This is a genomic window from Thermococcus sp. 9N3 (genome assembly GCF_012027685.1).
Classification (GTDB): domain Archaea; phylum Methanobacteriota_B; class Thermococci; order Thermococcales; family Thermococcaceae; genus Thermococcus; species Thermococcus nautili.
In genome coordinates this window covers 930,226-1,149,679 of sequence record NZ_SNUV01000001.1, presented here as the reverse complement: position 1 = coordinate 1,149,679, position 219,454 = coordinate 930,226, and the positions used below count along the sequence as shown (strand labels likewise).

246 protein-coding genes and 15 tRNA genes (2 of these 261 running past the window's edge) are annotated in these 219,454 nt (G+C 55.1%); 158 read left to right on the top strand and 103 right to left on the bottom strand.

From position 1 onward, the window contains the following. From E3E30_RS06500 to E3E30_RS06490, 3 genes are all read left to right on the top strand, one after another. Positions 1-539, top strand: partial view of an iron ABC transporter permease gene (locus E3E30_RS06500; RefSeq protein ID WP_167728769.1) — the 3' end only. Its footprint begins 1,087 nt before the window's first position; the window shows 539 of its 1,626 coding nt (coding positions 1,088-1,626); its start codon lies beyond the left edge, outside the window; its stop codon occupies positions 537-539. Then, entirely contained in the window at positions 533-1,537 is a 1,005-nt protein-coding gene (locus E3E30_RS06495) for an ABC transporter ATP-binding protein (protein ID WP_167728768.1), read from the top strand. The genes E3E30_RS06500 and E3E30_RS06495 overlap by 7 nt, the downstream gene beginning before the upstream one ends. A gap of 73 nt (positions 1,538-1,610) precedes the next feature. Next, entirely contained in the window at positions 1,611-2,984 is a 1,374-nt protein-coding gene (locus E3E30_RS06490) for an NCS2 family permease (protein ID WP_167729013.1), read from the top strand. 64 nt (positions 2,985-3,048) lie between these two features. Here E3E30_RS06490 and E3E30_RS06485 read toward each other — a convergent pair whose 3' ends face one another. Continuing rightward, entirely contained in the window at positions 3,049-3,471 is a 423-nt protein-coding gene (locus tag E3E30_RS06485; protein WP_042692788.1) for a metal-dependent transcriptional regulator, read from the bottom strand. A gap of 89 nt (positions 3,472-3,560) precedes the next feature. Between E3E30_RS06485 and dph5 the strand changes: the two genes are divergently transcribed. The 54 genes from dph5 to E3E30_RS06215 all read left to right on the top strand — a co-directional run bounded on the left by dph5 (position 3,561) and on the right by E3E30_RS06215 (position 32,101). Further along, positions 3,561-4,355 (top strand): diphthine synthase, encoded by a 795-nt coding sequence (dph5, locus tag E3E30_RS06480; protein WP_167729012.1) that lies wholly within the window; start codon positions 3,561-3,563, stop codon positions 4,353-4,355. A gap of 40 nt (positions 4,356-4,395) precedes the next feature. Further along, a tRNA-Val gene (locus E3E30_RS06475) sits at positions 4,396-4,473 on the top strand. A 1,173-nt stretch (positions 4,474-5,646) separates the two neighbouring features. Beyond that, on the top strand, positions 5,647-6,414 hold the full coding sequence (locus tag E3E30_RS06470) for a putative RNA uridine N3 methyltransferase (RefSeq protein WP_167728767.1): 768 nt from the start codon (positions 5,647-5,649) through the stop codon (positions 6,412-6,414). A 1-nt stretch (position 6,415) separates the two neighbouring features. Then, positions 6,416-7,456, top strand: a complete 1,041-nt coding sequence (locus E3E30_RS06465) for a 50S ribosomal protein L3 (protein ID WP_042692796.1) — start codon at positions 6,416-6,418, stop codon at positions 7,454-7,456. Positions 7,457-7,466: 10 nt separating this feature from the next. Further along, the gene (rpl4p, locus tag E3E30_RS06460; RefSeq protein WP_167728766.1) at positions 7,467-8,234 is read left to right on the top strand and encodes a 50S ribosomal protein L4; all 768 of its coding nucleotides are present in this window, start codon (positions 7,467-7,469) and stop codon (positions 8,232-8,234) included. Positions 8,235-8,240: 6 nt separating this feature from the next. Then, positions 8,241-8,501 carry a 50S ribosomal protein L23 gene (locus tag E3E30_RS06455; RefSeq protein ID WP_042692801.1) on the top strand — a complete coding sequence of 87 codons (261 nt, stop codon included), beginning with the start codon at positions 8,241-8,243 and terminating at the stop codon, positions 8,499-8,501. Between the two features lie 11 nt (positions 8,502-8,512). Continuing rightward, complete coding sequence (locus E3E30_RS06450) at positions 8,513-9,232, top strand: 50S ribosomal protein L2 (RefSeq protein WP_042692804.1); 720 nt, start codon at positions 8,513-8,515, stop codon at positions 9,230-9,232. Between the two features lie 2 nt (positions 9,233-9,234). Beyond that, entirely contained in the window at positions 9,235-9,636 is a 402-nt protein-coding gene (locus E3E30_RS06445) for a 30S ribosomal protein S19 (protein WP_099209830.1), read from the top strand. Between the two features lie 10 nt (positions 9,637-9,646). Further along, the gene (rplV, locus tag E3E30_RS06440) at positions 9,647-10,117 is read left to right on the top strand and encodes a 50S ribosomal protein L22 (protein WP_042692810.1); all 471 of its coding nucleotides are present in this window, start codon (positions 9,647-9,649) and stop codon (positions 10,115-10,117) included. Between the two features lie 5 nt (positions 10,118-10,122). Then, on the top strand, positions 10,123-10,752 hold the full coding sequence (gene rpsC, locus E3E30_RS06435) for a 30S ribosomal protein S3 (protein WP_042692812.1): 630 nt from the start codon (positions 10,123-10,125) through the stop codon (positions 10,750-10,752). Next, a complete protein-coding gene (rpmC, locus tag E3E30_RS06430) occupies positions 10,739-10,939 on the top strand; it encodes a 50S ribosomal protein L29 (RefSeq protein WP_042692814.1) in 201 nt (66 codons plus the stop codon). Before rpsC ends, rpmC begins: the two co-directional genes overlap by 14 nt. 36 nt (positions 10,940-10,975) lie before the next feature. Then, positions 10,976-11,242 carry a stress response translation initiation inhibitor YciH gene (yciH, locus tag E3E30_RS06425; protein ID WP_206205113.1) on the top strand — a complete coding sequence of 89 codons (267 nt, stop codon included), beginning with the start codon at positions 10,976-10,978 and terminating at the stop codon, positions 11,240-11,242. Further along, positions 11,128-11,505: a ribonuclease P protein component 1 gene (locus E3E30_RS06420; protein ID WP_167728765.1), complete on the top strand. Its 378-nt coding sequence runs from the start codon at positions 11,128-11,130 to the stop codon at positions 11,503-11,505. The genes yciH and E3E30_RS06420 overlap by 115 nt, the downstream gene beginning before the upstream one ends. Beyond that, on the top strand, positions 11,502-11,846 hold the full coding sequence (locus E3E30_RS06415) for a 30S ribosomal protein S17 (protein ID WP_042692819.1): 345 nt from the start codon (positions 11,502-11,504) through the stop codon (positions 11,844-11,846). Before E3E30_RS06420 ends, E3E30_RS06415 begins: the two co-directional genes overlap by 4 nt. Positions 11,847-11,850: 4 nt before the next feature. Next, a complete protein-coding gene (locus tag E3E30_RS06410) occupies positions 11,851-12,276 on the top strand; it encodes a 50S ribosomal protein L14 (protein WP_042692821.1) in 426 nt (141 codons plus the stop codon). Positions 12,277-12,286: 10 nt separating this feature from the next. After that, on the top strand, positions 12,287-12,652 hold the full coding sequence (gene rplX, locus E3E30_RS06405; protein ID WP_042692823.1) for a 50S ribosomal protein L24: 366 nt from the start codon (positions 12,287-12,289) through the stop codon (positions 12,650-12,652). Beyond that, positions 12,652-13,383: a 30S ribosomal protein S4e gene (locus E3E30_RS06400; protein WP_042692825.1), complete on the top strand. Its 732-nt coding sequence runs from the start codon at positions 12,652-12,654 to the stop codon at positions 13,381-13,383. The genes rplX and E3E30_RS06400 overlap by 1 nt, the downstream gene beginning before the upstream one ends. An 11-nt stretch (positions 13,384-13,394) precedes the next feature. Next, entirely contained in the window at positions 13,395-13,946 is a 552-nt protein-coding gene (locus tag E3E30_RS06395) for a 50S ribosomal protein L5 (protein WP_099209838.1), read from the top strand. Position 13,947: 1 nt separating this feature from the next. Further along, entirely contained in the window at positions 13,948-14,118 is a 171-nt protein-coding gene (locus tag E3E30_RS06390; RefSeq protein WP_011250478.1) for a 30S ribosomal protein S14, read from the top strand. An 11-nt stretch (positions 14,119-14,129) separates the two neighbouring features. After that, positions 14,130-14,522, top strand: coding sequence for a 30S ribosomal protein S8 (locus tag E3E30_RS06385; protein WP_042692830.1), 393 nt, complete (start codon positions 14,130-14,132; stop codon positions 14,520-14,522). Between the two features lie 10 nt (positions 14,523-14,532). After that, the gene (locus tag E3E30_RS06380; RefSeq protein ID WP_042692833.1) at positions 14,533-15,087 is read left to right on the top strand and encodes a 50S ribosomal protein L6; all 555 of its coding nucleotides are present in this window, start codon (positions 14,533-14,535) and stop codon (positions 15,085-15,087) included. A 10-nt stretch (positions 15,088-15,097) separates the two neighbouring features. Then, positions 15,098-15,481: a 50S ribosomal protein L32e gene (locus E3E30_RS06375; protein ID WP_042692834.1), complete on the top strand. Its 384-nt coding sequence runs from the start codon at positions 15,098-15,100 to the stop codon at positions 15,479-15,481. After that, positions 15,481-15,933 (top strand): 50S ribosomal protein L19e, encoded by a 453-nt coding sequence (locus tag E3E30_RS06370; RefSeq protein WP_206203809.1) that lies wholly within the window; start codon positions 15,481-15,483, stop codon positions 15,931-15,933. The genes E3E30_RS06375 and E3E30_RS06370 overlap by 1 nt, the downstream gene beginning before the upstream one ends. A 10-nt stretch (positions 15,934-15,943) precedes the next feature. Then, the gene (locus tag E3E30_RS06365; protein WP_167728764.1) at positions 15,944-16,549 is read left to right on the top strand and encodes a 50S ribosomal protein L18; all 606 of its coding nucleotides are present in this window, start codon (positions 15,944-15,946) and stop codon (positions 16,547-16,549) included. Then, complete coding sequence (gene rpsE / locus E3E30_RS06360) at positions 16,546-17,253, top strand: 30S ribosomal protein S5 (protein ID WP_042692841.1); 708 nt, start codon at positions 16,546-16,548, stop codon at positions 17,251-17,253. The genes E3E30_RS06365 and rpsE overlap by 4 nt, the downstream gene beginning before the upstream one ends. A gap of 11 nt (positions 17,254-17,264) precedes the next feature. After that, positions 17,265-17,732 carry a 50S ribosomal protein L30 gene (locus E3E30_RS06355; protein ID WP_042692844.1) on the top strand — a complete coding sequence of 156 codons (468 nt, stop codon included), beginning with the start codon at positions 17,265-17,267 and terminating at the stop codon, positions 17,730-17,732. Between the two features lie 11 nt (positions 17,733-17,743). Continuing rightward, positions 17,744-18,190 carry an uL15 family ribosomal protein gene (locus E3E30_RS06350; protein ID WP_042692846.1) on the top strand — a complete coding sequence of 149 codons (447 nt, stop codon included), beginning with the start codon at positions 17,744-17,746 and terminating at the stop codon, positions 18,188-18,190. 29 nt (positions 18,191-18,219) lie between these two features. Further along, complete coding sequence (secY, locus tag E3E30_RS06345) at positions 18,220-19,671, top strand: preprotein translocase subunit SecY (protein ID WP_042692848.1); 1,452 nt, start codon at positions 18,220-18,222, stop codon at positions 19,669-19,671. A gap of 70 nt (positions 19,672-19,741) precedes the next feature. Then, entirely contained in the window at positions 19,742-20,332 is a 591-nt protein-coding gene (locus tag E3E30_RS06340) for an adenylate kinase (RefSeq protein ID WP_042692850.1), read from the top strand. Then, the gene (locus E3E30_RS06335; protein ID WP_042692852.1) at positions 20,325-20,849 is read left to right on the top strand and encodes an EMC3/TMCO1 family protein; all 525 of its coding nucleotides are present in this window, start codon (positions 20,325-20,327) and stop codon (positions 20,847-20,849) included. Before E3E30_RS06340 ends, E3E30_RS06335 begins: the two co-directional genes overlap by 8 nt. Before the next feature lie 42 nt (positions 20,850-20,891). Continuing rightward, positions 20,892-21,164, top strand: coding sequence for a 50S ribosomal protein L34e (locus tag E3E30_RS06330; protein WP_167729011.1), 273 nt, complete (start codon positions 20,892-20,894; stop codon positions 21,162-21,164). A gap of 10 nt (positions 21,165-21,174) precedes the next feature. Then, the gene (gene cmk, locus E3E30_RS06325) at positions 21,175-21,768 is read left to right on the top strand and encodes a (d)CMP kinase (protein WP_167728763.1); all 594 of its coding nucleotides are present in this window, start codon (positions 21,175-21,177) and stop codon (positions 21,766-21,768) included. Beyond that, on the top strand, positions 21,769-22,020 hold the full coding sequence (locus tag E3E30_RS06320) for a 50S ribosomal protein L14e (RefSeq protein ID WP_042692860.1): 252 nt from the start codon (positions 21,769-21,771) through the stop codon (positions 22,018-22,020). Positions 22,021-22,189: 169 nt separating this feature from the next. Next, positions 22,190-22,411 carry a type II toxin-antitoxin system HicB family antitoxin gene (locus E3E30_RS06315; RefSeq protein ID WP_167728762.1) on the top strand — a complete coding sequence of 74 codons (222 nt, stop codon included), beginning with the start codon at positions 22,190-22,192 and terminating at the stop codon, positions 22,409-22,411. Beyond that, the gene (locus E3E30_RS06310) at positions 22,383-22,622 is read left to right on the top strand and encodes a type II toxin-antitoxin system HicA family toxin (protein ID WP_042692866.1); all 240 of its coding nucleotides are present in this window, start codon (positions 22,383-22,385) and stop codon (positions 22,620-22,622) included. The genes E3E30_RS06315 and E3E30_RS06310 overlap by 29 nt, the downstream gene beginning before the upstream one ends. A gap of 9 nt (positions 22,623-22,631) precedes the next feature. Then, a complete protein-coding gene (locus tag E3E30_RS06305) occupies positions 22,632-23,636 on the top strand; it encodes an RNA-guided pseudouridylation complex pseudouridine synthase subunit Cbf5 (protein WP_167729010.1) in 1,005 nt (334 codons plus the stop codon). Between the two features lie 563 nt (positions 23,637-24,199). Then, a complete protein-coding gene (locus E3E30_RS06300; RefSeq protein ID WP_167728761.1) occupies positions 24,200-25,177 on the top strand; it encodes a potassium transporter Kef in 978 nt (325 codons plus the stop codon). Positions 25,178-25,248: 71 nt separating this feature from the next. After that, the gene (locus tag E3E30_RS06295) at positions 25,249-25,836 is read left to right on the top strand and encodes a class I SAM-dependent methyltransferase (RefSeq protein ID WP_167728760.1); all 588 of its coding nucleotides are present in this window, start codon (positions 25,249-25,251) and stop codon (positions 25,834-25,836) included. Beyond that, a tRNA-Ser gene (locus E3E30_RS06290) sits at positions 25,822-25,908 on the top strand. The genes E3E30_RS06295 and E3E30_RS06290 overlap by 15 nt, the downstream gene beginning before the upstream one ends. A gap of 42 nt (positions 25,909-25,950) precedes the next feature. Continuing rightward, positions 25,951-26,400 (top strand): 30S ribosomal protein S13, encoded by a 450-nt coding sequence (locus E3E30_RS06285; RefSeq protein WP_015859575.1) that lies wholly within the window; start codon positions 25,951-25,953, stop codon positions 26,398-26,400. 10 nt (positions 26,401-26,410) lie between these two features. Further along, positions 26,411-26,953, top strand: coding sequence for a 30S ribosomal protein S4 (locus tag E3E30_RS06280; RefSeq protein WP_042692877.1), 543 nt, complete (start codon positions 26,411-26,413; stop codon positions 26,951-26,953). Next, positions 26,950-27,372 carry a 30S ribosomal protein S11 gene (locus E3E30_RS06275; RefSeq protein WP_042692880.1) on the top strand — a complete coding sequence of 141 codons (423 nt, stop codon included), beginning with the start codon at positions 26,950-26,952 and terminating at the stop codon, positions 27,370-27,372. Before E3E30_RS06280 ends, E3E30_RS06275 begins: the two co-directional genes overlap by 4 nt. Before the next feature lie 29 nt (positions 27,373-27,401). Further along, positions 27,402-28,184 carry a DNA-directed RNA polymerase subunit D gene (locus tag E3E30_RS06270; RefSeq protein ID WP_167728759.1) on the top strand — a complete coding sequence of 261 codons (783 nt, stop codon included), beginning with the start codon at positions 27,402-27,404 and terminating at the stop codon, positions 28,182-28,184. 1 nt (position 28,185) lies between these two features. Continuing rightward, positions 28,186-28,273: transfer RNA gene (locus E3E30_RS06265), tRNA-Leu, on the top strand. Between the two features lie 58 nt (positions 28,274-28,331). Further along, positions 28,332-28,697 (top strand): 50S ribosomal protein L18e, encoded by a 366-nt coding sequence (locus E3E30_RS06260; protein WP_042692884.1) that lies wholly within the window; start codon positions 28,332-28,334, stop codon positions 28,695-28,697. 6 nt (positions 28,698-28,703) lie between these two features. Further along, positions 28,704-29,132, top strand: a complete 429-nt coding sequence (gene rplM / locus E3E30_RS06255; protein ID WP_014122445.1) for a 50S ribosomal protein L13 — start codon at positions 28,704-28,706, stop codon at positions 29,130-29,132. A 10-nt stretch (positions 29,133-29,142) separates the two neighbouring features. Continuing rightward, positions 29,143-29,550: a 30S ribosomal protein S9 gene (locus E3E30_RS06250; RefSeq protein WP_015859569.1), complete on the top strand. Its 408-nt coding sequence runs from the start codon at positions 29,143-29,145 to the stop codon at positions 29,548-29,550. Between the two features lie 32 nt (positions 29,551-29,582). Continuing rightward, on the top strand, positions 29,583-29,780 hold the full coding sequence (locus tag E3E30_RS06245; protein ID WP_011250450.1) for a DNA-directed RNA polymerase subunit N: 198 nt from the start codon (positions 29,583-29,585) through the stop codon (positions 29,778-29,780). Between the two features lie 17 nt (positions 29,781-29,797). Beyond that, positions 29,798-29,875, top strand: a tRNA-Pro gene (locus E3E30_RS06240). Positions 29,876-29,934: 59 nt separating this feature from the next. Continuing rightward, entirely contained in the window at positions 29,935-30,108 is a 174-nt protein-coding gene (locus tag E3E30_RS06235; RefSeq protein WP_042692889.1) for a DNA-directed RNA polymerase subunit K, read from the top strand. Positions 30,109-30,114: 6 nt separating this feature from the next. Then, entirely contained in the window at positions 30,115-31,140 is a 1,026-nt protein-coding gene (locus E3E30_RS06230) for a hypothetical protein (RefSeq protein WP_167728758.1), read from the top strand. A 15-nt stretch (positions 31,141-31,155) separates the two neighbouring features. Beyond that, complete coding sequence (rpsB, locus tag E3E30_RS06225) at positions 31,156-31,761, top strand: 30S ribosomal protein S2 (protein WP_042692893.1); 606 nt, start codon at positions 31,156-31,158, stop codon at positions 31,759-31,761. A gap of 39 nt (positions 31,762-31,800) precedes the next feature. After that, positions 31,801-31,888, top strand: a tRNA-Leu gene (locus E3E30_RS06220). Between the two features lie 57 nt (positions 31,889-31,945). Next, a complete protein-coding gene (locus tag E3E30_RS06215; RefSeq protein ID WP_014122450.1) occupies positions 31,946-32,101 on the top strand; it encodes a 50S ribosomal protein L40e in 156 nt (51 codons plus the stop codon). Here E3E30_RS06215 and E3E30_RS06210 read toward each other — a convergent pair whose 3' ends face one another. After that, positions 32,102-32,431, bottom strand: a complete 330-nt coding sequence (locus E3E30_RS06210; RefSeq protein WP_042692896.1) for a PadR family transcriptional regulator — start codon at positions 32,429-32,431, stop codon at positions 32,102-32,104. Between the two features lie 105 nt (positions 32,432-32,536). On the opposite strand from E3E30_RS06210, the gene E3E30_RS06205 reads away from it, so the two are divergent. Further along, positions 32,537-32,836, top strand: coding sequence for an FUN14 domain-containing protein (locus E3E30_RS06205; protein WP_042692899.1), 300 nt, complete (start codon positions 32,537-32,539; stop codon positions 32,834-32,836). Positions 32,837-32,840: 4 nt separating this feature from the next. Here the strand turns inward: E3E30_RS06205 and E3E30_RS06200 are convergent, their stop codons facing one another. Both E3E30_RS06200 and E3E30_RS06195 read right to left on the bottom strand, forming a co-directional pair. Continuing rightward, positions 32,841-33,602, bottom strand: a complete 762-nt coding sequence (locus E3E30_RS06200; protein ID WP_167728757.1) for a metallophosphatase family protein — start codon at positions 33,600-33,602, stop codon at positions 32,841-32,843. A gap of 641 nt (positions 33,603-34,243) precedes the next feature. Further along, positions 34,244-34,321 (bottom strand) — tRNA-Arg (locus E3E30_RS06195). Positions 34,322-34,388: 67 nt separating this feature from the next. Here E3E30_RS06195 and E3E30_RS06190 point away from each other — a divergent pair. Beyond that, positions 34,389-34,838: an Lrp/AsnC family transcriptional regulator gene (locus E3E30_RS06190; protein ID WP_042692902.1), complete on the top strand. Its 450-nt coding sequence runs from the start codon at positions 34,389-34,391 to the stop codon at positions 34,836-34,838. On the opposite strand, the gene E3E30_RS06185 is transcribed toward E3E30_RS06190, so the two are convergent. Genes E3E30_RS06185 through E3E30_RS06165 form a run of 5 tightly spaced genes read right to left on the bottom strand, consistent with a single transcriptional unit; the run spans position 34,821 to position 37,999 of the window. Beyond that, positions 34,821-35,150, bottom strand: coding sequence for a hypothetical protein (locus tag E3E30_RS06185; protein ID WP_167728756.1), 330 nt, complete (start codon positions 35,148-35,150; stop codon positions 34,821-34,823). The two genes, E3E30_RS06190 and E3E30_RS06185, sit on opposite strands and share 18 nt — an antisense overlap. Position 35,151: 1 nt before the next feature. Next, entirely contained in the window at positions 35,152-35,868 is a 717-nt protein-coding gene (locus E3E30_RS06180) for a phosphoribosyltransferase family protein (RefSeq protein WP_042692907.1), read from the bottom strand. Positions 35,869-35,923: 55 nt separating this feature from the next. After that, positions 35,924-36,412 carry a YkgJ family cysteine cluster protein gene (locus tag E3E30_RS06175; protein WP_167728755.1) on the bottom strand — a complete coding sequence of 163 codons (489 nt, stop codon included), beginning with the start codon at positions 36,410-36,412 and terminating at the stop codon, positions 35,924-35,926. 4 nt (positions 36,413-36,416) lie between these two features. Next, on the bottom strand, positions 36,417-36,656 hold the full coding sequence (locus E3E30_RS06170) for an Lrp/AsnC ligand binding domain-containing protein (protein WP_042692912.1): 240 nt from the start codon (positions 36,654-36,656) through the stop codon (positions 36,417-36,419). After that, positions 36,653-37,999 carry a signal recognition particle protein Srp54 gene (locus E3E30_RS06165; RefSeq protein ID WP_167728754.1) on the bottom strand — a complete coding sequence of 449 codons (1,347 nt, stop codon included), beginning with the start codon at positions 37,997-37,999 and terminating at the stop codon, positions 36,653-36,655. The genes E3E30_RS06170 and E3E30_RS06165 overlap by 4 nt, the downstream gene beginning before the upstream one ends. Positions 38,000-38,414: 415 nt before the next feature. Here E3E30_RS06165 and E3E30_RS06160 point away from each other — a divergent pair, with 415 nt between their 5' ends. The 5 genes from E3E30_RS06160 (at position 38,415) to E3E30_RS06140 (ending at position 43,227) form a co-directional block, all read left to right on the top strand. Beyond that, entirely contained in the window at positions 38,415-39,269 is an 855-nt protein-coding gene (locus E3E30_RS06160; RefSeq protein ID WP_167728753.1) for a damage-control phosphatase, read from the top strand. A 78-nt stretch (positions 39,270-39,347) separates the two neighbouring features. Beyond that, entirely contained in the window at positions 39,348-39,557 is a 210-nt protein-coding gene (locus E3E30_RS06155; RefSeq protein ID WP_042692919.1) for a hypothetical protein, read from the top strand. Positions 39,558-39,637: 80 nt separating this feature from the next. Beyond that, complete coding sequence (locus E3E30_RS06150) at positions 39,638-40,939, top strand: hypothetical protein (protein WP_167728752.1); 1,302 nt, start codon at positions 39,638-39,640, stop codon at positions 40,937-40,939. Positions 40,940-40,981: 42 nt separating this feature from the next. Beyond that, on the top strand, positions 40,982-41,785 hold the full coding sequence (gene mtnP / locus E3E30_RS06145) for an S-methyl-5'-thioadenosine phosphorylase (RefSeq protein ID WP_167728751.1): 804 nt from the start codon (positions 40,982-40,984) through the stop codon (positions 41,783-41,785). Between the two features lie 104 nt (positions 41,786-41,889). After that, the gene (locus E3E30_RS06140; protein ID WP_167729009.1) at positions 41,890-43,227 is read left to right on the top strand and encodes an FAD-dependent oxidoreductase; all 1,338 of its coding nucleotides are present in this window, start codon (positions 41,890-41,892) and stop codon (positions 43,225-43,227) included. A 19-nt stretch (positions 43,228-43,246) separates the two neighbouring features. On the opposite strand, the gene E3E30_RS06135 is transcribed toward E3E30_RS06140, so the two are convergent. After that, positions 43,247-44,728 carry a TROVE domain-containing protein gene (locus E3E30_RS06135; RefSeq protein WP_167728750.1) on the bottom strand — a complete coding sequence of 494 codons (1,482 nt, stop codon included), beginning with the start codon at positions 44,726-44,728 and terminating at the stop codon, positions 43,247-43,249. Positions 44,729-45,315: 587 nt separating this feature from the next. Continuing rightward, positions 45,316-45,393, bottom strand: a tRNA-Arg gene (locus tag E3E30_RS06130). Between the two features lie 101 nt (positions 45,394-45,494). Between E3E30_RS06130 and E3E30_RS06125 the strand changes: the two genes are divergently transcribed. Continuing rightward, positions 45,495-45,571: transfer RNA gene (locus tag E3E30_RS06125), tRNA-Gly, on the top strand. A 78-nt stretch (positions 45,572-45,649) separates the two neighbouring features. On the opposite strand, the gene E3E30_RS06120 is transcribed toward E3E30_RS06125, so the two are convergent. Next, positions 45,650-46,720 (bottom strand): hypothetical protein, encoded by a 1,071-nt coding sequence (locus tag E3E30_RS06120; RefSeq protein ID WP_167728749.1) that lies wholly within the window; start codon positions 46,718-46,720, stop codon positions 45,650-45,652. 1 nt (position 46,721) lies between these two features. Further along, positions 46,722-47,555 (bottom strand): uridine phosphorylase, encoded by an 834-nt coding sequence (gene udp / locus E3E30_RS06115; RefSeq protein WP_167728748.1) that lies wholly within the window; start codon positions 47,553-47,555, stop codon positions 46,722-46,724. Positions 47,556-47,618: 63 nt separating this feature from the next. Between udp and E3E30_RS06110 the strand changes: the two genes are divergently transcribed. The 12 genes from E3E30_RS06110 to E3E30_RS06055 all read left to right on the top strand — a co-directional run bounded on the left by E3E30_RS06110 (position 47,619) and on the right by E3E30_RS06055 (position 57,660). Beyond that, on the top strand, positions 47,619-48,671 hold the full coding sequence (locus E3E30_RS06110) for a pyridoxal-phosphate dependent enzyme (protein WP_167728747.1): 1,053 nt from the start codon (positions 47,619-47,621) through the stop codon (positions 48,669-48,671). Positions 48,672-48,705: 34 nt separating this feature from the next. Continuing rightward, on the top strand, positions 48,706-49,581 hold the full coding sequence (locus E3E30_RS06105) for an MEMO1 family protein (protein ID WP_167729008.1): 876 nt from the start codon (positions 48,706-48,708) through the stop codon (positions 49,579-49,581). A gap of 31 nt (positions 49,582-49,612) precedes the next feature. Beyond that, a complete protein-coding gene (locus tag E3E30_RS06100; RefSeq protein WP_167728746.1) occupies positions 49,613-49,987 on the top strand; it encodes a nucleotidyltransferase domain-containing protein in 375 nt (124 codons plus the stop codon). Between the two features lie 37 nt (positions 49,988-50,024). Then, positions 50,025-51,029, top strand: a complete 1,005-nt coding sequence (locus tag E3E30_RS06095) for a mevalonate kinase (RefSeq protein ID WP_167728745.1) — start codon at positions 50,025-50,027, stop codon at positions 51,027-51,029. Beyond that, the gene (locus E3E30_RS06090) at positions 51,026-51,817 is read left to right on the top strand and encodes an isopentenyl phosphate kinase (RefSeq protein ID WP_167728744.1); all 792 of its coding nucleotides are present in this window, start codon (positions 51,026-51,028) and stop codon (positions 51,815-51,817) included. The genes E3E30_RS06095 and E3E30_RS06090 overlap by 4 nt, the downstream gene beginning before the upstream one ends. A 50-nt stretch (positions 51,818-51,867) precedes the next feature. Then, positions 51,868-52,608 (top strand): hypothetical protein, encoded by a 741-nt coding sequence (locus E3E30_RS06085; protein ID WP_167728743.1) that lies wholly within the window; start codon positions 51,868-51,870, stop codon positions 52,606-52,608. Positions 52,609-52,640: 32 nt separating this feature from the next. Further along, positions 52,641-53,759, top strand: coding sequence for a type 2 isopentenyl-diphosphate Delta-isomerase (fni, locus tag E3E30_RS06080; RefSeq protein ID WP_167729007.1), 1,119 nt, complete (start codon positions 52,641-52,643; stop codon positions 53,757-53,759). Positions 53,760-53,764: 5 nt separating this feature from the next. After that, positions 53,765-54,061, top strand: a complete 297-nt coding sequence (locus tag E3E30_RS06075) for a hypothetical protein (protein WP_167728742.1) — start codon at positions 53,765-53,767, stop codon at positions 54,059-54,061. Positions 54,062-54,147: 86 nt separating this feature from the next. After that, positions 54,148-55,491 (top strand): RNase J family beta-CASP ribonuclease, encoded by a 1,344-nt coding sequence (locus E3E30_RS06070; RefSeq protein ID WP_167729006.1) that lies wholly within the window; start codon positions 54,148-54,150, stop codon positions 55,489-55,491. A gap of 67 nt (positions 55,492-55,558) precedes the next feature. Next, positions 55,559-56,590 carry a polyprenyl synthetase family protein gene (locus E3E30_RS06065; protein ID WP_167728741.1) on the top strand — a complete coding sequence of 344 codons (1,032 nt, stop codon included), beginning with the start codon at positions 55,559-55,561 and terminating at the stop codon, positions 56,588-56,590. After that, complete coding sequence (locus E3E30_RS06060) at positions 56,590-57,204, top strand: DUF3267 domain-containing protein (protein WP_167728740.1); 615 nt, start codon at positions 56,590-56,592, stop codon at positions 57,202-57,204. Before E3E30_RS06065 ends, E3E30_RS06060 begins: the two co-directional genes overlap by 1 nt. A 45-nt stretch (positions 57,205-57,249) precedes the next feature. Continuing rightward, positions 57,250-57,660, top strand: coding sequence for a hypothetical protein (locus E3E30_RS06055; RefSeq protein ID WP_167728739.1), 411 nt, complete (start codon positions 57,250-57,252; stop codon positions 57,658-57,660). Between the two features lie 19 nt (positions 57,661-57,679). Here the strand turns inward: E3E30_RS06055 and E3E30_RS06050 are convergent, their stop codons facing one another. Then, positions 57,680-58,483: a class I SAM-dependent methyltransferase gene (locus E3E30_RS06050; protein WP_167729005.1), complete on the bottom strand. Its 804-nt coding sequence runs from the start codon at positions 58,481-58,483 to the stop codon at positions 57,680-57,682. A 116-nt stretch (positions 58,484-58,599) separates the two neighbouring features. Next, positions 58,600-61,497 carry a leucine--tRNA ligase gene (gene leuS, locus E3E30_RS06045; protein WP_167728738.1) on the bottom strand — a complete coding sequence of 966 codons (2,898 nt, stop codon included), beginning with the start codon at positions 61,495-61,497 and terminating at the stop codon, positions 58,600-58,602. Between the two features lie 238 nt (positions 61,498-61,735). Here leuS and E3E30_RS06040 point away from each other — a divergent pair, with 238 nt between their 5' ends. After that, on the top strand, positions 61,736-62,764 hold the full coding sequence (locus tag E3E30_RS06040) for a DUF835 domain-containing protein (RefSeq protein WP_167728737.1): 1,029 nt from the start codon (positions 61,736-61,738) through the stop codon (positions 62,762-62,764). Between the two features lie 31 nt (positions 62,765-62,795). Here the strand turns inward: E3E30_RS06040 and E3E30_RS06035 are convergent, their stop codons facing one another. Further along, positions 62,796-63,863, bottom strand: a complete 1,068-nt coding sequence (locus E3E30_RS06035) for a Xaa-Pro peptidase family protein (protein ID WP_167728736.1) — start codon at positions 63,861-63,863, stop codon at positions 62,796-62,798. A gap of 32 nt (positions 63,864-63,895) precedes the next feature. Beyond that, on the bottom strand, positions 63,896-64,525 hold the full coding sequence (locus E3E30_RS06030; protein WP_167728735.1) for a phosphatase PAP2 family protein: 630 nt from the start codon (positions 64,523-64,525) through the stop codon (positions 63,896-63,898). Positions 64,526-64,640: 115 nt separating this feature from the next. Between E3E30_RS06030 and E3E30_RS06025 the strand changes: the two genes are divergently transcribed. The 4 genes from E3E30_RS06025 (at position 64,641) to E3E30_RS06010 (ending at position 67,469) form a co-directional block, all read left to right on the top strand. Continuing rightward, on the top strand, positions 64,641-65,225 hold the full coding sequence (locus E3E30_RS06025) for a 50S ribosomal protein L15e (protein ID WP_042692979.1): 585 nt from the start codon (positions 64,641-64,643) through the stop codon (positions 65,223-65,225). A gap of 130 nt (positions 65,226-65,355) precedes the next feature. Then, positions 65,356-65,814: an RNA-binding protein gene (locus E3E30_RS06020; protein ID WP_167728734.1), complete on the top strand. Its 459-nt coding sequence runs from the start codon at positions 65,356-65,358 to the stop codon at positions 65,812-65,814. Next, entirely contained in the window at positions 65,811-66,458 is a 648-nt protein-coding gene (locus tag E3E30_RS06015; protein WP_167728733.1) for a Ribonuclease P protein component 3, read from the top strand. Before E3E30_RS06020 ends, E3E30_RS06015 begins: the two co-directional genes overlap by 4 nt. Positions 66,459-66,467: 9 nt before the next feature. Further along, complete coding sequence (locus tag E3E30_RS06010; protein ID WP_042692989.1) at positions 66,468-67,469, top strand: TIGR00341 family protein; 1,002 nt, start codon at positions 66,468-66,470, stop codon at positions 67,467-67,469. Positions 67,470-67,478: 9 nt separating this feature from the next. Here the strand turns inward: E3E30_RS06010 and E3E30_RS06005 are convergent, their stop codons facing one another. From E3E30_RS06005 to E3E30_RS05985, 5 genes are all read right to left on the bottom strand, one after another. Beyond that, a complete protein-coding gene (locus E3E30_RS06005) occupies positions 67,479-68,807 on the bottom strand; it encodes a TrpB-like pyridoxal phosphate-dependent enzyme (protein WP_167728732.1) in 1,329 nt (442 codons plus the stop codon). Between the two features lie 248 nt (positions 68,808-69,055). Continuing rightward, positions 69,056-70,405, bottom strand: coding sequence for a hypothetical protein (locus E3E30_RS06000; protein WP_167728731.1), 1,350 nt, complete (start codon positions 70,403-70,405; stop codon positions 69,056-69,058). 108 nt (positions 70,406-70,513) lie between these two features. Further along, positions 70,514-71,290: a hypothetical protein gene (locus E3E30_RS05995; protein WP_167728730.1), complete on the bottom strand. Its 777-nt coding sequence runs from the start codon at positions 71,288-71,290 to the stop codon at positions 70,514-70,516. Further along, entirely contained in the window at positions 71,290-72,072 is a 783-nt protein-coding gene (locus tag E3E30_RS05990; RefSeq protein ID WP_167728729.1) for a hypothetical protein, read from the bottom strand. The genes E3E30_RS05995 and E3E30_RS05990 overlap by 1 nt, the downstream gene beginning before the upstream one ends. Positions 72,073-72,081: 9 nt before the next feature. Then, positions 72,082-72,525 carry a hypothetical protein gene (locus tag E3E30_RS05985; protein WP_042693002.1) on the bottom strand — a complete coding sequence of 148 codons (444 nt, stop codon included), beginning with the start codon at positions 72,523-72,525 and terminating at the stop codon, positions 72,082-72,084. An 81-nt stretch (positions 72,526-72,606) separates the two neighbouring features. On the opposite strand from E3E30_RS05985, the gene nikR reads away from it, so the two are divergent. Further along, the gene (gene nikR, locus E3E30_RS05980; protein ID WP_042693005.1) at positions 72,607-73,023 is read left to right on the top strand and encodes a nickel-responsive transcriptional regulator NikR; all 417 of its coding nucleotides are present in this window, start codon (positions 72,607-72,609) and stop codon (positions 73,021-73,023) included. Here nikR and rqcH read toward each other — a convergent pair. Then, entirely contained in the window at positions 73,020-74,972 is a 1,953-nt protein-coding gene (gene rqcH, locus E3E30_RS05975) for a ribosome rescue protein RqcH (protein ID WP_167728728.1), read from the bottom strand. The two genes, nikR and rqcH, sit on opposite strands and share 4 nt — an antisense overlap. Before the next feature lie 39 nt (positions 74,973-75,011). Continuing rightward, positions 75,012-75,272, bottom strand: a complete 261-nt coding sequence (locus tag E3E30_RS05970; protein WP_167728727.1) for a hypothetical protein — start codon at positions 75,270-75,272, stop codon at positions 75,012-75,014. 124 nt (positions 75,273-75,396) lie between these two features. Between E3E30_RS05970 and E3E30_RS05965 the strand changes: the two genes are divergently transcribed. Next, positions 75,397-77,445: a 1,4-alpha-glucan branching protein gene (locus tag E3E30_RS05965; RefSeq protein ID WP_167728726.1), complete on the top strand. Its 2,049-nt coding sequence runs from the start codon at positions 75,397-75,399 to the stop codon at positions 77,443-77,445. Here the strand turns inward: E3E30_RS05965 and E3E30_RS05960 are convergent. Next, positions 77,442-78,176 carry an alpha-glucosidase gene (locus tag E3E30_RS05960; protein WP_167728725.1) on the bottom strand — a complete coding sequence of 245 codons (735 nt, stop codon included), beginning with the start codon at positions 78,174-78,176 and terminating at the stop codon, positions 77,442-77,444. The two genes, E3E30_RS05965 and E3E30_RS05960, sit on opposite strands and share 4 nt — an antisense overlap. 154 nt (positions 78,177-78,330) lie before the next feature. After that, positions 78,331-80,022, bottom strand: a complete 1,692-nt coding sequence (locus E3E30_RS05955) for a Na+dependent transporter (protein ID WP_167728724.1) — start codon at positions 80,020-80,022, stop codon at positions 78,331-78,333. Positions 80,023-80,604: 582 nt separating this feature from the next. Between E3E30_RS05955 and gdhA the strand changes: the two genes are divergently transcribed. Then, the gene (gdhA, locus tag E3E30_RS05950; RefSeq protein ID WP_167728723.1) at positions 80,605-81,864 is read left to right on the top strand and encodes a glutamate dehydrogenase; all 1,260 of its coding nucleotides are present in this window, start codon (positions 80,605-80,607) and stop codon (positions 81,862-81,864) included. Positions 81,865-81,949: 85 nt separating this feature from the next. Here gdhA and E3E30_RS05945 read toward each other — a convergent pair whose 3' ends face one another. Then, entirely contained in the window at positions 81,950-83,116 is a 1,167-nt protein-coding gene (locus E3E30_RS05945; RefSeq protein WP_167729004.1) for an AAA family ATPase, read from the bottom strand. Positions 83,117-83,218: 102 nt separating this feature from the next. Between E3E30_RS05945 and psmB the strand changes: the two genes are divergently transcribed. The 4 genes from psmB (at position 83,219) to rpiA (ending at position 86,924) form a co-directional block, all read left to right on the top strand. Further along, positions 83,219-83,827, top strand: a complete 609-nt coding sequence (gene psmB / locus E3E30_RS05940) for an archaeal proteasome endopeptidase complex subunit beta (RefSeq protein WP_167728722.1) — start codon at positions 83,219-83,221, stop codon at positions 83,825-83,827. Between the two features lie 10 nt (positions 83,828-83,837). Beyond that, positions 83,838-85,784, top strand: a complete 1,947-nt coding sequence (locus E3E30_RS05935) for a beta-CASP ribonuclease aCPSF1 (protein WP_042693022.1) — start codon at positions 83,838-83,840, stop codon at positions 85,782-85,784. 74 nt (positions 85,785-85,858) lie between these two features. Further along, on the top strand, positions 85,859-86,230 hold the full coding sequence (locus tag E3E30_RS05930; protein ID WP_042693023.1) for a hypothetical protein: 372 nt from the start codon (positions 85,859-85,861) through the stop codon (positions 86,228-86,230). Positions 86,231-86,234: 4 nt separating this feature from the next. After that, positions 86,235-86,924 carry a ribose-5-phosphate isomerase RpiA gene (gene rpiA, locus E3E30_RS05925; RefSeq protein WP_167728721.1) on the top strand — a complete coding sequence of 230 codons (690 nt, stop codon included), beginning with the start codon at positions 86,235-86,237 and terminating at the stop codon, positions 86,922-86,924. Between the two features lie 14 nt (positions 86,925-86,938). On the opposite strand, the gene E3E30_RS05920 is transcribed toward rpiA, so the two are convergent. Beyond that, entirely contained in the window at positions 86,939-87,433 is a 495-nt protein-coding gene (locus tag E3E30_RS05920) for a putative toxin-antitoxin system toxin component, PIN family (RefSeq protein WP_167728720.1), read from the bottom strand. Further along, the gene (locus E3E30_RS05915) at positions 87,434-87,715 is read right to left on the bottom strand and encodes a hypothetical protein (protein WP_042693030.1); all 282 of its coding nucleotides are present in this window, start codon (positions 87,713-87,715) and stop codon (positions 87,434-87,436) included. 142 nt (positions 87,716-87,857) lie between these two features. Here E3E30_RS05915 and E3E30_RS05910 point away from each other — a divergent pair. Further along, positions 87,858-87,945 (top strand) — tRNA-Leu (locus tag E3E30_RS05910). A gap of 546 nt (positions 87,946-88,491) precedes the next feature. Here the strand turns inward: E3E30_RS05910 and E3E30_RS05905 are convergent. From E3E30_RS05905 to E3E30_RS05895, 3 genes are all read right to left on the bottom strand, one after another. Beyond that, positions 88,492-88,569 (bottom strand) — tRNA-Pro (locus tag E3E30_RS05905). A 410-nt stretch (positions 88,570-88,979) separates the two neighbouring features. Beyond that, positions 88,980-89,057 (bottom strand) — tRNA-Ile (locus E3E30_RS05900). A 5-nt stretch (positions 89,058-89,062) separates the two neighbouring features. Then, positions 89,063-89,138, bottom strand: a tRNA-Asn gene (locus tag E3E30_RS05895). A gap of 98 nt (positions 89,139-89,236) precedes the next feature. Here E3E30_RS05895 and E3E30_RS05890 point away from each other — a divergent pair. Continuing rightward, positions 89,237-89,313 (top strand) — tRNA-Thr (locus E3E30_RS05890). Between the two features lies 1 nt (position 89,314). Here E3E30_RS05890 and tmk read toward each other — a convergent pair. The 3 genes from tmk to E3E30_RS05875 all read right to left on the bottom strand — a co-directional run bounded on the left by tmk (position 89,315) and on the right by E3E30_RS05875 (position 91,805). Then, positions 89,315-89,935, bottom strand: a complete 621-nt coding sequence (tmk, locus tag E3E30_RS05885; protein WP_042688665.1) for a dTMP kinase — start codon at positions 89,933-89,935, stop codon at positions 89,315-89,317. Between the two features lie 63 nt (positions 89,936-89,998). Beyond that, positions 89,999-90,709, bottom strand: coding sequence for a phospho-sugar mutase (locus E3E30_RS05880; RefSeq protein ID WP_167729003.1), 711 nt, complete (start codon positions 90,707-90,709; stop codon positions 89,999-90,001). A 10-nt stretch (positions 90,710-90,719) separates the two neighbouring features. Further along, the gene (locus E3E30_RS05875) at positions 90,720-91,805 is read right to left on the bottom strand and encodes an NDP-sugar synthase (protein WP_042688669.1); all 1,086 of its coding nucleotides are present in this window, start codon (positions 91,803-91,805) and stop codon (positions 90,720-90,722) included. Between the two features lie 242 nt (positions 91,806-92,047). Here E3E30_RS05875 and E3E30_RS05870 point away from each other — a divergent pair, with 242 nt between their 5' ends. The 3 genes from E3E30_RS05870 (at position 92,048) to E3E30_RS05860 (ending at position 97,950) form a co-directional block, all read left to right on the top strand. Further along, positions 92,048-93,925: a phosphoenolpyruvate carboxykinase (GTP) gene (locus E3E30_RS05870; RefSeq protein WP_167729002.1), complete on the top strand. Its 1,878-nt coding sequence runs from the start codon at positions 92,048-92,050 to the stop codon at positions 93,923-93,925. A 94-nt stretch (positions 93,926-94,019) separates the two neighbouring features. Next, positions 94,020-96,518, top strand: coding sequence for a maltodextrin phosphorylase (malP, locus tag E3E30_RS05865; RefSeq protein ID WP_167728719.1), 2,499 nt, complete (start codon positions 94,020-94,022; stop codon positions 96,516-96,518). Positions 96,519-96,645: 127 nt separating this feature from the next. Further along, positions 96,646-97,950, top strand: a complete 1,305-nt coding sequence (locus E3E30_RS05860; RefSeq protein WP_167728718.1) for a sodium-dependent transporter — start codon at positions 96,646-96,648, stop codon at positions 97,948-97,950. 1 nt (position 97,951) lies between these two features. Here E3E30_RS05860 and E3E30_RS05855 read toward each other — a convergent pair whose 3' ends face one another. Continuing rightward, the gene (locus E3E30_RS05855; protein WP_167728717.1) at positions 97,952-99,670 is read right to left on the bottom strand and encodes a glutamate--tRNA ligase; all 1,719 of its coding nucleotides are present in this window, start codon (positions 99,668-99,670) and stop codon (positions 97,952-97,954) included. A 110-nt stretch (positions 99,671-99,780) separates the two neighbouring features. Here E3E30_RS05855 and E3E30_RS05850 point away from each other — a divergent pair, with 110 nt between their 5' ends. Beyond that, a complete protein-coding gene (locus E3E30_RS05850; RefSeq protein ID WP_167728716.1) occupies positions 99,781-100,509 on the top strand; it encodes a hypothetical protein in 729 nt (242 codons plus the stop codon). On the opposite strand, the gene dnaG is transcribed toward E3E30_RS05850, so the two are convergent. From dnaG to E3E30_RS05815, 7 genes are all read right to left on the bottom strand, one after another. Continuing rightward, on the bottom strand, positions 100,510-101,895 hold the full coding sequence (dnaG, locus tag E3E30_RS05845) for a DNA primase DnaG (RefSeq protein ID WP_042688685.1): 1,386 nt from the start codon (positions 101,893-101,895) through the stop codon (positions 100,510-100,512). Further along, complete coding sequence (locus tag E3E30_RS05840; protein ID WP_099210109.1) at positions 101,892-102,293, bottom strand: toprim domain-containing protein; 402 nt, start codon at positions 102,291-102,293, stop codon at positions 101,892-101,894. Before E3E30_RS05840 ends, dnaG begins: the two co-directional genes overlap by 4 nt. 45 nt (positions 102,294-102,338) lie before the next feature. After that, entirely contained in the window at positions 102,339-102,680 is a 342-nt protein-coding gene (locus E3E30_RS05835) for a hypothetical protein (protein ID WP_156927368.1), read from the bottom strand. 35 nt (positions 102,681-102,715) lie between these two features. Next, positions 102,716-103,990: a TIGR04013 family B12-binding domain/radical SAM domain-containing protein gene (locus tag E3E30_RS05830; protein WP_167728715.1), complete on the bottom strand. Its 1,275-nt coding sequence runs from the start codon at positions 103,988-103,990 to the stop codon at positions 102,716-102,718. 68 nt (positions 103,991-104,058) lie between these two features. After that, positions 104,059-104,262: an archaeal histone HpkA gene (gene hpkA / locus E3E30_RS05825; RefSeq protein ID WP_042688694.1), complete on the bottom strand. Its 204-nt coding sequence runs from the start codon at positions 104,260-104,262 to the stop codon at positions 104,059-104,061. Between the two features lie 276 nt (positions 104,263-104,538). Then, entirely contained in the window at positions 104,539-105,018 is a 480-nt protein-coding gene (gene dcd / locus E3E30_RS05820; protein WP_167728714.1) for a dCTP deaminase, read from the bottom strand. A 728-nt stretch (positions 105,019-105,746) separates the two neighbouring features. Next, positions 105,747-105,824, bottom strand: a tRNA-Arg gene (locus E3E30_RS05815). 90 nt (positions 105,825-105,914) lie between these two features. Between E3E30_RS05815 and E3E30_RS05810 the strand changes: the two genes are divergently transcribed. Further along, complete coding sequence (locus tag E3E30_RS05810) at positions 105,915-106,343, top strand: hypothetical protein (RefSeq protein WP_167728713.1); 429 nt, start codon at positions 105,915-105,917, stop codon at positions 106,341-106,343. A gap of 49 nt (positions 106,344-106,392) precedes the next feature. On the opposite strand, the gene rpl12p is transcribed toward E3E30_RS05810, so the two are convergent. From rpl12p to E3E30_RS05770, 8 genes are all read right to left on the bottom strand, one after another. After that, complete coding sequence (gene rpl12p, locus E3E30_RS05805; protein WP_167728712.1) at positions 106,393-106,713, bottom strand: 50S ribosomal protein P1; 321 nt, start codon at positions 106,711-106,713, stop codon at positions 106,393-106,395. A 59-nt stretch (positions 106,714-106,772) separates the two neighbouring features. Then, positions 106,773-107,795 carry a 50S ribosomal protein L10 gene (locus E3E30_RS05800; RefSeq protein WP_042688704.1) on the bottom strand — a complete coding sequence of 341 codons (1,023 nt, stop codon included), beginning with the start codon at positions 107,793-107,795 and terminating at the stop codon, positions 106,773-106,775. A 5-nt stretch (positions 107,796-107,800) separates the two neighbouring features. Continuing rightward, complete coding sequence (locus E3E30_RS05795) at positions 107,801-108,451, bottom strand: 50S ribosomal protein L1 (protein WP_042688706.1); 651 nt, start codon at positions 108,449-108,451, stop codon at positions 107,801-107,803. A gap of 79 nt (positions 108,452-108,530) precedes the next feature. Next, entirely contained in the window at positions 108,531-109,022 is a 492-nt protein-coding gene (locus E3E30_RS05790) for a 50S ribosomal protein L11 (protein WP_042688709.1), read from the bottom strand. A gap of 34 nt (positions 109,023-109,056) precedes the next feature. Beyond that, positions 109,057-109,515: a transcription elongation factor Spt5 gene (locus tag E3E30_RS05785; RefSeq protein ID WP_042688711.1), complete on the bottom strand. Its 459-nt coding sequence runs from the start codon at positions 109,513-109,515 to the stop codon at positions 109,057-109,059. A gap of 10 nt (positions 109,516-109,525) precedes the next feature. Then, complete coding sequence (locus tag E3E30_RS05780) at positions 109,526-109,711, bottom strand: protein translocase SEC61 complex subunit gamma (protein ID WP_042688714.1); 186 nt, start codon at positions 109,709-109,711, stop codon at positions 109,526-109,528. Between the two features lie 30 nt (positions 109,712-109,741). After that, positions 109,742-110,863, bottom strand: coding sequence for a cell division protein FtsZ (gene ftsZ, locus E3E30_RS05775; protein WP_042688716.1), 1,122 nt, complete (start codon positions 110,861-110,863; stop codon positions 109,742-109,744). A gap of 115 nt (positions 110,864-110,978) precedes the next feature. Next, a complete protein-coding gene (locus tag E3E30_RS05770) occupies positions 110,979-111,797 on the bottom strand; it encodes a D-aminoacyl-tRNA deacylase (RefSeq protein ID WP_167729001.1) in 819 nt (272 codons plus the stop codon). A gap of 228 nt (positions 111,798-112,025) precedes the next feature. Here E3E30_RS05770 and E3E30_RS05765 point away from each other — a divergent pair, with 228 nt between their 5' ends. From E3E30_RS05765 to E3E30_RS05755, 3 genes are read left to right on the top strand one after another with little or no spacing between them, the layout of a single operon-like run. Beyond that, on the top strand, positions 112,026-113,060 hold the full coding sequence (locus E3E30_RS05765) for a TAXI family TRAP transporter solute-binding subunit (RefSeq protein ID WP_042688721.1): 1,035 nt from the start codon (positions 112,026-112,028) through the stop codon (positions 113,058-113,060). Then, the gene (locus E3E30_RS05760) at positions 113,057-113,512 is read left to right on the top strand and encodes a DUF1850 domain-containing protein (protein WP_346765901.1); all 456 of its coding nucleotides are present in this window, start codon (positions 113,057-113,059) and stop codon (positions 113,510-113,512) included. Before E3E30_RS05765 ends, E3E30_RS05760 begins: the two co-directional genes overlap by 4 nt. 2 nt (positions 113,513-113,514) lie before the next feature. Next, on the top strand, positions 113,515-115,794 hold the full coding sequence (locus tag E3E30_RS05755) for a TRAP transporter fused permease subunit (RefSeq protein ID WP_240922542.1): 2,280 nt from the start codon (positions 113,515-113,517) through the stop codon (positions 115,792-115,794). Here E3E30_RS05755 and E3E30_RS05750 read toward each other — a convergent pair. Together E3E30_RS05750 and E3E30_RS05745 are read right to left on the bottom strand one after the other, a co-directional pair. Beyond that, positions 115,785-115,961 carry a class III signal peptide gene (locus E3E30_RS05750; RefSeq protein ID WP_084606304.1) on the bottom strand — a complete coding sequence of 59 codons (177 nt, stop codon included), beginning with the start codon at positions 115,959-115,961 and terminating at the stop codon, positions 115,785-115,787. The two genes, E3E30_RS05755 and E3E30_RS05750, sit on opposite strands and share 10 nt — an antisense overlap. A gap of 68 nt (positions 115,962-116,029) precedes the next feature. Next, a complete protein-coding gene (locus E3E30_RS05745) occupies positions 116,030-117,238 on the bottom strand; it encodes a hypothetical protein (protein WP_167728710.1) in 1,209 nt (402 codons plus the stop codon). Between the two features lie 58 nt (positions 117,239-117,296). Here E3E30_RS05745 and E3E30_RS05740 point away from each other — a divergent pair, with 58 nt between their 5' ends. Continuing rightward, a complete protein-coding gene (locus tag E3E30_RS05740; protein WP_167728999.1) occupies positions 117,297-117,890 on the top strand; it encodes an RNA ligase partner protein in 594 nt (197 codons plus the stop codon). Between the two features lie 31 nt (positions 117,891-117,921). Next, a tRNA-Thr gene (locus tag E3E30_RS05735) sits at positions 117,922-117,998 on the top strand. 318 nt (positions 117,999-118,316) lie between these two features. Here E3E30_RS05735 and E3E30_RS05730 read toward each other — a convergent pair. From E3E30_RS05730 to gcvPA, 3 genes are all read right to left on the bottom strand, one after another. Continuing rightward, positions 118,317-118,610: a hypothetical protein gene (locus E3E30_RS05730; protein ID WP_167728709.1), complete on the bottom strand. Its 294-nt coding sequence runs from the start codon at positions 118,608-118,610 to the stop codon at positions 118,317-118,319. A gap of 89 nt (positions 118,611-118,699) precedes the next feature. Continuing rightward, complete coding sequence (gene gcvPB, locus E3E30_RS05725) at positions 118,700-120,208, bottom strand: aminomethyl-transferring glycine dehydrogenase subunit GcvPB (RefSeq protein WP_167728708.1); 1,509 nt, start codon at positions 120,206-120,208, stop codon at positions 118,700-118,702. Continuing rightward, positions 120,209-121,555: an aminomethyl-transferring glycine dehydrogenase subunit GcvPA gene (gene gcvPA / locus E3E30_RS05720; protein ID WP_167728707.1), complete on the bottom strand. Its 1,347-nt coding sequence runs from the start codon at positions 121,553-121,555 to the stop codon at positions 120,209-120,211. A gap of 136 nt (positions 121,556-121,691) precedes the next feature. Here gcvPA and E3E30_RS05715 point away from each other — a divergent pair, with 136 nt between their 5' ends. Both E3E30_RS05715 and E3E30_RS05710 read left to right on the top strand, forming a co-directional pair. Next, positions 121,692-122,372 carry an HAD family hydrolase gene (locus tag E3E30_RS05715; protein ID WP_167728998.1) on the top strand — a complete coding sequence of 227 codons (681 nt, stop codon included), beginning with the start codon at positions 121,692-121,694 and terminating at the stop codon, positions 122,370-122,372. A gap of 39 nt (positions 122,373-122,411) precedes the next feature. Further along, entirely contained in the window at positions 122,412-122,993 is a 582-nt protein-coding gene (locus E3E30_RS05710; RefSeq protein ID WP_156927369.1) for a hypothetical protein, read from the top strand. Here the strand turns inward: E3E30_RS05710 and E3E30_RS05705 are convergent. After that, positions 122,980-123,258 (bottom strand): hypothetical protein, encoded by a 279-nt coding sequence (locus E3E30_RS05705; protein ID WP_042688742.1) that lies wholly within the window; start codon positions 123,256-123,258, stop codon positions 122,980-122,982. The two genes, E3E30_RS05710 and E3E30_RS05705, sit on opposite strands and share 14 nt — an antisense overlap. Before the next feature lie 91 nt (positions 123,259-123,349). On the opposite strand from E3E30_RS05705, the gene E3E30_RS05700 reads away from it, so the two are divergent. From E3E30_RS05700 to E3E30_RS05680, 5 genes are all read left to right on the top strand, one after another. Further along, complete coding sequence (locus E3E30_RS05700) at positions 123,350-124,027, top strand: metallophosphoesterase (RefSeq protein WP_167728706.1); 678 nt, start codon at positions 123,350-123,352, stop codon at positions 124,025-124,027. Positions 124,028-124,072: 45 nt separating this feature from the next. Further along, complete coding sequence (locus E3E30_RS05695) at positions 124,073-124,777, top strand: PrsW family glutamic-type intramembrane protease (protein WP_167728997.1); 705 nt, start codon at positions 124,073-124,075, stop codon at positions 124,775-124,777. Then, positions 124,768-124,983: a hypothetical protein gene (locus tag E3E30_RS05690; RefSeq protein ID WP_042688750.1), complete on the top strand. Its 216-nt coding sequence runs from the start codon at positions 124,768-124,770 to the stop codon at positions 124,981-124,983. Before E3E30_RS05695 ends, E3E30_RS05690 begins: the two co-directional genes overlap by 10 nt. A gap of 3 nt (positions 124,984-124,986) precedes the next feature. After that, complete coding sequence (locus tag E3E30_RS05685; RefSeq protein WP_167728705.1) at positions 124,987-125,616, top strand: hypothetical protein; 630 nt, start codon at positions 124,987-124,989, stop codon at positions 125,614-125,616. A gap of 153 nt (positions 125,617-125,769) precedes the next feature. After that, entirely contained in the window at positions 125,770-126,561 is a 792-nt protein-coding gene (locus tag E3E30_RS05680) for a hypothetical protein (RefSeq protein ID WP_167728704.1), read from the top strand. Here the strand turns inward: E3E30_RS05680 and E3E30_RS05675 are convergent. From E3E30_RS05675 to E3E30_RS05625, 11 genes are all read right to left on the bottom strand, one after another. Beyond that, entirely contained in the window at positions 126,558-126,902 is a 345-nt protein-coding gene (locus E3E30_RS05675) for a DUF1667 domain-containing protein (protein WP_167728703.1), read from the bottom strand. The two genes, E3E30_RS05680 and E3E30_RS05675, sit on opposite strands and share 4 nt — an antisense overlap. Next, entirely contained in the window at positions 126,899-128,155 is a 1,257-nt protein-coding gene (locus E3E30_RS05670; protein WP_167728702.1) for an FAD-dependent oxidoreductase, read from the bottom strand. Before E3E30_RS05670 ends, E3E30_RS05675 begins: the two co-directional genes overlap by 4 nt. After that, on the bottom strand, positions 128,155-129,642 hold the full coding sequence (locus E3E30_RS05665; protein ID WP_167728701.1) for an NAD(P)/FAD-dependent oxidoreductase: 1,488 nt from the start codon (positions 129,640-129,642) through the stop codon (positions 128,155-128,157). The genes E3E30_RS05670 and E3E30_RS05665 overlap by 1 nt, the downstream gene beginning before the upstream one ends. Before the next feature lie 155 nt (positions 129,643-129,797). Further along, on the bottom strand, positions 129,798-129,947 hold the full coding sequence (locus tag E3E30_RS11415; RefSeq protein ID WP_167728700.1) for a PIN domain-containing protein: 150 nt from the start codon (positions 129,945-129,947) through the stop codon (positions 129,798-129,800). A gap of 11 nt (positions 129,948-129,958) precedes the next feature. Then, entirely contained in the window at positions 129,959-130,285 is a 327-nt protein-coding gene (locus E3E30_RS11370) for a PIN domain-containing protein (RefSeq protein WP_167728699.1), read from the bottom strand. Next, positions 130,224-130,427, bottom strand: a complete 204-nt coding sequence (locus E3E30_RS05650) for an antitoxin family protein (protein ID WP_014122534.1) — start codon at positions 130,425-130,427, stop codon at positions 130,224-130,226. Before E3E30_RS05650 ends, E3E30_RS11370 begins: the two co-directional genes overlap by 62 nt. Before the next feature lie 45 nt (positions 130,428-130,472). After that, entirely contained in the window at positions 130,473-131,954 is a 1,482-nt protein-coding gene (gene glpK, locus E3E30_RS05645; RefSeq protein ID WP_167728698.1) for a glycerol kinase GlpK, read from the bottom strand. A 35-nt stretch (positions 131,955-131,989) separates the two neighbouring features. Then, complete coding sequence (locus E3E30_RS05640) at positions 131,990-133,330, bottom strand: hypothetical protein (protein WP_167728697.1); 1,341 nt, start codon at positions 133,328-133,330, stop codon at positions 131,990-131,992. Continuing rightward, positions 133,317-134,570 carry a hypothetical protein gene (locus E3E30_RS05635; protein ID WP_167728696.1) on the bottom strand — a complete coding sequence of 418 codons (1,254 nt, stop codon included), beginning with the start codon at positions 134,568-134,570 and terminating at the stop codon, positions 133,317-133,319. Before E3E30_RS05635 ends, E3E30_RS05640 begins: the two co-directional genes overlap by 14 nt. 41 nt (positions 134,571-134,611) lie before the next feature. Further along, complete coding sequence (locus tag E3E30_RS05630) at positions 134,612-135,358, bottom strand: glycerophosphodiester phosphodiesterase family protein (RefSeq protein WP_167728695.1); 747 nt, start codon at positions 135,356-135,358, stop codon at positions 134,612-134,614. A gap of 1 nt (position 135,359) precedes the next feature. Then, a complete protein-coding gene (locus tag E3E30_RS05625; RefSeq protein ID WP_042688774.1) occupies positions 135,360-136,100 on the bottom strand; it encodes a glycerophosphodiester phosphodiesterase family protein in 741 nt (246 codons plus the stop codon). Positions 136,101-136,193: 93 nt separating this feature from the next. On the opposite strand from E3E30_RS05625, the gene E3E30_RS05620 reads away from it, so the two are divergent. The 5 genes from E3E30_RS05620 (at position 136,194) to E3E30_RS05600 (ending at position 141,096) form a co-directional block, all read left to right on the top strand. Further along, positions 136,194-137,555: an SLC45 family MFS transporter gene (locus tag E3E30_RS05620; RefSeq protein ID WP_167728996.1), complete on the top strand. Its 1,362-nt coding sequence runs from the start codon at positions 136,194-136,196 to the stop codon at positions 137,553-137,555. 14 nt (positions 137,556-137,569) lie between these two features. Continuing rightward, a complete protein-coding gene (locus E3E30_RS05615) occupies positions 137,570-138,868 on the top strand; it encodes an MFS transporter (RefSeq protein ID WP_167728694.1) in 1,299 nt (432 codons plus the stop codon). Positions 138,869-138,946: 78 nt separating this feature from the next. Continuing rightward, positions 138,947-139,807, top strand: a complete 861-nt coding sequence (locus E3E30_RS05610) for an alpha/beta fold hydrolase (RefSeq protein WP_167728693.1) — start codon at positions 138,947-138,949, stop codon at positions 139,805-139,807. A 34-nt stretch (positions 139,808-139,841) separates the two neighbouring features. Further along, complete coding sequence (locus tag E3E30_RS05605; protein WP_167728692.1) at positions 139,842-140,567, top strand: DUF2334 domain-containing protein; 726 nt, start codon at positions 139,842-139,844, stop codon at positions 140,565-140,567. A gap of 205 nt (positions 140,568-140,772) precedes the next feature. Next, positions 140,773-141,096, top strand: coding sequence for a hypothetical protein (locus E3E30_RS05600; RefSeq protein ID WP_240922619.1), 324 nt, complete (start codon positions 140,773-140,775; stop codon positions 141,094-141,096). Here E3E30_RS05600 and upp read toward each other — a convergent pair. The 11 genes from upp to E3E30_RS05550 form a co-directional block, all read right to left on the bottom strand. Then, positions 141,090-141,758, bottom strand: coding sequence for a uracil phosphoribosyltransferase (gene upp, locus E3E30_RS05595; protein ID WP_167728690.1), 669 nt, complete (start codon positions 141,756-141,758; stop codon positions 141,090-141,092). The two genes, E3E30_RS05600 and upp, sit on opposite strands and share 7 nt — an antisense overlap. A 34-nt stretch (positions 141,759-141,792) precedes the next feature. Further along, positions 141,793-143,253, bottom strand: coding sequence for an MATE family efflux transporter (locus tag E3E30_RS05590; RefSeq protein WP_240922541.1), 1,461 nt, complete (start codon positions 143,251-143,253; stop codon positions 141,793-141,795). A gap of 38 nt (positions 143,254-143,291) precedes the next feature. Then, positions 143,292-144,695, bottom strand: a complete 1,404-nt coding sequence (locus E3E30_RS05585; RefSeq protein WP_240922539.1) for an MATE family efflux transporter — start codon at positions 144,693-144,695, stop codon at positions 143,292-143,294. A gap of 266 nt (positions 144,696-144,961) precedes the next feature. Continuing rightward, a complete protein-coding gene (locus E3E30_RS05580; protein WP_167728689.1) occupies positions 144,962-146,368 on the bottom strand; it encodes a restriction endonuclease subunit S in 1,407 nt (468 codons plus the stop codon). Continuing rightward, on the bottom strand, positions 146,365-148,302 hold the full coding sequence (locus E3E30_RS05575; protein ID WP_167728688.1) for an N-6 DNA methylase: 1,938 nt from the start codon (positions 148,300-148,302) through the stop codon (positions 146,365-146,367). The genes E3E30_RS05580 and E3E30_RS05575 overlap by 4 nt, the downstream gene beginning before the upstream one ends. 85 nt (positions 148,303-148,387) lie before the next feature. After that, a complete protein-coding gene (gene ppsA / locus E3E30_RS05570) occupies positions 148,388-150,763 on the bottom strand; it encodes a phosphoenolpyruvate synthase (protein ID WP_167728687.1) in 2,376 nt (791 codons plus the stop codon). Between the two features lie 132 nt (positions 150,764-150,895). After that, positions 150,896-151,567, bottom strand: coding sequence for a hypothetical protein (locus E3E30_RS11450; RefSeq protein WP_346765900.1), 672 nt, complete (start codon positions 151,565-151,567; stop codon positions 150,896-150,898). A 40-nt stretch (positions 151,568-151,607) separates the two neighbouring features. Beyond that, on the bottom strand, positions 151,608-152,324 hold the full coding sequence (locus tag E3E30_RS11445; protein WP_346765899.1) for a glycosyltransferase family 39 protein: 717 nt from the start codon (positions 152,322-152,324) through the stop codon (positions 151,608-151,610). Further along, positions 152,317-153,369: a hypothetical protein gene (locus E3E30_RS05560; protein ID WP_167728686.1), complete on the bottom strand. Its 1,053-nt coding sequence runs from the start codon at positions 153,367-153,369 to the stop codon at positions 152,317-152,319. Before E3E30_RS05560 ends, E3E30_RS11445 begins: the two co-directional genes overlap by 8 nt. Continuing rightward, the gene (locus E3E30_RS05555) at positions 153,356-154,348 is read right to left on the bottom strand and encodes a hypothetical protein (RefSeq protein ID WP_042688801.1); all 993 of its coding nucleotides are present in this window, start codon (positions 154,346-154,348) and stop codon (positions 153,356-153,358) included. Before E3E30_RS05555 ends, E3E30_RS05560 begins: the two co-directional genes overlap by 14 nt. Then, a complete protein-coding gene (locus E3E30_RS05550; RefSeq protein ID WP_167728685.1) occupies positions 154,345-155,019 on the bottom strand; it encodes a hypothetical protein in 675 nt (224 codons plus the stop codon). The genes E3E30_RS05555 and E3E30_RS05550 overlap by 4 nt, the downstream gene beginning before the upstream one ends. A 212-nt stretch (positions 155,020-155,231) precedes the next feature. Here E3E30_RS05550 and E3E30_RS05545 point away from each other — a divergent pair, with 212 nt between their 5' ends. Genes E3E30_RS05545 through cdr form a run of 4 tightly spaced genes read left to right on the top strand, consistent with a single transcriptional unit; the run spans position 155,232 to position 162,607 of the window. Further along, complete coding sequence (locus E3E30_RS05545) at positions 155,232-159,689, top strand: S8 family serine peptidase (protein WP_167728684.1); 4,458 nt, start codon at positions 155,232-155,234, stop codon at positions 159,687-159,689. A 41-nt stretch (positions 159,690-159,730) separates the two neighbouring features. After that, positions 159,731-160,030 (top strand): DUF424 domain-containing protein, encoded by a 300-nt coding sequence (locus E3E30_RS05540; RefSeq protein ID WP_167728683.1) that lies wholly within the window; start codon positions 159,731-159,733, stop codon positions 160,028-160,030. A gap of 42 nt (positions 160,031-160,072) precedes the next feature. Then, positions 160,073-161,230: a 60S ribosomal export protein NMD3 gene (locus E3E30_RS05535; protein ID WP_167728993.1), complete on the top strand. Its 1,158-nt coding sequence runs from the start codon at positions 160,073-160,075 to the stop codon at positions 161,228-161,230. 48 nt (positions 161,231-161,278) lie between these two features. Next, entirely contained in the window at positions 161,279-162,607 is a 1,329-nt protein-coding gene (cdr, locus tag E3E30_RS05530) for a CoA-disulfide reductase (RefSeq protein ID WP_167728992.1), read from the top strand. A 2-nt stretch (positions 162,608-162,609) separates the two neighbouring features. On the opposite strand, the gene E3E30_RS05525 is transcribed toward cdr, so the two are convergent. Further along, complete coding sequence (locus E3E30_RS05525) at positions 162,610-163,854, bottom strand: MFS transporter (protein WP_167728682.1); 1,245 nt, start codon at positions 163,852-163,854, stop codon at positions 162,610-162,612. Between the two features lie 162 nt (positions 163,855-164,016). Here E3E30_RS05525 and E3E30_RS05520 point away from each other — a divergent pair, with 162 nt between their 5' ends. The 7 genes from E3E30_RS05520 to E3E30_RS05490 are packed head-to-tail and all read left to right on the top strand — an operon-like array spanning position 164,017 to position 170,232. Continuing rightward, entirely contained in the window at positions 164,017-164,775 is a 759-nt protein-coding gene (locus E3E30_RS05520) for a hypothetical protein (protein WP_240922537.1), read from the top strand. Between the two features lie 3 nt (positions 164,776-164,778). Continuing rightward, complete coding sequence (locus E3E30_RS05515) at positions 164,779-165,021, top strand: DUF4405 domain-containing protein (RefSeq protein WP_167728681.1); 243 nt, start codon at positions 164,779-164,781, stop codon at positions 165,019-165,021. Positions 165,022-165,060: 39 nt separating this feature from the next. Continuing rightward, positions 165,061-166,005: a radical SAM protein gene (locus tag E3E30_RS05510; protein WP_167728680.1), complete on the top strand. Its 945-nt coding sequence runs from the start codon at positions 165,061-165,063 to the stop codon at positions 166,003-166,005. Positions 166,006-166,029: 24 nt separating this feature from the next. Further along, positions 166,030-167,466, top strand: coding sequence for a potassium channel family protein (locus tag E3E30_RS05505; protein ID WP_167728679.1), 1,437 nt, complete (start codon positions 166,030-166,032; stop codon positions 167,464-167,466). Between the two features lie 4 nt (positions 167,467-167,470). Then, positions 167,471-168,598: an ATP-NAD kinase family protein gene (locus tag E3E30_RS05500; protein WP_167728678.1), complete on the top strand. Its 1,128-nt coding sequence runs from the start codon at positions 167,471-167,473 to the stop codon at positions 168,596-168,598. A 56-nt stretch (positions 168,599-168,654) separates the two neighbouring features. Next, positions 168,655-169,560, top strand: a complete 906-nt coding sequence (locus E3E30_RS05495) for a hypothetical protein (protein ID WP_167728990.1) — start codon at positions 168,655-168,657, stop codon at positions 169,558-169,560. Positions 169,561-169,620: 60 nt separating this feature from the next. Continuing rightward, positions 169,621-170,232, top strand: a complete 612-nt coding sequence (locus E3E30_RS05490; protein WP_042688828.1) for a hypothetical protein — start codon at positions 169,621-169,623, stop codon at positions 170,230-170,232. On the opposite strand, the gene E3E30_RS05485 is transcribed toward E3E30_RS05490, so the two are convergent. Continuing rightward, the gene (locus E3E30_RS05485; protein ID WP_167728677.1) at positions 170,229-171,428 is read right to left on the bottom strand and encodes a cysteine desulfurase; all 1,200 of its coding nucleotides are present in this window, start codon (positions 171,426-171,428) and stop codon (positions 170,229-170,231) included. The genes E3E30_RS05490 and E3E30_RS05485 overlap by 4 nt on opposite strands. After that, positions 171,425-171,718 carry a hypothetical protein gene (locus tag E3E30_RS05480; RefSeq protein WP_042688831.1) on the bottom strand — a complete coding sequence of 98 codons (294 nt, stop codon included), beginning with the start codon at positions 171,716-171,718 and terminating at the stop codon, positions 171,425-171,427. The genes E3E30_RS05485 and E3E30_RS05480 overlap by 4 nt, the downstream gene beginning before the upstream one ends. 123 nt (positions 171,719-171,841) lie before the next feature. On the opposite strand from E3E30_RS05480, the gene E3E30_RS05475 reads away from it, so the two are divergent. Together E3E30_RS05475 and acs are read left to right on the top strand one after the other, a co-directional pair. Next, positions 171,842-172,570, top strand: coding sequence for a P-loop NTPase (locus tag E3E30_RS05475; RefSeq protein ID WP_167728989.1), 729 nt, complete (start codon positions 171,842-171,844; stop codon positions 172,568-172,570). A gap of 275 nt (positions 172,571-172,845) precedes the next feature. After that, a complete protein-coding gene (gene acs / locus E3E30_RS05470) occupies positions 172,846-174,786 on the top strand; it encodes an acetate--CoA ligase (RefSeq protein WP_167728676.1) in 1,941 nt (646 codons plus the stop codon). On the opposite strand, the gene hypE is transcribed toward acs, so the two are convergent. The 7 genes from hypE to E3E30_RS05435 form a co-directional block, all read right to left on the bottom strand. Next, a complete protein-coding gene (gene hypE / locus E3E30_RS05465; RefSeq protein ID WP_167728675.1) occupies positions 174,783-175,799 on the bottom strand; it encodes a hydrogenase expression/formation protein HypE in 1,017 nt (338 codons plus the stop codon). The genes acs and hypE overlap by 4 nt on opposite strands. A gap of 2 nt (positions 175,800-175,801) precedes the next feature. Continuing rightward, positions 175,802-176,002 (bottom strand): HEPN domain-containing protein, encoded by a 201-nt coding sequence (locus E3E30_RS05460; protein ID WP_167728674.1) that lies wholly within the window; start codon positions 176,000-176,002, stop codon positions 175,802-175,804. Between the two features lie 148 nt (positions 176,003-176,150). Continuing rightward, entirely contained in the window at positions 176,151-176,324 is a 174-nt protein-coding gene (locus E3E30_RS11365; RefSeq protein WP_240922535.1) for a nucleotidyltransferase domain-containing protein, read from the bottom strand. 45 nt (positions 176,325-176,369) lie between these two features. Next, positions 176,370-178,688 (bottom strand): carbamoyltransferase HypF, encoded by a 2,319-nt coding sequence (hypF, locus tag E3E30_RS05450; RefSeq protein WP_167728673.1) that lies wholly within the window; start codon positions 178,686-178,688, stop codon positions 176,370-176,372. 218 nt (positions 178,689-178,906) lie between these two features. Continuing rightward, on the bottom strand, positions 178,907-180,034 hold the full coding sequence (gene hypD, locus E3E30_RS05445; RefSeq protein WP_167728672.1) for a hydrogenase formation protein HypD: 1,128 nt from the start codon (positions 180,032-180,034) through the stop codon (positions 178,907-178,909). Position 180,035: 1 nt separating this feature from the next. Then, on the bottom strand, positions 180,036-180,296 hold the full coding sequence (locus tag E3E30_RS05440) for a HypC/HybG/HupF family hydrogenase formation chaperone (protein WP_167728988.1): 261 nt from the start codon (positions 180,294-180,296) through the stop codon (positions 180,036-180,038). Positions 180,297-180,340: 44 nt separating this feature from the next. Continuing rightward, positions 180,341-180,595 carry a HypC/HybG/HupF family hydrogenase formation chaperone gene (locus E3E30_RS05435; RefSeq protein ID WP_167728987.1) on the bottom strand — a complete coding sequence of 85 codons (255 nt, stop codon included), beginning with the start codon at positions 180,593-180,595 and terminating at the stop codon, positions 180,341-180,343. Positions 180,596-180,664: 69 nt separating this feature from the next. Here E3E30_RS05435 and E3E30_RS05430 point away from each other — a divergent pair, with 69 nt between their 5' ends. The 14 genes from E3E30_RS05430 (at position 180,665) to E3E30_RS05365 (ending at position 193,729) form a co-directional block, all read left to right on the top strand. After that, positions 180,665-181,042 carry a DUF302 domain-containing protein gene (locus tag E3E30_RS05430; RefSeq protein ID WP_167728986.1) on the top strand — a complete coding sequence of 126 codons (378 nt, stop codon included), beginning with the start codon at positions 180,665-180,667 and terminating at the stop codon, positions 181,040-181,042. 104 nt (positions 181,043-181,146) lie between these two features. After that, positions 181,147-181,740: a TetR/AcrR family transcriptional regulator gene (locus tag E3E30_RS05425; RefSeq protein ID WP_042688849.1), complete on the top strand. Its 594-nt coding sequence runs from the start codon at positions 181,147-181,149 to the stop codon at positions 181,738-181,740. Between the two features lie 128 nt (positions 181,741-181,868). Next, the gene (locus tag E3E30_RS05420; protein WP_167728671.1) at positions 181,869-183,926 is read left to right on the top strand and encodes a molybdopterin-dependent oxidoreductase; all 2,058 of its coding nucleotides are present in this window, start codon (positions 181,869-181,871) and stop codon (positions 183,924-183,926) included. A gap of 10 nt (positions 183,927-183,936) precedes the next feature. Beyond that, positions 183,937-184,434 (top strand): 4Fe-4S dicluster domain-containing protein, encoded by a 498-nt coding sequence (locus tag E3E30_RS05415; protein WP_167728670.1) that lies wholly within the window; start codon positions 183,937-183,939, stop codon positions 184,432-184,434. A 45-nt stretch (positions 184,435-184,479) separates the two neighbouring features. Then, positions 184,480-185,865: a proton-conducting transporter membrane subunit gene (locus E3E30_RS05410; RefSeq protein WP_206205071.1), complete on the top strand. Its 1,386-nt coding sequence runs from the start codon at positions 184,480-184,482 to the stop codon at positions 185,863-185,865. Positions 185,866-185,871: 6 nt separating this feature from the next. Then, complete coding sequence (locus E3E30_RS05405; protein WP_167728669.1) at positions 185,872-187,863, top strand: proton-conducting transporter membrane subunit; 1,992 nt, start codon at positions 185,872-185,874, stop codon at positions 187,861-187,863. Between the two features lie 10 nt (positions 187,864-187,873). Further along, positions 187,874-188,791, top strand: a complete 918-nt coding sequence (locus E3E30_RS05400; protein ID WP_167728984.1) for a respiratory chain complex I subunit 1 family protein — start codon at positions 187,874-187,876, stop codon at positions 188,789-188,791. A gap of 2 nt (positions 188,792-188,793) precedes the next feature. After that, entirely contained in the window at positions 188,794-190,593 is a 1,800-nt protein-coding gene (locus E3E30_RS05395; RefSeq protein ID WP_167728983.1) for a hydrogenase large subunit, read from the top strand. Continuing rightward, entirely contained in the window at positions 190,593-191,192 is a 600-nt protein-coding gene (locus tag E3E30_RS05390) for a 4Fe-4S dicluster domain-containing protein (RefSeq protein WP_167728668.1), read from the top strand. Before E3E30_RS05395 ends, E3E30_RS05390 begins: the two co-directional genes overlap by 1 nt. Positions 191,193-191,198: 6 nt before the next feature. Continuing rightward, the gene (locus E3E30_RS05385; RefSeq protein ID WP_167728667.1) at positions 191,199-192,029 is read left to right on the top strand and encodes an NADH-quinone oxidoreductase subunit B family protein; all 831 of its coding nucleotides are present in this window, start codon (positions 191,199-191,201) and stop codon (positions 192,027-192,029) included. Position 192,030: 1 nt separating this feature from the next. Continuing rightward, positions 192,031-192,348 (top strand): hypothetical protein, encoded by a 318-nt coding sequence (locus tag E3E30_RS05380; RefSeq protein ID WP_240922534.1) that lies wholly within the window; start codon positions 192,031-192,033, stop codon positions 192,346-192,348. 39 nt (positions 192,349-192,387) lie between these two features. After that, positions 192,388-192,834 (top strand): nucleotidyltransferase, encoded by a 447-nt coding sequence (locus tag E3E30_RS05375; RefSeq protein ID WP_167728665.1) that lies wholly within the window; start codon positions 192,388-192,390, stop codon positions 192,832-192,834. Continuing rightward, positions 192,831-193,406, top strand: a complete 576-nt coding sequence (mobA, locus tag E3E30_RS05370; RefSeq protein WP_167728664.1) for a molybdenum cofactor guanylyltransferase MobA — start codon at positions 192,831-192,833, stop codon at positions 193,404-193,406. Before E3E30_RS05375 ends, mobA begins: the two co-directional genes overlap by 4 nt. Before the next feature lie 125 nt (positions 193,407-193,531). Further along, the gene (locus tag E3E30_RS05365; protein ID WP_240922530.1) at positions 193,532-193,729 is read left to right on the top strand and encodes a hypothetical protein; all 198 of its coding nucleotides are present in this window, start codon (positions 193,532-193,534) and stop codon (positions 193,727-193,729) included. Positions 193,730-193,790: 61 nt separating this feature from the next. On the opposite strand, the gene E3E30_RS05360 is transcribed toward E3E30_RS05365, so the two are convergent. The 5 genes from E3E30_RS05360 to hypA form a co-directional block, all read right to left on the bottom strand. Then, positions 193,791-194,279, bottom strand: a complete 489-nt coding sequence (locus E3E30_RS05360; RefSeq protein ID WP_167728662.1) for a hydrogenase 3 maturation endopeptidase HyCI — start codon at positions 194,277-194,279, stop codon at positions 193,791-193,793. Beyond that, positions 194,276-194,809, bottom strand: a complete 534-nt coding sequence (locus tag E3E30_RS05355) for a putative toxin-antitoxin system toxin component, PIN family (protein WP_084606306.1) — start codon at positions 194,807-194,809, stop codon at positions 194,276-194,278. The genes E3E30_RS05360 and E3E30_RS05355 overlap by 4 nt, the downstream gene beginning before the upstream one ends. Next, a complete protein-coding gene (locus tag E3E30_RS05350) occupies positions 194,761-195,090 on the bottom strand; it encodes a hypothetical protein (RefSeq protein WP_167728661.1) in 330 nt (109 codons plus the stop codon). The genes E3E30_RS05355 and E3E30_RS05350 overlap by 49 nt, the downstream gene beginning before the upstream one ends. Positions 195,091-195,192: 102 nt before the next feature. Then, positions 195,193-195,933, bottom strand: coding sequence for an Mrp/NBP35 family ATP-binding protein (locus E3E30_RS05345; protein ID WP_167728660.1), 741 nt, complete (start codon positions 195,931-195,933; stop codon positions 195,193-195,195). Next, a complete protein-coding gene (hypA, locus tag E3E30_RS05340; RefSeq protein WP_042688889.1) occupies positions 195,930-196,349 on the bottom strand; it encodes a hydrogenase nickel incorporation protein HypA in 420 nt (139 codons plus the stop codon). The genes E3E30_RS05345 and hypA overlap by 4 nt, the downstream gene beginning before the upstream one ends. Before the next feature lie 109 nt (positions 196,350-196,458). Here hypA and E3E30_RS05335 point away from each other — a divergent pair, with 109 nt between their 5' ends. Beyond that, entirely contained in the window at positions 196,459-197,340 is an 882-nt protein-coding gene (locus tag E3E30_RS05335; protein ID WP_167728659.1) for a cation diffusion facilitator family transporter, read from the top strand. Here E3E30_RS05335 and E3E30_RS05330 read toward each other — a convergent pair. The 3 genes from E3E30_RS05330 to E3E30_RS11360 are packed head-to-tail and all read right to left on the bottom strand — an operon-like array spanning position 197,282 to position 199,899. Continuing rightward, positions 197,282-198,202: a hypothetical protein gene (locus tag E3E30_RS05330; RefSeq protein WP_167728658.1), complete on the bottom strand. Its 921-nt coding sequence runs from the start codon at positions 198,200-198,202 to the stop codon at positions 197,282-197,284. The two genes, E3E30_RS05335 and E3E30_RS05330, sit on opposite strands and share 59 nt — an antisense overlap. A gap of 30 nt (positions 198,203-198,232) precedes the next feature. After that, a complete protein-coding gene (locus tag E3E30_RS05325; RefSeq protein ID WP_240922529.1) occupies positions 198,233-199,642 on the bottom strand; it encodes a radical SAM protein in 1,410 nt (469 codons plus the stop codon). Positions 199,643-199,650: 8 nt separating this feature from the next. Further along, complete coding sequence (locus E3E30_RS11360) at positions 199,651-199,899, bottom strand: hypothetical protein (RefSeq protein ID WP_240922528.1); 249 nt, start codon at positions 199,897-199,899, stop codon at positions 199,651-199,653. Positions 199,900-200,059: 160 nt separating this feature from the next. Between E3E30_RS11360 and E3E30_RS05320 the strand changes: the two genes are divergently transcribed. Together E3E30_RS05320 and E3E30_RS05315 are read left to right on the top strand one after the other, a co-directional pair. Continuing rightward, entirely contained in the window at positions 200,060-200,374 is a 315-nt protein-coding gene (locus E3E30_RS05320; RefSeq protein ID WP_167728657.1) for a hypothetical protein, read from the top strand. A 51-nt stretch (positions 200,375-200,425) separates the two neighbouring features. Then, positions 200,426-200,896 carry a helix-turn-helix domain-containing protein gene (locus E3E30_RS05315; RefSeq protein ID WP_167728656.1) on the top strand — a complete coding sequence of 157 codons (471 nt, stop codon included), beginning with the start codon at positions 200,426-200,428 and terminating at the stop codon, positions 200,894-200,896. On the opposite strand, the gene tdt (E3E30_RS05310) is transcribed toward E3E30_RS05315, so the two are convergent. Beyond that, positions 200,883-201,884: a tellurite-resistance/dicarboxylate transporter gene (gene tdt, locus E3E30_RS05310; protein WP_167728655.1), complete on the bottom strand. Its 1,002-nt coding sequence runs from the start codon at positions 201,882-201,884 to the stop codon at positions 200,883-200,885. The two genes, E3E30_RS05315 and tdt (E3E30_RS05310), sit on opposite strands and share 14 nt — an antisense overlap. A 158-nt stretch (positions 201,885-202,042) precedes the next feature. Here tdt (E3E30_RS05310) and E3E30_RS05305 point away from each other — a divergent pair, with 158 nt between their 5' ends. Further along, on the top strand, positions 202,043-202,780 hold the full coding sequence (locus E3E30_RS05305) for a sulfite exporter TauE/SafE family protein (protein WP_167728654.1): 738 nt from the start codon (positions 202,043-202,045) through the stop codon (positions 202,778-202,780). On the opposite strand, the gene tdt (E3E30_RS05300) is transcribed toward E3E30_RS05305, so the two are convergent. Together tdt (E3E30_RS05300) and E3E30_RS05295 are read right to left on the bottom strand one after the other, a co-directional pair. Then, positions 202,752-203,771 (bottom strand): tellurite-resistance/dicarboxylate transporter, encoded by a 1,020-nt coding sequence (gene tdt, locus E3E30_RS05300; protein WP_167728653.1) that lies wholly within the window; start codon positions 203,769-203,771, stop codon positions 202,752-202,754. The genes E3E30_RS05305 and tdt (E3E30_RS05300) overlap by 29 nt on opposite strands. 27 nt (positions 203,772-203,798) lie before the next feature. Then, positions 203,799-204,179 carry a NifB/NifX family molybdenum-iron cluster-binding protein gene (locus E3E30_RS05295; protein WP_346765907.1) on the bottom strand — a complete coding sequence of 127 codons (381 nt, stop codon included), beginning with the start codon at positions 204,177-204,179 and terminating at the stop codon, positions 203,799-203,801. A gap of 120 nt (positions 204,180-204,299) precedes the next feature. On the opposite strand from E3E30_RS05295, the gene E3E30_RS05290 reads away from it, so the two are divergent. The 3 genes from E3E30_RS05290 to E3E30_RS05280 are packed head-to-tail and all read left to right on the top strand — an operon-like array spanning position 204,300 to position 207,249. Then, complete coding sequence (locus tag E3E30_RS05290) at positions 204,300-205,466, top strand: iron ABC transporter substrate-binding protein (protein WP_167728981.1); 1,167 nt, start codon at positions 204,300-204,302, stop codon at positions 205,464-205,466. 11 nt (positions 205,467-205,477) lie between these two features. Then, the gene (locus tag E3E30_RS05285; protein WP_167728980.1) at positions 205,478-206,512 is read left to right on the top strand and encodes an iron ABC transporter permease; all 1,035 of its coding nucleotides are present in this window, start codon (positions 205,478-205,480) and stop codon (positions 206,510-206,512) included. After that, positions 206,509-207,249 (top strand): ABC transporter ATP-binding protein, encoded by a 741-nt coding sequence (locus E3E30_RS05280; protein ID WP_167728652.1) that lies wholly within the window; start codon positions 206,509-206,511, stop codon positions 207,247-207,249. Before E3E30_RS05285 ends, E3E30_RS05280 begins: the two co-directional genes overlap by 4 nt. Here the strand turns inward: E3E30_RS05280 and E3E30_RS05275 are convergent. Further along, positions 207,246-208,205, bottom strand: coding sequence for a tetratricopeptide repeat protein (locus E3E30_RS05275; RefSeq protein ID WP_167728651.1), 960 nt, complete (start codon positions 208,203-208,205; stop codon positions 207,246-207,248). The genes E3E30_RS05280 and E3E30_RS05275 overlap by 4 nt on opposite strands. Before the next feature lie 80 nt (positions 208,206-208,285). Between E3E30_RS05275 and E3E30_RS05270 the strand changes: the two genes are divergently transcribed. From E3E30_RS05270 to E3E30_RS05220, 11 genes are all read left to right on the top strand, one after another. Next, positions 208,286-209,230 (top strand): ribonuclease Z, encoded by a 945-nt coding sequence (locus E3E30_RS05270; RefSeq protein ID WP_167728979.1) that lies wholly within the window; start codon positions 208,286-208,288, stop codon positions 209,228-209,230. After that, positions 209,227-209,901: a TraB/GumN family protein gene (locus E3E30_RS05265; protein ID WP_167728650.1), complete on the top strand. Its 675-nt coding sequence runs from the start codon at positions 209,227-209,229 to the stop codon at positions 209,899-209,901. Before E3E30_RS05270 ends, E3E30_RS05265 begins: the two co-directional genes overlap by 4 nt. Before the next feature lie 22 nt (positions 209,902-209,923). Beyond that, complete coding sequence (locus E3E30_RS05260; protein ID WP_167728978.1) at positions 209,924-210,106, top strand: KH domain-containing protein; 183 nt, start codon at positions 209,924-209,926, stop codon at positions 210,104-210,106. Positions 210,107-210,175: 69 nt separating this feature from the next. Next, positions 210,176-210,739, top strand: coding sequence for a glucose-6-phosphate isomerase (gene pgiA, locus E3E30_RS05255; RefSeq protein WP_167728977.1), 564 nt, complete (start codon positions 210,176-210,178; stop codon positions 210,737-210,739). Positions 210,740-210,788: 49 nt separating this feature from the next. Further along, positions 210,789-212,144: an ADP-specific glucokinase gene (locus E3E30_RS05250; protein WP_167728649.1), complete on the top strand. Its 1,356-nt coding sequence runs from the start codon at positions 210,789-210,791 to the stop codon at positions 212,142-212,144. Positions 212,145-212,207: 63 nt separating this feature from the next. Next, entirely contained in the window at positions 212,208-213,383 is a 1,176-nt protein-coding gene (gene mpgS, locus E3E30_RS05245) for a mannosyl-3-phosphoglycerate synthase (protein WP_167728648.1), read from the top strand. A 3-nt stretch (positions 213,384-213,386) separates the two neighbouring features. Further along, positions 213,387-214,130, top strand: coding sequence for a mannosyl-3-phosphoglycerate phosphatase (gene mpgP / locus E3E30_RS05240; RefSeq protein ID WP_206205070.1), 744 nt, complete (start codon positions 213,387-213,389; stop codon positions 214,128-214,130). Further along, complete coding sequence (locus tag E3E30_RS05235) at positions 214,127-215,524, top strand: mannose-1-phosphate guanylyltransferase/mannose-6-phosphate isomerase (RefSeq protein ID WP_167728647.1); 1,398 nt, start codon at positions 214,127-214,129, stop codon at positions 215,522-215,524. Before mpgP ends, E3E30_RS05235 begins: the two co-directional genes overlap by 4 nt. A 1-nt stretch (position 215,525) precedes the next feature. Continuing rightward, positions 215,526-216,893 (top strand): phosphoglucosamine mutase, encoded by a 1,368-nt coding sequence (gene glmM, locus E3E30_RS05230; RefSeq protein WP_167728646.1) that lies wholly within the window; start codon positions 215,526-215,528, stop codon positions 216,891-216,893. 51 nt (positions 216,894-216,944) lie between these two features. Continuing rightward, positions 216,945-217,427: a permease gene (locus E3E30_RS05225; RefSeq protein WP_167728645.1), complete on the top strand. Its 483-nt coding sequence runs from the start codon at positions 216,945-216,947 to the stop codon at positions 217,425-217,427. Positions 217,428-217,459: 32 nt separating this feature from the next. Continuing rightward, a complete protein-coding gene (locus tag E3E30_RS05220) occupies positions 217,460-218,023 on the top strand; it encodes a permease (RefSeq protein WP_240922527.1) in 564 nt (187 codons plus the stop codon). On the opposite strand, the gene E3E30_RS05215 is transcribed toward E3E30_RS05220, so the two are convergent. Both E3E30_RS05215 and E3E30_RS05210 read right to left on the bottom strand, forming a co-directional pair. Continuing rightward, positions 217,982-218,815: an ATP-binding cassette domain-containing protein gene (locus tag E3E30_RS05215; RefSeq protein ID WP_167728644.1), complete on the bottom strand. Its 834-nt coding sequence runs from the start codon at positions 218,813-218,815 to the stop codon at positions 217,982-217,984. The genes E3E30_RS05220 and E3E30_RS05215 overlap by 42 nt on opposite strands. After that, positions 218,812-219,454, bottom strand: partial view of a CbiQ family ECF transporter T component gene (locus E3E30_RS05210; RefSeq protein WP_167728643.1) — the 3' portion only. Its footprint extends 17 nt past the window's final position; 643 of the gene's 660 nt are visible here — the last part of the coding sequence; its start codon lies beyond the right edge, outside the window; its stop codon occupies positions 218,812-218,814. The genes E3E30_RS05215 and E3E30_RS05210 overlap by 4 nt, the downstream gene beginning before the upstream one ends.

Below are 219,454 nucleotides of genomic sequence, written 5' to 3'. Positions count from 1 at the left end.
CGCTCCCGCTCGCTTATCTCCTGAACCGCTGGGACTTCCGGGGAAAGCGCGTTCTCGACGTTCTCGTCATGCTACCCCTTGCGAGTTCCCCAGTAACGGTCGCGCTCGGCTACATAATGGTCTTCCAGTCAACACCCCTCTACTACACCTTCTGGATTGTGGCTATAGCCCACTCCATCATAGCCTACCCCTTCGTCTTCCGCTCCCTATCAACAGGACTTGCCAAGATAAAGCGGAACCTGCGCGAGGCCGCCTTGACGCTTGGGGCCAACGAGTGGAAGGCCTTCCTGAGGGTGGAACTGCCACTGGCCCTTGGAAGCCTCATCGTCGGGGCAATCTTCGCCTTCGCGATGAGCATAGCCGAGCTGGGAGCGACCTACATGCTCGCCCCGCCGGAGTACACCACGATAAGCCTCGCCGTTTACAAGTTCCTTGGCGCGAGGCACTTCGGGAGCGCTTCTGCCCTCTCGGTCATCCTGATGGTTGTGTCGGCAATAGGATTCCTAATAATAGAAAAGGTCGGTGAGGAGGTATGGTGAGCGTTGAGCTCAGGAACGTAAGCAAGCGTTGGGACGGCTTTGAGCTTCGCGTTGACCTCTCTGTGAAGGACGGCGAGTTCCTGACGTTGCTTGGCCCGAGTGGCTGTGGAAAAACGACGACGCTGAGGATTATAGCGGGCCTTGAAAAGCCAGACGGGGGGAGGGTTCTCTTTGGCGGTAACGACGTTACAGACCTTGAGCCCAACGAGAGGAACATCGGCATAGTCTTTCAGGACTACGCGCTCTTTCCCCACATGACGGTCTTCAAGAACATCGCCTTCGGACTGGAGATGAGGAAGCTCCCGAGGGGAGAGATAGAAAGAAGAGTTAAGTGGGCACTCGAACTCGTTGGCCTCTCCGGCCTCGAAAACCGCTATCCCGAGCAGTTGAGTGGAGGACAGCAACAGCGCGTCGCCCTCGCGAGGGCTCTTGTTATTGAGCCGGAAGTTCTGCTCCTGGACGAGCCCCTCAGCAACCTCGACGCGAAGATAAGGGAGCGCCTCCGCTCCGAGATAAGGCGGATTCAGCGCGAGCTCGGGATAACGACGGTCTACGTCACCCACGACCAGGAGGAAGCGATGGCGGTTAGCGATAGGATAGCGGTTATGAACGTCGGAAGAATCGAACAGATTGGGGAGCCACTTGAGCTCTACTACAAACCCAGGACGGAGTTCGTGGCGCGCTTCCTCGGGACGAGCAACATCCTTGAGCTCGAAGCTGAGAACGGCGTGGCGAGGCTTGGAAACCTTGAGTTCTCGGTTGGTGTTGATGGGAAAGTTAAGGTGTTCTTCAGGCCTGAAAGTGTGTTGATAACGGAGGGTGAAGATGCCACTGTTACCGGTTACGAGCTTCTTCCGGGGAGGATGAGGCTTTATCTTGACGTTGGGGGCCATACCATCATAGCGGAGCGCCCACTGCCGGATTTGCCCTTTGAGCCAAACCGCGTTCCTCCACGAGTGGGCATATTAGTAAGGTCTTTCTCCCTCCTCAGTTTATAACAGGTTTATGTCAAAAAAAGTTTTATAAATCCGTTTTATCGCCGTTTCTATGTCAACCAATGGAGGGACGCTTATGGAGTGGTTTGAGCGGTACTTTGAGTTTGACAAGTATGGAACCAATATGAAGACCGAAGTCCTCGCTGGAATAACGACGTTCCTCACGATGGCGTACATTCTCTTTGTCAACCCGCAGATACTCAGCGCGGCGATGGGAAAGGAGGCATTTGACTCGCTCGTTGCCGTTACTGCCCTTTCAGCGGGTTTCACAACGATTCTCATGGGCATCTACGCCAAGAAGCCATTCGCCCTCGCGCCGGGAATGGGTCTTAACGCCTACTTTGCCTACACGGTAGCCCCCAAATACGGCTGGAAGGTCGCCCTCGCAGCGGTCTTCGTTGAGGGTCTAATCTTCATCGCGCTCACCCTTACCAAGGTCAGGAGTGCGGTAATCCACGCCATCCCAAGGAGCCAGAAGTACGCCATCGGTGCTGGAATTGGTCTGTTCCTGACGCTCATTGGCCTGAACGACGTTGGCCTGCTCTCCGCACAGGTTGAGGGTGCCAAGGACGCCGTTATTCCCCTCGGAAAGACCGTTCTCCTGAGCGGAACCCTCAAATTCACAGGGTTGAATACGGATGTTCTGTTATCAAAACAGATACTGCTCTTCGTTTTTGGAGTCCTCCTCACTGGAATCCTCATCGCGAGGCGCGTGAAGGGGGCCCTTCTCATATCGATACTCACCACAAGTGTCCTCGGTTGGATTACCGGCGCCGCTCCCTGGCCTGAGAAGCTGTTCTCTACACCAACGATAAGCTACACCTTTATGCAGATGGACCTTCACGGCCTCCTCAGCGCTGGTGCCCTTGGGGTTGTCTTCGCTTTCTTCATGGTTGACTTCTTCGACACCCTTGGAACCGTCACCGGTTTGAGCGCCAAGGCCGGCTTCCTGACTAGGGATGGAAGGGTTCCCGATGCCGAGAAGGTTCTCCTCACGGACGCGATAGGAACGACCTTCGGTGCCGTCCTCGGAACGTCAACGGTCACCACTTACATTGAGAGTGCCGCGGGAATCGAGGAGGGCGGAAGGACGGGAATGACTGCCCTCGTTACTGGATTCCTCTTCCTCGCAATCGGTCTCTTCATCGCTCCCCTCGCCGGTGCGATACCGGCCTTTGCAACCGCCCCAGCGCTCGTCATAGTCGGCTACTACATGCTCAGCGCCCTCAAGGAGGTTGACTTCAGCGACCACACTGAGGCCCTTCCGGCTTTCCTAGTGCTCATCACGATACCCTACACCTACTCCATAGCCGACGGAATCGGTGCTGGCTTCATAAGCTACACCGTCCTCAAGGTCTTCAGCGGCCGCTGGAAGGAAGTCCACCCGCTCATGTACGCCCTTGCGGCCGTCTTCGCGGTTTACTTCGCCTACCTTGGCGGTCTCTTCTGACTTCTTTCCTTTATCCTGCAGAACGAAACGAGGAACAGGAAGACGGAATCAGAAAGAACCTTATTCACTCCTCCAGTTTCTCCTTCAAGAACTGCTTGAGAACGTAGGGGCACTGCTCCTGGATGAACTTAGCAAACTCCTTCATCCTCTTGACGGTTACCTCGCTGACGTAGTGCTCGAACTGGCAGGCGTCGTGCTCCGCTATCTCCGGTGGGATGCCGAGTATGTCAACGAAGAACTTTGTCAGGAAGACATGCTTCGAGTAAGTCTCTTCGGCTATCTTCCTTCCCGCGTCGGTTAGGAGAATCCTGTCGTACTTCTCGTACTCGACGAGACCCTTCTCGGCGAGCTTTTTGAGGGCATCAACGACGCTCGGGGGCTTGACGTTCATTATCTTGGCTATGTCCTTAACCCTGATTACACCCTTGTTCTTGTGAAGGATGTACATAGCCTCCAGGTACTCCTCCTCCCTCTTGCTGACCTGCACGGCCCTCACCGGGTTAGGTTCGCCAAAAACCTTTAAGTAGTTTTCCCAAAACTTAAAAGTTTTAGGGAAATCCGGTATCGGTGGTGAGAATGGCGCTCTACTTCATAGGCCTCGGACTCTACGATGAGAAGGACATAACGCTCAAGGGTCTCGAAACGGCCAGGAAGTGCGAGAAGGTCTTCGCGGAGTTCTACACATCGCTCCTCGCGGGAACGACGATAGACAAAGTGGAAGAGCTCATAGGTAAGCCAATAGTCAGGCTGAGCAGGGAGGACGTTGAGCTCAACTTCGAGAAAATCGTCCTCCCGGAGGCAAAGGAGAAGGACGTCGCGTTTCTTACCGCTGGAGACCCGATGGTGGCGACGACGCACTCCGACCTGAGAATCCGGGCGAAGAAGGCCGGCGTTGAGAGCTACGTGATTCACGCCCCGAGCATCTACTCCGCGGTGGCCGTAACCGGACTCCAGATTTACAAGTTCGGGAAGAGCACCACCGTTGCCTATCCTGAGAAGAACTGGTTCCCGACGAGCCACTACGACGTAATCAGGGAAAACCGGGAGCGCGGTCTTCACACGCTCCTCTTCCTCGACATAAAGGCCGAGCAGAACCGCTACATGACGGCGAACGAGGCGATGGAGATACTCTTACAGGTAGAGGAGATGAAGAAAGAAGGAGTCTTCACGCCCGAAACCCTTGTCGTGGTTCTGGCAAGGGCCGGCTCGCTGAACCCGACGATAAAGGCCGGCTACGTTAAGGACATGATTAACGAAGACTTTGGAAGGCAACCCCACGTTCTTATAGTTCCAGGAAGGCTCCACATTGTCGAGGCGGAGTACTTGGTCGAGTTCGCGGGTGCACCTGAGGAGATTTTGAAGGAGGTTTAGCGAAAGCTTTATATTTTTGCCCGCTCTCCATACTCCGGGCGGGCCCGTGGTCTAGTCTGGTTATGACGCCGCCCTCACGAGGCGGAGGTCCGGGGTTCGAAGCCCCGCGGGCCCACCAGTTACAAACTTCGCCTGCGCGAAGTTTGACCAAGGTTCGTGATTCCACTAAGGGGCAATTCTAAGGAGTTTGCACTCTCAAATGGCAGTATTCTCAGAGAATTCTCTTTAAGAGAGTCCTTTGGGAGGGGTTTCTCTAAGAGGCGCTCCTTCGGAGCGCAAGAAAAAAAGCAAACCCGCGTGAGAAAGCTTCACAAAAGATAGGAATTCGCATTTTACACGAGTCTACTAAAAGTGCAAACATCCAAAAAGAAGCCCCTGATGAAGGAATCACAAACTTTGATGAAACTTTGCCCAGCAAAGTTTCTTTGGTGAAGCTTTTTCCAAAAGCTTCAGCGCTGGCGGAAGGTTAAGTGCATTTCTGAAAGTGCAGGTTTCCGAAGGGGTTTCTGTCAAATTTGCTTCATTTCCAAGAGTTTCACTCTGAGAAGGCGCCCTTCGGGCGCCGATGGTAAGTTGAAACTATCTCTAAGGAGTTTTGTTGTAGTGTTAAACCCTTTATGGACTTGCTCTTTGTTAGTGCACGACTGTTTTTTGCCCTTTGGTGAGAAGGGCACTCTTTTCGCCAGCCTTTGTTAAAGGCTGTTGTAAAGCTTGTTCGCCTGCGCGACGTCGAGCTCTGCTCGACGCGAGGGACGATAGTCCCGCAGAGTTTGACCAAGGTTCGTAGCTCCTTCTAAGAGTTGAGTTTTGAGTGATTTTTCTTTCTAACTGGCCGTTTTGAGTATGGGAACTCTCCCAACTTGCTCTTCGATTGGAGGTTTACCTTTAAATCGACGCCCGAAGGGCGTCAGAGAAGAGCGAACCCCTTTGTGAAGGCTGTTTCAGAGGGTTCTCCTTTGAGAGTACGTGATTTTGTGAGCAAAATCTTTGTCAGCTGAGTCCTTAGGTGAGAGCTACAAACTTTGATGAAACTTTGCAAAGCAAAGTTTGGGGGTGTGGGGGCGTTAGCCCCCCGGAGGTTTGGAAGAAAACGGGGTTGTGGGGCGAAGCCCCACTCCGGGGGTTTGAGAGTACAGAGAGATAAGGGGGCGGAGCCCCCTTGTCTTTCGTTTGCAAAAAAATTACACACATCCAACCCCGAAAAAGGGTTGCAGGGTTCGAAAGTCTTTTAAATAGTCTCCATAAGCTCCCTTCAGCGCGTTGGGGTTAGGGAGGACAGTGGGGGCGAAATATGGCCTGGCACGTCTTCATTCCCGATTCCCTCCTTGAGGAAACCGACGACCCAAAAATCCGGACGTACAAGGTTGGGCAGGTTGCGAGGGCCTGCGCAATCTTCGGCGTCGAGCACATCTGGATTTACAGGGCAGGCGGAAGGGACGGGAAGTTCATAAAAACGGTCCTTGAGTACATGGAAACACCGCAGTACCTCAGAAAGAGGCTGTTTCCCCTGATGCCCGAGCTCCGATATGTGGGCGTCGTCCCCCCGCTCAGGACGCCACATCACAAGCTCAAGGGAAAACCAAAGGTCGGAGAAATCCGCGAGGGCTACGCCTTCCGGAAGGGGAGGAAAATCTACGCGGACATAGGGCTCGACGAGCTGGCGCTCGTTGAGGGGAACGTCGAAGGCAGGGCAACGTTCAGAATCGTGTCAACGAGGCCCCTCAAGGTCGTCCCGGCGAAGCCAACTGAATACTGGGGGTACAAAGTCCACCTGAGCGGGAAGCCCCTGGCGAAAACACTTAAAAAGGCTCACCTGGATTTGGCAATCGCGACCTCAAGGAAGGGTCGCGACGTGAGAAAGGTCAACCTTCCCCCGCTCGAAGGGGAGGTTGGTATCGCCTTTGGCTCGCCGAGGAAGGGCGTCATGGAGCTCCTCGGCGGCGAGTACGAGTTCGACTTCGTGCTCAACACGATTCCAAATCAGAAAACTAAAACCGTCCGCACCGAGGAGGCGCTCCTCGCCACGCTGGCGATATTCAATCTCATGAGGAGGGATTGAGATGGGAAAGGTTCACAGACCAAGGAGAGGTTCACTCGCCTTCAGCCCAAGGAAAAGGGCTAGGAGTGTAGTCCCGAGAATCAAGAAGTGGCCAAAGGACAGTGAGGTCAGGATGCTGGGCTTTGCTGGCTACAAGGCCGGAATGACCCACATCCTCATGATAGACGACAGCCCCGGGCTCACCAAGGGCAAGGAGATATTCGTGCCCGTGACCATAGTTGAGGTTCCGCCTCTCTTCGTCTACGGAATCAGGGCCTACAAGCAGGGCTACCTTGGCCTTGAGACCGCCACCGAAGTTTGGTTCCACGAGCTCAACGACAACGTCAAGAGGCGCATAAAGACCCTGCCGAAGAACTACGACGAGGAGGCCTTCAAGGCCAAGCTCGGTCAGCTTGAGGACCTCGTCAACGACGGCGAGATTGTCGACGTCAGGCTTCTCGTCCACACCCAGCCCTGGCTCATCAAGCTCAAGAAGAAGCCGGAGGTTATGGAGTACGCCATCGGTGGCGACGACGTCAAGGCCAAGTTCGACTACGCCAAGGAGAAGATAGGCAAGGAGCTCCGCGCCAGTGAGGTTCTCCACGAGGGAGAGCTTCTCGACGTCATAGCGGTCACCAAGGGTAAGGGAACCCAGGGCCCGGTCAAGCGCTGGGGAATCAAGGTCCAGTTCCACAAGGCCCAGAGGGCTGGAAAGGGCAGGCACGTTGGAAACCTCGGTCCATGGCACCCGGCTCGCGTCATGTGGACCGTCCCGCAGGCCGGTCAGATGGGCTTCCACCACAGGACAGAGTTCAACAAGAGGCTCATCGCCATAGGCGAGAACGGAAAGCTCGTGCTCGACGGCAACGAGATTGAGATAACCCCGAAGGGTGGCTTCCCGCACTACGGAATCGTCAGGAGCGACTTCCTCATGATTGAGGGTAGCGTTCCGGGTTCGTTCAAGAGGATAATCAGGGTTAGGCCCGCTATAAGGCCGCCCAAGAAGAAGCCGCCCGTTGAGAGGCCCCAGATAACCTACGTCAGTAGGGAGTCCAAGCAGTGAGGTGAGATAAATGAAGGTTAAGGTCTTCAACCTCGAAGGCGAGCCCGTTGAGGAGATAGAGCTCCCCAAGGTGTTCAGCACTCCCTTCAGGCCCGACCTCATCAGGAGAGCTGTCATCGCTTCCTGGACCCACAGGATACAGCCCCAGGGAAGGGACCCGCTCGCTGGAAAGAGAAGGGTCACCGAGAACATCGGTAAGGGCCACGGTATGGCGAGGGTCGAGAGGATAAAGACCCCGCCGAGGTTCGCAGCTTTCGTCCCCTTCGCTCGCGGTGGAAGGAGAACCCACCCGCCGAAGGTCGAGAAGATAATCTGGGAGGACATCAACAAGAAGGAGCGCAGGCTTGCCATAATGAGCGCCATAGCCGCAACCGCCAACCCTGACCTCGTGAAGGCGAGGGGACACGTCACCGACAACGTTCCGGCCTTCCCGCTCGTCGTCGTTGACGACCTTGAGAAGGTCTTCAAGACCGCCCAGACCAGGGAGATATTCAAGAAGCTCGGCGTCTGGGACGACATTGAGAGGGCCAAGAGGAACACCAAGATAAGGGCCGGTAAGGGTAAGATGCGCGGAAGGCGCTACAAGAAGGCCAAGGGCCCGCTCATCGTCGTGGCTAAGAACGAGGGAATCGTCCAGGGAGCGAGGAACCACCCGGGCGTTGACGTCGTTACCGTTGACAACCTCGGCGTTGAGCTTCTCGCGCCCGGAACTCACCCTGGAAGGCTTACCATCTGGACTAAGGGCGCTATAGAGAGGCTTAGGAAAATCTACGGGTGATGAGAGATGGACCCCTATAAGGTTATCATAAGACCGCTCGTTACCGAAAAGGCCGTTTCGCTCATAGAGAGGGAGAACAAGCTCACCTTCATAGTGGACAGAAGAGCTACCAAGGCCGACATCAAGAGGGCCGTGGAAGAGATGTTCAACGTCAAGGTCGAGAAGGTCAACACCCTCATCACCATGAGGGGCGAGAAGAAGGCCTACGTCAAGCTCAAGCCCGAATACGACGCGAGTGAGATTGCCGCAAGGTTGGGATTGTTCTGAGGTGATGTGAGATGGGAAAGAGTCTCATACAGCAGAGGAGGGGTAAGGGAACCACAACCTTCCGCGCTCCTTCCCACAGGTACAGGGGCGCCGTTAAGTACGTTCCTCTCAACGTCGTGAAGGAGAAGACCCTCAGGGGAGTCGTTGAGGAAATCCTCCACGACCCTGGAAGGACTGCTCCCGTCGCTCGCGTTAAGTTCGAGGACGGAACCAAGAAGCTCATCCTCGCCCCCGAAGGCGTTCTCGTCGGCCAGGAGGTCTACATCGGACCCGAGGCTCCGATAGCGATAGGCAACACCCTCCCGCTCGCCAAGATACCGGAGGGAACCTACGTTTACAACATCGAGGGCGTTCCGGGCGACGGCGGAAAGTACGTCAGGGCTGGAGGAACCTACGCCCTCGTCGTCAGCAGGGAGAAGGACAAGGTCATCGTCCAGCTCCCGAGCGGTGAGCTCAAGCAGTTCAAGCCCGAGTGCAGAGCTACTATCGGTGTCGTTGCAGGCGGTGGAAGGCTTGAGAAGCCAATAGTCAAGGCCGGTAAGGCCTACTACATCGCCAAAGCTCGCAACAGGTTCTGGCCCAAGCCGAGAGGTGTCAAGATGAACGCCGTCAACCACCCGCACGGTGGTAAGGAGCACCACATCGGCAGGCCCTCGACCGTTTCGAGGCGCGCTCCGCCCGGAAGGAAGGTCGGTCACATAGCCGCGAGAAGAACCGGTAGGAGGAAGTGAAGATGGCGAGAAAGAAGGAGTTTAAGTATAGGGGTTACACGCTCGACGAACTGCTCAACATGTCCCTTGAGGAGTTCGCCAAGCTCCTCCCGGCCAGGCAGAGGAGGAGCCTCAAGAGGGGCCTCTCCCCGGAGCAGAAGAAGCTCCTCAGGAAGATTAGGCTTGCCAAGAAGGGCAAGTACAACAAGCCCATAAGGACCCACAGCAGGGACATGATAGTCCTCCCCGAGATGGTCGGCATTACGATTCACGTCTACAACGGCAAGGAGTTCGTCCCGATTGAGATAAAGGAGGAGATGATAGGCCACTACCTCGGTGAGTTCGCCCTCACGAGGAAGATAGTCCAGCACGGCTCACCGGGTGTCGGAGCCACCAGGTCCTCGATGTTCGTGGCAATCAAGTGAGGTGGTTTAGATGAGCAGGGGCAGGTTTTCCTACTCATTCCAAAATTTTGACCCTGAAAGAATGGCTCGCGCGAGCGGAAGGGACCTCAGGATTTCACCCAAGCACAGCGTCGAGCTCCTCAGGGAGATAAGGGGCATGATGCTCAACGACGCCCTCAAGTACCTCGACGACGTCATAAACCTCAGAAGGCCCGTTCCGATGAAGCGCCACAACGACAGCCAGGGCCACAAGCCTGGTAAGGGCTTTGGTCCCGGTCGCTATCCGGTCAAGGTCGCCAAGGCCGTCAAGAAGATACTCCTCAACGCCAAGAACAACGCCGAGCAGAAGGGCCTCGACGTCGACAGGCTCAAGATAATCCACGCGGCCGCTCACAGGGGGCCCGTCCTCAGGGGTTACATCCCGAGGGCCTTTGGAAGGGCCACCCCCTTCAACGAGCAGACCACGCACATAGAGATAGTCGTCGAGGAGATTAGGAGGTGAGACCTTTGGCCATCGAGAGGTACTTCATCAAGGAAGGCGTTAAGGAGATGCTCATCGACGAATACCTTGAGAAGGAGCTTCGCAGGGCGGGTTACGGTGGAATAGACATCAAGAAGACTCCCCTCGGAACCAAGGTCATAATCTTCGCTGCCAGCCCCGGTTACGTCATCGGAAGGGGTGGAAGGAGGATAAGGGAGCTCACCAGAATCCTTGAGAGGCAGTTCGGCCTCGAGAACCCGCAGATTGAGGTCGAGGAAATCAAGAACCCCTACCTCAACGCCAAGGTTCAGGCCGTTCGTCTGGCTCAGGCCCTTGAGAGGGGAATCCACTTCAGGAGGGCCGCTTACTCAGCAATCAGGGCCATCATGAGGAACGGTGCTCGTGGTGTTGAGATTAGGCTCAGCGGAAAGCTCACCGGTGAGAGGGCTAAAAGCGTCAGGTTCTACCAGGGCTACCTCGCCAAGGTCGGCAACCCGGCCGAGACCCTCGTCAGCAAGGGCTACGCTCAGGCACTCCTCAAGCTCGGTGTTATCGGCGTTAAGGTTGCCATCATGCCGCCCGACGCGAGGCTTCCGGATGAGATTGAGGTCAAAGACATAGTCGAGGAAGAGGTGAGCGGCAATGAAGCCCAGTGAGATTAGGGAGATGAGCATCGAGGAGATTGAGCAGAAGATAAGGGAGCTCAGGCTTGAGCTTGCCAAGGAGCGTGGCGTGCTCACCATGGGGGCTTCCCTCGAGAACCCCATGGTCATCCGCAACCTCAGGCGCGACATCGCGCGCCTGCTTACCATAAAGAAGGAGAAGCTTAGGGAGAAAAGGTGAGGTTAGGTGCCGAGGATTGTGAACCCTCTGGATGAGATGCTCTTTAAGGAGGTCCTGAAGGAGCAGCAGAGGATTAGGGTCTACATCGAGAGGGCCCGCTACGGAAAGCTTAAGACCATAATCGAGGGCATAGACGAGAAGGAGTTCGACCTCGAGGACATAGCAAAGAAGCTGAAGGCGAAGCTGGCATGTGGCGGAACCGTAAAGAAGGGAAGGATAGAGCTCCAGGGCGACCACAGGGACCGTATCAAGAAGTTGCTCGCAGACCTTGGATTTTCCGAGGAGCTCATAGAGGTCGAGTGACGCGGAAAAACATAGTCTGGCACGAGCTCATAGGCCTCAAAGCAAAGATTATAAGGGCATCTCATCCAGAGCTGGTCGGCATCGAGGGCTACGTCCTTGACGAGACGAGGAACACCCTCACCATAGGTGGGGAGAGGGTTTGGGTCGTTCCAAAGGACGTGGTCGAGATTGAGTTCGACCTCGGCGATGAGAAAATCCGAATCAACGGTCGTGATTTGATTGGAAGGCCCGAGATGAGACTCAAGAAGAGGTGGCGGAAATGAGAGAGATTGGATTGAGGGTTCAGCCTCCCGCTGAGGTGTGTAACGACCCCAAGTGCCCCTGGCACGGGAACCTCAAGATACACGGGAGATACGTTGAGGGTATAGTCGTCAGCGACAAGGGTAAGAAGACCGTCGTCGTCGAGAGGCAGTACTACCACTACCTCAAGAAATACGAGCGTTACGAGCTCAGGAGGAGCAAGGTTCACGCCCACAACCCCGAGTGCATCAACGCAAGGGTTGGAGACAAAGTCCTTATAGCCGAGACCAGGCCGATAAGCAAGACCAAGAGCTGGGTCGTCGTGGCCGTCCTTGAGAGGGCCGAGAGGAAGGAGGAGGTGTGAGGCAATGGCCAAGAAGGGTGCCGGTGCGACCAGGGGTATAAGCCCCGTCAGGCCAACTCGCGCTCTTCCGATTGGGGCCTACCTCAAGGTCGCCGACAACAGCGGTGCCAAGGTCATTCAGATAATCGGCGTCGTTGGCTACAAGGGAACCAGGAGGAGGCTCGCTTCAGCTGGCGTCGGCGACATGGTCGTTGCCACCGTCAAGAAGGGAAGGCCTGACATGAGGCACCAGGTCGTCAGGGCCGTCGTCGTCAGGCAGAGGAAGGAGTACAGGCGCCTTGACGGCATGCGCGTCAAGTTCGAGGACAACGCCGCTGCCATAGTCACTCCCGAAGGCGTTCCGAGGGGAACCGAAATCAGAGGTGCCATAGCCAGGGAGGCCGCCGAGAGGTGGGTCAGGCTCGGTAGCATAGCGAGCATAGTGCTGTGAGGTGAGAGTTATGAAGCTTGATATGAAGCAGCCGAGAAAGCAGAGGAAGTTCCTCTACAACGCTCCCCTTCACCTCAGGGGTAAGATAATGAGCGCGACCCTGAGCAAGGAGCTGAGGGAGAAGTACGGCATCAGGAACCTCCCGATTAGGGTTGGCGACAAGGTCAAGGTCATGCGCGGGGACTTCAAGGGCAAGGAAGGAAAGGTCGTTGAGGTCGACCTCAAGAGGTACAGGATTCACGTTGAGGGAGTCACCCAGAAGAGAACCGACGGAACCGAGGTTTACTACCCGCTCCACCCGTCGAACGTTATGATTGTCGAGCTCAACCTCGACGATGAGAGGAGAGAGAAGATAATTAAGAGGAGGGCTGAGTGATGGCGAGAAAGGGTCCGAAGAGGCACCTTAAGAGGCTTGCCGCTCCAACCGCTTGGTACATCCACAGGAAGGCCTACAAGTGGGCCGTTCGCCCGAGCCCGGGTCCGCACAGCATGAAGACTTCCATACCGCTCCTCTACATAGTCAGGGACTACCTTGGCTACGCGAGAACCGCGAGAGAGGCTAGGAAGATACTCAACGAGGGCAAGATACTCGTTGATGGTCGCGTTAGGAAGGACTACAAGTTCCCGGTTGGAATCATGGACGTCGTCTCGATTCCGGAAACCGGCGAGCACTACAGGGTCCTGCCCAACAGGATTGGCAAGCTCATCCTCCACCCGATAAGCGAGGAAGAGGCCAAGCTCAAGCCCTTCAGGATTGACAACAAGAGGATGGTCAAGGGCGCGAAGGTCCAGCTCAACCTCCACGACGGAAGCAACCACCTCGTTAGCCTTGCTGAGAAGGACGCCTACAAGACCTCTTACACCGTCATCATGAAGGTTCCGGAGAGGCAGATAGTCAAGATACTGCCCTTCGAGGTCGGTGCCTACGTCTTCGTTACCCAGGGTAAGAACGTCGCGAGGAAGGGTAAGATAGTCGAGGTCAGGCACTTCCCGATGGGCTGGCCCGACGTCGTCACCATCGAGGACGAGAACGGCGAGCTCTTCGACACCCTGAAGGAGTACGCCTTCGTCGTTGGTAAGGACAAGCCGGAGATTTCCCTTCCGTGAGGTGAGAGACGATGCAGATTAACAGGGAGGCTATCCTTGCAGACTGGGAAGCTCACCCGATGAGGAAGCCGAGGATTGCGAAGCTCACCATAAACATCGGTGTTGGCGAGAGCGGTGAGAGGCTTACCAAGGCCGAGAAGATGCTCCAGGACCTCGTCGGCCAGAAGCCGATAAGGAGGCGCGCGAAGCAGACCAACAAGGACTTCGGAATAAGGCGCGGTGAGCCGATAGCGGTTAAGGTCACTCTCCGTGGAAAGAAGGCCTACGAGATGCTTGACAGGCTCCTTGAGGCCGTTGACAGGAAGCTTAGCGTCGGCAACTTCGACGAGCACGGGAACTTCTGCTTTGGAATCCAGGAGCACATCAACATACCGGGCGTCGAGTACGACCCCGAGATAGGTATCTTCGGTATGGACGTCTGCGTCACCCTTGAGAGGCCCGGCTTTAGGGTCGCCAAGAGGAAGAGGCAGAGGAGGAAGATACCGACCAGGCACAAGCTGACGAAGGAAGAGGGTATAGTCTTCGCTATTGAGGAGTTCAAGGTCAACGTGGAGGGATTGTGAGATGGCGAAGGCTGATTACAACAAGAGGAAGCCGAGGAAGTTTGGTAAGGGAGCGAGAAGGTGCATGCGCTGCGGCCAGTACGGCCCGATAATCAGGATACACGGCCTTATGCTCTGCAGGCACTGCTTCCGCGAGGTCGCTCCAAAACTCGGCTTCAAGAAGTATGAGTGAGGTGAGAAGCGATGACTCTGCTTGACCCGCTTGCGAACGCTCTCTCCCACATGACCAACAGCGAGAGGGTTGGAAAGAAGGAGGTCTACATAAAGCCCGCCTCGAAGCTCATCGGTGAGGTTCTCAGGGTTATGCAGGAGAACGGCTACATCGGCGAGTTCGAGTTCATAGACGATGGAAGGGCAGGTATCTACCGCGTTCAGCTCATCGGCAAGATAAACAAGGCAGGAGCGATTAAGCCGAGGTTCCCGGTCAAGGCCAGGGACTACGAGTACTGGGAGAAGAGGTTCCTTCCGGCCTTCGAGTTCGGAATCCTCATAGTGTCCACCTCCCAGGGCGTTATGACCCACAAGGAGGCCCGTGAGAAGGGCATCGGCGGAAGGCTGATAGCCTACGTCTACTGAGGTGAGAGCGATGCCGATAGACGCGTGGGTAAGGGAAGAGGTTGAGATTCCAGAGGGAGTCGAGGTCACCGTCGAGAACAACGTCGTCAAGGTCAAGGGTCCCAAGGGCGAGCTCCAGAGGGAGCTCAAGTACCCGGGCGTTAAGATATTCACCGAGGACGGCAAGGTTGTCATATACAAGGAGTTCCCGAGGAAGAAGGACATCGCCATCGCGAGAACCTTCAAGGCCCACATAGCCAACATGATTAAGGGCGTCACCGAGGGCTTCACCTACAAGCTCAAGGTCGTTTACAGCCACTTCCCGGTCACCGTCAAGGTTCAGGGCGACGAGGTCGTCATCGAGAACTTCCTCGGTGAGAAGGCTCCGAGGAGGGCCAAAATCCTCCCGGGCGTTACGGTAAAGGTTCGCGGTCAGGAGATACTCGTCGAGGGCATAGACAAGGAAGCCGTTGGCCAGACCGCGGCCAACATCGAGCAGGCCACGAGGATAACGAAGTGGGACAGGCGTGTCTTCCAGGATGGTATTTACATAGTTGAGAAGGCTGGCAAGCCGATAAAGTTCTGAGGTGTGAGAAATGGACGAGAAGGCGAGACTCCTTAGGGTGAGGGCCAGGCTCAAGAGGAAGAAGCCCAAGTTCCTCCGTCAGGAGTGGTGGAGGTATCCCAAGTTCAAGAACGACCCCAAGTGGCGCAGGCCCAAGGGAATCGACAGCAAGATGAGGCTCAAGAAGAAGGGCAAGCCCCGCTCACCCAGCATAGGCTGGAGCTCACCGAAGGCCGTTCGCGGGCTTCACCCGAGCGGTTACGAGGAGGTCCTCGTTCACAACGTCAAGGAGCTCGAGGCAATAGACCCGACCAGGCAGGCGGCGAGGATAGCTGGAACCGTCGGCGCGAGGAAGAGAGAACTGATAATCGCGAGGGCCAAGGAGCTCGGAATTAAGGTCCTCAACGCGAGGTGATGCTCATGCTTAAGATGCAGAGAAGGATTGCCGCTGACATTTTGAAGTGCGGTGAGAACAGGGTTTGGATTGACCCCGAGAGGATTGACGACGTTGCCGCGGCAATAACGAGGGAGGACATAAAGAGGCTCATCCACGACGGCGTCATCAAGAAGAAGCCCATCAAGGGCCAGAGCAGGGCCAGGGCGAGGGCCTTCCACGAGGCGAGGAAGAAGGGACGCCACAGGGGCCCCGGAAGCAGGAAGGGTAAGAAGACCGCCAGGATGGGCAAGAAGGAGCGCTGGATGATGACCATAAGGGCCCTCAGGAAAGAACTCAGGAAGCTCAAGGCTGAGGGCAAGATTGACGCCCACACCTACAGGAGGCTCTACATCAGGGCCAAGGGTGGCCAGTTCAAGAACAAGAGGCAGCTCTACCTGTTCATGCAGGAGCACGGCATCTTGAAGGAGTGAGGTGAGATAAATGGCGAGAGGACCAAGGTATAGGGTTCCCTTCAGGAGGAGGAGAGAGGGTAAGACCAACTACCACAAGAGGCTCAAGCTCCTCAAGAGCAAGAAGCCGAGGCTCGTCGTGAGGAAGACCCTCAACCACCACATAGCGCAGATTATAGTCTACGACCCGAAGGGCGACAGGACTATAGTTTCCGCCCACACCAGGGAGCTCATCAGGGACTTCGGCTGGAAGGGCCACACCGGAAACACCCCGAGTGCCTACCTCCTCGGACTGCTCATCGGTTACAAGGCGAAGCAGGCCGGCGTTGAGGAGGCCATACTCGACATAGGCCTTCACCCGCCGACCAGGGGAAGCTCGGTTTTCGCCGTCCTCAAGGGAGCGGTTGACGCTGGCCTCAACGTCCCGCACAGCGAGGAGATATTCCCAGAGGACTACAGGATAAGGGGCGAGCACGTTGCAAACTACGCCAAGGCCCTCAAGGAGGAGGACGAGGCCCTTTACAGGAAGCAGTTTGGTGGCTACCTCGTCAAGGGCCTTGAGCCCGAGAAGCTCCCCGAGCACTTTGAAGAGGTTAAGGCCAAGATAATCGAGAAGTTTGAGGGGGCGAGAGAATGAGCGACCCGAGAGAGATTGCCCAGAGGGTTCTTGAGGAGTGGGAGCCGAAGACCAAGCTCGGCAGGCTCGTCAAGGAGGGTCAGATAACTGACATTCACGAGATATTCAGGAAGGGCTACCAGATAAAGGAGCCCGAGATAGTTGACGTTCTCCTTCCCGAAGTCAACCTGAGGGAGAACCAGGAAGTGCTTGACATAGCTCTCACCGTCAGAATGACCGACAGCGGTAGGAGGATTCGCTTCAGGGTTCTCGCAGCTGTTGGCAACAGGGACGGCTACGTCGGCCTTGGAATCGGTCACGGAAGAGAAGTCGGCATAGCCATCAGGAAGGCCATAAGCTACGCCAAGATGAACATCATCGAAATCAAGCGCGGTTGCGGTTCATGGGAGTGCAGGTGCAGGAGGCCTCACTCAATCCCGTTCGCCGTCGAGGGCAAAGAAGGTAGCGTCCGCGTCAAGCTCATGCCCGGACCGCGTGGTCTCGGACTCGTCATAGGTGACGTTGGCAAGAAGATACTCACCCTTGCCGGTGTCCAGGACGTCTGGTCCCAGACCCTCGGTGAGACGAGAACCACCGTCAACTTCGCCAAGGCCGTCTTCAACGCCCTCTACAACACCAACCGCGTCGCCATACAGCCCGGTATGGAGGAGAAGTACGGTATCGTCGTTGGCAGGGCGATGCCCCAGAGCTTCACCCTTGAGTGAGGTGAGAGAAGATGGCAAAGCTTGCACTCATAAGGCTTAGGAGCGGGATTAGGGCGAGGGGCGAGGTTAGAGACACCCTCGCCATGCTTCGCCTTCACAGGATTAACCACCTCGTCATAGTCGACGACACCCCGAGCTACCGCGGAATGATACAGAAGGTCAAGGACTACATCACCTGGGGCGAGATAGACAAAGAGACCCTCGTCAAGCTCCTCAGGAAGAGGGGCAGGCTCGTTGGCAACAAGCCGATTACCGATGAGTACGTTCAGGAGAAGCTCGGAATGAGCATCGAGGAGTTCGCCGAGAAGGTCATCAACGGCGAGATGAAGCTCAGGGATTTACCCAACATCAAGCCCGTCTTCAGGCTCCACCCGCCGAGGGGAGGACTGAAGGGAAGCAAGAAGCGCTCCTTCAAGGAGGGCGGTGCCCTCGGCTACAGGGGCGAGAAGATTAACGAGCTCATAGAGAGAATGCTCTGAGGTGGCGAGAGATGATTAGGAGGAGGAAGAAGGTTAGGAAGCTTCGCGGAAGTCACACTCACGGATGGGGGTGCAAGAAGAAGCACCGCGGCGGCGGAAGCAAGGGTGGCCGCGGTATGGCCGGTACCGGTAAGAGGAAGGACCAGAAGTTCACCTGGACCATCAAGTACGCCCCCGACCACCTCGGCAAGCGCGGCTTCCACAGGCCCAAGGCCGTCCAGTACATCCCCAAGGTCATCAACCTGAGCGACATCGACGAGAACTTCGAGCTCTTCAAGGACATGGGCGTCATCTACGAGGAGGAAGGAAAGCTCGTCTTCGACGCCACCCAGCTCGGCGTTGACAAGGTTCTCGGTACAGGAAAGCTCACCCGCGCCATCGTCGTCAAGGCCTACTACGTTACCCCCAAGGCCGAGGAGAAGATTAAGGCCGCTGGTGGCGAGGTCATCCTCGCCTGATTTCTTTCAACTTTTGGCGGGTGTCGGCTATGGGAAAGGTAAGGGACATTGTATACGCCATAGAGCGCTACTTCCCCGAGGTTGAGAGGCCGAAGAGGCACGTTCCCCTCAAGGAGAAGTTCATGTGGACTGGAATAGTTCTGTTGCTCTACTTCATACTCGCTGAAATCCCCCTGTATGGAATCCCACCCAAGGTTCAGGATTACTTTGCAACGCTCCGTTTCGTGCTCGCCGGTAAGAGCGGTTCGCTTTTAACGCTGGGTATCGGTCCCATCGTTACCGCGAGTATAATCATGCAGCTTCTCGTTGGTTCCGAGATAGTTAAGCTCGACCTCTCAAATCCCGAGGATAGGAGGTTCTATCAGGCCGCTCAGAAGCTGTTTTCGGTATTCATGAGCTTCTTCGAGGCGGCAATCTACGTCTTCGCCGGAGCGTTTGGTAAGGTCAGCACCGGAATAGGGGCCTTCCAGACCGTTACGAGCCCTGATGGATTCGTTTACATAGGTCTTGGCCTCGCAATCCTGATAATCCTCCAGCTTGGATTTGCGTCCACGATGCTTATACTACTCGATGAACTCGTCAGCAAGTGGGGAATAGGCAGTGGTATCAGTCTCTTCATTGCCGCTGGAGTTTCACAGACGGTCATTTACAAAGCCCTCGCCCCGATACCAAGCAAGGAGTACATTGACCCCCTGACCGGAGAGCCTGCCATAGTCGGTGCCATCCCCGCCTTCATCCAGCACCTAATTCATGGCGACATAACGGGGGCTATCTACCGTGGTGGAACCCTGCCGGATATGGTTAAACTCCTTGGAACAATAGCGGTGTTCCTAATCGTCGTATATCTCGAGAGCATGCGCGTTGAGATTCCGCTCAGCTACGGCCGCGTGACCGTTCGCGGAAGGTACCCGATAAGGTTCATGTACGTCAGCAACATTCCGATAATCCTCACCATGGCCCTCTACGCCAACATCCAGCTCTGGGCCAGGCTTCTCAACAACTACGGCATAACCTGGCTCGGAACCTTTGGGGAGAACGGCTACCCAGTGAGCGGCTTCGTCACGTACCTCTATCCCCCAAGGGACATCTTCCACGTCATTAACGACCCCGTCAGGGCGCTGGTCTACGCAATAATGACGATATTCTGGTCGCTGATATTCGGTTTCCTCTGGGTTGAGCTGACCGGACTTGACGCGAGGAGCATAGCAAGACAGCTCCAGCAGGCGGGACTCCAGATTCCAGGATTCAGGCGCGACCCGAGAATCCTTGAGAGGGTCCTCCAGCGCTACATACCCTACGTTACCTTCTGGGGCTCCTTCACGCTGGCGCTGGTGGCAGTGCTCGCGGACTTCTTCGGCGCGCTGGGTACTGGAACTGGAATACTGCTGACGGTCGGCATCCTCTACAGGTTCTACGAAGAGATTGCCAGAGAGCAGGCAACGGAGATGTTCCCGGCCCTCAGAAGATTCTTCGCCAAGTGACCCTTTCCTTTTTGCAAAACCTTTTAAGGCCGTTTTTCCTTACCCAACCAGAACCCCCTGGGTGAGAGCTATGCCGTTTGTGGTCATGATTACAGGTATTCCAGGAGTTGGCAAGAGCACTATTACGAGACTTGCCCTTAAGAGAACCCGGGCTAAGTTCAGGCTCGTCAACTTCGGTGACTTAATGTTCGAGGAAGCCGTTAAGGCGGGTCTGGTTAAACACAGGGATGAGATGAGGAAGCTCGACCCGAAGACGCAGAGGGAGCTCCAGCTTAAAGCCGCCCAGAAGATAGTCGAGATAGCCCGGGAGGAGCCGGTGTTGCTCGACACCCACGCGACCATTAGAACTCCAGTTGGCTACCTACTCGGCTTTCCCAGGGAGGTTATTGAAGTCATAAACCCCAACTTCATAGTGATAATCGAGGCGACGCCGAGCGAGATACTCGGAAGGCGCCTCCGCGACCTCAAGAGGGACAGGGACGTTGAGACCGAGGAGCAGATTGAGAGGCACCAGGACCTCAACAGGGCAGCTGCGATAAGCTACGCCATGCACTCAAACGCCCTCATAAAGATAATCGAGAACCACGAGGATAAGGGTCTCGAAGAGGCAGTTAACGAACTCGTTCAAGTGCTGGACTTGGCGGTGAGTGAGTATGATTGAGGGAATCTACCAGTTTCTTGACGATGTTTTCGGGCCGTTCATGATGAACTACCATCCCCTTTGGGTCATAACACTAATGGGCTTTATAATCGGTGGGTTCTACACGTTGCTCTATTACTTCTTCACGGACATTGAGAAGCAGAAGAAGCTCCAGAAGCTCGCCAAAGAAGTTCAGAAGGAAATGAGGGAAGCCCAGAAGAGCGGCGACGAGAAGAAGCTCAGAAAGGCTCAGCAGAAGCAGTTGGAGCTCATGAAAATGCAGAGCGAGCTCATGAAGCAGCAGATGGTTCCGATGTTCCTCACGATGCCAATATTCTGGATATTCTTCAGCTGGCTCAGAAGATGGTACACAGAGGTCGCGATAGCCAAGGCCCCGTTCAACTTCTTCCTCTTTGACTGGTTCCACAGTATGTATCACTCTGCCCTGTCCGGAAGTGAACTCGGCTACTTCGGCTGGTACATCCTTTCGAGCTACGTCATTGGTATGGTGCTCAGAAAGCTCCTTGACATGGGATAAATTTAAAAACGCTCCGCTGAAAGGGGTTGCGAGGTGAGAGTAATGAAGCCGATGTACCGCTCAAGGTCATGGAGGAGGAAGTACGTTAGGACTCCCGGAGGAAGAACCGTAATCCACTTTGAGAGGAGGAAGCCCAAGGTTGCCCACTGCGCCATGTGCGGAAGGCCCCTCAACGGCGTTCCGCGCGGAAGGCCGAGCGAGCTCAGGAAGCTCCCGAAGACCGCCAAGAGGCCCGAGAGGCCCTACCCGAACCTCTGCCCGAGCTGCATGAGGAAGGTCATGAAGGCCCAGGTCAGGGCCGCCATAGCCCTCTGAAGGTGCGCCTATGCCGAAGGGCTGCCTCGTCATAACCGTCAGCGGCCTGGCCGGTTCCGGAACCACCACCCTCTGCCGGAACCTCGCCAAGCACTACGGCTTCAAGCACATCTACGCCGGGTTGATATTCCGGCAGATGGCCAAAGAGATGGGAATGACCCTTGAGGAGTTCCAGAAGTACGCCGAACTTCATCCAGAGATAGACAGGGAAGTTGACCGGAGGCAGGTCGAGGCAGCCAAGGAGTGTAACGTCGTCATTGAGGGCCGCCTCGCTGGATGGATGGTCAAGAATGCAGACCTTAAGATATGGCTCGACGCGCCCATAATGGAGCGCGCCAAGAGGGTTGCAAGAAGGGAAGGCGTCTCCGTTGAGGAGGCCTTCGTTCAGATTGCCGAGAGGGAGAAGGGGAACAGGAAAAGGTATTTAAACCTCTACGGTATCGACATCGAGGACAAATCAATTTACGATTTAATCATAAACACTGCCAAATGGGGTCCCGATGGGGTCTTCGCGATTGTGAAGGCCGCCATCGACCACCTTTACCCCGACGGCGACGCGGGGTCGGGTTCAAGCCCGGAAAACAAAAAGAAGGAGGTGGGATGAATGCCAGCTATTGAGGTCGGAAGGATTGCCGTCGTTATTGCCGGAAGGAGGGCCGGACAGAAGGTCGTCGTTGCCGACATAATCGACAAGAACTTCGTCCTCGTCACCGGTGCTGGCCTCAACAAGGTCAAGCGCAGGAGGATGAACGTCAAGCACCTCGAGCCCCTTCCGGAGAAGGTCAACATCGAGCGCGGTGCCTCCGACGAGGAGATAAAGAAGGCCCTCGAAGAGGCCGGCATAAGCCTTGAGTGAGGGCTTTCCCTCACTCTTCTTCCAATAAGTTTCTTAACGCTTCTCGGTCCCTGATAGTTTCGCCATTCTGTGGGCAAATACCTTCCAAACTGGCCGGTTTTCACGTACCGCTTCAGGTATTAGGTGAGTTTATTAAGTCTGGCCTCAAACTCTATGGGGGGTGAGTGAGGTGCAACTCCATGCCGTCATCTGGGAGGAAGAGGGCATTTACGTCATTCGGGAGGTCTTTACAGGTGTTACGACTCAGGGGGAGACAATAGAGGAGGCAATTGAGAACCTCAAAGAGGCCGTTGAGCTGTACCTTGAGGAGTTTCCGGAGCTGAGGAATGAACTGAAGAGGGTAAAGTTCGTGGGCGATTTCTATGTCGAAGTTGCCAAGGCTCTCGGGTGAAGAAGTCGTTAAAGTGCTCACCAAAAAGTTCGGCTTCAAGGTGTCCCGCCAGAGGGGTAGCCACGTTGTCCTCGTTAAATACGTTGACGGCAGGAAAATAGGAACCGTGGTCCCGCTTCACAAAGAGTTAAAAGCTGGTACGTTGATGGGAGTCCTGAGACTTGCTCAAATAAGCAAGGAGGACTTTATCAAAGCGTTGGAAGACCCATAGGTGATGCTCATGGCGAGGGACGAAGTGAGGAGAATCCTTCCAGCGGATATAAAGCGAGAGGTCCTGATTAAGGACGAGAAGGCCGAGACGAACCCGAAGTGGGGCTTTCCGCCCGAGAAGAGGCCGATGGAGATGCACATGCAGTTCGGCATAATCAACCTCGACAAGCCGCCGGGGCCGACGAGCCACGAAGTTGTCGCGTGGATTAAGAAGCTCTTCAACCTGAGCAAGGCAGGTCACGGCGGAACCCTCGACCCCAAGGTCAGCGGTGTTTTACCGGTTGCCCTTGAGAGGGCCACGAGGGTCGTTCAGGCGCTCCTTCCTGCAGGTAAGGAGTACGTAGCTTTAATGCACCTTCACGACGACGTTCCCGAGGACAGAATCCTCGCCGTCATGAAGGAGTTCCAGGGCGAGATAATTCAGAGGCCGCCGCTGAGGAGTGCCGTAAAGAGGCGCCTGAGGACGAGGAAGGTCTACTACATCGACGTGCTTGAGATAGATGGTAGGGACGTGCTCTTCCGCGTTGGCGTCGAGGCGGGAACGTACATACGTTCGCTGATTCACCACATAGGCCTGGCTTTGGGCGTTGGAGCGCACATGGCGGAGCTGAGAAGGACGAGGAGCGGTCCCTTCAAGGAGGACGAGACGCTCGTGACGCTCCACGACTTAGTGGACTACTACCACTTCTGGAAGGAGGACGGCATTGAGGAGTACTTCAGGAAGGCGATACAGCCGATGGAAAAAGCGGTTGAACATCTGCCCAAGGTGTGGATAAGGGATTCAGCCGTCTCCGCTATAACCCACGGTGCCGATTTGGCCGTTCCGGGAATAGTCAAGCTCCACAAGGGCATAAAGAAGGGCGACCTCGTTGCGATAATGACCCTCAAGGACGAGCTGGTGGCACTCGGAAAGGCCACGATGACTAGCGGAGAGATGCTCCAGAGGAGCAAGGGCATAGCGGTTGACGTTGACAAGGTCTTCATGCCGAGGGACTGGTATCCGAAGCTGTGGTAGAAACTTCGCCTGCGCGAAGTTTCATCAAGGTTGGTAGCTCCCTTCTAAAGTTCATTTTTTAAGGATTTTCTCAATTAACATGGCTCTTTTTGGATGGGATTATATTGAATGCCTTTTAGTGTGGGTTTAAATTTAAATTGACGCCCTTCGGGCGTCGGGAAGAGAGTAAACCCTTTTTGAGAGGAACAATTTGGATTCTTCCCCTTTGAGCATTATGCAATTTTGTGAACAAAATCCCTGGAATGGGTTTTTGGTAGTGAGCTACTAACTTTTGGTGAAGCTTTTTCCAAAAGCTTCCTGTACTCTCAAACCCCCGGAGTGGGGCTTCGCCCCACAACCCCGTTTTCTTCCAAACCTCCGGGGGGCTAACGCCCCCACACCCCCAAACTTTGCTTTGCAAAGTTTCATCAAAGTTGGTAGCTCCCTTCTAACGGGCTAAGTTTCGAATTATTTTTCTCCTCAATGGGTCAATTTTGAAGGCGAGAAGATTGATTCCTTGACCGTGCTGGCCCTCCTGAACTTTTATTAAACGTTTTAGCGTATCGTAGCAAGGTGGCATGTATATGGGCTGGAAGGACCCTCGTCTTCTCCTAACCTTTCTTCTAGGGGCGGTTTTTCTGGCAGTCCTGTTTCACTACTTCCTTTCGCTTCCATGGGAAGAAAGCTTCTTGTTTGGGGTCGTCTTGGCGCTTCTCTATACTCTGGCCCATGTTCTTCGGAAGGAACCGGATAAATGGAGAAAGTCTGGGCTCTTAAAATCCAAGGGCTTAAGGTATCTCATCTTTTTCCTGGGCTCGTTTGGGTTCAGTGTGCTCTTATTCGGGCTTATGTATCTGGTCTTTGCAAAACCGGGAACTTCGTTCGTTTCCCTCGTCAAGGTGCTCGGAGCTCTCTTTGCAGTAGGCTCCTCCATGATGTTCCTAGCCTCGGTGTTTTATAGCAAGAATAAGACGCCTGAGAAAATCACTTACTCCTGGCAGAACTTTTTGAGTGAGCTTTCGGCGTCAATTCCCCTATTCATGATTTCATACTTCTCCGGTGTTAGCTTGGAAAAGAGTGTTTCAATGGCTCTTTATGTTTTTGTTGCGGCCGGCTGGTACTACTCCATGATGGCGCACAAATATGTGATATCTGACAGGGTACTCAAAATCCGGGCCGTTGTGAATTTTGTTGCCATTACTTCGGGGCTGTACCTATTTGTAATTGATAACGTAATCATCAGCGGGCTGGCGGGGATAGTTTTCGCGGTTGTCTCTGAAAAAGACTACAAGATAACACGGAAACTCATTGAGGTGGGACTGCTGGAGATAAAACACGCCGAAATTGGGGCTGGACGCTTGTTTTATGCCGTCTTTTATGGACTTGGGATGGTGGTTGCTTTGATGATAATAACGGGGAACTACAGTGCCTCGTTTATCCGGGAATCTTTGCTGACTATGTTTGGGCTCCTGTACATCTTTACAACGATGTTTTTGCCCTTCGGGACGCTAATCGGTTGGTTAAGGTTGAAAGCTCATGGTGTGGGAATCGATGAGCAATAGCGCTGGAGAAACTACCCGCCGGGGCATGAGTCCGCGTGCATCTTTATAAACCCCTCAACGAAGCACCGCACATGAGCCACTACTACTCCGAGGAGCCGAACGTTCCGCTGAGGACGAAGACGATAGAGGTCTGCCTTAGGGGCCACTGCTTCAAGTTCATCACTACGAGCGGTGTCTTCTCCTTCGGGAAGCTCGACCGGGGGACGGAGTTGCTCATAGAGAACATGGTTCTCGATAGGAACTGGCGCGTTCTTGACCTGGGCTGTGGCTACGGGGCAATCGGGATAGTTGCATCGCGCTTCGTTGACTACGTCGTCATGACCGACGTGAACAGGAGAGCGATTAGCATAGCGAGGAAAAACTTAAAAATCAACGGCGTTAGAAACGCCGAGGTCAGGTGGGGAAGCCTCTACGAGCCCGTTAAGGGCGAAAAATTCGACTCAATCATCACCAATCCCCCCGTGCACGCGGGAAAGGAAGTCCTGAGGGAAATAGTTATAAACGCTCCCCGGCATCTCAACGATGGTGGCCTCCTGCAACTGGTGATTAAGACGAAGCAGGGGGCAAAGTATATTAAGGCCCTCATGGAGGAGACCTTCACCGAAGTGAGAGAGCTCGCGAAGGGGAGCGGTTACCGCGTGTACGCCGGGATTGCCTAGCCTGGGAAGGCGCGGGCCTTGAGAGCCCGTGGGCGTTTGCCCGCCGGGGTTCAAATCCCCGTCCCGGCGCCAAAATCCCTTTGATTCCCAAGAGGGATGGGAGGTGTATTCGTAATGACCGAGAACTTCAGGCACATAGTCCGCGTTGCGGGCGTTGATTTGGATGGACACAAGCAGTTGAGATGGGCACTGACAGGGATTAAGGGAATAGGAATAAACTTCGCCACGATGGTGCTCAGGGTTGCAGGGCTCGACCCCTACATGAAGGCCGGCTACCTCACCGACGAGCAGGTCAAGCTGATAGAGAAAATCCTCGAGGACCCCGTTGCCCACGGAATCCCGGCTTGGGCCGTCAACAGGCCGAAGGACTACGAGACTGGCAAGGACATGCACCTCATTACAGCTAAGCTCGTTATGGCCTGGCGTGAGGACATCAACAGGCTCAGGAGAATACGCGCCTACCGCGGTATAAGGCACGAGCTCGGCCTGCCGCTCCGCGGTCAGAGAACCAGGTCGAACTTCAGGCACGGAACCACTGTCGGCGTTAGCAGGAGGAAGAAGTGAGGTGGTGTAAATGGGAGACCCGAAGAGGCAGAGGAAGAAGTACGAAACTCCCTCTCACCCCTGGATTAAGGAGAGACTCGACCGCGAGAGGGTTCTGAAGAGGAAGTACGCCCTCAAGAACAAGAAGGAGCTCTGGCGCCACGAGACCCAGCTCAAGGAGTTCAGGCGTAGGGCGAGGCGCCTTCTCGCCGCCCGCGGTAAGCAGGCCGAAATCGAGAGGCAGCAGCTCCTCCAGAGGCTCCACAGGCTCGGCCTTCTCCCGGCCGACGCCGTTCTTGATGACGTCCTCTCGCTCACCGTTGAGGACGTCCTTGAGAGGCGCCTCCAGACTATCGTCTACAAGAAGGGACTCGCCAGGACCATCAAGCAGGCCAGGCAGCTCATAGTCCACGGCCACATCGAGGTCAACGGCCAGATAATCCGCTCACCCGGCTACCTCGTCCTCCGCGAGGAGGAGGACACGATAACCTACGCCAAGAACTCCCCCTTCGCGAAGGAGGGTCACCCCGAGAGGATGGTTATTGAACAGGCCAAGCAGGGTGGTGAGGCATGAGCGAGGAAACCCAGCAGCAGGTTAACCTTAAGAAGAAGGAGAAGTGGGGAGTTGCCCACATCTACTCCTCCTACAACAACACCATCATCCACATCACCGACCTCACCGGGGCCGAGACCGTCTCCAGGTGGAGCGGTGGTATGGTCGTCAAGGCCGACAGGGACGAGCCCTCTCCGTATGCGGCCATGATTGCCGCCAAGAGGGCCGCCGAAGAGGCCATGGAGAAGGGCTTCGTCGGTGTTCACATCAAGGTTCGCGCTCCCGGAGGAAGCAAGAGCAAGACCCCTGGACCCGGTGCTCAGGCGGCAATCAGGGCCCTCGCGAGGGCTGGCCTCAAGATAGGGCGCGTCGAGGACGTTACCCCGATACCGCACGACGGAACCAGGCCCAAGGGCGGTAGGCGCGGTAGGCGCGTCTGACCTTTACAACTTCTTTTTTGGTGATGCAAATGGAGCCGAAGTTTGAAATTCTTGAAAAGAGGGAGGACTCGATAAAGTTCATCGTTAGCGGCATAGACGTCGCCTTTGCCAACGCCCTTAGGAGGACAATTCTCGCTGAGGTTCCTACCTTCGCCGTTGACGAGGTAGAGTTCTTCGAGAACGACTCCGCTTTATTCGACGAGATAATCGCCCACCGATTGGCCATGATTCCCCTCACGACACCCGTTGAGAGGTTCTCGCTCGACGCACTTGAACTCGACGACTACACCGTTACCCTCTCACTTGAGGCAGAGGGGCCGGGCATGGTTTACTCCGGCGACCTCAGGAGCAGTGACGAGGGAATAAAGCCTGCCAACCCGAACATTCCGATAGTCAAGCTCGCTGAGGGACAGAAGCTCACGCTCAACGCCTACGCCAAGCTCGGACGCGGAAAGGACCATGCCAAGTGGCAGCCGGGCTTCGTCTACTACAAGTACCTGACGAAAATCCACGTGAGCAAGGACGTTCCCGACTGGGAAGAGCTCAAGGAGCTCGCCGAGAGGCGTGGTTTGCCCGTTGAGGAGAAGAAGGATGAGATTGTCATAACTACCACCAAGGCCTTCTACCTGCCGAGGAAGTTCGAGGCCTACGAGGGCGAGAAGATTAGGGAAGAGGTAGTGCCTGGAACGTTCGTCTTTACAGTGGAAACAAACGGAGAGCTCCCCGTTGAGGAAATCGTGAGCATAGCGCTCAAGATACTCATGAGGAAGAGCGATAGATTTATAAACGAACTCCATAAATTAGCCGACTGACGCGGGGGTAGCCGAGCCTGGCCAAAGGCGCGGGATTCAGGGTCCCGTCCCGTAGGGGTTCCGGGGTTCAAATCCCCGCCCCCGCACCATAACGCTCACCCCGTCCACCTGTCGGTTTCCCTGCGAGAGCGTTGAGGAGGTATGTTCATGGTCAAGAGAACCGGTCCCACCGACATCAACCTGAGAAGGCTCATTCGGGCACTCAGGAAGAAGTCGAACGAAGAGGGAGTTAAGATTTGGAAGGACATCGCTTGGCGCCTTGAGAGGCCAAGGAGGCAGAGGGCTGAAGTCAACGTCAGCAAGATAAACCGCTACACCAAGGAGGGCGACACCGTCATAGTTCCGGGAAGCGTTCTCGGAGCCGGAAAGCTCGAGCACAAGGTCACCGTTGCCGCCTGGAAGTTCAGCGAGACCGCTAAGAAGAAGATTGTCGAGGCCGGTGGCGAGGCCATCACCATCGAGGAGCTTATGGAGAGAAACCCGAAGGGTAGTGGAGTAATCATAATGGAGTGATGGGCCATGAGGATTATTAACGCTGAAGGACTCATACTCGGAAGGCTCGCCTCGAAGGTTGCCAAGATGCTCCTCGAGGGCGAAGAGGTCGTTATCGTCAACGCCGAGAAGGCCATCATCACCGGAAACCGCGAGGACATCTTTGCCAAGTACAAGCAGAGGACCGAGCTTAGAACCAGGACCAACCCGAGGAGGGGTCCGTTCTACCCGAAGAGGAGCGACGAGATAGTCAGGAGAACCGTCAGGGGCATGCTCCCCTGGAAGACCGACCGCGGAAGGAAGGCCTTCAGGAGGCTCAAGGTCTACGTCGGCGTTCCCAAGGAGTTCGAGGGCAAGGAGCTTGAGACCATAAGCGAGGCCCACATGTCGAGGCTTGCCACGCCGAAGTACGTCACCGTTGGTGAAGTGGCGAAGTTCCTCGGTGGAAAGTTCTGAGGTGAGAAAGATGAGGGTCATCCAGACTGCTGGAAAGAGGAAAACCGCTATAGCGAGGGCCACCATAAGGGAAGGAAAGGGAAGGGTGAGAATCAACCACAAGCCCGTCGAGATAATCGAGCCCGAGATAGCGCGCTTCACCATCATGGAACCGCTCATCCTCGCCGGCGAGGAGATAGTCAGCAAGGTTGACATTGACGTCAAGGTCGAGGGCGGAGGCTTCATGGGCCAGGCCGAGGCCGCGCGCGTTGCCATAGCCAGGGCCCTCGTCGAGTGGACCAACGACATGAACCTCAAGGAAAAGTTTATGAAGTACGACAGGACTATGCTCGTTGGCGACAGCAGGAGGACCGAGCCCCACAAGCCCAACCGCTCGACCAAGGGTCCGAGGGCCAAGAGGCAGAAGTCCTACCGTTGATGCCTCCCCTTTAACAATTTGAGGTGTGGGAAATGATAGTCCCCGTCAGGTGCTTCACCTGCGGAAAGGTGCTGGCAGACAAGTACTACGAGTTCAAGAAGAGGGTTGAGGCCGGGGAAGACCCGGGTAAGGTCCTCGACGACCTTGGCGTCGAGAGGTACTGCTGCAGGAGAACGCTCCTCAGCCACGTGGAGCTCATCGACCAGGTAATGGTTTATAAAGTCTACTAAAAACCGCAATTCTGGGCGGGGCCGTGGGGTAGCTTGGTCTATCCTCCCGGCTTGGGGTGCCGGAGACCCGGGTTCAAATCCCGGCGGCCCCACCAACATTCCGTTCACTGAAAAAAACCTCTCTTGAAGGTGTGGAAGGAAGGGGTGGTAAGTAATGTTCAAGTACACCCGCTTTGAGAAGGCCCGTATCATCGGCGCGAGGGCTCTGCAGATAGCGATGGGCGCCCCCGTGCTGATAGACGTTCCCGAGGGAATAACTCCTCTTCAAGCTGCCTTGATGGAGTTCGAGAAGGGAATAATCCCGCTCACCGTAATAAGGCCGAGCTGATGAACGATGACGGTGATAGAGAACGTAATCGGCAGGGTTGCAGTGCTCAGGGGTGGGAAGTACTCCGTTGAGGTAGACGTCATAACCAGCTCGGGCTTTGGGCGGTTTGCCTCGCCGATAGACGAGAACCCGAGCCTCTACATAGCCGAGGCTCACAGGGCTGTGAGTGAGGTTGACGAGATAATCGGGCCCGAGCTGATAGGCTTTGACGCAACCGAGCAGGAGCTTATAGACAGCTACCTCTGGGAGATAGACGGGACTGAGAACTTCGGACACATTGGAGCTAACACCGCGCTGGCGGTTTCGATAGCCACCGCAAAGGCAGCCGCCAGCGAGAAGAACCTTCCCCTCTACAGCTACCTCGGGGGAACCTTCACCACCGAGTTGCCCGTTCCAATCCTTGAGCTCGGTCGCGGTGAGGAGTTCGACTACTACGTCATGGTTCGCGATTTGATGGAGATTACCGACGTCGTTGACGCTTTCAACAGCGTCCTTGAGAACGTTGAGGGCAACACCGTTGAGGCCTACTCAAAGGCCACTGAAAAGGCCACCGACGAGCTCGGCCTTGAGGTTGCCCTCGGACTCGTCCAGAAGAAGGGACTCGACATTGAAACCGTCCTCTCGACGGTTGAGGACAACAACGTTGCCTACATAAAGCCCATTGGCGGTGAGGAGCTCTTCCTTGAGCTCATAGCCGGAACCCACGGGGTCTTCGTTGACGGCGAGTACCTCTTCCGCGAGAAGGACATACTCGACAGGCGCTACTACAACGCGCTCTCCATAAAACCCATAAACCTGGGCACGCTCACCGACTTGTACAACCTCATAAACGACGCCAAGTCGGAGAGAATCGTTCCAATCCTCTCGGAGGCTCGCTACGAGTCCTCCGATGAGGCCCTCGCCCACCTCGCGGTGGGCTTCCGTTGCCCGGCGATGGTGCTCCACTCGAACTCCATCGCCAGGCTGAACGAGCTGATAAGAATAGCTGAGGATTTGGGTGAAAGGGGCAGGATAATAACCTTTGAAGGATGAGGAGGTGTGAAGGAAATGGAGGAGTATCTCGTTCCACTCGACCAGTATCTGGCAGCGGGTGTCCACATCGGCACCCAGCAGAAGACCCAGGACATGAAGAAGTTCATCTACCGCGTCAGGCAGGACGGCCTCTACGTCCTCGACGTTAGGAAGACCGACGAGAGGCTCAAGGTCGCTGGCAAGTTCCTGGCCAAGTTCGACCCGGAGAGCATCCTCGCTGTCAGCGTCAGGCTCTACGGCCAGAAGCCCGTCAAGAAGTTCGGCGAGGTTACCGGTGCCAGGGCCATTCCGGGCCGTTTCCTCCCGGGAACCATGACCAACCCGCAGGTCAAGAACTTCTTCGAGCCGGACGTCATCATCGTCACCGACCCGAGGGCCGACCACCAGGCCATGAAGGAGGCCGTTGAGATTGGAATACCGATAGTTGCCCTCGTTGACACTGAGAACTTCCTCAGCTACGTTGACCTCGCAATCCCGACCAACAACAAGGGTAGGAAAGCCCTCGCGCTCATCTACTGGATACTCGCAAGGGAGATACTCTACAACAGGAAGGAAATCGAGAGCAGGGAGGACTTCAAGGTTCCCGTTGAGGACTTCGAGATGAGGATTGTGAGGACCTGAGGGGAAGGTTTTTAACTTTCCCCCTGTATTTCCCCTCGCGCGGGGGTGCCCGAGCCTGGCCAAAGGGGCCGGACTTAAGATCCGGTGCCGCAGGGCTTCGCGGGTTCAAATCCCGTCCCCCGCACCAAACCTTTAAAAGTTCCCCGTTGAACGAAACCCGTCAAGGTCATTTGAGGTGGTTGAGATGGCGAGATTCCCCGAGGCTGAAGCAAGAATCTTCAGGAAGCTTATCTGCATGCGCTGTGGCGCCACCAACCCGTGGGGCGCAAAGAAGTGCAGAAAGTGTGGTTACAAGGGGCTTCGCCCCAAGGCCAGAGAACCGCGCGGTGGCGGACGCTGATTAGGTTTTCTTCAACTTTTTCAGCGTTTCTTCCAGAAACTCTATTCCCTCTTTTAGCAGTTCCTCGCCCTTCGGCGTGAGCTTGTAGTACTTTCTGGCCGGCTTTCCGGTTTCGCTCTCCTGCCACTCGGCGGTAACGTAGCCGTCCTTCTCAAGCTTGTACAGGACGACGTACGAGCTGACGGTTGCAGGCTCGAAGTCGAAGGCCTCTTTTATGCGCTCCTTGAGCTCGTAGGCGTACATCGGTCTCTCCTCGAGGAGCCTGAGTATGTAGAGCCAGAGAACCTCCTTCGTAACCTTATTCCTCAACCTCTCTATCGGCGTCGTCATGCTCCCACCTGTTTTACGTCTTGTAAATATTTTGGAAGCGTGTAATTTAAGCCTTTTGGGGAAAGGTTTTATACGTTAGCTTCCTAAGGAACCTCGGTGGTGATTATGGATTTCAACGTGAGTGGCATGTTTGGAGATATGGGCGTTGGAGCCCTCGTTGGATTCATCACCGGATACGCTCTCAAGAAACTCATGAAGCTGGCGATGGCTATAATCGGTGCCTACGTCCTGAGCCTGTTCTACCTCCAGCAGAAGGGCGTGATAACAATAAACACAGACAAGCTATTCAACCTGACAGGTAGCATCACCCAGCAGGTGGTCAGCCTCAGTCAGAAGGTCGTGGGAATCCTTCCTGGAACCAGCGCCTTCGTCGCGGGCTTCTACATTGGCTTCAAAAAAGGATGAGGAATCAGACCTTCCCGCGGTAGAGAATCTTGATTAGTTCCTCAGGAAGACCTTCCTTCTTGATTTTCTCCTCGATGAGCTTCTTTTCCTTCTCGTAGTCCACCTCGATGAACTTGGCGTGGAGCGTGTCAACGTCAACCAGCGCGAAGGTTGCCTTGTGGTTCTTGCCCGGCGGATAGCCTATGCTTCCTGGGCAGATTACCCTTCCATACCTCGTCATCGCGTTGACCGGGTACTTCGGCGACGCCACGAAGAGTATCTCGTAGTCTTTGACTGGCCTCATTATGGCCTCGTAGTAGCTGGTCGGCTGGTCCGGGAGAACCTGGCCCTCGAAGGGGTTGAGCGGGCTTCCATAGACGCCGAAGATGTCGTTCTTGCCTATCTTGTCCACGAGGTAAATCGGCAGGTCCCTGATGAACTCCCTGCCATCGTGACCAAGCTTCTCCCACGTGTGCTTCAGGGCCTTCTTGATGTAGTCTGGGTAGTCCAGCCTGTCAATGTAGTCAGGCCCCTCCGCGTGCGGGTCGCTGGCCGCTATGACCTGGTCGAACTCACCGCGGATGACCTTGACGACGTTGTTCCTGATGAGGTCGTCGAGCGTGTCAAGAACTTCCTTCGGGTACGGGAAGAGGCCGACCACGTTTCCAAGGACGTAGTACTTCTCAATCTCATAACCTTCTTCCTTGAGGGCCTCAATCTTCTCGAGGGCCTTCGCCAGAGCGGGAAGGTTTCCGTTTATGTTCGCCAGAACCGCCACGTACACCATGGTATCACCCCCATTTTTTCTTACCTGAAGAAACTAAAAGCTTCAAGGTATTTAAACGTTTCGGGGCATTTGGGTTTCACAAAAGGGTATTGGGAGGGCTCGGGGCATCAGAAGGGAAGGCATCCCTTCTTTTTCTTGACCCTCTTCTCCCTGTGCATGCTCTCAAGGTAGAGCAGGAGTGCGTCCTCTATCATCTCTATCACCTCCTTTGGTTTTGTTGGTGGGATTCTGCTTCTTCCATGCGGTCGGGAAGTTCCGCTGGTGGCCATTAGGGCATCGGTTTCCAAAGGTGCCGACAGAACTTTTTAACGGCCCTTGGAATTGAGTACGGCGTAACTCTAAGGGGCAAACAAGTCTGGAAAAGCCCAATCAAAGTTCGTGATTCTCTTAACAGGGACTTTTTGTGTGTTTGTGCTTTCAGAGAGCCTTTTGGCTTTGGAATTCTCTGGGTTGGGGCATTTTATTGTTTGGGTTTACACTTTTCCGCGCTCTGAAGGAGCGCCTTTCAGAGTAAACTTCCACTGTAAGGCCCCGGTGAAGCGAATTCCAGTGTAGATTACATTCAAGAGTGCACACTTTTGGGTTACACTTTGGAGGAGAACCACGAACTTTGATGAACTTTTGCCAAGCAAAAGTTTCTATGGCGGACCGGCGGGGCTTCGAACCCCGGACCTGCGGCTTAGGAGGCCGCCGCCCTATCCTGGCTAGGCTACCGGTCCACTGCCCGCTATTCCCTCCCGGAGAAGAGTATTTAAAGTTTACGGTTTACTTTTGGTGGTGAAGGGCATGGTTGACGAGCTGGACCTCAAGATAATCTCGCTCCTCCAGAAGAACGCCCGCCTCTCGTTTAGGGAGATAGCGAGGGAACTCGACGTTGCCGTTGGCACGGTCTACAACCGAATCAAAAAACTCGAAGAGGAGGGGGTTATCAAAGGCTACGCCCCCGTTCTCGACTACGAGAAGCTCGGCTTTGGCCTAACCGCGCTGATTGGAATCAAGGCGCAGGGAAGGAAGATAGCGGAGATAGAAAGGAAGATAGCCGAGAAAACCCGGGCGATGATGGTCTACGACATAACGGGCGAGTTTGACATCTTCGTCATAGCGAAGTTTAGGGACAGGGCGGACATGAACCGCTTCGTGAAGTGGCTTCTATCCCTGGACGGGGTTGAGAAAACGAACACGAGCGTGGCCATGCAGGTTGTGAAGGAGGAGCCAAGGTTAGCCCTTGAGGACTAACACCTCGTCGAGGAAGCGCTTTGCAAAGTCCTCGAAGCTCTCAACTGGAAGCTCAACTTCCTTTCCGTTGACTTTTCCCCTGAAAACGTAGCGTCTCGCCGTTATTTCCAGGATTTTTTTGAAGTCCGGGCTGTTCTCTACGGTTCTTTCGAGAACCTGCGTGAACTCATCGCTGTCAACCTCAACGACAACGCCCTCTATGACCACCCTCTTTCCGCAATCCTCTTCGCTACACTCAAACTTGAAGGGAACGCCGAGGGCGAACTCTATCGGCAGGCTCAGCCCCTCGGCGTTGTAGATGAACCCCTTCATGTCAATCCAACCTTATGAGGCTTTCAACCGGGAACTCGTATTCCTCCTGGAGTTTCTCAACGATGTCACCGACGCTCACAAGGAAGAACATTCCTATCGGCTTTGCTCCGGCCTGCCTCGTCATCTCGACGAGGGCCCTCTGGGTTTCTCCGCTCCTTATCACGTCGTCCACTATGAGGACGTTCTCGCCCTTCTTAAGTGCCCACTGGGGAAGGTACAGGGTCATAACGGTTCCCGAGGCACTGGGGACGTAGCTGACCTCGTAGAACTTCTCAACACCGACTTCCTTCTTCTTCTTGGCGTAGACTATGTCCGCACCAAGTTCCCTGGCTATGTGGACGCCGAGGGCAATACCGTCGGTTGCGGCAGTGAGCACTTTGTCGACGTCCTTGTCGAGGTACCTCCCGGCGACCTCTTCGGCTATGAGGCTCATCAGGGCCGTGTCGCTGAGCACCGGCATGTTGTCGAAGAAGCCCCTCTCGTCGAACTTTATCCTCTTCTTTACCTCCTCCTCGAGGTTTATGTAGGGCAGGAGGAGTTCTAGCAGTTCCCTCGTCCTCTCGGCGCTCGGCAGAACCTTCCCGCGAACGTACCTGTTCAGAACCGTTATCGGCAGTCCCGTTATCTTCGAGAGCTCCTCGTAGGTGTAGCTTTTCTTGAGGAGCCTCAAAACCCTGATGAGTCTGAGCTTCTCCTGGACGGACTTCAGCTGGCTCATTCTCTCACCTCCGCGTGCCCGTTGTTTAACAAGAAAATGTATAAATACGTTTCGGTCACCCGAGAACCTTGCGCCGGTACTCCTCTATGACGTCACCGTATTCCCTCAGGAGAAACTCCTTCGTGATGGGCTCCCCCTCGGGATGGTTGATTCCAGGGCAGAACGAGTCCTCCTTTACGTAAATCTCCATCTTCTTTCCGTGTTTGACGAAGATGAAAGGATAAAGCCTGCACGCCAGGGGCCTGTGGTTGTAAATCCTGCACCTCTTCGTTTCTGGGTCAAGGAAAACGCACGCCCCGTCGAAGGGTCTCTTCTTCAGGGCGTAGCCGAGGAACTTATCCCCACGGTAGAAGAGCTTCTCGTAGTCCACGAACTCCCAGGCGTTATAGCCCAGCTCTTCAATCTTGGCGATGTCTTCGTCCCGAAGGGGGATTTCAAGCTCCTCACAGCACTTCCCGCAGTTTTCAACGCACTTAAATTTGAAGGATGGGTCGGACTCGACCTCAAGGGTTTCGAGGTCAATAGTCGCGACCCACCGCTTCACCCCTTCACCCCCGGTAGGTGCTCGCTATCAGCGTTTCGGTCATCTCTATCTCCGGAATTTTCCTGAGAACCTCATCGTGGAACTTGTCGAGGTCCTCTATCGTGGGCACCTCAACCCTAAGTATTATGTCGTATTCCCCATAGACCCTGTAATCTTCCTTAACGCGCGGGTCCTTCTTGAGCTCCTCGTAGACCTTCTCCTCGTTTCCGGGCTTCACAACCACCAGCACGAAGGCCTCAATCATACCCCGAACCCCCCGAGGTTGAACTTCTTGGCCATCTTAGCTAATTTCCTCTTGTTCATGCTCTTGAACATCTTTTTCATTTGGTTGTACTGGTTTAAAAGCTCTCTGACTTCAGACGTGCTTGTGCCCGAACCCCTGGCAATCCTCTTTATGCGGGAGTAGTTGATTATCTCCGGGTGCTCAAGCTCTTCTTCCGTCATCGAGTCCATTATAACGCGGTACCTCTTGAGCTTCTCCTCCCCAATGCGAATTGCCTCGTCGGGGAGCGAATAGCCAAGGCCGGGAATCATCTGGAGTATCTGCTTGAGCGGGCCCATCTTCTGCATCGCCTCTAGCTGGGCGTACATGTCCTTGAGGTTGAACTTGCCCTTGAGAAACTTCTCAACGTCTTCCTCCCTGAATTCCTGCTGCTTCTGGAGCTCTTCAATCTTCTCAAGGAGTCCCTGGATGTCTCCAAGGCCGAGAAGCCTTGAAACGAAGCGCTTGGGGTCAAAGGGCTCCAAATCGTCTATCCTCTCGCCGACACCGATGAACTTAATCGGCGCCCCCGTTGCGGCAACGGCGGAAAGCGCTCCACCGCCCTTGGCCGAACCGTCGAGCTTCGTGACGATTATCGAGCCTATTGGAGTGGCTTCTTTGAAGGCCAGCGCCTGGTTGTAGGCCTGCTGGCCGATGGTTCCGTCTATGACGAGTATGACCTCGTGGGGCTTTATGGCCTCGCTTATCTGCTTCATCTCCTCGATGAGGCCCTTCTCCTCCTTGTGTCTTCCGGCGGAGTCCACGATTATGACGTCGACTCCTTTCTCGCGGAAGTGCTCAACTCCTTCCCTCGCGAGCTTGACAGCATCCTTCTCGTTGGGGTCGCCGAAGACCTCTATCCCGTAGGGGTCGAGGAGCTGTCTGAGCTGGTGATAGGCTCCGGGACGCCAGGTATCGGAACAGACGACGCCAACTTTATAGCCCCTCTTCTGAAGGTGCCTCGCCAGCTTTGCCACGCTCGTCGTCTTTCCAGAACCCTGAATACCAACGGTGAGCAAAACGGTCGGCTTCTCCTTTATCTCAAGGGGCTTCGCCTCGGTTCCGAGGAACTTCGTGAGCTCTTCGTAGACTATCTTGATTATGTGCTCCTTCCTGCTGACGCCCGCCGGCGGTTCCTCCTCGAGGGCCCTCTTCTGTATTGTTTTCGTGAGCTGAAGAACGAGCTTGACGTTGACGTCCGCCTGCAGGAGTGCCCTCTGGATGTCCCTAACTACCTCCTTTATCGTCGCCTCGTCAACGGTTCCGGAGCGCGCGAGCTTCCTGAGGGCGTTGTTAAGGGCCTTCCCAAGTTTTTCTAACGCCATCTCACCACCGTTACTATGAGGGCTGGGGAGTTTATAAACGGTTGGGTGGGAGAACCCTGTATAAATGCACGCATTTTTCAAAAACAGCGATGATATGTCTCTTTTCTTTGAACAAAAGTGTTCATTGGAGCTCAAAATCCGTCCTGAGGCATTTTTTGAGCGAGTGTAGAGCTGAAAGTGTCATTCTTGCCAGAAACGGCGCTGAAAACCTTTTTAAACTAAAAAAGACGTATAATAAACTGGAGAGAAAGAAAAGGGGGTGAGAGAGATGATGTGGCCAATGGCTATGTACGAGTACATGCTCATGCGTGAGAGGGAGAAGAAGAGAAGGAAGCCCATACCCGAGGAGCTCGAGTACGTTGAGATGCTCCAGTGAAGTATTTAAACGGTCCTTTCTATTTCTCCTGGTGGTGCTATGAGGATTCATCACGAGTGCGTTTCCTGTGCGATAAACCAGTGCCTGAAAATCGTCGAGATGAGCTTAACCGATGAAAATTCCCGCAGGGACGCGATGCTGTTTTCGCTCAAGCGCGCTTCCGAGCTGTTCTCAAAGGACTCAATTCCCGCAGTCGTCGGTGGACTGCTCTTCCTTGACCTCTACGAGTTCATTGGGAACGACGACCCCTTCAGGGAATACAAGCGCCTTTCAAACGAGATGGCAGAGGGGCTCGTCGGTCACTTCGAGAACTCCGACCTTAAAACCGCACTAAAACTCGCAATAGCCGGGAACGTCGTGGACTTCTCGACGGGCTACAACCCCGAGAAGCTTGAGGAGGACATAAGAAGGGTTCTCGATGAGAGCCTTCTCATAGACCACAGCGATGAGCTCTTCGAGATGCTGAAGCGCGCTGGGACACTCCTCTACCTCGTTGACAACTGCGGGGAGATATACTTCGACAGGCTCTTCATCGAGAAGCTGAGGGAGGAGTTCCCCGACCTTAAAATAATCGTCGCGGGCAAGGCAGGCCCGATAATAAACGACGCGACCGTTGAAGACCTCCTCGAGGCTGGGTTTGGGGAAATCGCGGAGGTAATCTCGACGGGCTCAAGATTGCCCGGCACTCCGCTTGACTACGTTTCCGAGGAGTTCCTTGAGGTTTTCCGCTCGGCGGACGTCGTCATTGCGAAGGGGCAGGCCAACTTCGAGACCCTCAGCGAGCTCAACGATTCCAGAATTTTCTTCCTGCTCAAGGCAAAGTGCCCTGCAATCGCGAGAGAAATTGGTGTTCCAATGGGTTCTCTCCTCTGCCTCAACCTTTATCTTCGCTGATTGTCGATATTATTTTTAACGAATGTCTATCAGAAAGCCTTTTATACTTTGAAGTTGTAGATAGTAGTGGTGATACCTATGACAACGGTGCTGAAGCGTGATGTTGGTAGGTTTTTGAAGGAGATGAAGGTTCATTACGGCGATGTCTGGAGGATGCCCTCAAGCAAATACCTTCTCCAGCCTGACTTCGTCGTCGTTGACCCCAAGACTGGAAAGAAAACGAAGGTCAGCTTTGTGTCGCTTGACGATGGTGAAGTCGTCGGCGTCGTTTACGACGAGATGGGATGATTTCGTCTTTTGCCTTATCTACTTCTGACTTTAGGCGGAAACCATAAATAGGGCTTTGTTTTACCTGACTTGGTGGGAGCATGGCGGTTGACCTTTACAATGAAGCCCTTTACTTAACGAGAAGTATTAAGGACCCTTACCTCAGGGCTATAACGTACGCGAGAATTGGCTACTACATGCACAGGGCTAAAAACCCCCGTTACGGCGAGGCGTTCACCAGAGCCCTGAAGGCCGTTGCTTCCATAGACAACCCCCTGCTCATCGTGAAGGCGCTCATTGAAGTTGCGACTTTCCTCGGCAAGACGGGCTCAAAGGGGGCCACAAAGACCTTTATCCAGGCATATGAGTCCATTAAAACGTTTCCCCAGCCGCTGAGGGATGAAATGCTTGAAGAGCTCGTCCACAGGCTTTTGGAGCTTGGACGGGTTGACGACGCTTTCTTCTACGCCAAGGAAATTGAGAACCGCGTTAAGCGCAACGACACACTTCTCCAGGTTCTCCACAACTACATTGAAAAGGGCAACCTGCGGAAGGCCCGGCTCATCCTTGAGCTCATCGAAGACGAACCTTGGCATTCCATCGCGGCGTACGAGGTTCTTAAAGAGCACCTTAAACGTGAGGAGTTCGGCAGTGCCATCAAGGTTCTCTCTGAGTTCAAGAGCGAGTACTGGCTCGGGGAGGCCATGAAGGCCGTCGCTGTTCATCTCAAGAAGGCCAACGTTCCGGAGGGCACCTACGAGAAGTTCGTTGATATAGCCCTCAGTATCTCCTCGAAGGTAGGTTTCGAAGTGCTCATATCGTTCCTCATAGGTGTTGCGGCCCAGGGTGAGATAGACTTCGTCATCGGAGTTCTCTCGAAGGTTCCCCGTGAGCTTCGCCCAGAGCTTCTAAAGTCAATAGTTCTAGCGGTTCTCGATAGACCCGAGCTTCTGGAGAGGCTTGTTGATAGACTCATCGGCGATGAGAAGGAGCTCGTTATGAGCGCAATCCTTGACGCCCTCCTTGAAAGGCAGCCCAACTACGAGTACTATGAGCTCGTGAAGAGAATCGGCTCTGAAACCGACAGCGAGAGGGTAATAGTCAAGGCAGTCCGCTACCTGTCAAAGCTCCACGCCTACGACGACGCCTGGGAGCTGGCTTCGAAAGTGGCCAATCCGTACCTCCGCTCGCTGGCCTTCGGAAGCATCGCCGTTGAGAAGCTCAAGGAAAACGACGTTGACGGCGCGATAGATGCATCGCTCGAAGTGAAAGACCCGCGCTGGGGCTCTTGGCTCCTTAGCGAAATCCTCGCCAAAATCCTTGAGGTTCAAACCGGCGGCGAGTTAAAAGAGGACATCGAGGAGCGCGCCGAAGCACAGCGCAAACTCTGGGAAGGAAGCTAACGTTTTAAAGCCCTCCTCTCAATTCTCTTTTCAGGTGATACCATGCCGAGGATAGCCATTATTGGAGGCTCCGGAGTCTACGACCCGAAACTGCTTGAGAACGTAAGGGAGGAAACCGTTGAGACCCCCTACGGAACGGTAAGGGTCAAGATAGGGACTTACAAGGGCGAGGAGATAGCGTTCCTGCCGAGGCACGGGGAGAAGCACAGCGTTCCGCCCCACAAGATAAACTACCACGCCAACATCTGGGCGCTCCACGAGCTCGGTGTTGAAAGGATTCTGGCAACTTCGGCCGTTGGTTCGCTCAACCTCGACATGAAGCCCGGCGACTTCGTAATCCTCGACCAGCTCATGGACTTCACGAAGACGAGGCACTACACCTTCTACGACGGTGAGGACAGCCCCCACGACAGGAAGTTCGTCGCCCACGTGGATTTCACCGACCCCTACTGCCCCGAGCTCAGGAAGGCCCTTATTACAGCCGCCAAGGAGCTCGGCTTTACCTACCACCCGACCGGAACCTACGCCTGCATGGAGGGACCGCGCTTCGAGACGAGGGCGGAAATCAGGGCGCTCAAGATACTCGGCGCCGACGTCGTTGGCATGACCCAGTGTCCGGAAGCTGTTCTCGCGAGGGAGCTCGAGATGTGCTACGCGAGCGTTGCCATAGTTACCAACTACGCCGCGGGAATCAGCAAGGAGAAGCTCACCCACACCGAGGTCGTTGAGCTCATGGCAAAGAAGGGCGAGGAGATAAAGCTCCTCCTCATGAAGGCAGTGGAGCACATTCCCAAGGAGCGTCGCTGTCCGTGCAAGGATGCCCTCAAGGGCGCAACGGGCGAGTGATGTTCTCTTCCCTCCATTTCTCCCCCGAAAAGTGCTTACGTTGAGAACCGAAGGTTAAAGAAAGTGTTTAATAGTAGGGAGGCCTAATTCTTCCGGTGGTGCGAATGAAGTACGACGTCGTGATTATCGGAGCCTCCGCGGGAGGTATCACAACGGCCATCTCGGCCAAGAAGTTCTATCCGGACAAGAGCGTCCTCATCATCAAGAGGGAAAAGGTGGGCATGATTCCCTGTGGAATTCCCTACATCTTCGGAACCCTGAAGAGCGTTGACGACGACATACTGCCGGTTGAGAAGTTCCTTGAGCCCCTTGGCGTCGATATCCTGACGGACGAAGTTACAGACATCGACCCGAAGAGGAAGGTCGTCAGGACCAAGTCCGGAAAGGAGATAGCCTGGGAGAAGCTGGTCTTGGCGACGGGCTCGAAGCCTGCAAAGCCGGACTTTCCGGGCATTGACCTTGACGGAATATACACCGTTCCCAAGGACTACGAGTACCTCAAGAAGCTCCGCGAGAGGGTTGAGGAAGCCGAGAAAATCGTTATCGTCGGCGGTGGCTTCATAGCCCTGGAGGTTGGCGATGAGATAATGAAGCTCGGCAAGGACGTGACTCTGGTTGTCAGGAGCAGGCTTCTGAGGAGCTCCTTTGACCCGGAGTTCAGCGAGATGATTGAGGAGAGGCTGGAGGAAGTCGGAATAAACATTGCCTACGGACAGGTTGAGGGCTTTGCCGGGAACGGGAAGGTGGAGAAAGTCAAGCTCCTTGACGGAAGGGAAATCCCGGCCGATTTGGTTATCCTCTCCACAGGTTACCGGCCCAACGTTGAGCTGGCCGTTAAGGCCGGCCTCAAGGTTACTCGCTACGGGGTCTGGACCGACGAGTACATGAGAACCTCTCATCCCGACATCTTCGCCGTTGGAGACTGCGTGGAGCACAGGGACTTCTTCACGGGCAAGCCCTACCAGCTCATGCTCGCCTCTACGGCCACCTTCGAGGCGAGGATTGCAGGGGCAAATCTCTTCAAGCTCCAGATTGTCAGGGAGAACAGGAGGACTATAGGTGCCTACTCAACCCACATAGCTGGCCTCGCCCTCGCGGCGGCCGGTTTGACGGAGGAGCAGGCAAAGAAGGAAGGATTTGAGGTCATCGTAGGCTACGGCAAGGGCCCGGACAGGCACCCGGCGAAGTTCGCTGACACCTCGATGGTAACTGTAAAGCTCATCTTCTCCCGCGACAGGGGTGCGATACTTGGAGCCCAGATAGCCGGTGGCAAAAGCGTCGGCGAGATGATAAACATCCTCGCCCTTGCGATACAGAAGAGGCTCACGGCGAGCGAGCTCTACACCCTCCAGATAGCGACCCACCCGCTTCTGACGGCCTCGCCCGTCGGCTACCAGATACTCCAGGCGGCCGAGGATGCGCTGGCGAAGCTGAGAACGTGAGGGAAGAACAAAGGGGCATTTAAAGCGAAACCCTTTCGTTTATTATCTCAACTATTTTGTTTCCCTCTTCGAGGTACTTCACGAGGTCGAAGACCCTCTCGGTGAAGCCGCCGATGTAGATGTTCCTGACGTCGTGCTCCTCAAGGTAGACCTGGCCGTAGCCGGCCAAATCCCACGTGATGAGCCTCATCTCGGGGTTAATGCTCTTCCGGTATTTTCTCACGGCGCGCTGGAACGCGTCGTCGCCGTAGTTCTCGGAATAGACGACCATATCAGTGAGCACGAAAATCCTGTCGAAGTACTCTCCCTTCCGCAGGACTTCTCCCATAGGTTTGTAGGCGTAGGTGGCGTAGCCGACCCTACTCCTCAAGACGTCCTCCGCAGTTTCAAAGATGCTCTCTCCCTTTGGTATCCAGCGGTATTCGTCTGCGAATGCTACTATCGCCGTGTCGTACTTCTTGGCCAGTATCGCACCGTAGAAGGCGGCGACCATCTTCAGGGTTACCCCGCTCCTTCTGCTGAGGGGGAAATCCATCGAGCCGCTGACGTCGACGAGGACAAGGTTCCTCCCATTCAGCTCCGGGAGAGTCGCGGTACTCTGCTCTATGGCCTCTCTGAGGGCTTCAAGGGCGATATCCCTAAGCTCGGCCTGTGTGGGGGAGTTAATTTTCATCCCCTTCAGAGCGAAATAGGCGCTCAGGTAGCGGTATGGGTATACCTTCGCCCTGCGCATCTCCTTCGGGTCTGCAAGTATCTCCATGGCCCTCCTGAACTTCTCCCTGTCGACCTCATGCTCTATGAGGTTCCTAAGGTTCCTGAGGAGCGCGAAGACCTGCTTGTACCTGATGAACTCTTCGAGCACCTCGTCCCAGGTTTCCTTGGTGGAGCCCTGGGTGGAGACCTTGGCCTCCCACGTGCGGGTGTTCTTGAGCCTGCCCTCGATGAGCGCCTTGAAGGTCTCCTCCTGCTCCTTGTTCTTCGGCTTCGGGTGGGTGAGCAGGAGGGCGTCCTTGAGCTTAACCTGACAGCGGTCGCAACGGTACTTGGCGAGCTGGTAGCTGTCGAAGCGGGTGAAGCTGTTCCTTATAGCCTTCTTGAGGCTGTTGGGTATCGGCTTTCCGAAAAGGGCGAACTGCATGGCGAGGGCCTCGGTGAGCATATCCGGTCTCGTGAAGACCCTCTCGCCGACTTTCCGGGGTATGCCGGTGCCCTTGTACCTCTCGTGGTTGGCGAGAATGACAGTTCCGAGCGTTGGAAGGGAGCGGAGCAGGAGCTCCTCACGGGCGTAAACGATGAGTTTTGCCACAAACTCTGGGTTTGCCCTTATCGCTTTCTCAAACGCGTCCAAGAGCCCCTGAAAACCATCTTCAGCCCCGGTGTAGAACCTCGGTTCCCTCACGAGGTTGCTCGCGGCCCTGAGAAAGAGCTCGAGCTCCGGGCTCGGACGGTAGGTTCTCCCACCCTCGAAGTTGAGAAGCTCGGCCCTCCTGTTGAACTTCACCCTATCACCCCGGCGGAGAAAATCGGCGGGGGAGGGGGGCGAACCCCCACCGGCCCCTGGCCGGCGCCACTGCGAGGCGAAGTATCCCCCGCCTGCACTCCCGCCATGGTGGGTTAAACTTTGGGCTTTATAAACTTTACTGTGTCGAAAAGTAATAAGACGATAGCCGAACAGCGTTTAAGCTTTGAAATCCCTGGTGTTAAAGGTTGGGGGCGCCTCGTTTTCTGTCCGCTCGAACACCAGTGAGAATGGCGCTGAAGTTTTTGGGAAAAGCTTTACCAAAGAAACTTTGCCCGGCAAAGTTTCATCAAAGTTTGTGATTCTTTTCTCAAGGGTTTCTTTTGGAGTGTTTGCGCTTTTAATGGCTTTTGTAGGTTGTGAATTCTCCGGATTTTGAGAGCTCTCTCACGCGGGTTTACATTTTCCGCGCTCCAAAGGAGCGCCTCTTTGAAAAACCCCCTTGAATAGCTCTCTTAAAGAGAATTCTGCAGAGAAGATGACCGTTTGAAAATGCGAACTCCTTAGAATTGCCTTTTAGACAAGAATCACGAACCTTGGTCAAACTTCGCGAAGGAGAAGTTTGTAACTGGCGCCCCGGCGGGGATTTGAACCCCGGACCTCGAGGTCCGCAGCCTCGCGCCCTATCCAGACTAGGCCACCGGGGCACTGCCCGCTAACCCTTCTCGGAAACGCTTTATAAATTTAACCTTTCCCAAAGACCGAAAAATTTATAAATGCTCTCCGGATGAGTTAGTATCGGGCCTGTGCGGTGGTAGTCTAGCCTGGCTAGGACAGCGGCCTGCCACGCCGCTGGCCCGGGTTCAAATCCCGGCCACCGCACCACAAACTTCTTCTGGGGCTTCATCTCAAAACGAGTTCTCTCGGTCTGCTTTCTTCCGATAATAAAAAGAACGTTAGGTTTTAGCTCTCACTGGAGTTTTCAACGCTTTTTCCAAGCTCAAATAACTCTCTGGAAATCCTCCTCAGCCGTTCGTCGCCTTTTTTCTTAGCCTCCTCGAGCATCTCAAAGGCGAGGAACTTCAGAATCCTGCCCCGCTTCCATTCGTCAGTTGCCCATATCAGCGCGTTTCGTAGGAACTCCGTGTCAACTCCCCTCTCCTTGGTGACCTCGTAAGCCACCATCAGCCTCGTTGCCGGGTTGTGGGTCTTTTCGAGGTACTTCAAAACGAGCTCCGGACGGTCGAGGTTTTTCCTGGCCAATAGTGACCCCAGGACATCCGAAACTTCGAGCTCCCGAAATATTTCCTCCGCCCTGGACGTGTCTCCCGTTTCAAGGAGCTTCACGCCGATTTCCTCAAAGTAAAAGCTCCTGAAGGGCTCGGGAAGTCCCTTTGCGAGCTTCTCGGCTTCTTCAAGCTCACCGTCCTCGATGAGCTTTCTGATGTACTCGAACACGTAGTCCTCGGGCTCTGATTCCTCGCTTTCAAAAACCGGCTTCGGCGGTTCCCTCTTCGGCCCCTCCGCCGACCTGTCCACTACCCCGCTCATGACCTCTCCCTTAATCCGGTGGAGCACCGAGCCGGGCATCAGCTTGCCGTCCTTGTAGATGATTCCGTAGGGGAGGGGTTTGAGGTCCTCAAGGTCCCTCTCATCAAGTTTCAGGTCGCTCAATCGAATCTCAATACCTTTAGTCGCTATAGCCCTCGCCAGGAAATTGCTAACTGCCCGAAAGGCTTTCTTTCTCAGGAACGAGTTCCCAATCTTTCTCGCGGTTTCCAGGGCCTCTTTGAACTTCTCGTTCTTGGAAAAAATGTAGGCTAAGGAGCGAAGCGCCTCGTCCCTAACCGAGGGTTCCTCTATGGACAGTGCCACCTCAAGGGCCCTCTCCGGTTCATCCGCGAGGGCTTCTGCGACCCATCTCAGGGCGTAGGAGCGCCAGTAGGGGTCTTCTATCTTCCTTGCCTCTGCCTCTGCCCCCTCAACGTCCCCTTCACTGAGGAGTTGCCTGACGAGTAACAGCCTCTCGTCCATCTCAACCCCTCAGCCCGGGGAACCATACCTTCTTTCCTTTCTTTTCCTTCTCCTCGTCCCACTCGGCGAGTATCTTTACAGCCTCGCTCGCTACCAACGCCGCTTCCTTCTCTCCAGCCTTTCCGAACTCGTTCGTAACGCGGTTCGCAAAGACGGCGCACACGCAACCGGCCCTAAGCCCGTAGATGTTAGCCAGCGTGAACAGCGTGGCCGCTTCCATCTCGAAGTTCGTGACCCTTGCCTGCCTGAGGTCATCGAGGATGTTCCTCGCGAAGCTTGGGAAGTAGCCGTTCAGACCCGGCCTGCCCTGGCCAAGGTAGAAGCTGTCCGTCGAGGCCGTGATGCCGATGTGGTATCTAACGCCAAGGGTCTCAGCTGCCTCGATAAGAGCCAAAGTCACCTCAAGGTCCGCAACGGCCGGATACTCGACGCGGACGTACTGCTTTGAGGTTCCTTCAAGCCTCACGGCGGCCTTGGCTATAATCAGGTCACCTATCTCCATCCCCGGCTGGATTGCGCCGGTCGAACCGACCCTTATGAAGGTGTCGGCGCCTATCGCCGCGAGCTCCTCGATGGCGATGGCGGTCGAAGGCCCGCCTATTCCCGTCGAGGTGACGCTTATCGGAACGCCCTTGTATTTGCCGGTGTGCGTCCTGTACTCCCTGTGGAAGGCTATCTCCCTCGCTTCGTCCCAGAGGGAGCTTATCTTCGGCACTCTCTCCGGGTCGCCCGGCAGGAGAACGTAGCGCGCAACGTCACCGGGCTTGCAGGCTATGTGGTACTGGTAGCCTTCCTCGGTCTGTGGCCTTTCGGCTGAAATGAACTTCTCACCCATGGCAACCACCTTTTTAAGTTTCGATGTCCTTTATTCCACACCATCCCTAAAAAAGGTGATGCTATGCTGCGCTGTTCCCGTTGCGGGAGAACTTATCCAGAAACCTTTCGCCTTATCTGCGACTGCGGGGGAACGCTTCTCGTTGAGCGGAACTCAGATGCATTCACACCGGAGCCGTTCCTTGACGTGAGGCGTTACCGCAACCATCTGCCCGTTAACGGGGAAGTCGTCCCGGTTCCAGCGGTTACGCCTGTAAGCGGGCTCGAAATCAACGGCGTTAGGGCCTTCTTTAAGCTTGACTACCTCCAGCCGACCGGCTCATTTAAGGACAGGGGCACCTGGGTTACGGTTTCAAAGTTGCTCGACGAGGGCATCACAGAGGTCGTCCTCGATAGCTCCGGCAACGCCGCGCTGAGCTTCGCGCTCTACGGTCTTGCAAACGGAATCCGCGTTCATGCCTTCGTCTCCTACGATACGAGTCCCAGCAAGCTCTTGCTCCTCCCGGCGCTCGGTGCTGTTGTTCACTACGTTGACGGCGACAGAATGGCCGTCCACGAGCGCGCGGTCGAGTTCTCCGAGCGGAGCGGAATCACCTACGTCTCCCACTGGCTCAACCCCTACTTCCTGGAGGGCACCAAGACAATCGCTTTTGAGCTTTACGAGCAACTCGGAGTTCCCGACTGGATTCTTGCCCCGACCGGAAGCGGAACCCTCTTTCTCGGCCTCTGGAAGGGTTTCTCCGAGCTAAAAGCAATGGGGGAGATTGATAGACTTCCAAGGCTCGTTGCGGTTCAGGCTTCCGGCTACGAGAACCTCTGTGAGCGCTCGGCAGTGAAAAACACCCTCGCTGAAGGTATAGCCATTCCCGAACCGCCGAGACTCGACGAGATGAGAAAGGCTCTGAAAGAAACCGGGGGGCTCTGCGTGAGCGTTGACGAGCTTGAAACGATGGGCGCGCTCAGCTGGCTTAAGAGACACGGCTTTTTAGTTGAACCAACGTCTGCCGTTGTCCTCTCCGCGCTGTGGAAGCTCATTGAAACGGGTCTGGTTGAAAAAGGTGAACTCGTTGTTCTGCCCCTGACGGGGTCTGGACTTAAACTAACCCAAGGTATTTAAACTCTCGCGCCAACTAACTTCGGAGGTGATGGTGATGATAAGGTACCCTGCAGTCGCGGGAAGCTTCTATCCATCTGACGAAGCGCTCATCGAGATGTTAGAGGAGTTCTTCAGGGACCTCGGCGAGGAGGGAAGCGAGAGGAGGATAACGGCAGGAGTTGCGCCCCACGCGGGCTACGTCTTTTCAGGCTACACAGCATCGAGAACTTACAAGGCTATCTTCGAGGATGGCCTGCCAGATACCTTCGTAATCCTCGGGCCAAACCACACAGGCCTCGGCTCGCCGATAGCGGTCTATCCCGAGGGAGAGTGGCTCACCCCGCTCGGGAGCATCGAGGTCGATGCCGAGATGGCCAAGGCGATAGCAAAGCTCTCGGGCATAGCGGATTTGGATGAATTGGCTCATAGGTACGAGCACTCGATAGAGGTTCAGGTGCCCTTCATTCAGTATCTGGCAGAGCTCGCCGGAAAGAAAGTGAGAATCGTCCCCATAACCCTCGGCATCCAGGACGAAGATGTCTCAAGGGCCCTCGGAAAGGCGATATTCGAGGCGAGCGAGGAACTCGGCAGGGACGTCGTGGTCATAGCGAGCACCGACTTCATGCACTACGGACCTATGTACGGCTACGTGCCCTTCAGAGCCAGGGCCGACGAGCTTCCGCACAGAATAAAGGAGTGGGACTTCAGGCTGATAAGGAGAATCCTCGACTTTGACGTTGACGGTCTCTTCAGGGAGCTCCGCGAGATGAGGCACACGATGTGCGGGCCGGGGGCCGTTGGAACTGCCATAGTTTACTCCCGCCTCGCAGGGGCGCTTGAGGCTGAGCTTTTACACTACACAACGAGCTACGAGGTCAGCAGGAGCACCGAGGCTGTAGTCGGCTACGCGAGCATTGTGATGAGGAGGTGAAGTTTTAAGAGTTGCTAGCTTATTTTCTACCATGAACCTCGACGATGCCGTGAGAAAAATCCTCCAGCTCGGCGGTGACCGGGTGAAGTTCATCATCCTCTTCGGCTCCCGCGCGAGAGGCGAGGCGAGGAAGGACAGCGACGTCGATTTGTGCGTTTACTACGAGGGCACTCTTAGGGAGGCCTTTGAGTTCAGGATGCGGGTTCTTGGAGTTCTTCCGGAGGAATACGACGTTCAGATTTTCCAGCTCCTCCCAGTCTATCTTAAGAAGGAGTGCCTCAGGGGGAAGGTTCTCTTCTGCAGGGACGAGACGTTCCTCTACGACCTCGCCTACGAGACTCTAAAGGAGTGGGAGGACTTCAAGCGCTATTACTACGACTATCTCGGCCTGGAGGCGATAGAATGAGGGTTGAGCTGATAGAGAAACTCCTGGAGGGTCAAAAATGAGGGTTTTAGCTTCCGCTCCGGCTAAAATTATCCTATTCGGCGAGCACAGCGTCGTCTACGGCAAGCCAGCGATAGCGGCCGCGATAAACCTTAGAACATACGTGTGGGCTGAGTTCAACGAGAGCGGGGCGATAAAGATAGAGGCCAAGGACATACGCGTTCCCGGCTTAACCGTTTCCTTCTCCGAGGACGAGATTTACTTCGAGAGCGACTACGGCAAAGCAGCAGAGGTTCTCAGCTACGTCCGGCAGGCGATAGAGCTCGTGAGGGAGGAAGCGGACAAAAACGGGAAAGGAATCACCGTTTCGATAACGTCTCAGATTCCCGTTGGAGCGGGTCTCGGCTCATCGGCCGCGGTAGCGGTTGCCACAATCGGCGCGGTTTCAAGGCTCCTCGGCCTCGAGCTGACCAACGAGGAAATTGGAAAGCTCGGCCACAGGGTTGAACTCCTCGTTCAGGGAGCATCGAGCGGCATCGACCCGACGGTCTCGGCGATAGGTGGCTTCATCCACTACGAGAAGGGCAAGTTCGAGCATCTGCCCTTTATGGAGCTCCCAATAGTTGTGGGCTACACGGGCTCGAGCGGTTCGACGAAAGAACTGGTGGCAATGGTGAGAAGAACGAGGGAGGAGATGCCCGAGATAATCGAGCCTATACTCCTCTCGATGGGCAAGATTGTGGAGAGGGCGAGGGAAATCCTCCTCTCTGACCTTGACGAGAAAGTTCGCTTCGAGAGGCTTGGACGGCTTATGAACATCAACCACGGCCTCCTCGACGCCCTCGGCGTTTCGACCAAAAAGCTCAGCGAGCTGGTCTATGCGGCCAGAACTGCCGGGGCTTTGGGGGCCAAGATAACCGGTGCCGGTGGCGGCGGCTGTATGTACGCCCTTGCACCTGAGAAGCAGAGCGAGGTAGCTACTGCAATAACGATAGCGGGCGGAACGCCGATGATAACCGAGATAAGCAAGGAAGGCCTCAGGATAGAGGAGGTGATTCCGTGATAATCGTCAAGCTCGGTGGAAGCGTCTTCAGCGACAAATCCGGCGAGCCCGAGAACTTCAGGGAAAACGTCGTCCGCTCAATAGCGGGGGAGATTAAGGATTTTTACCCTGAGGAGGACTTCATAGTAGTCCACGGAGGCGGTAGCTTTGGGCATCCCTACGCCAAGGAATACAGAATCAGGGAGGGTCTCCTTGGGCTTTCGGAGGATGCATTGTTCTGGCGCAAGAAGGGGTTCTCCCTCACGCATCACGCCATGCTGAGGGCGAACATGAAAATAGTTGAAGCTTTTATTGATGCCGGCATCCCAGCAGTCTCGGTTTCAAGCTCCTCCGTGTTTCTCATGGACTCCGACAGGGTTGTATACGGCGACGTTGAGCCCGTGAGGAAGCTGATTGAAACAGGGTTCGTCCCCGTCCTTTTCGGCGACGTGGCGGTTGACCTCGCTCGGGGCGTTGATATACTCTCCGGCGACCAGATTGTTACATACCTCACCAAGCTCTTCAGGCCAAGGAAGGTAATCTTCCTGATGAGCGTTGACGGAATCTACGACGGAAAACCGGGCGAGGGTACCCTGCTCTTTGAACTTTCCCCGGACGAGATAGACAGCCTCATAGAGCGCCTCGCCGGGTCTGCGGGGACAGACGTAACGGGAGGAATAATAAACAAGCTGAGGGAAGCGAAGGAGATAGCACGGTTCTCAGAGGTGTGGTTCGTCAACGGGCTCGTCCCAGGCAGGCTGAGCGGGGCCATCAGGGGAGACGGTTTCGGCACGAGGATTGTGCCTTAGCCGGGGCGAAATCTTTTTATTTTCCTTTGATATTGGTAACTCTGATAACTATGTTGCGTAAGATATTGGCCTTTGTGGTGCTCTTCATCATCGCCCTCTGGGGACTTCAGAAGGCATCTTCCAGTGGCTACCTGAGCGCTTTCGATGCATCTCCCGGAGACCTGAACCTGAGCGTTAGGTTGGAGAACAATACCGTCACCGTTGAATGGGAGCTCCGGGGTGGGGGCCTCGTTAGAGCTCTCGCCGGAGGAAGGGACGCGGTTATTCTGGTTTATCCCGGCTGGGTGGAGAACAACGATTCGTGGCTTGTGCTGGGCGATGTCAGAAACCTGTCCGTGACATTGGGCGGTGGAAACCCGAGGAACCTCACCGTTATCTACTATCCGTTCCAGGTCTTGGCTTCCAACGGGAGCGCTCAGGCCAAATTGAGGGTCTTTGCGGTTCCCATCGGCTTTCCATCAACGGTTCAGTCCGGAAAAATCGAACTTAAACTGGTAACCTACTACGGAACCTGCAACAACGTTACCCTCAATGTGATTTACTTCCACAGCACTGGCAAAGGGGATTACCGAGACCTCGTGCTCCCCCTCTCTGTTGATTTTGGCGAGAGGTTTCCTATACTCCCGGGTTTCAGGTCGAGGTTTAACCTCACAATCGGGGCCTCTAAAATGCCGAACTTCCTCAGCTCGGCCGTGAACGCCCATTACCTTGGCAACTGGATTGACGACCCGAAGGGCTGGCTGGTCGTGAAAACCGTGAACGTCACCGTCTGCCCACCCAAAACCTCTTAACTTTTTCCGCCTTCTCTTCCCCGGTGGTCGTGATGGAGGCTTTTGATAAGGAAGAGCTCACTATCATCCGGAAGTTTGAGCACATAGAGCACTGCCTCAAAAGGAACGTTCAGGCCCACGTGAGCAATGGTTTTGAGGACGTGCATTTCGTCCACATGAGCTTGCCCGAGATTGACAAGGACGAAATTGATTTGAGCGTCGAGTTCCTCGGGAGGCGCTTTGACTACCCGATTTTCATAGCGGGAATGACCGGCGGGACCAAGGGCTCCCAGCTCGCCGGGAGGATAAACAAGACCCTCGCGAAGGCGGCGCAGGAGCTCAACATACCGATGGGCGTCGGTAGTCAGAGGGCGATGATAAGGAAGCCTGAAACCTGGGAGAGCTACTACGTCCGCGATGTCGCTCCAGACGTCTTCCTCGTCGGCAACCTCGGGGCACCTCAGTTCTCCGAAACCATTCCGGAGCGCTACGGCATCGAGGAGGCTTTGAAGGCCGTCGAGACGATTGGGGCGGACGCTCTGGCGATACATATGAACCCCCTGCAGGAGAGCGTCCAGCCCGAGGGGGACACGCAGTACAGGGGCGTTCTCAAAGCTCTGGCGGAGCTCAAGGCGGAGTTTCCATACCCGATAATAGCGAAGGAAACAGGAGCGGGGGTTTCCAAGGAGGTCGCGGTCAGGCTTGAGAGCATTGGAATTGACGCCATAGATGTCGGCGGCCTCGGCGGGACAAGCTGGAGCGGCGTCGAGTACTACCGCGCGAAGGACGAGCTTGGTAGGAACCTTGCCCTCAGGTTCTGGGATTGGGGAATTAAGACCGCTATAAGCGTCGCCGAGGTTCGCTACTCCACAGACCTGCCGATTATAGCCACCGGCGGAATGCGCGACGGGATAACGATGGCCAAGGCTTTGGCGATGGGTGCGACCTTTGCTGGAGTGGCTTTGCCCCTTCTCAAGCCCGCGGTGAAGGGCGACGTTGAGGGCGTCATCAAAATCCTGAGGCGCTACATCGAGGAGATAAGGAACGCGATGTTCCTCGTCGGTGCCAGAAACGTTGAAGAGCTGAGAAGGGTCCCGCTCGTTATCACGGGCTTCACGAGGGAGTGGCTGGAGCAGAGGATTGACCTTTCCAGCTATCTGCGCGCCCGGTGAGAAAGGTGAGGCGTCTCCTTTCCCGTGCATTTTCTTTCCTTGAAGGCTTTCTCATAGTGCTAACGCCCCTGACGGCGGTTGCCGGCATAATCCTTTCCTTTCTGGCCTCTCTGTTTAGAGTCTGGGAGCCCGGAAAAGACGGGCCGGCTTTTCTGCTCGGGGCCGTATCGGGCTCGACCGTTGCCATCTCGCTCTGGGGGAGGGGCTGGTTCTCACTCTGGGGTTCCCTGGGGCTGATTCCTCTGGCTTTCGTCCTGGCGGTTTTTGTCGGGTCGTTGCTCTCGCTGAGGTCGCCGAGGTGATGCACACCTTTTTAAACCCTCGTTCAGAGTAATGCCCAACGCAGCCCCGCGCCTCAGGAGGGGCCCGGGGCGGGAGGATGATTGAGATGATAAAGGTCTACACAATCAGCGGTTACGAGGAAGTCGGCAAGAACATGACGGCCGTTGGCTACTCCGACGGCAGAAGGGAAGAGGTAGTGATAATAGACATGGGCATCATGCTCGACAGGGTGATGATTCACGAGGACACGAGCATCCAGAAGTTCTCCGACAAGGAGCTCCAGAAGCTCGGCGCTATTCCCGACGACAGGATTCTCTGGAAGAGCCGGAACAAGAAGGTCGTCGCAATAGCCCTCACCCACGGCCACCTCGACCACATCGGCGCGATAGCCAAGCTCGCCCCGCACTACCCGGACACGCCCGTCTACGGGACGCCCTACACGATTAAGCTCGCCAAGGGCGAAGTCAAGAGCGAGGAGTACTTTGAGGTCAAGAACCCGATGTACGAGACCGAGTTCGGTGAAATAGTCCAGGTGAGCGAGAACATCGCGATAGAGTTCATCCGCATCACCCACTCGATTCCGCAGGCGGCCATGGTGGCCATCCACACCCCAGACGGGATAGTCCTTCACACCGGCGACTTCAAGTTCGACAACAACAACCCGCTCGGCGAGAGGCCCGACTACAAGCGCCTCAAGGAGCTCGGGAAGGAGGGCGTCAAGGTTCTCATTGCCGAATCCACGCGCGTCGCGGAGCCGACGAAGACGCCGAGCGAGGCAGTGGCTCAAATGCTCCTCGAGGACTTCTTCCTCTACGAGGGCATGGATGAGAAGGGATTGATAGCGACAACCTTCGCGAGCCACATCTTCCGCCTCCAGGAGCTAATTTGGATAGCCAACAAGATGGGCAGACAGGCCGTTTTGGTTGGCCGCTCCCTCGCGAAGTACACGGGCATAGCGAAACAGCTTGGGTTGATAAAGATGAAGGGAGCAAGAGCCGTCAGAAGTCCCAACGCCGTCAGGAAGGTCCTCAAAGAGGTATCGCAGGCGAGGGAGAACTACCTCCTCATCGTTACAGGCCATCAGGGCGAGCCCGGAGCGGTATTGACCAGAATGGCGGACGGCGAGCTCTACGACATCGGCAAGGACGACACCGTCGTCTTTTCAGCCGGAACGATACCGAACCCGCTCAACTACGCCCAGCGCTACAAGCTCGAAACGAAGCTCAGGATGAAGGGCGTCAGAATGATTAAAGACCTCCACGTTTCCGGCCACGCAAGCAGGGAGGACCACCGCTACCTGATAAGGCTCCTCAACCCCGAGAACATCGTCCCGGCCCACGGCGAGTTCAGAATGCTCACCCACTATGCAGAGCTGGCCGAGGAAGAGGGCTACATGATTGGAAAGGACGTCTTTGTGTCGAGGAACGGCTACATTGTCGAGATTCCGTGAGGGCAAAGCTGATAAAGACTTTCCACTTTTTCCCTTTGATTGCTTTCATCGCTCACGGGGTGGTAGCATGGGAAAGTATGATGAACTCTTCGGCAGGGTTAAAACCATGGCGAAGGCCGTTGACGAGAAAATCTTTGAGCTCATCCCTGAGAGGGAGCCCAAAAACCTCTACGACGCGGCAAGGCATTACCCGCTCGCCGGTGGCAAGAGGGTTCGCCCCTTCGTCGTTCTCCGGGCAACGGAGGCCGTTGGCGGCGACCCAGAGAAGGCGCTCTATCCAGCGGCCGCGGTTGAGTTCATTCACAACTACTCCCTCGTCCACGACGACATAATGGACATGGACGAGTTAAGGCGCGGAAGGCCGACAGTCCACAAGGTCTGGGGCGTCAACATGGCGATTTTGGCAGGCGATTTGCTCTTCAGCAAGGCCTTCGAGGCAGTAGCCAGGGCTGAGGTAAGCCCCGAAAAGAAGGCGAGAATCCTTGAGGTTCTCGTGAAGACCTCAAACGAGCTCTGTGAGGGTCAGGCGCTTGACATAGAGTTTGAGACGAGGGACGAGGTAACAGTTGACGAGTACCTCAGGATGATTAGCGGTAAGACCGGGGCGCTCTTCGACGGCTCGGCAACGATAGGCGCAATCGTCGGGACTGAGGATGAGGAGTACATAAAGGCCCTCTCAAAATGGGGAAGGAACGTGGGAATAGCCTTCCAGATATGGGACGACGTGCTCGATTTAATAGCCGACGAGGAGAAGCTTGGAAAGCCCGTCGGAAGCGACATAAGGAAGGGCAAGAAGACGCTCATAGTCAGCCACTTCTTCCAGCACGCGAGCGAGGAGGACAAGGCCGAGTTCATGAAGGTCTTTGGAAAATACGCGGGAGACGCCAAGGGTGATGCCCTCATTCACGACGAGAAGGTGAAGGAGGAAGTTGCCAAGGCCATCGAACTCCTCAGGAAGTACGGTAGCATAGAATACGCCGCTCAGTACGCCAAGAACCTTGTGAAGGAAGCCAACGAGGCGCTCAAGGTTCTCCCCGAGAGCGAGGCGAGGAAAGACCTTGAACTCCTCGCCGAGTTCCTGGTGGAGAGGGAGTTTTGATGGGAGAGTTCCGGCTCTCCGATTATTCCTCTGACTTCCTTACCCTCTCCCTTCTGCTCCTCATAGGTTCTGCCTTTACGGTTCCATGGGTTGAAGTTTCGGTAAGCTCGCTCCGGGATTTTGTCTACTACCTCATCCTTCCCTGGGTCGTCGTAATACCTTTCCACGAGGGCCTTCACGCGCTCGTTGCCAGGCTCTTCGGTGCGAGGGTGAGGTTCGGCGTCACAACCTTTGGAAAGCTCATCGTCGCACCCTACACTGCAGTTGAAACACCCCTAACCGCGAGACGCTTTATCGCCGTTACCCTTGCGCCGCTTTCCTTATCTCTCATCGCGCTCGCCCTCGCGTGGCTACTCCGCTCAGACTTCTGGGCTCTCGTTTACATCTTCAACACCGCGGGAATGGCGGGGGACTTCATCGTTACCCTCGCGCTCCTCGGACTTTCCCCAGACACGGAAGTAGTTGACCGCGGCGAGGCGCTCGTTTCCAGCTCGGGCACTCTGGAGCCCTACCCGAGATGTGTTTCAAAGGCCCTTAGGGTTGTCCTCCTCGCGGTTCTACTAATACTCATCGCCCGCGCCCGAGTCGAGGTCGTTGTGGAGAACAGTCCGTAGATACTTTTAAATAGGTGAACATTCATACTTTGCTTGGTGGGGAATATGCGCGACGTCCAGAAAGTTGCTGGATTGTCCCTTTTGATAGTGCTCTTGTCGTTTTTGGCAGGCTTCCTTCTCGGGATTGATGCTGGAGGGCTCCTTCCGCTTGCACTCTACTTAACAGGACTCCTGCTGGGCTCACTTTTTGTTGCATTCGTTGCCTTCAGGCTCGGCGTTGGGCCGAGAGAACTCACAAAAACGGCCTTGATGGCTGTTCCGGTCGTTCTCGCAGCTGTCCTCGGGTTGATATGGATTGTGGCCTCTCTCTTTGAAGCGCCGGCGTCGGGCCCCACCGAGGGCGACGGTTTCATGATAGTGCTGCTCTTCCTCCTGCTCCCGGCCGTTCTGCTGGGCCTCCTGGGGAGTCTTTTTGAGCTTTCCTTGTGGAGGCGGGACGGCAACCTCTCGGCCTGATGTTTCTGGTTTTCTCTTTTCAGCGCTTTGCAATCAGCCACCCGACCGGAGGATGCTCCGCCCCGGCCTTCCACTTCTCATACGCCTCATCCCATCTCCCTAAAAGCTCGGCGCGCTTTTCCTCGTCTTCTATTCTCCCCACGTACTCCCTGGGAATATAGGCGAGGTAGTGTGGCAACTCGGGCTCGAATGTCCCTCTCTTGATTACCCTCCCTCCTGCTCGCTCAACGAGTTCGATGAGCTTTTCAAGCGTCGGGTAGTGAAGGTCGTCCTTCTCGCCGAACAACGCCTCAAAGATTTCCTCGCGCAGGTTGTAGAGTTCGAGGTGCGCCCTCTGTCGCTCGTTGTTCGCCACTGGAAGGCTCTCCGCGATAAATACCCGCTCCGAGACACGGAGCATTTCAGAGATGACCTTAACCATCGTTTCTTCGTTTTTCAGGCTCCTGACTCCGTGGACAAGAACCGCCAAGTCAAAGGCTCTGAACGGGAACGGTAACTCCCTCGCGTCAAGCTTGAGCGGGATTATCCTGTGTTTCACGCCGGCTGAGGAAGTTACATCCTCAAAGAAGCGCCAGCGGGAGCGGTCAACGGCAACGACACGGCCGGTATCGCCGACGAGATAGGCGAGGGGAACGGTAGTTAAGGCATGGGCGCCACACCCTATCTCAAGGACGTTCATTCCCGCTTTAATTGATGCAAACTGGAGGACGCGAAAGCGCTCGAGCATTTCGGTGTGCAACCAGTCGGGTGGCAAAGGTGGCTCGTTCCGGGGCGGGATTTTTGAAAGGACCTCTCTCTTAAACGTTTCCTCGCTAACAGGCATGGACAACACCGAAAAGGGCTAAAGACGTTCTCTTTAAGGCGTTTTTGGAGAAAAGGTTTTATAAGTTGGGGGTGAATTAATGCACGGCGAAAAATTTGTAGAAAAAGACAAAACCCTCACTCCACAAACACAGCCGGCTTCAGCGGCATCGCGGCTTTCTTCTTTCCTCCCTTGTCCTCCTCGGGGTTGATTATCAGCTCGACGCCAAGTTCCTTCTCTATGAAGTCTTTGGCTTCCCTCAGCGCCTTTTCCTCATCTATCCTCTTGACCTCGAAGGCCCTCTCCTTGATGAGCTTCTGTATCAGCTTGCTTATCTCCTTGCCGTGCTTCCTCATCTCCGGGTCCTTCATAAGCTCCGCCATCGCCGACTTGAAGTCCCTCTTCTCGGCAACGACCTCAACGACCCTCCACTTCCACTCCGGGGCGGTGTAGACGTAAACCCTGCTCGGGTTCTCTATCTTCGCAACGCGGATTATCTCCTTGACATCCTCGATGAAGGCCTTGACGAACTCCTCTTCCGCCTCTACCGTCTCGTCCCACCACTCGGGAACGGGCTCTGGCCAGGGAGCGAGGCTGACGAAGCCCTCTCCGCCCAGCTTCTCCCAGAGCTCCTCGCTGATGTGTGGCGTAAACGGCGCCATGAGCCTGACCCAGACGTCGGCGAGCTTTCTCAATACAAAGCGCTTGGCCTTGTCGTCCCTTCCCTCGGTTCTGCGCATGTACCAGCGCAGGTCGTTGAGGACCGTGTAGAACGCCCACTGGACGGCGGTTCTCGTCCTGAACTCCTCAAGTGCCTTGGTGGTTCCCTCGATGGCCTTGTTGAGCCTGTGGAGCATCCAGCGGTCGATGTTCTTGAGCTCGGCTTCCTCTGCTTCGTAGCCGGAGAACTCGCTTATCAGCTCGTAGAAGCGCTCGACTTGCCTGCGGAGCTTTCCGACCTCCTTCCTGCGCCAGTCGAAGTCGCTGTCGTGCTCGGCAAGGCCCATTATGTAGAGCCTCACAACATCTGCCCCGTTCTCCTCGATTGCGTCAATGAAATTCAGCACGTTGCCCTTGCTCTTGCTCATCTTCTGGCCCTCGAGCGTTCCGAAGCCGTTTACGGCGATTCCCTTCGGCCAGTGCTCGCGCCTGAATATAGCCGTGTGGTTGAATATGAAGAACGTCAGGTGGTTCGGGATGAGGTCTTTGGCAGAGCAGCGCCAGTCGAGCGGGTACCAGTACTCGAACTCCTCTTTCATCTCGTGGATTGTCTCTGCCGGGATTCCGGTCTTCTCCTCAAGTTCTTTCTCGCGCTCCTCACTGAAGTCCTCGCGGAAGATGTAGTCAAAGAACTCCCTCGTGAGCTTCTCGGGGTCGAGCCTGCCCTCCTCGCGGAGCTTGTTTATGTGCCTGCTTATCGTGTAGTAGGCCATGTAGATTGTCGAGTCGCTCAGGCTCTCGATGACCCACTCCGGGTCCCAGGGCAGGGGCGTTCCGAGGCCGACCTTTCTGGCACAGGCCTTCTTGTCGAGCCAGTCTATAACCGCCTCGAACTGCGCGCGCCTGCTCTCCGGGTAAATCGTCATGTTTGCCAAAGCTTCTCTCGCCTTCTCCTTCCACTCGGGGTTTCCGTAGTCTATGAACCACTGGTCGTGGATTATCTTGATGACCGCCTGGTTGCCGAAGCGCGAGATGACGGGCTTCTCCGCGAACTCGTACATTATCTCGGCAATGCCCTTCTCCATAAGCTCCTTGGCGATGAGGTCTTTTACCTCCTGGACCGGCTTGCCCGCGTAGGGCTCAATCTTGAAGCGCCCCTTGTGGTACTCGGCCTTGTAGATGTTCTTGGTTGCTTCCTCGAGCTTTTCTTTGTCCTTCTGGCTCTTCACGCCGAGCCTCTCAACTTCCTCAACCGCCGGGAACTCACCGTAGCCTTCGAGCTCTATCAGCGAGATGTAGGTGATGTCCTCCAAGACGCGCGGGTCGATGTCAAACTTGAGGAGCAGTTCAGTTTCCTTCTTCAGGTCTTCAAGGGCTATGTGGTCGAAGGGGGCGTGAGCGGGAACGCTCATGACTACTCCCGTCGCGTTGTCGGGGTCAACGAACTCCGCCGGCAGAATGATGACCTCGTCGCCTGTTACCGGGTTCTTCACGTACTTGCCGATGAGCTTCTCGCCCTTGAACTCCTCGATGACCCCTATCTCTCTATCCTGGAAGGAGAGCTTGTAGGCCGCTTCCTTGCTGATTATCCAGGTCTCTTCCCGGTCACCGCGCCTGACTTTGGCTTTGACGTAGGTGGCGTTGGGGTTCAGCCACATGTTGGTTACTCCATAGACGGTCTCCGGTCTGAGCGTTGCCGCGGGCAAATAAATTCTCTCGCCGTTCTCCTCCAGGATGAACTTGATTATCACGTATTCGAGAATCTGGACGTCCTCACCCTCCATTATGTCGTGGTCGCCGAGTGGAGTTCCAACTACCGGGTCCCAGCGGACGCGGTGGGCGCCCTTAACGACCAGCCCCATGTCCTTGAGCGTCCAGAACTGCCACTCTATGAACTTGCTGAAGGGCGGGAATAGAGAGGTGGTGTGGAACTCGCGCGTCCAGTCCACGCTGAAGCCGGCCCTTATGAAGGTCTCCTTCGCGGCCTTCATGAAGTACTTGACGATTTCCTTCGGGTCCTCGAACTTCCAGAGAATGTCCTCGGGCACCTTGTAGACGTCGCGGTAGATGTGTATGGTCTTCGGGTCGCGGTTCTTTATCCTCTCGGCGATTCCAACTATCGGCGCGCCGGTGATGTGCCACGCCATCGGAAACAGCACGTTGTAGCCCTGCATCCTCTTGAAGCGCGCTATGACGTCGGGAATCGTGTAGGTCCTCGCGTGGCCGACGTGGAGGTGGCCGGAAAGGTAGGGAAAGGCGACGGTTATGTAGAACTTCTTCTCCTTGGGCTTCGCGTTTCTGTCGGGTTCAAAAACCCTCTCCTCAAGCCAGCGCTTCTGCCACTTCTCTTCAATGGCCTTGAAGTCCACTTTCATGTCCAAAACCTCCTCAAGGTTTTTCCAAAAGAGCGGGAGTCAAGAATAGGGGGGTTATCGATGAAATCAGGCACCGATGTGATTCCAGCGGAGAAGACACTCCCCCCTCATCGGCATCGGTGCGAGTAACGGCTTTGGGTATTTAAGGTTTTTGGATGGTTGGAACGGTGCAAACTCTTCAAAATCGCAAACGTTTTGTATGTATGGCGGTGATATACCCAATGGGAGGGAACGTTAAATGGACATGGGTGCGTTACTGGGTGTCATCATGGCCGGCCTCAGTTTCACGATTTCCGCATTGCTCTTTATCAGATGCCGTAGCTCAGGGAGGTTTTACGCCTTTGCTGCGGTGGGATGGGGGTTCTTTGGTGTCCACGCCATTTTGAGGACAATCGGTGTCCCAGTCCCCCTGAGGGAAATCTTGACTTACTTCTTTGCCCTTTTCGTTTCCCTCTACGTAATTTTGAACGTGTTAGCTTTTCATCCCGAGAAAGCGAGAATGCTCTGGATGTATACCCTTATCCCCACCTCGCACATCTTTTATCGGCTGCTTAGCTACGCCGGCGTTAAGCTTCCCGCAAAAATCGGCGGTCTCGCTGGGGACTCTGGAGTTATGCTCCTGATAACGGCTTACATTTCATACGTGGCGTTTAGGCGCGCAATCCTTTCTTTGCCCTTAATCCCGATGGGGGTTGTGTTATTCTTTTACAAGATTCTCCAGGGGACTCCTCTGGGGTTTTCCCTAATGGCCATTGGAACCGTCGTGTTTGCAGTCGCAACGATTAGGGTTATGAGTTTGAGGCTTTTCAAAGGCTCCGGCTCCGAGGTTCATATCGGGGACTCAGAGAGGTTAGTCCTCGTTGAGAGCTCTCGCCTAGGTGAAGTGCTCAGGAAGTACCGGGAGTATCCAATCTTACTAATAACGAGGCGCGTGGAGGATTATCCCGAAATCTGGACGGTCTTCTATCTAACTGCCGTTGATGCTCCAAACTCCGTTCAGCCAACGTCTCTCGAACGGCTGAGACACTTTATTGTCCGCTATCTCAACGAAGCTAGGCTAGCGGGTTCCAAGGGAGTGGTTGTTATCGACGGATTTGAATACCTCAGGCTTTACAACGATACCAAGACCCTCCTAAAGTTCTTGGCCGATTTAAGGGACCATGCAATTGCAAACGGGGGAGTTGTGTTCGTCGGAGTCTCCAAGGACTCATGGGAGGACAAGGAGTTCACGATGCTGTCTAAAATGACTGATGGATACGCGTCCTAATATCCCAAAGGAAAACAAAAGAGTGCCACGTTCAGAGAACGATTAGCTCTCTCTCAGCCTTCGTCAGCCTCCTCTCCCTTCCCTCCACGACCACGTCGTCCTCTATTCTCACCCCGCCGAGCCCCGGGACGTAGATTCCGGGCTCTATCGTAAAGGTCATTCCGTTCTCGAGGACGACCTCTCCGTCGGGCCCGATGTAGGGCTCCTCGTGGACATCCAAGCCCAATCCGTGACCGGTTCTGTGGGTGAAGTACTTCCCGTAGCCGGCCTCCTCGATGGTTCTCCTCGCGGTTCCGTCGATTTCCTTCGCCTTCACGCCCTCCCTGACAGCCTGGAATGCCCTCTCCTGCGCCTCCCAAACAACCTCGTAAATCTTTACAAGCCTCTCGTCGGGCTCGCCGAGGGCTATCGTTCTCGTTATGTCGGAGCAGTAGCCCTTCCACCTCGCCCCGTAGTCGAGTATCACCATGTCGCCCTTCCTCAGCTTCCTCTCGCCCGGCTCGTGGTGGGGATTGGCGCCGTTCTCACCGGAAGCGACTATCGGCTCGAAGGAAATCCCATCCGAGCGCTCCCTTATCGCGAGCTCTATCTTTAAAGCCAGTTCTCTCTCGGTCATCCCAACCAAATCCCAGCCCAGGATTTCTTCAAAGACCTCATCAACGACCTTCGCCGCTTTCTCCATGAGCCTTATCTCCTCTGGGTCCTTCCTCATCCTGAGCTCCCTAATCACAACGCTCAGAGGATAGGGCCTCATCCGGACGGTTCTGTTAATCTCTATGAGCCAGTCGGCGCGCATGGTGTTCTCGATGAGGATTTTGCCGTCGCTTATGCCGAGCCCGTGCATAATCGTCGCGAGCTTCGCGTAGGGGTTCTCGCCGTCGCGCCAGAAGGTAACGGGCACGTCACCTATGACGTTCTCGTAGAGGCTCGGAACGAGGAGGTGAAACTCCCCGTCGGCGTTTAAAGCCAGAATCGTTGGCCTTTCACCGGCCTCGTGGATTCTGATTCCGGTCAGGTAGTAGAAGTTCGAGCCCGGACTGACGAGCGCTCCATCAAATCCCCTCTCCTTCATCAGCTTTGCGAGCTTTCCGATTCTCATACCACCACCGGGGTTTATTTTTCCTGCCCGCCTTAAACCCTTTTCTCAATTCTCACCGCGACGAGAGCCACGAGGAAGCCCGCTACCGCGTCCCAGACCCAGTGTTCACCGAGGAGAACCGTTGAGATTGGGACGAGCGCGAGGAAAACTGCGAGCGGGACTGTTTCCTTCTTCTTAACCTCCAGAACCGAGAGCAGGCCGATGAAGGCCAGTGTGCAGTGCGGGGAGGGGAGAACGAACTCGGGTCGAGCGGTCCAGTCGTTGGGCGCGTAGCGCTCCGGGAGAGTGTAAACGACGTGAGGCGCGTGAACGTGGAATACCAGAAAAGAGAGGGCCAGGATTCCAAAGCCGAGGGCGAACCTGAAGGCGAGCCTCTTCGCCCGCTCCGGGTCGGCGAATGTGAAGTAGAGGGCCGGGAGCCAGAAGCTACCCGCGAAGCCGGCCCTATAAACCGCCCTCATGAGCGCGTGGAGGTAATGATGGGAGACCGTCCAGCTCACGAGGGAGTACTCGAAGTGATATGATGTCATTGGCAGGTCGAGGAGGGAACGGGTAACGTCGGCGCTCCAGCGCCCGATGAATGGATAGACTAAGGCGTAGGCATCCCAGGAGAGGTAAACCGCGAGGAAGAGGAGGATGAGCCCCAACCGTTTTCCCTTCATCGACGTTAGTCCTCCGCAACCCTTAAAAACCAACCCTCGAAACTCGACCGACTAAGCGGGTTCGCCCGCGGGATGTTCCGCTCTGCGGAGAACCACAAACGTGGGAGGGAGAAAGATGGGAATGTACAAGTACATAAGGGAAGCCTGGAAGAGCCCCAAGAAGAGCTACGTGGGAGAGCTCCTCAAGAAGAGGATGGTTAAGTGGAGGAGAGAGCCGGTCGTCGTTCGCGTTGAGAGGCCGACGAGGCTTGACCGCGCTCGCTCGCTCGGCTACCAGGCCAAGCAGGGCTACGTCGTCGTTCGCGTTCGCGTCAGGCGCGGTGGCAGGAAGAGGCCCAGGTGGAAGGGTGGAAGGAAGCCGAGCAAGATGGGTATGGTCAAGTACTCGCCAAAGAAGAGCCTCCAGTGGATAGCAGAGGAGAAGGCCGCGAGAAAGTTCCCGAACCTCGAGGTTCTCAACTCCTACTGGGTCGGCGAGGACGGAATGTACAAGTGGTTCGAGGTTATAATGGTTGACCCGCACCACCCGGTCATAAAGAGCGACCCGAAGATAGCCTGGATTGCCCTCAAGCCCCACAAGGGTAGGGTCTTCCGCGGTCTCACCAGCGCCGGCAAGAAGGGTCGCGGTCTGAGGAACAAGGGTAAGGGCGCCGAGAAGGTCAGGCCCAGCGTGAGGGCTAACAAGGGCAAGACCAAGTGATTTCCTTCCCTTTTCTCTTCGGTTTAACAGTTTCCAATAAGTTGTTACTGCCGTTTCTGCGGGGATAAATAGGGGGTGACCGCACTCATCTTTTTAAATCCCTCCTCCAAAGGAGTTCGGGTGAGAGAAGATGACGCTCAGGGCGCACCACGTCAGGCTTACGACCTTTATCCACGCTACCGAGGACGAGGACAAGGTCTTAGAGGCGATAGGAACCTTCATTCCCGAGGAGATAGACGACGAGGACGTTCACTTTGAGGTCGAGGAAACCACGGGCTTCTTTGGCAACCCGATTAAGGTCGTCAACGTCGAGATAAAGAGGAGTCGGGCAGTGAGAACTTTTCTCAAGCACTTCAAAGAGCTCCTTGACGAGAACGCGAGGCGCTACATCCTTGAAAACCTCGACGAGAAGGTCGACGACGAGGGAACGCTCTACGTCCGCTTCAACAAGCAGAAGGCCTACCTCGGCGACGTTGAGGTTGACGAGGGAGCCGATGTGATACAGGTCAGAATTAAGGTCAAGGCATTCCCGATGAGAAAAGAGACCGTTGTGAAAGCCGTGAGGGAGTGGCTGGAGGAGAAGGAATGAGCGGGAGGGACTACTTCATCGAGATGGACGTCAGGAATGCGGAAGCCTACGAGTTAGCTAATGAGTGGTTCGACGAGGTAGTCTTCACCAAAAAGCTCGTCCTCGACGCCGAGCCCGACTGGGACTCGTTGAAGGAAGAACTCCGAGAACTCAGAAGGACCTACGGAAAGGTCGCGGTTCTGCTCGTAACGAGAAAGCCGAGCCTTATAAGGGCCTTTAAAGCGAGAAACCTCAGGGCTCTGCTCTACGTTCAGGGAGGCGACATGAGGGTCAACAGGATGGCCATCGAGGCAAAGGTTGACGCGCTGATAAGCCCCTGGCTCGGGAGGAAGGACTACGGCTTCGACCACACCTTGGCGGGAATGGCAGGCAGGAGGGGCGTAGCAATTGGCTTCTCGCTCTCACCCCTTTTAAGGGCGAACCCCTACGAGAGGGCCCTAACGCTCCGCTTCATGGCCAAGGTCTGGGAGCTCGTCAGGAAGTACCGCGTTCCGCGCTTCATCACGAGCTCCGCCGAGAGCAGGTGGGAGGTTCGTTCTCCGAGGGACTTGATGAGCCTCGGGATAAACATTGGAATGGAGATTCCAGAGGCGAGGGCAAGCCTGAACTTCCACCCGAGGCGGATTCTTGGCAAACTCGAGTAGGTGTTGGCGGTGCTGAAGGTCGAGGTCACCTGCGGGCTTGACGAGCGGGAAAAGCTTGAAGAGGTTCTGAAAAAGTGGGGCGTTCCCTTCTACACCGAGGAGGTGAAGGCCAACGGGAAGGGCGCCCTCAAGGTCACGGCCTTCGCGCCGGACTTCGTGATAAACGACCTCGTTGACGAGCTCGTCAGGGCCGTTGACATGAGGAAGGGCCACGCCTCGATAACCTGGTCGCAGGTCAGCGGGAGGTCGGTGCGCTACTCCTCAGCTGTTAGGTCCCTTGAAAGGTTCCGGGGCAGGTGGAGTATTGCCGACATCGAGGGCCTCATCGAGAGCGCCAACTCCCAGGCGAGGGTTGACCCGATTCAGCTGACCCTCGGGGCCGTTGCCTCAATGGTTGCCCTCTTCGGCCTGATAGGCAACAACATCGTTATGATAATCTCGGCGATGCTCCTCTCGCCAATCCTCGGCCCCCTCTACGGCTTCTCGCTCAACGTCGTTATGGGGCGCGGAAGGGACGCCCTAACCGCCGTCTCCTCGATTCTCAAGCTCCTGACGGTTATATTCACTTCAGCCCTCGTCGTCTCCCTTCTCCTGAAGCTCTTCGGTCTCATGCCGGCTGAACCGACGAGGGAAATCCTCATCAGGGGAGATTCGGGGATTGTTTACATCCTCCTCGCGGTCCTCCTCGGCTACGCTGGCGTGGTGGCGATAGTGAGCAGAATTCCCGAGATTCTTGCCGGAGTTTCGATAGCGGCCGCCCTCGTGCCTCCGACAACCGTCGTGGGAATCTCGCTCGCGATGGGCTGGTGGGGCATCTTCTTTGGCTCGCTCCGCCTCACGGTTGAGAACGTCCTCGGCCTGCTCATAGGTTCCCTACTTGGCCTCTACATCCTCAACGTCTCGCCGAGGAGCTACTACGAGAAGCGGTCCGCGAAGCTCTACACGAAGAGGACGATGGCAGTCCTCGGCATTATGTTGCTCTTCCTAATCCTGCTGGAACTGGCAAAGTAAAAAAAGGTCTCAGGGCGTCTCCAGAGCCGGGAAGTAGTCCGGCTCGTAGTCCTCGAGCTTTCCATCCAGGTAATCCTCGTAGCCCTTCAGGTCGAGCAGGCCGTGACCGCTCAGGTTGAAGAGTATGACCTCCTCCTTTCCTTCTTCCTTCGCCTTTAACGCCCTATCTATGACGCCCTTTATCGCGTGGGCGCTTTCGGGCGCTGGAATTATGCCCTCGGTCTTCGCAAACAGCTCCGCGGCTTTGAAAACCTCGTTCTGGTGGTAAGCGACTGGCTTGACGATGCCGTGGTTTATGAGGACGCTCAGCGTCGGAGCTAAACCGTGGTAGCGCAGGCCGCCTGCGTGTATCGGCGGGACGTAGTAGGTGTGGCCGAGTGTGTGCATCTTCATCTTTGGGGTGTAGCCTCCGGAGTCGCCGAAGTCGTACTTGTAAACCCCGCGTGTCATGCTCGGGGCGGCTTTCGGCTCGACCGCTATGAACTCGTACTCTTTTTTACCGCTCAGGACGTCCCTCACGAAGGGATACGCCAACCCAGCAAAGTTGCTTCCACCGCCGACGCATCCGACTATAACGTCCGGCTCCTCGAACTCCTTCATCTGCTCAATGGCCTCGAGGCCGATGACGGTCTGGTGCATGAGCACGTGGTTGAGAACGCTCCCGAGGGCGTAGCGGGCTTTTTCGTCCCTTAAAACGTCTTCAATCGCCTCGCTTATCGCTATTCCAAGGCCGCCGGGGTGGTTGGGGTCCTCGCTCAGGAACTTCCGACCTATCTCGGTTCTGTCGCTCGGACTCGGGTAGATTTCGGCCCCGTAGAGGCGCATTATCGTCTTTCTGTAGGGCTTCTGGAAGTAGCTGGCGCGCGCCATGTAAACGCGAACTTTTAACCCGAGAAGAGCACCGGCCAGGCTCAAAGCGGTTCCCCACTGGCCGGCTCCGGTCTCGGTAACGAGCCTCTCTATTCCCTGCTCCTTTGCGTAGTAGGCCTGAGCTAAAGCGGTGTTTATCTTGTGGCTTCCGGTTACGGTAGCCCCTTCATACTTGAAGTAGATTTTAGCGGACGTGCCGAGGGCCTTTTCGAGATTTGTGGCGCGGAAAAGTGGTGTTGGCCTGCCTATCTTGGCGTAGAGTTCACGGACCTTCTTCGGAATCTCGATGTACCTTTCCGTGCTCATCTCCTGCTTCACAAGCTCCTCAGCGAAAATCCTCAACAGCTTCTCCGGCCCCATCGGCTCGTCGGTTTCGGGGTCGAGGGGTGGAGCTAACGGCTCCGGGAGGTCGGGCAGTATGTTGTACCACCTCTTTGGTATCTTCGAATCGGGCAGAACGGCTTTCATTCTAACACCCCCTCCGATTCCTTTAATCCTTTCGAGAAAGGTCCCAAAGGGTGAGGGAATAAGAGCGTGAGAACTAAACCGGAGCGTTTAAGTGACAGAACTGCGCGGCCAAAAGCACTCCCTCCTCAGCTCAGCGCCAAAAACAATCCCGCCTAACGGCTATGTCAGGGCTCGAGAAGCGACCTTCAAAGCCAAAAACAATCACTCCTGACCATCATGGCGCATCGAGGTAAGGAAACTGCGTTTCCTTAAGTTCTTTTCGGTTGCTTTATTGACGATAAGACGAATTGTACGTCTTTGGCTTCCCCTTTAACTGCCACAGCGACGAAGTATCCTCTGCGTTCGAGGCAAATGGAAGTCGTTTCCCCGTCGGAAGCGTCGAGCAGGTAGCGGGCGTAGTCGCACTGCCCGCGAATTCCGTACACGAGAAGGTTCACGCTGAGGTTTCTACCACCCACAGACATCAAAAACTCTTTTCCAGCGAGGGACCAGAGGGCAGGTTCTCCGGCGGGTTTCAGGACGAGGCTCCCGTTGAGCTCCGCCATCACGGCGTTGAGCGCTTCCTCGGGAGTCGGCCCTTTAACTTCTTGGCCGTTCCTCAGGCCGCAAGGTGAAAGCTCCTCCGCCGAGTTTTTCACTTCTCCGGTTTTTCCGCTTAAAACGAGGATTTCTTTCCCTTTCAGGGCAACGTAGTGCGACCCTTCATTCCTTACCCAGAGAGACCACATGCAGTCCCCGCTTTTTCCCTCCATCAGCTTGACGTATCCGGTTCCCTTGAGCTCGATTTCTATGGCTTTGTAGGTGTTCCTCACCCATTCCCCCGGCCAGTCCGATAGGTCGAGCTTTCCAACCCTGACGCTCCCGTTTGAGCTCCAGTTGAAGCGGTACCTTACGAAAGTCGGCGGCTCGCTCGCGTTCCAGAGGTAGTCGTCGTGCCAGCGGAGCGCAAACCCCTTGACGCCCCTGCAGGGGCCTCGCGCCGAGATAACGGCGAGGCCACCGCCGAGAATCCTTGTTTCGGCCAGATATACGCATTCACCACCCCTAGCGAAGAGGGCATCTCTCATGATGTCGGAGTCGCTTACGTAGTTCTCCACAATCCCTAGGTAGCCCTCCGATTCAACGCGTTTTGTGGCCTCACTGTAGGCGTTATCGGCCTTCTCACGTGGTTCATAGAGGGTTACATAACGGCCGAGGACTGGAAGTCTGACCCCTGAGGACTTCCAGGCAACCCCGCTGACGAGAATCGTCGAGTACGCAACCGTTTTGTTGCAGGAGTAAGTGAGCTCCCCACCGCCCAGCGGCCAAGTATCGGCCTTTCTTCCCCAGCAACCTGTGGCAAAATAAAGGCCGAACTCGACGTTCGGGCCCGTGACCGGAGGGGGCATTAAGAGGAGCATCAGGATGAGCGAGATTATCAAAAACGGTGCCAGCCGGAGGGGCCTTTTGCTGTAGTAGTTCCTGAAAACCAGTGGGGGTACGATAACTGCGGAGATAAAGAGGAGGACTCCGAGGAGGTGGTTGAGCTGGAGGATTATCCACGCGAGGGATGAGAGCAACGCCGAGACGGCGACGGAAGCAATCAGTTTGCCCGCCATGGTCCTCGTTAGTTGTTACGTCTCGGAGGAATATAACCTTTGCCATGGTTTCAAATTGTTTTGAATCGTTCTTAAGAATCGTCTAGGGGTTATGAAAAAGGAAAAATGTTAGCTTTCCGGTTTCTGGATTATCTCAATGGCCTTGTCAACGTCCGCTTTCCTTCCCTTAAGGGCTATGAGGGCGTAGTAATCACCGCCGTCGTTTCTCAGGAACTTTATGCTCCTGTCTTCCTTTTTCATCACGTACTCAGCGTATTTCACCTGGTCATCGCTTGAGTACACGAGAATGAGGACTTCGACACCTTCTCCGACGTTTGCCTTGAAGGAGAACTTAGCGAGGTACCAGTCTGGCATGGGCCCGGTCCAGTTGGAAGGGGTTGTGGTAACGTTGTTCTTCATGAACTTGTTGCCGAGCGAGATTGCCATCGCCTCGGCTACCTTCCAGGGGCTTGGCGACGGCAGCGGGCTTGAGTCCAAGGGTCTCCCGCAGAGCCAGTGCTCATCGCTGGCGTTCAAAACCGCCCCCGTCTCCCCGCGTATAACCAGAAACCTCGTTCCGTTGTAGGCCAGGTAGTAGCTCTTTGTCCCCCTCGTCCAGTAACTCCACTGGCACGTTTTACTGCTCCAGTTTCCAGATACCATTGAGTAGCCAATCTTTGAGAGTTCGGAGAGCACACTTCCGTAAAGTCCTCCTGCGTTCTCGATTGTCTTGTTCACTACCTCGACGGAGCCAATCTTTTTCCAGCTCATGTTTACGAGGCTTGGGGGGTCGGTGTAGCCCCAGATTTCGGGTTTCGGAACCGGCTCGATGTAGTAGTACTCCCAGTAAATTAATCCGGCTAAAATCAGGATTGCAACGAGTGCCAGCACCTTCTTCATTTCCATCACCCGCAGGAAGCTCCTCTTGTATTGGCAACGCTCTCAATCGAATCGTAGGCCCTAGAGATATCCCCCGTGGGGCCGTCGAGTACCACAAGCGCACGATAGCTGAGGGCGGAGATGCAGAGCGTTTTCCCCTCCAGGAGCGACCTCGCGTACTCAAGCTGTTCGTCCGTTGCGTAGATTAGAATCAGGATTTTCACCTTTCCGGCCTCTAAGCTGTAGTTGGCGAGGTTCCAGGGGATTTTTCCGTTCCACTCTGAGGGAACGACGATTACGCCGTCTTTTTCCAGTGCGTCGCCTATAAGTGAGGCCGTGTAGGAGAGGGCTTTTTGAGGACTGGGGCCGATGACGGTGGTCTTCCAACCTGGCTTTCCGCACTTCGACGTCTCGTTCACCCACTCAACGACCGCCTTCAGCTCTCCGCGTGCCACTAAAATGCCGCCTTCGGTCTCCCCAACGTAGTAGGCCCTCCTCCCGTCCCAGATTGTCCACCGGCAGTCGCTCCAGTTGGCGTAGACGGGGTAGTAGCCGAGGGCCCTGAGCTGCTCTTCCAGTTTCCCTGTGAGGTTCCTGGGAAGCGTCGTTACCTCGACGTTCCCGTTCCTTTCCCAGCTCACGTTTTCGAGAAGCGGCGGGTCGGTGAGGCCCCAGAGGGCGGGTTTTTCTACGGGTTTAACGCTTTCCTCCTCCTGCCCCATTTCCCCGCCCTTCGGCAGGTAGTTTACGACGCCAACCGCTATGAGTGTGATAACTATGATTGCCAAAATCCTGTACTTCCCTTTCATCCCAACACCTCACGCGACCTCGGTCTGCTCGTAGGGGCTCTTCCCCTGCCTGTGCTTCACGAGGAGCGAGTAGAAGAACTCCTTCATGTCTGGGGACATACCGTCGTCGAGGAGTATGTCGGCTTTTCCCGAGTAGTCCTTCTCCGCCTTCGTCACGAGCAGGGCAATCTTCGGGGTCAGGTGTTCGAGCAGGGCCTTTCCCACCTCTGCGTACTCCTCGTCGTCGAGCTCCTCATCGCTCTCGATGGCTATGTAGACGATGAACCCCTTCATCTGGACCGCGAGCACGGTTTCCGTCTCGGTCACCTCGAAGAACGAGAAGTTGTAGCCTTCCCTCTCGGCCCTCGCTATGAGCAGACCCTTTATCGAGAGCGTAACGGGCTTTCCCTCAATCTCGAAGATTAAATCCTCCGCGAACTCCCTTCGCGCTATTGAGTAGAGCTCATCCCTCATGCTCGAACCTACTCCGGTTCGGATAAAAGACTTTTGGAACAGGTTTATAACTTTCGTGTCATCACTTGGGTTGGTGGTGTTATGAAGGTGGTCCGTTTCGGCGTCTCCGTACCTGAGGAACTGCTTGAAAAGTTCGACAGGATAATCGAGGAAAAGGGCTACGTGAACAGGAGCGAGGCGATAAGGGATTTGATGAGGGACTTCATAATCAGGCACGAGTGGGAGACCGGCGATGCGGAAGTTGCCGGAACGATAACGATGCTCTACAACCACGACGAAGCGGACGTCGTTAAAGAGCTCCTCGACCTGCAGCACGATTACCTTGATGAAATAGTTTCCAGCATTCACGTCCACATGGACGAGCACAACTGCCTCGAGGTCGTCATCGTCAAGGGGAAGGCGAGCAGGATAAAGGAGATAGCGGACAGGCTTTTGAGCCTCAAGGGAGTGAAGCACGGCAAGCTCGTCATGACGGGAACGGGGAAGGAGCTGGTTTAACCCACCACCTCCGCTATTTCTCCCCCTCCCGGCGGAAGAATCGCGTTCAAATCCTCCTCGCGCACCTTGTAGCCCCACTTCTCCAGGATTCCGCGTATCTTCTTGACGAGCTCTCCCTTCTTGAGCCTGCCGGGCCTTATGACGATGTACTTGCTCGTGTGGGCCTTAATCGCGTCAACGGGTGCGCAGACGACGTAATCTTCTCCCTCGTAGTTTATAACTCCCACCGCCAGTTTGAGCGGAAGCCCGCGAAGCCAGTTCCTCTTTCCGTAAACCATGAATGCTCCCTTGCCGAGATACTCACCGCTTGGCGCCTGCTTCGTCACCTGATTTGGATATGCCCAGTAGGCATCTGCTCCATACAGCCCCTGACTCCACGCCCTGCTCATCGAGACTGCGAACTGACAGGCCTCGAAGATGGTCTTCTCTCCAGCTTTCTGCCCGTCCTTGATGACGACGTGGGGAGCGCCGTAAACATCTGCATGACAGTAGAGGTCGTTCTCTGTCATGTGCTTCTTTATCAGGGTTTCGTTCGTTCCTGCATCTTTTCCCGCCAAGACAAGAAAGCCCTCGCTCGAAACGAACCAGCGGAACTTCTCGAACCACTTCTTCTTTCTCCTCTCGATTTTCCTCACGTTGAGTTCCTTCTTCATCTCCTCCTCGATGAGCTTCTCGACCTCGTCGAGCTTGCGCTTCGTGTCCTCGTAGGCCTTCAAGGCACCCTCGTACTTGTGCCTGAACTTCTTGGCCTTCTCGTAGTAGAGCTCGGCGTTCTCGCCTATGCTTTTGTTGAGGTAGAGTTTAACCTTCCTCCCCTCGAGCTCAATCGTTACGGACTTCTCCTTCGGGTCGATGGCCTTCACCATGAGCGCAACTCTGTTGCCCTCTTTTTTGCCCGCCTCTATGCGCTTCCTGAACTCCTCCCAGCCGAGCTTTTCTGTGGCCTTCCTGAACTCGTCCAAAAGCCTCTCTATGAGGGCGTAGTTCGCGTAGATTAAATCCCCTATCTCCTGGTTCTCGTTCATCGCTTTTTCAAAGCCCTTCAGCATTTCCTCCTGCTTCCTCAGCGTCGCCAGCAACTGCCTCTTCTTGTTTTCGAGCTTTCTCGTCCTCTCAATTTTGGCCTTCTCGATTGTGAGCTTACCGAAGTACTCGTCGAGGGCCTCGCTGAACGTTTTAAAATAGCGCTTCTCAAGCCCCTCATATATTTTCAGCTCGATTGGGACGACGTCGTGCATGTTGCCGTCCTTGTAGACGATGTTCGGCCTCGGTTCGTCGTTGAAGGTTCCCATCATGGCCTCGTAGACCTTCTTCAAATCCTCATCGCTCAGCTCCTTCACCGGTGTCGTCTTTTCGAAGCCGGCCCTTATGGAAATCTCCTCCGCATACATTCCGCCCATGTTGAGCTTCCTTGCCAAAGCTCTGACGAGCTCGAGCTCCTCGTCCTCCCTCATCAGCTCAAGGAAGCGCTCAAAGCTGACCTCCAGAGGGTTTTCACGGGCTGGCGGGAACTTGTATTCTGCTTTGGGCTTTATTGCCCTGTCCTTGTACTCCTCATAACGGAGAGCGGCCACAATCCTGTTCTCCGAGTCCACGAGGACGATGTTGCCCCTCCTGAAGAGCTCGCCGATGAGGGTGTAGTCGCCGATACGAATCTTAACAATCCTGTCGAACTGGTGCTGCTCTATCGCGTCGATGAACCCTCCGCTCAGGTGCTTTCTGAGGAGCATCGTGAAGCTTGAAGGCTGTTTTGGCGCCTCCTTTACATAGCTCGTGAGATGGAACCTCTTCCCAGCCTGGAGGATTAAATCAGCCCTACCCTCTTTCGTGCGGAGCTTAATCCTTATCTCGTCGCCGTCGTGGTAGACCTTGTCAACGCGAGAGCCAACGAGCCATTGAAGCTCCCTAACGACGTAGCGTATGTCAACTGAGCTCATCTCTTCCTTCATTCTCTCACCCGAAAAGAGTAGAGGGCGGGGGTTAAAAGGTTAAAGCCTCAGCGCGAGCAGAACGAGCGCTCCCGCAATCGCGAGAGCCGCCTTGGTTGCGTCGCTTTTGTTCCCCTCAATGGCTTCGCTCAGCAGTCCGAAGGAGAGGCCGACGAGCCCCATGTCGTAGAGCACGTACGCGAGCTTTGTGAAGACATCCATGGGGGATGAGAGCACGCTCAGTATTGCACCCAGAAGAACGACCGCCAGGGCACCGGCTATGAACCCGCTCTCCGTTCCTGCTAGCTCCATCGCCCTCATGTTATCACCATACCCAGTTGGAACCGGAAGATAAAACGTTTTCCATGCACATTACTGGTCACGGTGACAGGTCTGTTCCGAATAAGGTTAAATACGATGAAGCTTAAACACCAACGGTGATACCATGAGGGGCTACCTAACCTTCGTCCTTCACACTCACCTTCCCTACGTCAGGAAACACGGCAAGTGGCCCTTCGGAGAGGAGTGGCTTTACGAGGCGATGAGCGAGAGCTACCTGCCCCTGCTCATGGAGTTCGAACGTTTGAGGGACTCGGGCGTTCGCTTCCAGCTCGTGGTGAACATAACGCCCGTCCTGATGGAACAGCTGGCCGACGACTACGTCAAGGCCGAGTTCGAGAAGTACCTCTTGAGGAAAATCGAGAGAACTAAAGAAGACCTCAAATCTGGCAAATACCCCGAGAAGCCCGTTAGAGAAGTCCTCCGCCACTTCGAGCGCGTTTACTCCTACTGGAAGGCCATAAACGGAGACGTAATCGGCAGGTTCCGGGAGCTTCAGGAGGGGGGCTACCTTGAAATAATAACCTCCCCCGCGACACACGCCTACCTTCCCCTCCTCTGGAGGGAGGAGTCAATACGCTCGCAGATAGCCAACGGAGTGGCGACCTACGAGAAGCACTTCGGAAGGAGACCGCGGGGAATGTGGGTTTCAGAGTGCGCCTACAGACCTTCCGGCCGGTGGCAACTTCCCGGCGGAAGAACCGTTGAGAGGAAGGGGATAGAGAAGTTCCTTGAGGAGTTTGGAATCGAGTACTTCTTCGTCGAGAGCAACCTCATTGATAACGGACCGGTCAGCGACTCCTACGGCGCCCCGGTTCCTACCGGTTCTCTCGCAACGCTCCGGCCGTACTGGGTCAAGGGCTCTAACGTCGCCGTCTTCGCGAGGAACCGCGAGACGGGCCATCAGGTCTGGAGCGCCCACTACGGCTACCCCGGCGACTTCTGGTACAGGGAGTTCCACAAGAAAGCCGAACACAGCGGCAACCAGTACTGGCGCGTGACGGGTAAGGACGTTGATTTGGGCGAGAAGGACTTCTACGACCCCGAGAGGGCTCTTGAGCGGGTTGAAGCGCACGCGAGGCACTTCGTCTGGCTCGTTGAGACATTGCTGGGTGAGTTCGAGGAGAAAACGGGCGAGAAGGGGATAATCGTCTCTCCCTACGACACCGAGCTCTTCGGCCACTGGTGGTACGAGGGTGTTAAGTGGCTTAGCAGGGTTCTTGAGCTTCTTGCCGAGAGGGGAATCAAGACGACGACGCTTTCAGCCTTCCTCTCCAACTACTCCGGCGAGAGGCTTGGGATTGAACTGCCCGAAGGCTCATGGGGCGCCAACGCGGACCACTCGACCTGGTGGAATCCGGAAACGGAGTGGACGTGGGAGGAAATCTACCGCGCGGAAGAGCGTATGGTCGCGCTGGCGAGCCGCTTTTACGGGAAGGACAAGCTAGGCGACAGGGCGATAGAACAGCTCGCGAGGGAGCTTCTAATCCTTGAGGCGAGCGACTGGGGGTTCCTCATAACAACGGGCCAGGCGAAGGCCTACGCCGAGAGGCGCGTTCTGCTTCACGCTAGGGACTTCCACAGGCTCGCCAACGAGGTTGTGAGGTACTTCAAGACCGGCGAGATGGACGTTTCGCTCCTTGAGGAGCTTGAGGAGCGCGACAACCCCTTCAGGCCGGTGATAGTTGCCCACTACGTCAGCGACAATCCACCTGGGCTTGAGGAGTACGTGGAGCCCCCCGAGGTGCCGCCCGAGGAGCGGGATAGGACGGAGGAAGTGGGGGGAACGTTCGTTGAGGCTGAGGCCGAGCTCGGTGAGAGCGTCTTCGAGGGTTCCGATGAGAGGTTCTACGCGAGTTCGCTCGCCTTCGTAAAGAGAAGGAAGCCGAGGGTTCCCCTCGCTAGGAGGACTGACACGAGGCTTGCCAAGAGGGTTGAGAGGATTGGAACGCCCAGGAAGCCGAAGGCCGAGAAGAAACGCCCGCGGTTGAAGCGCCTCATAGACGTCAAGGGCATTGGCCCCAAAACCCTTGCGAAGCTGAACAAGGCGGGAATAAACACACCCGAGGACCTTCTCCGTGCGAACCTTGAAGAGCTCGCGAGGAAGACTGGGATTTCAATAAAAAGGTTGAGAAGGTTCGTGGAGCAGCTTTAGAGGAAGGCGTGGCGGTGCTTGTAGAGGCCTATTATTGCGCTCACGATGAGGTAAAGCTCCACAGCCGCGAGGAGCATCAAGAATATCAGGTAGCCCTGGACGAAGCTGGGGCTCTTGCCGAATTTGCTCGCTATTTCCTGTATTTTTTCCGGTGTAATCAGATTGTATATGCTGTACCTCAGGGCCATCATACCAACGATAACAGGTATTGGTATCGCCGAGTAGGCCAGCAGAAGCCCGAGGTAGCCCCTCCTCTGGAGGGAGAGCATGGAGAGGATTATCGGAATCGCGAGGATTAGGGCAGTGATTGCGAGGAACTGGTTGAGATAGAAGCCAGTGAGCACGAAGAAAGCGGTCATTCCAAACAGATACCTCCGGTAAACCTTCTTGAGCTCTGCTAGCTTCCCCGGCTTGAAGTCGTACTCTGCCGAGCGGGAGTACAGGAGTATCCTGTCGGCGAGCTTCAGGTACTTCTTCTTGCCCTCCTTCTCTATGGCCTTGTCGGTGCTCATGAGCTTGAACTCCTTGGCCTTCTTGTAGAAGAACTCCGCGAGCTCCTCGTTGTCCTTCTCAACCTCCTCAGCGAGCCTCCTGAAGTTCTCGGCAGCTTCCTTAATCTTAGCCTTCACGCGTTCTTTCTCCTTCTCCGTGAGAACCGTGAGACGGTCTATTCTATCGAGGGTTGATTCAAGAACCTCGGCTGTGTCGAGCAGAATATCCTTGCTCTTCACGTTCACACCTCCAAAAGTTGAAAAGAAAGAAGGGCCTTAAGACCCTTGTGCCTTCTCGGCCTGGAGGAGCTTTCCAATGCTCCAGTACATGAGGGCAAAAATAACAAACCAGGCAAAGAGCATGTAGATTACCCAGCTTCCCATCGTCACCACCTCAGACCTTTATGATAACCTCGTTCTTCTCGAGCTCCTCGCCGTACTTCTTCTTGATGGAGTAGTAGCTCTCGATGAATCCAATGACCCACATGACTATTATTGCAATCCTGGCAGGCCATTCGAGGGTCGTGCCTATGAGGCTCTTGACCATTCCAAGGAGCGGTATCATGAGGAGCAGTGGCGCGATGTAGAGGATTATCGGCTTGTACCACTCGGGAACCTTCATCCAGGCCCCCTCGTGGAGCTCCTTCCAGAAGTTGTCGGGCTTGAAGAGGTACACTGCGACGATGATGTCGAAGAGCGCCAGCAGGGTCAGCTGGAAGCTCACCCATGCGTCAACCTGGTCCATGTAGCCGCTTATGTAGATGACCGGCAGTCCAGCAAGGAAGTATATCACCAGAACGACCCAAGTTCCAACGTTCCTCTTTATGCCGAGGTCCTCTTCGAGGAGGGCCACGACGTAGTTGTACATTGCAATCGCTGAGGTGAATCCTGCAAACCAGAGCAGGAGGAACCAGAGTGCACCGAAGAGCCTTCCCGCGTCTCCCATGCTGACGAAGGCGTTGGGCAGGCTGGTGTACGAGAAGCCGAGTCCGAAGGTGTTTCCAATTGCCTTGAGGCCTATGTCTTTGTGCTGGGTGAGGTACTGCATAATCTCACCCCAGTGCTGGCTGAGGTAGCTGGAGATTGTGTCAACGTTTCCGGACTTGGCTATGTCCTGGGGAACTCCCATCTGTATGAGGAAGCTTGGAGCGTCCTTGAAGGCCTTGGCAACGAGGTCTGGAGAGACTATCTTGGTGAAGTAAGCGGTCGCGAGCGGTATTGCTATTGAACCACCGAGAACGACTTCCGCGAACTCGTTGAGCGAGACGGTGGCGATACCTGAGAGGGCAACGTCATCCTTGGGGCCGAGGTAGCTCGCGTAGTTCTGGATGATACCCATACCGAGAGAGAGTGTGAAGAATATCTGTCCCGTCGCCGCGAGCATGACCGCCGCGAAGTGCTCCTTCAGGTAGGTCCAGTTCGGGCTCCAGATGAACTTGAATCCGTCTATGGTGCTCCAGTTGGGGTCAACCGGCGAGCCAAGGACGAAGACGTAGCCGACCATTATGATGGCGAAGACGTAGAGGAGCGGCATCATGACCTTGACCCAGCGCTCGATACCCTTGCTGACACCCTGGCCGACCGCTATGGCCAGCAGTATAACGGTGATTCCCCAGAAGAGCATTACCTGCGTGTGGTTGGCTAGGTAGTTGCCGAAGAACTCACCGGTGTTCTTGCCGAAGTAGGCTCCGGTTATGCTGAACCAGGAGTACGCCGCCGACCAGCCGATGAGGTGCAGGTAGTAGCTGTTGAGGAGTATGGTCAGCGAGAACGCGAGCATACCGCTTATGACGCCCCACCAGAGGGCGCTTCTCGGCTTGAGGCTCTCCCTGGCCATGAGGTAGTAGGTAGGTCCTAGGGTGCCGTGTCCATACTTGCCACCGTAGCGACCGGCGACCCACTCAATCCACATCACTGGGATACCGAGGAAGAACAGCGCTATGAAATACGGCACCATGAAGGCGCCGCCACCGTTCTGGGCGACCTGGGTTGGGAACCTCACGAAGTTACCAAGGCCAACGGCGTTTCCTGCCATGGCCAAAATTAAACCAATCTTGGTCGCCCATTGGTCCCTTCCCTGCTCCACTTTTAACCACCTCCAGACGAGACTGTATTATACCAGGGGTAAATGCCCACCTCGGGGGCACTATGTATAAGAACCTTCATCGTATAAAAAGCTTTTTGAGGGCGTTTTTCGACGAAAGACGATTTACTCTTCCGTAAAATAACTCGAAATCGGCTCTTCGTCATTTTTTCAATTTTGCCGTTTCAAACAGGTATGTGCTTGATTGACAGTCGAAGAACTTAAGACTTGTATTGTCATAGTGTCAACAATGTGGCCGGGGCAACTTTATATACTCCGGCCCTTACCCTCACCGCCCGATGATTGGAACGAGAGTGAGCTGACGGGATGATGACCGACTTCTCGCTGAGGGTTTCTATTCTTTCCTTCACCATTGCACCTCAATGTTCACCAATGTTCATAAAATCTTGGATGTACATCCCTCTTTTTAGCTAAAAATTTCGGGAGCGCTTTTTATTTCTTCGAAAATTTGAGATGCTAACTTTTTGTTGCAAACTAAGCCTTCTCCTGCCTTCTTTTCCGAAAGGTTTATATATGCAAAGGTCTTAGGGGATATCGCAGATTACCGAAACTGAGGTGATAGAGATGGTCGAGATTGACCCGTTTGAGATGGCCGTTAAGCAGCTCGAAAGGGCTGCTCAGTATATGGACATAAGTGAGGAGGCCCTTGAGTGGCTCAAGAGGCCCATGAGGATTGTTGAGGTTAGCGTTCCCATCGAGATGGACGACGGTTCTGTCAAGGTCTTCACCGGTTTCCGCGTTCAGCACAACTGGGCCCGTGGTCCGACCAAGGGTGGTATAAGGTGGCACCCGGCCGAGACCCTCAGCACCGTTAAGGCCCTCGCCACCTGGATGACCTGGAAAGTTGCCGTCGTTGACCTCCCCTACGGTGGCGGTAAGGGTGGTATCATCGTTGACCCGAAGAAGCTCTCCGAGAGGGAGCAGGAGAGGCTCGCTCGCGCTTACATAAGGGCTGTTTATGATGTCATCGGCCCGTGGACAGACATCCCGGCTCCTGACGTTTACACCAACCCCAAGATAATGGGCTGGATGATGGACGAGTACGAGACCATAATGAGACGCAAGGGCCCGGCCTTCGGTGTCATAACCGGCAAGCCGCTCAGCATCGGCGGTTCCCTTGGCAGGGGTACCGCTACCGCCCAGGGTGCTATCTTCACCATCAGGGAAGCCGCCAAGGCCCTCGGCATCGACCTCAAGGGCAAGACCATCGCCGTCCAGGGCTACGGTAACGCCGGCTACTACACCGCCAAGCTCGCCAAGGAGCAGCTCGGCATGAAGGTCGTCGCCGTCAGCGACAGCAGGGGCGGTATCTACAACCCAGATGGCCTCGACCCGGACGAGGTTCTCAAGTGGAAGCAGGAGCACGGCAGCGTCAAGGACTTCCCAGGCGCGACCAACATCACCAATGAGGAGCTTCTCGAACTCGACGTCGACGTCCTCGCTCCGGCTGCCATCGAGGAGGTCATTACCGAGAAGAACGCCGACAGGATTAAGGCCAAGATTGTCGCTGAGGTTGCCAACGGTCCGGTTACCCCTGAGGCCGACGACATACTCCGCGAGAAGGGCATCCTCCAGATTCCGGACTTCCTCTGTAACGCCGGTGGTGTCACCGTCAGCTACTTCGAGTGGGTCCAGAACATCAACGGCTACTACTGGACCGAGGAGGAAGTCCGCGAGAAGCTCGACAAGAAGATGACCAAGGCCTTCTGGGAAGTCTACAACACCGCCAAGGAGAAGAACATCCACATGCGCGATGGTGCCTACGTCGTCGCTGTCCAGAGGGTCTACCAGGCCATGAAGGACCGCGGATGGGTCAAGAAGTGATTTCTTCTCCCTTCCTTTCCTTCTCAATTCTCCCGCCGGTTCTTGAAAGCAGGTTTGTTGGTTAAGAAGAAACTAAAAAGGAAGGTCAGCCCTTCGTCCAGTAGTCCTTCTCCTCGACCATCGCCCTTATCATCTCGTCCTCGTCCCTGAACATCGTCCGCCTCGACGGGTTCTGCATGCCGTAGAATTCCATGAACGGACTTGGACGTCTCTTGAAGGGGTAGTAGAGGTATATCGCCGCAAGTGTCCTGTATGCTTCTGCCATCTCGCTGACGACTCCTGCCGAAACGCCCTCGGCGTAGTGGTAGACCGCTATGGCCCTGCTGACATCGACGAGGTTGAAGTCCCTCTCAACGAGCTGTCTCCTCAGTATCTCCGTTGCCTGCTCTATGTCCTCCCTCTCAAGCTCGTCTACCTCGTTCCCGTTGAGGAGGTGTTTTATCCTGATTTTCTTCACGTTCGGGTTCTTGGCGACCTGGTTGTCGTACTCAGCTACAACCCACCAGTCGTCTAAAGCCCCGGGGTCGAGGACGGTGAAGTGCTCGCTCAGTTTGTCGTAGAAGCCCCTGACGCGGTGGTAGTACTCCTCCTCGTGGCCGGTCATCGGGTAGCTGAGGTAGACGAGGGGCTTCTCCTTCTCCCTGAACAGCAGGTCGAGGAAGACCTCCGGCGGGTGCCTTATGCCGAACTGGAGGACGTAGCGGACGTTTATTCCCTCCTTCTTGAGCTCGTGGACAAGGGTCTTCACGTGGTTTATCGCATCTTCGCGCCACATGACGAGGGTCGTCAGCTTTATGTTGTCCGGGTCGTTGCCGAAGCGCTCGAACCACTCGGGGTCGTTGATTATCCTCCTCCTGACCGAGAGCACGTCGTCGAGGACGATGATGACCCTGTCAGGTTTGAGGAGCTTGAGGTTGCTGAGGGTGAATCCTATAACGCTCCCGCTCCCCCAGCGGAAGAGGCTCGGCGTCGAAACGAGGTGAAACCTTTTGTCGCTCTCGTCTATCTCCCGTCTGATTCTCTCGAAGGCCTCGTCGCGAATCTCGTTCATCAAATCCTGGTGGTTTATCGCGAAGTCGAGAACGTTCTTGCGGGTTATCTTAACCCCCCTTTCCTTCCCTACCTCCCTGAGGTAGTCGAAGACGTGGTAGTATGCGTAGCTCTCCCCGCTGGCCTTTTCAAGGGCCTCGCTCAGGTATTCGTCGCGCCCGTTGAGGGGCGGGCCGGTTAGAAGGATTACTTCCTTTGCCATGACAACCACCCAAGAGAGTGGGGCGAAACCTTTAAATACTCTTTCTCTAAGCGGGGTTCAGAGGTTCTTCTATTCTAAAAACCAACTCCAGGGGTGTTGTAGTTGACTGAGAACCTAAAGGGAACCACTACCGTCGGCGTAGTTTGCAAGGACGGTGTAGTTTTAGCGGCAGACAGAAGGGCATCACTCGGCAACATGGTGCTTTCTGAGGGCGTCACGAAGGTCTTCCAGATAGACGAGCACCTCGCCCTGGCAGGAGCGGGGAGCGTTGGCGACATACTGAGCCTCGTCAGACTTCTAAGAGCCGAGGCAAAGCTCTACCGCGCGAGGGTCGGCAGGGAGATGAGTGTCAAAGCTCTGGCGACCCTTACGTCGAACATCCTGCACGGAAACCGCTTCATGCCATACTTCGGCTGGTTTCTCATAGCCGGCTACGATGAGAAGCCGGGCCTTTACTCGATAGACATGGCCGGTGGCGTCACCGAGGATAAGTTCACCGCCGCCGGTTCCGGAATGGAGTTCGCCTTCTCAATCCTTGAGGAGAACTACCGCGATGACCTCTCACTGGAGGATGGAATAAGGCTCGCCCTGAAGGCGATAAAGGCATCCACCCGCAGGGACGTTTTCACCGGGGGTGGGGTTACACTCGTGACCGTGACGGAGGACGGCTACCGCGAGTGGAGCGAGGAGGAGCTCAAAGCGCTGTTCTGAGGTGGTGGCGTTGATTCGGAGGGAAACCTACGTTGACGAGATACTCAAGGAGATTCGCGAGGTCATAGCCCAGATGGTTCCGCCGAACGCGAGGATAACCGACGTCGAGTTCGAGGGGCCGGAGCTCGTCATATACACCAAGAACCCGGAGGCGATAATGAAGGACGGCGACCTCATCAGGAACCTCGCGAAGGTTCTCAAGAAGAGGATAAGCGTCCGCCCGGACCCGGACATCCTAATCCCGCCCGAGAAGGCCGAGGAGATGATTAAGGAGCTCGTCCCGAAGGAGGCCGAGATAACGAACATAAGCTTCGACCCCTCCGTCGGTGAGGTTCTCATAGAGGCCAAGAAGCCCGGCCTCGTCATCGGAAAGAACGGCGAGACGCTTCGCCTGATTACTCAGAAAGTTCACTGGGCGCCGAGGGTTGTCAGGACTCCTCCGCTCCAGAGCCAGACGATTTACTCGATAAGGCAGATTCTCCAGACCGAGAGCAAGGACAGGAGGAAGTTCCTCAGGCAGGTTGGCAGGAACATTTATCGCAAGTCCGAGTACAAGAGCAGGTGGATTAGGATTACCGGCCTCGGGGGCTTCCGCGAGGTCGGAAGGAGCGCGCTCCTCGTCCAGACGGATGAGAGCTACGTCCTCGTTGACTTCGGCGTGAACATAGCCGCGATGAGGGACCCGCTCAAAGCGTTTCCGCACTTTGACGCCCCGGAGTTCCGCTACGTCCTCGATGAGGGCCTTCTCGACGCAATCATTATCACCCACGCCCACCTCGACCACAGCGGAATGCTCCCCTACCTCTTCCGCTACAAGCTCTTCGACGGGCCGATTTACACGACCCCGCCGACGAGGGACTTGATGACGCTCCTCCAGCAGGACTTCATCGAGATTCAGCACATGAACGGCGTCGAGCCCCTGTACAGGCCGAGGGACATAAAGGAGGTCATAAAGCACACCATAACCCTCGACTACGGCGAAGTCAGGGACATCGCTCCAGATATAAGGCTGACCCTCCACAACGCCGGTCACATACTCGGCTCGGCGATAGTTCACCTCCACATAGGCAACGGACTCCACAACATAGCCGTAACCGGAGACTTCAAGTTCATCCCGACCAGGCTCTTCGAGCCCGCTGTGAGCAGGTTCCCGCGCCTTGAGACCCTCGTCATGGAGTCCACCTACGGCGGAAGCAACGACTACCAGATGCCGAGGGAAGAGGCGGAGAAGAAGCTCATAGAGGTCATAAGGGAAACAATCAAGCGCGGTGGAAAGGTGCTCATCCCGGCGATGGCCGTCGGAAGGGCGCAGGAGATAATGATGGTTCTTGAGGAGTACGCGCGCGTCGGTGGCATAGAGGTTCCGATTTACCTCGACGGAATGATTTGGGAAGCTACCGCAATCCACACAGCCTATCCAGAGTACCTCAGCAAGAGCCTCCGTGAGCAGATATTCCACGAGGGCTACAACCCGTTCCTGAACCCGATATTCAAGAGCGTCGCCAACTCGCGCGAGAGGCAGGACATCATAGACTCCGGAGAGCCGGCCATAATCATAGCCACCTCGGGCATGCTCGTCGGCGGACCGAGCGTCGAGTACTTCAAACAGCTCGCCCCCGACCCGAAGAACAGCATCATCTTCGTAAGCTACCAGGCCGAGGGAACCCTCGGAAGGCAGGTGCAGAGAGGTTTACGCGAGATACCGCTCATCGGCGAGGACGGCAGGACAGAGGTCGTTCAGGTCAACATGGAGGTCCACACGATAGACGGCTTCTCCGGCCACGCGGACAGGAGGGAGCTCATAAGCTACGTCGCCCGCGTCAGGCCGAGGCCAGAGCGTATAATCACCGTCCACGGCGAGGCCCACAAGTGCCTCGACCTCAGCTCCAGCATACACAGGAAGTTCGGCATATCAACGCGCGCGCCCAACAACCTCGACGCCATAAGGCTCAAGTGATGGGCTCGCTGAGCCCTTCCTCTTTTCGATAACGTTTTAAATCTCTCCCACAAGAGCCCCTTAGGTGGGAGGACGTGAAGATAGAGTACAAGTTCTCGTTCGCGGTTTACATATGGGGCATTATCACCGGGATAATCAGCGGACTCTTAGCGTACTACAACAGGAGCGCATGGATACTCGGCTTCCTGCTCTACTTCTTCGTGGACAAGTTCGTGATGGCGCTGATTAAGGAGCTCCCTCCGGACGTCCCGGACGAGAGGGCGATACTCAGGAAGGCCTTCTGGGGCTGGCTGTTGTTCTGGCTCTACTTCACGATGCTCAGCTACTCGGTGGCCATCAACTTCCAGCCGGTCTGCTACTCCAACCAGAGCCTCCTCTATCAGGTCGTTCACAACGGAACGGCCGGGATTAAATGCGTGTTTAACGTGACCAACGTGACGGGGTGATTTCATGAACGTTGAGGAAATGAAGAAGGCCGTTGCCAAAGAGGCCCTCAACCTCATCGAGGACGAGATGGTCATTGGTCTCGGTACCGGCTCTACGACCGCCTACTTCATCCGCTACCTCGGAAAGCTCATAATGGAAGGCGAGCTTGAGGAGGTCTACGGCGTCCCGACCTCATACCAGGCGAGGCTCTTGGCCCTTGAAGCCGGTGTTCCGGTTGTGAGCCTCGACGAGGTTGACGCGATAGACATAGCGATTGACGGAGCGGACGAGGTTGACCCGCAGATGAACCTAATCAAGGGGCGCGGTGCCGCGTTGACCATGGAGAAAATCATCGAGTACAGGGCCGGAATGTTCGTCGTCCTCGTTGACGAGACCAAGCTCGTCGAGTGGCTCGGCCAGAGAATGCCCGTCCCAATAGAGGTTATCCCGGTCGCCTGGCGTGCCATCGCGGAGGAGATAGAGGTCTTCAACGCCACCGCCGAGCTGAGGATGGCCGAGAAGAAGGACGGGCCCGTCGTTACGGACAACGGCAACTTCATACTCGACGCCAAGTTCCACCGCATAGAGGACCCGCTTGACCTTGAGATAGAGCTCAACAACATTCCCGGCGTCGTCGAGAACGGAATCTTCGCTGACATAGCCGACCTCGTCCTCGTCGGCACGAAGGACGGGGTCAAGAGGATGGAGCGCTGAGAAAGAAGGATTCTTTACTTTTCAGCTCCATATTTCTCCCTAATGTGCTTCAGGAACTCTCCGGCGGTGAGGATGTAGAACCAATGCCTCTTGAGCTGGAACCTGAGCGTCTTTTCGTTCCTCAGCTTAACTAAGTGTGCTGTGTTCATGCTGATGAGGTAGCGAGCTTTGGAAGCGTAAACCACATTGAGGAACTTAACATCGTCGAGGTGACCTACGGCATTAACTATCCTGGGGTCATCTTCAAACTTCACGCGGGGAGAAACCTTCTTGGTGTGGTTTTGAACGAGGTTGTAAATGGCCCTGGCCTTCTCCGGCTTCCCAATAAGGAGTCCAATGACTGCAAGGGTTTCCTTCATCTCCTGCAGGGTCTCCTTGGAACCATAGTTCTGGAGTGTTGATTCCTTGAGAAGCTCAAGAATCCTAATGGCAGGACTTCGAGAAGGGTCTTTGGTCTTAAGAGCGCTGATTAAAATTGATGTGTCAAGGACAACCTTGAGCTGAGCCATTCAAATCACTCCGAGCTTTTTCAGCTTCCCCTCGATGCGGTGAAACTTCTTAAGCTCCTCTCTCGCGAGTTCAAGAAGCTCCATGGTGCTTAAGTTTGCGGTTCTCTTGTCTTTCAAGATTATTTCCCAGGCCTTTTCGTCGCTCATGGGTTTGTCCATCTCGTTCATTAACTCTCTCACCTGGAAGAACCAGACAATATCCTCTGGCTTTTCTTTTGTGGCCTTGGCGAGGCCGTCAATTACCGACTCGAAGACTCGCCTATCAACGGCTTTTACCGCCATGCTCTCACCGTTTTATGGTTTGTGGGAAGATAGATTAACTTTGTGGTGGTTTCTCCAGACTTCTCCAGGGTGTTGAGGATGGAGCGCTGAAGCAAGGTTTATAAACTCAGCCCTTTTTCACTTCTTCGGGAGTCCCGCGAGCGCGGGGGTTGCCGAGCCTGGTCAAAGGCGGTGGACTCAAGATCCACTCCCGCAGGGGTTCCGGGGTTCAAATCCCCGCCCCCGCACCAGAAACTTTTCTGGCGAAAAGTTTCATCAAAGTTTGTAGCTTCTTCTGGAATACTATATTTCGGGTGATTTTCTTTTCAGTTGGTCGTTCTGAGTGTGAGAACTTTTCAAATTGCTCCTTGCTTATGGGTTTAACCTTTAAATCGACGCCCGATGGGCGTCAAAGGAAAATAAACCCTTTGAAAGGGCTGTTTTGGTTGGTTCTCTCTTGTAAGGCTCGATTTTCTCAGTAAAATCTTCTTCCTTTGAGCCTTTGAGCGAGAGCTACGAGCTTTTGGTGAAGCTTTTTTCAAAAGCTTCAGCGCTGGCGGAAGATGACGTGCCTTTTTTAAAAGTGCAAGTTTTAGAGGGGGTTTCTTTTTGACCTGCTCTTTGTGACATGTTTCTCTCTTTGAAAGCGCCCGAAGGGCGCTAATGAAGGAAACACGCTTAAAACAGGCGAGTTTAAGAGCAACCCCACCCGAAAATAAACTGTTTAAAACGCATGCCTAATTTTGATGAAACTTTTCACCAGAAAAGTTTCTCCGCCAGCGCAAGTAAGGGCTGAATGGTGGGGCCGCCGGGATTTGAACCCGGGTCACGGGCTCCCAAAGCCCGCAGGATGGGCCAAGCTACCCTACGGCCCCCTGCGGTAGGTGCATCACGGGTTGCCTTATTAAATTTTTCGTCGCTGAACTGGAATGATGATTCCACGCCAACAACGCCAAAATGAATGGGAGAGCTTCGCATTCCAAAAAGGAGTCACGAACTCTGATAAAACTTTGCAACAGCCTCGGGGATGGGCTGGTAAAATGAGCGCTCTTCTATCCAAGGAGCAGAAAAATGGTCGTGCACTAATGAAAAAGCAAGTTCATACAGGGTTTAACACTATAACAAAATCCTCTGATATGGTTTCAACTTCTTATCAGCGCCCGAAGGGCGCTAATGAAGGAAACACGCTTAAAACAGGCGAGTTTAAGAGCAACCCCACCCGAAAATAAACTGTTTAAAACGCATGCCTAATTTTGATGAAACTTTTGCTTGACAAAAGTTTCTGTGGTGGGCCCGGGGGGCTTTGAACCCCCGACCACGCGGTTATGAGCCGCGCGCTCTGACCAGGCTGAGCTACGGGCCCACTGATGGCGCCGCCGCCCGGATTCGAACCGGGGACCGCCGGATTAACAGTCCGGCGCTCTACCGACTAAGCTACGGCGGCTCGACCCAATGTAGGGGATACAGGGGACGTTTATAAATTTTGCGGTTGGAAAGGGGAAAAGGTTTATAACTCTCAAAGGAGTCCCCTAAAGCGAGCCTGCCCCGGTAGCCTAGCCTGGCGGGGCGGCGGACTTGTAATCCGCCGGTCGCGGGTTCAAATCCCGCCCGGGGCTCCATTCATTTCTCGAGCAGAGCCTCAACGAGTGCAACAATCTGCCTGTGGACACCATCAACGTCCTCGAGGGCGTTGACGATTTTAATCTCAGGAAAGCGCTCCGCGAGCTTGAGGTAGTTTTCGCGAACCTTCTTCTGGAGCTCCACTATCTTGTCAAACTCGGTCTTTATGCTCCTCGTTCTTATGCGCTTCATACTCTCCTTGACGGGAAGGTCGAGAAGCAGAACGAGGTCGGGCCTTATTGCAAAGCGGTTGAGGTCTATCAGCCACTCAAGGTCAAGTCCCCTCGCCCACTGGTAGGCGAGCGACGAGTAAAAATAGCGGTCTGAAATCACGACCTTTCCCGATTCAAGCGCGGGTTTTATGAGCTTGTCAACGTGCTCGGCCCTGTCCGCCGCGAAGAGCAGAGCCTCCGCCTCGTGACTTATTTTAGCCCCGTCAATTATTCCTTCCCTTCCACCGGTCAAGACTAGTTTCCTGATGAGCTTTCCGAACGGCGTGTCCGTGGGTTCCTTTGTTAGAACGACCTCATAGCCCCTCTCCTCAAGCCACAGCTTGAGCAGCTTTGCCTGAGTTGACTTTCCAGCGCCGTCTATGCCCTCGAGCACAATGAATATCCCCAAGCCCGTCACCCCCAAAATGGAAGAACGTGTAAACCCCTCGGCGAGGGGCTTATAAAACTGCCGTCATACTGAGAGCCTCTTGAGGTAGTCGAAGAGCGACCACATGCTCATGAACTCCTTCTGCTCGCCCTCCCGGTAAAACTCCACGACGCCATCGGGTCTAAAGCGCATTCCAAAGTCGTAGTCCCCCTTGTTCAGCTTGTGAAGGAAGACCTCCTTGGGCTTCGGCGGCAGGTAGCTGGTCATCATGTCGTTCATGAGCTCTGCCTCGAAGCCGAAGTGCTCGCTCATCCTCGGGAAGAAGAGCACCGCAGGGGTGTTCATGGCGTCAACGAGGGCCTTTCCCCCGAGCTTGAAGTTGTAGTGCTTGAAGAGGTCGTGCATGAAGTCGTCGAGGGCGTTGGGATAGTAGACCGTCGCACCGATGTCGTTGGGCTGGGCCTCGATGAAGCTTCTGCTCTCGAGGATGGCGTTTATCTCGTCAACGTCGATTCCGCTGACGTAAACCCTAACGCCACCGTAGTAGTAGACGTAGGCCAGCGGAAGGCCCTTCTTGTGGGCAAAGTCCTTGAGCGCTATGAGCGGAATCAGGCGGACGTCCATTATCGTTGAACCGGTGCTGACGATGCCAACCACCATCGCCCTCTTGCCGTAGCGCGAGATGGCCCTTCCGTCCCTGCCGACTATTATCGTTCCGTGGGAGACCGTTCCTATGGCCCTTCCAAGGAGGGCAAGCTCCTCGGGATTAAACCTCTGGGAATAATACACTTCCACTTCCACCACCTCAATCCGGGAGTATTATACTCTCCCGACCAATCCTTGACTCGACCCAAATCTTCACGTTCGAGCCTATCTTGCTGAAGTCCTCGATGAGCGTGTTGTCGCCGATGACGCTGCCGGGCTGTATGACGACGCCCTTGCCTATGTGAACGTTTTCTCCTATTATGGCCTCCTTTATCTCGGCACCGTCCTCGATGGTCACGCCTGAAAAGATTACCGAGCGTTCAATTTTAACGTTTCTGCCTATCTCAACGTCATCACCAATGACCGCGAAGCCCCTGATTTCCGGCTTCCGCAGAACGCAACGCCTGCCAGTGTAGAGCGCCCCACCGTACTCAAGGTTGCCCTTAAGGCTTTCGGTTTTCACCTGCGGCAGGATGAGCCGTCCGAGGAAGACATCTTCCGTCGCCTGAAGGTAGCTCGACGGCCTTCCGACGTCGTTCCAGTACTCCTTGAAGGGGAACCCGTAGAGCGGAAGGTCGTTTTCGAGCATCCTAGGGAAGAGGTCCCTGGAGAAGTCGAAGTTCTTGTTCTTGGGAACGTGGTCGAACGCTTCGGGCTCAAAGACGTAGATACCAGCGTTGACGAGGTTGCTGAAGACCTCCTCCGGCCTGGGCTTTTCCTTGAACTGCTGAATCCTGCCGTCCTCGTCTATTATCGCTATGCCGTACTGCGTCGGGTCGTCGACCTCAGAAAGCGCTATCGTGGCGAGGGCCTTCTTCTTTTTGTGATACTCGTAGAGAGCCCGCAGGTCGAGGTTTGTCAGCACATCGCTTGAAACGACCAGAAAGGTGTCGTCCATGTGCTTGACGACCTTCTTGGTGGCCCCGGCAGTTCCGAGCTTCACGTTGTCCTTGTTGGAGTAGTGAATCTCTATCCCCCACTCGCTTCCGTCGCCGAAGTAGTCGATTATGCGCTCCTTAAGGTAGCCGACAAGAACGTAAACCTCATCGACCCCGGCCTCGATGAGGCTCTGGAGGGCGTACTCCATCAGGGGTCTGTTGAAGAAGGGTATCATTGGCTTGGGCCTGTACACGGTCAGGGGAAGAAGCCTCGTTCCCTTGCCTCCGGCCAAAATCACTGCCTTCATCTTGCACCGCACCGCTTTATTGTATCACTCCCAGTTAAAATACTTTGCGCCCTTCGTCGTTCATTCACATGGATGCGTCCATGAGCCCATTGATGACCATTACTCGGTTTAGTAGTTGACAACTCTGCCCAAAAAATTCGACGTTATATCAGACGATGGCCCTTTAATCGCCCAGTTGATGGTCACAACGACGAAGGAACTTTAAATAGGTAAGATGCACACATCCGATGGAGGCGACAAAAATGGACGCCCTTGAAAAGCTTAGGGAACTCCTCCCCGAAGAACAGTTCGAGAAGGTTAAGGCGATAGACAACCCCGAGCTTCACGCTTTTTTGGCGGAGTGGATTGAGTGGCTCGAGCCGAGCAAGGTTTTCGTCTGCACCGACAGCGAAGAGGACGAGCAGTACGTCCGCTGGAAGGCCCTCTACTATGGAGAAGAGAAGATGCTCGAAACGCCGAACCACACCGTCCACTACGACAACTACTACGACCAGGCCAGGGACAAGGCCAACACCAAGCTCCTCGTCCCCGGCGGAAAGGAGATTCCCTTCCTCAACACCAAGGACCGCGACGAGGGCCTGAAGGAGATTAGGGAGCTCATGAAGGGCGTCATGAAGGGCAAGGAACTCTTCATATGCTTCTTCGTTCTCGGGCCTAAGAACTCGATATTCACCATTCCGGCCGTCCAGCTCACCGACTCTGCCTACGTCGCCCACTCCGAGTTCATACTCTACAGAAAGGGCTACGAGGAGTTCAAGCGCCTTGGAAGGAACGCCAAGTTCTTCCGCTTCGTCCACTCGGCGGGAGAGCTCGACGAGAGGAAGACCAGCAAGAATCTGGACAAGAGGAGGATTTACATCGACCTCGTGGATGACACCGTTTACTCCGTCAACACCCAGTACGGTGGCAACACCATCGGTTTGAAGAAGCTCGCCTTCAGGCTCACCATTCAGAAGGCCGTTAAGGAGGGCTGGCTCAGCGAGCACATGTTCCTAATGAGGGTCAACGGCCCGAACGGCAGGAAGACCTACTTCACCGGTGCATATCCAAGCATGTGCGGTAAGACCTCCACCGCCATGATTCCCTGGGAGAACATAGTCGGAGACGATTTGACCTTCATCCTCCCGGTCAACGGCGTCGCCCGCGGTGCCAACGTCGAGAAGGGCGTTTTCGGCATAATCCAGGGCGTCAACCCCGAGGACGACCCGATAATCTGGAAGGTCCTGCACTCACCGGTCGAGATAATCTTCTCGAACGTCCTTGTCAAAGACGGAAAGCCCTACTGGAACGAGATGGGCGTCGAGATTCCGGAGGAGGGAGAGAACCACAGCGGGAAGTGGTGGAAGGGCAAGAAGGATAAAGAAGGCAACGAGATACCGCCGAGTCACAAGAACGCGCGCTTCACGGTTTCTCTCGAGCACTTCCCGAACGTGGATTTGGAAGCCCTTGAGAACCCGTGCGGTGTGGAAGTCGGCGGAATGATTTTCGGCGGCCGCGATAAGGACACCTGGCCCCCGGTGAGGGAAGCCTTTGACTGGAAGCACGGTGTTATAACTATGGGCGCCTCGCTTGAGAGCGAGACGACGGCGGCGACCCTTGGGAAGGAAGGCGTTAGGGCCTTTAACCCGATGGCCATACTCGACTTCATGAGCGTCCCGCTCGGCGAGTACATCGAGAACTACCTGAGGTTCGGCGAGAAGCTGAGGAAAGCGCCGAAGATATTCGCCGTCAACTACTTCCTCCGCGACGAGAACGGCAACTGGCTCAACCACAAGCTCGACAAAGCGGTGTGGCTCAAGTGGATGGAGTTAAGAGTTCACGGCGACGTTGATGCAATCGAGACGCCGATAGGCTACATTCCCAAGTACGAGGACCTGAAGAGACTCTTCAAGGAAGTCCTTAACAAGGACTACAGCAGGGAAGCCTACGAGAAGCAGTTCACTATCAGGGTTCCAGAACTGCTCGCGAAGATTGAGCGCATAGAGAAAATCTACCGCGAGAAAGTCAAGGAAGTTCCCGAGGAGCTCTTCCAGGTTCTTGAGGAGGAGCGGAAGAGGCTCCTTGAGGTCAGGGAGAAGTACGGCGACTACATAAGCCCGTTCGCGCTTGAGGGCGCATGACTTCTTCTTTTCTCCTTTCGTCGAACGCCGAGCGACAGGGTTTTTAAGGTTCGCGAGAAATTAGTATCACCCATGATGATACGCGGTGGTTTCTATGGCGAGGGTTGACGAGTGCACTTATGAAACAATTCGTGAGAGACTTCCGAGTCCGCTCAGGGGGCTCGCTGATTTAGCTTACAACTACTGGTGGAGCTGGAACAGAAGGGCTACGAAGCTCTGGGAAAAGATAGACCCCGAGCACTGGGCCGAGTACAAGAACCCTGTGAAGCTTCTCCTCGACACGCCCCCCCACAGATTCCGCGAGCTCCTCCGCGATGACGACTTCATGAACCTCTACGAGCTCGTCATGGAGCAGTTTGAGGACTACATGAACCCGGACTCAACTTGGTTTTCGACCAACTATCCAAACTGGGACAAGCCGATTGTGTACCTGTGCATGGAGTACGGCATAAGCAAGAGCCTCCCCATTTACTCCGGCGGGCTCGGCATCTTGGCCGGCGACCACGTCAAGACCGCGAGCGACCTCGGGCTTCCCTTCATAGCCGTTGGCCTGCTCTACAAGCACGGCTACTTCCGTCAGGAGATAGACGAAAACGGAAACCAGATTGAGGTTTTCCCGGAGTACAGACCTGAAGAGATGCCGATAAAGCCCGTCCTCGACAGGAACGGGGAGAGGCTCCTAATTGAGGTGCCGATTGAGGACAGGACGGTCTACGCGAGGGCCTTCGAGGTTCAGGTCGGCAGGGTGAGGATTTACCTCCTCGACACCGACGTCCCCGAGAACGGAGAGGACGACAGGAAGATATGCGACTACCTCTACAACGCCGAGATGGACAAGAGGATAAAGCAGGAAATCCTCCTCGGCATCGGTGGAATGAGACTGTTAAAGGCCCTGGGAATAGAGCCCGGCGTCGTCCACCTCAACGAGGGGCACCCTGCCTTCGCGAACCTCCAGAGGATTGCATGGCTCATGGACGAGGGCCTCACGTTCACCGAGGCGCTGAGCGTCGTCAGGGGGACGACGGTCTTTACGACTCACACGCCCGTTCCGGCCGGCCACGACAGGTTTCCGATTGAGGAGGTTCGGAAACGACTCGCCAAGTTCCTCGAAGGCAGGGAAGAGCTCCTCGAACTCGGCAGGGAGGGAGACCACCTCAACATGACCCTTCTAGCGATTAGAACGTCGAGCTACGTTAACGGTGTCAGCAGACTGCACGCAGAAGTGAGTAGAAGGATGTGGCAGGACCTCTGGCCTGGAGTTCCGCTCGACGAGATACCCATCGAACCAATAACCAACGGCGTCCACACGATGACGTGGGTTCACAACGAGATGAGGAAGCTCTTCGACCGCTACATTGGCAAGGTCTGGCGCGAGCACACGAACCTTGAAGGTATCTGGTACGCCGTCGAGAGGATTCCCGATGAAGAGCTCTGGGAAGCCCACCTTGAGGCCAAGAGGCAGTTCATTGAGCTCCTCAGGAGGAAGGCGATGGAGCGGAACGAGCGCCTCGGAACCGACGACCCGATTCCGGCTATAGACGAGAACGCTCTCATAATAGGCTTTGCGAGGCGCTTTGCAACATACAAGCGCGCGGTTCTTCTTCTCACGGACCTCGACAGGCTCAGAAAGCTCCTGAACGACCCGACGAGGCCCGTCTATATTGTCTTCGGCGGAAAGGCCCACCCCAACGACTGGGGAGGAAAGGAGTTCCTGAGGAGGATTTACGAGGTCAGCAAGATGCCCGAGTTCAGGGGCAAGATATTCGTCATGGAAAACTACGACATGGGAAGCGCGAGGCTGATGGTGGCGGGCGTTGACGTCTGGCTGAACACGCCGAGACGGCCCCTCGAAGCCAGCGGGACGAGCGGAATGAAGGCCGGGCTGAACGGGGTTTTGAACGCGAGCATCTTTGACGGCTGGTGGGTCGAGGGCTACAACGGAAAGAACGGCTGGGTCATAGGCGAGGAGAGCACAGAGCCCGAGAGCGAGGCCGACGACGTTAAAGATGCCCAGGCCCTCTACGACCTCCTTGAGAGGGAGATAATCCCGACCTACTACGGCAACAGGCCGAAGTGGATTTACATGATGAAGGAGAGCATAAAGAGCATCGCCCCGCGGTTCAGTACGCACAGAATGGTCAAGGAGTACATGGACAAGTTCTACTCAAAGGCCATGAGCAACCACATATGGCTCACGAGGGAGAACTACAGGGGCGCTAGGGAGATAGCCGAGTGGAAGGACCGCGTAACCGAGTCGTGGCCGAAGGTGGGCTTCGTTGACGTCAGGGTTCTCGACGACCGCTCCGGCCTTGAGGTGACGGTTGACCTCGACGGGCTGAAGCCTGAAGACGTCCGCGTCGAGCTCTACTATGGAGTCAGGGCGGAGGGGTACCACATAGAGAGGCCGCACATCGTCGAGCTCAGGCATCCGAAGCGGCTCGAAGGTGGAAAGTGGCTCTACACCTACCGCGGAAGCGCGCTGAGGCACCTCGGAGACCCCTGCTGGCACTACGCGTTGCGCGTTTACCCGCACCACGAGAAGCTTCCCCACAAGTTCCTGCTCGGCCTCGTGAAGTGGGTTGGCCTGGACTGAATGTTCCAAAGCCACGTTCCAATTCGAATAAAGATTTCAAATTTCTAAATTTTTAAGGGGAATCGCACGGTAAAGCTTTTAATTTTCAGGTTTCCATTCGAAAGGAAAGCTCTTAGGGGTGGTTGGGATGGATGAAATAAGGAAGTGGACGCTGTACCTGATGTTCCTCGTTGCCGGATTTGCAACGGGGATAGGAACAATTGGGCTGTTTCCCCAGTTCTGGATGGAATATGGACTAACGGGGCTTGTAGTGCATCTGCTGTTCCTGGCCGTGTTTACGTACGTTGCTATAACAGAGGCAGAGAAGGTCATAAAATCGGGCTACTACTTCGTTGAGCTCTACAACAAAGTTCTAAGAAAACCCGCCATGATGCTCGCAGTGCTGGCGATGATAGTCGTGTTCCTCTCATACTATACCGCCAACACCATGCTCGTTCTCCTGTCTCCAATCGTTGGAACAGGGACCATCGGAAGGCTCATAGCTAAGGTCCTGATGGTGGCGATAGTCTTCATCGTCCTGACGAGGGCCAAGGAGAAGACGTTCACGATAATGGCAGCGGGTTCAATGGTACTCGTTATCTCAGTCGTCGTTACGACTGTGGCATTCGTGTCGAAGATTCCGCCGACCGCGGCGTTTCTGGGTATGGCAAAGCACATGATAATGAGCAGACACCCGATAACTGTAGACCTTGTAATGGCCGCCATTGAGAAGGCCATCTACGGTGTCGGCCTTGGATTTGCCTTCTACCTGATGCTCGGCAGTTTCATGAACGAGCGCTTCAACGCTAAGCTCATTATTGGAGCGGGTGTTATTATACAAACCATCATCGGCCTCCTCGCCACAATTACGATGGTCTACGCCATAGCCCCCTCTACCCCGGAGGAGCTCTTGAAGTACGTGTACGGTGGAGAGGAAGGAGCAATTCACCTCATGGGACAGCTCCCAACGATTCTCGCCGACTACAAAGGTCTTCTGCTGCTGATAGCGGTTTCAATATTCCTCGCTGGAATCACCAGCATACTTCCGATATCGGAAGTTGGACTCCAGATAATAGAGTTCAACACCAGAGTTGGAAGGAACAGGGCAGCTATGTATCTGATGGGACTGGTGCTGCTGGTGGGCGTTCCGGATTCAGTACCCAGCTTGGCCCAAGCACTGTTGCTTGGGGTCTCTACCGCAGTGTTCTTCACGGCAGTTTTTGAGTACATCCCTGTGATTTCAAAGAACGTTGAGCGGGTTACCGGAATTCAGCCAAGCACCACTCAGAAGGTGGCGGGGACCATTCTCTTCGTCGCCCTCATACCAATGGGGCTCTACTCCCTCTACACAACGGCCAAAGCTGGAGGGGTTAACTGGATTGGTGTCCTGCTCGCAGTAGTGCTTGTTGGATTCGGTGCGCTGGGCAACGAAATATTTGGAAAGAAAGAATGAATCACTTGTGGGCGAAAATCGCCCTGACTTTTCCATCTTTTACCTCGTCTATTCTCACGAAGCCGAAGCGCTCGAACTGGACGACGTCATCAACCTTAACGTCGGCGTCGCTTTCAAGGAGTCCCTCCCTAATGATGAGCTCCTCGCCCTCGGGAACCCAGACTTCACAGGGCTTGCCCTCGGTGACCCAGTGAACCATCCTCCACCTGTTCTTTCTGGCCACCTCGTAGTCAACGCTGTGGAACCTCGCCTTAATGCCGTCCTCGTTCACCTCAAGGATTTCGACGTTGAAGAGGTCCTTAAGGCGGACGAAGTTGCCGGGCTTGAAGAGCTCCATGTCGTCCCTGGAGACGTAAACCGGCTTTCCGGGGACGAATTTGAGCCTCCTAACGCCCCTCTCCGGGTGGTCTGGATGGAGCGGAATCTCGGCTGTGAATTCCTCGTCGTAGCCCTCTATGTACATCGGAACCGGGTCGGCGACGAAGAAGTAGCGGTTCGCTATCGGCTCGATTATGCGCCTGTTTATGGCGGCGAGGTTGTCCCAGCTAACTGTGGTGTCGCTTCTCTTCAGACCGACCTCGATTATTAGCTCCCTTATCGCCTCGGGCCTTATTCCGCGCCTCCTCAGGGCCCTAATAGTTCCGAGCCTCGGGTCGTCCCAGCCGAGGTATTTACCTTCCTCGATGCCCTTCCTCGTCTTGGACTTGCTGAGGATAACACCCTCGATGCTCAGCCTGCCGTGGTGCACCGTGACCGGATACTCCCAGCCGAGGTACTCGTAAACGTACCTCTGCCTCGTCTCGTTCTCGGCGTGCTCCTGCCCGCGGAAGATGTGCGTAACGCCAAGCTCGTGGTCGTCTATCGCTGATGCGAAGTTGTAGAGGGGCCAGACGCGGTACTTGTTGCCGGTCCGCGGGTGGTTGGGGTTGTCTATTATCCTGAGAGCCGGCCAGTCCCTAACGGCGGGATTCGGGTGATTGAGGTCGGTCTTTATTCTGACAACCGCTTCGCCCTCCTTGTACTCTCCGTTGAGCATCTTCCTCCAGCGTTCGAGCTGAACCTCAACCGGCTCGTCCCTGTGGGGGCAGGCTATTCCCTTGTCGCGGAGCTCGCGGAACTTCTCCGGCGGGCAGGTGCAGACGTAGGCCTTGCCCATCTTTATCAGCTTCTCAGCGTAGTCGTAGTATATCTCGAGCCTGTCGCTCGCTATGTGTATCTCGTCAATCTTGAAGCCGAGCCACTCCAAGTCTTCTTTAATCCACTCATAGAAAATCGGTTCCGGCCTCTTGACCTTCGGGTCGGTGTCGTCGAAGCGGAGTATGAACTTGCCGTCGTACATCCTCGCGTACTCGTGGCTCAGAATAGCTGCCCTCGCGTTTCCAAGGTGGAAGGCACCATCGGGGTTGGGCGCGAAGCGAGTGACGACCTTTCCCTTCTCCGCCTTGGGAAGCGGGGGAAGGCCCTTCTTCTCCTCCTTCTTGGCCTTTTTCTCCTCGAAGAACTCGGGGTAAAGTTCTCTCAGCTTCGCCTCCTGCTCCTCAACGGAGAGGTTATTCACCTTCTCGACTATCTCGTTCACGAGCGGGATTATCTCCTTGGCTTTTGGCCTCAGCTCGGGGTTCTCACCGAGGACCTTCCCTATGACCGCCTTCGGGTTCGCCTTGCCCTTGTGGGTGTAGGCGTTGATGAGCGCGTACTTCCAGATTAGCTCCTCCACCATCTTTAACCACCTGTGGGGGAATGGGGAAAGCGGTTATAAAGGTTAGTCCGAAATTCCAAAAGAGAGATAAACCTAAACGTTAAAATCTAATTTACGAACGTTACGGTGGGGTGACCATGGAGCTACTGAGCACTGGAATCAGGAAACTCGACCGTGCAATAGGGGGAGGCCTGATTCCAAACGGCAACCTCCTGATAATTCACAACACCTATTCAACCGGCTGGACAATAGCCTTTGAGATTATGAGAAATCGAGTTGAGATGGGAGACTTCGGAGTTGTAACGAACACCGTTTTGCCCCTCTCCACGCTGGAAATTGAACTCGTCCCCTCTGGCGTTGACCTCCGTGCCCTTGGTGAAAGCGGAAACCTGGCAGTCATAGACGTCTTCGGCTCCCTTCACGGTATCAAATACAATGAAGACTTCGTTTACTCCGGGGAGAACCTCTCAGCAGACACGTTCGTTCCCAAGTATTCAATGCTGTTCAGGACAATTGAGCAGGAAAAAATGGGCGACCAGCGGGTTGTCCGCGTGGATTTCACACTCGATGGCTTTGCGTTTTTCCTGGGGGAGAGGAACACACTGAGAATATTTCAGAGGTTCATGGCACTTAGCGAAGCAGACGGTAGGGAGTCCATAAACCTGTGGGTTCTCAACAGGGACAGAACATCGGGGAAGTTCCTCTCGTGGTTCTCACTCTACGCCCACTACGTTATTGAAGTCGTGTCACGGGAAGGCATGGGAGAAAGGCTTTACGTGAGGAAAAGCCCCCTCCTGTACACCCCAAGAGAGAAGGGAATGTCAATAGAAAGGGGGAGGAGCGGAGTAATCCTCCGCTAATCACTCGGCGAAGGTTATTATCTTGAGCTGGACGGGCCTTCTAACGACGTTGTACTTCCTCGCGCCGATTAGGTAGCGAACGCCGGTTTCGCTGACGGTATCTATGAGCCTCTGGGTGATGACGCCGTTGAAGACGACCGCGTAAACGTCCTTGCGCTCCTTGAGCTGGTTCGTGAGCTCCCTGACTGGAATCTCGGCTATGACGTTCTTGTTCTCGTCGAGGAGGAGTGCTATTCCGTCCTTCTTAACGCGCTCGATGAACTCGCCGAACTCCTCAAGCTCTGGAACGCGGGCCTTCTCGATGGGCTTGACTATCTTCTCCTCCTTGGGCTCTGGCCTCTCGACTTTCTCAACCTTCTCCGGCTTCTTTTCCTCGACTTTAACCGGGACGACCCTCGGCTCCCTCGGTTCGACCTTCCTGGGCTCGGGCTTCCTCTCTTCCCTTTCCCTTATCAGCTCGTAGAAGCTCTTGCCCTTGTTGAACATCTCGTTGATGACCTGCTCGGCCGGAACCTTGCTCCTCAGGGCCTTGACTATCTCTTTCTTGGTGAGTTCCTCGACTTCCTTGCCCTCCGGGGCACGGGCAACGTAGTCAACGTCGGCAACCTGGAGGAGCTCCTTGAGTATGAGCTCTCCACCGCGGTCGCCGTCGGTGAAGGCGGTAACTATTCTCTCCTTGCTGAGCTTGATTATGGTTTCCGGAATCGAGGTTCCCTCTACTGCTATCGCGTTCTTTATGCCGTGCTTGAGCAGGTTGAGAACGTCGGCCCTTCCCTCAACGACGATGATTGAGTCGGAGAACGGAACGTGAGGCCCTGCGGGAAGCTTCTCCGGCCCGTACTCAATGAGCTCTTTCGCCCTGACGGCCTTCTTGACCTCCTCGGTGAGCTCCTGGGTCTCGGGAATCTCCTGCTCCATGAGGGTTTCGAGTATCTCCTTGGCCCTCTCGATGATGTACTTCCTCTTGGTCGCCCTGACGTCCTCTATGCGGAGGACCCTTATCTTGGCCTCTGCCGGACCAACGCGGTCGATGGTTTCGAGCGCCGCGGCGAGGATTGCAGTCTCGACCCTGTCGAGGCTCGACGGAACGGTTATGGTTCCGTAGGTCTTGCCGGCCTTGTTGTGAACCTCGACGCGAATCCTGCCAATCCTTCCGGTCTTCTGGAGCTCCCTCAGGTCGAGGTCGTCTCCGAGAAGACCTTCAGTCTGTCCGAAAATAGCACCAACAACGTCGGGCCTTTCAACGATGCCGTTAGCCTCAAACTCGGCGTAGATGACGTATTTGGTCGTTCCGAACTCGTCTTTTCCTGACATGAAACCACCCTCTTTAGCCTTTTTTCGTTTTTCAGCCAAAACCTGCTGGAGTATCGTCTTCTTTCTCTTCATCGAATCCCCTCCAGCCGGGGGTCAGAAACGGAGATTACCTTCAAATAGAGGCCGTAGAGGTCTTCAATGCCCTTAATGTCCTTCTTGACCAGCTTCTTGAGCTCCTTCCGGGTTTCCGCGTCCACCCTGCAGGGGTAGCCGGCCAGGTAGCGGAGGAGCTTTTTGGCCAGCTCCTCCCCCTTTCTGTCAAAGTCCGTGAGTATCTTGACTTCGCCGTAGGATGAGGCGATGAGCGCGACCTCTGGTAGAGGCAGGCGGGAGAGCCTGATTATCTCCGCTCTGACCCCCAGATTCCTCAGAGCCACCTCGTCTCGCATGCCCTCAACGATGAGGGCGCCTTCAAACTCTCGCAGTTCGTCTATAAGCTCCAGGAATCTTTTATAGTTTTCGGCGTACATAACGCCCTCGCCCTTCAGTACTCCGTGAAGTTAAAAGCTTTTGGGTCAGGGACTCAGCAAGAACCAGAGGCGGTAGTTGCTTCTCCTGCCGAGTAAAATCGCAATCACTGGACCGATTACGAGCAACGAAATCAGCGCATCGCTTCCAATCTTGGAGTTCTTGAATACAGTCACGCCAAGAACGATGGCCAGCACAAAGCCTGCCAAGAACCCGATGAGGCCGTACAGGAGTGGACCGCCCAGGGTTGGTTTGATGGAAATCACGTAAAGAAACCCCGCCATTAACAGGATTATTCCGGGCAACGTGAGGTCACCGGTAATTGCATAGATGAAGATGGCAGACACCACAACGGCCAAGGCAGGACCCACGTTTCTCATACCCATCATACAGAGAATCGGCGTTAGGTTACAAAACCCTTTCGTCAGCAGACTGAGTTTATACTTCCGTGGTAGCTCATCGGCTCCTCGTAGAACTCCTCTATCAGCTTCTGGAGTCTTTTTGAAAGCTCTATCTGAATCCCCCACGAGCCCTCTATTTTTCCCCTGGCGGCCATTCTACCGAGGAACTTCTTCATCTCCTCGCTCAGCGGACTCGGCTTGCATCGTGCCCAGGGGGTTCCTGGAAGGGGCATGAAGTAGTGCGCCCTAACCTTTCCGCCCTTCCTCATAATCCACTTCATCAGCTCGATGCTCCTCCTCTGGCTCTCCGCGCTCTCGTTCGGCAGGCCGACGATGAAGTCAACCACCGGCTCGAAGCCGTACTCGAGCATGTACTCAACGGCCCGCTGAACGTGCTCGACCCTGTGGAGCCTGTGCATGGCTTTGAGCATGGCATCATCTCCACTCTGAGCCCCAATAGCTAGCCTCCTGTTGTCGGCGTAGTCAATGAGCAACTCTAGCGTCTCAGGAAGGACGAACTCCGGTCGAACCTCGCTCGGGAAGGTTCCATAGAAGAGCCTCCTGCCCTCTTTCCTGAGGGGCTGGAGGGCCTTGAGAAGGGCCTCAAGCTTGTTGAGCTTCAGTATCGCACCCGGACTCCCGTAGGCGAAGGCGTTCGGCGTTATGTAGCGCATGTCCTTCATTCTCCGTGAGTACTTCACAATCTGGTCTATGGGCCTGTGCCTCATGCGGAAGCCCTTGATGTAGGGAGTTTGACAGTAGTAACAGCGGAAGGGACAGCCCCTGCTTATTTCTATCGGCGAAATCAGGCGGACGCTCTCCGGATACGGTGGAAAGCGCCAGAAGTCCTCAACCTTCGCGAAGCCGGTAAAGGTAAACTCCCCGTTGAGGTAGAAGGCGAGACCCTTCACCTTGGCGAGCTCGGGGGTTATTCTGTAGTTTGTTCTCTTCAGGGTCGTTAAAAGCTGGTATATTACCTCCTCACCCTCCCCGATGACGGCTACGTCAAAGCCGAGCTGATTCAAGGTATGTTTCGGCATCGCTATTGCATGATAACCCCCGGCGACGAGAATGGTTCCCCTCTCCTTCAAAAGCCGGACTTCCCTCGGGAGGTCGCCCCAGATTTCCTCCGTGAAGAAGGAGTAGAGGACGACTTTGGGTTTTGCCTTCAGAATCTCATTGAAGTCCTTAGTTATTAGGAGCTCGCCCAAATCGAAGCCCTGGCTCTCAAGGGCTCCAAGGAGGTGGACGAAGGCGTTGTGGTTGCGCCTGGTCATTCGAACGGCTATTTCCGGCATGGTCGAAAGCGCGAGAAGAGGCTTAAAACGCTAACGGTTTGAAATGGGTAGAAAAGCCAAAAAGGCCATCAGGCCTTGATGGCGAGCTTGATGTCCTCGGCCTTGACGGTCTTCCTGCCGGCGTGCCTGGCGAACTCGTTGGCCTTCTTGGCGAGCTCGATGGCGTACTCCTCGAGGTACTCGGCGAGGACCTTGGCGGCCTCCTCGCTGACCCTCTCGGCACCGGCCTTCCTAATAAGCCTGTCAATCGGGGCAATTGGAAGCTCGGCCATTCACAACACCTCCGTAAAAGCTTTTTCGGTATCCTCTAAGCAATCGGAGGTATATAAACCTTTCGGAAAAGGAGCCCAGTTCTGCCCTTAAATCGGCAGTGAACCTAAATATACATGTCATTTTGATGTGAAAAATTGGGAAATGGCCATAATGGCTCGAAAGTTTGTGACAATTGTCGAAAAGGGGGAAGAAGACGTTACCTGGGTAGGGGCATTAAAACATCATTGGAACCCGACCACAGGGGGAGATTATGGAAAGAAATGTTACAGCAGAGACTAGCTCTTTTTCACTCCCTTCCTCTTAGAGAGAGCGATTCCAGCGCTTCCCTGATACCTTCCGCGATAGGGATTCCTCGCAGGCCCTTCAAGGCGGATGAAGGCAATCTGAACGAACCGCTCCCCGTAGGAGAGCTCAACCGGCTCCTCCGAGGCGTTGTAGATGCCGAGGGTCAGCTTTCCGTCCCAGCCCGGGTCAACCCAGGCAAAAGACCCAATCAGCCCTTCCCTCGCGAGACTGCTCCTGAGTTTCATGTCTCCCATGACGTCGTCAGGAAGCCTGATTCTCTCAAGGGTCAAAACGAGAGCGTACGTTTTAGGGGGAATCACGAAGGTCCCGAGCTCTTTAACGTCCAGGATTTCACCGTTGAGGTAAGCCTCATCGCCAACGCGAAGGTCGTAGCCAGCAGGTTGCAGGGACTCCTCAGAGAAGGGCTCGATTAAAATCTCCTTTCTTATCTTCCAATCGGGGAGCATCATACCAACCACCGCTGGGGATTTAAGGCGGTGGTATAAAAATAATCCGGCCGATGATGAGCGGTTGGCCCGGCACCGAGGGGTGCGGAGGGCCACCACTCCTGAGGCCGACAAGCTTTGCTTGCGCAAAGCTTGACCAAAATGGTTTAACTGTCCAAAAGGGCAAAAGGAAAGTTGTATGCGTTATCAAGCAGTCCACTGGTTCGGGGTTTACACTTACAATATCTCCTGGAGAAGGTGTTTAACTTAAAAGGGTGCTCGGAGGGCGCTAATGTGAGAAAAACACGCTTAAAACTGGCGAGTTTGGAAGTAAACTCCCCTGAGAACAAACCATTCAAAAAGGCATGCCGGCTTTGATGAAACTTTGCTGGGCAAAGTTTCTTAACGTGGGGGCGAAGCCCCACTCCGGGGGGTTTGAGAGTACAGGAAGCTTTGAGAAAGCTTGACTAAAAGTTAGTAGCTCCTATGCAAGGACTCGAATGGAGGAGATTTTGCTCGCAAAATTGCACATTTTCAAAGGAGAACACACCAAAACCGCCCTTACAAAAGGGTTTACTCTCTCTTGACGCCCTTCGGGCGTCGATTCTAAAAGATAAACCATTTATCCCAAGAAGCAATGTCAGATGGTTCTCACACTCAAAACGGCCTGTCAATAAGGAAAATCTCTCAAAAGTTAACTCTGAAGAAGGAGCTACGAACCTTGGTCAAACTTCGCGCAGGCGAAGTTTGAATGGCGGGCCGGGCGGGATTCGAACCCGCGACCTTCGGCTCCGAAGGCCGACGCCCCATCCAGGCTAGGCCACCGGCCCACCCCTGATGGTTCCGATGGGCTAAACATAAACCTTGCGGTTCGCGAAAACCTTTTAGGTTACCTCGGCCAATGTTAATTGGGGAAAGGGATGAGAAGAAGCACAAAAGTGCTCATCGTAAGTGGGGTCACCATCGCAGGCTTTTTCGCACTGGCACCGGCGCTTCCCCTTTATCCCCTGCTGGTGCGGAGATATGGGGCAAGTGCAGTGGATACAACAACTGTGGTTTTAGGACTTGTCGGCCTAATCACTTTAGTTGTCGGAGTAACACTCAGAAAGTTTGAGAGCCTTCCGAGAAACGTTGCCCTGTACGAGACCGCAGGATTCTTGATGCTTGGAACCTTCGGTGTGGCTTGGATAAACGCACTCAACGGCCTCAAGAACACGGTTGAAAAGGTTGTCGTTTCCGTCCTCTTTTTTGTAGCTTACGTGGTCTTTATGGAGTTGCTGAAGAGAAGGCTCAACCCAGACAGATACAGAAGGATGTGGAAGACGATTGTTGTCTTCAGGAAGCGCTGAGAAAAGTTTTGAAAAGCCCGCCCGAAGGCGGACAAAAGGGAAGAGGAGTTCAGCCGAAGAGGGCGCCGAGACCAGCGAGGGCCTCCTCCTCGCTGACCTCTTCCTCTTCTTCCTCCTCTTCCTCCTCGGCGGCCTCGGCACCGCCCTCGGCGGGAGCCGGAGCGGCGGCGACCGCGACCGGAGCGGCGACCGGCATGGCGGCCTTCTCGATGACCTCGTCGATGTTGACGCCCTCGAGCGCTGCAACGAGGGCCTTTATCCTGGCCTCATCCGGGGTGACTCCAGCGGCCTCAAGGACGGCCTTGAGGTTCTCCTCGTTTATCTCCTTACCAGCGGCGTGGAGCAGCAGAGCGGCATACACGTACTCCATCTTTTCACACCTCCAATCATCTTCATTCCTTTATTCACACGTGTGCGAGGGAAAGTAATTCAGCCGAAGAGGGCGCCCAGTCCGGCGAGCGCATCCTCCTCGGATGCCTCCTCTTCTTCCTCTTCCTCCTCGGCCTCCTCAACCTTCTCCTCGGTTGGCTGAGGAGCCGCGGCAACGGCCACTTGGGCCTGAGCGTTTAAAAGCTCTTTGGTCTTCTCGTCAAGCAACTCCTCGGGCAGGTTCTGCGCTATGAGCAGGACGGCACGGAGAGCCCTGCCAAAGATGTCCTCGATGGTCTCAGGCGTGATGTAGCCAGCTTCGACTGCAACGTTCTTGGCTCCAAGGTAGGCCTTCTGGATGATGGCTTCGATGGTCTGCTTGGTCGGATAGGCGGTGTTAACTGACAGGTTGAAGGCGTGCATGTATGCCTGCTGGAGCATGTTGATGTACTCCTGCTCGTCTATCGCGAGGACGTCAGGAGTGTAGACAATGCCGTCCTCGTAAGCGGCGAGCAGGTTGAGACCGACCTCGAGGGGCTCGATACCAAGGGCGTTGAGGATTCTCGCGAGCTGTTCGGTTATAACCTCTCCCGCCTTGAGGACGGTGTGGTCCTTCTGAATGCTAACCTTACCCTTCTCAATCCTCGCGGGGATTCCAAGGGCCTGCATCTCACCGACGAGCGGGCCCGGTGGAATCGAGGTCGGTCCGGCTGGAATGACGACGTCCTTGGGAACGACCGCTCCGGGCTTGGCCGGGGCGGGGGTTTTGCTCTCCTCGAGGAGCTTGTAGAGCTTGAAGGGGTTCATCTCGGTGGCGAGTATCGCCGCTCCTCCCTCGATGTAGTCGGCGAGCTTCTCGAGGTCCGGCTTGTTGAGCTCCTGGGCGGCCCTCTTTATGGCCAGCTCGATGAGGGTGTTCCTGCTGACCCTGAGAAGGGCCTTCCCGCGAAGCTTGTCACGCATCTTGCTGAGCGGGTAAGCGGGGACACCGGCCACGTCAACGAGGGCAATCACTGGGTGGCTCTTGATAATCTTGGTGAGTTCTTCAACTTCCTTCTTCTTCCACTCGGCTACGTGGGCCATCTCCCTCACCTCTCAACCTTAACGGCCGGGCCCATTGTGGTCTTCACGTACACTGACTTCACCTGGTTCTCTCCGCGCTCGAGCTTGTTGATGATGGCGTTGAGAACCGCCTCGGCGTTCTCAGCGAGCTTCTCGTCGTCCATGTCCTCGGTGCCTATCGGGGCGTGGACAACCGGGTTGTTCTTGAGCTGTATCCTGACGGTCTTCTTGAGCCTTGCAACTATCGGCTCGAGGTTGGTCATGGTCGGCGGAACGACCTGCGGCATCTTGTTCCTCGGACCGAGGTACCTACCGAGGTACTTACCTATCTTGGGCATCAGCGGAGCTGCGGCAATGAAGAAGTCGTAGCGCTTCGCCAGCTTCCTCGCTTCCCTCGGGCTCTTCGCTATCTCCTCAAGCTGCTCTCCACTAATCACATCAAGCCCGAGCTTTTTAGCCGCCTCAGCCACGGCACCATCAGCGATGACCGCGATTTTTGGCTCCTTCCCACGACCGTGGGGCAGTACAACCTCAAGCTTAAACCTGTTCTCCGGCTTGCGGAGGTCGATATCCTTGAGGTTGACTGCTATCTCGACGGTCTGTGTGAAGTTGCGCGGCTTAGCCCGGGCCTTCGCCTCCTTCACCGCTTCCACGAGTTTCTGCCTGTCGAAGGCCATTTACAGCCCTCCCTTTCGTTTTCGATTTGAGCCGAAAAAGTCAAAGATGCCTAAAAGGAGGGATTTTTAAAGTTTTCCCTCACTCCTCGGCTTTCTCAAAAATCTCGTCGTAGAGTCCTTCGTCAATCTCCCTCTGAACTTCCCTTGGGTCCTTGCCTTCAACCGTAACGCCCATGCTGAGGGCGGTTCCTATGACTTCCTTGGCCGCAGCCTTGAGGTTCGGTGCGAGCATCTGGTCAATCTTCATCTTGGCTATCTTGACGACCTGCTCCATGGTGAGGTTCCCGACCGGAGTGTGGCCGGCCTCGCTTGAGCCCTTCGGAATGCCGAGCTCTTTCTTGATGAGCTGGCTGGTCGGGGGAATACCGACCTCAATCCTGAAGGTCTTCTTCTTGGGGTCCTCAACGATAATCTTGACGGGAACCTGCATTCCCTCGAATTCCTTGGTGGCCTTGTTTATCTCGTCAACGACCTGCTTAACGTTCAGTCCGAGGGGACCGATGGCCGGACCGAGCGGGGGTCCGGGTGTGGCCTTTCCACCTTCAACGAGGACTTCGACAACCTGTGGCATTCATCTCACCACCTTTACTTTTGTCTCGGGCCTGTCACTCCTTCTGGCGTTTGCTTATAAGTCTAACGTATTCGCCCCTCACCGTGACCGGTATCGGGACGATTGAACCTATGAGCTCGACGACAATTTCGTCCTTGCTCTCGTCAACCCTGACGACCTTGGCCTTCTCACCCTTGAACGGGCCGGCTATGAGTTCGACGATGTCGCCGGGCTCGAAGCCGCTGACGGCAGGTTTCTCCTCGAGGAAGTGCTCTATCTCGTGGAAGGGAATCTCGCCGGGGAGAACGCGCTTCGCGTGGCGGATTCCCCTTATGGCCTCGTCAACGGCGCTCTTGTTTGGGGCCTCCACGAATATGTACCCCTTAACCTTGCTTGGCGCAAGGATGGCCTGAATAGGGATGTTGTAAGTCTTAGCCTTGCTGTAAACGAGGTTCGCGGTCGTGGTTTCCTGGCCCACGGTAACGCTGACGGTGAATATCTTTCCCTCGCTCATGGCGCAACCCTCACGAGCCCGTGATGAAGTAACCGACCATCCTGATGAGCATGCCTATGAGGCCTATGAGAATCATTCCAATGCCGGTAATTTTGACGGCCAGCTTAAACTCCTTCATTCCCGGCTTTCTCGTAACGAGGAGTACCCTCTTGGACTCTGAGAGGAACGTTTTAATCTTCTCGATGGTGCTCGTCACTTCCTTCACCCCTCTAAAAGTTTAAAGGATTCAAAGCTCGTCGAGGTCGAGCTTGATTGTTCTCTTCTCTTCTTCACCGAAGTAGGACTTCTCCTCTTCCTCGGCGACGGCGTACGGCGAGCTGACGCCGGTAACAACGAGGAGGATTCTAATCATCTTGCCGAGCTCCTCGTCGAGCTGGATACCCCAGATGACCTGCGCCTCCGGGTCGAGCTTGCTGGTGACGAGTTCGATAATCTGCTGGGCCTCCTCGAGCTTGACGTCGCTTCCGCTGATGCTTATCAGAGCGCCCTTGGCGCCGCTTATGTCCACGTCGAGAAGCGGGCTGTTGAGTGCCTGCTGTGCCGCTTCGAGGGCCCTCTTCTCGCTGTCGCTCTCGCCGATGCCTATCATCGCAACACCGCCGTCCTTCATGACGGCCCTTACGTCGTTGAAGTCGAGGTTGACAAGGCCAGGCTTGGTGATGAGCTCGGTGATGCCCTTGACGGCCTGGACGAGTATCTCGTCGGCAACCTTGAAGGCCATGTGAATCGGAAGGTTCGGGGCAACCTCCATGAGCTTGTCGTTCGGGATGACGATGACGGTGTCGGTGTTCTTCCTGAGCCTCTCGAGACCGTACTCAGCGTTCTTTATGCGCCTTATGCCCTCAACGGTGAACGGAAGGGTAACCACTGCAACGGTGAGCGCACCCATCTTCTTGGCTATCTCGGCAACGACCGGCGCGGCGCCGGTTCCGGTTCCTCCACCGAGACCGCAGGTGATGAAGACCATGTCCGCGCCTTCAAGGGCCTCCCTGATTTCCCTCTCGCTCTCCTTCGCGGCTTCCTCACCCATCTTGGGGTTGTTGCCTGCACCAAGGCCCCTGGTAAGCTCTTTTCCGATGAGTATCTTCTTGTGGGCCCTAATCTTGAGAAGGTCCTGCGCATCGGTGTTGATTGCGATTATCTTAGCGCCCTCGATTCCAACCTGCATCATCCTGTTAACGGTGTTACAACCGGCACCGCCGACACCGACGACGTATATCTTGGCCTGAATCTGCTCAAGGAGCTTCTTAAGCTCCTCATCTATGTCCGACTGGGGCTGAACCTCCGGAACGGCCTTGGGCTGGGCCGCCGAGGTTCTCTCAATGGCGTCCTCAATCAGCTTCAGCATCTTTTCACCCTCCGAAGAGTTTAACACCCTTTGGAGTTTGTATGGGAGTGGTATATAAACTTAGCTAACCCGAAACTGAACTTAACTGGCCCGTAGTCTCTTTAAAGGTTTCGGCTCAGTCCCTGATGAACTCAAGGCCGAGCTCCTCCGCCAGCGACCTTGCGAGTTGCCTCGTCTCACCCTTGCTTCCCTTCCAGTCAACGTATATCGCCTCAACTTTTTCGGCGGTTCTCTCAATGGCCTTCAGGAACATCTCCCGGGAGAGGGGATGCGCGTACTTAGGGGCTATGTGGCCGAAGGCTATGTCGGTCTCAAGGGCGCGCTTCGTCTGCTTCGGCGCGTAGTGGCCGCCGCCTATTCCGATGGCAACCTTGAACTTGGCTTTTTCGTAGTTCTCAAGGACGTAGACGATTGTTTCAGCTATTATCTCGCCCGCCCTGTCGTTGACCCACTCTTCCTCACTGGAGCCAATCTCTATGAAGAAGCTCGGAACTTCGAGCTCGCTCGGCCCGTGGTGCGTTGCTTCGTAGCAGACGGTCCAGCCAAGGTCGTTCAGCTCGTTCATCTTGAGGAGGGCAAGCTTCATGGCGCTCGGCAACGCTATCGCTAGGCTCTCGTCCTTCCCGCCGTACATGGCCTTTCCCCAGTTGCCCGTCACGTGGGTCGTCAGGGCAGGCAACTTCTGCTTGCTTGAATGCCTGGAGGCGAAGGCTATCACCTCGGGCATAAAACCGAGCTGAGCCTCTATGGCCTTGTCGAGGTTGTCGTAGTAAATCATCTCGTCGTTGGTTGTAAGTATCAGCGTCTCCCCGTTCCGGTAAACTGGGTTGCCGTCGAAGACCATGTCGGTTTCCTTGAACCTGAAGTTCTCAATGAGCTTCTCCATTATGTTCATTGAAGCCCTGTCGATTTTCGTGGTCATGATGACCTTCATGGCTTCCACCGGGGCCAGGTTAGAGGGGAGGTTATAAAACGTTATGGCGATAGCCGCGGGAATGTGCAAAATATATCCATTCACCTTCGAAAATTGAGTAATAACAATAAACCATGGGCCGCAGGTTTTTCGAAGTTGTAACGCAAACTATTTAAAAAGGGAAAGTACACTAATAGACTAATATGGCCATATAGCCATATTGTGCACATTGATGTGGAGGTGGGTGGTTTGAAGAAGTTAACAACCCTGGCCCTTGTGGCCGTTTTGGTTCTCTCAATGGTCGTCGCCGGCTGTATTGGCGGGCAGAGCTCGACAGAAACCCAGACCGGAACCTCGGGAACGTCCGGGGAAACGACCTACACAGGAACCATAACAATCTACACCGGAGGAACGAGCGGAGTCTACTATCCGTTGGGCTCCAAATACGCGGAGCTCCTTAACAAGGCTGGAATAAATGCTAAGGCCGTCACGAGCGGTGCGAGCGTTTCTAACGCCAAGGCAATCGGCGACGGCAACGCCCAGGCCGCGATTATGCAGAACGACGTGGCTTACTACGCCTACAACGGCCTTTACATGTTTGAGGGAAGCGCGATAAAGAAGCTTCGCGGTGTCGCGGCACTCTATCCTGAGACAGTTCAGTTCGTCGTTAGGGCGGACAGCGACATAAAGAGCCTTCAGGACTTGGCCGGAAAGAAAGTCGCAATAGGTGCCCCGGGAAGCGGAACGGCCGTTGCAGCCGAACAGATTCTTAAGGCGGCCGGCGTCTGGGACAAGATTCAGAAGGTCAACCAGAAGTTCAGCCAGGCCGCCCAAGCCCTCAAGCTCGGCCAGATTGACGCGGCAGTTATAGTTTCCGGAGCTCCGACTCCGGCCATAACCCAGATAGCCGTTACAACGCCCGTTAGGGTCATCCCGATATCAGACGATATCCTCAACAAGCTCAAGAGTGAGGGCTACATCTTCTACGTCAGGCAGGTTCTCCCGAAGGACACCTACAAGGGAATGACCGAGGATACTCCAACCCTCGCCGTCAAGGCGATTCTCGTCGTCAGCGCCGACCTTCCGGAGAGCGTCGTCTACGAGATGACCAAGGTGCTCTTCGACAACGTTGACCAGCTCCGCGCAGTCCACCAGAAGGCCAAGTACATAAGCCTCGACACGGCCCTCGACGGTATGAGCATACCGCTCCACCCCGGAGCCTACAAGTACTACGAGGAGAAGGGCCTCAACGTCCCTGACAACATCAAGCCACCGAGCGGGTGAGGGTCTTGAAAAGGGCCCTTTTCTTTTTTGCCATCATACTCCTTGCCACAGCCGTTTTTCCTGTTAATTCCCTGGTGATAACGACTAAGTCATCCTCGTACGTTTATCACCTCGGTGAGGTCTGGCTCAGGATTGAGTACAACCACAGTGTGGAGCACAGCGAGGTAATCGAGGTAATCGAGGTCAACTCGAGCGGGATGTTCGTCAGGAAGATGCTCTGGAAGGACTTTGGGGCCGGCCTTCCGGAGGACATCCAGGGCAGGGAGGGCGACTATTACTACAAGGTCATCGACCAGCCACTCGGGAAGAGCCTCGACTACTGGTTCATACCCTTCAACCGGCCTCAAATCGTCGTGAACAACGCGTCTGTAATCAGGCCACCGACCCCGGGGCTCGTCCATTTCCGGGTTGAGAGGTGCCCCCTGATTCTCACAGCCTTAGGGAGGTGTTAACTTTGGAAGAGAAGCATGTGGAAGTTGAGGAACTTGAGGAGGTAATAAGCAGGACGAGAAAACTGCCCCCAAAGCTTGAAATGGTCGTGACGGTATCGGCGGTGCTCATTGGAATATACGAGATTCTCTTCATCTTCAACTTCAACGGAGCCCTCTACGACATGCTTTCCCGCGTTGGAATAAAGCTCAACTTCCTGCTCTACACGCTCCAGAGCCAGCAGGGAGAGGCCTTCGTTCTGGCGATGATTCTCATCATAGCCTATCTCCTCTACCCGTTCCGGCGCTCTGAGAGGTTCAAAAACGTTGGACTGATTGACTACGTTTTCATAGCCCTGAGTTTGATAACGATGTTTTACCTGTTCTTCAGGTATCCGAGCTACGCTGAAACAGCAACGGTCTACAAGAAGGACATAATCTTCGCGCTCCTTGCGATACTCGTAGTCCTCGAAGCCACGAGGAGGGTGATAGGCTGGGTTCTCCCCCTGGTAGTCATAGTGTTCCTTGGCTATGCCATCCAGAACATCAACTTCAACTGGATGGTCTTCACGGAACACATGTACCTCGCCAGCGAGGGAATCTTCGCGACACCGCTCTACGTCATGACGATTTACGTCTTCGCCTTCATATTCTTCGGAGCATTCCTGCTCAAAATAGGCATAAGCGACTATATAACGGAGTTCATGATAAGCCTCTTCGGTTCCCGCCCCGGAGGCCCGGCCAAAGCCGCCGTCATAGCGAGCGGTCTCATGGGAACCGTCAGCGGTTCGAGCGTCGCCAACGTCCTTACCACTGGAACCTTCACGATACCGCTCATGAAAAAGGCCGGCTATCCGCCAGAAATAGCGGGAGCCGTTGAGCCGGTGGCATCTACCGGTGGCCAGCTGATGCCCCCGATAATGGGTGCGGCGGCATTTATAATGGCGGAGTTCCTTGGAGTGCCCTACAACAAGATAATCATCGCCGCGGTTATTCCCGCCCTCGTCTACTACTCGGGCGTTTACCTCTTCATAGACAGGGAAACCAAGAGGCTCGGCCTCAAGGGCATGCCCAAGGAGCACTTCAAGCCGATACGCTACTTCCTGAGGAAGAGCTACATCCTCCTGCCGATAGCCGTCATAACGGTCGCCCTGGTCTGGGGAATCCCTGCTCACATCGCGGCAATATCATCCCTAGGAATAGCAATCTGGGTCGCATGGATTTCCAAGGACGAGATTAGAGGTAACGAGGCGCTTTACGTGGCAATAGTCCTCATCGGAACGTTCATAATGTTCGCAGGCAAGGGTTACCCCATCCTCGTCGCCCTAACGGCTCTCCTCTTCGTCCTCGGTGCGCTGAAGAAGGAAGTGGAGTTCAACGAGAAGTTCTACATAACGGCGCTGTTCCTGCTCTTCATAGCCTTCAACCAGGCAATCGGCATGAGCAAGGAGAACCTTCTATTCCTTACGGGAATCTTCGGAATAATCTTCTCGCTAATCGTTGGAGCGATATCGAAGACGCGCGACGGAAAGGAGATGTTCTCGGCGACCTACGAGTCAATGATAGAGGCCGGAAAAACGAGCACAGCGGTCATGCTCGCGGCCGCGAGCGCTGGACTTATACAGGGCTCCCTAACGATAACCGGCCTTGCCAACTCCCTCGGCTACCGTCTGGCGGACCTCACGGGCGGAAACCTCTGGCTCCTGCTTATAGTTACCATGGTTTTTAGCTTGATACTCGGAATGGGCGTCCCGACAACGGCGAACTACATCATAACCTCACTCGTTATGGCGCCGGCAATATATCAGGCCGTCAGCTCGGTTTACCCATACAACCAGCCGGTTCCGGGCTTTGGAACAGCCATAGCCCTCCTCGCGGCGCACTTCTTCGTGTTCTACTTCGGAATACTCGCGGACATAACGCCGCCGGTGGCGCTCGCCAGCTACGCGGGTTCGGCCTTAGCAGGCGGTGACTTCTGGAAAACAGCCCTCAACGCCGTTCGCTACGCGGTTGCAGGATACATCGGCCCCTACATCTACTTCACGCACCCGGAGATGTTCATAATAACAGTCAAGGACTGGACACCGACGATGGTTGGAACAGTGGTCTACGACCTGTTCGCCACGATACTCGTGCTATACATGCTGTCGGTCGGCTTTACAGGCTGGCTCAAGGGACACCTTAAGACGTACTACAGAATAGCGATAGTTGTGGTGGCATTTATCGCGGCCTCACTCCACCCACTACCGGTGGCGGTTGGACTCGGACTGCTCGCGCTGGGAATGCTTGGAAAGGTTCAGGGCTGACTGTTCGTCATGTTCTGGAGTATCTCCACTATTTCTTTATTTGCCCGGTTCATGTTCTCAGCTGCTGTTTGGGCGGTTCTGTGCATGAGCCTGACGGCTATAAGGACCATCGTGAGCGCGAGTGCAATCATGAAAAGGTACTCTATCGCGGCCTGGGCTGGCCTCATAGCTCTCACCCCCTAAAACTTAGAACGTTTGTGGCTATAACCTTTTGGTATAAGAATCGAAAGAGAAGTCAGTAGAGCATAACCTCAAAGCCCAACTCGCTGAGTAAATCGGCAAGCTCTTCGCTATCAACGTAGGCCAGCAGGTGGTGGTTTCCGAGCGTTCCGTCGAGGAACTCGGGGGCATCCTCAATCCTGAGCTTCACCTGCGTTCTGCATCTGTTCTCTAGGTGCTCGTTGCCGACAACATCAACGCCGGCAACAACCGCGCGCCTTCCGCGAACCTTGAAGAGGCTCGCCTTTTCCTTTGGGAACTCGACGTCAACGCCAACGCCGATACCGCTCTCGAAATGGCTCCTCAGGCGGTAGCGCCAGAGCAGGGGCGCGGTGCAGTGGGCGATTACCACGTGGTTCTCCCCGAAGTCCGCAACGTTGCCCATGAAGGCGGGCTTATCGAAGTACTTCCTCACAATGTACATCCCTAGGAGCGAGTTCAGCTCGCCCTCACAGCCGGCCGGAATCCCCTCGGCGTTGAACATTGCGAGGGCCAGACATGGCGTGGCGTTGAGCTTGCCTATGAGGTCGAAACAGCCTATCGTGAAGCCATCGAGCCTGTAATCGCGCAGGATTTCCTTGATTGCAAGGTATATCCTTCCGGCCTTCGCTAAGGCATCTTTTCCGGGTTCCTTCACCTCGCTTGCCTGCTCAAAGATTTCCTCAACGACCTTCCAGCCGTCCTCATCGCTCACCTTATCGTAGTACTCGTAGAACTTCTTGAGGCTAATCCTCGTGTAGGGGAGCTCAAACTTCTCGTTGACGAGCCAGGGAGAAACTCTGCCGATGAGGCCGAGCCTGGCCCGGAGGAATGGTTCGAGGGTTTCGAGGGAGTCTTCGTATGCGAGCAGAGCGGCCTTGAGCTCGTTCATGTCCTTGACAAGAGTCGAGGGAACGAGCCGCTCACGCAGGAACTCCCTGATTTCGATTCCAGCGGCGAGGGAGTTGTTGAAGGGGTCGCCGAAGATTACGGTGGGCCTTCTGAAGACGAAGAACTCTTTGAGGAAGCCTTCAGTTCCACCCGTTAAGGGGTAGAGGATTATAGCATCAACCTCGTTGAAGTTGAGCTCCTCCTTGGCCTCCCGAAAGTCCGCCTTTGAGCTCAGCATAAAACCGCCGACGACATCGAAGTCCCCGGCAAGTGCGGTGAGGAACTCGGAGACCTTCTTCTCAAACGACTTCGGATTCGCGAGTTCGCTAACCCCGAAGGCAACACCAACCTTCATGTTTTCACCCAACCTTTTAAAGCCCCGACCCTAAATAACCTTGTGGTGGCCGATGACGCTGAGGTTCGTCCTCGACACGAGCATATTCGTCAACCCCGAAATCCGAAAGGACTTCGGCGATAACCCAACCGAGGCCATGAGGACCTTTCTAGGCTACGCCGAGAAGCTCTTCGGGAAGGTGGAATTCTACATGCCGCCGGGCATCTACCGCGAGGTCATGCACTTCGTTGACGAGGAGCTGAAGCCGGAGATAGAGCTCTACATCATCAAGAAGCCCCCCAACCTGCACGACCTCAAGATTCCGGCCTTCGTCGTTTACGAGCTCATAGACGACATAAGGAGGCGGGTTGACAAGGGGCTTAGGGTTGCCGAGAAGGCCGTTCGAGAGAGCGTCGTCGAGACGGACAACGTGGACAAGATAATCCAGAAGCTCCGGAGGAACTACCGCAAGGCCCTTCGAGAGGGAATCGTTGACAGCAAGGAGGACTTTGAGCTAATTCTTCTCGCCAAGGAGCTGGACGCGACGATAGTTTCTGCGGACGTTGGAATCCTGACGTGGGCGCAGAAGATGGGCATCAAGTGGATTGACGCTTCAGCGTTCAAGGATGTCCTTGAGGGTCTCGTCGAGAAGCTCGGAGGGAAAAATTTATAAAGGCTCCCTCCATCGTATCAACGTCAACAGCGCCCCGGTGGCTCAGCCTGGTGGAGCGGCCGCTTGGTAAGCGGCAGGTCGCGGGTTCAAACCCCGCCCGGGGCTCCATCGAAACTTTGCTGGGCAAAGTTTGACCAAGGTTCGTGATTCTCCTCTAAGAATGCAATTTTAAGAAGTTTGCACTCTCAAATGGCAGTACTCTCAAAGAATTCTCTTCAAGGAGCCCTCTGAGGGCTTCTCTAAGAAGCGCTGAACGCCAAAGAATTCTTTAAGTTGCCGTCGTTCAGGCGTGCTGACCTCAAATTGGTCTCCAAATGATATCAAGAGGAAAGCATTGCCCCCTGTGGTGTTGTTCAAATGCTCCCCTTTTGAGAATGCAGTTCTAGGTAAACTTCTTGCAGTGAACTCTATCGAGGTGGTTATGTCTCAGCTCGTCGTGAAGACGGTCCAGCTCTGGTAATCTGCCTCGATGAGAACCTCAAGGACGTCCTCTTCTCCGTACCGTATCTCCCTTACTGTTATCTCCTTCTTCACACGTCCCTTCACTACGGCCTTGTGGACCTCTTTTGGGAGCTCTTCCGTGACCGGGATTATTCCGTCCTTTACGTATATTCCGGTTAGCTTGCCCCTCTGAAGCAGAAAACCCCTCACTGGGACCACGTATTCATCAAACCCCACATCATATCCGGTGGTTTCAAGGCGTCCGACCCCAACTGTCATACGAATCACCCATGTGTAAGTTTTCTATTACATATTTCCCCTTTAACTTTAAAAACCTTTCTGGGCAAAAATGGGTAGAAAAGGGCAGTTCAGTAGTCCACTTCGCCCTTCTCCTTCAGCTCGAGGTACATCCTCCAGCTGAGGACGGGCTTTTTAGCGGCAAGAACGTCGTCAACGCGCCTCACGGCGGTGTTGTGGGGAGCGCCCTTGACGACCTCGGGGTTGGTGTAGGCTTCCTCGCTTATCCTCTTCAGCGCCTCGACGTACGCGTCAATCTCCTCCCTGCTGACCGTCTCGGTCGGCTCAATCATCAGGGCCTCGTGCACAATCAGCGGGAAGTAAACCGTCGGCGCGTGCAGTCCGAAGTCGAGCAACCTCTTCGCCACGTCCATCGCGGTAACTCCGGTCTCTTTCTTCATTGGTTCGGCTGAGAATACCGTCTCGTGTTTCCTCAGGGTCTTGCCGGGCAACTCGTAGCCCTTCGTTCCCAAAAGCTTCCTTGTCAGGTAGTTGGCGTTGAGAACAGCTATCTCGCTCGCGTTCTTCAGTCCGTCCCTGCCCATGACCTTGAGGTAAACGAGGGCCCTCACCATCACCGCGAAGTTGCCGTAGAGCTCCTTCACCTTCCCTATGCTCTTGGGCACGTTGTAGTCAAGGTAGTAGCGGTCGTTCTCCTCGTCGTAACCCACCAGAGGAACGGGCAGGTAGTCCTTGAGGAAATCCTTAACTCCGACCGGTCCGCTTCCCGGCCCTCCTCCACCGTGCGGTGTCGAGAACGTCTTGTGCAGGTTGAGGTGAACGACGTCGAAGCCCATGTCTCCAGGTCTGACCTTTCCGAGGACGGCGTTTAAGTTGGCACCATCGTAGTAGAGAAGTCCACCGGCCTTGTGGACTATCTTTGCTATCTCGAGTATCTCGTCCTCGAAGATGCCGAGGGTGTTAGGGTTGGTAAGCATTAGCCCGGCCGTTCTCTCGCCGACCGCGTTCTCAAGGGCCTCCAGGTCCATCGTCCCCTCTTCCGTCGAGGGAATCTCGATGACCTTGAAGCCGGCCATCGCCGCGCTGGCCGGATTCGTTCCATGGGCGGAATCGGCAACGAGCATCTCGTCCCTCTGCGGTTCGCCGTTGTCAAGGTGGTAGGCCCTTATTATTGAAACACCTGTAAACTCGCCGTTCGCTCCCGCTGCCGGCTGTAAAGTAAAGCGGTCCATGCCGGTTATCTCTTTGAGCCACTGCTCCAGCTCCCACATTATCCTAAGCGCGCCCTGAACTGTTCTCTCATCCTGATACGGGTGTATATAGGCGACCCCGGGGTGACCGGCTATCTCCTCGTTTATCTTGGGGTTGTACTTCATGGTGCACGAGCCGAGCGGGTAGATACCGGAATCGACGCCGTAGTTCATCTCGCTTAAGCGGGTGTAGTGCTTCACTATCTCTGGCTCGCTCAGCTCGGGAAGGTTGAGTTTGCTCTTCCTCCTGAGCTTCTCAGGGATTTCGACATCAACGTCCTCAATCGGCTTCGGCAACGTATAGCCGACCCGCCCCTCGCGGGAGAGCTCGAAGATGAGAGGTTCGTCCCACTTAGCCTGACGGAACATTCAGGCCACCTCCTTGAGGGCCTCGATTAGGGCATCTACCCATTCCTTCCTCGTCGTCTCGGTCGCCGAGAAGAGCGCTGTCTCGCCAAGCTCCGGGAAGTGCTCCCCGATGTAGTAGCCGCCGTGGATTCCCCTCGCGAGAAGGGCGTCGTGTATTTCGCCGTAGGGCCTTCCGAAGCGAGCAGGGATGTCCTTGAAGTAAAGGCCCTCAAAGGGAATCTCGGCAACCTCGCTCAGCCTCCTCTTTAAGTAGGCGGTGTTCTTGAGTATGACCTCGCCGAGCTCTGCCAGACCCTTCGGCCCGAGGCTGGCCAGGTGTATGGCGGAAGCAACGGCAACGAGTGCCTCGTTGGAGCAGATGTTCGACGTAGCTTTAGCGCGCCTGATGTGCTGTTCCCTCGTCTGGAGCGTCATGACGAAGGCCCTCTTTCCTTCGGCATCTTTCGTCATTCCGATTATCCTGCCCGGCATCTGGCGGATGAGCTTCTTGTCGTCCCTCACCGCGAAAACCCCTGCCCTCGGCCCGCCGAAGTTCATGGGGTTGCCGAGGTATGAAGCCTCGCCGACCGCTATGTCCGCTCCAAGCTCGCCCGGCGCCTCGAAGATTCCGAGCATCGTCGGGTCGGCCCCAACGACGAAGTAGGCTCCAGCTTCCTTGGCTATCTCGCCTATCTCCCTCACGTTCTCCTCAACGAGACCGAAGAAGTTGGCCATCTCGACGTAAACACCCGCCGAATTTTCAACGGCTTCCTTGAGCTTCTCGATGTCGAGCTTACCGCTCTCGTCCCAGGGAACCTCGACTATCTCAAGGTTCGCACCGCGGGTGTAGGTTTCTATGACGGCCCTCTTCTCCGGGCTTATCGCCTTGGGAATCACGAAGCGCCTTCTCTTGCCCCTGTGGAGTCTGACGGTCATCAAAGCGGCCTCAGCTATCGCCGTCCCCCAGTCGTACATCGAGGAGTTGACTACAGGCAGGCCGTAGAGCTCGGCCATCATGCTCTGGTACTCGAAGAGGGCCTGGAGCATTCCCTGACTTATCTCGGGCTGGTATGGGGTGTAGGCGGTTAGAAACTCGCTCCTCTCGATGAGGTACTTAACGTGAGCCGGGACGTAGTGGAAGTAGGTTCCAGCTCCGAGGAAGCTCGGCATCTCGAGGACGGTTTTGTTCTTTGAGAGGACCTCGTTGAGCTCAAGGAAGACCTCGTACTCGCTCTTTCCCTCCGGGAGGTTGAACTCTTTGACCATTCCTTCGGGAACGTCGGAGAAGAGCTCGTCAATTGAACTGAAGCCGATTTCCTTCAGCATTTCATCCCTCTGGGCGAGGTTGGGAAGGTAGTGCTTTCCCATGGCAACCACCTCGAAAGGTTAAGACGGTCGTTTGAAGTACTCCCCTGAGATTATATGCCTTGTGCTCCTGTACATTAGTACAGCCATGTACATCGAAAGCCTTAAAGCCGGCCCGATAACTTCGTGGGGGATGGGCATGATAATCGGCTTCGACTTCGACGGAACGCTCATGGACAGCTACTCCTGCATAGAGGAGGCCTTTAAGCGGGCACTTGAGAAGCGCTACCGCTGGCTCCCTGGAAAGGGGCTGTGGGCGAAGCTCCTGACGAGAATCGAGCTCCAGTTCGAGAGACCGAGCCTTGGTGGCCATAAAAAGACCCACAAACCGCCGTTCTTCCTCCGGACGAAGTTCTTCGAGACGTGGTTCATCGAGAGGGCGAAGCTTAGTCAGCCCATAGACGACGCCCCGGAGTTACTTAAAAAGCTCAAGGAGGAGGGCCACACGGTCATCTCCTTCTCGGCAGAGGACTTCATAGACGGCATGAAGGTCAAACGGCTGAAGATGGCCGGCCTCTACGACTTCTTCGACGACGTCATCGTCTTTGGCAGGGAGATGACGCTCGACGAGGCCTTTCAGCTCGTCCGCGAAAAGTACGGGAACGAGACCTTCATCTGGGTGGACGACAAGCCCTGGCGCTTCATCGGCAGAGGCGACGAGAACACGGAGTTCGTGTGGTACTACTTCCCGTTCACCGCTCGCTTCGTCGAGAAGAACCGCGAGAAGCTTGCCCTAATCCCGCACCTTCACGTCATAAGGGACCTGTGGAGCCTGTTCGATGTGATTGAGAACGTCCGAAAGAGAAAACATCCAGAATGATAAACTATTTTTAGGATGTTCTCCAACTACCTTTGGAGGATGCCCATGAAGAGCCCCTTCAAGAGCAGGGTAGTGATACTCTCACTGGTCGCGTTTGTTGCGATACTAGTCCTCTCCATAGGCCCTTGGTGGAAGGACCTCATGGGTGGTATAACTCCTGCACCCCCTAACGTTACGGCGATTTACCTCGGCCCTTCACCTCCAGAAGGAAAATGGCAGTTCACCATCGGGGACAGGCTCCTCGATGACTGCTCCGTCGCGTACGTTTACAACTTTACACCAACTGGAGTGCTCACCGTTTATGAAATAGATGCTGGAACGTTGAAAGCCCTTGGCTTCGAAACGAACGATACCGAATGCGAGGGGAACCTTGGCTACGGCTACCTTGCAGTTAACTTCAGTCAGGAAATTGACACGCTCTCAATAGTCGTTTGGACGAGCAAGAGCTCCTCAACAGGCGATGAGGTTTACTTCGTCGAGCTTGGTAGCTGGAAGTTCGTGAACGGCTCCTACATCGGCTACATAGCGCCGCCTATGGACAAAAACTACATGCTCCTGGGCCTTGAGGCTGTCAAAGAAATGGTGAACGAAACCGGAATCCACTACATCAATCGCCGCTGAGGTACTCCAGGGTGTCCTCCACAAACTCATCCCAGTCCTCGTCGCTTACCTCTTCGATTTTGAGGCTGAATTCCCGCCCAAGGTTCCACCTGACCGCTATTTTCCCGTTATCCGTTTCCGCGATGACGAGCCCGAATGGAACGTCCCCCATCCAGTGGTGCTTTGAGAAATCAACGCGGAACCCCCTTTTCCTTAGCTCCTCAAGAATCAGTTCGTATGTCCTCGCGGGCCCGTGCGGACTCCTCGCAAACCCAATGTAGGCCATTTTTACTCACCATTGTTACCTTGGTGGACGGACTTAAAACCTTTTCGGTTTCCCTAACAAAGTTTAAAAGCATTTAAACGAACCTAAAACCATGGAACCAAAGCCCCTTCCGGAGAAGGCACTGCTCCTCGGGAAAAACCTTATCATAGCCGACCTGCACCTCGGCTACGAGATAGCGATGGCCAGGGAGGGGTTCTACCTCCCCAGGGTCTTCCACGAGGTCGTCGGAGATTTAAAGGGTCTAATAAGGCGCGAAAGGCCGAAGAGGCTAATCATAAACGGCGACCTGAAGCACTCCTTCATCCCGGAGTGGCGTGAGAGGGCGGAGCTCAAGGCGTTTTTCGAAGAGATTAATCCGCTCGTTGAAGAGATAGTCCTCGTCAGAGGGAACCACGACGTTGGAACGCTCTGGCTCCGGGAGCTCGGCGTTGAGGTCGTCGATGAACTTGAGCTCGGAAGGTGGAAGCTCGTTCACGGCCACAAGGTCGTTGAAGGCGAGCGCTTCATAATCGGCCACGAGCACCCGGCGATAAGGCTCAGGGACGAGGTTGGGGCCATCGTTAAGGTTCCGGCCTTTCTCCTCGGCGAGAAACTCATCGTCCTGCCCGCGTTCAGCCCCTGGGCCTACGGCAACGATGTCCTTAGGGAGATTGTATCACCGTTCCTCAGGTTTTATCGTGAGGACTTCAGGGTTCTCGTACCCGTTGGTAATGAACTCCTGGATTTTGGACGGCTCTCCAGCCTTAGGACAGCCCTCTCACGGCTGTGACGAAAAGTTTAAACCCCTCAAAGATTACCCTCATGGGTGATAGCGATGGACGTGCTGACAACGCTTTTGTTCTTCGCCTACGCTCCGGCACTCGCGATACTCTGGTACTTCTATCACAAGGATAAGTACGAGCCAGAACCGAAGCGCTACGTCATAACGACGTTTCTTCTTGGGGCAACGCTCTCGGTTGGCATCGCATACATCCTCGAGAGCATTCTCACCATCGGCGGGCTCATACAGCCAATCCTGCCCACGACGGCCTTTTACGTTGCCCTCGTCGCCGGTCTCGTCGAGGAGCCGGCCAAGGCCCTCGCGGTCAGGTTCCCCTACAAGGCCGGTCAGATGGACGGCATAATGGACGGTCTCGTCTACGGAGTCGCAGCGGGTCTCGGCTTCGCCGCCACTGAAAACTTCCTCTACGGCCTCGGCTGGGGCGTCGCAGTAACGCTGACGAGAGCATTCCTGACGCCCTTCGCCCACGGCACCTGGACTGCCATAATCGGCGTCGGCTACGGCCTAAAAGCTGAGGGAAAGGTTGATTCCCTCGCCCAGTTCTACGCCCTTGCGATACTCCTTCACTTCACCTGGGACTACTTTGCCTTCCTGAGCGCGACTGTTCCGGCCTACAACATAATGCTGATATTCCTCCTCCTCGTGAACCTCTCAATCCTCCGCTACTTCCTCCTCCTGGGGGAGGAAGAAGACAGGCAGAGGTTCTGGTATTACCTCGTTAGGAGGGGATGGCGGTGAAGAACGACGAAAAGCTTGAAAGGGCCCTCTTTGAAGCCCGCCCCTACGTGGAGTACTGGGACAGGCTGGAGAACCTTGTTAGGAGACTCTGGGAGGAGGCGACCGACGAGGAGAACTTCCTCCAGCTTCTGAATGAGGAAATTCAGCGCGCCGAGGAGCCCTTCAAAACAGATTTGAAGATTTTCCTCCAGAAATTCGGGGGGTAACTGATGAAACGCGTTCTCCTGGCGGTTTTTGTTGTTTTTCTCCTTACGTTTCTTACCTCCTCGTTCGTGCCGTTCCAGCCATCTTCCAGCACTCGAACACTCACTTCTGGGGAGGTTCTCAAAGCACTCACCAGCTACAGTCCCGATTCCATCTGCTGGACTGCAAACGTTACCAACGGGCTTTCAGAGAAATCGGTTTACGCCTGTATGAACTTTCAGAACTCCAGCGCGTCCTGGAGGATAACCAGGGATGGAAGGGAGTACGCCGTTGTTTTGAACCCCGAGACCAACGATACTTTTCTCAGAGATTTAGCCTTCAACAGTGCGTGGATTGAGTGGAACGTTTTGAACTTCATCAGATACGTCGCCCAGAACGGGAAGCTTGTAAACATCACGCGTTCAGATGGGATTTATCACTTAACGTTCCAGCTCAACAGAACGGAGACCGTGAACGCCGGCCCGCTCGAAAACCCCTATATTATAACCACAAAGCTCAGTATGAGGCTTGTTCTTAGTGTGGATTCCAACGGGAGACCTCTTGGGGGTGTTTTCGAGCAGAGAACTTACACCTCTGCTGGGGGAAGTGAGGGCCTGTTGACGGGCAACTTTACGGTTCTCGGGGAGTGGCATTAACCTCTTTCTTCTCTCTCATGAACGATATTCCCCTGGTTGTAATCACTTACAATGACGGTGTTTTATCCAGTACGATTTTCAATTTTTCCTCAATAGAAAAGTATTTAAACTCGATTCTCCTTTCCCATCTGAAAACGAGTGGAGGTAGTAGTGATGAGGAAGGTTGCCCTCTCGCTGTTCCTCGTTGCGATTGTTGTCCTCGCCGCTGGATGTGTTGGTAAAAGCACCGGCCTAACCGAGGAGAAGGTCATCAATGCCATAAAGAACATAAAAACGGCCCATTATGATGAGAACTTCACGATGGCCATGGACTTCACGATACCTGACGACAATACCACCATCAACATGACCATGCACTTCAGGATAAACGCTATGATGGACCGCGTGAAGAAAAGGGCCCTCGGCAACTACACCGGTTGGGTTTACTATAGTGGTCTTAACATGACGTTCAACTGGCCCGTTTATATTGAAGGCAACGACACCTACCTAAAAGTTGACGGCAAGTGGTACAACGCCACCGATAACCAGGAAACCGGCGCCGGCTCTTACAACCTCGACGCGATACGGGCAATCCTCAACTCGACCAACGTGAGCATAATGCCCGTTGACAGCGGTTATCAGTTCAAACTCAACGTTACTTTCGAGCAGTTCGCCAACGCCACGGGAAGAACTTATGCCTTGGACAGGCTCTTCCAGATAAACGGCACCGTCGAGACCCACGCGGGATGGGTTCTCGTGAAGCTCAAGAAGGATGGCACTCCATACTACATCGAGACTTACTTTGACCTCACCCTCAATATCCCCCATCCACTCACCAACGACACGATTCCAGTGCACGTGATAGTTCATGACAGCGAGGCCCTCAACAAGATTAACGAGCCCGTGGTAATAGAAAAGCCGAAAGGGGTGGAAAACGCCCCACGTTTTGATGGACTCTGGGACTAAGCTCCCCTCGTCGCCACTATTTTTATTCCCTCCCACTCCGCAACCGTTTCTCCGACCTTCACCGGCGCTTTGAGCCTGAGCTTCGCCAGAAACTTCATGAGCTCCGGTATCTTCTCCTTAGGCACCGGCTCGGCCGTCTTGACGCTCACCGTGGGCAGGGCCCCTCCTTCAACCGGTACGACGCTCATCACGACCCTCTTTGGATTTGTGACCTCCTGAACGGCCCACTCCTCACCGCGCGGACAAGTGCAACCGCGAACTTCCTTGACCTTTCCGTCCTCCATCTCGACCTCGATTGAACAGCCGAGGGGGCAGACGATGCATGTGAAGCGGTAAATCATGCCTTCACCACCTCCACGGTGAGCTTCTCGGCCTTCCTGATTTCCTCAGCTCTGAGCTTTATCCTCAGCATCTCGGCAGGCTTGACCACTGGGAGCTTCATTCTCTTGCCTATCTCCGGAATTCTGAGCTCGACGTCCTCCATCGGCTTAGACACGCGCAGGTAGAGGTAGACGTCCCTGTCGCCACTGAGGTAGTGGGGAACAATCAGGCGGACGTTTTCGCCCTTCTCAACCTTAACCCACTTTCTGCTCTCGATTCCCCCGTTCTCGATGAACTCCTTGGCTCCTTCAGCCGCTAACTCGCCTTGCTCCGCGACGTAGTCAACGAGGTCGTTTATTAGGAGTGAGTTCCCGGCGACGAATATCCCCGGGACGCTGGTTTCCAGCCTGTCGTTCACGACCGGCCCGCCAGTTGAGGGGTCAATCTCAACGCCTATCTTCTTCAATTTTTTAACGCTTGGGACGAGGCCGGCCGATATTATCAACGTATCCGCCTCAATCCAGAACTCGCTCCCGGGGATTTCGTTGAGGTTCTCATCAACCCTGACAACCTTTACCCTCTCAACGCGGCCCTTTCCGCGGACTTCCACGACCTTGTGGCTGAGGTAGAGGGGTATGTTGAAGTCCCTGAGAATCATGATGTTTCTGGCCAGTCCTCCGGGGTAGGGCATCAGCTCGACAACGGCCTTAACCTTCGCGCCTTCAAGAGCAAAGCGACGCGCCATTATCAAGCCAACGTCGCCGGAACCCACGATGACTATCTCCTTACCGGGCATTATCCCGTAGATGTCCATCAGCGTCTGGGCCTCTCCTGCCGTGTAGATTCCCGAAACCCTGTCGCCGACGATTCCAATCTCGAAGGCGTGCCTCTCCCTCGCTCCCGCGGCGTATATTACTGCCTTCGCCCAGGCCTGATAAGCCCCGCTCGGTGAGGTGAAGATTACGACCTTCTCGAGGTCTGAGTAGTTTTTAATCTCAAGAACCCTCGCCGCTGTTCTGTACTCCACCCCAAGCTCGACCAGCCTCTTCGCAAGCCTTGCCGCAAACTCGGGCCCTGTCAGCTCTTCTTTGTAGTAGTGCAGGCCGAAGCCGGGGTGAATGCACTGAGGGAGTATTCCTCCAAGGTAGTCGTTCTCGTCGAGGAGCAAAACCTTCAGTCCGAGTTCTTTGGCCCTAATCGCGGCCGCCATTCCAGCCGGACCGCCACCGACCACAACGACGTCGTAGCTCAGCATCGGAATCCTCGGGAACATCAGGCATCCCCCCTGAGGAGAACCTTGACGTCTCCTATTCCAATCTCGCTTCCCTTACCCTTCAGCGTGACCTCCCACGGCTCTACTCCGTATTCCTTCGCCAAAAGCTGGACTATCTTCGGCCTGCAGAAGCTTCCCTGGCAGGTTCCCGTTGTGGCTTTGGTCCTGAACTTGACGGAATCAACGCTCGGCGTTTTAACGCCTATGAACTTCATTCTCTCTATGGCCTCAAGGATGTCGCCCTCGCTGACGTTGTTGCACCTGCAGACTATCTTTCCATAGGATGGATTCTTCTTTACGGCTTCGTTCACCTGCTCGGGCGTCATCATGAAGAAGTGGCTGATTTCCTTCCTGTAGGGGTTCCACTTCTCCTTTTCCTTCAGCTCGATTCCAAGGTCGCGCTCGATTATCTCGGCAACCTCGTAGGCTATCGCCGGGGCGCTCGTCAGGCCAGGTGAGCGTATTCCAGCGACGTTGATGAAGCCCCAGACCTCTTCCTCCGCCTTGATTATGAAGTCCCCTCCCGTCGGCTCGGGCCTTAGACCTGCAAAGGTCCTGATTACCTTGCTCCTCGGGGGCAGCTGCGGCCAGAGCTTCTTGGCCCCTTCCCAGACCTGCTCAAGACCTTCCTTGGTCGTGGCGAGGTTTTCTTTCTCCTCCGGCGGTAAGTCCTGGGCGTTCGGCCCTATCATCAGATGGCCGGAAATCTCGGTGGTTACAACTATTCCCTTGCTTATCGGCGTCGGCGTCGGGAAGAGGACGCGCTTCGGCCCGGGAACGTCGTCGTCAAAAATCCAGTACTCACCTTTCCTCGGGTGGATTTCGAAGTAGTCTATGCCTGCCATTCTCGCTATTTTGTCCGCGTAAAGACCCGCTGCATTGATAACGATGTCCGCCTCGATGAAGCCGTCCTTCGTCTCAACGCCCCTGACCTCACCGTTCTCGACCTTTATTCCAGTGACCTCCGTCTCGAGGTGCGTCTTCACGCCGTTAGCAACGGCGTTCTCGGTTATCGCGATAACGGCCGGAATCGGCCCAATCTGGCCCACTATTGGAACCCATAAAGCTCCAATCGCTTCCCTCGTGAGGTTGGGTTCAAGGTGGAAGAGCTCTTCCTTATCAACGAGCCTCATCTCCGGAACGCCGTTCTTCCTCCCGCGCTCCAAAAGCCTCTCGAGCTCGTCGAAGTCCTCATCCTTCGTCGCGACTATCAGGGCCCCGTTCCAGACGTGCGGAATCTCAAGCTCCTTGACCCACTGGTGCCAGAGCCTGTTTCCCCTTATGCACAGCCTGGCCCTCGTCGGATACTTCTCGGGGTCGTCGTCGTAGCCACCGTGAATCAGAGCCGTGTTGGCCTTGCTCACCCCCCAGCCAACATCAGGAGCTTTTTCTATCAGGTGGACTTCGAGGTTCTCGTACCTGCTGAGAACCCTCGCTATGCTCGCCCCGCTAATTCCTGCCCCTATTATGGCCACCTTCGTCTTCATAACCTTCACCTCGATTTAACTTGAGAAAGGGTTTTGGATGTTTTAAAGCTTTCCTTAACCTTTAGTTTGGCGAAAAGGCGAGGAAAGAACTCTTTGGGGCATTAGAAAAAAGGACAGGGCAGGACAGGGTTTGAATGGACGGAGATGTTCATTCATCATGGCAGGGTCTCAATGTTTGGAACCTTCTTAAAATCAGAGTCAAAGGTGGCAATCCTCTTAATCCCGTACTGAATACATGAGGCGAGAATCATAGCGTCGTTGGGAAGCAGGTTGTGTTCCTCAATTAGTCTCCGTGCAATTTCCACGGTTCTCTCCGTTATCTCAACACCTCAAGCTCGGGAAGTGCACTAAAGAACTCATCGGCCACGTTGATGGCTTCTTTAATTTCTCCGACTTTTTCTCTTATGCCGTAGGTTGAGTACCTTCCATGCTTTTTCACGTACTCGTTAGCCATGAGCTGAAACCAGACCTCACCAATGACTGTTGGGTTGATGTAGAACCTTGTTCCTTCGTCAATCATTTTTTCAAGCGCAATCACTGCCCTCTCGTCTCCGAAAAGGAAGTTCAAGATGAAAGAGGTATCAAGGAAGACCCTTTCCCCTGTGGAGAACGTACTCATGATAAGCCTCCTCCAGCTCCTCAACGCTAACAGCTCTCTTAACACTTCCCGCAAGCTTCAGGACGTCCCGCTTTATGACAACGGTTACTTTCTCACCTTCCTTGAGATTCACACGTTTTAGGGGTTTTAGAACACCGTTCTCGTAGACGGCCTCGACGGTCTCCATGCTACCACCTGAAAATAATTGGAGGAAACAGTAATAACCCTTTCGTCAGACCCCAACGACCTTCGCCCAACCCATGGCCCTCTTTACCGCCTCCTTCCAGCCGTGGTAGAGCTTTCTCCTCGTTTCCTCGTCCATCCCCGGCTCGAACACCTTCTCCGCCTTCCAGAGGTTCTCTATCTCCTCAAGGCTCTCCCAGTAATCGACGGCCAGTCCCGCTAGATAGGCAGCGCCGAGCGCGGTGGTTTCCTTGACGACTGGCCTGACAACGCGTCTGTTCAGTATGTCCGCCTGGAACTGCATCAGGAAGTCGTTCGCCGTTGCCCCGCCGTCAACGCGTAGCTCCTTTATTCCGACAAGCTTCTCCATCTCCTCTATGACGTCGCGCGTCAAGTAGGCTATCGCCTCCAGAGTTGCCCTCGCGAGGTGCTCTCTGCCGGTTCCGCGCGTTATGCCGATTATCAGCCCCCTCGCAAACTGGTCCCAGTACGGTGCTCCAAGGCCGACGAAAGCCGGGACGAAATACACCCCTTCGTTGCTCTCGAGCTTCCTTGCAAGTTCTTCCGTTTCAGAGGCGTGCTTGATAATCTTTATTCCGTCGCGGAGCCACTGGACGGCGGCACCGGTTATGAAGACGCTCCCCTCGAGGGCGTAGCTGACTTTTCCGTTGAGTCCCCATGCTATTGTCGTGAGCAGGTTGTTTGAGTAGCGGACAGTCTTTCCCGTGTTGGCGAGGATAAAGCTTCCCGTTCCGTAGGTGGCCTTCACCATTCCGGTCTCAAAGCCGGCCTGCCCGAACAGAGCCGCCTGCTGGTCACCGGCGTCGCCGCTCACCGGAATCTCTGCCCCAAGGAGTTCCCTCTTGGTATAGCCGTAGACCTCGCTCGACTCCCGCACCTCGGGCAGGACCTCCTCCGGAATCCCGAAGATTTCGAGCAGCTCGTCGTCCCAGTCGAGCCTCTTTATGTTGAAGAGCATCGTCCTTGAGGCGTTGGAGTAATCGGTTACGTGCTCGCCAGTGAGGCGGTAGATTAGGAACGTGTCAACGGTTCCGAAGAGGACTTCGCCCTTCTCCGCCCTCTCCCTTAGACCTGGAACGTTGTCGAGGAGCCACTTGAGCTTGCTCGCGGAGAAGTAAGCATCGGGGACGAGGCCGGTCTTCTCCTTTATCACGTCCCCGTATTCGCGCTTTATCTCCTCGACCATCTCGGCCGTTCTCCTGCACTGCCAGACTATCGCGTTGTAGAGCGGTTTTCCGTCGCGGTCAAAGACTATCGTAGTTTCTCTCTGATTTGTAACACCGATTGCCGCTATCTGGCCCGGCTCCACCTTCGCCCTCTCAAGGGCGGTTTTGATGGCCCTGAACTGCGCGTCCCAGATTTCCTCTGGGTTGTGCTCTACCCAGCCGGGCTTGGGATAGTGCTGGGGGAACTCGTACTGTCCGAGGCCTATGATATTGCTCTCCCTGTCGAAGATTATCGCCCTGGCTGAGGTAGTTCCCTCATCCAGTGATAGGACGTAGCGCTCCATACGACCACCGAGGTTGAACCTCTGCACTGGAGGTATTAACGGTTTCGTTTATCTTCCGATGCAACAAGGTATGAAACCCCCACGAGAGCACCGAGCGACGAGAGTACTTTGGAGATATGATGGTAATCACTCGGGCTTGGGGAGTGGGAGGAGTCCACCAGTATTTGAATGAACACAAGATTCTTTCCCGCCCTTAGTATTTGGACGGCCTTTCTGTTCTCTTCAATAATTTCGGACAGTACCTCTCTGCTTTCCGGGGATATATCCGCTAAATGGACCATGATTATCCGGTTAACCCTTTCGAGCTTCCGTATTTGCTCGTCATAATTCTCCGTGTCATTGAGCCAGGTTCCAACGTAGAATCCTACAGTACGGGTAGTTTCCTTAAACGCTTCAAGGTCATTTAGGGGGAGCGTTCCCTCCGCGAGTATAGATTCTCCGACAATCTCAACCCGAACGCTTAAGTTGAACCTCTTTACAAGGGTTTCAAATTTCTCCGCATCGCTTTCCCATTCAAGAGCCCCATAAACGGCTAGGAAATACGGGGAAGGACTTATCGTTGCGTTGGTTTTGTTCAGTGCCGTTAGTTCTTTGATTCCCCTTTCTTCGCTCCTTTCCTTGAAGGTGTAGTGGGTGTATACTCCTAAAAAGAACAGGGAGAGGGTTAAGAAAACCACGAACGGTATGTAATCAACCCTTCTCAGCCGTCCTCTTCTCACTAAGACGATGCCGATGAGTCCTGCGAGACCCGCATCCATCCAGAGGGCGACCATCAATGGTACGTTGCTCTTCTTGGGAGGATACAGGATGTTTACGTCCACGGAGGTAATATTGCACACGTTCTCTCTTCCCCTTATGCCGAGTGCGTATTCGAGCTCAATTATTCTTTCTTGAACAATCGCCTTTTCTGCCGGATTCTTTATAACAGTCTCCAGCTCCCCAAGCGCCCGGAGCTTCTCCATTAGCTTTTTCCTTTCGGTTTGGCTTACCGTTATTGCCGTGGCCTTTTGGTTAATAGGCTTGCATGTTTTTGGAAGTTTTTCTTTGAACCCTTTTTCCTCCGTCAGAATGACGTTAAATGAACCCCCTTCTCCCGCATATAGAACGATGCTGTCGTGGGGGAGGCTCTCGAAAAATGATAACGTCCCGTTGAGCTCACCCTCGGTATAAACCCTGCACTCGACGACCATTGACGCCTTGGGGGTGCAGTTCCAGAGGCTCGTAGCGTTGAATGAGTGAAGGATTTTGTTGAACTTCCCATTGGTGGGAATGAAACGGTCGCCCGGGCCGGAGTACCTCTCCGGTGGAATGGTTGTCGCGAGCACCATGAACAGAAGGGCAACGATGCAAATGAAGATGGTTTTATCGCGTTTCATCGCCCCGGCGCCTCCCCAGCGCGAGCCCCACAAACACGGCAACGAGGGCAAATTTGGCCAGGAAATCGGAGTGGCCCCCGTAGTCTGGGATTATCGCCTCGGGGTTAGTGGCAAAAACTGCTATGCATAAGTTCTTCTGGTCTCTATCTTGGTGAAGTGTCTCGTTTAGGTTGGCCATATAATCCTCGACGGCTTTCCTCTCGTCAGGGGTTAGATACGGCAGATATTTTTCAAGCGTCGTTAATGTCTCATTTATCTCCCGTGTCCCGTGTCTCTCTTCCAGGAGGGCATTGAGGTATTCGGAGTCAATCACCGATGTCTCCCAGCCCCTTTCTTTAAATGCCCCAATGATTCTCATGTAATTGCTACTATTCACCTTAACGTGGATTCTCAGAACCGTGTCCTCCCATCTGACCGAACTAACAGTTGCGTTGTTCTCCTCTACTGTTTTGAGAAACCAGGTGACATCATCGCGGGAGCTGAAATCCCCTTGAGCACCACCTATCTCGGTGCACCATCCGCTGGTGGAGTTCAGGGTCAGTAGCTCGTTAAACGCCTCCGCCGTTCCGGAGATTTTTCTTTCCATTTGAATGTACTCCTCGAAGAAGATGGCGCTCAGAATGACCGTGATAAGGAAGACCGCGAGAAGGGATTTGCTCCGCCTGTAGCTCACGAGGGCTCCCGCGATACCAACAATTAGAACCCCCAGCCAGGTTATCACGAACGGTAGCTTCACTGGCTTCATCATGCCTGTGGAAAAGACAGTAATCTTAACCTGCGTCACATTGACGGGCGTTTCCGGAGAACTCGCAAAGCCAAAGAACGGTTCGAGCTTTTCGTAGTCTGGCGTGCCGGCTGTTAGGTTCTTGAGCCTCTCCGACGCCCTATAAAGCTTGTCATCGTAATCGAGTGAGTTCCGTCCGAGGACGTGGCACCCCGAGGGCATCTCCTCAAAAAATCTGCTCCAGTTCCTCACAAGAATCGTTGTTTTGAACACCCCGGGTTCGGAGACGCCGTAGTCGTGCGGATATCTTAGCGTCCAGTTCACTACGTAGCTGTAGTAGGAACTCGTGTCCGCGGTGCACTCAACGTAGCCGACCCATCTTGGTGGTTTCTCATAGGTATTGATGGTGCTCCCGAAGAAGCCCGCGTAAGGTGGTGAGTACGTGTGGGATGGGACTGTAAGGGAAACCGAGAGAAGTGCAACGATTATGATGAGCAGGTAAACGGCCCTCTCCACTTACCCCACCGGGGAAAGTAAAATGAAAAACCTTAAAAAGTTTACCTGAGTCCAGCGTTCTTGAGGTAGGAGAGCATCCTCTCGACGTCGTTCGCTATCACGACCTCGAAGAGCCCTTTGAGCTTCAGCAGGTTGTCGTCCTTGTAGAACAGCTCGTCGTTTTCGGTCCAGAGGACGACCTTGAGCCCGAGGGAGCGGGCCCAGCCAAGGGCTTGAACCGTCTTTTCAAAACCGAGAACCGGTATTGCCTCGATGGGGACGTTAACCGACCAGAGGTTGAGCTCTTCCTTGAGCTTTGGAACCATTGGCAGGACGTCCTCACTCTCAATCAAAAGTCCCATTCTGGTTTCTCTGTCGAACCTGCGGTAGCCTCTAAGGGCTTCAACGTCGAAGGACGAAATCAAAACTCTCTCCGGGTTGTTTTCTTTCACAATCCTGGCGACCTCTTCAACTGCGTCCCTGTCCTTGAGCTCAACGTTGATGAGGGCATCATCGGGAAGGGCTTCAAAAACCTCCTCCAGCGTTGGAATCCTCTCGCCAAGCCCTATGTCGGCCTTCTTGAGCTCCTCAAGCGTCATGTCCTTCTGCCTTCCGCTCATGTCGCTCGTCCTGTCTATGGTCTCGTCGTGCATGACCACTACCTTTCCATCCTTGGTCAGCCAAACGTCGAGCTCAACGCCGTCTGCTCCGGCTTCAACGGCCTTCTTAAAGGCCAGCAGGCTGTTCTCGGGCAGTTTCCCCATGCAGCCCCTATGGCCGAGAACGATAACCCTGTCGCTTTCCCACATTTTAACCGCCTCCGGTGTTGCCCCGGTTGAACTTTAACGATAAAAACCTTTTCAGCCTCGCGGGGTCATCGGAGATGACCGCGTTGACGATGTGGGATAGCGTTGGGATGAGGGAGAGCTCGTTCATCCTGTAGTTCCAGAGCCAAACCTGGAGGCCTTTTCTGCGGTATAATCTGAGAAGTGTCAGCAGACCGCGCATTCCCACGTACCGGGCGAGGTCAAGGGGGACATGGATTGAATAAATGCCCCTAAGTTGTCTTAGACTTAGCCCCAGGTTTAGGGCGCAGGTTATTGAAAATCCCACTCTGCAATCGGGACACTCCTTAATGGCGCTCATCGCGATACTCAGGTCGTCCGTTGATATGACAGTCCTCTCCAGAAAGTTTTTCCGTTCAAGCTCTCCAATCAGAAGCGAGAGCGCGTTCGGGTCCTTAACGTCTGCGTTCATGACTTTTGGTGAGAGCTCCAGAACCCGGTTGAGGGTTGGAACGAGTTTTCCGAGCGGGTGAAGGCGTAGGAGTTCCCTGTATGTTACCGTTTCCACCCTGTAGTTTCTCCCGTCTGCACTGAACTCCCCGTCGTGAAGCACCACGAGTCTTCCGTCTCCCGTCAGCCTGACGTCGAACTCTATTCCATCGGCGTATCTTAACGCCCTTTTGAAAGCCGGTAGTGTGTTTTCTAGGTGTCCCCTGAATCCTCTGTGCCCGAGGATGAATTGGAGCTCATTGTTCGAAGGTGTCATCTTTACTACCGCTCAAAAATGAACTCACAAGCCTTAAAAGCCTCTTCCATAACACTATAGTCTATATAGATGCACGACTGGAGGGTGGATGGCATGGAGTTTAAATACAGCAGGATATTCATCCTTGGCTTCGGTTTCTTTGGTATCAGCATAATCTGGGCCCTTTACAACGCTTACATACCGATTTTCCTCCAGGACACGTTTCACATGAGCAAAACGGTTACGGGCTTCATCATGACCATAGACAACCTCTTCGCGGTTCTACTGCTCCCGTTCCTCGGCGCGCTCAGCGACATGACCCGGACGAAGCTCGGCAGGCGCAAGCCCTACATTCTCCTCGGCGCCCCTTCGGCGGCGTTGATGTTCGCGCTGATTCCAATAGCTAGAGAGCACGGCAACCTCGCGCTCTTCATGGGCACGATAATCTTCATGAACTTCTTCATGGCCCTCTTCCGCTCGCCGGTCGTTGCTTTCATGCCCGATATAACTCCGAGCGAGAAGAGAAGCCAGGCCAACGGAATAATCAACTTCATGGGAGGTCTTGGAGCGCTTCTGGCGTACTTCGGCGGCAAGGTTCTCTACGACATGAACTACGCCTACCCCTTCTACTTCGGTGCTGCAATAATGCTCCTGGCGAACCTCCTCGTTGTTCTTGCCGTCCCTGAGCCGGAAGAGTTCCGCGTTTCCGGCGAGAAGATTAGTCTAAGGAAGCTGCTGGCAGAAACGTCCCACAAGAGCTTCGGCGAGCTTAAGGAGAATCTCAAGGACGTCTTTGCCAGCCACGAGAGGAGCCTTCTGGCCATTCTCCTCGCGGTGTTCTTCTGGTTCGTGGCCTTCAACTCCCTTGAGACGTTCTTCACGAGCTACGTCAAATACCATCTCTATGGAATCCCAGTGGGTGCGCCGGAAACCGAGCTGACAAGGAAAATTGAGAGCACCGGAGCGTTTATGCTCGGCGTCTTCAGTTTAAGCTTTATGCTCTTTGCAATTCCAGCTGGCTTTATCGGGGCAAGGCTCGGGAGGAGGAGAACAATAACGCTCGGCCTCCTCATGGTTGTTGCAATAATGCTGGGGGCTTTCTTCGTGGGACAGACGTCGAGGCCCTCAAGCCCGAGCCTCTCTGACCCGGTTATAATGACCTTCATGGGGCTGTTCTTCCTCGGGGGAATCGGTTGGGCGATGGTCAACGTCAACTCGTTGCCGATGGTAGTTGACATGACGACCGAGGAGAAGCTTGGAGGTTACACGGGTCTCTACTACTTCTTCAGCCAGGCCGCTAATCTCCTCGCACCTCCTCTTGCCGGAGCGTTCCTCGACATTATCGGCTATGAGACGCTCCTGCCCTTCGCCATGGTGTTCTTCATCTTGGCGCTGGTGACAGTGCAGTTCGTTAAACGCGGTGATGTAGTCCGCACGCGGGGAGATGCACTGGACTACGTTCCGGATATGGATTGACGGAGGTGGTCTCTGTGGAGAAGAAGTTCAGCTGGAGTGTTGTGCTCGGTTTGGCCCTGCTCGGCTTCAGCAGGAGCGTGGGCTGGTCCCTCAACAAGGGGCTCTCTTTCCCGTTGCTTTCAAGTTATACCGAGTCGGCATTCATCAAGGGTACTATCCTGGCCGTTGAGGGCTTTATCGGCCTCTTCATCCCGGTTCTGCTCGGTTATTACAGCGATACCCTGCGCTCAAGGCACGGGCGGAGAAGGCCGTTTATCATGGTCGGTGGAATCCTCTCTGGAATCGCCGTGCTCATGATTTACACCGCCTACTCGATGGGCGTTCCGCTGTGGGGATTCGCCATGACCCTCGGCTTCTTCTACCTCTCGATGCACATCTACACTGCCCAGTACCGCGCCCTCATGCCTGACACAGTCGAGAGCGGCCACAGGGGAACCGCGAGCGGCGTCATAACGCTCCTAGAGTGGGCAGGCAACCTATTCCTCTTCGGCCTGGCCGGCTACCTCATCGCCAAGGCCGTCTCAATGACTGGAGAAAACGAGGGAATAAAGGCCCTCGCCCAGACGCCCTACCTCAAGATACCATTCCTCATCACCGCCCTTTTCCTAATCGGCGCGGCGCTCTTCGTGTACTTCGTCGTCAGGGAGCCCAAAGCGCCTGAAATCGAGGAGAACGAGAGCCTCGCGGACTACCTGAAGAGTATTGTTGAAAACCGGGACTTCCTCAAGTTCTACGCCGCTCAAACCCTCTGGTGGATGAGCTTCGAGTTCATAGCGATTTTCCTCTATGGAATACTCGCGTTCATCCTCTACGGCTCGGCGACGGAGGAAAACATCAAGGCCGTAACCTCCCTCGGCCTCTACCTCATGGCCCTCTTCAACGTCACCGTCCTCCTCGGTGCCCTCCCGGGAGGAATACTCTACGACAAGCTCGGCAGGAGGCTCAGCATAGTCCTCGGTGGCGTTATCTTCGCACTCCCCCAGCTCTGGGGCTGGTTCATAAGCACGAAGACCGAGATAACGATAGCCCTCGGAATAGCGGGAATCGGCTGGGGAATCCTCATGGCCTCATCGTATCCGGTAATCGGTGACCTTCTGACTAAGTTCGAGAGGGAAGCCTTCACCGGTCGGTACTACGGCTTCTTCGAGGCCACGCGCTCGCTGCCAGTTCTCCTTGCGGGCGTCCTTGGAGGGGCCATTGTCCAGCTCGCCGGCGAGAACTACAGGGTGCTCTTCCCGCTTGGTGCCGTCTTGGTGCTCCTCGCGATGCCCATGATTTGGTTCATGAAGAACCTGGAGGCCGAGAAGGGTTAAATACCGCTTCTTTCAATTTTTTCCGATTGGGCTACAAGATGGAGGCATTGAGGATATGAGTCAGATGGGTGATGGCGTATGATACTGGCAATCATCACGCTTCTCATCGTGGCGTTCCTGGCATTTTCGGCGTTTGTTGCTTACAAGATGGTAAAGCCTCCGCGCTTCATCGGAGACTGGACACCAAAGGACCTCGGCTACGATTACGAGGACGTGACAATCGAGACGAGAGATGGGCTGAAGCTCAGTGCCTGGTGGGTTCCCAACGAGGGCCCCGTCGTAATGCCCCTTCACGGCTACACGAGGAGCAGGTGGGACGAGGTTTACATGAAGCAGACCATCGAGTTCCTGCTCAAAGAGGGCTACAGCGTCCTCGTCTTTGACTTCCGCGCCCACGGAAAGAGCGAGGGGAAGTTCACCACGGTCGGCGACAGGGAGCTGATTGACGTCCTCTCCGCCGTGGACTGGCTGAAGAAGAACCACCCGGAGAAGGCCGAGAAGATAGGCCTCATCGGCTTCTCAATGGGTGCGGTCGTTACCATAAGGGCCCTCGCCGAGGACGAGGGAATCACCTGCGGTGTCGCGGACTCGCCCCCGATTTACCTCGACAAGACCGGCGCGAGGGGCCTGAAGTACTTCGCAAACCTCCCGGAGTGGCTCTACACCTTCGTCAAGCCGTTTACCGTTCTCTTCAGCGGGGCCAAAGAGCTCAATATGCTCGAGTACGCGGATAAAGTTAGAAAGCCGCTCCTCCTCATCGCCGGCGAAAACGACCCCCTCGTAAGGCCCGAGGAAGTGAGGGAGTTCTACGAACGGAACAAAAATGTAAACCCGGACGTTGAGCTGTGGGTCACGGATGCACCGCACGTCAGGACGCTGAAGTTCCACCCGGAGGAGTGGAAGGCCAGGGTGAGGAACTTCCTCTCAAAGCACCTTTAGAAAGGTTTTTACGCATTCTTCCCCCCTTTCTTTGATGAAGTCATTAAGGAACGCCATAACGCTCATCGTTGTCGCTCTGGTTCTGCTATCCTCGAGCTCACTTTCCCGACCCGCATACGTTCCCGTATTCGGGCGCTTTGCAATACTCGTTCACGACGTCAGCCCCGGTTACCTTCCACAGCTACGGCAGATAACGGCCGTTATCGATGAGTACGGTCTCCAGAACAAGACTTATCTCTTCGTGATTCCGGACCACGGGGGCGAGATGCCCATCTGGAAGTATAGGGAGTTCATGGAGTTCCTTGAGGAGCTCAGGCGCAAAGGTTACCACATCGAGCTCCACGGCTACACCCACATCGGCGACGAATTCAGTTGCAACGTGAGTACGGCCGAGAGAAAGCTTGAGCTCGGGCTCAAGGCCCTGTCGTATCTCAACGTCACACCGAAATACTTCATCGCCCCGCGCTACTCGCTCTCCAGGGATGCCCTATCTGTTCTGCTCTGGCACAATGTAACGGTCATCGGCGAGGACTTCATCTACTTTCCGAACGGTACCGTTGAGCCGATTTACAACAGGGAATACACATGGTACATGCCCTCGTTCCTTCTCCCCTACGAGCTAACCAGCGCCGAGAGCGCCTACGCTAACATAAACGGGACTTTCTTCCTATCACTCCATCCAGAGGCGGTGAATAACAAAGCCGGAATGGAGTTTCTGAGGGAGTTTCTGGGGTTTGTATCGAGAAGTGGCCTCGGCTAACCCTCTTCTCATCACCGTCAGCGTGGCTAACGCTCGTCATCGGCCGAGGCTTGTTCTCCACAGGGTTTAAAAAGGCACTGGAGAATAGAGCAGGGGGATGACGAGCGTTTACCGGTCGGATTGCTACCGGATGAAGAGACTGGCACTGGCTGACCCAACCGAAAGACGTAAAAACGTTCTCCCCAAAATTTAATTGGTGGGGAAAATGGACTTCGCCCTATTCATGGAGCGATATGGGTACAAGGTTCTGCTCGTCGTTCTCGTTGGGGGTGTTTTCGCCTTTATCCTGGGGGCCCTTGGTTACAGTCTCCACATGCTCGGCAGGTACAGCTGGGACGAAGCGGGCTTCTTCGTTGGCCTTCTCGTCGTCGCTTCACTAATCGGGGCCTACACTGGGAGATTCATGAACACCGCGACGACTCTCTTCGGACGGATAGGTTACCACTACTGGGCCAAGCTCTTTGAGGATAAGAAGAAGCTCGAAAAGGAGAAAGAGAAGCTGAGGGAAGAAGGCGGGAAGCTTTACTGAAGCTTGACCGGGGCTCCAAAGGCCCTGTCGCCAGCGTCGCCGAGGCCGGGAAGAATGTAGCCCTTGTCGTTCAGTTCCCTGTCGACCTTGGCAACGAACACCTCGACCTCAGGGTGCCTACTTTTTATCCTCTCTATTCCTTCAGGAGCCGCCAGCACTCCAACGACAATCAGGCGTTTCGGCTTCCCGTAGCGCTTGACCTCGTCGAGGACCTTAATCAGCGTCGAGCCGGTCGCTATCATCGGGTCGGCGACTATAACAGTATCCTCGGGCCTTATCTCTGGAATCTTGACGTAGTTCATCTCAATCTCGAACTTTGGAGCCTTTCCGCGCGATGCCGATACGATGCCGACGCGCGCGTGGTCGAGCACCTTGATGAGGCCCTCCATCAGAGGAATCGCCGCGCGGAGAACGGTTATTATGACCACGTTGCGCCTGTCCCTGACGATTACGCCCTCGGTTTCCTCCAGCGGGGTTTTGACGGGAACCCTCTCGGTTTCCATCGTCTTCGTCAGCTCGTAGGCCATGTAGCGGCCGAGCTTGACGAGGCCCTTCCTGAAGGCTATTGGCCCTGTTCTCTCGTCCCTCAGTTCCGTCAGAATCTCCATCAAAAATGGACTGTCCTCGAAGGAGTAAACGCCCTCCCACCTTTCGGCCTTCATGCTCTCACCGTCCGGCACTCGGGACAAGCCTTTATTAGCCTTCTGCTTGATAACCTTTGGTCATCTTGGATTCTCCCTTTGCCTCTTTTTCGATTATTGCCTTCATCCAGCTACCGCGGAGGAACCAGACGAGGGCTATCAACGCCCCGATGAAGTTGCTCAGCCCCATGCCGAAGAAAACTCCCCTGCTTGTAAAGTCGAAGAGCTTCGCCAGCGGAATCGTAAGTCCGAGGAGCGTTATCGCACCGACGTAGCCGAAAGCGTAGCTCAGCGGAATCCTGAGGCCCCAGAGGCGGATTATGCCGAGGAGCATGCTCTTTTTCGTGTGACCCGCGGAGCTGAAGGTTCTGTTGACGACGATGAAGATTCCGTTGAAGAACGGCACCGAGATTAGGAAGTACTCCAGGACGATTTTGCTCTCGGCTATAACCTTCGGGTCGTCGAGGAAGACCTTGAATATTGGAACGCGGAAGATTCCGATGATTAGAACCGCTAAACTCGCTATCGTGAAGTTGACGAGCATCGTTCTTTCCGCTATCCTCTTTGCCCTCTCGAACTTTCCAGCGCCGACGTTCTGGGCTATCATCGTTCCCATCGCCATGCTTATACCGCGTGAGATGCTTGTCAGGAAGTTGACGAGGCGGGTGGTTATGACGTAGGCCGCGTACGTGACGTCGCCGAAGCCCATTATAATCCTCGTGAGAACGACGAAGCCGAAGCTGTTCGCCGACTGACCGACGCTCGACGGGAGACCGACGCGGAAGAGCTTTCCGTAGAACTCAAAGTCGGGACGAAGATTGGAAAGGCTGAGCTTCAGCGCAACCTTCCCCGAGAACATGAGGTAAAATCCGATTATTGCGCCGGTGGCGTTGGCTATGACCGTTGCCAGTGCTGCTCCGGCAACCCCAAGCCTAGGAAAGGGCCCCCAGCCGAAGATGAAGAAGGGGTCGAGGACTATGTTGAGGAAAACCGTGAGGAGCGTTATTTTCATGGGTGTTTTCGTGTCTCCTGATGCCCTCATCAGGGCGGAAAAGGCCATGTACGTGAACGCGAAGGGAACGCCGAGGAAGACTATTGTCGCGTAGGTCTTGGCGTAGGGGTAGAGCGTTGGCGTTACCTTCATGAAGCGGAGCGCGTAGGGCAGGATTAGGACGCTCACCATGGCCGTTGTAACCGAGAAGAAGAGCATGAGTGAGTAAAGCGCTCCTGCCGAACGGCCGGCTTTTTTGAACTCCCCCGCGCCTATGTACTGACCAACGAAGGCAAAGCCAGCGGTTGCGAACCCCATTCCGAGGGCCATGAGCGTTCCTATAATCGGCCACGTGACGCCCGGCGCGGAGAGGGCTTCCCTGCCGAGCTTTCCGAGCCAGAAGGTGTCGGTTATGTTGTAAACGACCTGGACGAGGTTGTTTACTATGAGGGGCCCGGCTAACTTGAGGAGCGTTCTCTCTATCGGCCCGTTGATTATCTCCTCGCGCATTTCTTGGAGCTTCATGGCCTATCAGACCGCCATCGAAGGGCTACTATTTAAAGCTACTCCTCGATTATAGCCCTCATCCAGCTGCCGCGGAGGAACCACGCGAGCGCTACCAGCGCGCCGAGGACGTTGCTCAGCCCCATTCCGAGCCACAGCCCGGTGGTGTCTCTTGTCAGGACACCGAGGCCGTAGCTGAGGGGAAGCCTCAGCCCCCAGAGGCGGAACATGCTGAGGAGCATGCTCTTCTTCGTGTGACCCGAGCTCTGGAAGACGTTGTTAACGGCGGAGAATATTCCAAAGAACGGGAGCGAGGCGGAGAAGTACTTCACGACCTTGGCGCTCTCCGCTATTATAGCCGGGTCGTTGATGAAGAAGCTGAAAATCTGGACGCGGAAGAGGGCAAAGAGGAGCGTTCCAACGCCGAGGATTGTGAAGTTGATTGCCATCGCCTTCTCCGCTATCTCCTTGGCCCTCTCGTAGAGCTTCGCCCCGATGGCCTGTCCCACCATTGTTCCCATGGCCATGCTTACCCCGTCGGAGAACGCAAACATGAAGTTGGTCAGCCTGTTGGTTATTGAATAGGTCGCGAAGGCCACATCCTGAAAGTTCTCTATTCCGTGAGCCTGCCCGTAGAGCTCTCCGATTGTGAAGATGATTCTCGTAAGGATTACAAAGCCTAAAGCAGTCGTTGAGGTTCCAACGCTCGAAGGCAGTCCAACGCGGAAGATGCGGGAGTAGAAGTAGGGGTCTGGCTTGAGGTTCTTAAGGGTTAGGTGAACGCCCACCTTTCCGGTGAAGAGGAGGTAGCCGCCGACGATGGAGCCGAGGCTGTTGGAGAGCATGGTCGCGACGGCCGCTCCGACGACACCAAGCCTGGGAAACGGCCCCCAGCCGAAGATGAAGAAGGGGTCGAGGACGAGGTTGAGCAGTACCGTCGCTATGTTTATCTTAACCGGCGTTCTGGTGTCGCCTATTGCCCTCAGAAGGAAGTTGAAGGCGAAGAGGGTAAAAGAGAAGGGAATTCCCGCGAAGATGACGCGCGTGTAAGAGAGGGCGTAGGGGTAAATTGTGTCACTTACCCCCATGAACCTCAGGAGGTAAGGGGCAGAGACCACGCCGAATATCCCAACACCGATGGCGAAGAGCATCATAAGGGAGTAGAGCGCCCCGGCGGAACGGTTGGCCTTCTCGTAGTTTCCAGCGCCGACGTACTGACTCACGAAGGCGAAACCTGCTGTAGCGAACCCCATTCCCATCGCCATGAAGAACCAGACGAGGGGCCAGGCCGTTCCCGGCGCGGCCAGCTCCTCCCTGCCGAGCTTTCCGAGCCAGAAGGTATCGGTCAGGTTGTAAAGGACCTGCACGAGCTGGTTTATGATTAGAGGGTAGGCTAACAGGATAAGTGTTTTTACAACGGGGCCCCTGAGTATCTGCTCGCGCATTGCCTCGACTCGCTTCATTGAGATACTTGTCGAAACGTTAGTATAAAAACTTTGAGGTGGATAAATGGGCCAAATTCAGGACGTAAGGCATACTCACAAAATTCAATAATCAGTTTCTTTTCAATATCTTCACTCCTAATCTCGACATCAAGGATATCGAAGAATTTGGAAAGATTTGGCTTTTTCTTACGGGACCACGAGGGATAATGGTTTTTGTTATCCAATTAGCACACCTCTAGCTTATCATTTTCGTTGAACAACTTTAAAAAAGGTAAAATCTAGCCTCAAAGTGAAACGCCACTGAGCTCTTCCAAGTGTCTTTCAAGCATTGAGACAGCTTCCTGTTCCAATAGGTTGGCCTTATCTTTGAGCTCGTAGGCTTCAATGACGAGGTTTCCAATTTTGTCTTGGGTTGATTTGTCTGGGAGGGGAAGTTTGATTTTTGTAATGTGGAATTCCTCTAGGTGCTTGATTACTCCCCCATACGTTTCTCTTATTATTTGGGCTTGTCCATAGACGCTCTGTAAAAAGATAACAAGATATCCGGGGTTTATGTCTTCTCTGGGTATTGTGTAGATGAAATCATCGCTAGCAGCCCAAGAGCTTATGTGTTCGGTTACTAACATGACTCTTCCTAGTGTGCCGCTTCTCGTAATAAGCAACATTCCCGGAGTTAACTGGTATTCTGGTTTTTCTGCTAACGGTTTCCACAAATATTTGATGTCGAAATATTTCACTAAAACGGAGTGAATAGGTAATAAAAATGGGACTCCCATCTCGGGTTTTACATAGATTCTTTTGAACCTTGGGGGGACATATGCCCTAGCGAGTATAGATTGCATCGGGACTATAGTTAAGTTAGATTTTGAAAGCTCATCGAGAACCTTTCGGACTAGAGGGATATGATACGATGCATCAAGCCTCAAATCAAGCTCACTCGCCTTAACTGTGAAGGCTTTGACTTTCCTTCCTAAGTCTCCTCCAAAGTATTCTACTGAATCTTCGTCAATTTCAGGAAGGCTGAGTTCAGTATAAAACAATTTCTCGGCCTCAAGAAGCTTGAGCTGTGCTTCCTCGCGCATTTTGTGAGCTTCAAGAATCCTGCTGTTCACTTTCTTCATGATGTCCTCATCTACGATTGGGATTGGGATATTGGCAACGTGGTGTGGTTCAATGTGCTTTATAGGGCCACCATAGTTTGTTTTAGTCAAAAACGCTTGTCCAATCCACGTGTTGAGGTAAGCATAGATGTATCCTAGGGAGCTTTTGTCCTTGGGTATGACTCTAATTAAATCGTGAGACATAACATAGGTTGAGAGTACTCTGTCGCTTATCCTAATTCTCCCAACACTTCCAGAGCACGTTATTAGTATCCAGTCTGGTTCAATCTTTAGGCCCTCGGGATAGTCTTTAATGAACTTTCTTGCTTTTAGGGGAAACAGAAATATCTCATTTGGCATTAGGTAGGGGTCGCCTTCATTTTTTGACACATAATTACGCCTAAACCTTGGTCTGTGGAATATTTTTTCACTAAAATCCTCAATTAAACCAATTGAAATCCCAGATTTTTTAAGTTCATCAATCAATATATGGGCCTTTAAACGCTCTCTACTGTAAAATTCTGCATCTAGCCTAAGCTCGCCAGAAAAAATGAATGCACTTGGGACACTAACCCACTTAACGTCGCTCATGGAGCGAGCCCCCTTGCCTTGGCCCACTTTTTAAAGAGTTCTGCGACTATTGGGAGGTCATCATCCTTTATTGGGTTCCCTCTTTCATCGAGGAGTATCTTTCCATCTGGTGTTGTTTTGTAAATATCATTGCCCCTCCTGTCGTGACCAACTTTTTCAGGAATCGCCATGAATATCTCGTACTCTTCCTCTCTTCCAACCTCGTGAGGATACTTCTTTTGAAGTATCAAAACACTGGTCTGAGTTCCGGTGTGAGGTTCAAACGTTTCTGTTGGCAGGTCTATACTTGCGATAATCCTTGCTTTTTGGAGTATCCACTTGCGGAGCCATGTAAGACCTGGGTTGCTTAGTATACTATCTGGAAGGACTATTCCTAAAATTCCGCCGGGTTTGAGGAACTGAAGTGTTCTCTCTATAAACAACTGTTCTGGTGGGAGTGAACTCCTGGGGCTGGTAGCTTCGAAGGTTGTTATCTCGTATTGAGACAAAATTTCTGGGTTGTCTATTGGGAGTTTGGAGCCAAATGGGGGGTTTGTTATCACAATGTCGAAACGGGAGATAGCACTTTCAATTTCTTCTGGCTTTTCAAGTGTTGCCAGGTATTTTCTGAACTTTTCTATGCTTCCGAACTTTTTGACATCCTCGGGAAATAGTGTTCTAAGAACTTCATCGCTCCACTTTGATGGGTGCTCCAGTGAATTAGCATGAACTATATTCGATGAGCCATCCCCATGCATAACCATGTTCATCTGAGCGGCTTTAACTAGGAGGGGATTGAAGTCTATGCCGAATAGGTTTGCTCTGGCGATTTCCGCAAGTGTGTCCCTTAGCAAGTCATAGCGGTAGCCTTTCGATTCAAGTAACTTTTTGAGATGGTGTATTATTGCTATTAGGAATCCTCCAGTGCCAACGGCTGGGTCGAGGATTCTCACCCCTCCGGGATTCATTATGTCCTCCTCTCTAAAGAGTGTCAGAATCATTTCTGCCGTCATTCTGCATACTGTGCGGGGAGTGAAGAATTCCCCTCTATCTCCTCTGAGATTTGAACCAACGATTTCTTCATATGCTTCCCCTTTGACATCAATGTCGGTATTAACGAGGCTGAAACGCTGGAGTTCGGATACAACATAGATGAGCACTCGGTCATTTAGTTTAAGTGATTCGTTTTCATCGAAGATATACTGGTATTTCCGTTTTACCTTTTCAAAAATCTCTTCAAGTCTATCCCTCACGTCTTTGGGGTCCTCATTTGGAAGAACGTAAAACTTAAGTGAAGGATTGAACTGCTCATCGTACACTTTGATAAAGATGAGTTTCAGCAATTCTTCAAATGCTTGGTCTTTAGGGAGGCCTTGATTTGCATGTATGTAATTGTGAATCCTCCTAAATACGCTCTTGAGATTAGTTGCAGGCCTTAGGGTTCCGTGGGTTGGTTTCGGGATAGTAGTCTCTCCTTTCTTTGGAATGTCTGGAATTTGGACAAGCTTTCTAATGCCCTTCTTTTTGATTACCTGATAAACTATCCTTTCACTTCCAACCCAAATACCAAATTTAGCATTCATACAGGCAGAAAGATAACTTTCAAGCTGGGCGATGCCTTCTTTCTTATCAGAGGGTTTGATGTCTTCTCTCTTTGCTTCGACTATAATGTAAATGTTCTCCTGTTTATGAGGCTTCCCTTCATAAAACACCACTAGGTCAGCTCTTTTCTTCGCTCGTCCCATCTTGATTGGAAACTCTACATCCATGTCTTGGGGTGAATATCCATAAACTTCAATAAGCTCTCTAGCTATCTCCTGCCTAACTCTCTCCTCAGGAGTGTCTTTTCGGAGCTTCCCAGTAACTACACATTTTATCTTTCCGGGGGGTATGCTCATCTCCTCCGTTTTAAGTGTAGTACCAAGAAGTGTCAGCTGTTTCTCCCTGCGTCCCACTAATAACCACCGTGCCCATATACCACTAAAGCAAATAAAAATCTAATGGTTGGCTAGAGCAAAATTTTAAGAAAAATGAGGGAAATCAGAAGTCAAGCTCGTCCTCATCCTCGAAGAGCCTCTTGCGAGCGGCCTCGAGGATGAGCTTCTGCTCCTCCTGGGCGACGGTCTTCCTGATGAGCTCGACCGCATCGGGGTTCGCGGAGATGCTGTCGATGCCGAGCCTGACGAGAATCCTGGCCATCTTCGGGTCACTGCCGGCCTGTCCGCAGATGCTGGTCTCGACGCCGTACTTCTTGGCGACCTTGATGACGTGCTTGATGAGCTTGAGAACGGCCGGGTGCTTCTCGTCGTAGAGGTAGGCAATCCTGTCGTTGTCCCTGTCGATGGCGAGGGTGTACTGGGTGAGGTCGTTGGTACCGAAGCTGACGAAGTCAAGGCCCTCCTTGATGAGGTCCTCGATGATGAGCGCGGCCGCGGGAACCTCGACCATGATTCCCCACTCGACGTCCTTGTGCGGCTCGAGGCCGACGCTCCTGGCTATCTCCTTGGCCTTCCTTATCTGCTCGGGGTTGGCAACGAGCGGGAGCATGACGCCGATGTTGTCGTAGCCCTCCTCGACGACCTTCTTGATGGCCTTGAACTCGGCCTTGAGGAGCTCGACCTGGTCAAGGCTCCTCCTGATTCCGCGCCAGCCGAGCATCGGGTTCCTCTCGTCCGGCTCGTCCTCTCCACCGGGCATCTCCTTGAACTCGTTGGTCGGGGCGTCGAGGGTCCTGTACCAGACCGGCCTCGGGTAGAAGGCAGCGGCAACGGTCCTGATGCCCTCGGCGAGCTTCTCGACGAGCTCCTCCTCCTTACCCTCCTTGATGAACTTGACCGGGTGCTGGCCGATGCTGAGTATCATGTGCTCGGCCCTGAGGAGTCCAACACCGTCGGCACCGGTGGCGGCGGCCCTCTCGGCGACCTCGGGCATTGAGACGTTGACCTTGACCTTGGTGGCGGTGACGAGCGGAGCACCGGCAACGACGACCTGTCCTCCAGCGGCCTTCTCTTCCTCCTTCTTCTCGACGAGGCTCTTGACTATGCCCTTGTAGACGACACCGCGGGTACCGTCGACGGTGACGTAGTCGCCGGTCTTGAGCTTCTTGGTGGCCTCCTTGGTACCGACGACGGCCGGGATACCGAGCTCCCTACTAACGATGGCCGCGTGGCTGGTCCTTCCACCCTCGTCGGTGATGATAGCGGAGGCCCTCTTCATGGCCGGAACCATGTCCGGGTTGGTCATGGTGGTGACGAGAACGTCGCCCTCCTTGACCTTGTCAATCTCGCTGGCGTCGAAGATGACGACGACCCTACCGGCGCCGATGCCCGGTGAGGCACCGAGACCCTTGAGTATGACCTCGGCCTCCTCAGTAACCTCGGCGCCCTCCTCGCTCTTGGCCTCCTTGAGTGTGGTAATCGGCCTGCTCTGGACGATGTAGAGCTTGCCGTCGTCCTTGTCGTAGGCCCACTCGATGTCCTGCGGCCAGCCGTAGTGCTCCTCAATCTTGGCACCGAGCTTGGCGACCTCGACAATCTGCTCGTCGGTGAGAACCTGCTTCTCAACCCACTCGGGGCCGAGGTACTCGGCGACCTTGACGTAGACGGTGCCCTTGCCGGTCTCGGGGTTCCTGACGACCATAACTTCTTTCTTGGCGATGAACTTCTCCTTTATCTTCCAGGTGCCCTTCTCGACGATGTACTCGTCTGGAGTAACGCTTCCGCTGACGACGGCCTCACCGAGGCCCCAGCTGGCGTTAATCATTATCTCGTTCCTGTCGTTGGTGACCGGGTTGGCGGTGAACATGACACCGCTCTTCTCGCTGTTGACCATCTTCTGGACGACGGCGCTGAGGTAAACCTTGCTGTGGTCGAAGCCCTGCTTGGCCCTGTAGAAGGTGGCCCTCGCGGTCCAGAGTGAGGCCCAGCACTTCTTGACCTTGTCTATAACGTCATCAACGCCGTAGACGTCGAGGTAGGTCTCCTGCTGGCCGGCGAAGGAAGCCTCCGGAAGGTCCTCAGCGGTGGCAGAAGAGCGAACGGCGACGTAAACGGCGTCCTTACCAAAGCGCTGGCTGAGCTTCTTGTAGGCGTCCTCAATCTCCTTGGCAATCTCCTCTGGCATGGGCATCTGAATTATCTTCTCCCTAATCTTGGCGGTGTTCTCCTGGAGCTGCTTGGAGTCGTCAACGTTGGTCTTGCTTATGATGTCCATAATCCACTCCTGAAGGGTCCTACCGTCCTCAACCTTAACGTTCTCGACGAAGTACTTGTAGGCCTCAGCGGTGACACAGAATCCGGGCGGGACGGGGATTCCCGCGTTGGTAAGCTCACCGAGGTTGGCACCCTTGCCTCCGACAAGGGGGACATCCTTCTTGCTGAGCTCCTCGAACCACCTTATAAACCTGTATTCGCTCATGGCGTTTCCCTCCGTTTAATTACTGCGGGTGATATATCGAAAGGTCGCTTTTAAAATTAACTATCCAGGCCTGTTCCTCAGTGTATAAGGTTGAAAAAGAGAGGGGATGTGCTCATTTGAAAATAGGGCGCCCTAATTCGCCCCGAGGTTCTTCCTTATAAAGATTTTGAACTTTCCGTTGTAGAACTCCTTGACGAGTTCGTAGTTTCCGCTCTTGAGGATGTTGAGGTACGTGTTCGGGTCCTTGTGGATAATCACATCGTAGTAGCCTTCGCTTATTTTCTTCTCGACGTCCTTGCGGTAGAGTATCATCTCAACCTTGGCGCCGGGGTAGTAGAAGCCGGCCATAGTGTAGAGATACGGTGACACCAAGAGCCTCTCACCGGGATAATGCTCGCTCGCGTACCTGAGCACATGGGAGTCGTACTTGCCGGTTATGTTCCACCTCTCCTTTAGAACGAACGCGTTTCCACCCACTGGGATGAGGAGGAGCAGGGCGAGACCTATTGTGATGGCCTTCTTCCACGGTTTTATCGGCCTTCCAGCGAGTTCAAGGGCTTTTTCAATCCCATCCACGATTAGGGAAACCCCCTCAACGGCGAGTATCCCCATCACCGGGGCGAGGAACGTTATGAAGCGCGTCTCCTTGTGGGTGACCGTCATTATCATGGCAAACCCGATGAGGGCCCAGCTTATCAGGAGCCATCCCTTTTCGTCCTGCTTCTGTCTTACAAGCCCCAAAACCACCAGAGCCGGAAGGACGTGGCCTATGTCCTTGAAGAGCCACTTCAGGAAGGTTGACACCGAGACCGGCCTGTCGGCGGTAACGACCCTGCTCGCTACCTCAAACGGCTTCAGCGCCCCCCCGTAGTGAAGGTGGCCCAGGTAGAGCCAGGGAACTCAGGGTGAGGAGGAGCAGGGCAAAGCCAATAAGGTACTCCCTCTTTTTGACCCAGTTCCAGTACTCGGTGAGCCAGAGGTAAGCGATGAAAACCGCTATTATTGAGAGCCCAGTGTAGCGCGTCAGTATCGCGAGGCCGGCCGAAACGAAGGCGAGATAAATCCTCGTGGGGTTTCCACTTTTTCTTCCGGTGTAGAGGAGGTAAATGGCCAGGGTGTAGAAGAACGTGAACTCGCTGTGGACGAGCTCTCTGGTTCCCATTGTGAAGGCAAGGGCGTTGAAGATGAAGAAGGCCGAGGCAAGGATTCCCTTGACGAACCTTTCAAAGAGCTCCAGGGTTAGCAGGTAAACCAAGACCGCCGTCAGGGCGAAGAAGACGGCCGATACGAGCCTTGCAACCCTTAGCTGGCTCAGGGGTTCGTGGACGAAGTGGTAGAACAACGAAAGGGTGTACGGGTAGAGCGGGGGACGGTACATCATGTAGGCTCCCTGGTAGGTGAAGCTCGTTGGATTGACCGCGAGGTTCCTCGCGATGTCAATGTAAAGCGCCCCGTCGTAGCTCAGGGTGTCCCAGGGTGGAAACGTGATGAGCTCTATGCCCAGGGCAAACAGGAAAACGATTCCCGGCAGGACCTTCCGGGTTAGGGTTCTCTTATCCATCTTCCTTCACCCCTGCAAGGTACGCCATCAGGAGGATTGCAACGAGGAACTGTCCCCCAATTCCAATGTCGAGGGCAAGGATTGCAACGGTGAGCGCGAAGGTTCCCGTGAATGGATTCTTCGAAGCCCTTCCCAGGGCGAGCCCGAGGATTAGGGCCTCAAGGAGTCCGAGAATCCCGAAGTCGTAAGCCGGCTGTCCAAAGAGCGTGTACGTGTATCCGACTTCCTTTCCAAAGAGCTCCCCCACGTAGCCGGTGGGGTCCGGGTTGAAGAGGAGCTCCCGGTTTCCGAGGGGCATTCCCAGGTGGAAGAGCCTCTCGTAGACTGTGTAGGAAGAGGCCGGTCTGTAGAGAAGGCTCCCGAGGAAGCCGAGCCTCCAAGTGGAGTACTCCCTCACCGTTACGTAGTGTCTCGCCAGGAACACCGCCAGGAGAAGGACGATACCAAGCAAAACCGCTTTCCTGTGTCTTTTAAGTTCCTCGATGGTCAATTTGTTGTCGTAGGCCAATCTGAGGGCGTATGCAGCCGCCACTCCTAACCCGACTGTTCTCGACGCGCTGATGAGCGCAATCGCCTCGCCAAGTACCAGAAGGCGAACGTCTGGAAAAACTGCTATTGTCCCAATGATTATGTCCCCCGCAACGAGAAACGGAACGCTTGCGCTCGTGTACCTCAGTTCCGGCTTTAACACTGGGATTCCCCATTTGATACACGCAAAGACCGCCAGGGAAACCGCTAAGAGCACCGCCGGAAGGACGGCTTTCCTCAGAAGGTTCCTCTTCAACGCAAAAAACAGAATCGCAAAGCTGACGAGTCCGCCGATAAAGTAGATGGGACCTAGAGGAACGAGAAGGATTAATGCTGGAAGAAAGGCCTCTCTCCTCAGCCTTGGTCCCAGGTTTTCTCCGATGAGGAGGAGGGAGAGAAAAAGGATGGCGTAGAGGGCCGGACCCACGTCTATCCCCTTGAAGTAGAGGACCTTTCCCAGCCACGCCATGCCAAGGTAAGTCCATGCGGTTAAAGCAAAGACCTCAGTGGGCTTCACGTTTTCTCATCACCTTCCATCCCTTGTAGACCGCGTAGGCACCGAGGAGGAAGAGGACGTAAACGGGGAGGTCAAGGATTCCGGTTTCAACCCCGACTATCCCATAGGCGAGCGTTGAATAGTAGAGGGCTCTGGTGGTTGGATGGGTGGCCTTCGAAACGGCCCCGTAGTAGAGCCCGAGGAGGAAGCCTTCTATTACGGCGAAGATTCCAAAGTCCAGGTACATTCCCCCCAGGAGCGTGGCCGTTATCGTTGCCCCAGTGTGAACGTAGAGGAACTTCGCTATGAGTCCCCTCGGGGAGTATCCCCCCCATATGTAGGAAGCCACTCCGGCCCACTGCAACTGTCCCCCATAAGTTCCGCTCCAGTCCCCGCGCCAGATTATTACGTCGAGGGCAGAGACCGTGCTCTGAAAGCGGACCCAGAGGCTCGATAGAGTGTTCCCCCTGAGGAACGTTATGAGCAGGAACAGTCCAGCGCCCCCGGCGAGAATTCCGGCGAGTTTTTTGACGTCGAGTTTTCCTTCCCCCTTGGCGCTCTCGTAATAGGCGGAGCCTATGGCTATTATTGAGACGAGGACTGGAGTTCTGTAGGCGTAGAGGGAAACCGCAACGGGGTAGAGGAGGGCGTACCTCTTTCCCCTGATGAAGAGGTAGACGCTGGCCGGGACACCGAGGAAGTAAGTCAATGCCGTCAGCCTCGGGTTGAGATGCGTCCTTATTGCCGGGTGCAGAAGGGGGATGTTTCCGAGCCTTATGACCTGATAGAGGATTATTCCTATCGCTATCCAGAACGCGTAATTCACGTACCTCTCGTCGATTTCAAAGCCCAGGTCCCTCCATTCAACTCTATCTCCCCGGCGTATTCCGAAGAGTATCGCCAGCGCAAAGACTAGGCTCACCGCGAGCGTCTTGGGCTCGGCGAGGCCTACTGCCACGTAGGTCATAAAGAGAACCGGCACGAGAGCCGGGAGTTTCATGGACCTCTCACCTCAACGAGCTTCAGGGGAAGGTTTCTTTCGTCGGAGTTAACGTAGAGAAGACCGTAGGTGTACACCGTATAGTTGCCGAGGTACTTGATTAGGTACTGAACCGGAACCATATTGGCGGTTATTATCGCGCCATTGGGGCCGAGGTGGTTTATCGTTATTGAGCCGTAGGTTTTGTAGTCCGCCATGTACTTCAGCTTGCCTATCTCTATTGGGGTTATCCCATCCCCGATGTAAATTTTCCCGGAGTAGCGGACGGAGTAGTACTGGTCGGGGAGTAGTTTTGAGAAAACCTCGGACCCCTTGCCCTCCATCGGGTCAACCCCGTAGAGGTACACTTTACCGTGGTAGACTATTCTGATGAGTTTTGCCTTTATGTCCTCTCGCGTTGCCTCGGGTCCGCCGACGGTATAAGTGGTTCCGTTCACGACTATGGAGATGGTAGAACCCCTCACGCTCAGGAGGTTGCCCTCGATGGTCTTCCCGTCAACGGTTTCAACGATTATTGTCACGTTGAAGCCCCTCACGAGAAGGCCGTATGCGTGGTTCGCGGACTCGTATATCTCTCCTCCCTGGTAGTGTTGAACTTGGGAATTCAGGATGAACCCCCCAAGGGCGAGTCCAATCAGGATTACAGCAATGTGGTTTGCCTTTATTTTCATCGTGACTCACCGGCTTTCATTATAGTGCATTAGTTTGCTTTTTGATTCACCGTTAGGTTAAAAATCTTTTCTGTAGTTGGAACAAGGTGTCAAGAGAATACTTCGATACTCAACGTTGTCCTTTCCGGCGTTTTCGAGCGCACCCCAGTCGAAATATTTATATCTGGGCGCCAAGTAGAGGATGTTGAAGTAACTCCTTGGGAGGTGTTGGAATGAATAGAAAGGTGTTGAGTCTTTTAATCGTGGTAGTAATGACCCTCGCAATAGTACCAGTAGGTCTCTCTGCAACGTATGTCCCCACGGCAACTTCAAAGCAACTCTCAACATCTGTTTCGGGTACTAACGTTCAGATTAAGCCGCTTCCCGCAACTAAGCCTCTGACATCGGTTGCTATGATGCTAAATTCAATCCAGATGAATGCCATCAAAAACAACAAAAGCAGTGTTCGTTTAATTATTGCTCCCCAACCAGGTAAGTCCATGGAAGTGCTGGAGGCACTTAAAAAACTTGGGGAAATAAGCCCTCTCAGTAAACCGGAGTACAACTTTATAGTTGTTACTGTACCCCTTTCTAAACTTGGCGATATTAAGAAGATTCCCGGTATTCTCCGTGTGTGGGAGGACCGCAGGGTTTCACTTCCGTTACCACCCCATTTTGGGACCTTTAGTGGGCCTATCAGGAATATCCCAATGGCCCTTGGCTCTTCACCGTACTTGTCCCTCTATGATTGGGATATGGAAGTAATCAATGCTCCTGAGGCACGGGCTCTTTATAATGTAGATGGTAGTGGTGCAGTGGTTGCAGTTATAGACACTGGCGCTGATCCTGGTCAGCCATTCCTTCAAACTACACCGGATGGAAGAAGGAAAATTATTCGTTGGATTGACACAACTGGGGAGGGGCTTGTTAGTGTTCCATATAACTTCACTAATTCTAGCATTATAAATGGGACAGTCACGATTACACTGACTAACGTTTCTATAGACTGGGGAGACTATGCTACATCATTGGTACGGGACCCCGAAACAAGAAAATTTGTTGGTAGAGAAAGTCAAGAGACTACATTAGGAACTGTTCACTTGACTCTTAGGATACCACCCGAAATCAAGTCCTCAAATGGCATCTATCGGTTTGGCTTCCTACCTGAGAGGTACTTTGACCTAAACTTTGACAATAATCTTGATGAGATTTATTTTGTTCTTCTTGTTAATAGTTCAACGGAATATGATACAGCGTATTTATACCCAATTCCATTACCGGTAAATACAACTAATGCAAGTTTGTCTATTGTGGTTGATTATCTTACCAAGGCCAGAATAGCCGGATTACAGGGTGACTATGCAGGGTATCTAGCTAACTATTCAATGGCTGTTAAAGAGTTCGTCTCAAGAGTCTCAGTACCTAATGGCGGTAGTTATAATTTCACAGTAGATCTCTCAAGGGCCATTAGACTTAAGCCATTTGACGTTGAAAGTGACTATGCGTCACTTGGCTCGGGTAATAGTGGATACTCCATTGTCAAATTAGAAGTAGGTTACCTAACCACAATGGACGTTGCATTAGGGTACACCAATATAGTTGTGTCCTATATAACCCCAGATGGCACTGAAATTTGCTTTGGATGGGATGGTGGAGAACATGGAACTCACGTAAGCGGAACCATAGCGGGATATGGAGAGCCTAATCCACATTATCCCTGGCCGTTCAATGAGACTGGTATGGTGGGAGTTGCACCAGGGGCACAATTAATGGAGTATAGAGCATTATCAAGTATCGGTTATGGAAGTGACTCCTGGATAATAGCAAGTATGATAGATGCTGCTACTAGTGGTGCAGATATTATTAGTATGAGCTTAGGAGGGAACTATGACTATAACGATGGTACTGAAAGCCCTGAGAACTACTATGTTGATTATCTCACTTATAAGTTCAACGTTACGTTCGTAATCGCTGCAGGAAACGAAGGTCCTGCTATGAACACTGTGGGGTCTCCTGGGGACTCAAGGTTTGCAATAACTGTTGGTGCATATGTTGATCCAGAACCATGGAAGTACTTTAGCGAAGGTCCTAATGTTCCCCCACAAGTTACAGATTTCTCTTCGCGTGGTCCAAGAATGGATGGACTCAACGATCCGGATGTTATAGCACCTGGTCAGTTTGTGTTCTCATTACTGCCAGTATACACTTATGGGGAATCTGGAAGTTGGGCATCTGATTGGTGGCCTGGTACATCAATGGCAACTCCTCACGTTAGCGGAGTGGCAGCTCTCTTAGTTAGCTATGCAAGGAAAAAGGGGATACCTATAGATCCATTTAAGATAAAAGAGGCAATAGAGTTTTCAGCAAAGCCTATACCTGGTTATAACCTCAATGAGCAGGGCTTTGGATTAGTTCAGGCGGATGCAGCTATAAAACTCCTTTCAGAGATTGCCAAGGATAAGACTTCATTGCTTTACATAGGTACGCCATACAGTGACCTAAAGACCCAATTACATGATAACTGGTTACCTGTCGGGGAAGAATTCATTAATTACGAGTACAACATACCTTATCTCTACGGTGGGATATATATAAGGAATTCTAGAGTTGCTACTGTTCCCGTAAAGATATATGCCTTAAAGTATCAGGGAACTCTCACCATTAGAAGTAGCGTACCTTGGGCTATACCCTCGGTAAGTAAGATTTCACTGAGGTCCGGCGAAAACACTACCTTCTACGTTACAATTGACTACTCAAAACTGGCTACTCCGGGCATTTATACAGGCATAATATACATTGATGATCCAAGTACGACATACATTGAGGGATATATTCCAGTGACTATATTCGTACCTGAGGCACCACAGGGTGGAATAGTTAGAATAAACGATACATATAAGGACATTGGAGACAATGTTCACCGCTATTTATTCAAAGTTCCAGAGAACACACAGAGAATGATTATTAACATAAGTACTGACTCGGGGAACTATCTATGGATGCAGCTGGTTCCACCAACTGGAACTCACATCCTTAATGCTCTTGGTTACGGTGGCTTTGGACTGAGAAACAGAGTTATTAAAATTGATAATCCAATGCCTGGAACTTGGGAGTTAATAATATGGAACGCAAGAGAATATAACACTGGATTACAGTTCCATTCAAACATTACAATTCACTTTTACGGATTGACTGCGAATCCGAGCACTGTATACGTTGATTCCAAGATTAATAGCACAGCAAAGGCCAGTGTTGTCTTTGAAAATTCTTTGGACTCATTGAATGTGAGCTTTAAGACTACAACTAATACAACTCTCTACTATGGGGACCTATGGTATACAAATGGTGTCCTCAATGGATATACCTATGAGTTCTACATCGACAGTTACTACAACCCGGATATCTTCAAAGATGCCGTTTACTTAGAAGTTACTGTGCTACCTGAGAGACCACTCCAGGACATCTATGTTGAAGCGGGATATGGCCTTGGCACTGATTATCCCACAATATTATCGACATCCGGAGGAACTCTCCAGATACCCCTCCTAAATAATAGTCTCCCGGCATATCTATACATAGGGTCTGATGATCCTGCATACGTGTTATTGACAGTGATTTACAAGAACTCCACTAGGAATATAGTGAAAGTTGTTAATCCGGGACCAGCAAAGATTATGTACGGCGACATTTACAATGTACATCTCCAAGTGAATACTAGCAGTAGTGGCACGTACATTGGAGCTCTCTACGCAACCGGTAGTGACGGAGCCCTATTGTCAGTTGTACCTGTTTTTGTCCAAGTAGGTATGCCCACCATGTTCGCAGTACTCTACGGCAAGGCAGAGCTTGGAAAGCCCTCGAACCTCAAGCTTGTCCTCTTTGACGCCAAGACCCTCAAGCCGATATCTGGAGCCGCCACCGTCTACATAAATGGCAATGAGTACCTTGCGGTCGACGGTGTTGTCGACTTTACCATGATTCCGACCTCCTCCGAGGAGGAGCTTAACGTTAAGGTTGTCTCCCCGAACTACCAGGACCTCCAGACGACCTTGACGCTCCACGTCTCAGAGCCCGTCACCAAGCCAGTTTACAGCTACGACGAGGTCAATGCCACCGTTGCCCTTGGACAGGCTGTTATAGTCAACATCACAAGGAAACCTGGCGAGGTCGACGTGATCGCTGATGGACCGCATGGCACCAACGCCACCATTACCGTCATCCTTCCGGAGGACGCCTACAACGTCCGGGTCACCGGTGCCGATGTCCTTGGCTGGCATGTCGTTAAGGGCAAGAACGCCGTCTACGTAGTGGTCACCGTCGTCTTCAACTCCCCAGCGGAGTTTACCGTTACATATCTCGAGACCACCCCGACCTCAACGGGCACAACTATAATCCCCTTCATGTCACTGAACTACCTCTACTACCACTACATCCAGACCAAGAACGTCACTTTCCAGGAGCTCTACCAGAAGGCCCTCCAGGAGGGTGTCAATGAGACCCTTCTCCAGCAGGCTATGGTATACTACAACCAGTCTATGGCCGAGTACAAGACGGCCGAGGACATCGCTGGCGGCTTCATCCTCGGAAACCTCGGCGACTTCAGGCTCTTCATCCACCTCAGGAAGTCCTACGCCGACCTCAAGAAGGCTATCAGACTGCTTCAGGAAGCCCTGGAAGCCCAGGGTAGCTAAACCCTTTTAACCTCTTTTCTCCCTTTTCTCCCGGTGGTGAAATGATATACGTCAAGGTTTACCGCGTTCAGGGAGAGGTTCTCCTCGCGGCGTGCGACGAGGAACTAATCGGAAAGACCTTCCGCGAGGGTGAGCTCAAGCTCGAGGTCAAGGAGCGCTTTTACAAGGGCGAACTCGTTGAGGAGGAGAGGCTCAAGGAGCTCCTTGACGAGGCAACGATAGCTAACTTAACCGGGGAGCGCTGTGTCGCCAAGGCAATCGAGCTCGGCTACGTTGACCCGGACAGGGTTCTCAGGATTCAGGGCGTCCCCCACGCGCAGATGGCGAAGCTCCTCTTCTGAGACTTTTTAAACCCTCAACCCAACTTGAAACGGGTGAGAGGGATGAGGTTCTGCTACCGCTGTGGGATAAGCGAGGAGGAAGGCGGTCCGCTCATCGAGGGCCTCTGTCAGGTCTGCTATCGCAAGGAGAATCCGGTCCTGCTCATAGGGGAAGAGGTAAACACCGAGCTCTGCCAGAACTGCGGGAGCTACAAGAAGAGGGGGGTGTGGGTTGACCCAAGGAGCTACGAGCTTGAGGAGCTCATCTTTGAGGTCGCCGAGAACGCCCTCCTTGAAGAGCTTGAGGATTCCTTCAGCGAGAAAATCTGGGAGTATGAGGTCGTTTCGCCCGAGGAGCTGGAGGAGATTGAGGATTTGCCCGTCGGCAGGGCAGTGGTTTCCTTCGAGCCCCTGGATTTCCACATCGAGCACTTTCCGGCGATAATCGTCTACGAGGTTCGCGTTAAGGCCAGGACCCACGAACTCCAGCGTGAGTTACACGATGAGCGGAAGCGCGTTACCGTCTACGTCCGCCAGACAGTCTGCCCCCGCTGTCAGAAGTTCCTCGGAGGTTACTTCGAGGCCATTCTCCAGGTCCGCGCCGAGGGAAGGCCCCTGAGCGAGGAGGAGCGGAAGGTCATAGGAAAGCTCGTCGAGGAGAAGGTTGATGAGATAATGCGGAAGGACAGGATGGGCTTCATCCAGGATACCATAGAGAAGGAAGAGGGTCTCGACTTCTACATGGGCTCCACCAGTTCGGCGAGGAAGATAGCGCAGGCAATCCGCGAGCGCTTTGGTGGGACGATAAGCGAGGCCTATGAACTGGTGGGCCTCGACAGGCAGACGAGCAGGGAAGTTTACAGGACGAGCGTGAGCGTGAGGATTCCGAAGTTCAGGAAGGGGGACATCGTGGCAGACAGGAGGGGCAACGTCTACGAGGTCGAGCGCGTTGACGGCAAGGGCTTAACGCTCAAAAACCTGGAGAACTGGGAGAGCGAGCACCTTGACTGGAAGACTGCCAAGAGGGAGAAAGTTGACACCGTCGAGCACGAGGAGAGCGAGGCGATGGTGACGAGCGTTACTCCCGGTGAGGTTCAGCTGATGGACATGGAGAGCTACGAAACTTATGAGCTCAACAGGCCACCCTTCGAGGTTCGGGAGGGGGAGGTTTACAGGATGGTCCACGTTGGAAGGAGGAAGTATTTCAGGGGCAAGAAGTGATTTTCTCCACCAACCTTTTTAACCGAAGGTTTTGAACCCTTCTCGGTGATGTGGATGAAGAGGGTCGTTATCATCGGTGGCGGAGCGGCCGGAATGAGCACCGCCTCGCGCGTCAAGAGGCTCAAGCCCGAGTGGGACGTCAAGGTCTTTGAAGCGACTGAGTGGGTCAGCCACGCTCCCTGCGGGATTCCGTACGTCGTCGAGGGAATCTCGCCGACTGAAAAGCTCATGCATTATCCGCCCGAGGTCTTCATCAAGAAGCGCGGCATAGACCTCCACCTCAAGGCCGAGGTCATCGAAGTCGGCCAGGGCTACGTTCGCGTTAGGGAAGAGGACGGCGAGCACACCTACGAGTGGGACTATTTGGTTTTCGCCAACGGCGCATCGCCTAGGGTTCCTGCCGTTGAGGGGATAGACCTCCCGGGCGTCTTCAAGGCGGACCTCCCGCCCGATGCCGTCGCCATCAGGGAGTACATGGAGAAGAACCGCGTGGAGGACGTTGTAATCATCGGCGGTGGCTACATAGGCGTTGAGATGGCCGAGGCCTTCTCCGCCCAGGGGAAAAATGTTACCCTCATCGAGCGCGGGGAGAGGGTTATGAAGAAGGCCTTCGACAAGGAAATAACCGACGTCCTTGAGGAGGAGATGAGGAAGCGGATAAACCTCCGCACAGAGGAAATCCTCATGCGCATTGAGGGCAGGGAGAGGGTTGAGAGGGTAATCACCGACGCCGGCGAGTACAAAGCCGACCTCGTGATTCTCGCCACCGGAATAAAGCCCAACGTCGAGCTGGCTAAACAGATAGGCGTTAGGATAGGCGAGACCGGGGCGATATGGACGAACGAGAGGATGCAGACGAGCGTTGAGAACGTCTATGCAGCGGGAGACGTCGCCGAGACGAAGCACCTCATAACCGGAAGGCGCGTCTGGATTCCGCTCGCTCCGTCAGGAAACAAGATGGGCTACGTCGCGGGAAGCAACATCGCCGGTAAAGAGCTCCACTTCCCCGGCGTGCTGGGAACGAGCGTTACCAAGTTCTTTGATGTCGAGATAGGCAAGACCGGCCTGACCGAGGCCGAAGCGATAAGGGAAGGCTACGACGTCAGGACGGCCTTCATAAAGACAAGCACGAGGCCCCACTACTATCCGGGGGCGAGGTCGATATGGCTGAAGGGCGTTGTGGACAACGAGACCAACAGACTGCTCGGCGTTCAGGCGGTAGGTGCTGAAATCCTCCCGAGGATTGACACGGCAGCAGCGATGCTAACGGCGGGCTTCACGACGAAGGATGCTTTCTTCACTGACCTTGCTTACGCACCGCCCTTCGCGCCGGTCTGGGACCCGCTGATAGTCCTTGCAAGGGTTCTCAAGTTCTGACCTTAGCTCATTCTTTTTATCACCGCGAGGCTACCGCCGACGAGCAGGACTGCCAGTCCAAGCGTCGGCCCGAAGCCCACCGCAGAGACCAGGGAACCGCCGAGGGCGCTTCCTGCAACGTAGCCCGCGGAGCTCAGGACGTTGTATGTTCCCATCGCGCTTCCCTTCTCGCGCTCTCCGGCTTTTTCTCCCACTATCCCCGTTGACGAGAGGCTTATGAAGGCCCACGAGTAGCCGGTGAGGACGTAGGAGGCCAGGACAAGGGGCAACGCCCCGCCAGCCCATACCGCGAGCAGGGCAACGGAGAACGCCCCCATTCTGATGAGCAGGCCCTTCGTAAGCGTTGCCCTCTTGTCCCTCATGCCCTGACCGACCCGCGTGTAGTTGAGGGCCGAGACGACTGAGTTGACGATGAGGGCCAGGTAGACGACGTCGGCTCCGTAGCCGGAGTCCCTTATCAGCACGGGCATCTGGGGGAAGTATAGTCCTATGGCGACCCAGAGGAGGACGAGAGAGATATAGAGCTCCCGCAGGCTCGCGGGGAGGCTCAGGTTGGTGTGCAGGACGAAGCTCGGGAAGTAGCGGGTCTTCTCAACGACGTAGTTCCCGAAGGCCCTTATTGCCCTCCTGTTGATGTAGACCGGGGCCTCCCTTATGGTTCTGTGGGCCAGAGGGAGCGCGGGAAGGCCAAGGAGCGCGAAGGTGGCGAAGAGCTCTGGTACGCTCAGGTAGCGTGAAAGGCCGAAGCCGATTAGCAGGCCGAACGCCCAGCCCCACCCGCTTATCTCGTTGAACTTGCCTATCCCGTAGTCCCAGCGGTGCTTCCTGACGCTCCTCAGAACGAGGGCTATTGGAACCGGGAGCGTTGAGGCGAGGAAGAAGGAGTATAGCGTGTTGACGGCAATCAGCTGGAGCGGTGTCCTTGAGAGCGCCATCAGGGGCAGGAACAGGGGGACGCTCGCGAAGCCGAGCAGTATGAAGGGCTTTCTCCTCAGGGTTCTGTCGCTCAGCCTGCCCCAGAACAGTGCACCGAGCATCGAAGCTAAACTCGCCAGCGCGAAGGCTATTCCGACGGTTGATGCACTTCCGCCGAGTTCGAGGATGTACAGGCTGACCAGTGCGGAACTTCCACCCGTGGCTATCTTGAAGGGCACAAAGGAGTAGAACCACCTCGGCACTTCCGGAATCCTGCTGTACCTGCCCGACACCGATGCGTTTCTGACCGCAACCGCTACCCTCTGGCTCATCTGACCACCTTGAGGGTGCGCCGGGGACGTTTTGATTTAAAAAGGTTCCTGACGCAACAGTGCCTGTGCTGTCTGAATGTGTGCATTGGGGCAGAAAGGTTTAAAAAATGTTACATATGCAATGCCTATCATGGGGAGGAAACTTGTAATCTCGTTCATACTTTGCCTTCTCTTCACGGCACTCCCGTTTGCGGTGAACTACGCCAACGAGAGAATCGGCACGGGCTCCACACCGCTTCCGTCACCTCCATCCGCGCCAGTCAACGGCGTTTACTACATCGGTTCCCTGACATCTCACCAGGAGACGACGTACTCTGCGTTATCCCCGCGAAGGCATACGTCGAGAAACCCGGAACGCTCGTAACGCTCAACGTCACGGTCAGGTTCAAGCACGCCCAGCCGTGCCCCTATTCGGACTGGAAGATAACGACCGAGAACCCTGTTAACGTCGAGGTCGTGAACGAGACCAAGACCGAGCTGAAGGACGCCTACACTGCCTTCAAGCAGTACACTGTGAAGGTCCTCGGCAACGGGAGCATAGACGTGGTCTTCCACTACGGCACCGGCTGTCCCTACGGAACCGAGGAGAGGGTCACGGTTAAGTTCTACATAGGAACCCCCACCGGCACCGTCCTCAACCAGAGCGCCCCCTCGCCGGAGGAGGTTCTGAATACGACTTCCGTGAACGTTACCGGCGTGATAAAGACCGTTGACACCGCCCTCAGGGCCGTCGTCGTGGAGAACTACACGATTGAGATTAGGGGCCGCTGGACAGGACCGAACGGTGAGAGCTTGGCTTGGCGTGACATGCTCGCCCTCCTGAAGCCCGGTAAGAGTGTGACGATACTCGCCAGCGAGGAGGACGGGTCGCTCAAGGCCGACGTTATAGTCATAGATGGAAAAACCTACAGGAAGGGGTGAGCCATGAAGTGCAACCTTAGAATGTGCGTTTCACTACTCCTCTTTTTCCTCTGGCTGATTACGGGCATAACCGGAACGATACTCCTCATCGGCCCGCTGACGGCGAAGCTCGGCCACCCACTGCCGGTCTCGACCGCCGACACACTGCACATTTACCTTGGCTTCGCCTTCTTCGGCCTCTCAATAGTCCACATAGCCCTCAACTGGAGCGCCCTGAAGGCCTACTTCAGGAACCTCACCCGCTAAGCTTATACGCTCTTAGGTCAACCTAATTCCGGTGGTGCCATGCTCGCCTTCGGTCCCGTCCCATCGAGGAGGCTCGGCAGGAGCCTTGGAGTCAACAACATACCGGACAAGGTCTGCTCCTACGCGTGCGTCTACTGCCAGATAGGGCGGACTTTGAAGATGGAAATCGAGCGGAAGCCCTTCTACGAGCCGGAGTTCCTCTTTGAGGAGGTCTCGAAGAAGGTCGAGGAAGCGAGAAGGAAGGGCGAGAGGATTGACTACATCACCTTCGTCCCGGACGGCGAGCCGACGCTCGATATAAACCTTGGCCTTGAGGTCGAGCTTCTGAGGGAACTTGAGGTCCCGCTCGCGATACTGACCAACTCGTCCCTCATCTGGCGCGAGGACGTGAGGGCGGACCTTTCGGCCTTCGACTTCGTCTCGCTCAAGCTCGATGCAGTAAGCGAGCCCCTCTGGAGGAAGATAGACAGGCCCCACAAGAGTCTCTCGCTCGGGAGAATCCTTGACGGTATGTTAACCTTTAGAGACGACTTCGATGGAACGCTTGTAACCGAGACGATGCTCATTAACATCGACTACGGCGACGAGCTCGAAAGGATAGCCGACTTCCTCGCGGAGCTTAAACCGGATAAGGCCTACATAGCCGTCCCCACGAGGCCACCGGCGGAGAAGTGGGTCGAGCCCGCCAATGAGGAAACGATAAACCTCGCCTACCAGCTCTTCAGCGAGCGCCTCGGCGGAAAAGTTGAATACCTCATCGGCTACGAGGGCAACGCCTTCGCGAGCACGGGAAACGTCGTCGAGGACATTCTGTCCATAACTGCAGTTCACCCGATGCGCGAGGAAGCATTGAGGGAGCTCTTGGAGAAGAACAACGCCGGCTGGGACGTGGTTGAGAGGCTTTTGGGGGAGGGGAAGCTGATAAGGCTGAACTACCGGGGCGAGACCTTCTACATGCGGGCCTTGAAGAGCAGAAAACCTTAATAGCACTCTCCTGAACTCGGAACGATGTGCGAGTACACCTTTGAAAACGGAAAAAAGTGCCGCCTGAAGCCAGTTGAGGGGTCGAAGTACTGTCCCCTCCACATTCCCTACGACGAGGGTGAGTCCCTACTGGGTGAAAGCATAAAGGAGCTGAAGGCTGAAACCTTTCAGAGGAGGCTCAAGGTCGGTCAGAGCTACTTCGAGGGCGTTTACCTCTACGACGTTACGATTAAGGACTATCGGAGCGAGAGGATTTTAGTCTTCAAGAACTCCCAAATCAAGAGCCTTATAATAGAGGATTCGAACTTCAAGGGGCTCGTTCTGCTGAACTCGACCGTGGACAGGGTTATTCTCTTCCAGTCAAAGGTTGAGGTCATCCTCGTCAAGGGCTCGACGGTCTTCGGCCTCAACGTGCTCCGCGTGGACTTCTCCAGCAACATCTCAATCAGGGATTCAAGCGTCAAGTACCTCATGCTGAACTCGACCCAGTACGTTGGCGAAGGCGAGGAGGAAACCTACGGTGGAAGGAGCGCCAAGGGCCTAATCGAGCTCTCAAACCTGAGGGACGTTAGGAGAATAGGGGTAAACACAAGATACCCCCTGCTCAGAAAAATCCTCGAGGAGCACGGGGTCAACGTTTCTGAGGCCGGCAGGAGGACGGTAAAGGTCCGCTCGCTCGTCATCCGCGACGTTTCCTTCGACACCGCGCCGAGGTTTAAGAGACAGGTCAGGCTTTCAATCGCGGGGTTCTCTGGAAACCTCGTTCTGGAGAACCTTGACGTCTTCGGCCACGTTGAGGTCAAGTGGAGCCACCTGAAGAGCCCCGAGTTCGTTCACGTCTTCGTCCACAGCAACCTGATAATCCGGAAGAGCCAGGTTAACGTGGATTCAACGTGGATTATGACGGTCCTTCCGAGCCTGCCCCTTGAGCTGGCCGTTGAGGGCTTCATGATAATCGAGGACTGCCGCTTCAACAACCCCTACGCGGAGGAGGTCTTCTACCGCCTCGCGAGGACGAGCTGGGAGCGTAGCGGGGACTTCGAGAGGGCAGACCAGTACTACTACCTTGAGATGGTCGCCAGGAGGAAGGCGCGCCTGAGGGCGAGGCGGAAGGGCATTAAAAAGCTCGTGGACCGCTTTGAGGTTGCCTTCGAGTGGCTCTTCGCGGACTTGACATGCAAGTACGGAACCGACTGGAAGAGGCCGATAATGATATGGCTCTTCGCCGTCAACGTCCTGTTTCCCGTCCTGTTCTTCGTCACGAGGAGCGTTCAGGGGCTTTCCAACAGTCTGAGCTTCCTCGACTACGAGTACTTCAGCATTGTAACGGCAACTACCCTCGGCTACGGCGACTACCACCCGATAGGAGTCGGCAGGGTCATAGCGTCGGTCGAGGCGCTCTTCGGAATGTTCATGTGGGCGGTCTTCCTGACGGTGTTCGCGAGGAAGTACATGAGGTGAGAGCGTGATAGGCCTCATAGTGAACCCGATAGCGGGAATGGGCGGTAAGGTGGCCCTCAAGGGCACCGACGGAGTGGTTGAGGAGGCCATTAGACGGGGGGCCAGGCCGGTTTCCCCGGACCTCGTCCGGCTCTTCCTGCGCGAGCTTTCCCACTACCCCGAGGCCCGCTCGATAACCTTCCTCACCGGCCCCGGCCCGCTCGGCGAGGACTACCTTCGGGAGTTCGGCCTTCGTTTTGAGGTTATCCCCCTCAGGTTCCACTACCGCGAGGTCAACGGCGTTAGAATCCCCGACACCAGTTCGGAGCACACCAAAAGGCTCGCCCGCGAGATGCTCGGGAGAGTTAAGCTCATAATCTTCGCTGGCGGTGATGGGACCGCGAGGGACGTTGTTAGCGCGGTCGGTAGGAAGGTTCCAATCCTAGGGATTCCGACGGGGGTCAAGATGTACTCCGGCGTCTTCGCGGTTTCGCCTGAGAAGGCCGCTGAAGTCCTCGTTAGGTTCCTGCGCGGAGAAACTAAACTTGAGGAGAGGGAAGTGAGGGACATCGACGAAGAGGCCTTCAGGAGGGACGAGGTCAGGGCGAAGACCTACGGAAAGGCCCTCGTTCCGGTCGTCGAGAACCTTGTGCAGGGGAGCAAGGAAGCTATCAAGGCCGACGAGGCCGGGGAGCTTGAAGCCCTGGCCGAGGCCGTCGCTGAGGAAATCCTTGAAAGCGAGGGGATTTATTTCCTCGGCTCGGGCTCGACGATAAAGAGGATAAAGGACAGGCTTGGTATCGATGGGACGCTCCTCGGCGTTGACGTCGTTGAGGTAAGGGACGGAGAAGCCAAACTCCTCGTCAAGGACGCCACTGAGAAGGACCTGCTCCGGTTTGCTGATAGGAATCCCAAAGTCGTCGTCACGGTAATCGGCGGGGCAAACTTCCTCTTCGGCAGGGGCAACCAGCAGTTCTCGGCCGAAGTCCTCAGGAGAATCCCGAGGGAGAACGTAATCGTTGTGGCGACGCCGGACAAGCTGACCGGCCCGATTCGCGTTTACACAGGAGATAGGGAAGTTGACGGGAAGTTCAGGGGTTACATTAGGGTGCGCGTGAGTCCCTGGATGGAGAAGCTTGTCAAAGTCGTTTAGGCGTTTAAACCGGAAGCCGTTTATAGAACCTCTTCCTATTTTCCCCGGTGGTTCTCATGAGACACAGCAGGATAGCGGTTAAGGTTCTCGACGGTGAGGAACCCGTCTTCTACGACCCAGTTTACCACGGCAGGACGCTGAAGGTCTTCGGGATGGACGATTATCCCGTCAGGTTCCTCTCATACGTTATCGGTGAGTACCGGAAGCTCGGCTACTCGGCGGTCGTCTTCGACACCACCGGGGAGGTTGAGGGGGACTTTGATGAAGTAATCGAGGTTCGCGACGGTGCCAGCCTCGGCCTCGACCCGATAAAGCTCTACAAGGCCGGCTACTTCGACCCGTACACCGCGGTCACCATCGTCCAAACACTGTACGGCCTCGACAGGTCGCTAACAGACAGGCTCTACGTTGACGTGCTCCTCGGCAAGGTTTCGAGCGTTCCCGAGGCGGTCAAGAGGAACGAGAAGTACTCGGAGGTTATCCTTGAGAGCTACACTCCCCTCGACGAGGCGCTGTACAGCGGCGAGCCACCGAAGCTCGAGGGAAGCGTTAGGGTGAACCTCGGCGAGACCAGGAGCATAACCCTCGTCGGCATAGCGTTCCTCACCCTTGCTGCTGCCTTCGAGAAGAGGCGCGAGACGGTTGTTGGCCTCGTTGACGGCGCCGTTCTCGGCTACACAACGGCTGGAAGCGCGGCAATGCCTTTGCTCACGAGGCCGTTGAAGCGCAGGGTTACCGTTGTCGCGAGCCAGTACGTCCTTGACTCGCTTCTGAACATAGCCGGCCCGACGCTCCTTCTCTACCACGACCCCGACGTTCAGTCCCTCGTTTACGAGACGAGCGGTGTTCCGCCGGGCCCGACGAGGAAGTTTGTTGGCAAAAAGGCCGGAACGCTGATAACGAGGAGCCCGGAGAGTGTTGACGTACTCCACGGAGGGTTGCCCGAAGGTGTTCTTCGGTGAACATCTTCGCCCTTCAATAACTTTTTTAAAGGTCCCGCGTACTTTTACTGGTGAGTAAATATGGTGTATTACGAACACGCCACAAATCCAATTGTATTCGGAACGCTCCTTTCGGTTTACTACTTTGCTGTAATCGTTGCGCTTATCGCGTGGTTCTGGAGTTCCTACCAGTACATCCGAAAGGGGAAGTACCGGCTGAAGAGACTGGCAGGGTTCCTTTTGATAGCGATTTTTCTCACGTCGCTTTCAGGTGCCAGGTTGCTCGATAAGTACCTTTACCTTCACTCGCCGGTTAACAGCGATTTCTGCATGACGTCATCGTGTGTTCTGTCCTCTACGGGCATTAAAACGTATAACCTGAACACCACAGAACTTGAAAAGCTCGGCGTTCCCAGTGTTGGTCCCATGTGGGTCTATGCCCTTTACGACGTTGGCCCGAGCTACAGACTTGGAGTCCAAAAGCTCTTAAGAGCCCTTGTTGTCGTTCGCCCTCTGCTCGTGGTTCCTGCCGTTGAGGTTTACGTTTACACCTTCCAGAACGGCCATTTCATTGAGAAGCAAAAATTCTACGTCTTCTGGCCAAAATCTCCTGGAACCGTCCTCACCGAGAAGCTCGATTTTGAATTTACAGTGTTGATAGTTCGTGGTGGGGGTGGGGGAGGGGGCGCTTAGCCCCTCAGCCCCTTAACCAGCTCCTCAAGAACGCCGAGGAACGTCTCAACCTCCTCAAGGCTGTTGTAGACGTGGAACGAAGCCCTCACCGTTCCGTTTATTCCTAACTTCTTCATCGCCGGCAGGGCGCAGTGGTGACCGGAGCGAACCATTATGTTGTTTTCATCTAGTATCGCCGCGACGTCGTGCGGGTGGAGTGGCGGAACGTTGAAGCTAACGACTCCGGCGTGCTTGTCGAGGTTTCTCGGCCCGTACCAGGGAATCTCAAGCTCGTCAAGGCCTTCCGTAGTGCGCTTAACGAGCTTCCTCTCCTGCCTCTCGATTCTGGCTAACCCAATCCTCTCGATGTACCTTATTCCCGCTGCGAGGCCTATCGCACCGCCTATGTTCGGCGTTCCGGCCTCGAACCGCTCTGGCGGCTCGGTCAGCTTGTAGGAATCCAAATCAACATCCTCAATCGTTCCGCCTCCGATTAACGGTGGCTCAAAGACGTCAAAGAACTCCTCGTTGATGTAGAGGACGCCTATTCCCGTCGGTCCCATCGGCCCCTTGTGGCCTGAAAAAGCTAAGAAGTCCGCGTGTAGTTTCCTAACGTCAACCTCCATATGCCCGGCGCTCTGTGCTGCATCGACGACGAATATCGCTCCTTCCTCCTTCGCCATCTTTCCGAGCTCCTCGACCTCGTGGATGACGCCGAGCGCATTTGAAACGTGCTGAACCGCGACGAGCTTCGCTCCCTTAATCTTCTTTTCCGCATCGCTCAAATCGAGGTTGCCCTCGTCGTCCCCGTCAATGAACTCGAGCCTGAGGTTGAGCTTTTTAGCCAATCTCTGCCAGGGGAGTAAATCCGAGTGGTGCTCGTACGGGGTCGTGACTATCTTGTCCCCGGGCTTGAAGATGCCCTCAAGGCCGAGGGCAACAAGGTTGAGGCTCTCGCTCGTGTTCTTGGTGAACGCTATCTCCTCGAACTTCGCGTTGATGAAGTCCGCGACCACTTTCCTGCTCTCCTCGCACTTGTGCGTCGCCATCTGGGAGAGCCTGTGCACACCGCGGTGGACGTTGGCCCTGTACTTAAGGTAGTACTCGTCCATGGCATCTACAACCGGCTTCGGCGTTAGCGAGGTTGCCGTGTTGTCGAAGTAGATGACCTCGCTCGTCAGCGGTATATCCTTCCTAACATCTTCCGGAATCCTCACGCTACCACCTCCAGAACCCCGGCGCAGTCGTAAACAATCCTCGCGATTTCCTCTCCTTTCTTTGCATCCTCTAAGAGTTTGACGATTATCTTCCCGCTCGGGTAAACGCTAACCTCGTAGCCCTCCATCTCCAGGATTAGCATCATTCCGGGCAGGAGCTTTTTTACCGTGTAACCCCTCTCCTTCAAACACTGGGCCGTTTTCGTCAGGTCGAGCTTTATCCTCTTCTCCCACGAGTAGGCCCCTATAACGACGCCCTTCATCGTGACGCAGGGTTTCGAGATAATCACCCTTCACCACCGTCCTTATTTTCGCGGGAGCATTTATACCGCTTTCCTGAACCTGAGGTTGGAAACAAGAATGAACCAAATCATTTATAAGGCGTGTTACTTTTTTGCCCAATGGTGATACGAATGAAGGTTCTCGTGAGCGGTAAGGGCGGCTGTGGAAAGAGCACGATAAGCGCGATGCTCGGCAAGTATCTGGCCGGAAAAGGCTACCGCGTGCTAATAATAGACGCCGACGAGTCAAACCCAGGCCTCTACAGGATGCTCGGCCTCCCGAAGGTGAAAACCCTCGCCGAGCACCTCGGGGGGAAGAAAAGGGCCAAAATCCTCATGGCGGCTGAAGGTGAAGGCGAGCTCGACGAGGAGCTCTTCAACTGGACGCTCGACGAGATTCCTGAGGAGATTCTGGCCAGAAAGGACAACCTCGCCGTTCTGACAATCGGGAAGATTGAAGAAGCTGAAGAGGGCTGTGCCTGCCCCTACGGATTCCTTGCCAGAAAGCTCCTCGAGGGCATAAAGCTGAAGGAGGACGAGGTCATCATCGTCGACACCGAGGCTGGCATAGAGCACTTCGGAAGGGGCGTTGACAAGTACGTTGACGTTGTCATCGACGTCGCAGAGCCATCGGCCGAGTCCATAGAGCTTTCGAAGAAGATAAAAGCGCTGAGCGAGAGCCTCGGCCTGAAGCACGTCCTCGTTCTCAACAAAGCCCTGCCCGGCGTCGAGGAGGAACTGCCGGTTAAGCCCGACGTGGTCATTCCCTTCGACCAGAACTTCATACTCGACAGTCTTAAGGGCAAGGAAGTTGAGCCGATAGAGCAGATAGAAGAACTGTGGAGGATAATCAACGGATGAACACATTCGAAGAGCCTTTGGCAATCTGACGTCACTTTCTCGTGTTTTTACACATTTTTGTAAACATTTTCGGAATTTTTTCGGAATATTTTGGCGATTCCTTGTCAATTGGGGCTCCTCATGCCCTTGTTTCGACGAACGGCTATTCTGCTTTCGGCGTTCGGCTAATTAGCTTCCCCTAACTCTTTTTCGACTTTTGTCGTTTATCACTTTGACAATCAACGAAAGAATTTTAAGGTTTCCTAATACCCACTTCTGAGAAGCGAGGTGGTAGCATGCAGATAGGCGAAGGATTTCTCAAGGAAAGGTACCTTCCGATGGAGGCCTTCAGGGAGGAGCACAGGAAGTCCATAGAGAACATCGAGGAGTTCTGGGCCGAGCAGGCGAAGGTTCTCGACTGGTTCAAGACCTGGGAGAAGGTCCTCGACGACTCAAGGGCGCCCTTCTTCCGCTGGTTCGTTGGAGGCCAGCTCAACGCGAGCTACAACGCTCTGGACAGGCACGTTAAGGCAGGAAAGAGAAACCGCGCCGCGATAATCTGGGAGAGCGAGCGCGGTGAGACGAGAACGCTCACCTACTACGAGCTCTACCGCGAGGTGAACCGCTTTGCCTCGGCTCTGAAAAACCTCGGCATCGAGAAGGGCGACAGGGTCGTCATCTACATGCCCCTCGTTCCAGAAGTGGTCATAGCTATGCTCGCCAGCGCGAGAATTGGGGCGATTCACAGCGTCGTCTTCTCCGGCTTCTCGGCTGAAGCGCTGGCCACGAGAATCAACGACGCAAGGGCGAAGGTCGTCATCACCGCCGACTACCTCTACAGGCGCGGTAAGAAGCTCAACCTCAAGGAGATAGTTGACAAGGCCCTCCTCGAAACGCCGAGCGTCGAAAGCGTCGTCGTCCTCAGGAGGGAAGAGAACGGCGTCAACATGGTCGAGGGCAGGGACTACGACTGGAACGAACTCCTCGACGGGGCCGAGCGCTACGTTGAGCCCGTTCCGGTCGAGAGCAACCACCCGCTGTTCATCCTCTACACGAGCGGAACCACCGGAAAGCCCAAGGGAATCGTCCACTCCACCGGAGGTTACCTCGTCTACGTGGCCAAGACGATGGAGTGGGCGTGGGGAATAACCGAGAGCGACCTCTTCTGGAACACCGCCGACGTGGGCTGGATAACGGGCCACAGCTACCTCGTTTACGGGCCCTTAACGCTTGGCCTTACGGTGATGATGTACGAGGGAGCGCTCAACTATCCAAAGCCCGACAGGCCCTGGGAGCTGGTGGAGAAGCACGGGGTGACGATATTCTACACCGCCCCAACAGCAATCAGAATGCTCATGCGCTACGGGGACGAGTGGGTGAAGAAGCACGACCTTTCGAGTTTAAGGCTCCTAGGTTCGGTCGGCGAGCCGATAAACCCGAGGGCCTGGAAGTGGTACTATGAAGTCGTTGGCGGTGGAAGGTGCCCGATAATCGACACCTGGTGGCAGACAGAGACCGGTGGCTACATGATTTATCCCTCGGCCGGAATACAGCTGCCCCCGCTGAAGCCCGGCTCAGCAACGTTCCCCGGTCTCGGCGTCGATGCAGACGTTCTCAGGGCCGATGGAAGTCCGGCGGAGCCGAACGAGCGCGGCTACCTCGTGATAAAGAAGCCCTGGCCGGGAATGCTCCTCGGAATCTGGGGCGACGACGAACGCTACATCCGGACCTACTGGAAGCGCTTCAGCAGGCCCGACGAGGGAATCTGGATTTATTACCCCGCTGACTACGCTATGAAGGACGACGAGGGCTACTTCTGGATATTCGGCAGGGCCGACGAGGTGCTCAACGTTTCGGGTCACAGGATTGGAACGGCCGAGATAGAGCACGCATTAGTTCTCCACCCGGCCGTTGCCGAGGCGGCAGTAATCGGAAGGCCGGACGAGATTAAGGGCGAAGTGCCCGTTGCCTTCGTAATCCTCAAGGAGAACTGCGTTCCGAGGGAGAGCCTGAAGAAGGAACTCATAGACTACGTCAGAGAAACCCTTGGACCGATAGCGGCTCCGGCGGAGGTCTTCTTCGTGAACAAACTGCCGAAGACGAGGAGCGGGAAGATAATGCGTCGCGTCCTAAAGGCCCTCGCCAGCGGAAAGGGCCTCGGCGACCTCTCAACGCTCGAGGACGAGGCGAGCGTAGAAGAAGTGAAAAAAGCTTTAGAAGGCTTCGAGATGCGTTAGCATATCCTCGGCACGGGGTCTCCGGCCGGAGGCTCCATGAAGCGCTTTCCGCCGATTCCGGTTTCGAGGAGGACCTTCCCTCTGTATTCTTCTATTACCTCGCCGATTATCGCCGCGTCTTTCCCCCTCTTCGTCTTCCTCATCGCCTCAAGGGCTTCCTCCGCGTGCTCCCTGGCAACGACCATAACCACTTTCCCCTCGTTCGCCACGTCGTAGGGACTGATTCCCAACATCTCGCTCGCGGCCCTCACCTCGGGCTTCACGGGTATTGCATCCTCCCTGACGAGGATTCCGACGTTGCTTTTACGGGCAATCTCGTTGAGGGCGTTGCTAAGCCCGGCCCTCGTGGGGTCCTTCATCGCGTGTATATTTTCCCAGCCGATGGCGTTTGCAACTGCTTCAACGACCTCCCATATCGGTGCGACGTCGCTCTTCAGCTCGGTTTCGAAGGCTATACCCTCCCTGTGGCTCATCAGCGCTATCCCGTGGTCGCCTATCGTCCCGCTGACGAGGACTATGTCTCCTACCTTCGCTCCGGCGTCGCTTACCGGCTTTTCCGCGATTCCAACTCCCGCGGTAATCACGAACATCTCTATCGGCTCCTCAACGACCTTCGTGTCACCGGTAACGATTGGAACGGGGACTTCCTTAGACGTCTCGTCCATCGAGCGGAGAACTCTCTCAAGGACTTCCATGTCAAGGCCTTCTCCAATAATCATCGAGTTTGCTAAGGCTAAAGGCTTCGCGCCCATCACAGCCAAATCGTTGACCGTTCCGCTAACCGCGAGCCTGCCTATGTCACCGCCGGGGAAGAAGAGTGGCTTGACGGTGTGTCCATCGATGGTGAAGACTATGTGCTTATCGCCGAAAGGTATCGTCGCCCCGTCGTCCAAAGCGTCAAGTCCTACCCCCCCGGCGCTCTTGAGGGTCAGGGTCTTTAGTATAACGTCCCTTAAGAGTTCTTCCATTATCTCTCCGCCCGCACCGTGTTCGAGCTTTATCTTTTCACCCATTTTCAACCCTCCAGAAAGCCTTTCGAAGTTAGATAGCGCCTCGTAAATTCGAGGAATTCTTCGGCGCGCCGTATGTTTTCGCGCGCCTCTTCCTCGGTTATATCAACCACGAAGGAGTAATCCGCGGTCTGCCTGAGATTAAACGCGGTTCGAAGTTCCAAACTCTTTTCGGCCTTTTTCAGTATTTCATCGTATCCCGTCATACCTTGACCCCCTCGACATTCACGTTCCATATCAGCGGGTCGTCCTCCATTCTTGGATTAACTGGGTAAACGATGAGCGAAAGAACGAGCCCTTTTTCCAGTATGTACTCTTCCGTAACCTCACTCAGTTTGTCGTGCTCCTCAAGTGTCAGTTTTCTCTTAACACGACTAAAACGTCAACGTCGCTGTCCTCTTTGGCTTCGCCCCTCGCATACGAGCCGAAGAGAATGACCTCGACTAAGTCGTCGCCGAGGATTTCGATGAGCTTTTCCTTCATCTCTCGCAGGATTTCGAGGAGCTCTTCCCTCGGGATTACGGGCATCGTCTTTTCCCTCAGTTTAAATTCCTGCTTTCTCCACTTAAACCTTCACAGCATCAAATCCTCCTTCGTCAGGTAGCCCTCCAGGTACAGCCCGCCGAGGAAGGCCTGGCCGACGTTTATCCCGTTGTCCCCACGCGGGACCTCCGTTGTAACGTGGAATTTAAGGCCCGACGCCTCAACAGCCTTTCTCACGGTCTTGACTATCAGCTCGTTGTAGGCGACACCACCGCTCATCACGACGTCCTTCACGCCGAACTCTCTGGCCTTCTCGATGGCAACCCCTGCAAAGGCCCTCGCGAGGGCCAAGTGAACCGAGTAAGCGATGTCCGCCGGCGAGGCCTTTTCTAGGACGTCCAAGGCCTGCACGAACAGCTCTTCCACCTTGAGGAGTTCTCCCTCTACGGGCACTTCGAACTTGAGGTCGTTCTTGCCCTTCATCGCGAAGCTCTCGAGCTTCATCGCCGGCTCGCCCTCGTAGTGCCTCCTGTAGGCCACGTTGAGCAGAACCGACAGGGCGTCGAGGACCCTTCCGGTTGACGAAGCGTAGGCGAGGTTTATCCCCTTGGCGAGCTGGTTTAGAGCAACTGAAAACTCCACCTCACCGTACTTCAGGCTCTCCACGGCTTTCGGACAGCACTTCCTTATGACCCCTTCAAGCTCCTCGACGCTGTAGACCTTGCTCAGGATTCCCATCAGGGCCCTTAGCGGGTAGTAGCTCGCCAAATCACCACCGGGGAGCGGGTAGTAGTCTATGTGCGCCAGCCTCTCCACGTCCTCGTAGCCGAGGTAGAGCACCTCACCGCCCCACGTGTGGCCGTCCGTTCCGTAGCCCACTCCATCAACGGCTATTCCCACAGCTGATTCGAGGTTCTTCTCGGCCAAAACGCTCGCTATGTGGGCGTAGTGGTGCTGAACCTGGAGTAGCTCGACGTTTAACTCGTTCGCAAGCTCCATAGCGAGCTTCGTCGTGTTGTAGGTCGGGTGGAGGTCGGCGACGATTAAATCGAACTCCTTAACCCTTAGGATTCTCTTGAAGTGCTCTATCGCTTCCCTCATGAACTCAAGAACCTCGACCTTTCCGGTGTTGCCGATGTACTGGCTCGGGTAGACCTTTCCGTTTTTAGCAACTCCAAAGGCGTTCATCAGCTCCGCACCGACCGCCAGACCGCGGTAGTTGAAGGGAATCTCTATCGGGAGGGGCACAAAACCGCGGGAGCGCCTAATAACGGCCCTTCTTCCGTCAACGAAGCGAATCACGCTGTCATCAGCTCTGTTGAGTATCTTCCTGTTGTGGAGCAGGAAGTAGTCAGCTATGTCCTTCAGCTCCTCGAAGGCCCTCTCGTTGTCCTTAACCATCGGCATTCCCGGGTAGTTGGCTGAAGTCATCACGTAGACCTTAGTCTTGCTCCAGTGGAAGAGTATGTAGTGCGTTCCCGCGTAGGGGAGCATGACGCCGATTGTATGCAAGCCAGGCGCGAGGTTCTCGGGCAGGGGGAAGGGTTCCCTCTTGCGGAGCGTCACGATGGGTCTTCTATAGCTGGTCAGCTCCTCCTCTTCTTCGTTACTCACGTAGGCGAAGCTTTTGACCGTCTCAAGCGAGTCAGCCATTATCGCGAAGGGCTTCTGGGGCCTGAAGGTTCTCTTCCTCAGCTCGGCAACGACGTCTTCCCTTGTCGCGTCGCACGCCAGATGGATTCCGCCGATTCCCTTGATGGCCACTATGTAGCCCTTATCAATCAGCTCCGCCGCCTTCCTCAGCGGGTCGCCGGTGATTTCCTCCCCGTCGCTCGTGTAGAGACGGTAGCTCGGCCCGCAGACGGGACAGCAGACGGGTTCAGCATGGTAGCGCCGGTTGAGCGGGTCTCTGTACTCGCTCTCGCAGAAGTCGCACATCGGAAATTCCTTCATCGTCGTGTTCTCGCGGTCGTAGGGTAAATCCTCGATAATTGTGAACCTCGGCCCACAGTTGGTGCAGACGATGAAGGGGTACATGTAGCGCTTGTTCGTCGGGTCGAAAAGTTCTCTCAGGCAGTCCTCGCAGATGGCTATGTCGGGCGGAATTATCGAGTCCCCACCGCTTCCGCCCTTCGAGCTCTTCTCGATGTAGAAGCGGTCGAACCCCTGGGGCGGGATTTCCTTCTTCTCGAGCCTGTCAACCCTCGCGAGGGGAGGTTTTTTCCGGTAGATGTCCTCTATGAATGCCTCTATATCCTCTTCACGGCCCTCGACGACTATCTCGACTCCCGCATCGCCGAGGTTCTTGACGTAGCCCCTCAGGTTATGCTCGTGCGCTATTCGGTAAATGAACGGCCTGAACCCAACGGCCTGAACGATGCCCTGAACGTGAATACGGTAAGCCTTCATGCCCACCCACCGGTTTTTCTCGGTATTTAGAGCCTTTATAGGTTTCCAAAACCAAAAGTTGAAAACGAGAGGGGAGTTTTGAACCTTTGGTGTCATAGGGGGTTAGTTTGGGGCCACACCTCGCAGATAACCCCTGCCTCTATCTCCTCGATGACCCGTTCCACGTTTTCACGGGGGAAGAGCCCGAAGTACTTCCGTGGGGCTTTCATAGTCTTCACCTAAAACAGCGCTCCGTACTTGTAGAAGATATGACAGGTTCCCTCGTAGGACACCATGCACGGCCCTATTGGGTGCCTCGGCGTGCAGGTCTTTCCGAAGTGCGGACAGTCGGTTGGCATGGCCAGACCCCTCAGCACTGCACCGCAGAGACAACCCTTTTCGAGGTCGGGCAGGTTTTTCGGCACCTCGACGCGGTAGAAGTTCCTGATTTCGAGCTCCTTCCACTCCTTTCTTACTTCCAGCCCCGTTCCCGGGAGGACTCCGAGAGCGCGCCACTTTGCATCCTTAACTTCGAAGAACTTGTTAATTAACCGCTGGGCCACGACGTTGCCCTCATATTTGACGGCACGCCTGTATTCGTTCACCACCCTCGCGTCCCCCTCTTTGTACATCCGTATGAGGAGTAGAATAGCGAGGAGGACGTCATTTGGTTCGAAGCCCGCTATGACCTGTGGAATCCCGTACCTCTCGCTCAGGAACTCCCAGCCCTTGACGCCTATTATCGTTGAGACGTGGCCAGCATCGATGAGGGCATCAATCCTGCTCCTCTGCTTTATGAGAACCTCTATCCCCTGGGGCGTTAGCCTGTGAACCGAGTAAATCTTGAAGTTCTCAAGGCCCTCATTGGCGACGGCGTTGAGCATTCCCGCAGTGGGAGCGGTCGTGGTTTCAAAGCCAGGGCTGAAGTGGACCACGGTTTTCTCCGGGTTCTCCTTGGCCATCTTATAGGCATCGTAGATGGAGTAAACGACCCTGACGTCGTAGCCCTCGCTCTTCAAGTCGGCAAAGCTTCCCATTGGGGTGGGGATTTTGTACATGTCACCGAAGGTCGTAAGCGTTATTTCCTCGCCCTCCTCGCGGGCCTTCTTCATAATCAGCTGCATCGCCACGATGTCTTCAACCGGCGTTATACAGACCGGACAGCCGGGTCCGCTGACGACTTTAACGTTCTCTGGAAGGAGCGAGCGAATTCCAGAGCGGGTAATCGTGTCCTCGTGAGTCCCGCAGACGTGCATTATCCTTATCTCACCGTCAAGAGGTTTGGCTTCTTCCTTAATCTTCTCAACGAGCTTTTGAGCTATCATTCTGTCCCTGTAGGGGGCAAGAACTGAATCAACGCTCTCCATTTCAATCACCCGGGTAGTAGTAGCCGCCTATCGCTTCCCTCTCCAGTTTGAAGACCTCATCCCAGGCCGAGAGGATTTCCTTCGCGGTCTCTTCATCAACGCGCTCGATTATGAAGCCGGTGTGAATCAGCACGTACTCGCCGGGCTTGACGTCGGGCATCAAATCAATCCTGGCCTCTCTCTTGACGCCTCCGAAGTCCACCCACGCGGTTCCCTTCTCCCTGTCAACCTCCAAAACCTTCGCAACGGTCGCCAGACACATGAGCTTCACCCACCCTGGATTCTCAAACGGGCTATTTAGCCTTTCTAAAACCTCCGGTTTGAAACCGTGAAGGTCAGCTCGAGCTTCCTTGAGCGGTGGTATGAGCACCTCGCGAGGGTCTCCTCGGCCTCGCTTCTGCTGACCTTCTCAAGAACTATGCCGTAGTAAATCCTCACGTAGTCCCCGGGTTTTACATCTTTTACAAAGTCCAGCCTTGCCTCCCTGAGCTGGCCCTCAACGTCAACTATCGCCCTTCCATCCCTGACTTCGATGACCTTTCCCGCGAGCATCAGGGCCATGGTTATCAACCAAAGGTGATAGAAAACGATTTATAGACCTTTTCCTGACTAGTCAGTCAGGTGGTTCGAATGGACATGGGCCAGATGATTAACGCCGGAAAGAGCAAGTACTCCTACGAGGAGACCATAGGAAAGATTAAGGCCAAGGTCGAGGAGATTGGATGGAGCGTTGTTGCCGAGCACGACATGGAGAAGAAAGTCGGCGTTAGGGTTTACATCATTGAGCTCTGCAACAAGGAGTTCGCAAAGAAGGCCCTCGAAAAGCCCGAGAACCGCTGGGTTTCTGCTTTTATGCCATGTCGGATTGCAGTTGCTGAAAACCCGGATGGAGTTTATGTTTACGGTATGAACATGGGTGTCTTTGCCGGAATGGCTCCCGGGGAGCTCGGGGAGCTGTTTAAGAAGGTTTCTGAGGTTGATGAGGTCATCCTCAATTCCGTTCTCTAAGTTTAGCCTTTTTCGTTTTCTGTCGTCCCGGCGGAAAGTTTAAATTACCCTTCTGCACATAATTGTCCATGAAGTAAATGACTGAGTGGTCAGAAGTGGTGGGCATGGCTACAAAGTCCCCTGGTAAAACCCGCGAGAAACTCGTGTCCTCTGCAATGGAGCTCTTTGCGAAGAAGGGTTTCGATAAGACCACGGTAGACGAGATAGTCGCCAGGGCCGGAGTTGCCAAGGGCACCTTCTACCTCTACTTCAAGAGCAAGGACGACCTCATAAAGGAGCTCGCCTTTGAGGTAATGCCCATAATGGCCATGCCCTCCCTCAACGACCCCTACATAACGGTCTCGTTCCCAACCTTGGAGAGCTACCTCCTCCAGCTTGGGAAAGAGTTCCTTGAGTTCTATTCGGAGAGCTATCGGGCGGAAATCTTCTTCCACATGCTCTCGGTCCGGGAAAGAATGAAGAGCATAGATGAAATCTACCGTCAGTCCTGCTCGGAGCTTTTGAGAGAGGGTGCGAGGAGGATTACTGCATACGTCAAGGTTGGTTTTGAAGATGCCCTCATAGCGTTTCAGGTCTTCATAGCGTCCCTCATGCACTACCTCCATGCGAAGGAATGTATCGGCCTCCCGGGTGACCATTACTTAAAGCGGGCTGTTAACGTTGTTCTCAATCACCTTCGCCTCTCTGCGAGCGTGTAACTGGGTGTATAGTTCTGTTTAACTAGCCCTATTGTGTAAAACCCATTTGTTTCGACGACTGCAGAAAACTATTTAAGGTTTTGGCGACGAGCCTAAATGACTGGTCAGTCATTAGAAGGGTGATAGCCATGGCCGAGAAACTCGTGCCCGTAGTGTGTCCCTGGTGTTCAGTCGGCTGTCGCTTTTACGCGGTCAGCGTGAACGGCTACATCAGGAAGATTGAATTCGACTACGACCACCCCACCGTCAACCGCGGAAAGCTCTGCCCCAAGGGCGTTGCCTCCTACCAGTTCATCAACAGCCCCAAGAGACTTAAGAAGCCCCTCAAGCGCGTTGGTGAGAAGGGAGAAGGAAAGTTCGAGGAGATAAGCTGGAGCGAAGCTTACAGGATAATCGCCGAGAAGATTAAGGAAATCAAGGAGACCTACGGTCCCGAGGCAATAGCCTTCCTCGGAAGCGAGAAGATAACCTTCGAGGAGAACTACCTCGTCCACAAGCTGTCAAAGGCGATAGGAACCAACCACCTCGACTTCCCGGGAAGGTACTGCCAGTACTCCAACAGCCCCGCGAGAACGGCTGTCTTCGGTAGCGCCGCGGCGACTAATCCATTCGAGGATGTTGCCAAGGCCGAGTTCATTCTGATTTGGGGTCACAACCCCGCTGAGACTGCACCTGTCTTCTTCGGTCAGTACATTGAGAAGGCCGTCCTCGACAACGGCGCCGAGATGGTCGTCATAGACCCGCGCGCGACGAGAGGCCATAAGTACGCGAGCATGCACCTCAAGCCCTACCCGGGAACCGACCTCGCGATAGCCCTGGCTATGCTCAACGTCGTCATAAGCGAGGAGCTCTATGACAGGGAGTTCGTCAACGAGAGGACGACCGGCTTCGAGGAGCTCAAGGAGGCCGTTAAGGAGTACACACCGGAGTGGGCCGAGAAGATAAGCGGCGTTCCCGCCGAGGATATAAAGAAGGTCGCGAGGCTCTTCGCCACCAAGAGAACTGCCCTCTTCGTCAACGAGGGCCTCAACCAGCACGTCAACGGTTTCGAGTTCGCCCTCGCCCTCGCGAACCTCATCGCGATTACCGGCAACATCGGCAAGGAAGGCGTCTGGAGCGGTGTCTTCCCGGGCGCCCAGTGTGGATTCTGTGCCGCCATGACCGGCATCGCCCCGAACAAGCTTCCGACCGGCAAGCTCGTCACCGACGAGGCCGCGAGGGCCGAGCTTGAGAGGCTCTGGGGCTTCAAGATACCAGACTGGGTCGGCTTTGACCTGACAACTATGATACGCGAGATGGGCAACAAGATTAGGATGATGTACATCGTCGGCGGCAACATTGCCCGCTCTGCCCCGAACAGCAGGTGGGTCAGGGAACAGCTCAAGAAGCTCGACTTCCTCGTCGTGCAGGACATATTCCTCACCGAGACTGCTAAATACGCCGACATAGTTCTCCCGGCCGCAACCTGGTTTGAGAAGACTGGAACGGCAATAAGCGCCGAGAGAAGGGTTCAGAGGAGCTACAAGGCCGCGAATCCACCTGGAGAAGCCAAGCCCGACTGGCTCATCCTGGTTGAGCTCGCCAAGGAGCTCGGCCTCGGCGAGTACTTCAAGTACGAGCACCCGGACGAGATTCTCAGGGAGATAAACAGCGTTATTCCAATATTCAAGGGCGCAACGCCAGAATACCTCGCGGAGCACCCCGAGGGATGCTTCTTCCCGTGCACCGAGCCCGGCGAGGGAACGAAGGTCCTCTTCAAGAACGGCTTCAAGACGAGCGATGGAAAGGCCCACCTCCAGCCTGTTAAGTGGCGCGAGCCGCCGGAGATGCCCGATGAGGAGTACCCGCTCTGGCTCACCAACTTCAGGCTCGTCGGCCACTGGCACACGGGAACCATGTCCTTCGAGAGCCCGAGCCTTGAGAAGCGCTGGCCCGAGGAGTTCGTCATGATTAACCCGAAGGACGCCGAGAAGTACGGCATAAGGAGCGGGGACCTCGTCAAGGTCGAGACCAGGCGCGGAAGCGTTCTCGTCAGGGCAGAGGTTACTGACCACGTCAGGGAAGGCGTGATAGCGATGCCGAACCACTGGAACATCAACGTCCTGACCCTGGAGGTCACCCACGAGAAGACCAAGATGGCCGAGCTCAAGGCCGTCGCGGCCAGGGTTAGGAAGGTGGAGGAGTGAGGTGGTTGGAATGAGCAAGAAGATTTTCCTCGACTATAAGCGCTGTATCGGCTGTAGGGCCTGTGAAGTGGCCTGTGAAATGACGCACGGCGAGGCAAGGATAAGGGTCTTCGAGTTCCCCGACCTCTTCACCGTTCCCTTCAACTGCCGCCACTGTGAGAAGGCACCGTGTATGAACGTCTGTCCGACCGGGGCGCTCTTCAGGGACGAGGACGGCGCGGTGGCCTTCGACCCGCTCAAGTGTATCGGCTGTCTCATGTGTGCCGTTGCCTGTCCCTTCGGAATTCCAAAGCTCGACGAGGAGAACAAGATTATGGACAAGTGCGACCTCTGTGCTGACAGAAGGGCAGAAGGAAAGCTTCCGGCATGTGTTTCAGCGTGTCCAACGGATGCCCTGCTTTACGGCGAGGTAAACGAGGTGCTCTGGAACAGGGAAGGAAAGATAGTGGCCAACCTGAAGAGCTCAGCTGAGAAAGGGGAGGGCGAGAAGGCCTACATCGTCCTCTGACCTTATTTTTTGCAACGAAAACCTAGGGTTAAAAACCAAGGGGTGATGGTGATGATTGAACTGGTGCTAATCTCAGCGCTCATCCCCTTCGTGCTCCTGATACTCTGGAAGCTCGAGGGGAAGACAGCCGACCTAATAGCGGGCGCGATTCTCGGCGTTTCCCTGCTCCTCAACGGTATGGCCCTCTATGACTTCTTCTCAAAGGGCTCTGACAAGGTTTACCACACCGCCTACGTTACCACCGGCAACCTCGGCGAGGTCTTTGGAATAACCGCCGATACCGCCTCAATGCTCATGGGCTTCGTCTCGATACTAATCGCGTTTCTCATGGCAGTCTACGCGAGCAGGTTCCTTGACTCGGGGAAGGGGAAGTTCTACGCCCTCTTCGGCCTGCTCACCGGTGCGAGCATGGTTTTCATCTACTCGACCAACCTCGTCCAGTTCGCCGTTGCGCTTGAGCTCATGGCGATAGCGATGCTTTGCCTCGTGGAGCTCGGTAATGCCAAGACTGACGCCCTCAAGGCCTTCCTCGTCCTCAACGTTGGAGTGCTCCTCATCCTCGGAGCGGTTGCCGTTCTCGGCACGGGACAGGACCTTACCAAGGCCACTTATGACGGCACGGCGTTCCTCCTGCTAATCTTCGCGGCCTTCATGATGAGCTCACAGTTCCCGTTCTACTCCTGGCTTCCGGACTCAACCGCCTCTCCTATTCCCGCGAGTGCCTATGTGCACTCTGCCTCGATTGTCCCGCTCGGCGCCTACATGCTCTTTAGGGTTATCCAGTACATGAAGCCGAACGACGACTACTTCTGGCTCCTTGGAGGTCTGACCGTTGCCCTCATAATCCTGATGATGATTTACTACCCGCTCCAGCGCGATGCAAAGAGGCTCATAGCCTACTCCACCATAGCCCAGACCGGCGTTGCATACATAACCCTCGCCTACGCCCTGCTCGGCCACGTCGCGGGAATCCAGATAGCCCTCTACCAGGTCGTCAACCACGCGGTCGTCAAGGCCCTCGCCTTCGCCTCCGTCGGAGGACTCGCCTTAGCATACGGCACCACCGACCTCAAGCTCATCAAGGGCATGAGGAGAACCGTCCCCTGGACGAGCATAGCATGGTTCATGAGCTTCCTCGGACTGGCCGGTGTCCTTCCGCTCGGCCTGTTCTTCAGCAAGGCCTTCACGATAATGAGCACCAGGCACGCCAAGGGAATCGCCTCGTGGCTCTTCCCGGCGGTGGTTCTCATAGACGCGGCAATATTCCTCATCGTGGTTCTCCTCTGGTTCAGGGAGATATTCTTCGGCGAGGGTGAGGCAAAGAAAGAGCCAAAGGTCATCGTTGCAGTGCTCATCGTCCTCATAATCGTCGGCATAATAATGCCATGGGTCAGCCTCGACGTTGTGATGAAGATAGGCTTTGCGGGGTGATGTGAGATGATACTCGAATACGCGATTGGAGCGTTCATCCTCGGTGGTCTCGTCGGCCTGATTAGGGACTACAAGGCCACGGTTAAGGCGTCAAGCTTCATGGCGTTCCTCGGTTCACTCGCCCTCCTCTGGCAGGTTTACGCCGTCTACACCAACGGCCCCGTTTCGGGAAGCCTCTTCGGAATCCCCGTCAAGGTGGACGACCTCTCAATAATCTTCCTCCTCATAATCGGCCTCGTTGGAGCGGCCGCTTCCCTCTTCGCGATAAACTACATGGAGCTCTTTGAGAAGGTCGGCAAGGGCTGGGTCTACGCGATAGCCTACAACACCTTCCTCGCGAGTATGGCCCTCGTCGTTACCGCGGACAGCATGGAGTACTTTGTCATGGGCTGGGAGCTCATGACCCTCAGCTCGTTCATACTGGTCTTCTTCAGCGAGAGGCCGAGGGACACCGACGCGAGCGTCAAGTACTACATCACCATGCACTTCCTCGACACGATTCCGCTCTTCCTCGCCCTGGGAACCGCCTACTCCCTCGTCGGCGGCTTCGACGAGCTCACCTTTGAGAACATAGCGAGCGCTATGGCAACAGCATCCACGAGCACCAAGCTGGTCTTCACGGCGCTCCTCATGATAGCCTTCATGACCAAGTCGGGAATGATACCCTTCCAGTTCTGGGTTGCCGAGACCTACCGCGCGGCGCCGACCAGCGTTTCAGCCGTCATGGCCGGTGCGATGGAGAAGGTTGCCCTCTACGGTCTCATCGCCCTCATCTGGAGAACCGTCGGAACGAGCTACGGCCTCGGTCTCTTCGTTGCCGTGATAGGTGCCATAACCCTCACCGTTGGAACCCTCTACGCACTCAGAGAGACGAACGCCAAGAGACTCCTCGCCTACCACTCGATAGGCCAGATGGGCTACATATGGCTCGGCCTTGGAATAGGAATGGCACTCATCCCGAAGGGTGGCTTCCTCGGCGCCGTTGGAGCCCTCGGTGCCTTCGCGGGACTCTTCCACGCCCTCAACCACGCGATATTCAAGGCCTCGCTCTTCCTCTCGGCTGGAGCCGTTGAGTACAGAACCGGAACCGTTGACCTCAACGAGCTCGGCGGTCTCGGCAAAACCATGAAAATAACCGCTCTGGCGGCGCTCTTCGCCTCGCTCGCCATAAGCGGTGTTCCACCCTTCAACGGCTTCATCAGCAAGTGGCTCATCTACGTTTCCGGTTATTACTCGAACAGCTACGTTTTGGCTCTCGGCGCAGTACTGGCTGCCTTCATCAGCGCCGCTACGCTCGCGTCGTTCATCAAGTTCTACGGAACCCAGTTCGGCGGTGAGATGAAGCGTTACGAGAACGTTCAGGAGGTCCCGGCCGGAATGCTCGCCGGCCAGTGGATTCTGGCAGGTTTAACGCTCCTAATCGGTGTCTTCCCGGGAACCGTCACCGGAATCCTCAACGTCTTCAACGCCCCGATAAACGAGAACCTCTACAAGATAGGCTTCCAGTCGGTGATGTTCTCGCCGGTGCTCTTCGTGATAGTCCTCGGAATACTGACCTTCGGACTCTACCTCGTCTTCAAGCCCGAGTACAAGGAGGCCAAGCCCTGGGACTGCGGTTCAACCGAGATAGACGAGGACGAGTACAGGATAAACGCCGAGGGCTACTACCTCAAGTACGAGGAGAAGATAGGCTCGTTCTACCACCTCGGTGACTGGTTCTACCGCGTTGGAGCCGGAATAATCCGCTACATCGTCAGGGCCTACCTCTGGATGGCGAGCTACTTCACCAAGATAGTCGACACCCCGTACACCAGGATAGAGACCCTTGACGACCTCCGCGAGAGGGAAATCATGCACATAGACGAGGAGGTCTTCAAGCCACTCATCAGGTTCCTCAACATAGCCAGGGACGTCATCCCGGGAATAAGGCTCGGCACCTTCATCGTCATAGCCCTCGTTGTCGTTGGGGCTATCGTGGGACTGCTAATAGTCATGTGAGGTGGTGAAAATGGAGACGACGGCCAAGCTCGCCTTCAGCTTTATCGGTGTGCTCCTGACCTTCCTTCTGCCCCCTTACCTCGACGGAATAGCGAGAAGGGTTAAGGCAAGGCTCCAGTACAGGCGCGGGCCACCGCTCATGCAGACCTGGTACGACCTCAACAAGCTCTTCAGCCTCCCGTCGGTTAAGCCGACCAAGAGCGCGCTCTTCACCTGGGCACCTTTCCTCGCCCTCGCCTCAGCCGTAATCGGCGCTCTCCTCCTCCCCTACGGAAACGTGGTGCCCATTGACGTAGGCTTCAACTTAGTGGTGTTCTTCTACGTGATACTGATGGTCAGCGTCTTCCTCATGCTCGCTGGTCTGAGCGTCCAGAACGCCTTCAGCCACCTCGGTTCGGCCAGGGAGATGCAGATAATCCTCACCGTCGAGCCCCTCATAGCCGTCCTCTACGGAGTCCTGGCCTACAACGCGGGCTCGCTCAACATAGCTGACATCATAGCCAACCTGCACCTCACCCCGTCGCTCGTCATGACCTACGTCCTGCTCGCCTACGCGCTCTACGTCGAGAGTGGATTCGTGCCCTTCGACATAGCCGAGGCCGAGCAGGAGGTTATAGGCGGTCCGCTCAGCGAGTACAGCGGAAGGCTCCTCGGAGTCTTCTACTACGCCATCTACATCAAGCGCTTCGCTCTGCTGTGGTTCTTCGTCAGCCTGCTCGTCCTCCCGTGGGTCGGGCCGATAGACACGACTCTCAAGGCGGCAGAGGTGCTCGCGGTTCAGTTCCTCCTGACGGTGGCTTTATATCCGGTCATAGCCTCACTCGAAGCAACGAACGCGAGGCTCAGGATTGACCACGTTGTTAAGATGAACACGAGGGCTTTCTTTGCGGGAATAATTATCCTCGCCATAGCGTTCATGGGGTGGTGAATATGGTAACGACGAGGGATTTGGAGGCTCACTTCGAGTTTGAGTGCAGGGCCTGTGAAAAGGGCCAGTGCAGAAAGGCGGACATTAACACAATCCTTGCCGAGAGAAAGGGCCTCAAGGAGTTTTACGAGGCCTTCAAGGAGCACATAAGGGAATGCAAGAGGATGAGCTACGGTCAGTACCAGTTCGTGATTGACAGGGAAGTCCTTCCGGAGGCGGTGCTCTGGTGGCACAACCACCCTGAGTTCAAGGAGACCCACCTCTCAACCGCTGTTGGAACCGACGAGAGGCCCCTCAACGGCCACTTCGTCTACATGCCCTTCCTCAACGTCCAGGTTGAGCCTGAGAACATGGACGAGAACTACTACGTCTTCCTCAGGGCGTACCTCCCGGCCGACGACCCGAGCTTCCCGAGCGTCGCGGCAAAGCTTCCGGCCGCGCTCTGGATAGAGAGGGAAGTTAAAGACCTGCTCGGTTTCAACCCCGTTGGCCACCCGGACCCGAGGAGGCTCATACTGCCAGAAGACTGGCCCGATGGCGTTTACCCGCTCAGGAAGGACATGGACTACAGGCACTCACCGATGGCCGAGACCAAGACCGAGTTCAGGGAGAAGCCGGAAGGAACGACGCTCGTCCCGATGGGTCCGGTTCACATGGGTATCGAGGAGCCGGCCCACTTCAGGCTCTTCGTTAAGGGAGAGACGATAGTCGACGTTGACTACCGCGGTTTCTACTCCCACAGGGGAATCGAGAAGACCGGTGAGGGCAGGCTCACCTACAACCAGGTGCTCTTCCTCGCCGAGAGAATCTGTGGAATCTGTGGCTACCAGCACTCCGTAAGCTACGCGATGGCCGTTGAGCGCCTGGCCGACGTCGAAATCCCTGACAGGGCACGCTACATAAGAACGCTGATGCTCGAACTGGAGAGGATTCACAACCACCTGCTCTGGGTCGGCATTGCCGCTCACCTCGTCGGCTACGACACCGGCTTCATGCACGCGTGGAGAATCCGTGAGCCCGTCATGTGGCTCGTCGAGCGCTTAACCGGAAACAGGAAGCAGTACGGAATGAACATCGTCGGTGGAGTTAGGAGGGACATCCTTGACTACCGCAAGGAAGAGATACTCAAGGTCGTCAAGCAGATACGCGAGGAAACCAAGAAGTTCCTCGACATAGCTCTGAACACCAACACCTTCATCAAGCGCGCTGAGGGAGTCGGAATACTGCCCTACAAGGTTGCCAAGGCCTACTCCGTCCTCGGACCGACTGCAAGGGCCAGCGGAAGGAGGATTGACACGAGGCTTGACCAGGCAACGAAGACTGCCATGGCCTACAACGAGGTTGACTTCAAGGTTCCGGTCTACAAGGAGGGCGACGTCCTTGCGAGGGTTCTCGTCAGGATGGACGAGCTCTTCGAGAGCCTCTGGATAGTGGAACAGCTCATTGACCAGATGCCTGGCGGAGACATTATGGTTCCAATCGGCGACCTGCCCGAGTACGAGGAGGCCCTTGGATTCACCGAGGCCCACCGCGGTGAAGTGGTTCACTACGTCATGACCGGCGAGAAGAACAAGGTCTACCGCTGGAAGGTGAGGGCGCCGACCTACAACAACCTGCCGGCTGTGCCGGAGATGCTCAAGGGCTACCACGTAGCCGATGCACCGCTCATCATAGCGAGCATCGACCCGTGCTACTCCTGTACCGAGAGGGTTCAGTTCGTTGACGTCCAGACCGGCAAGGTGAAGGTTCTCACCGAGGCCGAGTTCAACGAGCTCTCAATCAAGTACAGGGGGGTGTTCTGATGGCCGAGAGCCTCTCCTACACCGAGAAGCTCAAGAAGTGGAACCGCTTCGAGGTCGAGAAGTTCAGCAAGAAGGCCCCTGTCACCACTCCCTATCCTTTTATTGACATCGAGAAGCCACCCGAGTACCGCGGAATCCCGCACATCAACCCCGAGAAGTGCATAGGCTGTGGCGCCTGCGTCAACGCCTGTCCGCCCGATGCGCTAATCCTCGAGTGGGACAAGGAGCACGGCGTTAAGAGGCTCACCTTCAACGCGGCGCGCTGTATAAGGTGCCACCGCTGTGTGGAGGTCTGCCCGACCGGCGCGATGGAACCGACGAACATCTTCGAGATAGCGACCGACAACAAGGAAGATTTGGTAGAGGTCGTCGAGCACAAGCTCGCTTACTGCGAGGAGTGTGGCGAATACCTTGACTTCACCGAGAGGCAGATTGAGTACGTTAGGAACATCCTGCCGAAGGAAATCTTTGAGATGTACGCCCTTGAAGACAGAATCGGCCTGACCCAGGAGGCAAAGATGCGCAAGACCGTCGAGAAGCTCAGGGAGACCGAGGGAATTCCAGTCTCGGCCTTCATGCTCGTGAAGAAGGGGGGGTGAGGAGTGATGGGAAGAAGGCTCAAGTCCGTCTGGGTCTATCACGTTGATGCCGGTTCATGTAACGGCTGTGACATCGAGGTGCTCGACGTCCTCAGCCCGTACTACGACCTCGAGAGGCTCGGTATCAAGGTCGTTCCCAACCCGAGGCACGCCGATGCCCTCTTCATCACCGGCCCGCTCACAAGGCAGACCAGGATAATGCTCAAGAAGGCCTACGAGGCCATGCCACCGAAGCCGAGGATAGTGGTCGCTATAGGAACCTGCGCCTCAAGCGGTGGAATCTTCTACAACAGCTACGCCCTCTACAACACCTCACCCCAGCGCGGAAGGGACAGGCTCAGGAGCGGTGGACCGGAGATGATAGTGCCGATAGACATGTACATCCCCGGCTGTCCGCCGAGCCCTGAGGAGATACTCTACGGCGTCGCCCAGCTCCTCGGCATCAAGGAGAAGAAGATGAAGGGCGAATACTGGGTCGCGCTCCCGCCGAAGGAGACGCCCAAGGCCGAGAACGAGGTCGAGTTCAGAATCCCCGACAGGCCGATACCGCTCCGCTACTGGCTCACCCTTCGCGAGGAGCTCAGGCGCGTCATAGGTTACTACGACAGGGAGGCCGTCCTTGAGGACTTCATGGCCCTCGTCGAGAAGGCCTTCGAGAGCGACAACCCGAGGGAGAAGCTCCACGACCTTGTAACCGGCTACTTCCTCAAGGAGAAGGACTCCAGGATAAAGGTCGCCATGCGCTTCCTCGAAAACGAGTTCTGGAAGCTGTACGACGAGTACCACTCCCTCGGAGAGGCCCTCAAGAAGAAGTACCCCGTGACGGCGGGTGTCTGAGGTGCCCTGGAAGCTCTACCGCTTTAAGTACGAGGACTACCCTGAGTACTCTGCGAGGATTACCGGCCACTACGCCGGCGACCTGCTAATCATCGAGGAGGAGGGCGAGCTGAGCGAGGGGGCGGTGAGGCTCATAAAGGGGGCCCTTGGAATAGACGAGAACGCGAGGGCCTTTGACATCGAGGTCAGGGACGTGCTGAGGCTCCCGATTAAGGAGTTGCCGGAAAAGGACAGGAAGGTCCTGCTGGAGGCTTCCGAGAAGCTTGACTCCGAGAGCAAGCTTCACATAGAGTACCGCTACCAGCCGAGCTTCGATTAAACTTTTATTTTCCCACAACTTTTCTCAGGAGGTGGTGGGATGAACGAGGAGACGCTGAAGAGGGCCAAGGAGGAGCTGATTCAAAGGGTGAAAGACTTCTACGGTGACAACCTTCTCTCGATAATCTTCTACGGAAGGCATCTCCGCGACCCGAGCTTTCCGGAGATAGACGTGGTCGTAATCATCGATAAACCCTACGACCCAGTGAAGATGAACCGCATGGCGGACTTCGTTGAGAACATCCGCGACCCGATAGAGGAGAAGTACGGATACCACGTCTCCTTCGAGCTCTACACGCGCGAGGAAGCGGAGAACTTCCACTCCGGCTACCTTGACGTCGTGGTTAACTACGAGGTCGCCTACGATAAGGATAACTACTTCCAGAACCTCATGAACGACATGCTGAACCCCAAGAAGGCGATGGACTACGTGAAGTACATCAGCACCATTGAGTACATCCAGCTGGACGAGGAGAGGGAGGAATGATTGGGGCAGTTCTGGCCGGCGGAAGGGGCAGGCGCTTCGGGGGCGACAAGCTACTCTACAAAATCAACGGCAGGCCTTTGATTCTTTACACCATCGAGAGGCTTGAAACCGCCAGAAGAATCGACGAGATAATCTTAGTTGCCTCGAAGGACAACGCGGAAAAACTTGAGAGGCTCGGCTACCGCGTGGTCGTTGATGAGCTCCTTATAGGCCCGATGGGGGGCGTTTACACGGCCTTAAGTCTCGGCGATGCCTTCGTCGTTGCCGGCGACATGCCCCTCCTCGTCCCCGAGTTCATTGATTACATAATTGAAGAATTCAAGAATAGCGGAAAAATAGCCTGCGTGCCGAGGTGGGAGAACGGCTACCTCGAACCCCTTCACGCCGCTTATTCCAGGGCTTTCCGCGAAATCCTTGAGGAGAAGATAAAAACCGGAAACTACGCCCTCAACAGGGCAATCCGTGAAGCCAATCCCTGCTACCTCCCGATAGAGTCTCTCCCCGGGGAGTGGCGCGAGAGCTTCTTCAACGTGAACACGAGGGAGGATTTGGGGAGGATACAAAAGGGATAAATAGCATGCCCCTCAAAGTTTAATGGGAGAACCATGGGCATTGGAAGATGCCTTTTTCCTCTACGAGCTGTTCAACGAGAAAATTGACCGGAGGGTGCTCAATGACTACGCGAGGAGGCTTGGCGTTGAAGTTCCGTTCTAAGCGCGATTTGGAAGAGAGGCTCGCCTTCATCCGGCTTTACGTGAAGAGGCTGAAGGAGAACCCGGATGAGGTATTCAAACAGCAGGTGAGGCTTGTGAATTCGTTCCTTGCCTCCGCCAAGAGCTTTCCGCTGAGCAGGGAAGAGTACCTGCGGATGAAGGGAGAACTGCGGAGAGAATAACCCACTTTTGGGTGACACTCCCCTCAGTTAGTGTTCAAAAGGAAGATAAACCAATTCCCAATTACATTGTTGAGGGCTTATCCCTTTTTAGAATCCCCGCTAACAGCTCCGCCAGCCTCTCGGCGCGCCTCTTTATCAGCTCGCTAGGCTCCTGAAAGAGACCTGTCGAGCCCGGCTGACAGCCTATGAGCACGAACTCCGCATTGACCATCGTCTTCATGAACTGTGTAACGAACTTCAGCGGAAGTCCGTGCGTCGATATCGCCTCTCCGAGCGTTCCCTCAGGGTCAGCTATGATGTACTCGCCGACATCACCGCCGAAATCAACGGCATCGACGAGGACGACGAGGTCGGGCTTAAAGTTCGCTATCTTCCCAGTGTAGTTCTCAGGAACCTCGCCACAGTTCAGCACGAGGACGTTGGGGTTGTCCAGCAACTCCTTCAGCCTCTCCGCCACGAGCACGCCGAAGGCGTCGTCCCCCCTGATATCGTTCCCGATTCCGCAGACCACGACCCTTTTCGCGTTCTGGAAGAGTTCTTCAAGGTTCATTGACTATCCTCCCCTACGAGCTTCTTTTTTCTCAACAGCTCGATAAGCTCAAGGCCCGTTACGACGTAAATTTTCGTGTTTTCAACTTCAATTTTCATGCTTTCGTTTCTCATATCGAGAAGGTCTCGGTCGTAGGTAACTATGGCAAACGCATCGCCCTCAACTGCGACTTCAATCCACTTGTCATCGCTCTCATCTCTGCACAGTTTGACCTGCTTTTTTGGCGTGACGAACTGGCTGTGCTCTTCAATAAACCTTAGAACCCTCGCGGGGTTCTGAAGGGGAACTCTGGAGCTTTCGGGAACTCTTGAGTACAGTGCCATTATCTTCGGGTGCGCGAGCTTGTATCTCATCTCCGCTACGGTTTCGGAAGAAGCATAGTTTATGAGGATTCCCCGGCGGATTAGCTCTAAAATGAATGCAACAGCGTTCCTTTTCGGGTTTTTGCTGAGGAGAAACGATATCAGGGCCGATGTCTCAATCACAACTCCAAGCCCATGGCCCTTAGCTTTCTCTCGATTTCCAGCCATTTTCTGACGTCCTCCTTGACCTCGATGAGGAGTTCGCTGAGGTCCTCTGGGGCGTCTTCCGTCGGCTCTTCGACCTCGAGGCCTCCAACGGCCTTTTCCTTTTCGGCTTTCTCAAGCCTCTCAAGGTTCTCTTTCCATTCGAGATACTTGAGGAGTTCCTCAACGGTAACGCCGAGGGAACTGGCGAGCTTTAAGACTATCTCGGAGATTAAAACCCTCTTCTCCCGGTCTTCAAGGAGTCTTTCAACGGTGTAAACTTCAGGATTAATGACCTCGCTCATGGTCTCACAGGGGTCGTTTTGACACGGGCGTATTTTAAGGTTGCGATTGGAACGTCTTGGGACCTAAAGTGTGGCCCTCTGAAATGAATGGAAAAAGAAAACTCACAGCTTCCCCGCAAGCTCCCTAACCTTCTCCGCGAACTCGGTCTTCATGAGCTCCTCGACGTTTCCAATCTTCGCGTCGAGGTCCGGATAGAAGGGTATGCCGATGAGGTACGGGACGTTGTAGCGCTCGGCGAGCTTCCTGACGTCTTCCTCGTCGTTCAGTTGCTCCGAACGGAGAACCATGTTCTCGACGACGCCGAGAACCTTGTGATTCTCCTCAAGGAGTAGCTGTATGAGCTTCTCGACGACGTTGAGGGCGAGCTTCGACGGGGTTGCAACGACGAGGAACTCTCCCCTCTTGAGGAAGCGGAGGACATCCAACAGCTGGTCGCCGAGTCCAGGTGGCATGTCGATGACGAGGTAGTCAAGCTCGTCCCAGCGCGTTATCGTGAGGAGCTCGATGAGGGCGTCGCTTATCTCCTTACCGCGGAGCGGTGTGGGCCTGTTCTCGGTGTAGTAGGCTATGGTCATGAACTTTATCCCGTGAACGGTAGGCGGGACAACGCCTTTGTCCTCCTCAGGGAACTCCTTCGGCTCGAAGCCGAGAATCACGTGGTCACTTGCCCCGTGGAAGTCAAGGTCAAGCAGGCCGACCTTATAGCCCTTCTCGGCCAGAGCTAAAGCGAGGGTCGTCGAGATGAGCGATTTTCCTACTCCCCCCTTCCCGCTGACGACGGGGATTATCCTCTTGACATTCTCAAGCCTCGCGCTTATGGCTATCTCGCGCGGGTCAATCATGCCTCTCCCTCCTTCTCAATCATTATCCCGGCAACGTAAACGCCCCTACCCTGGACGACCTCAAAGTCGTGGCTCCCGCACTTCGGGCATGCCAGAAACGCGTGAACGACCTCGGGAATGAAGTGGATGTCCTCCTTTATGCGCTCGTCGAACTGGTCCTTGACCTCCTTGAGCTTCCAGGTGTGCCCGCAGTTGCGGCACTTGAATACCGCCTCTTCCTCCTCGAAGATTATCTCTGCCCCCTCTGCAATTGTTCCCGCGAACATCTGCTCCATCGCGAACTTCACTATGTCCTCCGCAACGTCCTGGAGTTCGCCGAGAACGACCTTGACGGCCTTTACCCTCTTTGCCCCCTCCCTCTGGGCGTAGTCGAGGACGGTTCTAACTATGGCATCCGCCAGCGCCCACTCGTGCATGGTATCACCGACGGAAATTGGCGTGTCACCTTAAAAATGGTTGGGTTTGAAACCTGTGGTGTGCAGACAAATTTATTAACGGTTCGATGGAACTCTCCCCGGTGGTGGGATGGGGCACGAGCACGGGCACGGGCTTAAGAGGAACCTGGCAATCTCAATCGTCCTGAACCTCACGATAACTATCGCAGAGGTAATCGGTGGGCTAATCTCGGGCAGTTTGGCGCTCCTGAGCGATTCGCTTCACAACTTCAGCGACAGCATGAGCCTGCTCGCGAGCTACTTCGCCCTAAAAATCGCCGAGAGAAAGCCCAACGAGAAGTACACCTTCGGCTACAAGAGGGCCGAAATCCTCGTGGCCTTTATCAACTCCGCCGTCTTAATCGGCGTTTCGCTCTTCCTCGTCGTCGAGGCCTACCGGCGCTTTAGAAACCCCCAGCCGATTGACACAGCTATAATGCTCCCCATGGCCCTCGTCGGGCTAATCGCGAACCTACTCTCGGTTTTCCTTCTCCACGAGCACGCCCACGGCCTCAACGTCCGCTCCGCTTACCTTCACCTTCTGAGCGACACCCTCTCGTCGGTGGCCGTCGTGATTGGTGGTTTGCTGATTCGCTTCTACGGCGTCGAGTGGGTCGACCCGCTCGTTACAGTTTTGATAGCGCTCTACATCCTCCGCGAGGCCTACGAAGTCCTTAGGGAGAGCGTTGACGTCCTGATGGAGGCGTCGCCGGAGCTCGACCTCGAAGAGATAAAGGCCGAGCTGGAATCAATCCCCGGCGTTAAGAACGCCCACCACTTCCACGCCTGGCGGGTCGGTGAGGGTGGGATTCACTTCGAGTGTCACCTATCTGTTGAGGACATGCCCCTGAGCGAGGCGCAGAGGATTATAGACGAGGCCGAGAAGAGGCTGAGGAAGTTCGGGGTAACCCACGTTACGGTTCAGCTCGAGGTTGACCGGTGCGAGCCCGGTCTGCTGTGCCCAGACGCATGAAGAGGAGCGCGTAGCTCAGCGGGCCGAGAATAGCCTCCCCGAGCACACCGATGAGTTCGAGCAGGACGTCGTAGACTACCAGCCAGAACGCCAGAAAGCCGAGCACGGCCCTTCTCTCGTCACCGTTGAGGGAGGCAAAGAAGAGGACGAGCGCGAGCGTTCCAACTGCATCGGTGGCGAGCGGTGGGAGAACTTTGGGGAGAAATGCGAGGGCCGTGAAAATCGTCGCCCCCGAGATGAAGCCGGCCGTGAAGGGACGGGATGGCGTGAATGGAACGTCCCTGCTCCCGAACTTCTTGGCGAGGAGGAAGAGCGCGAGGGCAGATAGAATGGCGACCGAGTACTGACCCGGGGACGGGACGTAGCGGGTGAGGTGCGCGAAGGCAAAGGCGGAGGTGCAGAAGGCGATTGTGGTCAGAAGGGCACCCCGTTTCCCGATGAGGGACTTTCCGCGCAGTTCTGGGTAGAGAAGCTCCACTATCAAAATCGGGAGGGCTATGCTCATCGTGGCGTGGTAAGCCGTCAGGAGAACGGCCCAGCTCGTGTTCACGCCGAAGACCCTGCCGTAGTCCTTAAGAGCCCCGAGGTCGGGCCAGTTCGGGTCGAACCACGAGCGGATTACGAGCCCCTCCTCAACGACGCCGTAGAGGGCGCCGAGGAGCATGAGGCCGACCTTTCCCCGGCCGAGCCGTATCCACGCCTCGCGAATCAACAAAACGCCAGAGCCGTAGAAGAGCCAGAGGAGGGGAAAGGAGAGGGGTTGAACTACAAGCTGGAGCGGGTGCGTTGAGCCACCGAGGACCTCGGCTAGGAACGGTGAGAGGAAGGTGAGGAGTAACACAGCTCTGGTCTCTTGTCTCATGCGTTAAACTTCGCCCTTCCGGTTAAAGCTTTATGCGTGAACCTCTTGGTGCTTATAGGCCTCCACGAGGCCCTTCTCAATCGCCACCTCGACGGCCCTGTAGTAGCTTGGCACGTAGAGGCTCGGCCCGCGGAGAACAACCGTTTCGTCAACCCAGTTGAGCTCGGTGAGGGCCTTCGGCTTTCCGTGCTTAACTATCTCCTCCCAGAGGCGTCTGTTGATAACGCACCCGGGGTCGTCGCCCGCAAGGTCGAGCGTGTAGTGGTAGGCCCTCGCGCGACAGCCCCCGCAGATGTACTTGTAGGGACACCTCCCGCACTGGCCCTCCCAGCTATCTCTGTCGCGGAGTATTCCGAAGATTCTGCTGTTCTCCCATATCTCCTTGAACGGCCTGTGCCTAACGTTTCCAACCGGGAGCGGGAGGAAGACGCAGGGAACTACCGTTCCGTCGGGCTCGATTCCGGCGTAAATCCTGCCAGCACCGCAACCGCCTATGAACTCGGCGAGCGTCTTCACGGAGTTATCCTCGCCTATGTAGAAGTGCGCCGGCGTGACGCTCCTCCCCTGGCTCATGAGCAGGGTAACGCGCGCGTACTGGGGCGCGGTCGTCAGTATCTCAAGCTTACGCTTCTTCATCTGGCGGTAAACCTCTTTCATGAACTCCTCGCGCTCCTCCGGCGAGAGGTCCACCTTAATCATGTCCTCGGCCCTTCCCGTCGGCACGAGGTTGAAGAAGATGACGCGCCTCACGCCTATGCTCTCAGCCAAGTCGAGTATGTCGTCTATCTCCTGGTAAGTCTCCTTGTCCATTATCGTTGCCATTCCGTGGCTTATTCCAAGTTCGACCGCGTTTTCCAAAGCTTTTACCGCGTGCTCCCACGCCCCCGGAATTCCGCGGAACCTGTCGTGCTTCTCGGGCTTCGCCGAGTCAATGCTGACCTCAACGTACTTTATTCCCGCCCTGACGGCCTTTTCAAGCTCCTCCCTCCTCGCGAACGTCCAGCCGTTGGTTGCCACCGACGTGTGAATTCCCCTGCTCGACAGTTCTTTGACGATTCTCAGGAAATGCGGGTGTATCGTCGGCTCGCCCCCGCTTATTGCAACCGCCGCGACGCCGGCCCTGTCGAGCTGGTCAACGAGGCTGAGTTTCTCCTCGAGCGATAACTCGCTCGCGAGCTGTTTGTCGGCCCTCTGGTAGCAGTGCTGACAGCGGAAGTTGCACATGTTGGTAAAGTTCCAGACTATCAGGAATGGCCCGGCAAGGCGCTGAGGAACTGTTACCCCGTACTTCGCTATGCCCTCGAGGACGACCCAGATTCCGCGCCTTATGTGGGGGTCCCTCAGCAGGGCTTCCTTGACGGCCTCCTCATCGCCGTGGGCGAGCTTTATGCCGAGCTTGAGCAGGAGCTTTATCGTGTCCGCCTGGAAGCGGACCATCATCGGCGCGTTTATACTCTCGCCCGCGTAGATGCTGAGGGCCAGTATAAGGCTGGAAGCTCTCGCCCGTTGATTTCGTACTTCTTCAGGGTCGGCCTTATCAGCGCCTTCGCTATCGGGTTTCCGAGTATGAGCTTGAAGGCCTTCAGCGCGGTGGTGAGCTGGTTCCCTTCGTTTTCTTCGGATTCAACCTCCCCGACATCGGTTGAAGGGTTCATAGCGTTTGGAAACGGCTCCTTTATCGTTTTCGGGGCCTTCATCTTCACCACCCCCGATTATGGGTTCGGCAAAATGCGTTTAAAGTTTTCGATATAAATGATTTGTAGCTTATGTCAGTTTTTTCTGATATATCCGATATAACCGAAAAATTTAAATACTTGCCATCCCATTCATCAATTGAAGAATCCGGAGGTGAAACCCATGGCGTCCGCAAAAACCGGTCTGTGGTTGCTCCTGATTGGAGCCATCTTGATTCTGGTTGATGGAATGCTCGTTCTTTCAACAGGTAGCTTCTACGGTTGGCACTATGGCAGTGTCTCCGTCGTCGGCTGGACTGAGATAATCCTCAGCCTGCTGATGTTCCTCCTGGCGGCGTACTACAAGAAGAGCCCCGGAGCCGTCGGATGGACCAACGTGATTCTGGCCTTCATAACCATGCCCTTCGACGGTGGCTTCTGGACGATAGGAGCATGGCTCGTCGTAATCGGAGGCGCGATAATAGCGACTTCGAAATGATTTCAGACATTTTTATAAGGTTCTTTTTTCAATTTTTAGAAGGGGATTATGATGAAGGCCAAAACGGAGCGCAGGAAGTTCATAGAGATTGTTGAACGAATCATGGTTCGCTGGGGCTACACGGCGACAGATGGCAAGGTGTACGCCCTTTTATTGCTCTCAAACAGGCCTATGACGATAACCGAGCTCGCCAAAGAAACCGGCCTGAGCCGTTCCTCGATATCAGTTTCCCTGAACCGTCTCGTCCGAGAGTACTTCGTCACCTGCCGGAGGGAGGGCAAGACCAAGTACTTCACAGCCGTGCCCGCTTTTCTTGAGAAGTTCCTTCGCCAGCCAAAGGAAATACTCGAGCGCGAGGTTCGTCCGCTGGAAGAAATAGTCAAGTCCATGATTGAAAAAAGCGACGATGACATGAAACCCCGGCTGGAGGCCATTCTCGACGACCTGAAAAAACTTGAGTGTGTTCTGGAGCTAATAATCCGCGTGGAAGAAGAGGAAAGTGAGTGCCTCACGAACGGGTGAGGCCCATCTTCAAAGTTTTTACGAACGTTACAAGCCATAGAATCAGCAACGCCCAGAGCAGGCAGTAGCCGAAGAGTTTCATCAGTTCCAGTCCAAACACCTTCCCCAGGTCCATACTTGCGTTTGTAAACGCCCCGAGGGGGAAGATGAAAGCCCACCATGAAAGGCTGTACGGCAGGCTCATGTTTCTGATGTAATGGAGTGTCAGGGCGAGTGCCATTACCAGCCACCAGAAGCCAAGTCCCCAGAGGAAAAACGCGAAGATGAAGAGCGGGTCCTTTGAAACCGCTATGCTTGAGTTATTAACGAGGGCGAACAGTGCGGTAATGCTGGCTCCGATGGGTCCGAGGTTCATCCATATGAGCGGGGCCATCTGCGGTGGCAGGAGTTCGTGTCTGATAAAGCGAAGCGTTACAACTGCGTACAGGATTAGGTACAGGAAGAAGCCCGCGCCCCACCCGAGGTAGTTAACTATGGTGACGAACTCTCTGGTGTATCCCGCTGTCGTCCTCATGAAAACGGCTCCGAAGGGGATTATGACTAAGGCAACCGGGGGAATGTACCACGCCGGCGAGAGGTGCCGGAGGTCGACTTCTCCCGCGATGAATATCTCGTAGGACATCCAGAACGCGAAGATGAACGTTAGGACCAAACCCCACAGCCAGAGGTACCATGCAGTGGTTCTGTCGTGAAGGACAACCAAAAACTGGGCCGCTAGGACAATCGTGGCCGCCCCGCTCGTTCCGTAGAAGTGCCCCTTTGATGGGTGTCTAAGGTCCTCCAGCGCGTCTTTTCTGTAAACAATCCACCTCAAAATCCAGGGAATCAAGAGGATTATGTATAAAACGGCGTTTAAGTACGTCAGCGCAACTCCCACGTTCTTTAGAGGACTCCAATAGGTCGAGTACTTGTACGATGCAATCGCAACGGCGCCGGTTCCCATGACGCTCGCGAACCAAGCGGGGTTGAAATTTTTAATCCTCTCCATATGAACCTCCCTCCATGTAATCTCTTTTCGTCCAGAAATTAGGCCTCCTTAAAAGTTTTTTGGTGCTGAAATATTCGATGTGTCAAACTCACCCGATACAAAAACTTATAAATTATCTTTCATCTATTTGACTAGCATAAGAAAATGAGGTGACCCTAATGAACTATCCGGAGTTAGCACTCATAGCCTTCATCCTGAGCGTCGTCTTTTCGATAGGTGGCGTGGGCTCGGCAATAGCCATAGTTCCGGTTATGGGCTGGCTGGGAGTGCCCCTGATGAGCGCCAAGCCGACCGGCCTCTTCATAAACGTCCTCTCGATGCTTTCAGCGACCGTCAAGAACCTGCGGGCGAAAAAGCTCGACGTCCGCTTCGGCCTGCCGATTCTCATCACCGCGACTCTGGCTTCACCCCTCGGCGCCTATTCCGGGAGGTTCATACCGCACCGCGTCGTTTTAGCTGTCTTCGTGGCTTTCCTCCTCTACTCGGGGATGATGATGCTCTTCTTCAGGCCGAAGGGGAGGGAAAGGAAGGGCCACCACATCGTTGAAGGCTCGCTCATCGGTGGAATCGCTGGCTTCCTCGGCGGTCTCCTCGGCGTCGGCGGAGGCGGGATAATCAGCCCTGCCCTAATCCTCCTTGGCTACGAGCCGAAGAAAGTCGCCAGCACTACCGCTCTGATAGTGTTCTTCTCCTCGCTGAGCGGTTTTCTGACCTACTGGAAGCTCGGAACCCTTGACTGGGAGTTGCTACTCTGGGTCTCCCTTCCAGCAATACTCGGTGGCTGGCTCGGAACGCACCTGATGCACTTCAAAATGAGCTCGGGGCAGGTAAAAAAGGTAATAGGGGTCATAATGTACGTCATAGCCCTCAAGACGCTCCTCGTCGCTTTGGGCTGAAGACGAAGTTCTTCAGCGTTAAGGCTCCAGTAACCAGCCACATCGCCAGCAGGAGCCAGTAGAGGGCGAAGCCGAAGTCGGTTATCGCGTTTATTCCGAAGGTCGTCCCGACCTTGAAGGTCGCGCTGACGTAGGCGCCGAAGGGGAATATGAAGGCCCACCACGCGAGACTGTAGGGCAGGTTGAGCTTCCTGATGTAGTGGAGCGTCAGTATTACCGCCATGACGAACCACCAGACGCCGAAGCCCCAGAAGATTAACCCGAAGGCCAGGAAAGGCTCCTTCACCTTTATGAAGTCGCTGGCCTTCACGAGGGCGTAGAGCGTGGATGTTCCCGCTCCGATGGGTCCGAGGTTAATCCAGATTGACGGGGCGATTCCGCAGGGCATCGGCTCGTGCTTTATGAAGCGGTAGAGGACTATCGCGAAGAGCGCTAAGTAAAGGAAGAAGCCAGCGCCCCAGGCGAAGTAGTTGATGAAGGCCATCAGCTCCTTCACCGTTCCCGAGGAGAGCGCCATGAGCTTCGCCCCGCTGATGGGGATTACTATGAGCCCGACCGGAGGAATGAACCAGGCGGGCGTTATGTTCTTGGTGTCTATCCCGTCTCCTGTGAAAACGATGTAGGGAATCAGGAAGGCGAAGAGCAGGACGAAAGGAACGCCGAAGAGCCAGAAGGCCCAGGCGAGCCTTTCATTTCCGAAGATGAACAGCCAATCCGCTGAGAGAACGAGAGCCGCGACGCCTATCGTGCCGTAGAAGTTGCCGAGGACCGGGTGGTAGAGGTCTTTCATGGCTTCCTCGCGGTACTTTACCCACCTCAGAGTCCAGGGAACGAGGAGAACGAAGAACAGGAGCGTGTTGAGGTAGACTAGGAACTCAGCGAAACCGTTCAACGCCGAAAGCCTTGATGAGTAGGCTTTGCTGACCAAAGCCAGCGCTCCGGTTCCCATCACGCTCGCGAACCAGCTCGGAGCGAAGTCTTTAACTCCCATGCGACCACCAAAGAAATGAAGAAAAATTCATTTAAAAATCTTATCATGTTTTGTTATCCGCTCCTTCCACAGGGGGTCGCTTTCGGCAGTCCCGCGGAGAAACGCCTCGACGGCTTTCCTTGCTTTCCCGCCTATCCCCGGAATCACCTGAACGCCGAGGGCCTCGAAGTGGGCAATCGCCTTTCTCCCTATCCCGTAGGCGAGGACAACCTCTACCCCCTGCTCCCTCAGGAAGTTCGGGATGTCGCCCGGCCCGTGTTCCTCGAAGGGGAACTCAACTATTCTGACATCCCTGATTTCTCCGTTCTCGGCGTCCACTATCGCAAAGCGCCTTGTCCTTCCAAAGTGCTCCGAAACCTCTGATTCGAAATCGTCTCCTGCAAGCGGAACCGCGATTCTCAAGGCCATCACCAAAATTAATGAAATCCTGTTCACCTAAAAACCTGCCGGTTTGAAACGAAGGGTTGGTAACATCAATGAACCAAAACCGTTAAAAGCGTGCTACCTTTTTTGGAGTTGGTGATACAGATGAGGAAAGCCCTCGCGCTCCTCGTAATCCTGCTGGTCGTTTCGGTCGCTGGATGCATAGGAACGTCAACATCGAGCTCAACCAAGCCAGCCAGTTCCTCTCCAGCGGTAACGAGCTCAACCACGAGCCCGGGCTACATCACCGTCACCGACATGCTTGGGAGGACGGTAAAGGTCCCGACAAACGTTAGCAGGGTCGTTGCCGTTGGGCCCGGAGCTTTGAGAATCCTCGTCTATCTCAACGCGACCGATAAGGTGGTTGGAATCGAGGAGTTCGAGAAGCGCTTCTCCTACGGGAGGCCCTACATCTTAGCTCATCCCGAGCTTCTCAAACTGCCGGTCATCGGCCCAGGCGGCCCCGGAAAGCTCCCGGACATGGAGGCCCTGATTAAGGTCCACCCGCAGGTCATCTTCATGGTCTTTGTTAGTAAGCAGACCGCCGATGAGGTTCAGGAAAAGACGGGAATCCCCGTCGTGGTTCTCAGTTACGGAACGCTGAAGAACTTCACAGACCCGGTCTTCTTCAAGTCGCTCCTCCTGGCCGGAAAAATCCTCGGAAAGGAGAAGAGGGCCGAGGAGGTCATAAAGTTTATCGAGGAACAGCAGAGCTACCTTGAGAACCTCACGAAGGGCCTGAAGAGTCCGAGGGTTTACGTCGGCGGAATAGGTTTCAAGGGCGCCCACGGGATAACGAGCACATTCACCGACTACGCGCCCTTCACGGTTCTCCATCTCGACAACGTCGCCTCGAACCTGAGCAGTAAAAACGGCTGGGTTCAGGTGGACAAGGAGTTTCTGCTGAAGGAGAACCCGGACTACATCTTCATCGACGAGGGTGGTTTGAAGATAATCCTCGAGGACTACAGGAGCAATCCCGACTTCTACAACTCGCTCAAGGCCGTCAAGGAGGGCAATCTTTATGGAGTCCTGCCCTACAACTTCTACAACACCAACATCGGAATTGCCATAGCTGACGCCTACTACATCGGAAAGGTTATCTACCCGGAGCGCTTCAAGGATATAGACCCCGTTAAGAAGGCGGACGAAATATTCACGTTCCTCGTCGGAAAGCCCGTTTACAGCGAGCTCGCCAAGGAGTTCGGCGGGTTCGGAAAGATAGACCTCTCCAGCGGAAACGTCACCTACGGCCTTCCAACGAACCCGTGATGCCTATGGCCATGGACTACAGGGCGTACCTGAGGCGAAAGCTCCTCATAGGCCTCGCCCTTTTCCTTTCCCTGTTAGCGGTTTCTCTGTTCTCCCTCTCAAGCGGACCCTATCACGTTCCGGTTAGAGAAGTCCTTGCGGTTCTCTTCGGCGGTGGAAGCAGGGACGACCGCCTCGTAATCCTCGGCATAAGACTGCCAAGAATCGTCGCCGGAATCCTCGTAGGGGCTTCGATGGGCATCGCTGGAGCGGTTCTGCAGGGCTACCTGAGAAATCCCCTCGCCACTCCCTTCACTATGGGCGTCTCAAACGGGGCCATGTTCGGCGCCTCTTTGGCCATAATCCTCGGCGCCGGCTACTCCCTCAACTCGGGGCAGGTCTTCCTCAACAACCCCTACGCGGTGGTTCTCTTCGCGTTCCTCGGGGCGATAAGCGCCACCCTCGTCATTCTCGCCCTTGCGAGGCTCCGCGGTCTGAGTCCAGAGGCGATAGTTTTAGCCGGAGTCGCTATGAGCTCCCTCTACGTTGCTCTAACTACCCTCGTCCAGTACTTCGCCAACGAGCTTCAGCTCTCGGCGATGGTCTACTGGAGCTTCGGAAACCTCGCGAGGGCAACGTGGCGGGAGAACGCCATAATGGCCGTCGCGTTCGCCTTCGTTTTCGCCTACTTCCTCGTCAAGCGGTGGGATTTGAACGCCTCAACGCTGGGTGATGAGATAGCTAAGAGCGTTGGGGTCAACATCGAGAGGGAAAGACTAATCGGGACACTGCTCTCGGCCTTCATCACCTCCGTAACGGTGGCCTTTGTGGGGGTAATCGGCTTCATCGGACTCATAGCGCCCCACTCGATGCGCCTTATCGCTGGCGGTGATTACCGCTCGCTGATTCCCCTCTCGGCGTTAGCTGGGGCACTGCTCCTCGTCTCGGCCGACACAGTTGCGAGGCTAATCGTTTCGCCCATGAACCTCCCCGTCGGCGTCATAACCTCGTTCCTCGGCGCGCCGACGTTCATATACCTCCTCGTGAAGATGGAGGGCCGGCGATGATTGAGGCGAAAGGCATAAGCTTCTCCTACGGCGAGCGGGAGGTCCTGAGGGGAATAAGCCTGGAAGTCGGCGAGGGTGAGTTCGTGGCAATCCTCGGCCCGAACGGCGCGGGAAAGAGCACCTTTCTCAGATGTCTCGCCGGAATCCTGAAGTGCGACGGTGTGTTCGTTAGGGGCAGGCCGATTAACGACTACCCGCCGAGGGAGCTCTCGAAGGTTCTCGCCTACGTCCCGCAGAGGGTCGAGCCGGGGTTTTTGACGGTCTTCGACACAGTTCTCCTCGGCAGGAGGCCCTACATGGGACTGACGCCGTCTGAGGGGGATTTAAAGGTCGTCGAAGAAGCCCTGAAGAGGCTCGGCATTGAGAAGTTAGCCCTCAAGAGGACGAACGAGATAAGCGGTGGAGAGCTTCAAAAGGTCAGCATAGCGAGGGCTCTGGCTCAGGAACCTGAAATCCTGCTGATGGACGAGCCGACCAACAACCTCGACCTCAAGAGCCAGCTTGAGGTGATGAGGCTCGCGAGGGAGCTGGCGAAGGAGGGAAAGACCGTCATTACTGTCATGCACGACGTGAACTTAGCTCTGCGCTTTGCGAAGAGGTTCGTCTTCATGAAGAACGGGAGAAAAATAGCCGATGGCGACCTCGAAGTCCTGAGCGAGGAGCTCTTTGAGGAGGTCTACGGCGTTAAGGTGGAGATAGGGGAGGTAAGAGGGGTTCCCGTGGTGGTTCCCCTCTAAAGCTCCGCCTCACCGAGGAACTCGAGCATCTCGAGCAACCTCGGGTCCTTGACCTTCTCGATGGCCTTCTTGGCATCTTCCTCGTCAATCTTGCCGTCCTTGAAGAGTGCGAGAGCTTTCACAGCCTCAAAGAAGTCCTTCATGTCCGGGAAGGCGTTTATGAACATGTCTATGTTGAGGTAAACCGTCTCGAAGTCGTCGTCGAGGAAGAGCTGCCAGAGGACGTCCATCAGCGAGCCGAAGGCTATGTCCTCGTAGTCAGTCCCCTTCGCCCTTATGAGGGCGTAGAGGCACTCCTGTAAGGCCGCATCGTAGTTCTCTTCCTCCTCAAAGATTTCCTCGAAGCTGAGGTGGGCCTCGACGAGAAGCTCGTTGTCGTTGAGGACCTTCGGCAGGACGCCGGCTATTATGGCCTTGCCCTTGTAGGTGTCGCCGGCCTCGAAGGTTATGTAGCCCCTGTGAATCTCAATCCTGAGGAGTTCCCTCTCGTCGCCGAGCTCCCTGTAAAGCTCCTCCGCCTTCTCGATTAGCTCGAGGGCCTTCTCGTACTCCTGGAGCTCCTCGTGAATCATGGCCATGCTGTAGTATATCCTCGCGGCGTGCTCGATGTTGCCCTTGGCGACCTCCTCTTCGAGGAGCGCTCTGAACAGTTCGAGACTCTTTTCGAGTTCTCCGATGAGGTAGTAGAGGTCAGCCAGGTGGAACTTCAGCTCGAAGTCGTCGCTCTCCTTCGCGAGCTTCTCGAACTCCGAAATCTTGTCCTCGTTGAGTATCTCGTGGTAGTAGTAGAGCACGAGCTTGTAGAGCTCCCAGTCCTTGCACTCCTTCGCAAGTTTTTCGGCCTTCTCGAGGACCTCCTTAAGCTCCTCGTCGCTCAGGTCGTCCACCTTGTAGTAGAGAATCCTCCTGAGCTTTTCGCAGTTCTTCTCCTCGATGGCCTTCATAATCTCCTCCATGCTTTCACCCCGGTTTTCTAACGCGCCGATGTATTTAATTCTTTGGCTACCTTTTTAACCCCTCCGCGAGAGCTATGGACATGCTTCAGGTGATTTTTCTCGGCACCGGCGGGATAATGCCCACGCGCGAGAGAAACGTTCCAGCTATAGCGCTCCGCTACAAGGGCGAGGTTATACTCTTCGACGTCGGCGAGGGCACGATAAGGCAGATGAACACCGCGAAGCTCAGCCCGATGAAGGTCGAGAAGATTTTCATCACCCACTTCCACGGCGACCACTACCTCGGGCTCGGCGGGTTGATTCAGACGATGAACCTCTGGAACCGGGAAAAGCCCCTCCACATCTACGGGCCGAAGTACACCTTCGAGTTCGTGCAGAACTTCATTAACAGCGGTTTCTTCAGGCCGGTTTTTGATATACACGTCCACGAGCTCGGCGAGACGAGGCTTAAGTTCGGAGACTACGAAATCTGGAGCTTCAAGGTCGAGCACGGGATTCCGGCTTTAGGATACGTCTTCAAGGAGAAGGACAAGAGGGGAAAATTCCTGCCCGAGAAGCTTAGGGAATACGGCCTCAAGCCCGGGCCGATGCTCGGAAAGCTTGAGAGGGAAGGCCAAATTGAGTTGAACGGCCGGATAATCCGCCTCGAAGACGTTACCGGACCAAAGAGACGGGGAGTTAAGATAGTCTACACCGGCGACACCGAGCCAGCCGAGAGAGTGAGGCTCTTCTCAGAGAGGGCCGATTTGCTGATTCACGACGCCACTTACCTTACCGATGAGGACCGGGGGGAGAGCTATCACTCCACCGTTGAGGAGGCCTGCGAGACCGCGAGGAGGGCGAAGGTAAAGCTCTTGGCACTCTTCCACAGGGCCTTCCGCTACACCTACGACGAATACCTGAGAGAGGCATCGAAGATATGCCGGGAATTCGGCGTGAACTTCGTCGTTCCGAGGGACTTCGACGTTTTAACGTACAAATCTGGCGAGTGGCAACTCCAGAACCTTCTGGGGGGAGGAAAATGAACTACCTCCGCTACGTCAAGCTCATAGGCACGATGCACGTCTCGCCGAGGAGCAGGGAAGAGGTCATCAGGACGATACTGGGGGAGAGGCCGCATGCCGTCGCGATAGAGCTCGACAGGGCGCGCTTCCTGGGAATGGAGCGAAACGTCGAGCTGACGCTTGAAGATTCACTCAGAATGGGCAGGGCTGGATTGATAAACTACGCTTTGGCCAAGGTCGAAGAAAAGCTCGGCGAGACCTTCGGAATGGCACCCGGCGAGGAGATGAAGGCCGCGATAGAGTCGGCGAAGCTGTTGGGAATCCCGCTATACCTGATTGACGAGGACATCAGCGTAATCCTCGCCAAGATTGCCTCGGCGCCCTTCAGGGAGAAGCTCCTCATGGCGCTCGAGGGCCTGAGCGTTTTCCTGCCCCTGGGAAAGGCCGAGATAGGCGACCCGATGGAAGAGTACAGGACGATGATGGTCGAGTTCAAGCGTCGGTACCCCTACCTCTACCGCGTCCTCGTCGAGGAGCGCAACGAGGTGATGGCGAGAAACCTGATGGCGATAGTGGATTCACTCCTCGCGCGGGGGATTAAGAGGCCCAGGGTTATAGCCGTCGTCGGCCTCGGACACAAGCCCGGCATCGAGAGGATTCTAAACGGACGTTACTTTTATATGGAGAAGTGAGGAAAATTTTCGGGGATTGGCCATGAGGGACAGGCTTGAGAAGATGCTGAACGTGGAAATACTTGACATTGATGAGACCGACGATAAGATTATCGTCTACGTTCCCGCTGATAAGGTTAGAATCGCGGTCGGGAGCGGTGGTGCGGCCGTTAAAGCAGCTGAACTCGTAATTGGCAAGAAGATTGAAGTCCGCGCCAAGGAGTGAACCACCACCTCAGGTGATACCTTGGGGAAAGGTTAAATAAGTTAAAGCGGAGTTTCTTCGGTGGTGCTTATGGAGTACAAGAGACCCTTCGGCGTCAGGATTGATGAGAACGGAGTCATCCCCGGGGCCAAGAAGCTCGTTAGAAGGCTCAGCGACATGAGGGGCTACTTCTACGACGAGAAGGCCTACGAGGAGCTTCTCAAAGAGGACCCCGTTGTCTACGAGGTCTATGCAATCGAGCAGGAGGAGAAGGACGGCGACCTCAACTTCGCGACGACAATACTCTATCCGGGCAAAGTTGGTAAGGAGTTCTTCTTCACCAAGGGCCACTTCCATGCGAAAGCCGACAGGGCCGAAATCTACTATGCCCTCAAGGGGAAGGGCGGAATGCTCCTCCAGACGCCGGAAGGGGAAGTTGAGTGGGTTCCGATGGAGCCGGGAACGGTCGTCTACGTTCCACCCTACTGGGCGCACAGGACGGTGAACACAGGAGACGAGCCGTTCATATTCCTCGCAATCTATCCAGCAGATGCAGGCCACGACTACGGCTCGATAAAGGAGAAGGGCTTCGCCAAGCTCGTCGTCGAGGAGAACGGTGAGGTCAAGCTGATAGACAACCCGCGCTGGAAGTGAGCGAAACCCTTATTAGGTTTCCCCTCTTTTTCACTCTCGGTGATACATAATGTGGGACGGGCTTTACGCTTCTGCCTTCGAGAGGGTTAGGGCTAAGGTAGGCAACGTTAAGGGCGTTCTCCTGGCCTACAACACCAACATCGACGCCATCAAATACCTCGAAAAGAGCGACCTCGAGGCGAGGGTTGAAAAGGCTGGAAAGGAAGAAGTCCTCCGCTACTCCGAGGAACTGCCCGAGAAGATAACGAGCGTTCCCCAGTTGCTCGGCTCAATCCTCTGGAGCGTCAGGAGGGGCAAGGCGGCTGAGCTGTTCGTCGAGAGCTGTCCCGTCCGCTTCTACATGAGGCGCTGGGGATGGGACGAGCTCAGGATGGGCGGTCAGGTCGGCATAATGGCCAACCTCCTCGGGGGAGTTTACGGGATTCCTGTTGTGGTGCACGTTCCCCAGCTCTCAAAGCTCCAGGCGCGCCTCTTCAAGGACGGGCCCATCTACGTGCCGAAGGTCGAAAACGATGAGCTCAGGCTCGTCCACCCGAGGGACTTCGATGGCGACGAGGAGAGCTGCATACATTTCATCTACGAGTTTCCCAGGGGCTTCAGGGTTCTTGACTTCGAGGCTCCAAGGGAGAACCGCTTCATAGGTGCCGCCGACGACTACAACACCACCCTCTTTATCCGCGACGAGTTCAGGGAGCGCTTTGACGAAATAGCCTCAGGCGTTAGCCTCGCGATAATCAGCGGGCTTCAGGCCCTAACTAAGGATAACTACCGCGAGCCCTTCAAGACGATAAGGGAGCACCTGAAGGTTCTCAACGAGAAGAACATTCCCGCCCACCTCGAGTTCGCCTTTACTCCGGACGAAACCGTTCGGAAGGCCATCCTCGACCTGCTTCCCGCTTTCTGGAGCGTCGGCCTGAACGAGGTCGAGCTGGCCTCGATAATGGAAGTGATGGGCGAGAAGAATTTAGCGGAAAAGCTCCTCGCGAACGACCCTGTTGACCCGATTGCGGTTACCGAGGCGATGCTCAAACTGGCCGAGCTCGGCGTTAAGAGGATTCACTTCCACACCTACGGCTACTACCTTGCGCTGACCGCTTACAGGGGCGAGTTCGTTCGCGATGCGCTGCTCTTCGCGGCTTTAGCGGCGGCCGCGAAGGCCAAGCTCGGCGACGTTCCCTCAATAGACGAGATAGTCAGGGCCATGGACGTGCCCGTGAACGAGAAGGTAAAACCCGTCGAGGAGGCCTTAGCCAAAGAGTACGGAATGAAGGAAGGACTCGCTGCGGTCAACGGTTACCAGCTCGCCTTCGTGCCGACAAAGATAGTGGCCAAACCGAAGTCAACCGTCGGTATAGGCGACACCATATCGAGCTCGGCCTTCGTCGGGGAGTTCGCCCTCCGCTGAGGACAAGTTTTTAATCTTTTTCCCTTAAATATTTCCTGAATTCAAACTTTTGGAGGTGATGCTTTGCTACTTGAGGCGCCGGTTTATAAAGAGCTCTTCGGGGCGGTTGAAATATACGAGGTTCAGAAGGTCATAAAGCTGGACAGCGAGACGAGGGACGTTGGAACCTTCACCGTAAGGAACGTTCCGAGGGAGGACATCTACCGAATCCTCGAGGACATAGCGATAGTAGTCCCGATGAAGGACGAGAAGCTTCAGCTCGTCGACGGCGTGCTCAAGGCCATTCCGCACCAGTGCCCGATAATAATCGTCTCGAACAGCAAGCGTGAGGGGCCGAACCTCTTCAAGCAGGAGGTAGACCTTGTAAAGCACTTCTACAACCTCACGCGCTCGCGGATAATAATGGTCCACCAGAAGGACCCGGGCTTGGCAGAGGCCTTCAAAAAGACGGGCTACGCCGAGATACTCGACGGCGACTCGGTGAGGAGCGGTAAGGGGGAGGGCATGCTAATCGGCCTGCTCCTCGCGAAAGCCATTGGCGCGAAATACGTTGGCTTCGTCGATGCTGACAACTACATTCCCGGTTCGGTGAACGAGTACGTCAAGGACTACGCCGCTGGTTTTCTCATGAGCGAGAGCGACTACACGATGGTCAGGCTGAGCTGGCGCCACAAGCCCAAGGTGACGACGAAGGGGCTCTACTTCAAGAAGTGGGGGCGCGTAAGCGAGATAACCAACCGCTACATGAACGAGCTCTTTGGGGTCGCCACCAACTTCGAGACCAACATCATAGCAACGGGAAACGCCGGCGAGCACGCGATGAGCATAAAGCTCGCCGAGATAATGCCCTTTGCAACGGGCTACGCCATAGAGCCCTACGAGCTGGTTTACCTCTTCGAGACCTTCGGAAGGTGGGGTAAAGGTAAGGAAGAGGTCTACGACCAGGGCGTTGAGGTCTTCCAGATTGAGACCCTTAATCCCCACCTCCATGAGGACAAGGGGCAGGAGCACGTAAAGGACATGATTCTAAGCTCCCTCGGGACGATATACCACTCTGAACTCGCCACCGAGAGCCTAAAGAGGAGAATCCTTGAAGAGCTCCGCATTCACGGCCTCCTCGGCGAGAACGAGGAACCCCCGAAGCCCAAAGTTATGCCCCCCGTTGAGGGAATAGACGTGAGCGAGTGGATGAAAACCCTCGAGGACGAGGCTGAGACGCTCCTCGAGTTCGAGGTGTGAGCGTTGATTAGGGTCATCTTCCTCGACCTCGACGGAACCCTCCTGGGAAGCGATTACTCGCCCGAAGGGGCCCGTCCCGTCATTGGGGAGCTCCTGAGGCGGGGCTACGAGGTCGTTGTGAACACCTCAAAGACCCGCTTTGAAGTCGAGTACTACATAAAGGCTTGGAACCTTGAGAAGCCCTTCGTGGTTGAAAACGGGAGCGCGGTCTACGTTCCGGTCAACTACCTCCCTCCCAAGGTCGTCGGTGAGTTCGGGGTGAAACGCGGAAAGTACCGCGTGATTGAGCTCGGGAGGCCCTATTCGGAGATAAAGCGCGCGCTCGACGAACTGTCCCCTGAGTACGGGCTCAAGTACTACGGCAACTCAACCCTCGACGAGGTTAGGGCCTTCACGGGCCTGCCCGAGGAGCTCGCAGAGCTCGCGATGAAGCGCGAATACAGCGAGACGATATTCAGGTGGGCAAAAGATGGGTTCGAGGCGGAGCTTGAAAGGATGGGCCTTAAAGTGAGCAGGGGGACGAGGTTCCTGAACGTCACCGGCAACACCGACAAGGGCAAAGGGGCCAGGGCCCTCCTCGAACTCTACTCCCTCCTCGGAGAGGTTGAGAGCTACGCGCTCGGGGACGGTGAGAACGACTTTCCCCTCTTCGAGGTTGTTGATAACGCTTTTATCGTTGGGAAGCTTTCCCATCCAAAGGCTAAGCATATAAGCTCGATTGAAGAACTCCCGGGGGTGATACCGTGAAGACCGTAATCCTTGCCGGTGGAAAGGGAACGAGGCTGTGGCCCCTGAGCAGGGAGCTGATGCCCAAGCAGTTCGTTCGCTTCCTCGACGATAGGAGCCTCTTCCAGAAGACCGTTGAGAGGGCCCTTCTCTTCTCGAAGCCGAGCGAAATATTCATTGTAACCAACAGGAACTACCGCTTCCGCGTTCTGGACGATTTGAGGGAGCTGGGCGTTGAAATCCCCGAGGACAACATACTCCTCGAGCCGAGCGCCAGGAACACCCTGCCGGCCATCCTCTGGGCGACGCTCGGGATAGAGGAGGAGTTTGGGAACTCGGTCGTTGCTGTTCTGCCAAGCGACCACCTCATAGAGGTCAACGAGGCCTACGAGAGGGCCTTTGAGAACGCTGAGAGGCTGGCTAAAAACAACCTCGTCACCTTCGGAATCAAGCCGACCAGACCGCACACGGGCTACGGCTACATAAAGCCGGGCGAGAAGATTGAAGAGAACGGAAGGATAATCGGGTACACGGTTTCAGAGTTCAAGGAGAAGCCCGACCTCGAGACGGCAAAGCGCTACGTCGAGAGCGGCTACTACTGGAACAGCGGGATGTTCGCGTTCTCAAGCTCGCTTTTCATTGAGGAGGTTCAGAAGCACGCCCCCGACGTCTGGGAGGCCTTTGAGGAGAGCGGTGACATAGAGGAGGCCTACAACCGCGTCCCGGAGATAAGCATAGACTACGGCGTCATGGAGAAGACTGACAAGGCGGCCGTCGTTCCCCTCAACACGGTGTGGAGCGACCTCGGAAGCTTCGACGCCATCTACGAAGTCCTCGAGAAGGACTCCGACGGGAACGCGGTCAGGGTTCGCGGAAAGAACGGCTACCACATAGGGGTCAACTCGAAGAACAACCTCATAATGACCGAGCGCCTGACAGCGACGGTCGGCGTTGATGATTTGATAATCATAGATACCGGCGACGCCCTGCTCGTGGCGAAGAAGGGCGAGAGCCAGCGCGTTAAGGAGGTCTACAAGGCACTTAAGGAGCTCGGCGACGAGCGCGTCATCGTCCACAGAACCGCTTACAGGCCCTGGGGAAGCTACACCGTGCTTGAAGAGGGCGACCGCTACAAGATAAAGCGCCTGACCGTTCTGCCGGGCAAGAAGCTCTCCCTCCAGATGCACTACCACAGGAGCGAGCACTGGGTCGTGGTCAGGGGAACCGCCAAGGTCATCGTCGGGGACAGGGAGATACTCCTCCGGCCCGGGGAGAGCACGTTCATTCCCGCTGGCGTTAAGCACCGCCTTGAGAACCCCGGAAAGGTTGTTTTGGAGGTCATAGAGACCCAGATTGGTGAGTACCTCGGCGAGGACGACATAGTTCGCTTTGACGACGAGTTCGGGAGGGTCTGAGATGGGGAAGCTGTTCGGGACCTTCGGCGTCCGTGGGATAGCCAACGAGAAGATAACGCCCGAGTTCGCGCTCAAGATGGGCATGGCCTTCGGGACGATGCTCAAGCGCGAGGGAAGGGAAAAACCTCTCGTTGTCGTCGGCAGGGACACGAGGGTGAGCGGTGAGATGCTGAAGAACGCGCTCATCAGCGGACTCCTCAGCGTTGGCTGTGACGTCATCGACGTGGGAATAGCACCTACTCCGGCAATACAGTGGGCCACCAGCCACTTCAGGGCCGACGGCGGGGCGGTTATTACGGCCAGCCACAATCCACCGGAGTACAACGGCATAAAGCTCCTCGAGCCAAATGGAATGGGCCTCAAGAAGGAGCGCGAAGCGGTCGTTGAGGAAATATTCTTTGCCGAGGACTTCGACAGGGCGAAGTGGGACGAGATTGGTGAGGTTCGCGAGGAGGACATCATCAAGCCCTACATCGAGGCGATAAAGAGCAGGGTGGACGTTGAGGCAATCAGGAAGAGAAGGCCCTTCGTTGTCGTTGACACCTCCAACGGCGCCGGTTCTCTAACACTCCCGTATCTCCTGCGAGAGCTCGGCTGTAAAGTTGTGAGCGTCAACGCCCACCCGGACGGCCACTTCCCGGCCAGAAACCCGGAGCCGAACGAGGAGAACCTCAAGGACTTCATGAAGATTGTTAAGGCCCTCGGTGCCGACTTCGGCGTTGCCCAGGACGGCGACGCGGACAGGGCCGTCTTCATAGACGAGAACGGGCGCTTCATCCAGGGCGACAGGACGTTTGCACTGGTTGCCGATGCGGTTCTCAGGGAAAACGGCGGTGGACTGCTCGTTACTACCATTGCGACCTCGAATCTGCTTGATGACATCGCGAAGAGGAACAACGCGAAGGTTATGCGCACGAAAGTTGGAGACCTCATCGTCGCGAGGGCTTTGCTTGAGCACAACGGAACCATCGGCGGCGAGGAGAACGGTGGCGTCATCTTCCCGGACTTCGTCCTCGGAAGGGACGGGGCGATGACGACTGCAAAGATAGTCGAGATTTTCGCGAAGAGCGGAAAGAAGTTCAGCGAGCTGATTGATGAGCTGCCGAAGTACTACCAGTTCAAGACGAAGAGGCACGTGGAGGGCGACAGGAAGGCGATAGTTGCCAAGGTTGCCGAGCTCGCCAGGGCGAGGGGCTACAAGATAGACACGACCGACGGGACGAAGATACTCTTCCCGGACGGCTGGGTTCTGGTTAGGGCCAGCGGAACCGAGCCGATAATAAGGGTCTTCAGCGAGGCCAAGAGCGAGGAGAAGGCTAAGGAGTACCTTGAGCTCGGGTTGAAGTTGCTTGAAGAAGCTCTGAGCTGAACTACCGGTTGATTTTTATAAACTCTTTTTCATACTTCTCTGGGGAAGACCATGAACGGGACAACGCTGTTTATAAATGCCCTCGCCCTTGCTTGCCTCGCCCTCGGCTTCATGAAGGACAGGGCAAAGACGAGGCGCGCTCTGAAAATCGCCGCGAGGTCGTTCGTGAAAATCCTGCCGATGATGCTTGCGATAATCCTGATAATCGGCCTTATGTCCGGCTTCGTGCCACCGAAGACCATTTCCCGAGTTGTCGGGCGGGAAGCCGGGATAATCGGAGTTCTAACGGTGGCCGTTCTTGGGGCCATACTCCACATTCCCTCCCTCATAGCCTTTCCCCTCGCGGCTTCCCTGCTGGAGAAGGGCGCCTCCGTGACCTCTGTTGCCGTCTTCATAACGACGCTGACGATGATTGGCTTCGTAACGTTGCCACTTGAGACGAGAATCCTCGGGAAGCGCTTCGCCCTGCTCAGGAACGCACTGAGCTTCATAATCGCGATTCTAATCGGCCTCATAATGGGGGTGATACTTTGAGGCCGGACGGAATGCCTCCCAGGCGTCAGGGGATGGGAAAGGGGGCAATGAAGAACCAGAGGAAAGCGTTCCTGCGCGACCTCCTGTTCCTTGGTGCCGTCGTCTTGATAACTGCCGTGCTCCTCTCGATGTTTCCTGAAAAGAAAGACCCCGTCTTCTTGGCCTCAAAGAACTTCCTCGTGGAGATGCTCCTCATAATGCCGGCCGTGATGGTGCTGATGGGCCTGTTCGCGGTCTTCGTTCCCGATGAGCTAATCGTGAGGTACCTCGGAAAAAGCTCCGGGCTCAGGGGCATGCTGATAGCGATACTCATCGGCGCCTTCCCAACCGGACCGCTCTACGTGGCCTTTCCCATAGCGGCGTCGTTGCTCAGGAAAGGCGCCCGCGTCGCGAGCGTCGTTGCCTTCCTCTCGGCCTGGGCCTGCATAAAGATTCCGCAGGAGCTGGTTGAGCTACAGTTCCTCGGGCTGAGGTTCATGGCGGCGAGGCTGGCCCTCACGATAGTCTTCGTGCTGGTGATGGGCCTGCTCATGGAGCGCATCCTCGGCAGGGAGCTAAGGGATGTCCCGGGCGTTCCCGAACCTGGAAGACCCTGAGTTTTTAAGGGCTTCCATAATTTTTCTTCTGGCATCTTCTGGGTCCTTTGGAACCGGCAGGCCAAGGCTTAGAAACAGCTCCACAAGAGGGGGCACGTCTAAATTGTGCTTCCTCAGCAGTTCGGGATTTCCAAGTATCTCCTCCGGCGTTCCAACGGTTACAACCCTTCCCCCGTCAATCAGCGCTATCCTGTCGCAGAGCGATAGGTAATCCGCCTCATGCGATGCCAGAATCACTGTCTTTCCCTCGTTCTTTAGTTCCGTTATGAGTTTTCTCATGAGGCTTTTGCCCCTGAAGTCGAGGTTTGCAAAGGGCTCGTCGAAGACCACTACCTCCGGCTTCATAGCCAAGACCGTCGCTATCGCTATCCTTTTCTTCTCACCGAAGCTCAGCTCCTTCGTTTCCCTATCCGCGTAGTTCCGCATCCCCACCTTTTTCAGGGCCCACAGAACGCGCTCCCTCAGCTCTTCACCGCGAAGACCTAGGTTGTAAGGGCCGAAGGCCACGTCCTCGAACACGGTCGGCGAAAAGAGCTGGTCGTTGGGGTCTTGGAAGACGATTCCAACTTTTTTCCTGACTTCTCTGGGGTTCTTCGCCGGCTCAATTCCGTCAACGAGAACTTTGCCCCTCTTTGGCCTGAGGATTCCGTTGAGGTGGAGGAGCAATGTGCTCTTTCCGGCTCCGTTCGGCCCGAGGAGACCGAAAAGCTCGCCCCTTTCGACGGTTAGGGTTATTCCTTTGAGAACTTCCCTTCCGGGATAGGAGAAGTGAACGTTTCTCATCTCTATCATATCAGCAACCCTCCCAGGGCCAGGATGGCGAGCACTGCCGTTTGGAGGTTTGGTCCCGGCTCATCCATGCTGGGGAACTCTCCGAAGCCCCTGGAGAGCATTGCTCTGTACACCCTCCCGCTCCGGAGGTACGCCCTCAGGAGCACTTCCCCCATTAGGGAGCCCAGCATTCTGTAGTACTCCCTCTTTCCAATGCCGAAGGCCCTTGAATCGAGTGCCCTCTTCATCCTTCTCGTCTCATCCACCAGGAGGTCCATGTAGCGGTACGTGAAGGCCAGGGTCAGGACGAGCACCCTGGGAAATCTCAGCGCCTTCATCTCCGCCAGAAGCCTGGAAAATCCAACGGAGTCCGTTATCACAACCACCGTTCCGGCCGAGAAGAATGCCTTGCAGAGTAGCATGAAAAACGAACTTACTCCTTCCACCGTCACCGGGCCGAAGGGTGTATGGAAAAGGGGACGCCCCTGATTGAAGAGCGCCGTGATAAAGAGAAGGCCCTCAAAACCGAGCAGAAAGCAGAGCTTCCCCAGGACGCGTCGTTTGGGTCTCATTATGAGAGCGACTCCCAGGAAAAGCAATCCAAAATAAGCCAGCTCTTCGGGCGATTTTCTCGTCACGACGCCAAACGCGTAAATAAAA

What these genes read in the sequence shown, in the direction of transcription:
- E3E30_RS06280 (WP_042692877.1), top strand. Translation starts at nt 26,411, where the DNA reads ATGGGAGACCCGAAGAGGCAGAGGAAGAAGTACGAAACTCCCTCTCAC.
- hpkA (WP_042688694.1), bottom strand. Translation starts at nt 104,262, where the DNA reads ATGGCCGAGCTTCCAATTGCCCCGATTGACAGGCTTATTAGGAAGGCC.
- E3E30_RS06155 (WP_042692919.1), top strand. Translation starts at nt 39,348, where the DNA reads ATGACAACGGTGCTGAAGCGTGATGTTGGTAGGTTTTTGAAGGAGATG.
- gdhA (WP_167728723.1), top strand. Translation starts at nt 80,605, where the DNA reads ATGGTCGAGATTGACCCGTTTGAGATGGCCGTTAAGCAGCTCGAAAGG.
- E3E30_RS05335 (WP_167728659.1), top strand. Translation starts at nt 196,459, where the DNA reads ATGGGGCACGAGCACGGGCACGGGCTTAAGAGGAACCTGGCAATCTCA.
- E3E30_RS05440 (WP_167728988.1), bottom strand. Translation starts at nt 180,296, where the DNA reads ATGTGTCTGGCGACCGTTGCGAAGGTTTTGGAGGTTGACAGGGAGAAG.
- E3E30_RS05540 (WP_167728683.1), top strand. Translation starts at nt 159,731, where the DNA reads ATGATATACGTCAAGGTTTACCGCGTTCAGGGAGAGGTTCTCCTCGCG.
- tdt (WP_167728655.1), bottom strand. Translation starts at nt 201,884, where the DNA reads ATGGAGAGGATTAAAAATTTCAACCCCGCTTGGTTCGCGAGCGTCATG.
- ppsA (WP_167728687.1), bottom strand. Translation starts at nt 150,763, where the DNA reads ATGAGCGAATACAGGTTTATAAGGTGGTTCGAGGAGCTCAGCAAGAAG.
- E3E30_RS05795 (WP_042688706.1), bottom strand. Translation starts at nt 108,451, where the DNA reads ATGGCCTTCGACAGGCAGAAACTCGTGGAAGCGGTGAAGGAGGCGAAG.
- E3E30_RS05375 (WP_167728665.1), top strand. Translation starts at nt 192,388, where the DNA reads ATGAACGAGGAGACGCTGAAGAGGGCCAAGGAGGAGCTGATTCAAAGG.
- E3E30_RS05415 (WP_167728670.1), top strand. Translation starts at nt 183,937, where the DNA reads ATGAGCAAGAAGATTTTCCTCGACTATAAGCGCTGTATCGGCTGTAGG.
- rplV (WP_042692810.1), top strand. Translation starts at nt 9,647, where the DNA reads ATGAGCAGGGGCAGGTTTTCCTACTCATTCCAAAATTTTGACCCTGAA.
- E3E30_RS05420 (WP_167728671.1), top strand. Translation starts at nt 181,869, where the DNA reads ATGGCCGAGAAACTCGTGCCCGTAGTGTGTCCCTGGTGTTCAGTCGGC.
- E3E30_RS06150 (WP_167728752.1), top strand. Translation starts at nt 39,638, where the DNA reads ATGGCGGTTGACCTTTACAATGAAGCCCTTTACTTAACGAGAAGTATT.
- upp (WP_167728690.1), bottom strand. Translation starts at nt 141,758, where the DNA reads ATGAAGGCCGAAAGGTGGGAGGGCGTTTACTCCTTCGAGGACAGTCCA.
- E3E30_RS05355 (WP_084606306.1), bottom strand. Translation starts at nt 194,809, where the DNA reads ATGGCTGGAAATCGAGAGAAAGCTAAGGGCCATGGGCTTGGAGTTGTG.
- E3E30_RS05360 (WP_167728662.1), bottom strand. Translation starts at nt 194,279, where the DNA reads ATGAACCTTGAAGAACTCTTCCAGAACGCGAAAAGGGTCGTGGTCTGC.
- E3E30_RS05425 (WP_042688849.1), top strand. Translation starts at nt 181,147, where the DNA reads ATGGCTACAAAGTCCCCTGGTAAAACCCGCGAGAAACTCGTGTCCTCT.
- E3E30_RS06470 (WP_167728767.1), top strand. Translation starts at nt 5,647, where the DNA reads ATGGCCTGGCACGTCTTCATTCCCGATTCCCTCCTTGAGGAAACCGAC.
- E3E30_RS06165 (WP_167728754.1), bottom strand. Translation starts at nt 37,999, where the DNA reads ATGGCGTTAGAAAAACTTGGGAAGGCCCTTAACAACGCCCTCAGGAAG.
- E3E30_RS05405 (WP_167728669.1), top strand. Translation starts at nt 185,872, where the DNA reads ATGATACTCGAATACGCGATTGGAGCGTTCATCCTCGGTGGTCTCGTC.
- E3E30_RS06040 (WP_167728737.1), top strand. Translation starts at nt 61,736, where the DNA reads ATGGACATGGGTGCGTTACTGGGTGTCATCATGGCCGGCCTCAGTTTC.
- E3E30_RS06030 (WP_167728735.1), bottom strand. Translation starts at nt 64,525, where the DNA reads ATGAAGGGAAAACGGTTGGGGCTCATCCTCCTCTTCCTCGCGGTTTAC.
- dnaG (WP_042688685.1), bottom strand. Translation starts at nt 101,895, where the DNA reads ATGAAGAGAAAGAAGACGATACTCCAGCAGGTTTTGGCTGAAAAACGA.
- E3E30_RS05875 (WP_042688669.1), bottom strand. Translation starts at nt 91,805, where the DNA reads ATGAAGGCAGTGATTTTGGCCGGAGGCAAGGGAACGAGGCTTCTTCCC.
- dcd (WP_167728714.1), bottom strand. Translation starts at nt 105,018, where the DNA reads ATGATGCTCCCCGATTGGAAGATAAGAAAGGAGATTTTAATCGAGCCC.
- E3E30_RS06350 (WP_042692846.1), top strand. Translation starts at nt 17,744, where the DNA reads ATGATTAGGAGGAGGAAGAAGGTTAGGAAGCTTCGCGGAAGTCACACT.
- E3E30_RS06270 (WP_167728759.1), top strand. Translation starts at nt 27,402, where the DNA reads ATGGAGCCGAAGTTTGAAATTCTTGAAAAGAGGGAGGACTCGATAAAG.
- E3E30_RS05490 (WP_042688828.1), top strand. Translation starts at nt 169,621, where the DNA reads ATGGTGTATTACGAACACGCCACAAATCCAATTGTATTCGGAACGCTC.
- E3E30_RS05385 (WP_167728667.1), top strand. Translation starts at nt 191,199, where the DNA reads ATGGGAAGAAGGCTCAAGTCCGTCTGGGTCTATCACGTTGATGCCGGT.
- E3E30_RS05535 (WP_167728993.1), top strand. Translation starts at nt 160,073, where the DNA reads ATGAGGTTCTGCTACCGCTGTGGGATAAGCGAGGAGGAAGGCGGTCCG.
- E3E30_RS06330 (WP_167729011.1), top strand. Translation starts at nt 20,892, where the DNA reads ATGAAGCCGATGTACCGCTCAAGGTCATGGAGGAGGAAGTACGTTAGG.
- mtnP (WP_167728751.1), top strand. Translation starts at nt 40,982, where the DNA reads ATGCCGAGGATAGCCATTATTGGAGGCTCCGGAGTCTACGACCCGAAA.
- E3E30_RS06300 (WP_167728761.1), top strand. Translation starts at nt 24,200, where the DNA reads ATGGGCTGGAAGGACCCTCGTCTTCTCCTAACCTTTCTTCTAGGGGCG.
- E3E30_RS05840 (WP_099210109.1), bottom strand. Translation starts at nt 102,293, where the DNA reads ATGTACGCCGAAAACTATAAAAGATTCCTGGAGCTTATAGACGAACTG.
- E3E30_RS05475 (WP_167728989.1), top strand. Translation starts at nt 171,842, where the DNA reads ATGAAGGTTCTCGTGAGCGGTAAGGGCGGCTGTGGAAAGAGCACGATA.
- E3E30_RS06310 (WP_042692866.1), top strand. Translation starts at nt 22,383, where the DNA reads ATGTCGAAGTTGCCAAGGCTCTCGGGTGAAGAAGTCGTTAAAGTGCTC.
- tdt (WP_167728653.1), bottom strand. Translation starts at nt 203,771, where the DNA reads ATGGGAGTTAAAGACTTCGCTCCGAGCTGGTTCGCGAGCGTGATGGGA.
- E3E30_RS05460 (WP_167728674.1), bottom strand. Translation starts at nt 176,002, where the DNA reads ATGACGGGATACGATGAAATACTGAAAAAGGCCGAAAAGAGTTTGGAA.
- E3E30_RS05830 (WP_167728715.1), bottom strand. Translation starts at nt 103,990, where the DNA reads ATGCCGGAAATAGCCGTTCGAATGACCAGGCGCAACCACAACGCCTTC.
- E3E30_RS06235 (WP_042692889.1), top strand. Translation starts at nt 29,935, where the DNA reads ATGTTCAAGTACACCCGCTTTGAGAAGGCCCGTATCATCGGCGCGAGG.
- cdr (WP_167728992.1), top strand. Translation starts at nt 161,279, where the DNA reads ATGTGGATGAAGAGGGTCGTTATCATCGGTGGCGGAGCGGCCGGAATG.
- E3E30_RS06490 (WP_167729013.1), top strand. Translation starts at nt 1,611, where the DNA reads ATGGAGTGGTTTGAGCGGTACTTTGAGTTTGACAAGTATGGAACCAAT.
- E3E30_RS06025 (WP_042692979.1), top strand. Translation starts at nt 64,641, where the DNA reads ATGGGAATGTACAAGTACATAAGGGAAGCCTGGAAGAGCCCCAAGAAG.
- dph5 (WP_167729012.1), top strand. Translation starts at nt 3,561, where the DNA reads ATGGCGCTCTACTTCATAGGCCTCGGACTCTACGATGAGAAGGACATA.
- E3E30_RS06365 (WP_167728764.1), top strand. Translation starts at nt 15,944, where the DNA reads ATGGCGAGAGGACCAAGGTATAGGGTTCCCTTCAGGAGGAGGAGAGAG.
- E3E30_RS05585 (WP_240922539.1), bottom strand. Translation starts at nt 144,695, where the DNA reads ATGAAGCGAGTCGAGGCAATGCGCGAGCAGATACTCAGGGGCCCCGTT.
- E3E30_RS06450 (WP_042692804.1), top strand. Translation starts at nt 8,513, where the DNA reads ATGGGAAAGAGTCTCATACAGCAGAGGAGGGGTAAGGGAACCACAACC.
- E3E30_RS06285 (WP_015859575.1), top strand. Translation starts at nt 25,951, where the DNA reads ATGACCGAGAACTTCAGGCACATAGTCCGCGTTGCGGGCGTTGATTTG.
- E3E30_RS06250 (WP_015859569.1), top strand. Translation starts at nt 29,143, where the DNA reads ATGAGGGTCATCCAGACTGCTGGAAAGAGGAAAACCGCTATAGCGAGG.
- E3E30_RS05675 (WP_167728703.1), bottom strand. Translation starts at nt 126,902, where the DNA reads ATGATTTACCGCTTCACATGCATCGTCTGCCCCCTCGGCTGTTCAATC.
- E3E30_RS05330 (WP_167728658.1), bottom strand. Translation starts at nt 198,202, where the DNA reads ATGAGACAAGAGACCAGAGCTGTGTTACTCCTCACCTTCCTCTCACCG.
- E3E30_RS05730 (WP_167728709.1), bottom strand. Translation starts at nt 118,610, where the DNA reads ATGACAGTTGGGGTCGGACGCCTTGAAACCACCGGATATGATGTGGGG.
- fni (WP_167729007.1), top strand. Translation starts at nt 52,641, where the DNA reads ATGGAGGCTTTTGATAAGGAAGAGCTCACTATCATCCGGAAGTTTGAG.
- E3E30_RS05220 (WP_240922527.1), top strand. Translation starts at nt 217,460, where the DNA reads ATGGGAAAGGGGGCAATGAAGAACCAGAGGAAAGCGTTCCTGCGCGAC.
- E3E30_RS06015 (WP_167728733.1), top strand. Translation starts at nt 65,811, where the DNA reads ATGAGCGGGAGGGACTACTTCATCGAGATGGACGTCAGGAATGCGGAA.
- E3E30_RS06105 (WP_167729008.1), top strand. Translation starts at nt 48,706, where the DNA reads ATGATAAGGTACCCTGCAGTCGCGGGAAGCTTCTATCCATCTGACGAA.
- E3E30_RS11445 (WP_346765899.1), bottom strand. Translation starts at nt 152,324, where the DNA reads ATGGATAAGAGAACCCTAACCCGGAAGGTCCTGCCGGGAATCGTTTTC.
- E3E30_RS05800 (WP_042688704.1), bottom strand. Translation starts at nt 107,795, where the DNA reads ATGGCCCACGTAGCCGAGTGGAAGAAGAAGGAAGTTGAAGAACTCACC.
- E3E30_RS05215 (WP_167728644.1), bottom strand. Translation starts at nt 218,815, where the DNA reads ATGATAGAGATGAGAAACGTTCACTTCTCCTATCCCGGAAGGGAAGTT.
- E3E30_RS06205 (WP_042692899.1), top strand. Translation starts at nt 32,537, where the DNA reads ATGGATTTCAACGTGAGTGGCATGTTTGGAGATATGGGCGTTGGAGCC.
- E3E30_RS05590 (WP_240922541.1), bottom strand. Translation starts at nt 143,253, where the DNA reads ATGAAGCTCCAAGAAATGCGCGAGGAGATAATCAACGGGCCGATAGAG.
- E3E30_RS06180 (WP_042692907.1), bottom strand. Translation starts at nt 35,868, where the DNA reads ATGAGCCAGCTGAAGTCCGTCCAGGAGAAGCTCAGACTCATCAGGGTT.
- E3E30_RS06215 (WP_014122450.1), top strand. Translation starts at nt 31,946, where the DNA reads ATGGCGAGATTCCCCGAGGCTGAAGCAAGAATCTTCAGGAAGCTTATC.
- E3E30_RS06465 (WP_042692796.1), top strand. Translation starts at nt 6,416, where the DNA reads ATGGGAAAGGTTCACAGACCAAGGAGAGGTTCACTCGCCTTCAGCCCA.
- E3E30_RS05435 (WP_167728987.1), bottom strand. Translation starts at nt 180,595, where the DNA reads ATGGCCCTGATGCTCGCGGGAAAGGTCATCGAAGTCAGGGATGGAAGG.
- E3E30_RS06065 (WP_167728741.1), top strand. Translation starts at nt 55,559, where the DNA reads ATGGGAAAGTATGATGAACTCTTCGGCAGGGTTAAAACCATGGCGAAG.
- E3E30_RS11365 (WP_240922535.1), bottom strand. Translation starts at nt 176,324, where the DNA reads ATGCCCGTAATCCCGAGGGAAGAGCTCCTCGAAATCCTGCGAGAGATG.
- E3E30_RS06375 (WP_042692834.1), top strand. Translation starts at nt 15,098, where the DNA reads ATGGACGAGAAGGCGAGACTCCTTAGGGTGAGGGCCAGGCTCAAGAGG.
- E3E30_RS05640 (WP_167728697.1), bottom strand. Translation starts at nt 133,330, where the DNA reads ATGAAACGCGATAAAACCATCTTCATTTGCATCGTTGCCCTTCTGTTC.
- rpmC (WP_042692814.1), top strand. Translation starts at nt 10,739, where the DNA reads ATGAAGCCCAGTGAGATTAGGGAGATGAGCATCGAGGAGATTGAGCAG.
- E3E30_RS06085 (WP_167728743.1), top strand. Translation starts at nt 51,868, where the DNA reads ATGTTGCGTAAGATATTGGCCTTTGTGGTGCTCTTCATCATCGCCCTC.
- E3E30_RS05610 (WP_167728693.1), top strand. Translation starts at nt 138,947, where the DNA reads ATGATACTGGCAATCATCACGCTTCTCATCGTGGCGTTCCTGGCATTT.
- E3E30_RS05495 (WP_167728990.1), top strand. Translation starts at nt 168,655, where the DNA reads ATGAGACACAGCAGGATAGCGGTTAAGGTTCTCGACGGTGAGGAACCC.
- E3E30_RS06110 (WP_167728747.1), top strand. Translation starts at nt 47,619, where the DNA reads ATGCTGCGCTGTTCCCGTTGCGGGAGAACTTATCCAGAAACCTTTCGC.
- E3E30_RS05250 (WP_167728649.1), top strand. Translation starts at nt 210,789, where the DNA reads ATGTGGGACGGGCTTTACGCTTCTGCCTTCGAGAGGGTTAGGGCTAAG.
- gcvPB (WP_167728708.1), bottom strand. Translation starts at nt 120,208, where the DNA reads ATGTTCCGTCAGGCTAAGTGGGACGAACCTCTCATCTTCGAGCTCTCC.
- udp (WP_167728748.1), bottom strand. Translation starts at nt 47,555, where the DNA reads ATGGGTGAGAAGTTCATTTCAGCCGAAAGGCCACAGACCGAGGAAGGC.
- E3E30_RS06005 (WP_167728732.1), bottom strand. Translation starts at nt 68,807, where the DNA reads ATGAAAGCCGTTCTGCCCGATTCGAAGATACCAAAGAGGTGGTACAAC.
- E3E30_RS06355 (WP_042692844.1), top strand. Translation starts at nt 17,265, where the DNA reads ATGGCAAAGCTTGCACTCATAAGGCTTAGGAGCGGGATTAGGGCGAGG.
- E3E30_RS05695 (WP_167728997.1), top strand. Translation starts at nt 124,073, where the DNA reads ATGGACGTGCTGACAACGCTTTTGTTCTTCGCCTACGCTCCGGCACTC.
- E3E30_RS05770 (WP_167729001.1), bottom strand. Translation starts at nt 111,797, where the DNA reads ATGAAGGTCATCATGACCACGAAAATCGACAGGGCTTCAATGAACATA.
- E3E30_RS05285 (WP_167728980.1), top strand. Translation starts at nt 205,478, where the DNA reads ATGGACTACAGGGCGTACCTGAGGCGAAAGCTCCTCATAGGCCTCGCC.
- rpl12p (WP_167728712.1), bottom strand. Translation starts at nt 106,713, where the DNA reads ATGGAGTACGTGTATGCCGCTCTGCTGCTCCACGCCGCTGGTAAGGAG.
- ftsZ (WP_042688716.1), bottom strand. Translation starts at nt 110,863, where the DNA reads ATGCTGAAGCTGATTGAGGACGCCATTGAGAGAACCTCGGCGGCCCAG.
- E3E30_RS05550 (WP_167728685.1), bottom strand. Translation starts at nt 155,019, where the DNA reads ATGAAAATAAAGGCAAACCACATTGCTGTAATCCTGATTGGACTCGCC.
- E3E30_RS05525 (WP_167728682.1), bottom strand. Translation starts at nt 163,854, where the DNA reads ATGAGCCAGAGGGTAGCGGTTGCGGTCAGAAACGCATCGGTGTCGGGC.
- secY (WP_042692848.1), top strand. Translation starts at nt 18,220, where the DNA reads ATGGGAAAGGTAAGGGACATTGTATACGCCATAGAGCGCTACTTCCCC.
- E3E30_RS05600 (WP_240922619.1), top strand. Translation starts at nt 140,773, where the DNA reads ATGGACTTCGCCCTATTCATGGAGCGATATGGGTACAAGGTTCTGCTC.
- E3E30_RS05965 (WP_167728726.1), top strand. Translation starts at nt 75,397, where the DNA reads ATGAGGGGCTACCTAACCTTCGTCCTTCACACTCACCTTCCCTACGTC.
- E3E30_RS05750 (WP_084606304.1), bottom strand. Translation starts at nt 115,961, where the DNA reads ATGAGGCCAGCCCAGGCCGCGATAGAGTACCTTTTCATGATTGCACTC.
- E3E30_RS06120 (WP_167728749.1), bottom strand. Translation starts at nt 46,720, where the DNA reads ATGGACGAGAGGCTGTTACTCGTCAGGCAACTCCTCAGTGAAGGGGAC.
- E3E30_RS05685 (WP_167728705.1), top strand. Translation starts at nt 124,987, where the DNA reads ATGAAACGCGTTCTCCTGGCGGTTTTTGTTGTTTTTCTCCTTACGTTT.
- E3E30_RS05710 (WP_156927369.1), top strand. Translation starts at nt 122,412, where the DNA reads ATGCCCATGAAGAGCCCCTTCAAGAGCAGGGTAGTGATACTCTCACTG.
- E3E30_RS05790 (WP_042688709.1), bottom strand. Translation starts at nt 109,022, where the DNA reads ATGCCACAGGTTGTCGAAGTCCTCGTTGAAGGTGGAAAGGCCACACCC.
- E3E30_RS06380 (WP_042692833.1), top strand. Translation starts at nt 14,533, where the DNA reads ATGCCGATAGACGCGTGGGTAAGGGAAGAGGTTGAGATTCCAGAGGGA.
- rpl4p (WP_167728766.1), top strand. Translation starts at nt 7,467, where the DNA reads ATGAAGGTTAAGGTCTTCAACCTCGAAGGCGAGCCCGTTGAGGAGATA.
- E3E30_RS06415 (WP_042692819.1), top strand. Translation starts at nt 11,502, where the DNA reads ATGAGAGAGATTGGATTGAGGGTTCAGCCTCCCGCTGAGGTGTGTAAC.
- E3E30_RS06000 (WP_167728731.1), bottom strand. Translation starts at nt 70,405, where the DNA reads ATGGCGGGCAAACTGATTGCTTCCGTCGCCGTCTCGGCGTTGCTCTCA.
- E3E30_RS05670 (WP_167728702.1), bottom strand. Translation starts at nt 128,155, where the DNA reads ATGTTCCCGAGGATTCCGATGCTGAGCTACGACGTCGTTGTGGTCGGT.
- E3E30_RS05320 (WP_167728657.1), top strand. Translation starts at nt 200,060, where the DNA reads ATGGCGTCCGCAAAAACCGGTCTGTGGTTGCTCCTGATTGGAGCCATC.
- E3E30_RS06060 (WP_167728740.1), top strand. Translation starts at nt 56,590, where the DNA reads ATGGGAGAGTTCCGGCTCTCCGATTATTCCTCTGACTTCCTTACCCTC.
- E3E30_RS11360 (WP_240922528.1), bottom strand. Translation starts at nt 199,899, where the DNA reads ATGAAGGCCCCGAAAACGATAAAGGAGCCGTTTCCAAACGCTATGAAC.
- E3E30_RS05290 (WP_167728981.1), top strand. Translation starts at nt 204,300, where the DNA reads ATGAGGAAAGCCCTCGCGCTCCTCGTAATCCTGCTGGTCGTTTCGGTC.
- E3E30_RS05395 (WP_167728983.1), top strand. Translation starts at nt 188,794, where the DNA reads ATGGTAACGACGAGGGATTTGGAGGCTCACTTCGAGTTTGAGTGCAGG.
- E3E30_RS06305 (WP_167729010.1), top strand. Translation starts at nt 22,632, where the DNA reads ATGGCGAGGGACGAAGTGAGGAGAATCCTTCCAGCGGATATAAAGCGA.
- E3E30_RS06400 (WP_042692825.1), top strand. Translation starts at nt 12,652, where the DNA reads ATGGCGAGAAAGGGTCCGAAGAGGCACCTTAAGAGGCTTGCCGCTCCA.
- E3E30_RS05835 (WP_156927368.1), bottom strand. Translation starts at nt 102,680, where the DNA reads ATGATGGGTATGAGAAACGTGGGTCCTGCCTTGGCCGTTGTGGTGTCT.
- E3E30_RS05275 (WP_167728651.1), bottom strand. Translation starts at nt 208,205, where the DNA reads ATGGAGGAGATTATGAAGGCCATCGAGGAGAAGAACTGCGAAAAGCTC.
- E3E30_RS06185 (WP_167728756.1), bottom strand. Translation starts at nt 35,150, where the DNA reads ATGAAGGGGTTCATCTACAACGCCGAGGGGCTGAGCCTGCCGATAGAG.
- E3E30_RS06035 (WP_167728736.1), bottom strand. Translation starts at nt 63,863, where the DNA reads ATGAGAATCGGAAAGCTCGCAAAGCTGATGAAGGAGAGGGGATTTGAT.
- E3E30_RS05605 (WP_167728692.1), top strand. Translation starts at nt 139,842, where the DNA reads ATGAAGTCATTAAGGAACGCCATAACGCTCATCGTTGTCGCTCTGGTT.
- E3E30_RS06055 (WP_167728739.1), top strand. Translation starts at nt 57,250, where the DNA reads ATGCGCGACGTCCAGAAAGTTGCTGGATTGTCCCTTTTGATAGTGCTC.
- E3E30_RS05690 (WP_042688750.1), top strand. Translation starts at nt 124,768, where the DNA reads ATGGCGGTGAAGAACGACGAAAAGCTTGAAAGGGCCCTCTTTGAAGCC.
- E3E30_RS06050 (WP_167729005.1), bottom strand. Translation starts at nt 58,483, where the DNA reads ATGCCTGTTAGCGAGGAAACGTTTAAGAGAGAGGTCCTTTCAAAAATC.
- E3E30_RS05995 (WP_167728730.1), bottom strand. Translation starts at nt 71,290, where the DNA reads ATGGAAATGAAGAAGGTGCTGGCACTCGTTGCAATCCTGATTTTAGCC.
- E3E30_RS05810 (WP_167728713.1), top strand. Translation starts at nt 105,915, where the DNA reads ATGAGAAGAAGCACAAAAGTGCTCATCGTAAGTGGGGTCACCATCGCA.
- E3E30_RS05620 (WP_167728996.1), top strand. Translation starts at nt 136,194, where the DNA reads ATGGAGTTTAAATACAGCAGGATATTCATCCTTGGCTTCGGTTTCTTT.
- E3E30_RS05515 (WP_167728681.1), top strand. Translation starts at nt 164,779, where the DNA reads ATGAAGTGCAACCTTAGAATGTGCGTTTCACTACTCCTCTTTTTCCTC.
- E3E30_RS05630 (WP_167728695.1), bottom strand. Translation starts at nt 135,358, where the DNA reads ATGTGGGAAAGCGACAGGGTTATCGTTCTCGGCCATAGGGGCTGCATG.
- acs (WP_167728676.1), top strand. Translation starts at nt 172,846, where the DNA reads ATGCAGATAGGCGAAGGATTTCTCAAGGAAAGGTACCTTCCGATGGAG.
- rqcH (WP_167728728.1), bottom strand. Translation starts at nt 74,972, where the DNA reads ATGAAGGAAGAGATGAGCTCAGTTGACATACGCTACGTCGTTAGGGAG.
- E3E30_RS06420 (WP_167728765.1), top strand. Translation starts at nt 11,128, where the DNA reads ATGTGGCGGAACCGTAAAGAAGGGAAGGATAGAGCTCCAGGGCGACCA.
- glmM (WP_167728646.1), top strand. Translation starts at nt 215,526, where the DNA reads ATGGGGAAGCTGTTCGGGACCTTCGGCGTCCGTGGGATAGCCAACGAG.
- E3E30_RS05315 (WP_167728656.1), top strand. Translation starts at nt 200,426, where the DNA reads ATGAAGGCCAAAACGGAGCGCAGGAAGTTCATAGAGATTGTTGAACGA.
- E3E30_RS05225 (WP_167728645.1), top strand. Translation starts at nt 216,945, where the DNA reads ATGAACGGGACAACGCTGTTTATAAATGCCCTCGCCCTTGCTTGCCTC.
- E3E30_RS06495 (WP_167728768.1), top strand. Translation starts at nt 533, where the DNA reads ATGGTGAGCGTTGAGCTCAGGAACGTAAGCAAGCGTTGGGACGGCTTT.
- gcvPA (WP_167728707.1), bottom strand. Translation starts at nt 121,555, where the DNA reads ATGGGAAAGCACTACCTTCCCAACCTCGCCCAGAGGGATGAAATGCTG.
- E3E30_RS06370 (WP_206203809.1), top strand. Translation starts at nt 15,481, where the DNA reads ATGCTCATGCTTAAGATGCAGAGAAGGATTGCCGCTGACATTTTGAAG.
- E3E30_RS05350 (WP_167728661.1), bottom strand. Translation starts at nt 195,090, where the DNA reads ATGAGCGAGGTCATTAATCCTGAAGTTTACACCGTTGAAAGACTCCTT.
- rpiA (WP_167728721.1), top strand. Translation starts at nt 86,235, where the DNA reads ATGAACGTTGAGGAAATGAAGAAGGCCGTTGCCAAAGAGGCCCTCAAC.
- pgiA (WP_167728977.1), top strand. Translation starts at nt 210,176, where the DNA reads ATGGAGTACAAGAGACCCTTCGGCGTCAGGATTGATGAGAACGGAGTC.
- hypF (WP_167728673.1), bottom strand. Translation starts at nt 178,688, where the DNA reads ATGAAGGCTTACCGTATTCACGTTCAGGGCATCGTTCAGGCCGTTGGG.
- E3E30_RS05625 (WP_042688774.1), bottom strand. Translation starts at nt 136,100, where the DNA reads ATGACACCTTCGAACAATGAGCTCCAATTCATCCTCGGGCACAGAGGA.
- E3E30_RS05390 (WP_167728668.1), top strand. Translation starts at nt 190,593, where the DNA reads ATGGCCGAGAGCCTCTCCTACACCGAGAAGCTCAAGAAGTGGAACCGC.
- hypA (WP_042688889.1), bottom strand. Translation starts at nt 196,349, where the DNA reads ATGCACGAGTGGGCGCTGGCGGATGCCATAGTTAGAACCGTCCTCGAC.
- E3E30_RS05665 (WP_167728701.1), bottom strand. Translation starts at nt 129,642, where the DNA reads ATGAAGACGAAGGTGGCCATAATAGGGGCAGGAATTAGCGGGGCGAGC.
- E3E30_RS05295 (WP_346765907.1), bottom strand. Translation starts at nt 204,179, where the DNA reads ATGGCCTTGAGAATCGCGGTTCCGCTTGCAGGAGACGATTTCGAATCA.
- E3E30_RS06335 (WP_042692852.1), top strand. Translation starts at nt 20,325, where the DNA reads ATGATTGAGGGAATCTACCAGTTTCTTGACGATGTTTTCGGGCCGTTC.
- E3E30_RS05990 (WP_167728729.1), bottom strand. Translation starts at nt 72,072, where the DNA reads ATGAAAGGGAAGTACAGGATTTTGGCAATCATAGTTATCACACTCATA.
- E3E30_RS06170 (WP_042692912.1), bottom strand. Translation starts at nt 36,656, where the DNA reads ATGATTGAGGCCTTCGTGCTGGTGGTTGTGAAGCCCGGAAACGAGGAG.
- E3E30_RS06340 (WP_042692850.1), top strand. Translation starts at nt 19,742, where the DNA reads ATGCCGTTTGTGGTCATGATTACAGGTATTCCAGGAGTTGGCAAGAGC.
- E3E30_RS05985 (WP_042693002.1), bottom strand. Translation starts at nt 72,525, where the DNA reads ATGAGGGATGAGCTCTACTCAATAGCGCGAAGGGAGTTCGCGGAGGAT.
- E3E30_RS06275 (WP_042692880.1), top strand. Translation starts at nt 26,950, where the DNA reads ATGAGCGAGGAAACCCAGCAGCAGGTTAACCTTAAGAAGAAGGAGAAG.
- E3E30_RS06260 (WP_042692884.1), top strand. Translation starts at nt 28,332, where the DNA reads ATGGTCAAGAGAACCGGTCCCACCGACATCAACCTGAGAAGGCTCATT.
- E3E30_RS05410 (WP_206205071.1), top strand. Translation starts at nt 184,480, where the DNA reads ATGGTGATGATTGAACTGGTGCTAATCTCAGCGCTCATCCCCTTCGTG.
- nikR (WP_042693005.1), top strand. Translation starts at nt 72,607, where the DNA reads ATGAAGGTGGTCCGTTTCGGCGTCTCCGTACCTGAGGAACTGCTTGAA.
- E3E30_RS05325 (WP_240922529.1), bottom strand. Translation starts at nt 199,642, where the DNA reads ATGATGGTCCGCTTCCAGGCGGACACGATAAAGCTCCTGCTCAAGCTC.
- E3E30_RS06160 (WP_167728753.1), top strand. Translation starts at nt 38,415, where the DNA reads ATGAGGATTCATCACGAGTGCGTTTCCTGTGCGATAAACCAGTGCCTG.
- rplM (WP_014122445.1), top strand. Translation starts at nt 28,704, where the DNA reads ATGAGGATTATTAACGCTGAAGGACTCATACTCGGAAGGCTCGCCTCG.
- E3E30_RS05705 (WP_042688742.1), bottom strand. Translation starts at nt 123,258, where the DNA reads ATGGCCTACATTGGGTTTGCGAGGAGTCCGCACGGGCCCGCGAGGACA.
- E3E30_RS05510 (WP_167728680.1), top strand. Translation starts at nt 165,061, where the DNA reads ATGCTCGCCTTCGGTCCCGTCCCATCGAGGAGGCTCGGCAGGAGCCTT.
- E3E30_RS05715 (WP_167728998.1), top strand. Translation starts at nt 121,692, where the DNA reads ATGATAATCGGCTTCGACTTCGACGGAACGCTCATGGACAGCTACTCC.
- E3E30_RS05870 (WP_167729002.1), top strand. Translation starts at nt 92,048, where the DNA reads ATGGACGCCCTTGAAAAGCTTAGGGAACTCCTCCCCGAAGAACAGTTC.
- E3E30_RS06140 (WP_167729009.1), top strand. Translation starts at nt 41,890, where the DNA reads ATGAAGTACGACGTCGTGATTATCGGAGCCTCCGCGGGAGGTATCACA.
- E3E30_RS06385 (WP_042692830.1), top strand. Translation starts at nt 14,130, where the DNA reads ATGACTCTGCTTGACCCGCTTGCGAACGCTCTCTCCCACATGACCAAC.
- E3E30_RS05855 (WP_167728717.1), bottom strand. Translation starts at nt 99,670, where the DNA reads ATGGTGGAGGAGCTAATCTGGAAGTACGCGCTCATCAACGCCTACACC.
- E3E30_RS05505 (WP_167728679.1), top strand. Translation starts at nt 166,030, where the DNA reads ATGTGCGAGTACACCTTTGAAAACGGAAAAAAGTGCCGCCTGAAGCCA.
- E3E30_RS05745 (WP_167728710.1), bottom strand. Translation starts at nt 117,238, where the DNA reads ATGAAGGTTGGTGTTGCCTTCGGGGTTAGCGAACTCGCGAATCCGAAG.
- E3E30_RS05280 (WP_167728652.1), top strand. Translation starts at nt 206,509, where the DNA reads ATGATTGAGGCGAAAGGCATAAGCTTCTCCTACGGCGAGCGGGAGGTC.
- hypD (WP_167728672.1), bottom strand. Translation starts at nt 180,034, where the DNA reads ATGGAGAGCGTTGATTCAGTTCTTGCCCCCTACAGGGACAGAATGATA.
- E3E30_RS06095 (WP_167728745.1), top strand. Translation starts at nt 50,025, where the DNA reads ATGAGGGTTTTAGCTTCCGCTCCGGCTAAAATTATCCTATTCGGCGAG.
- E3E30_RS05545 (WP_167728684.1), top strand. Translation starts at nt 155,232, where the DNA reads ATGAATAGAAAGGTGTTGAGTCTTTTAATCGTGGTAGTAATGACCCTC.
- E3E30_RS06455 (WP_042692801.1), top strand. Translation starts at nt 8,241, where the DNA reads ATGGACCCCTATAAGGTTATCATAAGACCGCTCGTTACCGAAAAGGCC.
- mobA (WP_167728664.1), top strand. Translation starts at nt 192,831, where the DNA reads ATGATTGGGGCAGTTCTGGCCGGCGGAAGGGGCAGGCGCTTCGGGGGC.
- rpsB (WP_042692893.1), top strand. Translation starts at nt 31,156, where the DNA reads ATGGAGGAGTATCTCGTTCCACTCGACCAGTATCTGGCAGCGGGTGTC.
- E3E30_RS05970 (WP_167728727.1), bottom strand. Translation starts at nt 75,272, where the DNA reads ATGAGGGCGATGGAGCTAGCAGGAACGGAGAGCGGGTTCATAGCCGGT.
- hypE (WP_167728675.1), bottom strand. Translation starts at nt 175,799, where the DNA reads ATGGGTGAAAAGATAAAGCTCGAACACGGTGCGGGCGGAGAGATAATG.
- E3E30_RS06230 (WP_167728758.1), top strand. Translation starts at nt 30,115, where the DNA reads ATGACGGTGATAGAGAACGTAATCGGCAGGGTTGCAGTGCTCAGGGGT.
- E3E30_RS05915 (WP_042693030.1), bottom strand. Translation starts at nt 87,715, where the DNA reads ATGGCGGTAAAAGCCGTTGATAGGCGAGTCTTCGAGTCGGTAATTGAC.
- E3E30_RS05945 (WP_167729004.1), bottom strand. Translation starts at nt 83,116, where the DNA reads ATGGCAAAGGAAGTAATCCTTCTAACCGGCCCGCCCCTCAACGGGCGC.
- E3E30_RS06410 (WP_042692821.1), top strand. Translation starts at nt 11,851, where the DNA reads ATGGCCAAGAAGGGTGCCGGTGCGACCAGGGGTATAAGCCCCGTCAGG.
- E3E30_RS05260 (WP_167728978.1), top strand. Translation starts at nt 209,924, where the DNA reads ATGAGGGACAGGCTTGAGAAGATGCTGAACGTGGAAATACTTGACATT.
- E3E30_RS05265 (WP_167728650.1), top strand. Translation starts at nt 209,227, where the DNA reads ATGAACTACCTCCGCTACGTCAAGCTCATAGGCACGATGCACGTCTCG.
- E3E30_RS05860 (WP_167728718.1), top strand. Translation starts at nt 96,646, where the DNA reads ATGGATGAAATAAGGAAGTGGACGCTGTACCTGATGTTCCTCGTTGCC.
- E3E30_RS05555 (WP_042688801.1), bottom strand. Translation starts at nt 154,348, where the DNA reads ATGAAACTCCCGGCTCTCGTGCCGGTTCTCTTTATGACCTACGTGGCA.
- E3E30_RS05430 (WP_167728986.1), top strand. Translation starts at nt 180,665, where the DNA reads ATGGACATGGGCCAGATGATTAACGCCGGAAAGAGCAAGTACTCCTAC.
- E3E30_RS06210 (WP_042692896.1), bottom strand. Translation starts at nt 32,431, where the DNA reads ATGACGACGCCGATAGAGAGGTTGAGGAATAAGGTTACGAAGGAGGTT.
- E3E30_RS05700 (WP_167728706.1), top strand. Translation starts at nt 123,350, where the DNA reads ATGGAACCAAAGCCCCTTCCGGAGAAGGCACTGCTCCTCGGGAAAAAC.
- leuS (WP_167728738.1), bottom strand. Translation starts at nt 61,497, where the DNA reads ATGAAAGTGGACTTCAAGGCCATTGAAGAGAAGTGGCAGAAGCGCTGG.
- E3E30_RS05785 (WP_042688711.1), bottom strand. Translation starts at nt 109,515, where the DNA reads ATGAGCGAGGGAAAGATATTCACCGTCAGCGTTACCGTGGGCCAGGAA.
- E3E30_RS06200 (WP_167728757.1), bottom strand. Translation starts at nt 33,602, where the DNA reads ATGGTGTACGTGGCGGTTCTGGCGAACATAAACGGAAACCTTCCCGCT.
- glpK (WP_167728698.1), bottom strand. Translation starts at nt 131,954, where the DNA reads ATGGAGCGCTACGTCCTATCACTGGATGAGGGAACTACCTCAGCCAGG.
- cmk (WP_167728763.1), top strand. Translation starts at nt 21,175, where the DNA reads ATGCCGAAGGGCTGCCTCGTCATAACCGTCAGCGGCCTGGCCGGTTCC.
- yciH (WP_206205113.1), top strand. Translation starts at nt 10,976, where the DNA reads ATGCTCTTTAAGGAGGTCCTGAAGGAGCAGCAGAGGATTAGGGTCTAC.
- E3E30_RS05270 (WP_167728979.1), top strand. Translation starts at nt 208,286, where the DNA reads ATGCTTCAGGTGATTTTTCTCGGCACCGGCGGGATAATGCCCACGCGC.
- E3E30_RS05580 (WP_167728689.1), bottom strand. Translation starts at nt 146,368, where the DNA reads ATGAGCGACGTTAAGTGGGTTAGTGTCCCAAGTGCATTCATTTTTTCT.
- E3E30_RS05650 (WP_014122534.1), bottom strand. Translation starts at nt 130,427, where the DNA reads ATGGAGACCGTCGAGGCCGTCTACGAGAACGGTGTTCTAAAACCCCTA.
- E3E30_RS06245 (WP_011250450.1), top strand. Translation starts at nt 29,583, where the DNA reads ATGATAGTCCCCGTCAGGTGCTTCACCTGCGGAAAGGTGCTGGCAGAC.
- rpsE (WP_042692841.1), top strand. Translation starts at nt 16,546, where the DNA reads ATGAGCGACCCGAGAGAGATTGCCCAGAGGGTTCTTGAGGAGTGGGAG.
- E3E30_RS06390 (WP_011250478.1), top strand. Translation starts at nt 13,948, where the DNA reads ATGGCGAAGGCTGATTACAACAAGAGGAAGCCGAGGAAGTTTGGTAAG.
- rplX (WP_042692823.1), top strand. Translation starts at nt 12,287, where the DNA reads ATGAAGCTTGATATGAAGCAGCCGAGAAAGCAGAGGAAGTTCCTCTAC.
- E3E30_RS06295 (WP_167728760.1), top strand. Translation starts at nt 25,249, where the DNA reads ATGAGCCACTACTACTCCGAGGAGCCGAACGTTCCGCTGAGGACGAAG.
- E3E30_RS06100 (WP_167728746.1), top strand. Translation starts at nt 49,613, where the DNA reads ATGAACCTCGACGATGCCGTGAGAAAAATCCTCCAGCTCGGCGGTGAC.
- E3E30_RS05400 (WP_167728984.1), top strand. Translation starts at nt 187,874, where the DNA reads ATGGAGACGACGGCCAAGCTCGCCTTCAGCTTTATCGGTGTGCTCCTG.
- E3E30_RS06445 (WP_099209830.1), top strand. Translation starts at nt 9,235, where the DNA reads ATGGCGAGAAAGAAGGAGTTTAAGTATAGGGGTTACACGCTCGACGAA.
- E3E30_RS06395 (WP_099209838.1), top strand. Translation starts at nt 13,395, where the DNA reads ATGCAGATTAACAGGGAGGCTATCCTTGCAGACTGGGAAGCTCACCCG.
- E3E30_RS06070 (WP_167729006.1), top strand. Translation starts at nt 54,148, where the DNA reads ATGATAAAGGTCTACACAATCAGCGGTTACGAGGAAGTCGGCAAGAAC.
- E3E30_RS05345 (WP_167728660.1), bottom strand. Translation starts at nt 195,933, where the DNA reads ATGATTGACCCGCGCGAGATAGCCATAAGCGCGAGGCTTGAGAATGTC.
- E3E30_RS06320 (WP_042692860.1), top strand. Translation starts at nt 21,769, where the DNA reads ATGCCAGCTATTGAGGTCGGAAGGATTGCCGTCGTTATTGCCGGAAGG.
- E3E30_RS06190 (WP_042692902.1), top strand. Translation starts at nt 34,389, where the DNA reads ATGGTTGACGAGCTGGACCTCAAGATAATCTCGCTCCTCCAGAAGAAC.
- E3E30_RS05920 (WP_167728720.1), bottom strand. Translation starts at nt 87,433, where the DNA reads ATGGCTCAGCTCAAGGTTGTCCTTGACACATCAATTTTAATCAGCGCT.
- E3E30_RS06020 (WP_167728734.1), top strand. Translation starts at nt 65,356, where the DNA reads ATGACGCTCAGGGCGCACCACGTCAGGCTTACGACCTTTATCCACGCT.
- E3E30_RS05305 (WP_167728654.1), top strand. Translation starts at nt 202,043, where the DNA reads ATGAACTATCCGGAGTTAGCACTCATAGCCTTCATCCTGAGCGTCGTC.
- malP (WP_167728719.1), top strand. Translation starts at nt 94,020, where the DNA reads ATGGCGAGGGTTGACGAGTGCACTTATGAAACAATTCGTGAGAGACTT.
- E3E30_RS05680 (WP_167728704.1), top strand. Translation starts at nt 125,770, where the DNA reads ATGAGGAAGGTTGCCCTCTCGCTGTTCCTCGTTGCGATTGTTGTCCTC.